We start from the raw sequence: 223,593 nt of genomic DNA on the forward strand, positions 1-223,593 counted from the left end.
ATACTTTCTTTATGCTCCCAATTTCGCAAATGCTGCTGCACACTTGCAGCATTGTTTTCAATCGGATATCGAATCATCTCATACGCAACAATTACAACCGCTATACAAATGAACAGAAATAGCAACCGCTTTATCTTTCGCACATCTATTCACCTTCCTTAGCTTACTCCCCTTTTATGTAATTGCCTAAATTATAACTTCCTATTAAACCTCTGTCTATGCACTAGGAGAACTACGTTTTTTTTTACCACAAAAGGGATTTTTCAAACCTTTTGTCATAAAAATACGCTAAAAGACTCAGTAGCTGTTGAACCAAAAGAAACCGATCTCCACTCCCCTTCTTAATCCTTAAAGCAAAAAAAGATACCCATTTTGAAATGAGTATCGCTTAGCTTATCTATTATATCCTTCTATATCAAAGTCGTTTAAGGCTTATTTGCCGTTTTTTTATTATACACATCTTTCCGCACACATGTATCCTTTGACCTGATATCCATGTTTTTTGAGCTGCCGAATGCTTAAATTTCGGGAAATGCTGTCAGGAACAATTACGACCACTTCTTTATATGGAATTTCCTCATGCTGTCTCTCTAAATAAGGAAGCGGAATATGGATTGCTTTTTGACAGGGGTTTTGTTTCATTTCATGAAAATGACGAACATCTACATACGAAATCGTTGTAGAAGCACAGTCGACGGTCGTCACTTTCTTTATTCCTTGCACCGGCACATAGCGTTTATAAAAACTGTAACAAATTAATAAAAGTAAAATACCTATGCTCATATATAATATCGCCATGTTTTCCTCCCAACTAATTTCTATACCCCTGTATGTATACTATATTCAAAAGAAAGAATCAACACAGAAGTACTCTATCTCATTTCTCTCTGTAAGAAAAATGGTCTTTTTACACTTTATTATGAAACCACAATAAAGTGACGAAATCAATCATTATTTATTTTGATTTTTCGAAAGATTTAAATACTAGTAAACAGATCGTTTTTTCTTATTATAATGAAGAAACGCAGAATTTTTATCTTCATTTCCCCTTTTCTGTCCCGTTAAGGCTGAGGTTCGCTTATGAGTAATATAGTAGACCCAATGTTGCAAGAACGTCAGAAAAATGATTCTAAAAACGAAGGATGCGAGATAGGATAGTATGAACACGTGAAGCGAAAGACTATATTGTGATTGGCTCAGAAAAATACGAGTTAACTTAAAAATGCAATATACACAAAAAAGGAAAGCCTCGGAGACGAAAGCTTTCCTTTTATAGATTAATCTCCGTCAAGGTTTGCACGACAATTATTATGAGACAAAGAGGTACTTTGTGCTTCATGCTGTTTTTTCTCACCCTGCATTGTCATATTTTCTTCTTCCGTGCTCCCTTTAACAATATGTTTAGTTTTCTTTCCTTGGTTTAATGTCATGTTCATTCCCCTTTCTGGTGGATATAGTGTATGAAAATAACTCACACGCCATAAGAGGAAATGATATGAAAAAGCCCCTCTTAAATTGAGTGAGCTTTCTGCCTAAAACTGCTTTTCCTTTTATTGCTGAATCCGCATGAAAGGATATTCTCTATTTTAAACGTTCGTTTCTCGTTCCTTAGTAAGCACCAAGCTTTTACGCTTTGAGGATCAATTTTATACACAATGATAAATCGCTGTGTCAAACATCCTTTATCATCCATATAAATAATTTCAACAGGTCGTTTTGAAGAGTAGCTTTCTTGAAGTAGCCGTTCCATAGAATTCGCTCCTTTAATTTTTAGTTTACCGAACACACGTTCTTTTTTCAAGTGTTTTAAACTGAATAATTCGGTAGCTTTTACAGCTTAAAACGGAGAAAAGAGTGGGAAAAATGATAAAAATCATACAAATATTAGGTAATTGTGATATGGTAAAAGAGATTACTTAAGTTGGGAGAGGTGCATGATGGAAAGTAACATACTTAAATGGATCCCCGTTCCTTACTTTCAATTAAATCAAGAAGGTGAAATCCTGCATTTTTCTAGTCAAGCACATTCTTATTTTTCTTCAGTCTCCAGTCTGTGGAGCATTATTCATAAAGACGACCGGAAACAAGCAATGTGGATGCTGTCACAGCACTCTTCATCTAACCCCATCATCAGGCATTTGCGTTTGAGAACGAGCGATGATACATTTGTGAATTTTAAATGCACGATTCATTGGAAAAATAATGTTGGTCATTTAGTATGCACCAAAAAGAAAAATGTCAAGGATCCATTAGATGTTGTATTATCTGCTCAATCCTATTTAGAAAACTCAGACAAGCGATTAAAAGAATCGGACAAGGTGTTAAATAATGCAGCAGATTTATTATTTAATCGATTAAAACGATAACCAAATGAACATAATTTGCGCTGTATTCGGTTATTTCTCTCATTTTTAAAAGTCATTGAAAGGCTACCTATAGGGGTGGCTTTTTGTTTTGTTCTACACGTAAAGTCATTCTCTTTTTGTCCGCACCATTTAGTCCAGAGTACATACACTAATAGGCATACTTTTCATATTTATTCTTTCTATATTTATGTTTTGCTCAGAAAAAAAGTCCGAATAATCAATAAATGTTTGAACATTTTTTAAAATTGGCATATATTATAAACAAACAATCATTTGAATGTTTGAATGAAGGAGGAAACTATGCCAAAAGATCGCTGTGATATTTATTGTTTTAACGAAGAAAAGGTGAATCGTATTAAGCCTTCTATCGATGTTGAAGCTGTTCAGGATATTTCTACGATGTTCAAAGCGTTGGGAGATGAAACGCGGCTGAAAATCGTATTAGCCCTTTATAAAGGTGAGGAATTATGTGTATGTGACGTAGCCAACATTGTAGGCTCTACGGTTGCTACTGCTTCTCATCACTTAAGACTGCTGCGAAATATAGGAATTGCCAATTATCGCAAAGAAGGAAAGTTAGCTTTTTATTCTTTAAGGGATGCACATATTAAACAAGTAATTGATATTATGTTTGCTAAAAAAGAAGATGTAACCATTTAAGTTTTTCTTACCGTATAGGGAGTGGGACACAATGAAACACGAAGATAAAAAACATCATCACCATACCGGAAGCTGCTGCAGCGGCCCTTCTTCATCAGAAATTGAGAACAGCCCCTGCTGCTCCTCTTCTTCAGAAGCCGCACCTACTGAAGAACCTTCTTCCTGTAGTACAAAGAGTCACGCACACAGTCACAGCTGCTGTTCAGATACAAGTGCGTTAACGACCGATAAAAGCCAGCATTCGTGCTGCAGCGATCACGATATAGCAACAGGCAGTGACATAGAAGAAACGGCTGAATACCGCGTGTATGGAATGGATTGTCCTTCTTGTGCTGCTACGATTGAAAAAAGTTTAAAAACGTTAAACGATATTCAACACGTAGCAATCAACTACAATACAGGAAAGCTTCAAGTGGCGGCGGCAAGTGAATCAGCTCTGTCACTCATTCCAAACTCAGTGGAAAGACTGGGCTTTAGTATTGAGCCTATTCAATCAAATAAGAAAATGAAAACGTATTTGATTGAAGGAATGGACTGTGCAGCTTGTGCAAACACGATTGTGAATCATTTAAAAACAGTTCCTGCTGTCAAAGACGTACGCGTTAACTTTTCAACGGGAAAAGCACAAATCGAACATGATAATGAAGCTGATGACATTATTAAAGAAGTATCTAAAGCTGGGTATACCGCTACTTTAGTGACCAGCAGCAGGCAGCCGGCTGAATCTCGGCACCATAAAGGCAAAAATGGTCCGATTATTTTTTCAGGTATTCTTATCGCACTAGGTTTTATCGGTTCTCATACAGGAATTGCTTCTTATATGACAACTGTACTGTACGCTATTGCCATGATTGTTAGCGGATATAAGCCGGCTAAAAGTGCTTATTACGGAATCAAAAGCCGTTCTTTAGACATGAATGTTTTAATGACCGTTGCAGCACTTGGAGCAGCTGTTATTGGTGAATGGCTTGAAGGTGCTACGGTCGTCTGGCTATTTGCTTTAGGTGTAGCTCTGCAAACAAGATCAATTGAACAAACAAGAAACTCGATACGAGGTTTGATGGATTTAGCTCCTTCTGAAGCATGGGTAAAGGAAAACGGGCAGCTGATTAAAAAAGCTGCGGAAGATATTTCAATTGGCAGCACGATTGTCGTAAAGCCAGGAGACCGAATTCCGCTCGATGGTGAAATTATAAACGGGGAATCCAGTATCAACCAAGCTCCTATTACAGGTGAATCTATTCCCGTTGATAAAGTAATGGGCGATGCTGTCTATGCCGGCACGATTAACGAAAGCGGATCGTTAGAAATTAAAGTAACAAAGCTAGTCGAAGATACGACCATTGCTAAAATCATTCATTTAGTGGAAGAAGCACAGGAGAAAAAAGCGCCGACTCAAGCATTTGTTGATAAATTTGCAACCATTTACACACCTATTGTCTTTATTTTAGCTTTATTCATTATGGTCATCCCTCCCCTGTTTGATGGTGCATGGAGCGAGTGGTTTTACAAAGGGCTTGAATTATTAGTTGTCGCTTGTCCATGCGCGCTAGTCATTTCGACTCCCGTCGCCATTGTATCTGCGATTGGAAACGCGGCGAAAAATGGTGTGCTCATTAAAGGCGGGACGTTTTTAGAAAAAGCCGGTGCAATCAATGCGATTGCTTTTGATAAAACAGGAACGCTAACAGAAGGCAAACCAGCCGTTTCAGAAGTTGTTTCCCTTGCTGCTGAAGAAAATCAGCTTTTAGCGATAACCAAAACGCTTGAAGATTATTCGAATCACCCTATTGCCCGCGCTATCGTGGATTATACTGCGGAGAAAAAAGTCGTTTCTTTACAAGGATCAAATTTTAAAATCCTTACGGGAAAAGGCGTGCAAGCAACAATTCAAGACACGGTTTATTACGCAGGTAATGCAAAATTATTCTCAGATTTAGGAACACCTCTAACACACTGCTGGTCTCAGATTGAAAAGCTTCAAAACGAAGGTAAAACGATTATTATTGTCGGAACAGCTAAAAGTGCTCTAGGCATTATTAGCGTAGCTGATACCATCAGACATACAACCATATCTGCTTTAGAAAGCCTTAAGCAAAACGGAATGCAGCAAATTGTGATGTTAACCGGTGATAACGAAGGAACAGCTAAAATGATTGCTTCTCAGTCTCGGGTAGACCGCTATTTCGCTGATTTGCTGCCTGAAGACAAAGTAAAGGCCATACAGCAGCTTCAACATGAAGGGTATCAAACGGCTATGGTTGGAGATGGAATTAACGATGCCCCTGCCCTTGCTACTGCTGATCTTGGCATTGCAATGGGCGGTGCTGGTACTGATACAGCCATGGAAACAGCTGATATTGTCCTGATGGCAGACAATTTAGAAAAGCTTCCTCATACAATGAAGCTAAGTCGCAAAGCGTTAGCTGTTATCAAACAAAACATTTGGTTTTCTATTATTGTTAAAGTCATTGCCTTAGCCTTTATCTTCCCAGGGTGGCTTACTCTGTGGATTGCCGTCTTAAGCGATACAGGAGCAGCGCTACTTGTTATTTTAAACAGCCTTCGCTTACTCAAAATGAAAAAATAAATGGAATCTATAAGCTTTCCAGCATGCGTTGGAAAGCTTATTTTTAGGAGGGTTTACGTGAATAACCGCTGGAACCAATTTATTTATAAGTGCTGGGCCCCTTTTTATGATGTCTTTTTTAATAACGGGATGTTTTATCGAGCCAGAAAAAAAGTCTTTCAAGATGTCCCCTTTTCGTCTGAGCAGCGCATTTTATTTGTAGGTGTTGGAACGGGTGCCGATTTAGCTTTTATTCCTCATCAAGTAAATGTAACAGCCATCGACTATTCCAGTGAAATGCTTCAAAAAGCAAAAGATAAATACAAAAACCCGTCTATAACTTTCCACCAAATGGACGCTCAGCAGCTAACATTCGACTCTTTTTCGTTTGATGTTGTTGTAGCAAGCTTGATTCTTAGCGTAGTACCTGATGCAAAGCAAGCTTTAAAAGAAATGACAAGAGTAGTAAAGCCCAAGGGAACAATCCTGATTTTTGATAAATTTGAAACCAAAAAGAAATCCGCGGCTTTTCCTAAAAAAATATTCCGCCTCTTCGTAAAATTACTAGGAACAGATATTGGCCTCTCTTTTGAACATATGCTTGAAGCAAGCCGGGATCAGCTTATCTTGAAGGAAAATTCAAGCGTCATGTTGAAAGGTATGTATCGGAAAATTATTTTGCAGAAAGTTGATGAATGACTTCAAAGACGAATGATGTCTTTTTAACGTGATGGATGTACATATTATTTTCTATCTTTAATTGAAGAAAGGATGAACATTTTGATGATGAAATCAAAGGTCATACCAGTTGTCCTTGCAGCAGGCATGGTGTCCGGCTGTGGAAACGAAAGTAAAGAAAGTTCAGCTAACAAACATACAGAAACAACACAACATGAAGAACATCAGCCGCACACATTAGGGGATAAACGAGAAGAAACAAAAAATAGTGAAACTCTCCCTTCCTTTCTGAGTGACAAGCCCGAAGATATGCAACTTATTTATGCAGCCGCTGCTAAGCATCAAACCTTACTAGAAAACATTCCTTGCTACTGCGGATGTGGAGAAGAAGCTAATCATCAAAACAACTATGACTGTTTTATCTTTGAAAACAAAGAAAACGGCGCAGTAACGTGGGATGATCACGGAACAAAATGCGGTGTCTGCTTAGAAATAGCGGCTCAAGCTGTAGTAGACTACAGCAAAGGCAAAAGCATCGAAGACATTCGTCAAGAAATTGATCATAAATATAAGGAAGGCTATGCCACGCCTACTCCTACGCCGGAAGTATGATGCTTCAGTATAAAAATCATGAAAAGACTTTTATTTCTTTATTCAAAGTCTTTTTTTGTCATTTTATTATTGGTTGATAAAATCTCGTTTGACCTCACCTTTTTAAGTCCTTGTAAAACGCCATCATGTAAAAATAACACATTTGGACGTTTATTTACTGAACCCTCAGGGAATATGCTTTCTAACACCCAAATATAACCATGAGAGGAGAAAAAATCTATGAGTAATTCTGTAGAAACAAATCATTCAGCAAAAGTTGAAGGAGCAATTAATTCTATGAGCGAGGAGAAAAAAGAGGATATTCTCTCTAGCTTCGAAGGATTTAAAAGTTATCTAGGGGACAAGGTCTCAAAAGGTGAAAAGTTAGGGATGAATGAGGAACAGCTGGCTAAAACAGCTCAGAAAGTAGCTGATTATCTCGCTAAGCATGAAGAGCCTCGCAATCGAGAGGAAAACCTGCTTCACGAACTGTGGAAAGTTGGAGACAAAGAACAGCAGCATCACCTTGCCCATATGCTTGTAAGATTAGTTCAATAATAAAAAAGATGACACGCTGCCGTGTCATCTTTTTTATTTACAGATATTAAACAGCGGGAATGATAATTTGCTGCCCAATTTGCAGTTTGGTAGGATCTACGCTAGGATTTGCATCCTGCAGCTGCTGAACAGTCATATTATACTTCTTTGCAATGCTATAGAACGTATCTCCTGCTTGTACAGTATACGTAGTGACAGGAAGAACAATCTGCTGCCCAATTTGCAGTTTGGTAGGATCTACGCCGGGATTTGCATCCTGCAGCTGCTGAACGGTGATATTATACTTCTTTGCAATGCTATAAAACGTATCTCCAGATTGAATGGTATAGAATGTAACGCTAGTAGAAGGTAAGTTTAAATACGCAGCAATTCCACGCGCGTGTGCTTCTCCCACTTCACGAAGAAACGTCGCGTTTTTTAATTTTTCAGCGTCGGCTGTTGTATCGATAAACAAGTTTTCAGTTAAAACAGCAGGCATATTTGTTTCACGCAGTACAGCATAATTAGCTGTTTTTAAACCGCGATCTGCAATCGTTCCAAATTTGCGCATGGTTGGTAAAATCTCTGCATGAAGCTCTTTTTGTAAAAGAGAAGATTGACTTCCCTCTTGTGATGGATAGCGATACGTTTCAAATCCAGTACCTCCGCCGGCATTAATGTGCATCGAAACAAATATATCTGCTCCCCATGCATTAGCTCGGTTCGCTCGATCTGATAATGAAACGAACACATCGGTTGAACGAGTTACTTGAACATCTACTAAATAGTTATGCTCTAAATACGCCCGCGCGTGTAATACAAGCTGCAGCGTAATATCTTTTTCACGCAAATTATTTCCTAAAGCGCCTGAATCTGTACCGCCGTGCCCTGCATCTAGCCATACTTTTTTCATGTGAACCTTTCCTTTCAGCCATAATATGAAAGAACTTGGGGTTAACACCGGCTTTGTCCGATGTTTTATCTCTCATTCTATATATATATGTAAGTGGACAAGAAGGGTTCGTCCTCTTAAAGGTTAGAGAACAATAACTTAAAAAACTGGATTTTACCATAAACATAAAAAATCCGAACGAATTGGATTTATCGTTCGGATCTCCCTTTAACTAACCTATGTCCACGCCTTTTAATAGAGATAAAAAGCAGGTTCGTCATCTTATCTTTTGCTATTTCTCACTAAAAGCAATTTTTAAGCCAATAAGCGTAAAGATAGAGCCTTGCACGAGATTAAGCCGCTTAGACAGCGCCGGAGATTTTCGCAAAAACTCCCCTACTTTCCCTGCAAATAGACTAATTAACGTAAAAATAATCAGCGCTTGAACTAAAAACACAGCTCCATAAACAAGCATTTGCTGTGTGGCGTGTCCGGTTGAATGATTAACAAACTGAGGTAAAAGAGCAAGAAAAAAAAGCGAAACTTTTGGATTTAGCAGGTTCATAATCACTCCTTTTTTATATAGCACCTTGTACTCAATGGCTTCTTTATTTTCAACAGCGAGAGCGGAATCTTTGGCTGTAAACGTCTTATAAGCCAGATATAATAAATAAGCTGCCCCAGCGTATTTGACAATAGCAAATGCTAAAGCTGATTGATAAATAATAGCCGACAGACCCAACGTTGCCGCTGCTATATGACCAAGCAAGCCCGTGCAAAGACCTAATGAAGTCGAAATCCCTGCATATTTACCGTTTGATATGCTTTGTGCTAAAACAAATAAGTTATCAGGACCAGGCATAACCGTAAGCAAAGCGGCTACACCTAAAAAAGAAGTGATTGATACGATATCCATAAGCCGTTCTCCCCCTGCATGATTTTGCCAACCATTATAGCATTTTTTACTATCTAGTATTCAAAAAAAGAAAATTTATCCATAAAAAAAGGATGGGACATAACTAAATCAATCTAATCTAAAGACGAATAAATTGTATACATGAGCTGAGCTGCTTGTTACACCGCTGTTGATTTCCGTGCAAGGCTTCGCTTTCCGCGGGCGGCCGCTGAGCCTCCTCGTCGCTTACGCTCCTGCGGGGTCTCATCTGTTCCGCTTTTCCCGCAGGAGTCTTCGCCTTGTCCTCCAATCAACTGCTAGAAGCAATTGAAAACATGAAATCTATCTTCAACATAACAACAAAAAACACGAACTACCAATTAAAAAATAATTAATAGTTCGCATTTGACTTTAACTGAAATACTTTTGTCCCAGCCTTATTTTTACTACTTATTTAATTTGTTTTTCCATGATTTGTTCTTTAGCCGAGGCAGTCTGTGCTTCCGCTTCTTTCATTTCATTATTAACATGAATTGCTTCTTTTAAATACTCTGTTTTGTACCCGCTTTTAAGTGCCCAAGCATAAAAGAAAAGTGCAACAATTGCAATAAGTCCCATATCCCAGCCGTATTTAATAATATTGAGTCCCCCGAATTTTTCACTTCCTATCCAGGAGATTGTCATCATACATAATAAGTAGACAATCATCCAAACGCCAGCTCGGAAGTTTTGACCAAAGCCTTTCCATTTTGATTTTGCTTGATAATAAAAATAAATTGGCAAACCAATTAAAATAATAAATAATACCTGTCCAGTTAACGGCCATCTCGCCCAATAAAGAGTAAGTGAAGCAAAAATAAAGCCAAGAGGCGCTATTACATTTAACCCTTTTATACGTAAAGGTCTATAAAGATCGGTCCCCGTTTTTCTTAACGTCATAGCTGTGATAGGACCAGTAAGATATGAAATTAACGTAGCTACAGAAATAATTTCGGCTAAAATTCCCCAGCCTCTAAATAAAAATAAAAAGATGAATGAGACAAATAGATTAAAAAACATGGCTTGACGAGGAACGCCGTAAAGCGGATGAACTCGTCCTAGTATATTCGGCAAGTATTTATTTTTTTCCATACCATAAATCATGCGTGACGTGGTAGCTGTATACGTAATACCTGTTCCTGATGGCGATACAAACGCATCGGCATATAAAACAATAACAAGCCAGTTAATATTTAGTGCAATCGCTAAATCGGCAAACGGCGAATTAAAGTTAAGATGACTCCATCCTTTTACGATTTCTGAAGGATTTACCGCTCCAATAAACGCAATTTGAAGCAATACATAGATCACGGTTGCAATCAAAATGGATCCTACCACAGCAATTGGAATAGAGCGTCCCGGATTTTTCGCTTCTCCCGCCATGTTAATAGGGCTTTGAAAACCGTTAAAAGCAAACACAATCCCAGACGTAGCAACAGCTGTCAACACGCTTGCCCATCCATTTGGAGCAACGCCTCCTGCAGAGGAAAAGTTTCCGCCGTGAAATCCTGCAAATAAAAGAGCACCAATTGTAAGCCCTGGAATCACAATTTTAAAAACGGTAATAAGTGAGTTAGCTTTCGAAAATAAGCCTACCGTCCAATAATTTAAAAGAAAATAAATGATTAATAGCCCTGTAGCAATAGCCAAGCCTTTTCCAGTAAGAATCCCGTTTTCTACTAAACTGCCTGTCCATTTCGCCCACTCCCACGGCCATGAACTCATGTACTGAACAGAGGCAACCGCTTCAACAGGAATAACGGATACAATGGCAATCCAGTTTGCCCAAGCCGCAATAAAGCCAAGAAATGAGCCGTGTGAGTACTGCGTATACTTAACCATACCTCCTGCTTCTGGAAACATCGATCCTAGTTCACTGTAAGAAAGAGCTATAAATAAAATAACAACCATTCCAATAATCCAAGAAGCAATTGCTGCAGGGCCTGCAATTTGAGCAGCTCTCCATGCCCCAAACAGCCATCCTGATCCAATAATAGATCCAAGGCCGACCATCATGAGAGAAAACGTTCCCATTTTTCTATGTAAGTTATTCATGTATCTAACACCTTTCTTCTATATATTCTGAGAAGTGAGTTATTAAGCGCTTTCATTAAATTTAAAAAATAAAATTCATTTTGATCTCTAAAAATGCTGCTTAAAAGTACTAACCAAAAGCTTTTACATTCATTCACCCGTCCCCCTTCTTCATTTATTATTTGCTATTATATCATCATCAAGTTAAAAAAGTACGCGTTTTGAATAAAAAATATTTTTATTTTTAGAATTTTGTGCGTTTCACCAATTAAAAGTGCGCGTTTCGAACACTAACATTTATAAAAACAGCCTTTTCATTAAAGTGATATACAAACGATTTTGCTGCAATAACCAGAAAAAAAGCAGGGTAAAATGAAGCGTTCATTTTACCCTGCTTTTTTAAATTATTTTACAACAGCTAACACTGTTTCTTTGAAGCTGTTATAAACATACGACCAAAGAGCCGGTTCTTCTTTATATCTTGTTCGTAACGAAGAAAAGACTTCTTTTTGCTTTTCTTCAAACGAAGGATCTTCTTTTGAAGGAAGTTCGGCGCGAAGCTCATCCACGATTTGCTGAACTTCAGGAGCACGAGGACCCCATTTACCTAGTAAATTTCCTTCATTATTAAAAATTAAAATAATCGGAATAGCACGGCCGCCGTTTGTTAAGTGACGATCAATTAATTCGGTGTCCGCATCGCGCAGTGCAACACGCACATCGATACCGGCAGCTTCAGCTACTTTACGAATGATTGGGTTAATCATCATCGCATCTCCGCACCAATCTTCAGTAATCGCTAAGAAGTGAAGCTTGTGAGCTTTTAATTTGTCAGCCAGTCCATCTTTAGGAAGCTGAAATTGTTCATAAACAGCTAAGCTTTCCTCTTTTAATGTACTCATGTCGTTCATATATGTTTGAATTGATTTTCCTTCTTCAAAATACTGCTGTTCTGTTTTCATCAAGATCCCTCTTTCTTTTTTGTATACGAATAGATGAGATATCCAATCTCGTTTTCGTCTTTTCTATACGCACTACTAGTATAGCTTTTAAGCACCATGAATCAAAATATAAAAGTCTGCGTGCTCATTTTGATCATGTTTTTTTATTCTGCGACGGAATTCATAAAACTTCAATTTAAAAACAGCACATTGAGATGTTATAAAAAAAGAGAATGGGGTACATGTACACTATCAATGTAACAAATTTTAAATCTTTGTGAATATTTGAGAATGTTTATTGTGTAACCGTCATCTTTTGATTATGATAATGATATGTTAGCTACTTGACTAAATATGGAGGATGAGGCGAATATGAATCAATCCCCGCATGAAAAGCGAAAAAAACGCAAACAGTTTGTAGAACGTTTAAGACTAAAAGGAATCAAAATAGAGCTGACAAAACCGCGCTCTCACTTTTCTTCACTATCCTTACTAAAATCATAACTCGTAGCCACCTTTTTCTAAAGCGGAACGGTATCGAATTTCAACTATCTATGCTAATGCTTACATATCATTTCAAAAAGAACAGCTTCTAAGTGCTGTTCTTTTTTGATGTTTCTTTATATTTCTGCTTTGTCAAAAAAATTATAAACCTTTTTCTTTATTTTCCCCTTTTTTCTACCTAGGGCTTTCCGCTCCCTTCCATATGGTATTCTCAAAATATATAGTTCTATAAATACCTTAAATTACCACTATATTCAAGGTATATATAATATAAGTATATATTGTAAATTTATAACTCTTACTATATAATCTTGTAGAAAACGTAAAAAAAAGGAGAAAATTGATGAAAAAACTGGGGACAATTTTATTATCATTTCTGCTGTTTGTTGGCGTATTTCCAACGTCTTCATTCGCAGCCGCGTCAACATTTGACGCAGACTTCAACAAATATTTAAAATCCGTAAGCCAAACGCGAGGTTTTGAAGTAACCAAAGACGACGTTGAATATTCACTTTCACTGTATGACGATAGTCTTGAAAACTACGATACAATCGCAGATTTAGAAGATTTTTTAGGTGAACCGATTGCAGCTGACTTACATAACGTGCAAGATTTGTATGCAGATTTTGACTTAGACAAAACAAGCTTAAATGCGTTATTAAAAGAGAACGGCCAAAGCTTAGACGATTATGTGTACCTAGATGATTTATACGATGATGTCGGCTTCTATCTAGAAGGCGATGACTGGTATGAAGATGATGAGTCATATGACGAAGAAGACACTTCTTACGATGATGAATTAAGTGAAGAAGATTTAAGCGGCTTACTATCATTTATGCAGTCTGAATTAGGCTTAACTTCAGAAGAGTTAAATCGAATTGAAGCACATTTTACATCGTTAGAAGATGAGCTTTCAAATGAAGCAACGCTTAACCGCTTAGATCAATTAGGCGAGCGCTTAGCGGCATTCGAAGATTTTGATACAGCAACAGAATTATCTGCTGATCAAATCGCTGAATTAATGTCTATTTATAAAGAAATGCTATCAATCTTCCATTTAGACGCTAAATTTTCACTTGTACAAGGCGGAAATGAAAGACCGCTTTCTCTTACTGATTTAATCAACTTAGAAGAATTAAAAAATGCAAGTCTAAAAATTTCTCTTTATACAACAGACGGTAAATTTTTAGCAGACATGGTGATCACAGGCGATATGTTTAATTCTGATATCATCACAGATACAGGAAAAGAAGTAGAAAAATCTGCTGAAGCTGTAGCAAAACCAGCTCAAGCGCAAAAACCAGCAGTGGAAAAGAAACAAGAACCGGAGAAGCAACAAACGAATAGCGCTGTACAAAAAACCGTTAAAGGCGGAAAACTTCCGGAAACGGCTTCTAATTATGTAACCAATACATTAATTGGATTAGTGCTTGTAGCCGCTGGCTTTGTTCTTTTCCGCAAAGTGAGACGCGCATAAAATGGAACCAAGAAAAACAAGAAGAACAATCAATCGTAAAAAGCGGTTGATTGTTCTTTCCCTTTTAGCCGCTGTCATCTGCTTTGGTCTTTGGTTTACAACAACAAACGCCTATAAATTTGCAAGAGGCTATTTGGCATTTAAAACAATGGATACAGAAGAACCAGCCGCAGCTTCAGTCTCTAAAAGCAAGGACTCATCAACAGCAGACTCTTCTGCTGAAGCTTCTTCTGTTGAACCCAAAAAAGCGGTACACTCTCGTACTGCTAGCTCAGAAAAAAAGCCGAAAGTGTCAAATGTGTCTTATCCGAAACAGCCAAAAATCGGTGATTTAATGGGAGAACTATATATTCCTAAATTAAATGCGAAGCTGCCAATTTATCACGGTACGAACGAAGATGAATTAGAAAAAGGCGTCGGTCATTTTGCGGGAAGCGTGCTGCCTGGTCAAAACGACAATTCTGTTCTATCAGGACATCGCGATACGGTTTTTCGTAAGCTTGGCGACGTGGGTGAAGGCGATTCGCTTGTGGTAAGTACAGCAGCAGGCACCTTCACATACAAAGTAAACAAAGTACGAATTGTGGATGCGGATGACCGGACCGTTATTGTGCCAAAACCTAGAGCCACTTTAACCGTCAGCACCTGTTATCCATTTAACTACGTTGGTTCAGCACCTGAACGCTATATTTTAGTCGCTCACCTTGTTGCATCAACAACAAAATAAAAAAGCTGCCCTTAAAGAGGCAGCTTTTTTTTTAATGAATAGATTTCATTAGTAAATCAAACCATATTTTCAACGAAGTCGCCGTAATAACGACTGCTAAGATCACTTGCAGCGACGCTACCTTCGTCTTTTGCCCGACAAAAGCGCCAATCGGAGCTGCTAGTAAGCTTGCTCCAATAATCATAAGCGCCGGAAGCAAAAGGACTTGATGCGTCATTACTTTACCGAATGTTGTTCCCATAGACGAAATAAACGTCACGGCTAATGAGCTTGCAATCGTTACGCGCACAGGAATTTTTAACACGGTAATCATAATAGGAACAAGTAAAAATGCGCCTCCTGCTCCGACAATTCCCCCGCAAATTCCAACTAAAAACGCCAGGGCTGCTGCCAAAGGTTTTGAAAACGTCACTTCGAATGAATCGGCCGCTGGATTATTTTTTTTGGGCATAAACATTAATCCTGCAGCAATTGTTGCCATCACGCCGTAAATGAAATTGATCATTCCTTCTGAAAACGAGTTTGATAGCGTTGAACCAATGAGACTACCAACTAAGACACTGACGCCCATATATAAAATTAACGGTTTATTCAAATAGCCGCCCTTTTTATAAGCAAGAGCTCCTGAAACGGAGGCAAACAGCGACTGCACAGCTCCTATACCAGCTACTTCGTGCGCGCTGAATATTCCCACTCCTACAAGAGGCGGAACAAATAGCAACAGCGGGTACAAAACAACTGACCCTCCAATTCCAAGCATACCTGCTAAAAATGACCCGAAAAACCCGAGTGCAAATACCGTTATTAATAGTTGTACATCCATGTTTTTACCACCTGCTTTTATCAATCCAATATCATGTTTGTTAGAAAGTATGTATACATACAACGCCTTATCTCTTCTTCCATTGTATCACTGTATATGCTTCTTTTCTGTAAAAATATTGATAAAAGTGCTTTCAATTATTAATTTTTTTAATCATTAAAATCCTATCGACTTTATGCGTTATTTACGTTTAGCTCAAACTTCCTCGTTCTCCGCTCTGCTACTTGTGGTAGAATAAAGAAAAACTAGATGTTAGAACTGCCTACACGCTACGCTTATCTCAGCAGGCCCATCATCACAGGAGGCTTTCGTATGTTTGAATACAAAATTGATGACGAAGTTAGTTTGCATTTAATTGAATCAACTGACGCTTTCCCCTTGCTTTCTCTTATTAACGAGTCAAGACCTTACCTAAAAGAATGGCTCCCATGGGTAGATAGCATGCAAAGTATTGCTGACTATGATGAACTCATCCCTGAATGGAGAGCTCAATACTATAATAACCAAGGGTTCCAGGCGATCATTCGGTACTACGGAGAAATCGCCGGAATGATTGGTTTCCACGGAATTAATTGGGGAAATAAAAGTACAAGTCTCGGCTATTGGATTGGACATGATTTCCAAGGAAAAGGCATTATGACAAGAGCCGTACACGGATGCCTGAATTATGCATTTAATACGTTAAACCTTCATCGAGTCGAAATACGCTGCGGCATTAATAATGAAAAAAGCAAAGCCATCCCTACGCGTCTAGGTTTTACGGAAGAAGGCATTTGCAGAGAAGGTGAATATCTATATAATCACTACCACGATCTTGTAATTTATGGCATGTTAAAACACGAGTGGAAGCAAGCTCCTTATGCTCCGTGGCTTCTTTCTTAAAAAGCAGGATCATTTGTACAAGCTATCGTTTAAATAGGGTATAGTAAAAAGATTAAAAGAAGCTGGGACAACAATATGTGAGTTGAAGAGAAATCCGAACGAGGTTGATTCTTAATGAAGAATCAACCTCGTTCGGATTTTTTATTGTGATGCTGAACACAGGTTTCATTCAATGCAGGTGATACCAACTGTTGATTGGAGGGCAAGACGAAGACTCCTGCGGGAAAAGCGGAATAGATGAGACCCCGCAGGAGAGAAGCGACGAGGAGGCTCATCGGCCGCCCGCGGAAAGCGAAGTCTTGTACGGAAATCAACAGCGGTGTAACAAGCGGTTCAGCTCATGTATCCAATTTTTTCGCCTTTTGATTGGAGCGATTTCGTTATGTTTCAACCTATTTTTTAATTAAAATATTGAAGCTGTTCGCGGCGAAGCTTATCTTTTTGTTTGTCCGAAATTGAGTAGTCGTAGTTATAAATAGCTCCTTCCCAATCTCCATACATTGGATTTGGAAACACAATTAGCTTTTGACCAAATGCTTCTTTTTGTTCTTCTACAAGCTTATTTCGATCGTTCATCGACTTTTTATCAAAGCCGCTAAAATCAGATAAGTTATCACCAAACAGCAGGACTACATTATGATTCGTCGCTACTTTTTGACGGCGCGTTTCTTTTCCTTCGTCTTTTGGACCCGTCAACAGCACATGGTCTTTGGTTGCTTGAGGAATATGTAAATTCTTTAGGTTTTTAATTGTTGCCTCAAGCTGAGAAGTTGTACGGCCTGAAATGTAGTAAATATCTACACCTTTTTGATCTGCATACGTCAAGAAATCGACAGCACCTGGCACTGCTTTCGCTTTTGCTGCTTGCACCCATTCATCCCACTTATAAGGGAATCCTTTACCCGTTTTGATGGCTGAAGCTTGAAATGGGCTATTATCAAGCACGGTCTCATCTAAATCCAAAATAATGGCAGGCTTTTTATCGGTACTTTTTGCAAGCGCCTCATCTAAACGAAGCTTCCCTGTATTATAGCCTTGGTAATACAAAGCTTTCATTTCGCCGGATGTCTGGTACCAAGCGTCCGCCATAATTTGCTGATCAGCTAGATTTTGAACGGGTTCTTTTTTCTCAGCAGAAACCTCTTTTTCCTGCTGAGGGGCACATGCTGTAAGCGAAAAAGCAAGTACAGCCACCCCTGTCAACGCTGATAATTTCTTATTCATTTTGCATCCACTTCCATCTCTACATATTTTCATGCTAATAATGTTATATATTACCTCAATCAAACAAAAAATCAACACAAATACGAATAATATTTTAATTAATAATTAAAATAGTTCGTTTTAACTGATATTCCTTCCCTTTTTTTGACCATTATCCAAATATTTGTTTATACATTTTCCAAAATCCGTTTTTCTCATTCTTTCTTTTTAATCTTTTTTTAGAAACATATCGGCTTATCACTCATTTGCTCCAGAAGAACTCAATAAATCTGAATTATCTAACTTTTTATCTTGTGTTAGATTCTCTCACAAAAGTGCTTTTTTTTGAAAAGATATATAGTAAAATAGATTTTGTGAATTAAAAGACGGTGTTTTCTATCGAAAGTATTGTATAAATATACAAAAGGGGATGGAGATATGAATCACGTAAAACAATGGGGGTGGATTACCTTTGGCTGCTTATGCGTTGCCATCGGAATTCAATTTTTAACCGCTTCTAACCTCGTTATTGGCGGAACGGCAGGACTTGGCATTGTGCTGCAGCATTTAACCGGTATTTCATTTGGGGTATTGTTCTTTATCATCAATCTACCGTTTTATTTTATGGCTCTTACACAAATTGGACTGCAGTTTACGATAAAAAGCTTCATCAGCGTTAGCTTGATGTCAGTGATGTCCGATTTATTAGCTGCCAACTTTTCATTTGCACTTCCGCATCCGCTTGTAGCCGCGGTTATGGGCGGCATTATCGTCGGCATTGGACTAATCTTTTTGTTTCGTCACGGCTCTTCTCTTGGCGGAATCAACATGCTATGCGTGTTTCTTGATAAGAGATTTGGCATTAATCCAGGTAAAACAATGCTTTTGACAGATGTGTTGATTGTAGGCTCTGCAACAGTGGTATTCGGCGTAGTTCAAGTTCTTTATTCGTTAATTGGTATTTTTATCATGACAGGACTGCTTGGACGCTATCACAAACGCTCGCCAATCGAACGAACTGGTGAACATATTGAAGAAGAAGCCAAGCAACAAACGGCTTCAACTATGTAAAAAAACCGTGCGGAAATGATCCCGCACGGTTTTTTTACGCTTATTCTGCTACTTTTACAAGCTGTTTTCCTAAGTTTGCTCCTTCGAATAACCCAAGGAACGCTTCAGGTACATTTTCAAAACCTTCTACAACGTTTTCGCTGTACTTGATTTTCCCTTGCTGCACCCATTCGCCTAACTGCTTAATGCCTTCAGGGAATTTGTCAGCATAGTCGGCTACGATAAACCCTTTCATTAGCGCACTGTTAATTAATAAAGGTGTTTGAACACGTGGTCCAACATCTTGTTTTTCTAAGTTATACAGTGAAATTTGGCCGCAAAGTGGAATGCGCGCAAATTTATTTAATAAGCTAACAACTGCATCTGAAATCTCTCCGCCGACGTTTTCAAAGTAAACATCAACTCCATTAGGACACGCTTCTTTCAATGCTTCTTTCACATTTCCTTTTTTATAATTAATCACTTCATCAAATCCGAGCTCATCTTTTAAATAAGCAATTTTATCTTCAGAACCTGCGATGCCGACAACACGTGCGCCTTTAATTTTAGCGATTTGACCAACAACAGATCCAACAGCACCTGCTGCACCGGAAACGACTACTGTTTCGCCTTCTTTTGGCTGACCGATTTCAAGCAGTCCAAAATAAGCTGTGAGACCAGGCATACCAAGAACGCCGATAGCCGTTGTAATTGGCGCTAGCTCTGGATCAACTTTCTGTAAGTTTTTTGCTTCTGCGGCTGAATAGCGTTTCCAAGGAAGCATACCCGTCACGATATCGCCTTCTTTAAAGCGATCTGATTTTGATTCCGTTACGCGTGCTACAATGCCGCCTGCAAGCGGTGCGTTTAGCTCAAATGGAGGAACATATGATTTTGTATCGTTCATGCGTCCTCTCATATACGGATCAACAGAAAGGTAAAGTGTTTGAACAAGTACCTCGCCTTCTTTCGCTGTAGGCATTTCAATTTTTTCGTATTTAAACGTATCTTTTGTTGGCATTCCCTTTGGGCGTTCTGCTAATAAAATTTGTTCATTCATCGATATCGCTCCTTTTTATTTCTCTGTTTTTTGTAAAATGTGCTAAACTTACCTTTGTTATTTTAAATTATATATTGTGCACAACGCAAAAAATATGATTGTGCAATAACACCGAAGGAGAAAAAGACATGGAGCTAATTCGCTGTAAAGAAAATGTTGTTAAAAAACTAAACGAGTTTGTTGAAGTAACTCCCCCCGTTATTTTGTTTAAAAAAGGCAATATGTATCCGATTAAAATGGATATCAACTATAACTGGATTGCCACGGATGAACAAGGTCATGAGCATATTGTCGCTTCAAACACAAAGAATGTGCAGGACGACTACTGGTTTAGCTACCATTTTGACTTATATTAAGGAGTTTCCCGGATTTACTCTTCGTAAACGTTATATAAATAAAGTGTTGCATCAGTAAAAAAACAGCGCCAGAATTTTGGCGCTGTTTTTATGTAGTAATCGCAATTGCACGGGTAGTCGTTTGAACGCTCACCCCAGTTGAAGAACGGACAAAAAATTCCATTCTGACTGAGTACGTGTATGTGCCAATTGATGCTACTGTATCTACCCATGTAAAAGAAAGAGCATTTTGCTGAGTAAATGACAGTGTTAGAACGGCTGCAGCTCCTTGCTGTAAATTCTGTGAAAACAAAAGCTGAGAATTTCTATATACTCTAAGTGTTACCCCGTATTGATAACTAGTTAATCCAAGAGGAATGTTTGCTTCAATTGTCGCAAACCCATCTATTTTCATCTTCTGATTGTTTTTTTTCGTCTCAGCATTTACTGTTAAAATGCTTGTTTCAGAACCGTAAGTCAACGACTGAACGCTTTGAGACTGCGATGAAAATATATTCAGCTGGCTTTGAATCACGTCTCCCATTACTTTCCCTCCCTTTATTTATATGGAATATACGGTAATAAAGTATATACTTACCTTTTAGTTTACATGACTAAGAGTTCAAAGACCTCCTTAAACCAGCTTGTTAAAACTATTTCTTAATTCACAAAAGCTGGCTACTGTAATGTTCCATTTTCTGCATCGATATCTACTTAAGATTATGTTACAATCACGGTAAAGTAATTTATGATTGATAGAATAAAAGCTAGAGCTTGAAAAATTCGAGGTGGATTATGCAAGGTAAAGTTGTATACAAAGAAGGATTTTCAGTGATAGGCATAGCAAAAAACGGAGAGTATCAAAAAGAGAATCTTTTGAAGCAAATACTTAAAGAAAAAGAAATGATTACTTCTTCAAAAGAACCTCATATGATTACAGGCATTTGCATGGCTCCGAAAAGAGAAAATTATTTTTATATTGCAGGTACAGAAGTGGCTGATACGGCTTGTATTCCAAGCGGTATGAGCGTTCATACGTTTCCTTCGTTTACATACCTGCAGTTTAAACACAGAGGTCCCATTACATCGCTTGGGTCGACGTATAACAGCATCTGGAATGAATGGCTGCCGAACTCTCCTTACAGCATGATTGAAGGTCCTGCTCTTGAAATTGTAAATACAGCTATACACGGCAATTTATATAGTGATACATATGAAATGGATATTTATATTCCCATAAAGCTTGGACATTAAAAAAGGTGAACTTACGTTCACCTTTTTCCTATTTTTGCAGCTGTTTATATAAATGATAAAGAGTAAAAACGCACTCTGGATGACGCTCTTTATGGTTAAAAAAGCCATGGGGAAACATGAGTGAAAGATTCCCTTTTTCAATTCCGGTCACATACTTGTTTTCCATAAGCGGATATTCTTTCACAACCCAGCGCGCTTCATCAATCGTAGACGTAACCACCTCACCAAAGTATACGCCCATACACTCTTCGAATTCTTCTTTTGTCATTGAAAAATAGTCAAAGCGATCGTCGTCTTCTAGATCATAGTAAAGAAGCTCTAATATTTTCAAACTTTCATCTGTAAAATCAACGGTGAATTCAGCTACCGCTTTGCTTATTTCATGAATGTGATTCATGCACTGTTCGCGCACTTGATGATAGTAATAGCTAGCTTCAAACTGATGTTCACACGTCACTAGCGATTCTCCGTATGATGCTGTTAGATCATGATGCTTGCTCATGCTGACACCTCCACGCTAAGCTTATGGAGCAAGTATAACATTAACCAAGCTACTATTGAGCATCTTCCATTAACAACCTATTCGCGGCAATATTAGGTTCACTTCTTACTCATTATTCTGCCGTACACAAATCCTCCGCTAACAAGAAGAATACCGCTAATTAATACGCTGCTTAAAAAGATTTGCGAATGCATCAAGTGATTATACATCATCCACACGCTCATTTCGTCATCTCCTTTTGGCCTTTTTTAACTAGTATCCCCGATTTTCTTGCCGCACATGCCGGCATTTTCATCATTTTTTCATCAAGCCTCTATATAGTGAAAACTGTGAAGCCAATCATACTTTTCTTCATCGTTTTACTCCTTAAAAAGCCTGCTTATGACTCTAAAGCAGGCTTTTTTTATAGGTTGAAACAAGTAATTAAGCCGTCTATCCCCACTAATTGTGCATAGTAAGGTATAATTAAAGATAGTTTCACTTTTCTAAAGTGAGAAATACATAGGAGACATCAAAGGAGACATGCAAATGACAGAACTCGAAAAAGCGAAAATTCAGCACCGAAAGCTGTCCAAGGGACAGGTATTCGGTAGGGCTATCGCTATTGCGATCGGTGCCCTGCTCATGGCCACAGGACTTGAAATCTTCCTTGTTCCAAACCACGTTGTCGACGGAGGAATTACCGGTATTTCCATCATGCTTTCGCATATTACCGGCGTAAATCTAGGAATCTTTCTTTTTGTACTAAATCTTCCGTTTGTATTTATCGGGTACAAGCAAATGGGAAAAACATTTGCCCTTTCCACTATTTTTGGCATACTGGTTTTATCCATCTTAACTTCTAGGTTTCACCATGTCCCCGCGTTTACCGCAGACGTTCTCCTTGCTACCGTTTTTGGAGGGATTATTCTCGGAATTGGAATTGGACTCGTAATTCGCTACGGCGGAGCGCTTGACGGTACGGAGATACTTGCCATTTTAATCAGTAAAAAAATTCCGTTTTCTGTAGGAGAAATTGTAATGTTTTTCAACTTCTTCATTTTAGGAGCAGCGGGATTTGTGTTCACGTGGGACCGCGCCATGTATTCTATCCTTGCGTACATCATTGCGGCTAAAGCCATTGATACAGTTGTAGAAGGATTGGAAGAATCAAAATCAGCTTGGATTATTAGTGATCATTCTGATGACATCGGCGATGCGATTAATGCGCGTCTAGGTCGAGGCGTTACCTATTTGCACGGTGAAGGTGCTTATACGGGCGATGATAAAAAAGTGATTTTCTGCATCATTACGCGCCTTGAAGAATCAAAGCTAAAAACCATTGTTGAAGATTTTGACCCTACTGCCTTTTTAGCCGTTGCAGATATTACCGAAGTCCGCGGCGGACGCTTTAAAAAACGAAACATTCACTAAAAAAACGCGCAGAAAGCATGATGCTTTCTGCGCGTTTTTTATGTAAAAGAGACTTTTTGAACCCGCTTAAACCATTCATAACAAAGAAGTAAAATTAAACATAAGTCGATTAAATCGCCTCCGTAATACATCAGCATAGCCCCTTGCTGCGCCTCTTCTGCCGAGACGTGCATAGGCGGGTGAGCGTACACATATTTTGATAAAATACCGTGGGCGGCAAGAGCAAGAACCAATACGGACGCTCGGTGCGTAAAAGCTTTTTGATGCGGCGAAGGATCAATTGAAATCATCGATACGGTGAACAAATAGCCGGCTAAAAATACGTGAATATGTACAGCGACATGCACGAAAAAAGAGTGATGCATCATGCCATACAGACTTGTTGTATAAAGAATCCAAAGTCCTCCTACGTTAAGAACAGAAGCTGTCACCGGACTGCTGATGAACCGAACAAACCGCCCTTTTAAAAGTTTTGACACCTTTCTGGCTGCATGAACCGGAAGCGTGCGAAGCAGCAGTGTAAGAGGTGCTCCTAACGCCATTAAAAGCGGAGCTAGCATACCTAAAAGCAAATGCCCCGTCATATGCGCGGTAAAGTCCATATGAGCACGGGCTGCGAGCGGTCCTGCTACAGAAGATATGGCGCATAAAATACCAAGTGTCCAGCTGGACGTCCTATATAATGACCATTTTCTATACGTTGCATTTGAAGACGTTACAGCCCACACGTATAAAAAAAAGGCAGCGACAAAAGGCAAGGCTAATAAAAGCTGAGATAGTACTTCATATTTAATCATGATGTGCACCTTGTTTACGTGTAAACCATGTTAAAACGATGCCAATAAGCAGCATCAAACATGCAAGTACATTCCACGTAATGTCGTAAGGTGCAATCTTCACTCCGTACCGAATTTGGTGAAGGCCCATAAGCTTATGCTGAACGGTCCCGTCATAGAGCTGAAACGCCCCGGCTCCAAGCAATATTCCTCCTATCCACCTTTTCACCCACCAGCCGCCCCGGCGCCTTAGATCTGCCACCATAAAAAGTGATGCGATTGTAGCGAACCAGCTGAATGCATGAAACAAACCGTCTGACACTAAACCAGCGGACGTTGTGGACTTATCATAAAAATGATGCCAATGAAGCAGCTGATGAAACACTGCTTCATCAATAAAAGCAACTAACCCTACGCCAAACAAAAAGCCTGACCAGCTATTTCGAGCGCGGTGAACCACGCGCTGATTTGCAGTTGCTTCGTGCTTCTTTTCCATATATATATCCCTCCCTGCCAGTTCTTTAAGTTTATATCGATTCTAATGAACGTATACCCTATTAAAGAGAAATGAATCTATAATATGGAAAAATAGGAGCTATATCCTAACCTCGTTTTCATTATCTTTTCACCATAAAGGTATAGGATAGTATTTGCGAAGCCAATTAGCATATTTTTTCATAGTTTTACTCCCTTTCTAATGACCTGTTTCCCCAAAGCAGGTCTTTTTTATATCCCGCTTCTCTTTTCACCATTTTTTCACCATAAAGGTATAGGATAGTACTTGTGAAGCCAATTAGCATATTTTTTTCATAGTTTTACTCCTTTTGAAGACCTGCTTCCCCAGAGCAGGTCTTTTTTTATATCCAGTTTCTTTTTTCATCATTTTTTCACCATAAAGGTATAAGATAGTACTTGCGAAGCCAATTAACATATTTTTTCATAGTTTTACTCCCTTTCTAATGACCTGTTTCCCCAAAACAGGTCTTTTTTATATCCTGCTTCTCTTTTCATCGTTTTTTCACCATAAAGGTATAGGATAGTACTTGCGAAGCCAATTAGCATATTTTTTTCATAGTTTTACTCCTTTGTGAAGACCTGCTTCCCCAGAGCAGGTCTTTTTTTGTTTGATGTTTCTTTTCACTGTTTTTTCACTATTCGGCGGTAAGATAGTACATGTAAAGCCAATTAGCATATTTTTTCATAGTTTTACTCCCTTTCTAGTGACCTGTTTCCCCAAAACAGGTCTTTTTTTATTTTTTCTAAAAGCTTCCATCTTTTCACCGTTTTTTCACTTTTCTTTTGTATACTAAGTTTGTCAAAGCAATTTCATCATTTTTCATAAATGACCCCTATTTATTCCCCGCTTTTTGTGAGCGGGGCTTTTTTTATAAGAAAAGCATATTTTTTAAAAAAGCTTTTCTCTTTTCACCGTTTTTTCACTTTTCTTTTATATACTGTTCTTGTCAAAACAATTTCATCATTTTTCATAGATGTACCCTATTTGCACCCGCTTCTTGTAAGCGGGACTTTTTTTGTTTTCAGATAAAAAAAGCTTAACCCGGAGGTTAAGCTTTTTTCATCTGCTTGCGAAGAACAAGCATCATAATCGTAATAATGGTAAACGCAATAAACGCTAAAAAAGGAATGGTGATAAATCCAAGCCAGTTAATATATTGACCTGAGCAAGGAACACCGCTTGTACACGTTTCAAATGCTTTAAGAGCCGGTATCTTCTGCAGGCAATAATGATAGCCTGAAAGCGCCATACCAATCACCGAAAACGGCAGGACGTATTTGTAGATGAACGTATCATTCCGGTACACGGCTACACCTAGCACAATCGCGAGCGGATACATTAAAATTCGCTGATACCAGCAAAGTTCGCACGGGATAAAGTGAAGAACTTCACTAAACGTCAAGCTTCCAAGCATCGCGATAAGCGCTGTAATCCACCCGAAAACTAAAGACTTGTTCATTATTTGTTCTCCTTAGCCGCATCTTTGACCATTTGATCAAAGTCATCGATTGTTTTTCCTTCGAATTTTTTGCCGCCTACATAAATGGTTGGTGTACCTGTGATGCCTAAGTCATTGGCTGTCTTCATATCTTGATTAAACGCATCTTTTCCTTTTCCGTCTTTAAATGCACTCGCTACTTTTTTCGCATCGGCATCGCTTGACACTTCTTTCAGCGTATCTTCTAAGTAAGATTCCGTTAAGACATCTTTCTTTTCGTCCGCTGAGTTTTGCTTTTTATAAAGAAGTTCATGGAATTTCCAAAATGTATCGTTTCCAAGCTCTTTGTATACCGTTTCGGCGAATTCTGCTGCACGAGAGGAGTCGTTGTTGATAAATGCATAGTTCATAAAGTAGAATTTCACTTTACCTGTATCCACATAATCTTTTTGAATCAGCGGGAAAAAGGATTCCGTGAAGTTTTTGCAAGCCGGGCATTTGTAATCTCCAAACTCTACCACTTCTACCGGAGCTGACTCTTTTCCAAGATACGGCTGATTATCATATGTAAGAGCGGCCTTTTCATCTCCTCCGCCCTTTGACATATTCGAAAGGACGATTAACCCTAAAATACAGACCGCAATAATTCCAATCACCCAAAAAATCCACTTGCTTGAGGATGTTTGCTGATTGGGCGTTACTTTTTTCTTTTTCTTTGCTTTTGACACAATCTCATCTCCTTCTTTTCTTTCTCTCTTACAAACTTACAAAGCTGTTAGAGCTGTAAAAATCAGCGCACACAAAATAAAAAACACGTATAGCGACGTCAGCGTTAAAATAACAGGAGGCTGCATCGGCATTTTCGTTTCCGGATTTAAAATATATTGAATGCGATAATTAACAGACGTATCAGCAAACGATACGTGCGCACACGAGAGACTTGTCTGTCCCGTTTTCACCATTTTTAAAAGCGCGCTGCCGATGTGAGCAGGCGTGCCATTTTTCACAATGGCATCTTGATCAGCCAGCACTTCACGCATAACTTTGAAGCGTTTATGGCTCCATTTAATAAATGGAATATACCATAATGCAGAGGCAAGCGTACTTAGTAAAAACGTTTTGAGCGGGTCTTTGTTTGCAACGTGCGACTGCTCGTGATAAATAACGGCTTCGAGTTCATTTTCATCAAGCACCGACAGCAACCCTGTAGACAGGACGATATGCGGTGTAAACAGCCCCATCGTTAAGGCAATGGGCTGATCTGTCGTTAAGACCGTTAAATCCTTTCCGTACGCTTTTTGCAGGTCAGCCGTTGTTGTTTCATCTCGCAGCTTCGTAATCATTTTACGGACTTTCCGCATTTGAATCACTTGCTTTACAGCTTTAATGAACAGTACAAACATCGTGTGAAAAATAACGGCATTCAGCATGTATTCAATAAAAAACAAGCCGAAAAAGTGGGCTACTTTGTTACAAAGTAAAATTAAGTTAAACGATAAATTCCATCCAAACAGCAAATGCAGCACATACATCCCCATTTGCATAAGCAACGTCACGGCAATAAAAAAGCACAGGTTAAAAATAAGCTTAGAACGCTTTAGTATTCCTTGATTCATTGATTATTCATCCTTTTTTAACTGTTTGACTTTTGATTCGAGCATACTTAACAGTGAATCATCGACTTCTTCTAGCGCATCAAGCATATGAGTAACAGCAAGCGAGCCAAATTCATCGATCAATTCGTGCGTTAACTCTTTCGACTGAGCGTCGATAAATTCCTCTTTAGAAAGAATCGGCTGATACATCGACGTACGTCCTTTTAAACGCTTTTGCAACACGCCTTTTTCCACCAATCGATTCATAACGGTCATAACGGTGTTGAAGTTAACTGTTTTTTCTTTCTCAAGCACGTGCTGCACGTCTTTAATGGACATTTCACTTCCGTTCCATAAAGCCGTCATAATTTTTGCTTCAAGCGGGCCAAAAAAGCGATTAAGGCCGGTTTCGTTAAATTTGAATTTTTCAATTTTCATATTCGACACCTCACACTACTAATTGTAGTGTGAGGTGTCGAATCCGTCAACTTTTCCATGACAACCGCCTTACAATTGTCATAATCACTTTTTTACTTCATCGGTTAAATGCTGAATGGACAGCACAACTGTATCGAGCTTGGCTTCGATTCGGTGAAGTAAATAAAGCGTCACCACAATAGGAAACCCAACGTCTGAAACAAGCGTAAACCACTCTGCCATCTTCCTCTCTCCTTTTAAAAAAGCCCTTCGCACCGAAGTGGAAGGACTTTCATTTTTAAATCGTAAATTCGGTTACATTTCGCTCGACAATTTGGGCGCCTTTTCTGGCAACGAGCGCTCCGCCGCTTGAAGTAAAGACATCGCTTGCGATCAGCGCGTTCATTGCTGCTGTGATGGCTGCTGCGTCTAACGTATCTTTTGGTGATTCAATCGATAGGCTTACTGCTTTTTGTGACTCATTCAAAAACTGCATCGTTAAAGTTTTCATACTCTACCTCTTTTCTTATTTTAAAAGTGAAAACGTGACAACTTCGTTGATTTCAACAAGCGGCAGCGACTGCAGGCTGGCGATGGTTTCGCTTGCTGTAATGAGTGCATCTGCAGAACTTCCGGGCTGAATGTTCATATAGGATTTTGTCTTTAAATCGGGTTTTCCATCCTCTTTTATTCCTTGTTCTAATACTAAGCGAAGCTGGCTTGAATGCTGAATTTTTTCTGCCATCTTTTATTCCCCCTTTCACTTTATATATAGAAATGGAAATAGGAAAGAGGGATGATGGAAACATAAAAATTTTTGGTTTATAATGGGAGATAGTCTGAGTTAGAAAGAGGCTTTGGTAATGAGAAAGTGGAGCTTTTTATTTTTTGTTCTAGCATTCATGCATCCAGCTTCAGCACTTGCTGATGACGGTGCAGATGAAAAAAAGCTTGGTCCGTTTTACTACACGGTTTCTCATGATTATAGTCGAGAAAAATGGGATGTAGGGGTGTTAAATCAGCAAGACAAAACGAACATTCCTGAGACTGATTTGAACGATGAAACGCTAAAACTGTTTCAAAGCACGGTTGATGATTTAGCAGAGCTCGCGATTCGATTTGCTGCTATGAGCGTACTGCTTGTATGTTCACTCGTTGTTTTTACGTACTTTCGCATTCAAAAAAAACGCCCTTTTCTCCGCTTGTTTTTTATTTTTTCAAGCGTTGGCTTTCTATTTTGCGTCTATACATCATTGGAGTTATTTAAAAAAACTGAACAAGCAAAATCTTTATTTTACTTACTATGACTTGAAACCCAAAAAAACCAGCCGATTGGCTGGTTTTTTCATGCATTTCTTACGGTTATGTAGTTCTGTTCATACGTCATTTCTTCCGTTTGCTTTTGCTGCTCCAAATGATAATAAGCAGCGCATACTCCTCCTAGACCAGCAAGTGCTAGGACAATTAGAAGTATGGATGTCGCTTTTTTCATTACTTTTTCTCCCCTTATGTTTAACCCTACCTAGCAACGGCAGCTGTAAAAAAGAGTCCCCTTTCTCTTCTTTACTTGCTCATTACTTACGAAAGATATTATCATACTTTTTTTCATTTTTGTCATTTTTTTAGCTATTGTCAAAAAATTGTATATTTTATACTCGGTTTAACGAATGTTTAAGAAAGTCCATGGACTGGTTTTTTGAAAGGCCAAACGCCGTTACGATATAATCAACGTAGGCAAGAAGCTCGACGTTTCCCCCTAGTTTTGTTGTTTTAAATGATTGATTAAACCGATACTGCTTTTTATCTGAAAAGACGAGCCCTTCTTCTTCTAGAAATGTTTGAAACTGCTGATGCGGAAAGTAAAGCACATCATTTCGAACGTTCTCTAAATCAATTACAATAATCATGTCTTCGAGCTCAGTTTTTAGTTCCATCATACAATCGATGTATCCGCCGATGCAGCTGATTAAAGATGTAAGAAAAAAGGGTCCGTTTATATATTGAAACTGCTCAAAAATCGTCTCATCAATGTAGCTTGAAATGCTTGATTTCAGCACGTCATGAATTTGTTTTGGTTCTTCCATATACGGAATAGGAATGTGAAACTTAGCTGATCCGTTATAAAACTGCTCCCACGCAATTGTTTTATCGTATGCATCAATTACATCTGTGCTTCGAAAAATGATGGATTCCGCTGAATAAGAAGCTTTGACAAACGGTGTATGCAGCATCACCATACTCTCGTCGTCCAAACGATAGTGTTTTGGTTCGCTAGACTTGCTTAAAATATATTGCTTTAACCGTTCTTCTTCCATTTGTTCGATTAAATGCAAATCATATAGTGGCAGCACGTACATATTACACATCCCGTAATGAATATAGCTTTTCCCGTGCATCGGCCACTTTCTGTTATAGATAGACAGTTCTTTTGTGCAAAATTCCTCTATTCGCTGCGTTTGATCCTCCGATTTTTGATAAAGACGATCTAAATGATAGCGATCATCGATTTCCGTAACGGGAGATGTGCCGCTTCCAATTCTTCTGTAAATTTTCCCGTAAGACATGTACGGAGGGTTCGGACCTTCGGGAATCCAAATAACAAAGACACCTTGCCCGGGGTGATCTTCAGGTGATAAAAAGCGCGTAACGATACGAGGAATGGGGTTGGTGACATCTTTCAGCATATTATTAATAAACAGCTCATATTCCTTGCGCTCGAGCAGGTTAATGGAATGGTCGTCTTCATCTACGCCAAAAATAAGCCACCCTCCTTTTTCATTGGCAAACGAAGCGATGATATTTGGGATTTTCCGTTTGACCGTTGAGCTTACTTCGCGCTTGAACTCAAGCTGATAGCCTTCTTCTAAATGTTTTTCCATCATGCGCTGCACATCTGAAAACTCAATTTCTCCAATTGTTTTTTTCTTTCCGTCTTCGCTTATAAATGGTGAATAAAACGATTCTTCGTTCACTTGTCTTCCCCTCCTCACCACTTCTATTTAACTTATCCATATGATGAGAAGTAAAAAGACAGTCATATTTCTTTGATTTTTTTCAAAAAACAAAGTTTTTACCAAATTCATCCTGTTTTATATTATGATAGAAAAAGAGGTGAATAACATGATTGAAGCAATATTTTTAGACCGAGACGGAACGATTGGAGGCAGTAATGACATTCAATATCCAGGTGATTTTCAGCTGTTCCCCCAAGCAAAGCAAGCGATTAAAGACATAAAGAAACAAAACATTCCGCTGTTTTCCTTTACGAATCAGCCCGATGTTGCAAAAGGAAAGGTAAATAAATCACAGTTTATCTCTGAACTTTTAGCTTTTGGATTTGATGATGTTTACCTTTGTCCTCATGAAGATTCAGACGCCTGTTCGTGCCGCAAACCAAACCCCGGCATGCTGTTAAAAGCAGCGGAGGAGCACAGCTTAAATTTGGCTAACTGCATCGTGATTGGCGACAGGTGGAAAGACCTAGTAGCGGCCAGTGCAGCAGGCGCTCACTGCATTTTAGTGTTAACAGGTGCCGGGCATGACACGTTACATGAACGAGAAAAGTGGGCTGATGTACAACCAACTCTTATTGCAGCCGATATACAGGAAGCTGTTGAATTTATCTTTACATCACTGAGTTCACAGCCGATACTATCGCATTCACATACTCGTTGAACAGCTGCTCATCCTGTAATAATTGTTCATACTGCGGAGTGGTGATTTCAAGCTGCAGTCCTTTATGCCGCTGATTGTCGTTGGCGATATTTCGAGGTGAAACGCCTTTTAAATGTACGGGCGTTTCACTGATCGGAAAATTCGAAAGTGCTTGACGCACCGCTTTTTCTAACTTTTCGTCTCTTCCTCCAATATAAGTTGTGCAGACATCGCTATAGGCACCGTGAAGAGAAATTGTGATCTCTGATTTTTTCACAAGATGACGCGCCATTTCTTCATCGTAGTTTGCAGACGTAACATGTAATTCAAACGGATTTTCTGTTTTCAGCGTTTTAAATACGTACACCGTTGCGTTCAGCTTTTCTGCTATTTTTTCCGCTACTTCTTCTGTCCCAATTTCCATCGTTCCCCCGTGAATCGCAAGCACGACAATTTCTCTCCGGCGAATGACACATTTTATTTCGTAATCAATTCCGGCTCGTTCGCACTGTGATAATTCTTGAAAACTTTGATACACATCCCTCATCGGTTTCTTCACACCTTTCTTTTATCTTTCATATACCCAGGCTTTAATTTTCCTTTTTCTTCATATAGTAAAAGTAGTAAAGGGATTAACCCTTTATTTACGCGTTCATTTTTGTTTTTATACTTTATATTTTAGTGTGCACAAAAATTTTTTTTGAAATTCGAAATAAAAGTATTGCCAAACAAACCGTCCAGACGGTAAAGTATTCTAGGGAAAATCAAAAAGGAGGAAATTCATGTGTCTACATATGATGATATATTGCTTGGGGCCACTCAGGTTGTGCAGCGTGACGGCGTTGGAAATTTGACGCTTGAAAAAGTAGCAAAAGAAGCCGGTGTTAGTAAAGGCGGCTTGTTGTACCACTTCTCATCAAAAGATGAATTGATTCAGCAAATGCTGCATTCAGTCACAAAGCAATATGATGACGGGCTACACGTGCAAATTGAACATGACGATGCTCCTGGCAAATGGAGCCGGGCTTATCTCGCTGAGACGCTTCATGACCTTCAGCGTGAACAAGCGATGAGCGCAGGGTTGCTTGCAGGTATTGCAACGAATCCTGAACTTCTGCAGCACCTTCAAACACACTACAAAAAGTGGCAGCACCATATTGAACAAGATGGCATTGACCCTGTCCTTGCTACCATTGTGCGCTTAGCAGCCGATGGATTATGGTTCAGCCAAATGTTTGGGCTCGCACCCGTGGATCCAGACATGCAAAAACAGATTCAACAACAACTTCGGAAATTAACAGAGGAGGGTTTTCGATGAAAGCCTATTTATTTTTAGCAATTGCAATTAGTTCAGAGTTATTTGGTACATCTATGTTAAAAGCATCAAACGGATTTACAAAATTTTGGCCTAGTCTTGGTGTTTTATTAGGATTTGGTCTTGCTTTCTATGCGCTTTCCACATCGCTTCAGCACATTCCGCTCAGCGTTGCATACGCCATTTGGTCTGGTGTAGGAACTGCTGTGACAGCTGTGATTGGTGTAGTCATTTGGAAAGAAAGCGGCAGTCTTACGATGGTATTTGGCATCGTATTAATCATTGCAGGAGTCATTCTTTTAAATTTAAAATCAGTGGCTCACTAAAAAAAGAGCCAGTAAATACTGACTCTTAAGCAAAGGAGGAAAATCGACTGTCTACTTATGAAAGTAGTATGTATCGTTTTCCTTTTTTTATACTCTTTTATAGATTAAACGGATCTAGGAATTTAACAGATGGATATTTGTCCTGGAACAAACGCCATACAAAATCGTTTTCAAACATAAGAACAGCATGCTTATCACGATCTTCTACTAGCATCACGCGAGAATCTAGCATGCGATCTTCAATTGTTGCTTTGTCTACCCATTTTGCAATGTTGTGAGACATGCGTGTGAATTCAAGATCGACATTGTACTCACCTTTCATACGATGTTCAAATACTTGGAACTGAAGTTCACCCACTGCTCCTAAAATATAATCTCCAAAGAACGGCGTACGGTAAAGCTGTACCGCCCCTTCTTGTACAAGCTGATTAATTCCTTTTTCAAAATGTTTAGATTTCATGGCATTTTTCGCACGAACTTTTACAAACAGTTCAGGCGGGAACTTTGGAAGAGCGTCGAATTCGAATACTTTTCCCTCTCCTACAATGGTATCGCCAATTTGATACGTACCTGAGTCATACAAGCCAATGATATCCCCTGGATACGCTGTGTCTACTGTTTCACGGCTTGAGGCCAAGAACTGATGAGACTGCGCTAACTTCATTTTGCGGTTCGTTCTTGCTAATGTTACGTTCATGCCACGCTCGAATTTTCCTGAACATACGCGTACGAACGCAATGCGGTCGCGGTGAGCTGGGTTCATGTTCGCTTGAATTTTAAAGATGAAACCTGAGAAGTTTTCATCCGTAGGCTGAACGGTGCCATTCGTTGATTCACGAGGCTGCGGTGGTGATGTTAATTGTAAAAATGAATTAAAGAAAGACTGTACGCCGAAGTTCGCAATCGCACTTCCGAAGAAAACAGGCGTTAATAAGCCTTGCTTTACTTTTTCAATTGAAAAATCATTACCTGCTTCGTCTAATAGAGATAAATCATCCACTAAGCCTGGTAAATACATTTCATCGACGTGTTTTTTAATTTCATCGTCGATATTTTCACCGTCAAAGTCTGCAAAATAAGACTCTTTGTTTCCTTGATACACTTCAATTTGCTTTGAAAAACGGTCATACGTTCCTTGGAATCGTTTCCCCATGCCAATTGGCCACGTTACAGGGTATGATTCGATACCAAGTACATCTTCAATTTCTTCAAGCAGCTCAAGCGGCTCTTTTCCTTCACGGTCTAATTTATTGATAAACGTTAGGATGGGAATACCGCGCATACGACAAACTTTAAAAAGCTTAAGCGTTTGTGCTTCAATTCCTTTTGTTCCGTCAATAACCATGACCGCACTATCCACAGCTGTTAAGGTACGATACGTATCCTCACTGAAGTCTTCGTGTCCTGGTGTATCCAAGATGTTAATAAAGTGATCTTTATACTCAAACTGCATAACACTTGATGTAACTGAAATTCCACGCTGTTTTTCAATTTCCATCCAGTCAGATGTAGCAAACTTGCCTGATTTTTTTCCTTTAACCGTTCCGGCTGAACGAATCATTCCGCCCAGTAACAGCATTTTTTCTGTTAACGTTGTTTTCCCGGCATCCGGGTGAGAAATAATGGCGAATGTACGACGTGAATCGACCATCGTTTCTTGAAGTTGGTTGCTCATACGTTTTAAAATCCTTTCTGCTCTACAATTCCTATTTTCATCATTTCATTATACGCTTTTTTTATACTGCGTGACTAGTTTTTTTCATATTTGAATACTTCTGCAAAATCAAAGAAATCGTCAACAAGGTGTAAAAAGCGAACAAGAAAAGACCCCTTTTATAAAAGGGGCCTTCTCCCAGTTTAGTTTAACGACCGACCAGAGAAACGTTCTGCTGATCGGCTTAAACTTTATAAAAAAAATTACTTTTGAACGTTAGCAGCTTGTGGTCCACGGTTGCCTTCAACGATTTCAAATGTAACTTCTTGACCTTCTTCTAAAGTTTTGAAACCTTCGCCTTGGATAGCAGAGAAATGAACGAATACATCGTCTTGTCCTTCTACTTCGATGAAACCGAAACCTTTTTCAGCGTTGAACCATTTTACTTTACCTTGTAACATATCTCTTTTCCTCCTTGTGTGACAATCCACACATTGTGTATTACTCTATTCCTGCTCTTACAATAAGTCAAGACGAACACTTCGAACTATCCTTACCGAACAAAAATAAGCACCTTTATTGTAACAAATTCTCCAAAAAATTTCAAAGGAATTTGCACATTCTTTTTGTTCGCTTCTATCCCTTACCTACAGCCTTTCTACCCCTTTTTAAGCAGCCGAATGTGAACGAATTATCCGCACTTCTTCTTGATGTTTTTTCTTGTATAACGATCCTTTAAATGGATAACGCTATAGAGATAGATACTCTTTCTATTTATGAGAAAGCAGGTGACATCACAACCTATGGAAGACATTCTCATGTCCCTTCTTAGAACCTTTGTTTCTTTTATTATCTTAAGCATTACAACTTTCCTGATTGGAAAACAAATTAACACCCATAACAATCATTTTACGTTTGCGATGTCCATCATTATTGGGTCGTTCATCGCAAATATGGGATTTGATTTAAAATTAAAATTTCTGCCGATGTTCGCTTCTTTTGCTTTTCTTGTGGCTATTCATTTTCTTTTAGCATCAACAGCTCTAAAAAGCAGGCGCTTGCGAAAATGGATTACAGGACGCCCGACGGTTATTATGGAAAAAGGAAAGCTTCTTGAAGCAAATATGAAAAAAGTCAAATATTCCATTGACGACTTGAATCAGCATTTACGAGAACTAGGAACGTTCAACATTGCTGAAGTAGAATTTGCTGTTTTAGAAGTAAGCGGAAAACTGTCGGTATTAAAGAAAACTGCTTATCAAAACATTGCCAAACAGGACGTTTTGTCTAAGCCGTTTAAAGAAATGAATTTACCGGTAGAACTCATCATGGACGGAGAAATTATTCATAAAAATTTAACACCTCAATATACCGAACAATGGATCAACCTTGAACTTTCAAATCGTCAGCTTCAGTTGAACCAAGTGCTGTATGCAGTTGTGTCAACAAATGGCATGCTCTATGTAGATGAGTATAAAGATCAGCTGTCCGCTCCTACAGACAGAGAATAAGGTTGAGACATAACTAAACGAGTTTGATTCTCCATAAAGAATCAAACTCGTTCGGATAAAATACGTTTGTCCCAGTTTTACTGTGCCATTTCTTCAACTGTTCCTTCTTTTAAGCCATAATAGTTCCGCTCAAATCGCTTTATTTCTTGATCATAGCGGCGTACTTTTGCATCGGCTAGCTGGCGGCTTTGTTTTGTTTCTTCAAGCAGCTCGACCTGCTGATTAATTTGAAAAATAGTCGTCGTCAGCTCGTCTTGATAATCATAAATTTCATTTTGAATATCCACGCATACGGGCAAGCGATTTGCTAAAATAAAGTCCGTCATTTGCATAAGCACTTTTTTACGCTCTACTTCTTTCACTTTGCTTTTGACAGCTCGTTCTGCAGAACGGAACGTCAGCCTTACTTTAGAGAAGAAGTCACCTTTAATCGAAAGCTTGCGCTGCAGTTCTTCTACATCCTGTTTTAATGATTCATGCTCTTCAATCATTTTTTGAAGCACAAGCCCTCCGTTTAACGATGTGAGCTCCATTTCATCAAGCTGATGGCGAATGGCTGTTTTGAGCGTTTCAATTTGTTTCACCGTCTTTTTCTCCGTAGCGCGGAGCTGCTTAACATACTGCTCTGTTTTATAAATAAAGTTGTCTAACCGTTCACGATCAAACAGTGACTGCTCTTTCTTTTTTACATAATCTTGATACGTTGTGTGTACAGATGACCACTTGATCAATAGAGACTGATAATTCAACAGCTCATCCTGATGCTCAAGCTTGTACGTCCACATCAGCTGAACAACTACTAATAACAGCGGTAAAAACGTTCCAGCTTCTTTGCGTTTTGCAATAATTTCATGACTTTCAAAGCTCGCCATTAAAAAAAGCGGCGCATTCATACTAAATAGCAGTGCTGGCGGGTAATTAACGGGAATAAAGATACTCATTACGGTTGCCATAAGGCCTGAAATAGCAGGGTATGCGTGCGGAGGAAGCTGTTTGTATAGCTCGATTGTCCCTTTTTTTTGCAGCAGTTTCACAAGCGCTGCCTGCTGATATTCTCCTAATACATCAATCATTCTTTCTTGATACATGGGAGGAAGCTGCTCAATCCAATTCATCAGCTTCTGCTGAAACACAGCTTGCTGACGATTTGTAGCAATCATGTATTGCGAATCAATTAGATGAAAGAACAGTCGGATTTGATGGCGCATTACGTCTTCTAGCGTATGACAGCGTGCAATTGAAAACAGCTCATTGTATTTAGATACAAGCAAATTTCCAATGTTATCGCTTAACTCGTACAGCTCGCCGTTTGTTGTAGCATGGGAAACGGGAAGTTCAAAAAACTTCGCCATTTCAAGCAAAATATGCAGATGCATGTCTACTTCAGGCTGTTTTTCAAGCAATTTCATTTCTTCTACCAATGATGCTTGAAAATCCGTATGCTCCGTTTGCTGATACTGTGCTGACATTTCCGTATAAATGCGGTGGTCACATAACACATAAGCAGCTCTTAGGATATCGCCTTTAGACGTAAGCAACCCATACAATAACTGTTGTCCGTTCATCTTCACACCGTCCTTCATTAAATTTTCTTACTATAGCTTTCTATCATTTTATACTTTTTCTATAAATTCGATGCAATAGTTCAAATTTCCTGTTATCTTTCTTCTTGCTTTCTTAATACGAAGAGTGCCGTCCAACATGACATCAGTGCAGGCGGGATCATCCAAGTCATATATCGCCACTCACCGGTCACAAGCGCCATAATGAGAAAGATGAGCGGAAAACCTATTAGTACTATGATAACACGTGCTCGGCTTACCGATTTTTTCATCGTGCATCGCCCCTTCTGTTCGTCCCTTATTCTTATAATACCCTTTCGCTTCTCTAGCATTAAACACCTTTATAAACCGTTCGTACATTTCTTTGTTTTCTAGACAGTCTATGACATAAGTTTTAAAAAAGAACAGAGGATACCTCTTACTTTGGTGAATCTCGTAAGTAGCTTTTATGTTTTGACAAGCTAAATCGAGAAAAATGTGTTATGGTAAAAGAAAATTTCGTTTTTACTACCTACATTGAAACGAAAGGGTTGATCGTATGAACATTTTTTTGATTGGCGCAAGCGGCAGGACCGGACAGGAAGTAATCAAGCAAGCGATTAAAAACGGACATTATGTAAAAGCTTTTGTGCGAAATCCATCTAAGCTTAAGGTAACGCATGCGAACGTACACATCATACAAGGCGACGTGCTTGATTATTATGAAGTGTGTCAGGCTATGCGAGGGTGTGATGCAGTCATTTCTTGTCTGGGAACCGAAAATCTAGGGCATTCTACCCTTTTAGTAGAAACGACAAATCTGCTGATTCAATGTATGAACGAAAACGGAATTCAGCGTATCGCCTACACGGCTTCAGCCGGAATCGACGGAGAAATTCCAGGCATGACGGGCTGGCTTGCTCAGCGTATTTTAAAAAATGTGCTTCGCGACCATCACGAAGCCGTGAAGCTCTTGAAGGTAAGCGGACTCGACTGGACCGTTGCTCGGCCAATGGGTCTAACGAGCGGTCCGTTAACCACGTATTATCGTATAGGAGAAGCTAGCATACCAGAAAACGGACGCAACATCAGCCGTTCTGATGTCGCTCATTTTCTCCTTCAAGCCGTAGAAAACAACAGGCACATAAAAAAATCACTAAGTCTTTCGTATTAAGTGTTCTAAAGGAGTGTTGATAGTGAACCTATCAAAAATTTTTCTAAAAATAAGTCTTGTACTTTTAATGGCATGCGTCTTTATTGAAGGTAATTTCCAAGTGGCGCTTGGCATCTTTGCTGCTGTTTGCATGCTTGTCATCATTTTTGCCAAGCCTCTTTCAAAATCGCTGCTTCCTGCTAATAAAAAAACAGGAAAAAAAGACCGCGAAACATTAATGATGGTCATTGGTGTCATCATTTTTATTTCAGGAAGCTTTTTTATTGCGTAGTAGCATTATAAACATCCACATTTTTAATCATATAAAGGGCTGTGCTGTAAGTCGAATATTCGCCTTATGACGCAGCCTTTTTTAGCTTTCATGAGGTCTCTTTCAGCAATAGCTTCTGTACCATTCCATTATTTAAGCAAATTACCTGCCAAACCCTCTTATGCTTTTTTTCATCAACTCACATAATATATGTAGAAGATATCGTAAGACAAGCGTCAAAAGAAAGAGGAGGAAGATAAATGAAATGCCCCCATTGCGCTTATTCTAATCCGGAAGGGGTAAAATTCTGCTTAAATTGCGACCATGAAATCGTGGACCACGATGAAAACTACAGCATATTCTACTTGTTTGCCCATCGTGTTGATAAAATTCCAAGAAATGAACGTTCGGTTGAACCTAAATTTCGAAATATATTCTCTCGAGTCTTCCGACAGCACAGTGAAATGGAAGCTGAACGGCTTTTTATTGTAGGAACAGGGCTTACGACTCCTAAAATAGAAGAAGTTGTAAATACATGGCCAAAGCCTTGGCTTTTTGCAAGGGTCTTTCTTATTGCGCTTGTTGCATACTTAGGACTATATCTAGGCGTAAGCTTATTCGAAAACATCAACTTTATACCCGGTCTTATTGTAGTCGGTGCTTTTGCAGTGCCATTTACTACGCTCATTTTCTTTTGGGAAATGAACGCTCCGCAGAATATTGCTATTTACAAAATTGTTTATGTCGTTTTTATTGGCGGAATCCTCTCACTTTTATTAGCACTTGTGTTTTATGATATTCTTGGAAATAACACAAACGTGATCGTGATTGGAATATGTGAGGAACTGGCTAAAGTTATCGCTGTTATTTATTTTGTACGCAATCTTAAATATAGATATATCCTTAACGGACTTCTCTTAGGAGCTGCAATAGGAGCTGGTTTTGCTGCTTTTGAAACCGCTGGCTATGCTTTGCGAGCACTTCTTTCCGGCAGCTTTCACATGTTCTATTCTACAATACTCTGGCGCAGTATTTTTGCTCCTGGAGGACATGTGGCTTGGGCTGCCTTGACTGGCGCTGCCATCTGCATCGTGCAAGGAGATAAGAAATTTCAGTGGAACATGTTGATAAAGCCCAAATTTCTCGGTGTATTTTTGCTTGTCGTTTTTATGCACGCTCTTTGGGACTCACCTATACTAGGTATTTTCCCAGCGGGACATACGATTTTAACGGTTATATTATGGATTTTGGTATTCAGTATGATTCGTATTGGGCTAAAAGAAATCGAGGATAAAAAGTTGGAGTTGACCCACTACAAAGAAAAGCCTACACCCTGATAGGAAATATTCAGCGTACGTTAAGCTGCTCGTTTTAACTTTTTATTACCTTTATGTTTCATTTTAAAAATTGTTGTTACAAATTGTAAAAAACAGTATTCAAATTACCTGGACATGGTATGATAACCTAAATAACATGAAAGGGTGACTTGGTGGATGAACCTAACTGAAATTAAGCACATGATAGCAAATTTAGTAAATTATAGAGATAGCGACATTACTCATACTTTTGCCAATAGGTTTACACTAAGTTATTCAAACCAATTAAACAGTTTTCAAATCTGCGACATTGAAAACGATATTATTCATCGTTATAAAGAACCAGAAACAACTGCGTTAGCTCTGTTTAATATGATTCATAATCTTCCCAAGATCATGTATAGACATACTAATTCGTTTGAACAAGTCTAAAGCAGGAAAAAAAGCTCATTTATTAACGGGACTGACCCCTGTTTTTGAGACAGGGATCAAAACACCTTTTAAACGACCAGTTGCCGATATTGTACCGGTGACTGGTTGTTTAGTTTTGTTTGAATACGGGCATTGTTATAATAAGTAATATAGTTTTTGACGGTTTGCTCTACGATGGTGGTCGTAGTATATGTCAACTCGTCAAGGTAGAACGTTTCAGACTTTAGCGAGGAATGAAACGATTCGATAGAGGCATTATCTGCGGGAGTCCCTTTGCGGGACATACTCATGGTAATGCCTCTTTCTTTGATTTTTTGTTGATAAGCATACGATGTGTACACGGAACCTTGATCGCTATGCAGCGTGCATCCTTCAGGCAAAGAAGGAAGTTGACTTAACGTATCTAAAACAAACGCTACGTTTTGACAATCACCAATGGAATACGCAATGATTTCTCCGTTAAATAAATCCTGAATACTTGAAAGATACAACTGTTTGGGTCCAAAAGGCAAGTAGGTAATATCCGTCACTAGTTTTTGAAGAGGACGATCAGCTCGAAATTCACGATTTAATACATTCTCTGCAACCTGATAAGGTTGCCCTGTTCGCTGACGTTTCTTCCGTTTTACGCGACATTGCCAACCATACTTCTGCATGGCACGCTGCACAAACTTATGATTAATCTTCATCGTTCGATTGAGTAATGCTGTAATCTTTCGATAGCCATATCGAAACTTGTGTTTATGACATTGTTCACCAACTTGTTGTTCCATCCATTTCTTTAATGTATCCCGTTTTGTATGTTGCTTCCAACGATAGTAAGTGGATCGAGGGATATTAAGATGTAAACAGATTTGATAAATAGGCACCTGACCTTTTAGCTCTTCCACTGTGTTTACTACAATTTCTGGTACCACTTCCTTTCCAATTCCTTGTACTTTTTTAAGATCTCAATCTGTTGCTTTAACTGCCGGTTCTCTGCCTCTAACTTAGACGTCTCGCTTTTAAATTCAGGACCTTTTCCATATGAATACTGCTTGCCTACAGGCTGTCCAAATCGATGCATTTCTCCATTTTTATACCATGTCATCCACGTTTTCAATTGGGTATGATTACGAATATTCAGCTGTGACAATACTTCTTTTACAGGTATACCAGCTAATCTCATTTCAATCGCTTTTAATTTTATTTCTACCGGATAACTGACTCTTGTCCCCATAGAAAAAACACCTCCAAGTTATTGTTAGGTACTACATACCCGTTTTTTAACTTAAAGGTGTTTTTTATTTGTCTCACTCTAGGGGGTCAGTCCCAACTAGCATGAGCTTTTTTCTAGTTTTTGTCTATTTCAGTTATTTATAACCTTCTTCAAAAGAAGAATATCCTTTTTAATTGCCCGTCTAATTTCTTCAGCTTTACAGCGTTTGTATTCTTGTACTAAGCGATAGAGCTCTCTTTTAAATAAAAATTCATCTTGTTGACTACTCATAGCAGCATGCCCCTTATTAACTTTCTATCGCAAGCGATTAAAGAAAGTATTCCCTTTTCTTCTTATAAAAAACAATTAAATGAACACACATTTCATCCGAAGTTTATAAAAACAGCCAGATGTTCTTGCCTTTAGAGGAATAGCAGCTCAAAAAACATAAAAAAACATTGACTACTAGCCCTCAGTCAATGTTTTTTAAATTACTTTAGTTCTAATTCACTAAAGCTAATTCACATATTTTTAAGCGTTCATGTCTCCTAAACCTGGAGCGTACTCATTTGGCATTTCAGATAAGTGAGGAACGGGAAAAGCTTCCGGTGGAGGCGTTACGCTCAAGTCTCCGCCATTTCTGCTTGGCGTCTGCCCTTGGAATATTTCTTCCATTCTGTGTGGATCTGACCTAAGATCAAATTGCGTGTTATGATAGCCCATCTCGACAAATTTTCTTCATTCAGGGTATTTATTAATATCATAATTTGGTACAGGGAAAAGCTTGCCCCAGTCCATGCATAAAAAAAGAGCTGGTTAAAACCAGCTCCTTTTTCTCTATTATTTCTCTATCCCTGCTTTGATTTCTTTAATCATGCCTGCCATTGACTCAAGGCCTCCTCCAGATAAATACCAAAGACCTGGATCAAGATACACAACGTGATTGTTTTTCACTGCATTGACTTCTTTTACATACTCATTTTCAACAATTTGTTTAGCAGATGATTTTTCACCAATTGCTGCGCCGCGGTCAACCACGAATAAGTAGTCCGGGTTTTGCTTAACTAAATATTCATATGCAATGCTTTGACCGTGCTTAGCCGATGGATCTAGGCTGTCGTCTGCTGCTTTGATACCAAATACATCATGAATTAATCCGTATTTAGACCCTGGACCAAATGCTGTCATTTTGCTGTCATTTGCCATCATTACAAGCGCTTTTTTATCTAGTTTGTCCGCTTGTTTTTTCAAATCTGCAATTTGCTTATCAATTGCTGCTAGCTCTTTTTTCGCTTGATCTTCTTTATCAAAAATTTGTCCTAGTACTTTTGTGTTTTCTTTAAATGACTTCATATAGTGCTGGTTGTCCGTATCGATATAGATCGTCGGCGCAATTTTTGAAAATTCATCAAATGAATCTGCTTGGCGGCCTTGAATAATAATTAAGTCTGGCTTTAGTTCTGCAATCTTTTCGAAATCAGGTTCTTTTAAGCCACCTACATTCGCATACTTATCATCTTGATACTTTGATAAATACTCAGGAATCGCTTGTTTTGGCAAGCCCGTTACTTCAACGCCTAGTTTATCTAGCGTATCAAGTGCACCCATGCTGAATACTACAACTTTTTTAGGATTTTTCTTAATTTTAATTCCGTCTTTATTGAACTGATCGGTTACCGTTACCGTTTCTTTTTGCTTACTTTCTCCACCTGTTGTTTCTTTTGCTCCTTGATTACCGCAAGCGGCCACAACAATCGCCGTTAAGACTGCTACAAACATTACTAACACTTTTTTCACTTTTGTCACCTCATGAATAAATTTTATGAAAAATAAACGCAAATACGCTGTCCGCCAACCGTTTCGATTGGAATATCCATATCGTATATATCCTTTAATACAGATGTTTGAATGATGGTTTCTGTTGGGCCTTCACGGATCACTTCACCGTTTTTAAGCGCCACGATGTAATCCGAATAGACAGACGCAAAATTAATATCGTGAATGACAATCACAATGGTTTTGCCTAAGTCTTCTACGAGACGTTTCAACAGCTTCATAATTTCAACAGAATGCTTCATATCTAAGTTATTGAGCGGTTCATCTAAGAAGATATACTCCGTGTCCTGTGCGATGACCATAGCGATAAAAGCTCGCTGACACTGTCCTCCGCTCAGTTCATCTAAGTATTTATCTTGAATACTTTCAAGCTTCATATAACTCAGCGCCTGATCAACCGCTTGTTCATCGCTTTTTGTTAACCGGCCTTTTGAATAAGGAAACCGGCCAAAATTTACGAGTTCACGTACGCTAAGTCTGATATTCAGCTGATTGGACTGTTTTAAAATGCTCATTTTTTTGGCTAAATCCGAGCTGTCAATATTCTCTATATTTTTTCCTTCTATTGATATTGATCCTGAGTCGGCTTTAATAAGACGGCTCATAATGGAAAGCAGCGTACTTTTCCCCGCTCCGTTTGGGCCGATAAATGACGTGATTTTCCCTTTTGGAATCACCACAGATGTTTTTTCTAAAACGGTTTTTTCTCCGTATTTTTTACTGACATTTGTTACTTCTACCATGATCTATTCTCCTTTAGCAGCAAATAAATAAAGTAAATTCCGCCGGCAAAGTCAATGATGACGCTCAGCGTGGTGCTGAAGGTGAACACTTTTTCAACAATAAATTCTCCTCCGACGAGGGCTATAACACTAAGCAGCAGTGATCCCATCATTAGATAGGTGTGCTTGTACGTTTTGAACAGTTCTCTCGCAAGGTTCACAACAAGCAGTCCAAGAAAGGTAATCGGCCCAACTAAAGCTGTGGCCACTGAGACAAAAATGGCGATCACAATCAGCATTTTTTTGACAAGCCTGTCATAATCAATACCTAAATTTACCGCATGTTCTCTTCCTAACGACAGAACATCAAAAATGGAGGTAAAACGCCATACGTAAATGCCAAGCAGGATAAATATGAAGGCTGCTATGTATAGCAAATCGGTATTAACATTGTTAAAGCTTGCAAATGATTTATCTTGTACAACTTGAAATTCATTCGGGTCAATCAGCATTTCCATAAATGAAGACATGCTTTTAAATAACGTGCCGAACACAATTCCAACCAGCAAAATAAAGAAAATATTCTTACCGGCTTTTTTGAACATCAGTATGTAAAGCAAGACCGAAAAAATAATCATCAGCGAAACGCAAAGAAGAAAATTAAGATTTTTGTTCATGATGAAAATATTCGTCGAGCCAAAGATATACACAATAAACGTTTGCAGAAATAAATACAGTGAATCCAGTCCTAGAATACTAGGAGTTAAGATTCGATTATTGGTAATCGTTTGAAAGATAACGGATGAAAACGCAATGGCTCCTCCGGTTAAAACAATCGCCGCAACTTTTTCAATTCTTCGCGGCAGCGTGTACTGCCAGTAGCCTAAATCGTAGCCGATAAACAGCGCCGCTGATAAAACGGCCAGCGCCGCCAGAATGATGATTTTATGTTTGTTATGCATAACGACCTCTCCTTATCAGCATAAAAAGAAAGATCGCACTTCCTATTACACCGACCATTAGCCCAATAGAGATTTCATAAGGGAAAATAATGACTCTGCCTAAAAGATCGCACGCAAGTACGAACACAGCTCCAAGCAGTGCTGTATGAGGCAGGCTTTTTCGCAAATGATCTCCACGGTAAATCGATACGATATTTGGGATGATTAACCCTAAAAAAGGCAGCATGCCAACGGTCAAAATCGTAATCGACGTAATAAGCGAAACAATGACTAATCCAATGTTTACGATTTGTTTGTATTTCACGCCTAAATTGATTGAAAAGCTTTCTCCCATACCAGCAACCGTGAACTTATCTGCGTAAAGATAAGCAATTATTAAGAGTGGTATACTCAGGTATAAAAGTTCATATCTCCCTTTGACTACTAGCGAAAAGTCTCCTTGCAGCCATGAAGAAAGGTTTTGAATCAAATCGTATTTGTAGGCAATGAAGGTAGCCAAGGAACTTACGATACTGCCGAGCATTAAACCGACTAGTGGAATATAAATCGTATCGTTAAATTTAATTCTGTCTAGTATTCTCATAAACAATAGATTGCCCGCGAGTGAGAAAATAAAAGCAATGCTCATTTTTAATAGAGGACTTGCTGAAGCAAATACTAGCAGAGAAATCAACACACCAAGTCTTGCCCAGTCCATCGTTCCTGCGGTTGTTGGAGATACAAACTTATTACGCGTAATTTGCTGCATAATTAATCCGCAAATACTAAGGCTCATTCCCGCCATAATAATACTCAAAAGCCTAGGAAAACGACTAAAAAACAGCGTTTGGCTTTCTTCTTTGGTTAAATGAAACAGATCCATCGCTGACAGATCTTGTACTCCTACAAAAAGAGACAAAACCGATAGTACAGCAAACACGAGAATTAACTGATAAAACTTCAACTTTCCTTACTCCTTTCTTTCCGCTATAAGTCTAGTTATCTCCTCCTTTATCACATGTAAATGATTATCATTATCAATTGACTTTCTTTATCATATCATTATTCTCTAAATAATCAATGGTTTTCTCAAAATTTAAGCAAAAAAATCCGAACTATTAATAGTTCGGATTTAACTTTAAGCAAAATACTTTTGTCGGAACCTTTTTGTATCAAAATTACATATATATGAAATATATGTTTATATTTGAAAGGAATCTACTTATTTTGCAAATACATGGTTTCCGATAACTGCCGTTACTTGCTGCGTTGCAACCCATTGGCTTTCAGCGATTTTCGGATTATAGAAAAACAGCGCATCGTTTTCATGCGGGTTTGATAATGCTTCGCTTACCGCTCGTTTTGATTCTTCTGATGCAGGCTGATTAATTGCTCCGTTCGCTACTGGTGAAAATTGATATACGCCGTTTCCTAGCTGCTGATAAATAACGTCGTGAATGTTATTTGGGAATTCCGGTGAAGCTACGCGGTTTAATACCACAATTGCTACCGCTACTTTTCCTTGGTACGGCTCACCTTTTGCTTCTGCTTCTACTAATCTTGCTAGTAAATCTTGATCTTGTGCAGAAACCGATGTAGACGGAGCAGTTTGTGCCGGCGCCGGTGCTTCTCCTTGAAGTTTTAATGTTTGTCCGATAGTAATGATATCACTTTGTAAACCGTTAACAGCTTTTAACTGATCCACAGTCATGCCGTTTTGTGTTGCAATATGATATAACGTTTCGCCTTGTGCTACTGTATGTACAGATGTTGCCGGACTAGCGGCAGGTTGTGCTTGTCCCTGGTCAGGAATCGTTAATGTTTCTCCAACGTAAATCATGTCGTTTTGGCGGTTATTAGCACCTTTCAGCTCATCTACCGTAACCCCATTTTGTTGGCCAAGCCCCCACAAGGTATCTCCTTTTACGACTTTGTGCGAAGCTGCTGCTGATGCTGTTCCTTGACTTGCTAGAAATGCTACAGACGCTGCAGAAGCAACTGCCCATTTTTTTACACGTTTTTTACTCACAAAAACTACCTCCTAAAATTTGAACCTGTTATTACCTTAGCACATAGATTCGCCTTTTCATTAAAAAAAACAGTAACATTTGTTCTAATTGGATTAAGTTTCTTACAGTGCCATTCATTATGTTACAACTTTTACATGACCCTTAAAGAATATGTAGAAATATGACGATTTCATTGCGAAACGAGCTTTTTATCTGTTTACTTACATTCCTCTTTCTGTAAAAAACTTGATTTAATTATGATTAATCGCAGAGATAAAAAGGAAAACAGCAGTCAAATAGAGAAATAGTGTAACTATTGAGGAATGATTCAGCGCTTCTTTGTCAATTTACGTTTGTTTATTAATAAAGGAGGTCCATTTGGATGTGTGCAAATAAAATGTATGTAACGTATAATACGGAAAAACCGGCTATTACGATTCAAGGAGCTTTTTATCATACGGGAGGAACGCAGGAGGAGTTTTTGCGGGAATTCAAGTACTGGCTTGAATCTCACGGCTGGTCATTTATGGGCGTAACAAATGAAACAACGATGACAACGGCGAACAAGGAGTTAAAAGAAACGATGGAACAGCATAAAATAGAAGGCAAAAAAGTTCAAAGACTAGAAGATTTATAACGATTGCCTCTATGCCCCTTCACACATGTCCAAACGCCAATACGTAAAAAAGCCTTTAGATGAGCTAAAGGCTTTTTTACGTTAACGAGAAAGTGCGACCACCTTCTGATTTTCGACTCTCTCTTCGGTAGGCTTTCTCATTTCTTTTTCCGTCCATACGCCAATGCGTTTTTGTCTTTTCCCAAGAGGCTGTTTTTCACATGCATAGCAAATTTCTGAAATATCATCAAAATGAGCTAACGACATCTTTATCCCTCCTTTTCTAAATATACACAGGCAAGTTAGTATGTTTCTTCCCTTATTTTCCAAAGCTAAACGGCCTCATCTTATATTTAAACAATTTATAAACAAATGGAATAAATATTTTCTACTTCATTATCATTTAGATTGTTTTATTTAGATATAGACGGGTAAACAAAAACCATCCCACCTCACACCCTGAAGTTTGAAACTGTCACGTAAAAAAGCTGCTTTCTATACATTGCATGTATAGAAAGCAGCTTTTTTATGTAGCTAGAAAAAACGCATTGATGCATCAGCTATAACAACAGGCAACCCGCCCTTTATTTTCTAGCAGTTTATTTTTTGTAGCGGTGAATAGTATGCATGGATTCATTAAAATCTTTCATTAGACGATAAGGCTTGCTCACTAACCTTATCGGAATTCCAGTTAAAAATCTATTTATATCTTTTTTATATTCTTTTGATACTCGGCTAGGTTTAGTAGAGACACGCTTGTAGACCTCTTTATAGAACTCTTTCAAAACATCAACTTTAAATACCATTGTACGCCTACATTCTTGACACTCTACGCGTACAATTTTGCCGTTAATATAGTAAACGTGGTGAGGAAGCTCTTCTTTGCAACTGTTACAATATAAACCGGCTTCCATTTGCGTATCTTTCACACTTCCTCCCTCCCTGATTTATATTATTTGTATAGTTCATTTCTATGACTGAACAAGTACTTTTATTTCATTACCTGATAGAACGGCTTCGAATCCTTGACGCCAATAATCAAGAGGTACAATTTTAGTGATCATTTTCTCTGTATTAATTTTCTTCTCTTCAAGAAGTTTCAAAGCAATATGCCAAGAACTTGGTTTCTGAGAACGCGTGCCGATATATGTAATTTCTCTTTGAATAATAGATTCTTGATCTAAAAGGTTTAATTTTTCGGAGAAAATCCCTACTTGTACAAACGTTCCTTTTTTCTTAACCAGAGGCAAGCCTTGGTTTAACGCCTGGACAGCACCTGAACACTCAAATAACTTGTCAACACCGTATCCGTTTGTATAGGTCAGCACTATTTCTTCTAAGCTTTCTTTTTGGATATCTACCGCTACGTCAACTCCTAAGGACTTAGCTAGCTCCAATCGCTTCTGATCTTTTGTAATACCTGCTAATATAACAAACGCGCCTTGCGCTTTTACAACTTGTGCTTGCAGTAAACCAATGGGTCCTGGACCAAAAATTAATACTTTGTCTTCTTTTTTAACAACTGTCTTTTCTAAAGCTGCATGGACGCAGCAAGCTAGAGGCTCAGTTAAAGCAGCTGCTTTTAAGTCGACTGTATCCGGCAGCACATGGACACTTTCTTCACGTGAAATAACATATTCAGCAAAGCTGCCGTTTATTTGTGTACCTATTCCTTTTCGATGAGCGCACAGATTATAGTCTTTTTCTAAGCAGTACTCACACTCTCCGCACGTCACAAATGTTGTTTCACTCGTTACTTTATCGCCAACTTTTACTTTTGTTACATCTTCTCCTACCTCAACGACTATACCGGAAAACTCATGCCCGAGCACAACCGGCGTCTGGGAATTTTTATATTGACCTGTAAACGTATGGATATCCGTACCGCATATTCCGGTATACGCTACTTTAATCTTCACTTGGTTTTTCTGAACTTCTGATTCAGGGATTGTTTTTAACAGCATATTGTCGTAGCCTGGCTCTACCTTCATGACTGCCTTCATTTTTTTCACTCCTTATTTGGAATTATTAATACTTTTCCATAAGCTTCTTCTCGATTAATAATCATATTAAATGCTTTTTGCGTGTCTTCTAACTTGAAGCGATGAGAAATTAACTCTTTTAATCTAATCTTTCCATTTAAAACAAAGTCAACGCTTGTTTTCCACTCTTTCCCAGGAAACGGTGCAGAATAAGAGTTCCAAAAACCTTGCAACGTAAGCTCTTTTCTAAAAATACTCTCAAATGCTGCTTCAGATAAACACACATCTGAATAAGCAATACCTAAATATCCAACTTTCCCTTTTTTACGAGTAACGAGCAGGCACTGCTCTTGAGTGACAGGGGAACCTGCGCATTCGAGTGCAAGATCTACCCCTCTCCCTTTTGTGTATTCATTAATTTTTTCAAAGACATTTTCATAACGGGCATGAATCACTTTTTCGCAACCCATGGCCCTTGCTTCTGCAAGCTTTTCACTAGAAATATCGATGGCAATGATTTCTTTTACACCTGCAATTTTCAGCCATTGAATCGCCAGCATACCAATGACTCCTGCTCCAAAGACCGCTGCGGTGTCTCCTATTTGCGGATGAATATTAAGTACTCCATGAAGCGCTACTGCTAAAGGTTCTATCATCGCTGCTTCTTCAAAGTCCATCTCTCCTACTTGTATAACATTAGAAGCTGGAATATTGACATACTGAGCAAATCCACCAAATGCTTGAGCACCAATCATTCCGTAGTTTTCGCATAACGAATACTGTCCTTTTTGGCAATATTCACATGCGTTGCACGGTTTAAACGGAATAGCAGCTACTCTGTCCCCAACGTTCAAATCTGTTACTTTTGCCCCTTTTTCAACGATATATCCAGCAAATTCATGACCCATAATGGCAGGCAGCGGATACTTCCATCTGCTTGTCATTTTGTGTGTATCCGATCCGCATATTCCTGCTGCCATTACTTTTATTTTGACTTCATTCGCTCGGCAGGAATCAATGCCAATATCTTGATAAATAATTTCATTTTTTTCATGCAGCACGGCCGCTTTCATTGCCTTACCTCCTATTTTGCCTATTTTAAAAAATAGAAGCCCACAGCTGAGAAAACTTAAGAATAAGCCAGTTAAATAAGTTTCCTCCCATGTCTAAACTTGAAATTCGTGTTGCACCTTCTGGCATCGAAAACTGAGCTCCTGATAACATTTGCGTATGCACATCTGCAAAATTTGTTGCCATGTAAAGTGATAGCGCTACCATAACGGTGCCCGAAATAAGAGAGTGTATAATATTTCCTCTTAATGAGCCCACAACAAAAGCTACATAGAAAGGAATGGTAGCCAAATCCCCAAACGGCAATACTTTATTCCCAGGCAGAATGACAGCTAAAAGTAATGTAATGGGGACAAGTAATAGTGCTGTAGCCATAACGGATGGATGTCCTACTGCAAGAGCGGCGTCTAATCCAATATATATTTCACGATCACCATATCGTTTTTGAAGAAAAGAACGAGCTGCTTCAGAAATTGGAATAAGTCCTTCCATTAAGATTTTAACCATTCTAGGCATCAAAAGCATAACCGCTCCCATTGAAATACCTACCTGAAAAACTTTACCGAGGTCATAGCCTGCTAATATACCGATTACACATCCTAAGATTAACCCCATCATCATTGGTTCACCGAAAATACCAAAACGTTTTTGAATAGATTCGGGATCTGCATTCAACCTTTTAATCCCTGGAATCCTTGATACACCCATACCTACCAAAATACCAATTGGTCCAAACGCAGCTGTAGAGCCCGTAGGAAGAGAAATTCCTTCTAACCCGTAAAATTTTTGAACCATTGGCGCCGTCTTATCTGCTACAAATAAAACAGCAATTTCATACAGAACGGTACACAATATTGCAAACCACCAGCTTCCTGTGACGACGTATCCTGTTGCACCAGCAGCGATAAAGTGCCAGTAGTTCCAAATATCAATATCAAGCGTCTTAGTCAGTTTTAATAAAAGCAAAATAATATTTACAAACAAGCAAACAGGAATTAGTATAGCTGCAACGGGAGATGCCCAAGATATTGCAGCGGCAGAAGGCCATCCTGTATCAATAACAGTTAGGTTTAGACCAAATCGTTCAACCATTGCTTGTGCTGCTGGTCCTAAGTTTTTTACAAGTAAATCAATAACTAAGTTGATCCCGACAAAACCGATTCCTATTGTAATTCCGGATTTAAACGCTTTTTTTGCACCTGTTTTAAATAACAGGCCCAAGATAAAAATGGCAATTGGTAAAATAACTGTAGGTCCTAGATTTAATACTGCCTGCACACCTGATAGAAGTTTATCCATATCCATCCCTCATTTTTCTTTTGTCATTTTCTAAAATGGAGGCAACACGTGATACCTATGCTTGTAAATGCGTCAGAATTTTTTGATCCAGTGCTTCCATGCCAATTCCCGTGATATAGGAGGTTGCGCTTAATGCTGGAATGCTGTACGTTGTAGGTAAAATCGTTGTCGATACAATTAAATCCGCTCCTTCTTGGCGAGAAGCTACTTCGGCAATTTTGCACTGCACAACTTCCGCGTTAATGCCGTTGTCTTTTAATAGATTTTCTACTCGTTCACACACTACTGTTGATGTTGCAATTCCCGCTCCGCACGCTACTAATACCGTATATTTTTTCATTTTGTTCAGCTCCTAATTTATTATTTTAAATTTTATGATTTATCAATTAGCAAAGGTTTTATTTAAGGCATCTATTATTTTTTGATCCAGTGCTTCCATGCCAATCCCTGTAATATAGGAGGTTGCGCTTAATGCCGGGATGCTGTACGTTGTAGGTAAAATCGTTGTCGATACAATTAAATCCGCTCCTTCTTGGCGAGAAGCTACTTCGGCAATTTTACACTGCACAACTTCCGCGTTAATGCCGTTGTCTTTTAATAGATTTTCTACTCGTTCACACACCACTGTTGATGTTGCAATTCCCGCTCCACACGCTACTAATACCGTATATTTTTTCATTTTACTTATCCCCTTTTGTACTAATTTTTTCAACTCTGTTAAAAATAGCTTGAACATCTCTTTGATTTTGAGCATGTAATAATTGGTCTATTTTTTGCTGATCTTGAATGGTTTGCATCAGCTCCTGAAGTACTGTTAACTGGGTGTGAGGTTGGTTTAAACCTAAAAGAAGCACAATGCGCACATCTACTTTTTTTGTATTATCATCCATTAAATAAAACGATACAGGTTTTTGTAAGGTAACCACACTAATAAATTGTTCAAAAACGTGCTCTGGATCTGTATGAGGGATTGCTACACTGTAATCGCCTATTTGGAGGCCTGTAGGAAAAGATGCTTCTCTTTCTTTAATTTTTGTCAAAAAGTTTTCACTGACATATCCTTTGCCAAATGCCTCTTTGTACACCATTTCAAAGATATTCGCTTGATCTTTACAAACGCTATTTAACTTCATTAATTCTTCTTTTAAAAAAGGCTGTAATGTCACGATTGTATCCTCCTTGCTATGCATTCTGTACTATGATTAGATAGAGTGCGTTTTAATTATTTCATAGAGTTTATATTTTTCATTTAGGCGTTTCATCTCATTTATTACCCCGTTCATTTCCGCTAACTTCATCAGCTGCAGCATAGCGTTTAAATGTTTCTTTTTATCAATAGCTGCGATAACAACAATAAAATGAACTTTTTGCTCTCCGCACAATAAGCCTTCTTTTAACTTAAGTAAGCTCATGCCTACTGCTTGAACACCATCCTCAGGGCTTGCATGAGGTATGGCAACATTAAGTCTTAGTACAATATGTGGAGACATAGACGGATATTGTTCCTGCATTTTATCAATATAAGCTTCAGTAATAACACCTTTATGTAAAAGCGGGGCAGCGGCTATTGAAATAGCCTCCTTCCAGCTTTCCACTTGATCACGCAGCACAATTGTTTCGGGTGTAATTAAATCTGCTAAACTATATTCTTGATTTTCACTTGTTTCGTTTAATACTTGGAGAGAAAAATAATTCTGCAGTGCTTTTTGAAGTTGAGACTTCTGATCAACTTTTGCGTATTTTTCAATGACACTTATTAACTGTTCAATGTTTACCACGGATGTATTTAAACCGAATATGGTTTGAATGACTCGCTGCCGAAGCTGCAGCTTTTGAAAATCGGAAATAAATTGTTCTACAATAAATAAATGTTTAGAAGTCTGGACAGGAACAGGAGAAAATACCATATCAAATTCAGCTTTTGATTGATCAAATTCTCGAATCGAAAGAGCTTCGTAGAAATAAAACTCTGGAAATAAATCGCGCAGCGTGTGCTCCATCAAATGTGAAATGGATACCCCGTTAGGACAAACAACCACCGCTCTCTTTTTCAGCTGTATCGTTTCGCCACTGTTAATTAAATGTCCGCCAATAAAAACGGTAATGAACATTACTTCGCTTTCAGGAATAGGGCAGCCAATATAAGTTTCAAAAGGCTTTAATGAATCTTTTACAATGTAGTGAATGGCTTCAAACTCTTCACTAACTTTTTCAATTATTGAATAGTTAGTAGTTAGCTGATATTTAATGCGGTAGTAAGCTGGTTTCATATGCAGCACTAATTTTTGAAGCAGCTTCTCTTTTTCTTTAAAAGTAATACATGCTTTTTTCTCAAATAACGCAAGGCTTTTTTTTAATGAAGATTTTAATTCAAGAGTTTCTTCATCTCTTAAAAATTGGGAGGATAGAACGTTAGAAGTAAGCAATTGTAATGTAATAAATAAACGTTCTTCCTTTGGGATACAAGCAGCATCTTCAATTAAAATTTCGGCAGCCTCAAACTCTTTTGTATCCGACAGTTCTTCATAGTCGATATGATAAGAATCTTTAATTAAGTTTCCTTTTTTAATTCGTTTTAACAAAATAGCTATTGTATATGGAAGAAGTTTTATTTTTTGATCGATAAATTGAAGTGCTAAACGCTTTTCTACTTTTTCCATTTGCTCTTTTAATCTCTTAATTTCTTCTCTTGAAATTCCTGTATATGCCTGAATATACGTCTCGCCTTGATACATGTCATATACGGTCCGGAGTACTTCAATAAGCAGCTTCCTTTTATTCCACTCACTTCCTACTATGTCGTATCCGTGCATTCGCGAATAAATAATTTCAAGATGATAACCATTTACAATTCTCTGTGTATATTTCATATCTCTTAATACCGTATTCTTACTCACTGATAGCGAGCTGGAGAAATGAAGTAAAGATAATTCTTCTTCGCTGCTTAATAGCATTAGCAAAACCAATTGAGCTCTTTCTTTTTCAGACGGAATATAACTTCCAGCAGAGTGTTCGACTTTTTCAGCAAACAGTTCCATTAGAAGAGGATCAATAATAAATTTCCCCCCGTTCGTTCGCTGAATTTTTGGGTAGTTATTACTCTTTAACCAGTCATTAATTTTTGTAAAGCTGTAGCTAATCTGCCTCCGTGAAAGATGATATTTTCTCTCTAATTCCGAATTAGAAATACCTGGATTACTAACCACTCGTTTTAAAATTAAATTGCTCCTTTCATCTAGATGCATCAATTGCTCCCCCCTTGCTTAAATTTATTCTATCACTGATCTCCACCAAAATGTTTACGCTTTCATTACCACTTCTGGTCGAATTGTTGTGCAACTTGATGGTTAACTCTTCCTTACCATTGTAGACATTTCTCTAGTACTCAGAAAGAAAAAGAAAAACTGTTTTTGACTACGATTTTTGTGTCAAAGGGAATAAAAAAACCCGACTGTTTAGTCAGGTTTTTTGTAGATATCGATTTTTATTGGCGCTCTCCTATTCCAAATACTTCTGCTACATGATTTTCTAATTTATGCTTGTAGTGATCAACGTTTGGATGTTTAACTACATCGTGAATAGAGTATGTTGGAAGTGGACTCATACCGACGTACTGATTCATTTTATGCAAATGCATAATGGCTTCGTCTAAACTTTTTCCTTCATAGAAAGCTTCTTCATTATTAAAAATAGCTTCTGGCGCATTCCATGTAAGAGAAAACATGTATTTTTTCCCCGTTAATAAGCCGCCTCGCCCGTATTGATTTGAGCCTTTAAAGAAAATATTATCCATATACACGCGATCAATATATTGCTTAAACTTTCCGGGAATGCTGAACCAGTAAATAGGCGTCTGCATAATCACAACATCAGCCCATAGCCACTTTTCAATTTCTTCTTCTACTTCGTAGCCTTGATCAACCACCGTTGTTTTAATGTCAAATTGATCAGTGAGTAAATGCTGCATTTCGTTAAAAATCGTCTGATTTAACTCTCCTTTTGACTTTTTATAATACTCGTGTCCATTAATGATTAATACGTTTTTCATGCTGACCTGCTCCTTTCCAAAATCCTTACTTCTTTATCTTCATATATCTGTATACCCATAAAAACTGCTTATCTATCAGTATCTACTCTTACTTTGAAGTAACATAGGTACCTAGAAGTCCCTTGTTAAACACCCTTGTGATTTCCTAAACAAAGAAAAAAACAAGGCCTAATTCCCTAATTTTTCAGCGGATGTTCAACTTGCATAAAGCAAATCTTTTTTTAAAATCAGTTCTTTTCACCCAACAAAAAAAAGACTGACGGATTAAATTTCGTCAGTCTTTCTATCTTTTTTATTTCGGTTCGCCTACTTCATTTAACGGATAGTAGCGAAACTGCACTTTTCCGATAACTGATTTTTGTGGAATAAAGCCAAATGCTCGTCCATCATGACTTACAGGACGGTTGTCACCCATTACAAACAGTGAATTTTTTGGTACCTTCACTTTGCCATCAGTTGCAGGCAGCGTTTGAAGCGTAAAATCTTCCGTGAATTTTTCATTAGGTGCAAGAGGTTTTTTAGATTCATTTAAATACGGCTCTTTATAAGGTTTTCCATTAATATACAGAACGTCGTTTTTCATTTCTACCGTATCTCCTGGCAGTCCAATTACACGTTTAATATAATTTTCATCTGCATCCGGCGCATGAAATACAATCATATCAAAGCGATCAACATCACTGATTTTATTTAAAATAACGCGGTTTGAATCTTCAAACGTTGGATACATCGATTCACCGTGAACCGTAGTTGGCGCAAATAAAAAATGACGAACTCCCACTACAATAACCAATGCAATAACAATGGACTTAATCCATGAAAACACTTCTTTTTTTACGTTATTTTTGCTCATCTCAAAACATCCCTTACGTCAAAATATACTTTCATCATAGCATCAAATAAAGGGAAAGTATAATAATAACCGAATAATCATATTTATTGATCACCATTTGTCACTGTACCTTGATGGAAAAACAAGCGCCACTTTTCTTCTCTTTTTCGCCAAATAGAACTGCGAAGCGTCTTTTTTTCTGCCGTATGGTTCATAAGATGATAGGTAGTTAATACGCAGTCAGGAGACAATACGTCTATATGAAAATGAGAGATTTCAAATACATCTGGCGAAAGTACATGATTGGTATTGTAATCTTTTCGTTTCCATACCGTGCCCGAGCTGCCAAACTCCACGTAATCATCCGCCAAAATATTTGAAAGCTCTTTAGCAGAGGTTCGTACTTCTGATTTTAAGTGCATGCATTCTAAGTCATAAAATTTTTGGGTGATATTCTCTATTTCCACTTTCACAGTCTCCTCTCATTCTTTCTTACATTCATTATAAAGAAATACTGCCGTTTTCACTTAAACAAATAATACTCCTATCTCAAATAGACAGGAGTATTATTTGTTTAGCTAACGCTATAGCCTTTCTTCTTACCTGCAATCCAATCGCTAATCATTTTCACGACAATTCCCATGACGAATACTGTAAGAAATGAATAAAACATCGACCAGTTCAGTAATTGGTACAAATACAGCGATTTGAATATCGGAATACCTATAAAAGCAATAACGGCAGAGGTAACGATATGTGCGATAAAGAAAAATTTCCATTTGCTAAAAAATTGGTAGACGAGTGCGATACTTACCGGAATAATAGCAAAGTCAACCGTATTAAAGCGATCTGTAAACGGAAGCATCTGGTGAGGGTAGCACCACAGGTTAAAAAATTTCCCGAATTCATCTACCAAACCTACCAAATCAAAGCTGATAAAAAAAACGAGAAGCATAAAAAAGAGGCGCTGCCTATCAATAAAAAAGTAAAAAAGCAGAAGAAAAAGAGCGTTTATCACTACTATGAGCCACCATTGAAAACTAAAGAGATCTTGATGAACCCAATAAGAAAATTCCTTTTCATTTAAGACTTGTTGCATCATTTTGATCATTTCAAACATAGAAATCCCTCCTATCTTAGAAAGTCTTTCCATGAGGGTTTCACTTCATACTAAAATAAAGCATTGCACACAGTGCTTTTGCACCTCCTCCTTCTTCAAAAGCAGATTGTACCTATTTAGCGATTTCTATCTGTCTAGTAAAAATTTTTGTAAGAGCGCTCTTTTCATCTCAGAACCTATTGACTATTATTTTCATTTCATACAAAATTAACAATTGTGCATGGTTTACATGTTAATACGAGCAAAAAGATACTGTTTTGCAACATTAAAGGAGGAACAACATGAACATCGGTACGATTAAAAGAGAAGCTAAAGCTTCTTTAAAGAATCGCTGGGGACTTGCGATTCTACTGACGGTGGTGACGTATGGAGTATATACGCTTCTGCCTATTCCATTTGAAATTGTGGCAAGCGGCGGCTATGAAAATTGGATGAAAGATGAATCTGACTCGTCCTCATGGATTTCAACTGCCTTTGCTATCGTCTTTTCACCTCTTCTTATGGCGAACTACTGGGCATTTTTAGGGTTAGCACGAGGTGAATCTGTGCAATTGGGTCACTTGTTTAAAACATTCCAAGACTTCGGTCTTTATGTAAAGTCATTAGGAATTTATGTACTTATGACTCTTTATGTGATGCTGTGGTCACTGCTTTTACTGATTCCTGGAATTATTAAAGCACTGGCATATTCACAAACGTACTATATTTGTAAAGACAACCCTGCTTACTCGATGAATCAAGCGATTACAGAAAGCCGCAGGTTGATGAATGGTTATAAAGGACAGTACTTCCTGCTCCTGCTAAGCTTTCTTGGCTGGTTTTTATTAAGTATTATTACACTAGGAATCGGCTTTTTATGGTCTATTCCATACCTTTCTGCTTCACTTGCTCGTTTTTATGAAAATTTGTTAAACGAACGCTCATCGCATGCTGAATAATAAAAAAATCCTCTTCATCGTGAAGGGGATTTTTTTATAAGAGCACGTTTTGCATAAGTGAAGCTCTTATGTCATAAAGCTTACTAAGAGTATAGAAGAAAGGCAGGAGCTTATATGTATACTACAAGTGAAATTTGTCAGCAGTTCGGCCAGATTTTAAACGCTAAAAGCAAAGTTAGTCCAACAGGATGCTCAGTGTCGCTTAAAAGAAGTTTTCAAGCTCATGTTCAAGGACGGAAAAGCAGCTCTGTCGTTCCTGTTGCTGTATCATTTGAGGCGATAGACACACAGGGAAACGCGTTGAACTTGGCTGAGATTGCTATTTTACAAGAAGAAATCCCTCGTTTTACAGAAGCTGCTGCGCGGCAAGGTCTTATCGTAAGCGCTTTGCATAACCATTGGCTTTTTACAGAACCCGTCCTTATGTATCTTCATATTCAATCTGTAGAGCCTCCTTTACATTTTGCGAAAAAAATGGCTTTTTGTTTTACAACGCTCAAGAGCCTTCCCGTTCCGACAAACGAATAATTTATTAAACGCATCTCTCAGGTACATTAGAGAGGTGAGAGATGTTTTTTATACCTATAGATTACTAATATAGCTAAAGGAAACCTCCTTACCTTTTAAGTCATTAACAAAAGGGCGCTATGTAGTTTTGAGAAGCCGCATAAAAACAAAACCCAGCACTTTCTTATAAGTGCTGGGTTTCTGCTTTATCTATTTTCGCGTATATCTTTTTCAATTTTCCGCAATGCTTTTTTTGAGCCTCGCTGCAGATCATGCTGCTCTTTTCGGTCTTTATAGCTAATAAATAACGAATCGAGATCATAGCCTTCGGGATATAATTCAGCAGCTTTGATTTCAAGAGCTATTCGCTTAACGTTTACTTCAATTAACTCATTCTGATAGAGTACGACTATATTGTTTGTGTTGTCTTTAGACTTATACACAATCGCATGATTTTCATAATCTAACAGTTTGACTCGATCTCCTATTTGGTATTCAACACGGTCTTTTTTCTTTTCCTTCAAAATAGTTGGTTTTTTTATTTTATTTTCTCTGACGACTTCTGTATCATACGATTTGCTTTCCATATAGAACTTTGCTTTTTGTAAAATCTCTTCTTCTACCTTCATCTTCTTTGAAATCCAAAGCGCATTGCTTTCTCCAGATGTGCCAATTAACAGCTGATACAGCGGTTCTAATGTTTTACTGTTGAACTGCATCGCGGCATTCATAAAGTCAGGATGAATTTCTGAGAAACGCTTAATTTCTCCGTAATGCGTAGTCGCGACCGTTATGCAGCCCATATGATAAAACTTTTCTAAGATCGCAATCGCAAGTGCAGCTCCTTCATTCGGTTCGGTGCCGCTGCCAATTTCATCGAATAGGAGCAGCGTATTGTTCGTTGCTTTTTGCAAAATAGCCGATATATTTTTCATGTGTGAGGAAAAGGTACTCAGCGCATTTTCAATACTTTGGTTGTCGCCGATATCGACAAAAATATGTTCAAACAATGCAATTTCTGTTCCTTCATCAGCTGTAATATGAAATCCTAACATTGTAGCGAGTGTCAGTAGCCCAATCGTTTTTAAGACAACGGTTTTTCCTCCTGCGTTAGGTCCCGTAATAATTAAGCTTCGATAATTCTCGCCAATTTCGAAGTGAAGCGGAACAATTTTACCAGTTAACAGCGGGTGATATGCGCCTTTTAAATGAATATATCCATAATCATTAATTTTAGGTTCGATTCCATCTGCCTGTTTACTGTGTTTTGCTTTGGCAAACACCATGTCGTATTGGCTAATTAGCTCTAAATTAATATGAATATCAGCTAGCTTCTCTAACACTAAACCTGTTAAAGACGCTAAAATTTGATATTCTTCTACCTCTTCTTCTGCTTTCAAAATCGCTAGTTCCGCATTCAGCTTTGTAATAGATGCCGGCTCTATGAACACTGTTGACCCTTTAGAAGATGTTTCAACAATCGTTCCTCCAACATGATTTTTATAGGATGCCTTGATCGGAATCGTATAGCGGTCTCCTTTTTTACTGATGAAGAAGTCTTGAATATACTCTTTGTTTTTACCGTTTCGTAAAAATTTCGCAAGCTGCTCTGAAATTTTAGCTTCCGTTCCTTCTATATGTCTTCTGATACGCTTGAGCTCTTTGCTTGCCGCAGCGTCTACTTTTCCGGCTTTGATCGCAAAATTAATTTCCTCTTCTATACTTGTTAGTTCTTTCATCGAATGAGCATAGGAACTTAAGAGCGAAGCAAAAAATTCTTTATCCACCATATATTGTTTTACTTTTCTGCAGCCTTTTAAAAAATCGGATACTCGCATTAGCTCTTCGGGCTCTAAAATCATGCCTTTTTCAAGCTTTCCGATGACTCTTCCTATACCTGAGACACCTGATAGCGGAAGCGATTTCTCAGCATCTAGAAGTCTTCGTGCTTCCGTTGTTTCTTTAAGTCGGTTTTTTACTGTTTTAAGAGATGTGCTCGGCTGAAGTTTATCCATTAATTGTTTTCCCAGCTCACTTACGCAGTGAGATTTTACGATTTCTTTTAATTCCTGATACTGCAATTTTTCAAATGTCATCGTATTCATGGTTTTTCTCCTCACTATGATTTGTCATCACATATGAAGATACCTATTTATTAGAAGGCAATGAAAAAGGTAAACAAAAAAAGCTGTGGTGATCCCACAGCTTTTGCGTTCATAAGGTGTCTAAACACATATCACGAAAGAAAGCTCTGTAAAAACAGACGCCTCTTTCGCGACAAATGCCGAACCCTTTATAAAGCATTGTAGGTATCTTCATAGGCAGTGAAATAAATCCATAAGCAAATAAAGGGTACCTTCACTCTCCAAAAAATACCCGTCTTGCTTATTTAATTTATTTCATTCAATTGTTCCTATTTAGATACTACTCCGCTCATAAAAGCACCTCATCTATATTTTAGTTTTCATTGGCTTCTAATTTACACTCTTATCATACTATATGAAAAAGCGTGAGTAAAGGAGACAGTAAAAAAGCTCAAGAGCATAACTTGAGCTTTCATGACAAAAGAAAAAAACGAAGCAGCGCCATCATTCCAACTCCGCTAATAACGGTGATGGATAAGCTTTTGGTTTTCAGGGCAATCAGTAAGGTTGGAATGACTACGATAATGACGGGCCAGTTAATCTTTACGCTGTCATTTACTTGAATGATAAAGTTCTGTACAACAAGTGCGGTTAAAATACAAATAGGAATATAGGACAGCCATTTTAATACGGGTTTTGGCAGCGCGATGTTACGCACAACTAAAAACGGAACAATACGAGGAACTAAGGTAACAAGGGCACACCCTAAAATAACGATGAGTGTTGAATAGTGGATGCTCATTTATCCGTCACCACCCCAATTGTCGCTACAATAATCGTTGAAATTAATACAGCCACATGTGAAGGTACCAAAAAAGACAGCACAATCATAATAATCGCCATATAAAGAATTAAACGTAAGTAATGATTAAGCTTTGAAGGTAACACGCTTTCGATTTGTAAAACAAGCAGAGCTAAAAACATAGCCGTTAAGGCAAAATCAAACCCAAAGGCTTCCGGGTTAGATAGCATATGACCAAAAATAGCTCCTGTCGTACAGGCGATAATCCAGCTGACGTAAGCCGTTATATTTAATCCGTTCATCCAGCGGTCATTAATTGGCTCACCTTTTGCAATTTTACTTGAAGACACTCCAAATGATTCATCCGTCAGAAGTGCTCCAATTCCAACGTTTTTTAATAACGAATATTTTGTAAATTTAGGCGCGACCGTAGCACTCAAAAGAAAATGTCGTAAGTTAACGATGAATGTTGTGAGAATAATAGCTGAAATCGAACTGTTCGCAACCATGAGTGCACAAATAATAAACTGAGCAGCCCCGGCATACACGAGCGCTGATAATAAAGTAACTTCCATCACGGAAAGATGCGAGGACACTCCGACAATCCCGGCGGCAAGACCTATGCTTATGTAACCGAGTAGTGTAGGAACACAGTCCTTAGCCCCTTGTCTAAACGTTAAATCCACTTTTTCTCTCTGCTGTACTGCTTTTTCTGCGATCACCGTACTCCCTCCTTTTCTGCTATATTATACATCTATACGCTATATTAAACAACGGTATGTTATACTATCTTTATAATAATTAAAGGAGTACAACAATGGACGCGATTCAAGATATTATTGCTAAAAATCTTGTTAAATTACGAAAAAATCGAAATTTGACGCTTGATCAAGTTTCTGAATTAACGGGTGTGAGCAAAGCAATGCTTGCACAAATTGAAAAAGGCAAATCCAGTCCGACGGTTACTACGCTTTGGAAAATCGCCAACGGCCTTCAAGTCTCTTTTTCCGTATTTATGAAAGAAGACACTCCGGATGTACAGAAAGTGAGTATAAAACAGCTAGATCCCATCACGGACAACAAAGGTGATTACTTAGTGTATTCTTTTTTCCCTTATCATCCGGAAAAAAAGTTTGAAATTTACATTGTTACATTAAAGCCGGGATGCGTGCATGAAGCGAAAACTCATTTAGGAGATGAATACTTACTTATTAAAGAAGGAGAATTAACGGTTCGTTTTGAAAATGAAAAACATGAATTAGTCTCAGGAGACGCTCTGCATTTTTCAGGCAATACCTCTCACAGCTATATCAATTCTTCTGAAAAAGAAGCAAGCTTTTTTTTGCTTATGCACTACCCCGAATCATAAAAAAAAGAGCGTACGGATGATCCGTACGCTCTTTTTTTATTAAGCTGCGTGGGCTTGTTCTTTTTTCATTTTTTTGTTTTTCATGTACCCAATGCCTACAACTGCAATGGTTAAGATAACTTGAACAGCAAGATGTAAAGCAGTACTTGGAACAAATCCGCCGATAATTTTATCTTCAACAATCATTTTCCCAGCAGACCATGCGAGCATCGCCGCTCCGGCGTAAATGATAACCGGAAATTTTTCCATTGCTTTCATAATAAAGCTGCTTCCCCAAATAATAATCGGAATCGAAATTAATACACCAATCATAATTGGCACAAATTCATGAGCTACACCAGCTAGAGCTAATACGTTATCTAATGACATGACCGCATCTGCGATAATGATCGTTTTAACCGCGCTCCATACCGTTGCTCCACCTTGAGGATTGTCGCCGTGATCGTGATTGTCCGCTAATAACTTATATGCAATCCACACTAGCATCAAGCCGCCGACCGCTCCGATTAATGGAATTTTTAATAATGGGACAATAATAGCCGCAAATAATAATCGAAGACCAATCGCGCCGCCTGTTCCAATTAAAATCGCTCTTTTTTGTAAGTCTTTTGGTACGTTACGAGCCGCCATTGCAATCACAATCGCGTTATCCCCGCTTAAAATTAAATCAAGAAAAATAATTTGCAGCAAACCTTGCACTGATACACCAATTAGTTCCTCCATAGTTACCTCCACCTTCTCTTTTTATGTAACGTTTCTCTTCTAAAAGTCCGAGCCTTTTCCTCCTTTTTTATAATTGAATACAAAAAAGACCCTTACCAAATAAGCGGTAAAGGTCTTGCTAACAACATAATGTCGCCAACAAAGCCGAGAGATAATCTCTGTAATGACGACTTTGCTGTTAAAGCTACTCCCCTTTAGGAGATACGTTCAATTATTTGTTTGTATTTACACCACTTATACTATAGCATCTCCTACATTCTGTCAATCGTTTTTTTATTTGCTCTCATCGCAGTGGAATTACTGTCGTTTTTCTAGAAATGATGTCGAAAAATGAATATGAAAATCTGTAGTTGTATCCGCTTTCTTATAGTATGATAGATTCAGTTCTATAGTCTTATATTTTAAAGGAGGAAAATGAAAAAATGAATAAAAAAGGTATAATATCCCTAGTTTCCGCTGGTTTACTAGCATCAACACTATCCGTTCAGTCTGTTCAAGCAGATACCAACAAAAATGAAAGTGTTTCAAAAAAACTAATAGACCAGCATATGGACAAGCCTCTTCAAAAAAAGAATCTGAATCAACGTGTACTTGATGATTTAAAAAACGATGCAACTTACTCTTTAGAAAAAGCTCCTTCCCTTTCTTCATCTCAGAATTCAAAACAAATGAACAGCTCCTCTTCAAACGATGATCCGCTGTATGAAAAAGAACCAAATAACGATTTTAACAAAGCTAATAGCTTGCCAAATGAAAAAACAATCATCGGTCAAATGCTTCCTATGTATGACGTTGATTTTTATAAAGTGAATGTCCCTGCTAAAGGCGCACTGCTTGTAGCTGGGACGACCAATTCTCCAGCAATTGACCTTGCCTTTACAGCAGCTGAAAAAGACTTTAAAGATAACAAGAATTTAATATACCAAGGCTCAGACTACAGCGATGGAGTCGAAGTTCAAGTTTATCAGGTAAATAAGCCAGGAACATATTACATAGGCGCCACGGATTATGAGTTTGATGATGATTACGACGATAATACCGTGAATGATTTATATGCTCTGAGCACAGCATTCGTAGACAATGTGGCTCCAGATAAACCAGCTGTTAATAAAGTGGACAATAACGATAAGGTAGTTACAGGAAAAGCGGAGGCTTCTTCCACTGTAACAGTAAAAGCTGGCAGCAAAACGCTTGGATCTGCTAAAGCGTCTTCTAAAGGAACATTTTCTGTTAATATAAGCGTTCAAAAAGCCGGAACGACTCTTACCGTAACAGCTAAAGACAGCGCGGGAAACGTAAGTCCAAGCGTTTCCACAAAAGTAGCCGATGTCGTAGCGCCTAGCAAGCCAACTGTTAATAAAGTTGATGATAATGATAAAGTAGTTACAGGAAAAGCAGAAGCTTCTTCCACTGTAACAGTAAAGACTGGCAGCAAAACGCTTGGATCTGCTAAAACCTCTTCTAAAGGAACGTATTCAGTAAAAATACCAGCTCAGAAAACAGGCACTGTTCTTACCATAACCGCCAAAGATGCTGCGGGGAATGTTAGTAGCGGAGCGACAACAAAAGTCGTTAAGCATTAATCAAAGAAGGAGGTGACTATGGTCACCTCCTTCTTTGATATAGTTGAAAAATCGTTTTTTTATACAAAACGATTGTCAACGCTTTCTCTTTCAATCAATTCATAGTTCGAAAGTGTAAGCTTTTCGACTTCTTCGCCGTTAACCAGCTTAATAATTCGCTTTGCCCCCATTTGTCCCGCTTCTTTATAGTAATATTTTACGGTCGTTAAGCTCGGATGAATCACACCCGTAATTTCATAGCCGCCAAAGCCGGTAATAGATACATCTTCAGGAACGCGCAGTCCGTTTAAATAAGCTGCCTTTAATGTACCAAGCGCAATGTTATCGGTCGCACATACAATCATGGACGGGTTAAATTCGTTCATCACTGCCGTAGCTGCTCCAATTGCATCGCTCATGTTAAAGCTTGTTTGATAATAGCGAATCTCGCAATCGCTGTCTTTAAGACCTTGCTTTACACCTTCTTTTCTTTTTACACCTACAGCTATGTCTTTTTCGGTTACGCCTAAAAAAGCGATTTTTTTATGCCCTTTTTCCCCTATGTACCTTCCAATGTCGCATGCAGCCTCGTAATCTTGATGAATTAAACTGTGGACTTCTTTATGCTCCTGTCCAATTAGCAAAACGGGAATTGAAATCGTACGGAACGCTTCCAAATGAGCTTTTGTGATCTGAACGGCAAGCAAAATAATACCGGCTACCTTCTGCTTAGCCAGCGTATAAATATTTTCAATTTCTCTTTCTAAATCTTGATTAGAATTGGAAACAATCATTTGATAGTGGTGGTCTCTAAGTTCTTGGTCAATACCATCTAATGTGCGGGAAGTCGCAAAAGAGCCCATGCGCGGAACAATGACACCGATGATATTTGTTTTTTTTGCTTTTAAGCTTTGAGCAAAAGCATTTGGGCTATAGTTTGTTTCTTTAATAATTCCTTCAATTTTTCGTTTCGTCGCATCGCTCACAGATCCTCCGTTAAGATAGCGGGATACAGTGCTTTTTGCTACTCCTGCAAGTCGAGCGATATCTGCAATAGTTGTCATTCTCTCATCTCCGTATTTTGTTGCTGCTTCTTTCACAGTATACACGAATATCGCGTGTATATTAAGTAACTGCTTTACTTTTTGCTTCATAAGCGGTATGATAACCTAAACATGGATAATCATTATCCACGTTGTACACATATAGCAGGAGATGATGTTTTTGCATATGAAAACAGGCGTTGAGCAATCGGTGTATGCCATTTTGCTGCTTACGTTTTTACCTGAAAAAGCTGTGCTGCCAGGAGATGTTATCAGCACTCAGCTTGGCGGTTCGCCTACGTATTTTCAAAAGCTTCTTCGCAAGCTGGTTAGCGCTGATTTACTTGCCTCCGTTCCTGGAAGCAAAGGTGGATTTCGCTTAAAGAAAACACCGGAAGAAATTCGAATCTATGACGTATACGTAGCCATTGAAGGCAAGCAGTCTCTTTATTCATCAAGCGGTATTTTTCACGATATGCTTAATTTAAAAGACAAAGATATTTGCTTATTATCCGATTTAATGGAAGAAGCCGAATCTTCATGGCAGTTCATTTTAAAACGGCAAACCATTGCCACGCTCACAAATGAAATTCACAAAAAATGTCCAAAAGAAAACCTGGACAAGCTAAAAGCAACAGTAGAAGAAAAAATGGTGCTGTAGCATCCAAAGGAGATTATCATGGAAAACTTAAATAGATATTTTGATTTATTCGATCAATCACGTACAAGCGAACAAGCATTTGACGAATTAGTGAGCCTTTTTTCAGACGATATCGTATTTGTCTTAAACGGCCACGAAAAACAAGGCATTGAAAACTGGAAGCTGTTTGTGAAAATGGTTTTTAAAGAAAATGCTGATATTAAGCATATGTTCGAAGGCTGGAAAGCAGTTGAAGGTACGGACATGTTTGAAACACCTTGGGCAGTATGCGGAAAACGTGCATCTGGCAGCGTATTTACTCAAACGGGAAAAGATATTGCTAAGTTAGATAAAAACGGAAAGATCAGTTATTTAGAAAACGTACCTGATGACACAAACATGTTTGATACGTATAAAAACTAAGATGGAGAAAAGAAGGGCTATATGGGCCCTTCTTTTTTTACGGAGCAAACCCCTCTTGAGAAAGGTAAATCATCGAAGAAGGATAAAATTTTTCAAAATAACGAATGGCTTTGATATGAATGTCTTTGTCATACCAGTCTAGGAAACCGTGCTGCTCAAATAGTTCCGGCATCCCTAGCCTTTTTGAGGTTTTCCCTAAGGAACCGTCTCCTAAGTACATGGTATCAATACAAATCCGGTCCATCATCCCTTCTATTTTTTCAGGAAATTCAGGCGTGAAAGGAAGCATTGGAGCAATGGTTACTTGCGTTGAAATTCCCCTTTCTTTTACTTTTTTTAACGCGTTCATACGAAGTTTCATCCCCGGAGCATAAGGAGAAAAAATTTGTTTTACATCTTCTCGATCTGTTTCAACAGTCATCGATACGCGAAGATCACATACGTTTTGAAGCTGTAAAAACAAATCAATATCTCTCGTCACAAGCGGCGATCTTGTTTGAATCAGTAAAAAATCAGGCGGATGATTGATCATCGTTTCTAAAAGAGCCCGAGTGATGCCTGCTTTACGCTCAGCCGGCTGATAGGGATCTGTCGCTGAAGACATAAAAATGCGCACCGGCTGTTCTTTTTTTCGGAGCTTTTGTATTTCTTTTTGATAGACTTCGGCTGCGTTGGCTTTCAGCTCTAGCCATGTCCCCCACTCCATCTCTTTAAAACGCTGAATTGGCAGCTCTCGCACGTAGCAAAATTTGCAGGAAAATGCACATCCGGCATACGGATTTAAACTATGAGTATAACCCGATGCCAAAAAGCCGGTCGCTTTTGTTAAAATACTTCTCGAAATGACGTCTTTTTCGTTCATCTTTATCACCTCTTTGTTCAAAAATTATATCAAGCTTGTAAATGAAAAAACTACTTTCCTGATGGAAAGTAGTCCTATATGTTTTCAACTCATCAACTTTGGTTTTCTTTCTTTTCGCTTGTCGTTTCAAGTAAAGAGGTTAAATATGAATTTAACTCAAATTGGTCCTTTTCAATAAAATCAGATAATACCGGCTGCTCTTCTTTTCTCATCTTTCTCCACTCCTTTTGTTTTTTATGTATGTGTTTTCATTCATCAATGGATAAAAGTAATGTACTTAACTCTACCCGTATCTAAACAAAAATAATCATGGTATTTTATACTATTTTTTAATTTATGTACGTTTTATTTGTATATTTTTTACAACATCACGCACATTAATAGCAAGATTAGCAAACGTATATATTTCACTACGCAACATGAGAGGATTTTCATCATGACGATTAACAAATCAAACGATTGTTCTAGTCTAGCTGAAGTAGTTGACCGAATTTTGGATAAAGGTGTAGTAATTGACGTATTCGCTCGTATTTCCGTTATTGGTATTGAATTAATTACCATTGAAGCTAGAATCGTGATTGCGAGCGTGGACACATGGCTAAGGTACGCCGAGGCCATTCGATTGCTTCATAACGAAAGAGAAGATTTCCTTTCTTCTAATAACAGCGGAAACAAACTTGAACAGCTAAACCTTTTGCAAGATTTAGATTTATAAACTCATAAAGGTGGATTAGAAAAGTGAAAGTAGCCGAAATTATGGAATCCGTGACTGATTTTTTTAAAGAACACGTCGCTCCTCCTCACCGAATTATTTCGTATGAATCGATTCAAAATGGAGGATGGAAAATAACACTTGAAGCATTTGAAGAACAGGAGTATATGAGGCGCTATGCAAAAGATGAACTGCTTGGTATCTATGAAGTGCTGGTCAATAAGCAGCATAACATCACGTCTTTTTCACGCACCAGCCTGCGCTATAGAAGCTCTCCAGCAGAGAAGTAAGCCTATTATTTTAATGGAAAGGAATGAAACAGAAATCGATGAGTGAAGCAACGGGCATTTATATTTTTTGCAGCATTCCCGCCACCGAGGCGCATACGTTTGGCAGCGTCACGATTGATCATCAAGAAAGAGCTACTTTTACCATTCATTACCGAGATGCAGCTATAGTGGCTGCTGCCTTTCCTCTTAAAATTTATCACCCTACAAAAGAGAATGTCACAGCGCACCAGCAGGTGATTTCCAAAGTAATGAATGAGCATGATTCGGTTATTCCAATCAGCTTTGGCAATGTGTTTCATAGTCAACAAGATGTTGAAATGCTGTTAGAAAACTTATATCCACAGTTCGCCTCCCTTTTCCCACAGTTAAAAGGAAAAATAGAAGTCGGACTAAAAGTAATTGGGAAAGCGGACTGGCTGAAACAAAAAGTGAATCAAGACTCTTCCTTGCAGCAAGTACGAAACCCGCGTTCTGCCAGTGCTGATTTTTATAAACAAATTGCGCACGGAGAAACAGCTCAGAAATTCTTTTTAAAGCTTCAGCACGACTGTAAAAAAGAGCTGTATCAACATTTAGAACCGATGGCTGAAGCGTCGAGACTCAATCCTCCTATTGTCGAAACGATGCTTTTGAATGCTTCTTTTTTAATTGACCGAGAAAAAGAAGCAGCGTTTGATGAACGTGTAAATGACCTGTATGAAAAATGGAAGCACAAAGCGGATTTTAAATATTCCGGACCGTGGGCTGCTTATAACTTTATCAATATTCAATTAAAAGTAGAAGAGAATGTATGATTCATAAACTGCTGCTGTCTCCTGTTACGCTCATTGTAAAAGTCGGCCAGAAAATCAAGGAAGAAGCGGATAAAGAACTTTACGATGTCTCTTTTATTCAGCAAAAAATCGTTCATCTTCAAATGATGTATGAGCTTGGAGAGATACCGGAAGATGCATATATGGAAAAAGAAAAAGAACTGCTGCTGAGGTATGAAGCAGCAAAAGAATATGAATTAAAAAGATGGGAATCAATGACGAAGAAACAAAAGTGAGGTTAAACGATGGAAAAGCTCATTTATTTATATGGTCTAGTTCCAACCGAAGAAGCTAAGCAAATTTCCCTCCCCGCCCTTGAAGGCATGGACAAGAACAACCCTATCTATACTCTTTGCTTTGATGATATTACCGCATTTGTATGCGACTTGCCAAGCGATGAGTATTCAGAAGAAATGCTGAAAGAAAAGATCGAGCACGATATGAAATGGCTGCAGGCCAAAGCTATGCATCACCATGAGACCCTTCTTTTCTTACAGAAGCACTACACGCTTCTTCCAATGAAATTCTGTACTGTCTATAAAAGCAAGGACAGCTGCCAAAAAAGTATTGTCGATAACAAAGAAAAAACCCTCTCTTCTCTTCAGCTTTTAAAAAAATCTGAAGAATGGAATATAAAAGTGTATGCCCATACGAATCATTTAAAGAGCTACCTCTTAACATACAATGAAACGATCCAAAAGAAAAAAGAAGAAATAAATATGTTACCTCCAGGCAGGCAGTTTTTTGAACGTAAAAAGATAGAAAGGCTGATTGAAGAAGAAACAGAAAAAGAACAGCTTTCTCTTTGTGATCACCTGCACAGTGAGATAAGTCCCTACGCCGCTTATCATAAAATCAAAAATAACTGGAGTCAAAAAATAACCGGCGACAGCTATAGCATGTGCTGGAACAGCATCTACCTTTTGTCCAAGAGCAATGTGGAATCGTTTCTAAAAGCCGTTCGCAACAAGCAAACGCTTTACAAAAACATGGGACTAAACATTGAAGTAACAGGACCATGGCCTGCTTATCATATCGACGCCCTGCGCTCGGAGAAAGATGCGGGATGACATCGCTGCGAAAACAAATGCTCGAGCAAAAAGACATTGCCCTCATTGATATATTAGATGTGATCCTCGATAAAGGAATTGCCATTAAAGGTGATTTATTGATTTCAATTGCCGGAATTGATTTAGTTTATCTTGATCTGCGGGTACTGATTTCTTCTGTAGAAACGCTGATAGGCTCGCATGATCGTCAAATCATTTCTTCTCAGCAGTTTGAACAGGAAACGGAGGCGTTGCGAAATGGAAAATAACCTCGAACGAAACGGTCGCATTGAGCTGAGTGCGGAAAATGCTGAACAAGGCTTAGCGCAGCTTGTATTAACCGTCATTGAATTACTGCGGCAGCTCATTGAAAAACATGCGATTCGCCGAGTGGACAGCGGAAACCTGACGGACGCTCAAATCGAAGATCTGGGCGTGGCGTTGATGAAGTTAGAGAACAAAATGGAGGAGCTAAAATCAGTGTTTAACTTTACAAATGAAGATTTAAATATTGATCTAGGTCCCCTGGGAAAAGTGTTATAACAAGGAGTGAAAAAATGTCGGCGGAACATAACGGGCAGCTTGGCACCATTGTAGAAGTATTGGAAAAAGTATTAGATAAAGGTCTTGTCATTGCTGGAGATATTAAAGTGCAAATTGCTGATGTTGAACTCTTAACAATAAAAATCCGGCTGCTTGTCGCTTCTATTGATAAAGCAAGAGAAATTGGCATGGACTGGTGGGAAACAGACCCTTACCTATGTTCAAAAGCAAATCAGTCTTATCAAAAACTCCAGGCGGAAAATGACAGTTTAACAGAGCAAGTGGCATCTTTAACGCAACGAATTCAAGATGATTTGCTTTCGCTTGATTAACAGCTCACTTCATAGAAGGAGGAATAACAAACATGAATCCTGAACAAAAATCTACGCTGTCTCCTGTTTCACAAGAGCAGCAAATCCCCGATACTCAGCTAACGGAAAAAGAAGAGCGTATGCCGGAGTATACGCATACGTCACTTAATCCAGACTCATAGAACAAAAAGAGAAATGCCTCGGTATTTCTCTTTTTAATGTTTTTATACTTTTCTTCATTAATCATGACGTTGAGACAAATAAAGGTAAATATAATGAACATGGCGAATGAGTACCATTATCTATTAATGACAAAGGAGAACGAGCATGAAGAAAAAAGTGATGGGAGCAGTTTATGCTCTTTTAACGGTGTTCATTTTAGATGCCTGCAGTACCGAAGACGTTGTGACAAATCATTCAAATCCAAAAGTTTCTGTTTTTACTACAGTTAAACCGCTGACGAAAAAAGAATTTAGTGAAGTTGGAACATCAGGGTTAACAAGCCCTTCTAAAAAAGATTTTCACAAAGTACATATGACTCTTACTTTACGCGGTACGGACTACCTGTCGGATATTCAAGTTAAGCTGCCTAACTATAAAAAAGATTTTAATAACATGAAAGACGATCAGCAAACAAGATATTGGTTTGGCAGCGGTGCAGATGAAGAGCAAGAAAATAAAAACATCTATACAAGGGAATTTGTCCTTTATACGAAAGGGTTAAACAACAAGCAAATCAAAGATATTTTAGCAGCAGCTAAGGTAAAGACATCCTGGGTGGTAAAGGATACAAAAGCAAAAGATCAATCGGAATTTCCTGCTGGTAAAAACATTAAACTTGAAGCGAAATGAGAAATGCACCAATTAGCAAAAGCCCCCTTTATTAAAAGAGGGCTTTCTCTTATTATATGAAAAACGATTACCTTGTCACCTGCAGCTCAAGGTTTGGATTTGAGGCCAGACTTTCAGAGTGCAGCATATCTTCTAAGCTATCTACCCGTTATAAACGCTAGCGCATGTTCCAGGCTTTGGCTCATAGTAGCAATGATTTTTGTATTGACCAGAAGCGGGTTGGCCGTACCAGGTTGGAGGGCATGGAGCGGATGGATTAAAGTACCACAGTGCATATTTCCCCGGATGTTCTCTCCAATAATCCAAATTCTTTTTGGCTAACCTTTTTTCAACACCTCTTGCTCTTTGATAAAATACGTTTCCTTTTTGAACAGCCTCGAACGAATAGTTGCCTCCCTGCACCTGATAAATAACTTGCGGAACGGATCTTAAATTCTTGAAATCTAAACAGTTTGCTTTAAGGCGATTTACAATGACATTTCCAACATACAGCATGCCTTGTTTTCCTTCGCCTTCAGCTTCTGCTCTCATCATCCTTGCCATTAAAGCAACGTCTGAATCTCGATAATTTACTCTTGGCATTTTTTCACCCCAAAAATATACTATGAGAAAAAGCTGGTCTTGATGTCACTGTCCCTAAAATAACAGTAGCTGGATGTTAAATACACGCTAAGCACACCGACACTACAGAAAGAGTTTTTATTACGAAAAGCTTATTCTTTTTCATAATACAGCTGAGCGATTTGCCCGTACTGCTTCATATCGGTAAGCTTCAAGTGCATTTCGGGAATCCCTTGCTTAAACAGCGGAATACCAGCCCCAAGCAAAACGGGAATGACCGATATAATAAATTCATCCACCCTCCCTGCTGTTAAGAAATCAGCGAGAATCTCAGCGCCTCCTACTAGCCATATTTTTTTAGCGTCTTGATCGAGGTTGTTGAGAAATGACGCCACGCTTTCGTTTACAAACTCGACATACTGATCTTTTCCTTGAGCTGAGCGGCTGAACACGTAGCACTTTTTATCGTGATAAGGAAACTCAGGTGTGAGCTTCAGCACGTGGTCGTACGTAGCCTTTCCCATAACGACCGCATCACACGTTTGATAAAACGCTTCGTAGCCGTTGTCTCCCTGTCCTTCAACGCTTTCTAGCCAGTCAATCTCTCCGTTTTCTCTTGCAATATATCCGTCTAAGCTTGCCGCAATATATACGACGATGTTTTTCTTCATTTCCTTTTCTCCTTTCAACTTTACTGTTTCTGTATGATATCATTTTAATACGACAGTTTTTGTCACATTAAAAGAAAAAGGTGAAAATAAATGGCTAAGTCTAGACGACTTGTTGATATGCTCATGTTTATTAATACAAAAAGAACGTTTACGGCAAAAGAACTAGCGGAGGAATTTGGTCTTTCCGTGCGGAGCGTTCAGCGCTATTTACTGGACTTAAGCGAATTAGGACTGCCTCTTTACAGTGAAAAAGGACGGGGCGGCGGCTACAAAGTATTAAAAAATCGTATTCTTCCTCCTATTTTGTTTACGGAAGAAGAAGCTATTTCTATCTTTTTTGCTTATCAAGCTCTGCAGTATTATCATGACCTTCCGTTTGATGCAGAGATTCATGCCGCTCTTCAAAAATTTTATGTGTACCTGTCTGAGGAAACAAAGAAAAAAGTAGATAAAATGAGTGCTCATATCGCGTTTTGGAATCCTAAAAGAAGCCTAGACACTTCTTATTTAAAAGAGCTGTTAGAAGCAAGCCTTGCAGGAAAATATATTGAATTTTTTTATGATTCAAAGACGGGTCAGACAAGAAAACAAGTCAAACCCCTTGGAATTTATGCTCATAACGGTTTATGGTACTGCCCTGCCTATTCCTACGATAAACAAAAAGTATTACTGTTTCGAGCGGATCGTATTCACTCCTTAAAGGTTCTAGAAAAAGACGAAAAGATGTCTCTTACGTTAAAGGAATGGCTTGAAAAAGAACCCGTAAACACACAGCCGATTTCGTTAAAAGTAACCTTGACGCACGAAGGCGTTCGTCAGTGTAAAGGCGTTCCCTGGCTTGAAAATCATGTGAAGGCGGCGCGGGATGGCGGTGGCTATATTGATACGATAACTGATGGTAATGAATTAAACTACATGGCTTCTTTTTTCTATACCTTAGGTGCTCATGCTTTAATTGAAGAACCTCAGGAGCTAATTGAAAAAATCTGCCGTCACGCAGAAGAAACGCTAAGACGCTATAAAAAATGAGGTGGGTTTAGTTATGTCTCAATCTGGCTATAAAAATAACCTCCGCTAAATAGCGGAGGTTATTTTTTATTTACCCAGCCCACACGTCTTTTGCGTATCGGCCCTTTTCTTCTAGCTGCTGCAGCCATAAGCGAGCGTCTGCTTCACTCACTTTATGAACTTCAGCATAGCTTTTAATAAGCGTTGCTTCAACGTCAGGCGCCATTTGGCTTCCGTCTCCGCAAATATAGAAGTGCGCTCCTTGATCAAGAAGTTCAATCAATTTCATACCGTCTTGTTCCATCAGGTGCTGAACGTATGTTTTCGGCTGATTTGGTACGCGTGAAAAAGCGGTATGAAGCGTAATGACACCTTCATTTTGTGCGTTTTCAAGCTCTTCTTGATACAGATAGTCTTCATGAGGTGAACGGCAGCCAAAGTATAAATGCGCTTCTCCAAGCAACTGTCCTTGTTCTTTTAACTGCTTGCGCGCCTGCACAAAGCCTCTAAACGGCGCGACGCCTGTTCCCGGTCCGACCATGATAATCGGTGTTTCAGATTCTTTTGGCAGCGTAAAGCCTGACTGCGGTGTGGAAACAAAGCACGTAATCGTATCTCCTTCTTGCAGCTCGGCAAGATAGTTCGACGCAATTCCTTTGTATTCTCCATATCCACTCCACGCTCCTCCTGAAACAACGCTGACCGTGATGCTTGCTTGTTTTTCATCGACGCGAGGTGATGAAGAAATTGAGTAATAGCGCGGACGCATGCTTGGAAGAAGAGCGATAAATTCGCTGAATTCCATTTCACACGCCGGGTATTTTTCCAGCAGTTCAAGCATTGTTAAGCGTTTTGCCAGTACTTGTTCTTTGTACGCTTGCTTTTCAAGCAAGGCTTCAAGCTCCACTTTATGCGGCGGGCAGACCGTTTTAGCAGCCATTGCGCGAAGCTGCGTGCGCGTAACAGGATCTTGAAGCTCTACATATTGCAGAAGCTCTTCTACTGATACTGTTTTACCCAGTGGCAAATGCGCTAATTTTTCTTCTTCAGCTTCCAGACGGATTTGCTGTGATGCATCTACACCGAACCTTGCTGTTACACGATTAACTATTCCTTCATAGTTGCGAGGAATAATACCTAAATGATCTCCTTCTTGATAAGAAGCTTCTTTTGGAAGTTCAATTTCAAGGTGTCGCGTGCTTCGTGCACTGCCTGGCTGTTGAAGTTCTTTGCTCGCTACGACGTTTGCTGAAAACGCACCGTGCATTTTCGCAAGCGGCATGTCCGCAGCGCTGTCGACAAATTGAAGTGAAAGCGTAGATTGATTATCTTCACTGTTTTCAATGTCGAGGTTAAAGTAGGCTGCTACGTCACTCCACATGTGTTCACGCCATTCTTCGTATGTGCCTTCAAAGTCGTCGCTTGCATCTGCTTCGCCGCGTTCAGCGATGTTTTTTGCCCCTTTAGCCGCAAGCGTTTCATCAATAAAAGCAGGCACTTTTTGATACGTAGTAGCCCAGTTTTTATCGCCGCATCCAAATACGGAGTAGCGAACGCCTTTGACTTCATCAGCAGACGCTTGGTCTAACCACTCGACAAACTGCTTTGCGTTATCAGGCGGATGTCCGTTATACGAAGCCGTTACAATTAACACAGCTCCTTCACGCGGAAGATTTCCTGCGTGGGAATCAAGCGTTGCGACTTGCGGTGCGAATCCTTTGCTCATCGCAATATCCGCTAAATCCCGCGCCGTTCCTTCGGCTGTTCCCATATTTGAACCGTATAGCACAAGCAGCGGCGTATTATGAGCGTTTTCTACGGTTTTGCGCTCTTTTTTAGCTGACTGCTCTCGGCTTGGTGAAGGAATGCCGCCAAGCGGAATTTGTTTCGATTTTGCTTTTACCACAAAGCCCTCAGGTTTTAACGTCAACGTTTCTTTAATATCTAGCTCGTAGTTTGTATGATCTTCAAAGTCAAAGTGTTTTAGCATCATACCAAGTACAAGCGTTGCTTCATGAAGAGCGAACTGCTGACCGATACACGCGCGCTGACCGTTTCCAAATGGTTTAAACGCATGCTGCGGAATCGCGCTTGGGTTTTCAAAACGCTCTGGGCGGAACTCTTCTACATCGTCTCCCCAAATCGTTTTATCACGGTGAAGCTGAGGAATCAGAACCATCAGTTCATCGCCTTTTTCTAACGGATATTCTCCTCCAAGCACCGTATCCTCTTTTGCATATAGAGAAAATGCAGGAGCCGTCGGCCATAAGCGCAGTGCTTCGTTTAAGACCATACCCACATATTTAAGCTGTTTAACTTGTTTGTAGGTTGGAACAGGATCTACTAAAACTCGCGCTGCTTCTGCTGCTGCTTTTTGTAATACATGTGGATTTTTCACTAAGAAATACAGCGCAAATGATAACAGACCGCTTGTTGTTTCGTGTCCCGCAATTAAGAATGTAATAATTTGATAGCGAATGTTCTCGTCATCAAGCAGCTCACCTGTTTCTGGATCTTTTCCGTTTAGCATATGCGTTAACAAATCATCGCTTTGTTCACCGCTTGCTTTGCGATCTGCAATAATTTTATCTACAAGATCGTTCATCACCTTAATGTCGTCTTGAAACTGACGCTTATTTTCATCGTAAGCCGGGTCATCCGGATTTGCTCGCTGCAGCTTGTTCATCGCTTCATCCAGTGCACGGACCATGCTTGTAATAAACGGGTGCGGCTGATCGCGGTAAAAGCTGTTAAAGCGGTAATTAAAGCCGCAAAGACCGATTGTATCAAGCGTTAAGCGCGTCATATCTTCCGGTACTTCAATATGCTCATCTGCATTTAGACGCTCCCACTTTTGAATAAGCTGCACGGCGATATCGACCATCATCGCGTGGTAGCCTTTCATTGCTTGCTGACTGAAGCTTGGAAGTAAGATATTATGCGCTTTTTTCCAGTTTTTTTCGTGCGTCCAGCTTGTAAATAATCCGTCTCCTGCAAAATCACGTACAAATTTAAGCGCTTGACTTAAGTTTTTATCAAAGCGTGATTCATCGCATGCTTCTTTAATTAGACGCTGACTTGATAAGTAGCGCGTTACACGGCCAGGCGCTTCAAATTTAAAGATTTCTCCTAGTTCATCCGCAATTTTCATCAGCCTTTGAACTGGTTTATCTGTGTTTAATAACGGTAAGTTTTTAAGCTCTCCAAACGTTTTTGGCTGAGGCATTTCTTTAATTGTCATGTTATCCCTCTTTCACTTGTTAAGTTTCATGATTGTCTGCTAAGTGCTGCCCAAAGACTTTCTTCTACGTCTGTAAGTAATTGATTCGTTAAATTTAAATAGTCATTTTCAATTAGTTCATATAACTCCATAAAGCTTCCAAATAAAATAGCAAGTAGTGCATTTTCGGGAAGATTTCTAATCACACCTTGCTTTTGTCCTTCTCTAAAGAATGTGCAAACAAATTCCACTAGCTTTTGATATGCTAAGCGACTCTCTTCTGTTAAAAAAGCTCCTTGGCTATGAGTTTTAATAAAACCAAGAGCACGAGGATGATTTTTAGTGAATGTCACCATACCTTCAAAGATATGATGAAATCCATCTCGGTATCCATCTCTCTCGTTTGCCAGACCGCTTTCAATGCACTGTAAGAACTCGTTTACATGCTGCTGAAACAGTTCGTTTACAAGGCTTTCTTTATTTTTAAAGTAGCGATAAATTGTTCCTGCTCCTACTTTGGCATTTTCTGCAATCATTGGCATCGTTGTTGCATCAAATCCTCTTTCTGCAAACAGCAGAAGCGAAGCAGAAAAAATCGCTTTTTGTTTTGTTGGAGTAGATTCCACTTTATCACCTCTTTCCAAAAACGGAATGAACGTTCATTCCGTTACAATTACAAGTATAAAAAACTGCATCTTAATAGTAAAAAGATAACTAGAAAAGTGGAAATAAAAGGTTCTTTTATTCTAATTTTATACCATTTAAAGGTAATTAACAGAGTCTTTCAGAATCTTTTGTGCTTACAGAAAATTAGTCCACTTATCCCCTTGATTAACATAATTTAACACAATCTATTAAAGGAAGAAGTTTAAAGGAAAAGCAACGTGGAAATAGAAAAGTGTTACATAAGGCGTAAAGGAGGAAAAAAAATGAATCAAGCCAAAGTGATAGAATACGAGGAAATGCTTCGTTCAGCCATACTTTCTAGTAACGTAGAGCTGTTAGAAGAATTGCTTTCAAACGAGCTTATTTTTGTGAATCATCTGGGACAACGGCTTTCAAAAGAGGAAGATATAGATACGTATCGTTCTAAAAGTCTTGATATAACAGGCATCGAAGTGTTGGAACAAGAAATTAAACTGTTTCAAGAACTTGCCGTTACGGTTACAAAGGTAGCGGTAAATGGATCGCTGGCAACCGGTGAAGCCCTTGGAGGCGAATACAGCTATACGCGAATTTGGAAAGATGTTGGAGGAAAATTAAAGATTGTTTCTTGTCACTGCAGCTCTAGCGTATAATCAACGCTGCCACAACAAAAAACATCCCTCCTTTTATTCTCATTTGCCAAGGGGGATGTTTTTTGGCTAGTTAAAAGATTTTTTTACTGTCTCTGTCATCTTTTAAAATCTCAACGGCTTCACGGAACCGCTGTGAATGAACAATCTCTCTTTCTCGTAAAAATCGTAAGCTGTCGTTTAAATCGGGATCATCTGATATATCAATTAACCATTGATATGTAGCTCTTGCTTTTTCTTCTGCCGCTATGTCTTCATAAAGATCTGCAATCGGATCTCCTTTTGCCTGTATATACGTAGCTGTAAACGGAACGCCAGCAGCATTATTATAATAAAGTGCACTATCATGGTTTACATAGTGTTCTGCTAATCCCGCTGCCTTCAGCTGCTCCGGCGTAGCATCTTTTGTTAGCTTATAAATCATCGTCGCAATCATTTCAAGATGTGCAAACTCTTCTGTACCAATATCGTTTAACAGTCCAACAACTTTATCGGGAATTGTATAGCGCTGATTCAAATACCGAAGTGCTGCTGCCAGCTCTCCGTCCGCTCCCCCGTACTGTTCCATTAAATATTTGGCAAGCGTTGGATTACACGTGCTTACTTTCACTGGATACTGCAATTTCTTTTCATACACCCACATATAGTTCCCGCCTTTATCTGCTTATATTTGCCATGGCCAAGGGCTTGTTCCCCAGCTCCACTTTCCGTCGGTATAGCTGTTTCCATATTGCTGGAGCGGCCCGTACTTTGTTTCAAAGTTTCTTTTTAACTGCATAGCCTGCTGCGCGTATTCGTTAAACTGCTGCATAGCCTGCTGGTCATTCGGATGGGTATCTAAATACAGCGTTAATTCTACTAATGCAAAATCAATCGCCTGTATTTCTTCTAAATCCTGATAGTACTCCGGAGGTAGTTTTTTCATTCTTCATCCCTCTTCTTATCTTTGTATGGATTTTCATAGTAGTCCCAAAAAGCCGGCCACAGCGTTCCTTTTCTTAGTGCTTCTTTCGGTGAAAACTGCTGCAGATTCGGGGGCTGAAATCCCATGTATAATTGAGGCGGCGTAGAATAATATTTAACTCCTATCGGCCGGCACGGATCATAGATACCGTGGAAAGGTTGATAGGTCTTAACCGGTGTAAACATCTTTTTTGGATTGTTATCCATGAGAAGTCCTCCTCTAAAAACACACTCTGTTTTATCCTATTCAGCTGTTATCGAGTTCATGAAGGAATTTATTTCCGACTTAGGAACCAAACTTTTCTTCATAAAAAAGACCTATGTAAACAACGTTATAGTTGCCCAATCCCTTTAGGCAGCTTTCTCATACTTTATAAAATAGTGATAAAAAAATAGAGGTGATTAAAAATTGGACATTAATTACATGGATTTTTATTCTTACCCCGCAAGATTTCCTGGACTTCAGCTCCCGCCCGGTCCACCTAGGCCACCAGGCGGTTTACCTACACCTAACCCGCAGCAAGCTCCAACTTCTCCTCCGCCGGCATTTATTCCGCCTCAACAAATGGCAACTCCATTTGCCGTTGACCCAGGAGCCATTTCTCTATGTCTATTCCGCAACACGTTCATATGGCTTAGAAACGGCTCTAGCTTCTGGTATTTTCCTATTTTTGTAGGACCGCGATCGGTTGCAGGATTTAGATGGAACGGACGTTTTTGTACTATTTTCGGTGTGGATACACGACAAATTGTTTCGTTTACGTGTTTTTAAACGTTAAGAAAAGAGATTGAGACATAGCTAAATCAATACAACCTAGAGACGAGCAAATTGGATACATGAACTAGTATGGGTCGCTTGTGACACCGCTGTTGATTTCCGTGCAAGACTTCGCTTTCCGCGGGCGGCCGGTGAGCCTCCTCGTCGCTTGCGCTTCTGCGGGGTCTCACCTGTTCCGCTTTTCCCGCAGGAGTCTTCGCCTTGCCCTCCAATCAACAGCTAAAAATAACTGAATAAATATATGAAGGCTATGTTCACCATACTAATAAAAAAATCCGAACGAGTTTGATTCTCCATCAAGAATCAAACTCATTCGGATCTTCTAACTAACATATTTTTACCCCAGCTTTTTTTGCCTACTAACCACTATTACACTATTGTTCTTATTCCAAAACCAATCAGCAGCACGCCGCTGCATCTCTGAAAAGCTTTTTGAAACACCGGTTTTTCAAGCCACCTTTTCATGTAATCTATTACATACACCAAAATTAAAAACCACCCTACCGCTATAAGCGTCAGAATAAAACCGAGTATCAGCAGCTGTTGATTTGTGTGTGCATCCAAGTTAATAAACTGTGGCATAAACGTAATATAAACTAATACCGTTTTAGGATTAAGAAAATTACTAAGAGCCCCCTGCATATATGATTCTCTATAGCAGCGACTAGATGAAGACTTTACAGTTTTTGCTTCTTCTGAAATGGCCTCTAATGAGAGCGTATTTTTGGTCAGAAATATTCTGATGCCTAAGTAAAATAAGTACGCTGCCCCTATGTATTTAATCGTGTTGAACAGATACACCGACTGCGCAATAGCAACAGACAAGCCAAGCACAGCAATTAACGTCCAAAACGTGAGGCCTGTAGCCATGCCGAGTATGGTAAAACGTCCTGCTTTTGCTCCGTGATGAAGCGTATTTTTCATGATAAGAATTGTATCAGCACCAGGTATCATCGACATAACCAGCGCCATCAGCATGTAAGCAGCTAAATGATCCACAGCTCTCCTCTCCCTTCTAAGCTATTACTAGCATCCTGTTTTCTTTTCACTTTCAAAGATTTTCATGTATTGTTTTGGTGTTAGCCCAACCTGACTTTTAAAAAATCGAGTCAAATGACTTTGATCATTGAATCCAGTTAAAAAAGATACGTCAATCGGTTTTCTTCCTTGCTCTAGCAGCTTTTTAGCCTGATTGATTCGAATTGTTTCCAAGTAGCTGTATGGAGAGATTCCTTTTTGCTTTGTAAAAGAGCGCAGCAGCCGGTATTTGCTCCATCCAATTAGCTGACTTAACTCATCCAGCGTGATCTTGTTTGTATAGTTGTCTTCCAAATAGCTGCAGATTGTTGTGATTTCATGGGACGTGTCAACGGCTGACGAAAGAAAAGAAAGATTTGAATGATCCTGCATGAGTTCTTCTAGCAAATATAAAAATAACTCTTCTTTCTTAAACTCCCGTTCACCATTTAAAATTTGTAAATGAAGCTCTTTTAAACTAGAGACAGCATCACTTCTTTGCACCACGCTGCTGTTAAAACGCGGAAGACTTTCACTGCCGTTAATGTCAAAAACAGCTTTTTTCATCACTTCTGGCGTCACGTTAATACAACGATAATCAAGCGTTTTGCCGTCTATTTGTTCACAGCTATGGACATCATACGGATTAAACAGCAGCAAATCTCCTGGATTAATGATGTATTCTTTGCCTTGGCAAATTAAATGACGCTGACCTTCTTCAATAAATCCAATCACATAATACTCGTGAAAATGAGCAGGAAACTTTTGCATAATCCCTTTAAAACGATAAGCTTCAATATGTAAATCGGCGTCAACGTGCGCCGTGCGAATTTCTTTTGTCATCAATCGGCCCCTCCTTGTCACATACTAAGCTTTTTAACCATACCATTCACTCGAACATTTTTCTTGTATGATATTGCAGATAAGACTTTTTTTCATTATTTTATCCGTTTAGCTACGGGTGGTACTAATCACTCTTAAGAGTGATTTCTCTTCTTTCCTCTAGTAATTTTCCGCTCAAATGATAAAATATAGACACATTTTATGGACGAAAGAAGGGGTACCGTGAAATATAGACAAATTAAATGGCTGATTTTGCTTCTTCCAACTCTGACCATCGCGCTTTGGGAGTATGTTCGCCATGCCTTTTTGCTCCCTTACATCTCAATGGATATGGGAAATGTGCTTTCTCCGCTGCTTGTCTTTTTTGTCACGCTTGTGTTTGTCCGCTATTTATTTTCTATTTTAGAAAAAATACAAGAGGAACTAAGGCAAGAAAAAGAAAACAAAGCAGCGCTTATTGAACGTGAAAAATTAGCTCGTGAACTGCATGACGGCATTGCGCAGTCGCTGTTTCTCCTGTCTGTTAAAATGAACAAGTTCGGAAGAAAAAACAGCTTAGAGCAGGATCCCGATTTTATCCGAATGAAGCAAACTCTGCAGCATGTTCACGACGATACGCGCCAAGCGATTACAAATTTAAAGCATTCTCCTTCAGACTCTTCAGAAAGCTGGACTGAAAGCATCCATCAATACGTCGATGATTTAACACATACTCATTTACTAGATGTAAATTTAGATTGGAGACTGTCAGAAACAACGCTGTCGAGAAAAGAAAAAAATGAGCTGTTTGCCTGTGTGAAAGAAGCTGCTATGAACGTCATTAAACATGCAAAAACAAATAAAATCTGGATTAAAGCCAGTGAAACGGCCAGCGGATGGATTTGTGAAATTACAGATTTCGGTATAGGTTTCACCTCTGAATCTCTCAAGGCTGGTCTTGGCCTGCAAATTATGAAAGATCGTGCGAAGGACATGAACTGGGACTTTTCCATTGAGCGAAAACAGAACCAAACCATTGTTAGCATTAAAAAGGGGGTTATGTAAATGCAGCCGTTTCGTATTTTGATTGTAGATGATCATGCTCATGCGAGAGAAGGCATTCGCGATATTTTAGAAGAATATGAAGATTTTATTATTGTTGGCGAAGGAACCAATGGGCAAGAAGCCATTGAACTGACCGAAAAATTAATGCCCGATATCGTACTAATGGATATTGGAATGCCTGTTATGGACGGTTTAGAAGCAACTAAACAAATTAAGCTTCGGTTTCCATACGTTAAAATTGTGGTCATCACGGTTTCAGACGATATTACGGATTTATTTGATGCGCTGAAAAAAGGCGCCCAGGGCTATTTGTTAAAAAACCTCCAGTCTGAAGTGTGGTACGACTATTTGCGTGCATTCGCTTTAGACGAAGTTCCTATGTCAAAAGAAATTGCGTTTCAAATTTTAAAAGAGTTTCCGCAGGAAACATCGATTACAAAGCCAGATACTCCCCTTTCTGCACGGGAGCTTGAAGTACTTCAATTAGTGGCTAAAGGACTGTCAAACCGCGATATCTCCACGCAGTTATTTATTTCTGAACACACGGTAAAAAGCCATTTAAAAAACATTTTAAGCAAGCTTCATTTAGAAAATCGCGTGCAGCTGACAAGCTATGCGTTTCAAAACGGCTTAATGAACTAACAGCTTTCACGAGCTGTTTTTTTATTAGCAGCTTCCTCTTATAAGCCCCAACAATCACTCTCAGGGGTGATGGCTAATTCTCCCTTTCCTTCTATAATAAAAGCACGTTAGTTAGTAAAAAGGAGGAAAAAATGATGCAGGAAAAGCGCGAAGAATCAGCGAGTACAGCTAAAAAAAGCACGGCGCGTTCTCAAGGTCTATACAAAGCCATATGGCGCTGGCATTTTTATGCAGGTTTAGTGTTTACTCCGTTTCTTCTTATATTAGCTGTTACCGGCGGGATGTATTTATTCAAGCCTCAAATTGAAGAAAGACTATACCACGACTTGTATCATATACAAGCTCAGTCACAGTCCGTATCCCCTTCAGCACAAGTGCAGGCTGTAAAGGAAAAGTATCCTGGCGCTGATGTGTTGAGTTATAAGCCCAGTGAGCGCTCTACGCGTTCTTCAGAAGTAGGAATTTCATTAAAAGACAGTACATATACGATTTTTGTTAACCCTCACAATGGTCACATTATAGGGAAATTAGATGATTCGAGTCGCTTGATGAATCAAATTGAAGAGTTCCACGGAGAGCTGATGGCAGGAACAGCCGGTGATCGTATCGTAGAACTTGCGGCCTGCTGGGCAATTGTCTTAATTGTAACCGGTGCTTTTTTATGGTGGCCGCGTAAAAAAGACAAAATAAAAGGCGTGCTGATTCCTCGTTTTTCAAAAGGTAAAAACGTACTGATACGCGACCTTCATGCAGTACCGGCCTTTTGGATTTCAGCCGGGATGCTTTTTCTTGTCCTAACGGGACTTCCGTGGTCAGGACTGTGGGGCAATGCGTTTCAGCAAGTCGCCACAAACGCAGGCGTTGGGTACCCTCCGTCTATTTGGGTAGGCAGTGCTCCTACTTCAACCGTGCAAACAAAAGATGTTGCGGACGTGCCTTGGGGAGCTGAAACGTTAGAAGTGCCAAGCTCCACAGCTCAGCAATATACAAAAGTATCGCTTGATGACATTGTGGGTATTGCACAAGAACAGCATATGCACGACGGCTACACCATTTCTATTCCGCAAGACGCTCAAGGCGTGTATACACTTTCTGTTTTTTCCCCAAGAGCTCAGGATGAAGCCACCATTCACCTTGATCAATACACCGGAGCTGTGTTAGCAGATTATCGGTACGACAATTATGGATTTATGGGAAAATTGATTGCGCTTGGTATTACGCTTCATAAAGGTACACAGTTTGGATTTATCAATCAGCTTATTGGCCTTATTATTTGTATCGGAATTGCTGGTATCGCTATCAGCGGGGCCTTACTGTGGTGGAAACGGAAGCCTGCTAAAAATATGGGGGCTCCAAAAGTTCCTGAAGGAAATGCAATGCGAATGGTGACGTGTATAATCGTCGTGTTTGGTATCCTCTTTCCTTTAGTCGGACTGTCCTTAGTTATCGTGTGGCTTTTAGATTTCTTCGTTATCAAACGAATTCCAGCATTGAAGCGGTTTTTAAACGCATGATTTATGAAACGATGTGAGGTGCAGTAACAATGAACAAATGGAAAATACCCGGATTGGTCATACTTAGTACGCTTGTACTTTCCGCGTGCTCTGTAAACAGTAACGCAGACCAGCTCTACAAGCAGCCAAAGCCTCTGTCTGCGCATGTGATGCTTCCTGAAAATATAGAGCCACAGAGCACACAGATACTAGAAGTGCACGTAATGCAAGAAAATAAAACGGTGGATGATGCCAAATTCGTTCAGTTTAAAGTGTGGAAAAAAGATGCTCCCGCTAAAGTTGAAACAGCAAAGGCACATTATGACGGCAGTATGTATAAAGCCAAAGCAACCTTTAAAGAGGATGGTGTTTACTATATTAAAACCGATATTAATGCCCGCGGTGAGCACATCCTTCCTACTCAGCAAGTCGCAGTAGGCAAATTATCGAAAGAAGAGTTGCGTTCACTGCAGCCAGCTGAAAACGAAACGCATCATCATCACTCTCATCATTAGACATAAGCTCACGTTCAGCGGCTGAACGTGAGCTTATATTTCTCTTATGAATTCTAGCTAGTTCCATTATATGTTTTTACATTTTTTTCTTATTACTTTAAAATAAAAGTGATAAACGTTTTATAAAGGAGTTTTACAGATTGAAAAAAATTGTTTCTGGTATTTTAATTTTAGTATTAGCCGTTATTGTTATGATTGAAGGAAATCCGTTAGAGCAGAACTCTTCAACGAATACCTCCTACGATGAAGTAATTACCTTCCCTGCTGATCGTTACCCTGAAACTGCAGCGCACATTCAACATGCAATCGATAAAGGAAAATCGGCTGTTTGTACAATCGACCGAGACGGTGCTGAAGAAAACCGCCGTGAATCTTTAAAAGGCATTCCGACTAAAAGCGGCTACGATCGAGATGAGTTTCCGATGGCCTTTTGTGAAGAAGGCGGAAACGGTGCAGATATTGAATATGTAAAGCCTTCAGACAACCGAGGCGCCGGGTCTTGGATCTCACATCAAGTGGACGAGTTTCCAGACGGCACGAAGGTTTTAATTGAAGTGAAATAAAAAGAATGGTCATCGCGACCGTTCTTTTTTTATGTTGAGAGCCTGTATAAGAAAAAGAATAAAAAAAGAGAAATTGTTCTTGCCTAAAGATACTCTTCACTTTTAAAATAAAAACGTGTGTGTTACATATATGCATCATTGTTTTATAGGAGGAATGAGTTTCTTGGACAATCTATGGCAGCAGCTACTTCCTGCTTCATGGCAATTAACTTTATTTATTTTCTTTTTTGTCTATATCTTGCGCTACAAACGAGAGAATAAATTCAGCATGCAGCTTCACGTGCTGCTTAAGTTTCTTTATGCCGTTATTTTGATTTTAAATGCGGTGTTGTTTTTAGTGGAAAGTCAGCGCGATTTTCTTTTTTATGCAACGCTTTTCATGAGTATCCTGACAATTATTTTGATGGAGTTCACGCTTTCTGCAAAAAAACAGAACGAGCTTGATTTTATTTCAGCCGTTTCTTGCTGTGTTTTTCCGATTTTTATTTCTTTACTTGAACTTAGTTAATGAACCAAAGGCCTCTGGTGATTCAGAGGCCTTTTTGATGTTATTGATCTTTGTTGTTACGGTCCATCATATCTTTTGGATCTTCTACAATATCTTCTGGATCACGGTTGTTGTCTTTTTCATCATCTCGATACATCTTGTCATTTTTATCTACGCCAGGTACGTTATTGTTGTTGTTCATATTGTCTAAGCCCGTGTTTACAAACGCCACGTATACTTTGTCGATTTTACTATCTGCTTCTCTTACGCGGTCCGCAATTTTTTGTTCAAAATCAGTTGAAACTTCATGATAAGTATCCCCGTTATACGTTACGGTGTTCACCTTGCCGTTATCATTGTTATCCGCTGCGTCATTTCCAGCTAAGTCTACCGTTACATAGGCGTTATTATTATCGCGAAGCACATATGCATCGTCAACTTCCTTCATATCTTCTACATTTTGCGCTGCTTCAACTGACTTGGTCGGCTGATCAGTGTTATCCATTGGGATATTATTATCTACTCCGTCATTTGTAGCAGTGTTGCGTAAGTCATTTTGAGTATTGTCCATTGCGTTATTGTCTTTATTTCCTCCACATGCAGCTAAGCCTGAAAGAAAAAGAACTGAGGAAGCAATGATAAGCCCTTTTTTCATTTTTACCATCTCCTTAAATATAGTTTGCAGTCGTATTATGCTTAATTTTCGCAAAACTATTCAAAGGAGACGAAGAAGTGAGTACTTTTTTTCTAACTATACTTAACGCTGCTAGCAATACTATAGGGAACATTTCAAGATTGCAGCTGTGCTTATTCACCTAACAGCTTTCGGACAGCTATTGACAGCGTATTGACATGCCGTTCTACGTTTGCCGCCTCAGCAACTTGTTTCTGTTCATCGATGTTGTAAACCGGCGCTGGATTTTGTGTAATTCCGTTGATCGTTGTAGCCATAAAAGCTAGCAGATCATCTGTTGGTACAGCCGGAGAAAAATTCTTTACTTCTATTTGTTCCGTAATAAAGTCGTGAAGCTTTTTTTGAATATATTTAAGGTTTGATACTTCAACTAGCTGATCTTCAATTTTCATAAAACGCTGAGGGTCTTTTGAATACAATGCTACTAGTTCAAAGTAAATTTCTCCTCCTGCTGTCATCGATTCTTGGATATGCTCTCCAATATACATAATGAAATCATGCAGCATTTCAAAGGAGGCTTTCTTTGTCTGAAGGAGCTCTTCAACTTTATCTTTTACTTTATAGCTGACGCTTTCTTGATTAAGAAGTCCGACAAATACTTCATCAAGGTTTGAAAAATATTTGTACACGCCTCCTTGGCTCATTCCAGCTTCCAAAACGATATCTCGCATGGCTACATCATGCACCGGCTTGTTCTTGCATACTCTTTTGGCTGCTTCTAAAATCTCTTGCTTCTTTTTTTCAGCGTATCCTTCCCTTACTTTTGGCATTTTTTTCACGCTCGCTTACTTTTTTATTTATGCCCGAATGTCTCGAGTGTATCAATAATCACCTGAGCTGCTTTTTCAGCTCCCTTTTCAGCTCGGATTTGTTTTCCGATTTCTTGTGCTTTGGATCGAATTTCATTAACTTGCGTATAGGAAATGGCTGCGGATAATTTTTCAGCTGTCAATTCTTTTCTCGGAATGGCTTTTGCTCCAGCTCCTAGCTCATGAATTTTTCTTCCCCAAGCGAATTGGTCATTTCCATAAGGAATAATAACACTTGGAACACCGGCTCGAAGGCCTTCGGCTGTTGTTCCCGCTCCTCCATGATGAACAACGGCAGACATTTTAGGAAACAGCCACTCATGAGGGATATCTTTTACAAATAAAATGTCTTCTGTTATCTCCCCCGTGTGATTCATTCCACTTCCTCCTATATTGATGATACCTCGTTTCCCGGCAAGTTTTAAGGCTTTAATCACTAAAGCAGTCGTTTCGCCTGCGTTTTTTTTATCCCCAACACTGCCAAATCCAATGTAAACCGGCGGTTCTCCATCCTTTAAAAATCTTTCCAGCTTCTCTTCCGGCTGATAGCTATGATCACTGTCCATAAACCAGTTTCCATAGGAATGAACGTGTTCAGGCCAATCTTTAGATACGGAAAATACGGCGGGACTTGATGAAATAATGGTTGGGTTAGCTGCTGTACGCTGCTTTTGGTACGGACATAAAAAATCGTCAGGTCCTTCTCCATGCTGCTGAACCCAATATTTTTTTAAAGGACCACTTACTACTTTCCAAAATCCCCATTCAAAAATACGATGCGTCAGCTTATTATATATTTTTCCAAATCGTGGTCGATCATAAAAAATTAAAGCTGGATAGTCTTTTGTTGGTGTCATTGGAAAAGGGCTGGCTAGGATACTTGGTATATTCATCTCTTTAGCAGCAAAGTAACCAATTGCCGCACCTGGATGATATATAATTGCATCGGCTCCTCTGCATGCTTTGTGCAAATCTTCTTGTATATTAATCATCATACCCATCAACTTTTCATTTTTTAAGCTTGAAAAAAATTTGAGAGGATTGTCTGCATTAATTGCGTCGTCTGCTGCTCCGCTCTCTATAATTTTAGAAACATCTCCTCGAAGCATGGCATATTCAAATCCATACGATTCGATGAAGTTTTGGTAAGCTTCTGAAGCCGCAATTCGTACACGGTATCCTTTCTTTTTTAACTCTAATCCTAAAGCCATAAAAGGCTGGGTGTCTCCTCGCGTTCCTGTTGTTAACATCGTAATAAGCATCATTTCAGCCTCCTTATATTAAAACGACAACTATGTCGTTTTAATATAATGTACCCTTCTCCGATTAATTCGTCAACAAAAACGACAATATTGTCATTTTTATTGCTATCCTTTCTTTTTCTAAGGCTCTTTTCGTAAAGTTACATAGTTGAATTTGCTTGTCTTAAGTCCAAAAACGTAACATAGATGTCTTTAATCATTGAGAAAGCGCCTCCTGAAAGAGTATTCTAAAGATAACCCCCTCTTTATAAAGAATGAAAAAAGATGCTTCGTGTTTTAAACGAAGCATCTTTTACCTATTAGAGCTATGAATAGTTACCTATTTTTCAAGCTAAACTGCTCGTGAAGCAGCTAATTTCTCAATGGGGGCTTGTTCAATGTCTGCTGCTGATATATTAAGCAACTTTTCTAAAATAGCCGTTATGCCCTCATTTGTTTCATTACTTTTTTTGCAGTCATTAATATGCTGGTTTAATTGCTTTTTATAAGCCTCGGTATGAATGAGCCACTGACTTAAAAGCTCTTTTGTTGCCGTTCTTTCGTCTTCGCTTTTAGCTCCAAATAAACTTTCCATATCAGGTTCTTGAATAATTAGCTTACTAAAATCTTCGCTTACTGCAAGCCAAAAATAGTTTTTTTCGTATTCGTAATATCTGTGTTCTTTCAATAAAAAGTAGCCAATTTCAAATTCAATGCGATAGAGCGGCTGGTTAACTTTCGGCGCATGAAGGCTTTTAAAGTTAATATGCTCTACATCATCTACATAAACCTCTAAACCGTATTGGGTTTTAATCATCTTAGCGTCTACTGTATTCATGGTGTTTACCTCTTTAAGGATAGTATGAGAGAACGCGTGCATTCTTTTCTAGAATGCGCACGTTCTTTATCTTTTACTTAGTTTTGAACAGCGTTTTTCCAATCAGCCGCAAATTTTTCAATTCCTTGTTCGGTTAAAGGATGTTTAACAAGCTGCTCGATTACTGAATATGGAATAGTTGCAATATGAGCTCCGGCAAGAGCTACGCGTGTAACGTGGTCCGGATGTCTTACAGAAGCCGCAATGATTTGAGAGTCAATGTTTTGAATGCGGAACAGCTCGGCAATTTTAGCCACAAGCTGCACGCCGTCTTCTGAAATATCATCAAGGCGACCAAGGAACGGAGATACATATGTTGCACCTGCACGAGCCGCTAAAAGCGCTTGGTTTACAGTGAAAATAAGCGTTACGTTTGTTTTTACACCTTTTTTAGCAAGGTAGCGAGTCGCTTCTAGTCCAGCGAGTGTCATTGGAAGCTTAATCGTAATGTTTTGATCCCCGCCGTTAATTTTGATTAATTCTTCTGCTTGGGCAATCATGTCTTCTGCTGTCTCGGCATCCGGCGTCACTTCTGCTGAAACGGATTCTACTTCTGGAACGGTTTTTAAAATTTCTTCAATACGATTTTCAAACTTTACGCCTTCTTTTGCAACAAGAGAAGGGTTTGTTGTAACGCCAGATAAAACGCCCAATTTGTATGCTTTTTTAATATCGTTAAGGTTTGCAGTATCAATAAAAAATTTCATTTTTTCATTCCTCCATTAGTTTTTTTTACTATACCCACTATTTCACTTGTTATTTCTTTTCCACAGCATGGCCGCCAAACTCGTTTCGAAGTGCGGAAACTACCTTTCCTGTGAAGGTATCATCTTCAAGCGAGCGATAGCGCATCAGTAAAGACATCGCAATAACTGGCGTAGCTGTTTGAAGATCTAGAGCGGTTTCTACCGTCCATTTCCCTTCACCAGAAGAGTTCATAACTCCTTTGATGTCATCTAGTTTAGCATCTTTAGAGAACGCATTTTCTGTTAATTCCATTAGCCATGAACGAATAACAGATCCATTGTTCCATACTCTCGCCACTTTTTCGTAATCATAGTCGAACTGGCTTTTTTCAAGAACTTCAAATCCTTCTCCGATTGCAGCCATCATGCCGTATTCAATGCCGTTATGAACCATTTTTAAAAAGTGCCCGCTCCCTGCTTCTCCAGCGTATAGATATCCGTTTTCTACTGCTGTATCGCGGAAAATAGGTTCAACAATTTCCCACGCTTCACGATCTCCGCCAATCATATAGCAAGCGCCGTTACGAGCGCCTTCCATTCCGCCGGATGTTCCAACGTCCATAAAGTGGATTTTGTTTTCTTTTAACTCGTTATAGCGTCGAATAGACTCTTTGTAATGAGAGTTTCCGGCTTCAATAACGATATCTCCTTCAGCTAAAAGAGGCTTCACTTCACTAATAACAGAATCAACAACCGTATGAGGAACCATCAGCCATACAACTCTTGGTATTTCTAGTGACTGAACAAGTTCCTGTAAGCTTGATACTCCTGAAGCACCGTACTCTTTCATTTGTTCCACTGCGTTTGAATTTACGTCAAATGCTACAACGTCGTGATGCTGATCCAATAAATTTTGTCCTAAGTTAATCCCCATTTTCCCTAAACCAACTAATCCTAATTTCATATGAACAGCTCCTTCTATTTATCTTTTTATCTTATTATTTAAGCCTTTAGTAATTCATTTGCCTGTGCCACTACGTTTTCTTCTGTAAATCCAAACAGCTTCATCACATCAGCTCCGGTTCCTGAAGCACCAAATGTGTCAACTGCTAAAACTTTTCCTTTTGGCCCTACAAAGCGTTCCCAGCCAAGTGAAATCCCCATTTCCAGAGAGATTCGTTTTGAAACAGATTCAGGCAAGATGTGTTCTTGATACTCTTTTGACTGTTTGCTAAACAGCTCCCAGCTAGGCATCGCTACAACTCGTACGGATGTACCTTCACGTTCTAGCTGAGTTTTAGCATTGACCGCTAGTGCTACTTCAGAACCTGTAGCGATAAAAATCATCTCCGGCTTATCGTTTGTTTCGGTCAATACGTAAGCTCCTTTAGCTAGGTCGTTGATATTTTGTTTTGTTTCTTCAAATACAGGCAAGTTTTGACGACTAAGCACTAAGGCTACAGGGCCTTCCGCTTGCTGAAGAGCGTAAGCCCAAGCGCTTGCTGTTTCGTTTGCATCAGACGGACGGATTACGGTAAGCCCTGGAATTGCACGAAGAGAAGCTAAATGTTCAACGGGCTCATGAGTTGGTCCATCTTCTCCTACTGCTATGGAATCATGAGTAAACACATATGTGACCGGCAGCTTTTGCAGTGCAGCTAAACGAATCGCTGGACGCAAGTAATCATTGAAAACAAAGAATGTGCTGACAAACGGCTTCACACCTCCGTGAAGAGCCATTCCATTACCGGCCGCTCCCATTGCATGTTCACGTACTCCGAAATAAATATTTCGATTACCGAAATATTCTGGTGCGTAAGGGCCTTCTTCTTTAATATCAGTCATCGTGGAATGCGATAAATCAGCGCTGCCTCCAAAAATAGATGGCACAGATTTAGTGAAATAATTAATCGCTTCTCCGCTTGCAACGCGAGTCGACATCGCTTTTTCTGATGAAAATGTTAAAATATCATTTACTTCAATTAACGCTTCGCCCGTGATGGCACGTTCTAATTCATCAGCCAGCATAGGGTATTCTTTTTGATAAGAAGCAAACAGCTCGTTCCACTCTGCTTCTGCTTTCATCCCTTTTTCTTCTAGCTTTTCAAAATGAGCTTTTACTTCTTCTGGAACATAGAAGTTTTCTTCTGTTTCCCAGCCGTAGGCTTGCTTTGTTGCTTTTGCTTCTTCTTCTCCAAGCGGATTGCCGTGTGCTTTATTTGTTCCCGCTACTTTTGGACTTCCGTAGCCAATAATGGTTCTCACTTCGATAAGCGTTGGCTGTTCGGTGTTTTGCTTCGCTTCTTCGATGGCTTTTGTGACTTCTCCTACGTCATTTCCATCTTCTACACGTAAATACTGCCAGTTTGCAGATTCCGCTCTTTTCTGGATATTTTCACTAAACGAAAGATTTAATTCCCCGTCTAACGAAATGTCGTTGGAGTCATATAAAGCGATAAGTTTGCCAAGCTTCATATGGCCAGCCATGGACATCGCTTCATAAGAAATTCCTTCCATCAAGTCACCATCACCTACTAAGGTATACGTATAGTGATCAATGACAGGAAAATTAGGTTGATTAAATTTTGCTGCTAAGTGAGCTTCTGCCATTGCCATTCCGACTGCATTAGCAATTCCTTGACCTAAAGGACCTGTTGTTGCTTCCACGCCGTCCGTATGGCCAAATTCAGGATGACCCGGTGTTTTACTGTTTAGCTTGCGGAAGCTTTTTAAATCCTCTATTGATACATTGTATCCGCTTAGATGAAGCATGCTATACAGCAAGCTTGAACCATGACCGGCTGATAAGATAAAACGATCTCGGTTAAACCAGCTTGAATTTGCCGGATTATGCTGTAAGTGATTCGCCCACAGCGCATAGGTCATTGGAGCCGCTCCCATCGGAAGCCCCGGATGGCCTGAATTGGCTGCGTTTACTGCATCAATTGACAGGGTGCGAATCGTATTAACTGCGAGTGTGTCTATGTTGGTACTCATGTTTCATCCTTCTTTCAATTTGTTTGTATTAAACTGGCTGTACTTCGCGTGATTGATCTGCTGTTTCTTTATCCAACCACCATTTAAAGCCGTCTTTTTCTACCAGTGCATGTGATGCATCAGGGCCGTGTGAACCAGCCGCATATTTATGAAGCGGTACTGTATTTTCATCAAATGCTTCAAGAAGCGGCTGAACCCATTCCCAAGCTAGCTCTACTTCTTTCCAATGAGCAAAAAATGTAGAATCTCCAGCACATGCATCTGCAATAAGGCGCTCATATGCTTCCGGTGCTCCTTCTTGCTGACCTGAGAAATTAATTTGTACAGGCTCAATATGACCATGATTAAATGGATTTTTGCTGTTTAACTGCAGCGTAATATTTTCGTTCGGGTTGATTTCAATAATCAACAGATTTGGAGATGTTGTTTCTCCTTTGTCTAAGTACAACTCTTTTAACGAGTCTTTGAATTCAATAACAATTCGCGTCGCTTTTTCCGCCATTCTTTTTCCTGTACGAATATAGAAAGGAACGCCTTTCCAAAGCGAATTATCGATATATAGTCTGGCTGCTAAAAACGTGTCCGTCTGAGAAGATGGTGATACACCGGGCTCATTTATGTAGCTCGGCACTGAAGATCCGTTTATTTTTCCAGCCTCATATTGACCGCGAACAACGTCTAGATCCATATCTTCTTTTACAAGCGGACGAAGCGCTTTTAACACATTTATTTTTTCGTTTCGAATATCATCAGCGCTAATGCGGGCCGGTAAGTGCATAGCCGTCATCATCAGCATTTGCAGCATATGATTTTGAACCATATCTCGAATGGCTCCTGAATGGTCATAATAGCTTGCTCTTTCCTCTACGCCGACCGTTTCACTTGCTGTAATTTGTATATTCGCAATATGTTCGTTATTCCATAATGATTGAAGAATAGGATTAGCGAATTCCAGCGCTTCTAAATTTTGTACCATCGACTTGCCAAGATAGTGGTCAATGCGGTAAATCTCTTCTTCTTTAAACGCTTTGCTTAAGTTTTCGTTTAATTGACGAGCGGACTGTAGATCATGGCCAAACGGTTTTTCAATAATTAACCGTTTCCAACCTTTTGTAGCACCTAAGCCACTGTCTTTAATATGCTCGGCAATCGTACCAAAAAATTCTGGTGCAACGGAGAGATAAAACATTCGGTTGCTTGGAATGTTTCGTTCCTCTTCGCGTGCTTCTACTAGATTAAACAACTTTTTATAATCTTCAGCATTCGTTGCATCCAATGGGCTGTAGCGAAAAGCTGATAGAAAATGCTGCATAAGAGATGAATCTTTTTCGACGCGACGTGAAAAAGTATGAATAGATTCTTCTACTTTTTTCTGAAAGTCTGCATCGGACATCTCCCTTCTGCCTAGTCCTACAACAGAAATTGATTTAGGGATTTTCCCGTCTACAAATAAATTATAGAGTGCAGGATAAATTTTGCGTTTCGCTAAATCACCTGTTGAACCGAATAAAACAAAAGTCATCGCTTCCATATCTCTTCCTCCTGTTAGGAAAAATATAATCTTTAAAAAGTAACTTTTTTTTCACTCGTTACTTTATGTAACCTATCTTATTCCTGAAATATTTTTTCGTCAAGATATAAAACTCGTAAAAATTCATTTCATTTTTTCTTTTGTTCTTTAAACCTTATAGCAGCTTATCTTAGATAATTTATGGAAAAATAATGAAAATGCTTTTTAGTTGAATTTAAAAAATAAAACTGTTTTAATGGACTTGATAGAATTGTATGAAAGTAAAAATGTACATAATGTTTACATATGTGTCAGTGAAAATATCAAAAAACGGAAGTAATATGGAAGCTCAGCTAATGAAGACGTTTGAAGACTTATCTGTTTTTTACATAGAAAAAACGTAAAACAATTTAAAAGAGAAAGGAAGTTTGACCTCTTTCTTTTAAGCTGCACACACGCCTTTAATGCGTAGCTACAGCAAGAAGTGTAAGCATCATATAGAGGTTAAAGACAGCCAGTAAAACAAGAACGGTATAGACTAGTTTTTTACCTGTTTTGCCTAAAAAGTAGATGTTTATTAAACTAAAATACACGCCTGCTGCGCATAGCGTAAATGCAAGAAATTCCTTGCACTCACTGGGCTTCATTTGAAAATCTGGATTATAATAAATTTCGAGATTATTACTAATAGCGAATGGAACAGTCCACCATCTGATTAAAACCCCTATAAACATAAATATTCCGATTACATTTAGCGTAAATCGCAGCGTTCTCTCCTTTTTCACGCTTCTTTTTGCAGATTCTTTAAAGTTTACCCGCATGTATTTCCCCCCCTGATGTTTTTAACACAGTAACTGTTTGGAGAAGATCTATATAAACGTTCCTTCTTTTAATTTTATACACGCTAGATCTCACAAATGACATGATTGAACATAAGAAAAGCTTCTTCCATTCAAAAAGGAAGAAGCTTTAAATAATTAGACAATGTATATTAGCGCTCTAATTTATCTCTGTGTTCTTTCATAATCAAATCTTTTATTGCGATGACTTTCCCATTCCCTTCGCAGCATTCCCATTTTGATGCTGTCAAAACGTTCACTGTTTACGATACGTGCTTCTCTGATTCTCGCCTCTTCTTTCATGCCTATTTTTGCAGCTGTTTTTATCATTCTGATGTTTCCTGACCACGTGGACATACCGAGTCTATGTAAATGTGTAGATTCAAATAAAAAATCAATCCACATCCGGTAAGCTTCCGTTCCGTATCCTCCGCTCCAATAGGATGAGTCGTAAATAACAATTCCGGTTTCCAGCCAGTTTGTATGCTTGTCCACCCAGTAACAGCTTACGGTTCCCACCGCTTTTTTATCAATGATGACCGCGAGGAGTCGCGGAACGCCTAGAAAAAGCTCATACTCTTTTTCCCATGACTTCATATACTCTTCTTTCGTAAGCTTTTCTTCTGTTATATAAGGAGCATTCCACTTTTTTGCTTCTTGGTTTTTTTCTTCGTATTTCCAATAATAAAGTTCATTAATATCTTCCTCTGTCGCTTCCCTTAGCAACACTTTTTCTCCTATTAGTTTCATCATAAAACATCTCACTCCTTGATTTATTAAATTCTAGGAAATTAAAACGAATGTGAATACACAGGTGTACAAGCATAACTTTAAATAACGAATAAAATATAACAACTATGACGAAAGGAGTGAATCCTATAAAAAAATATTATTGCTACTACAATTCAGCAGATGACAAATATTATGTAGAAAGCGATTATTCTTTTAAAAAGCGTCCTCGTAAGAAAAAACCATGCTGTGTAACCATTAATTATTATACAAATATTGCATATGAAGGCGGACAAATTGCTATAAACGGCGGGCAAAATGCATCTCAAGGTGGACAAATTGCCAAAAATGGCGGGCAAAATGCTAATCAAGAAGGACAAATCGCAGGAAAGTGCGGGCGAAATAAACTAATTGAATTTAATTTTACTAACGATAATGAAGAGTAATTCATCCTGTACTACGTGTAAAACACCGAGAAGAATATATATGCTCTCGGTGTTTTTTGTTTTTCTTTTATTTCATATTCACGTTTTCCATAACCGCAAAGTAGTTATCTTCACTGTCTGAAAAATTAAAGACTTTTCCTGAAGGCATCGATACAATTTCTCCCACCGTTACGCCTTTAGCTGTTAAATCTCTATATAATTCATCCACATTCTCCGTAAAAAACAGAAGCGAAGGTGTCCCGACATTTAATTCCGGCTGCATTTTTGCTATTAGCTGTTTATTATGAAGGATAATAGTTGTTTCGGCACCAGCTACAGGTGCTAGCTCGATCCACTTCATGCCTTGTTCATTCTTTTGTTCGGATATAACCTGAAATCCCATTTTTTCTGTCCAAAACTTTACCGCTTGATCTTGATCGTTTACATACACCATAATTTGACCGACTTTTTTAATCATTGCTTTCACTCCTTCGATATAGATGAAATAATTTCTTTCGCTATTGTATCTGCCGACTTTTCCTTTGTGTAGATTGTTTGCTTTGCCAGCAGCTCATTTGACGGATGCGTTACAAAATGTTTGTTAAGCTTAAAAACATCTTCATCATCCGTTATTTGCTGCAGTCTTTGATGTAATATTTGTATGGACTCTTCTTTATCAGCACTGGGAAGCAATAAAAATAGAAACTGATAAGGTTTTAATATCTTTTCTACTTGCTGAAACAGCCCCATGTCTTCATAGACCGAGTGACCGGCGCCAAAATCAATGACCGCATGCTTGTAATCTTCTAGTATTCTTTTAACGGCATAGGCTTCAAACGGCTTCCAATAGGCGTACATACCCTGAAACCCTTGTTTTTCTCGAATGTCCTGCTGTGTTTCTTTGCTGAAACCTATTTCCTCGTAGTAAGAAAATCGTACTTCGTCCATTGAGCACTGAGGAATACTTAGTTTTTGGGCTACTTTTTCACCAACCGTCGTTTTACCCGCGCATATAGGTCCAATGAGAATAATAGGGGTTTGCATAGGCTCTCTCTCCTTATTTCACTTCCAATACAAACGCGTACGACGCATCTCCATTAGATACATTTTTTTGACTTTCATCCATCCACCACACTGAATATGAGTAGTAGTACGTGCCTGCTTCAGAAGGTGCTTTCAGCTTATTTTTCTTCAGTGGTACGTCCACTTCATGTTTGCTTTGTATTTGTACCATATGCTTTTCGTTTGGCTGCCGCTTATACTTGATAACAAGCGATAGCCATTCATTTGCTTTTACTTTAATAGGCTTTTCGGCTTTTAATAATTCCAAAGGGCCTGCTTTATCCACACACGTGTTTTTCCAGCAGTAAGTGCCAACTTTTGTGTCATAAAGATGGTTGCTTGCTTCGAGATAGGCTTTTGGCGGAGATTCTTCAAGAACTCCACTGCTTGAACACCCGGAAAAGCTTGCTATAATAAGTCCAAACGCAGTCACTTTCCATGTTTTCATCGTTTCATCACCTTTTTATTATTTCTTCACGATTCGTTTATTTCCTGTTTCTTATTTTCTTCCTTCTTAAATGACGTTACCTATGTTAATCGTTTTATTTTCGCTACATGTTTTTTACAGAAACGGAACATGAATAACTAACTGATTTACTAACAAAGGAGTGAACGTATGGAGGCGCCGAATCGAGATAATAAATAGGCACATAATGAAGAACGCAAAGTAAGTTTTGAAGAGCTAATTGCTGCAGGAAATTCTTTAAAAACAATCGGTCAAATCATTCAAACGACCGGAATTTTTCAGCAGCTAGGAGAGCCCAGTGATGAAGTGATGCTTCAGGGACAGAAAAATGAAATTACTGGAACGTCATTAAAAACGGCAGGCTACGGTTTGGAAACGGCAGGAGGAATTAACTTATTTAACAAAGAACAAGAAACTGTGCCTCCATCGCTTAATTTTATACCGTAAAAAAAGTGCTGCTCTTGTCAAGAGCAGCACTTTTTAAACTTGCACGCTATCTGATTCCACTAATTTTCCATCTTCCATCCACACAACGCGGTCACATAAATCTAGCATTCTTTGGTCATGGGTAACCATTACAGCCGCTTTTCCCCTTAGCTTCACTTCATCTGCAAGCATTTGAACGACCGCTCTTCCTCGCTCTGAATCCAAGCTTGCCGTCGGCTCGTCTGCGAAGATAATTTCAGGGTTATTCATCCACGCTCTTGCAATCGCTACCCGCTGGCGCTCTCCGCCGGATAGACTTTCAGGATAGTGATGTTTTCGATGGGCAAGCCCGAGCTTTTCAAGCAAATCATCCGCTCTTTTTTTTGCTCCTTTGTTTCGGTTTCCTTCTAGTTCCGTGACAAGAAGCAGCTGGTCGCGAACCGTTAAATACGGGATTAAATTAGCTGATTGAAAGATAAAGCCAATTTTTTTAAGACGAATGCTGTTCATTTGCGCTGAAGACATGTTATTAATCTCGTCTCCATCAATCATCACGCGTCCTCTAGACGGTGAAAGCAGCGCGCCTGCAATGGATAAAAAGGTACTTTTCCCAGAACCAGAAGGACCGACAATCGCCACAAGCTCTCCTGCTTTTACACGCAGCGATAGATCATTTAACACGTCTACAGCGTTTTCTCCGTCTCCAAACGACTTGCTAACACTCTCTAAAACTAATTTTTCTTCACTCATTACACAGCCCTCCCAATCGCTTCAACCGCATCTACTTTTGCTACGCGATACAGCGATAATAATGAACTCAGTACAGAAACAGCTACAAACAGCGCTGAACACCCTGCGATTAGCGATACGTCTAAGTGAAACGGCATCGAATCCGGCAATACGGCTGCTACCCCGTATGTCAATCCAATACTAATAGCAAGACTGCATACTGTTAACACAACCACTTGAGATAAAATCGTTTGCGCTAAATAGCTTGTTTTTGCTCCGATGGCTTTTAACACGCCAAACTGATTCATTTTTTGAAGCGTCATCACGTAGAAGAAAACCGCTAGCACAAAAGCGCCAATGATAAACAAAAATGCGACCATCATTAAAAGCGAGCCTTGTTCTTCTTGATAACCTGGAATTCCTTTTAACGCTTCACCTTTACTAATCACGTCAATGTCAGACTCCTTTTTTTGAAGAGCATGTGCTTTTTTATCGTTCATATTTAACACCACTGCATTAAACGCACCTGTGTTTTCAATTGTTTTCCACTCTTTAAGATTAATATGAATAACAGGCGCGTGACTAAACGACTGATTTTTTGTAAAACCAACAATCCTAAAGCTTTTTCCTGAAGCCGTATCTTTTATCGTATCACCTAGCTTTACTCCTTCTTCTTTTAGCGAAGAGTCCGCCACGGCTTCATGTTTCGCATCGTCCGTAATCATCTTCCCTTCTGTTACGTTCGGAGCTAAAAAGCCGCTCGTGCTTACGGCAAAAAACGAGGCGTCTATTTTTTTCGCTTTTCCTTCATTTATAACGGCTGTCATCATCACACCAAGCGGCTCAGCTTTTTTCTTTCCGCTTAGTTGTTGAATATCTTCTGTTTTGTTTATGGATAAAACAGAGCGCGTCAGGCGCTGATCCGCTTCTTTTTGAAGCACAACGTAATTTCCTTTCATTTCTTGAACAGCTGAAGCATTGTCAGAAGAAAGCCCTTTTGCTAAGCCTGATACAAAAAGTACAAGCCATACAATTAACACCATAATCGCGCCAATGAGTAAGTAGCGCAGCTTCGCATGTTTTAATTCACGTAAAGCCAAAAACATGTTTCTTTCATCTCCTTTTTTAATTCTATTTAAAGTATAAAAATAGAAAATGAATGGAAGATGAACGGCTCATTACATTTTCGGAAGATAGACGTGAAAAATGCTGCCTTTTCCTTTTTCGCTTTCAACGTGAATGGAACCTCCGTGCATCTCGACAATTTGCTTTACAATCGCTAAACCAAGACCACTGCTTCCTTCCGTCCGGCTTCTTGCTTTATCTTCTTTATAAAAACGATTAAAAATATGCGGGAGGCTTTCTTTTGACATGCCGATTCCCGTATCTTGAAATTCAACGTGGCAATGCGTATCTTCCATGCCAACGCGAAGAGACAGCTTTCCTCCTTCTTCCGTGAACTTTACGCTGTTTGTAATCAAGTTTGTCCACACTTGATGAAGCAGTTTTTGATCGCCTGAAATCATCGTTGAAGGCAGGTCCATTTCAATGGCCAGCTCTTTTTCACGCCAGCTCCACTCCGTCATAAACAGCACTTGCTTGATTTGAGCCGCAACGTCAAACGTGCTTTTGTCGATATGCTCACTTTCTTTATCAAGTGAAGCAAGCGTAAGCAGCTGTTTGCTGAGTGACGACATGCGCCGGCTTTCTTCTTCAATAATAGACAGATACTCATTTCTTTGTTCATCAGAAAGATCCGCAGAACGGAGCGTTTTTGAAAACCCTTGAATGGACGCCAGCGGAGACTGAATTTCATGTGACACGTTGGATACAAATTCTTGGCGCATCTCTTCAAGCTGCTCTAAACTTTTAGCCATTTCGGAAAAATGTGAAGCAAGCGCGCCGATTTCGTCTCGGCGCTTTACGTATAGCTCAACGTTGTATTTTCCTTTTGCCACTTGCTTTGTTGCTTCCGTTAGCTTAACGATTGGTTTTACTAAATAACGCGTGCTAATAAGTACAAACAAAATACTTAATACAATCATCAGCAGTAAAATGACTGAGAAAAAAATGCGCATTTCCCCGAACTGCAGCTGAATATCTGGGCGAATAAACAGCGCTTGCTGCTTATTACTTTCTCCTTTTAACGGCACGCCGATGGTATTAGCTAACACATTATCAAAAAACCCCGTCACAAACACCTGTGAAGGAAAGTTTGCAATTCCGTGATACATTTTGCCTTCTAACACTTGTTTGACAGCACTTTTTTCTAAGCGCTGGTTTCTAAACTCTCGTCCGTAAAACGTCTCATGTCCGGTGCTGTCCACTACATATATTTGATAGCCAAGTTTACTAATATGCTGTAAATAAGACTGTTGATCCACGCCTCTATTGCTTTCGTAAAAGCTCGCAATGTCTTTTGCCATACGGGTAAGCTTTTGATCGTTATACGGTTTTAAGCTGTACTGATAATAAACGTTTGCTAGAATAAACGCGAGGAGACTGCTAAATACCATTACAGCAATGGTCGTCAGCACAATCCGCAAATAGAGCGTCTTCATTTTGCCCTCACCTCAAGCTTATAGCCGACTCCTCGAACCGTCGTAATGACAAAATCATCGGTGTGTTCAAACCGCTCGCGCAGCCTTTTTACGTGTACATCGATTGTGCGGTTATCTCCATTAAAATCCGCTCCCCATATGAGATGGATTAATTCTTCTCTTGTGAAAATTCTTCCTGGATAGCTCGCAAGCTGAGCTAATAATTCAAATTCTTTCATTGGAAGAATGAACAGTCGTCCGTTGCAGTGCACTTCATAGCTTTTTCGGTCGATAGAGGTGTTGTTCAGCACAATCATTTTTTCATTTACCACTTCGTACCGGCGAAGCAGTGCTTTAATTCGGAAAATCAATTCTTTTGGTTCAAACGGCTTTGTCACATAGTCATCCGTTCCTGCTAAAAAGCCTTGTTCTTTGTCTTCCAGCTGATCTTTTGCCGTTAATAAAATAATGGGGAAATCATAATAACTCCGTATTTCTTCGCAAACTTCATATCCGTCTTTATGAGGCATCATAATATCTATAACCGCTAAATGAATGTGCTGCTTAGCAAGCAGACCTGAAGCTTCTTCCCCGTCTTTTGCTTCATGCACCATATAGCCTTCAAGCTGCAAATAGTGACGAACCAGCTGCCGCATATGGGCATCGTCATCCGCCAGTAAAATGTGAATCATTTTTTCTGCCACTCCTTTTATCAAGCATTTAAAATGGCGACCTTTTGGCCGCCATCATTTATTCTTTCAGTATCTATCTGTTTACTAGTGTAACCAAACACCGTGGTCATATTGCGTTTTTATTAGGATAAGGGCTTATTGTGAACAGCAGATGAACATCTTGTTACAAAATCCATTCACCGCGGGCAATCATCTCGACTTTTCCGCCTACTTGGATGTGAAAAGCTTCTCCGTCATAACTAGCTTTTACATACAGCAGTGAAGGTCTTCCTATTTCGTATCCTTGTTCTACACGTATGTCAATTATAGTCCGATTAAAATAACGGTATTTAACTAAATATGCTGCTAAACAGCCGTTGGCGCTGCCGGTTGCCGCATCTTCTGGAACGCCGTAGTAATCAGCAAAATCTCGCACATTTACGTGATGATCTTGGTGATAGGTTTCCGGTGAAAAGACCATAATTGCTTTCGCTTCCGTGTCTTCTATCAGTTTGAAATATTTTTCTTTGTCTACGTTTATCTCTTTAGCTGCTTCTAATGATGTTAACGGGACAAGAATGACCGGCAGACCGGTGGATACTTCTTGAATAGGAAAACGCATATCGATATAAGCCTCATCAAGGTTTAACACGTCCGCCACCTGCTTTTTATCTAACACTTTTCCAAACGTCGGCTGACCTTGTGTCATCCACAGCACGTCTTTTGGTTCATCATATGTAACGGGCGTAGGACCTGCTTTATAATGAAGAATAAGTTCCTTCGTATCTTTTTCTTCGAGTTCTTCGCGAATCACATAAGCGGTACCAAGCGTCGGATGGCCTGCAAATGGTACTTCTTCATTAGGAGTGAAAATTCGTACGTTATATTCTCCTTTTTGTGGAGAAGAAGACGTAATAAACGTGGTTTCAGAGAAATTAATTTCTTTAGCCATTTGCTGCATCTCTTTGTCTGAAAGGCTTTCGGCGTCTTTAAAAACTGCGAGCTGATTTCCCGTATATTTTCTCTGTGCAAATACATCAACAATGGAATACTGAATACTTTTCATTTATGTTGTTCCTTTCTAACGCGAATTTTTATGTGTAAAATAGGTCATTACGTTTTTCTTTAAAGCCTCATATTGCTCTTTATTCGTATCCATAAACGCTTCTTCCCGACTGGACAAAATGTCTTCATAATGGAGAGGCTCACGAAATTGTTCTTGGGTAAAATCACAGCGCCGTTGATCGAGCTGATTATAAAAATGCCAGCCTTCTTTACACGGAGTTTTTAAGATATCTCCTCCTTTTAGATCTTGAACGACAAGCGCGGTCACGCCGCACTGTCCTTTGGCAGGATTATCAACTGTCCACTTCGTGCTTGAATGAATTGACCACGATTGATGCAGGGCTTTCTTTAAACGATTCACGTTGGGGCAGCTCCTTTTCCTTCAAATCTACCATATTCTTCTTTTTTATGAAAGTTCCCATTAAAAAATCCACAGCGCAAATATTCTTACTTTAAAAATAATTTAAGGAAGAATAGAAAAATAATAGAAATAATGTATAATAATAGAGTCATTTTAGATGATAGATTATAACCAATGAAAGGTGTTTTAAATGGAAGAACAAGCAGTAAATGAAATCGTTTCTTTTGAAGAAGAGCATAAAGTAGTTCGAACGAATACGCCGTATTATGATTTGAAGTGGGGAAAAACAGCCAACCCAGCTAAAAACAACACGTGGAACTGGGCAGCCTTTTTTCTGACAAGCGCTTGGTTTGCATACCGAAAAATGTATAAGCACTTTTTTATTTTATCGCTTATTGAAGTAATATGGTTTTCCCTTTTGTGCTTTGTGGACATACCAGAGTGGTCCGATGCAATTGTGTTCGGCGGTGCTTCACTTATTACAGGGCTGTGTGCCAACCGCTGGTATTATAAGCACGTTAAAAACGTGTTAGCTCGAGCCGAAGCTCAGGTGGAACAGCGGAAAGAAGCTTATTTGCAAATAAAAGGCGGCACTCACATCGGAATTGCTATTGGTTTAAGCATCTTGGCGCTTGTGATTACGTTTGGAGTCGGAGCCGGACTATCATATTTACCAACAAAAACGAATATTAAAGATGTAGTTCGCTACGGCGACGAAGCAATTACGCTTGAAACCTACAACGATCATCCAAAATGGACCTATATTAAAAAAGAAGGCCGTCATCACGTTGTACAATTTACCGGCTACGATTATACAGAAAAAGAGCATGTACGCATTTTGTTTAACGTTTATTTGGATAAACAAATTTACGAGTGGGACAAAATTTACATCAACGGCAAAAAGTTAAATAAAAAAGATGCGGAAGACTATGAATACTGGATTGAAGACAGTTCAGCATATTAAAAAAGTCAGCAAAAAAGAAAGGATGAGTGCTTGCTCTCCTTTCTTTTTTGTTTTATCTTAAAGCGTCAAAGGCAGCTTAACCGTCACCACTGTCCCGTTCTCATCACTTTCAATCGCAAGCTTACCGTTATGCTCGTTGATGATCGTTTTACAAATAGAAAGCCCTAACCCCATGCCTGTTCCATCTTTTGTTGAGAAAAATGGATTTCCTACTTTATTAATAATCGATAGCGGAATCCCAGAACCTGTATCTTGAATGTCAATAAGAGCCCAATCTTCCCATTCTTTGATAATAAGGTTTACTTCCCCGCGTTTCTTTTTCTCCATTGCTTCAATGGCGTTTTTCAAAAGGTTCATAAACACTTCTCTCATTTGAGCAGGGTCGATTGATACAAGCGGAATGGCTCCTTCTATTCTTACGTTCATTTCGACATTATATAGCGCAGCTTCACTTTTCAAGAAAGCAACGGTATCATGAATAACTTCTACAATTGATACGATTTCTTTTTTAGGCGCTGTTGGCTGCGTGACAAGCAAGAAGTTGTTAATAAGTTCATTCATGCGGTCCAGTTCATCAAGAACAATTTTTTGAAAAGGCTCTGCTTGTTCATTTTCATTAAATAAAAATTGAATAAAGCCACGCACCGACTGCATCGGGTTTCGAATCTCATGCGCTAATCCTGCTGCTAGCTGCCCTACGAGCGCCAGTTTATCAAGCTGCAGAATTTTCTCTTCAATTTTCGGCAAAACAGCCGCTTGATTTTTATAAATAATATGAGACAAAATACCAGCCAGCCGGTTTAGCCCTTGAATTTCACTTTCACTAAACTGATAAGGATCCGGATCGACCGCACATAAGGTACCAAACATTCTTCCGTCTTCTAGCACAATCGGTGTTCCTAAATAAGAACCTACCCGGGCACCATCAATGATGGCTAAATTAGACGTTCTAACATCGCGTTTTGTATTGGGAATAACAAGGGGTTCATCACACGTGACTAAGTTGCATACCGCAAGCTCTAACGGCAGCGTCAGTCCATCCTCTACAAGGCTTCCCCCTTCTTTATTAAAGGCTTTCATAACTGAAAATTGTTCGTCGAAAATCCCTACAAACAGCGTCCTGCTTCCGACTACTTCGCTAGCCATCTGCAATACATCCCAAACGGCTTTTTCATTGATGTTCCTCTCTTCCATTACCTTAGTCACCTACTATTTAAATATAGACTGTTCTATTCTCTTATTCTCATTATAAATTTTAAATTCGAAAACGTATATCAAAATTTTAAGAACTCGTTTATTTCTTCTATTTCATCATTAGGGTTAAGAATAGCCAAGACTTGATGGTCTTCCCATATGCCATTAATATTTACATTTTTCCTAGCAATTCCTTCTCTATGAAACCCAGCTTTTTCGAGTACGCGCTGAGAAGGCAAATTACGTGGCATAACGCCGGCTTCAATGCGGTGAAGATGCAGCTCTTCAAACGCATAGTCAACAAGTGCTTTTACGGCTTCTGTTGCGTACCCTTTACCATTATGATGGTGATTTAAAAAATAGCCGATAACTGCGCTTTGTAAAGATCCGCGCATCACTTGAAAAAGACTGATAGTGCCAATCAGCTTATTATTCTCTTTTTGAAAAAGACCAAAATAGTATTCTTCATCGTTTTTTCTATTCTCTTCGTGACGCTGAATTTTTTCTACTTGGCTCTCTAACGTATAAAAAGAATGCTCTCGAATCATAGAAAACTGTTCAAAAAAGCCGCGATTGTCCTTTTGCAATCGGAGGCTTTCGTGCGCATCGCTGACAGTTAACGGGCGTAAATAAATAGTATGACTTTCGATCATGTTATGTCTCTCCCTCTTTTACTTCTCACAGAAAGTTATGTAAAAAGAATGCTTCATTAACATTTCCATTTTCTCACATAGTAAGCGTTTCTTACTGTAATGTAAAGAACAAAAAGCACGATTCTAACATCTTTTCTTTATCTCTTTCTGCCACTTTTTTTATTTCTTTACTATGTAAACCAAAAACCACCTGGAAAATCACCAGGTGGTTTTTTATATTAAGTGGGGTGCACGCTCTGATTAACTGTGGATGGATATAACGCCTTACGTTCCAAAACAGACTTCTTTATAGAAAAGAATGATCTGAAAAATATTTCTTCTGAGATTTTTTCTTTTACTTGCGTTTAACAGCCGCAGCCAAAGCCATAACCGCCGTAGCCGCCATACGGATAACCACCATAACCGTAGCCGTAACCGCCATAGCCATATGGTGATAACAGTGAGCCTGCTACTAGCCCTCCTGCTAATCCTCCTAAAAATGGTCCTCCAAAGCCATAGCCGAATGGTCTCCCAAAGCCATAGCCAAACGGGCGTCCAAAACCAAACGGTCTGCCAAAGCCAAACGGTCTGCCAATAAACCTTTCATCCGCGTGTTGAAGTTGATGATGATCTTGAGAATACATAGTAGGTAAAAAATGCATTTCTGAATTCATAAGAGAAACCTCCGTTTTTTTGTTTTTTGCTTTCACCCAAGAATATGCATTTACCTATTCGCTGTCTTGGGCAAATATCTTGGTTATGCTGAAAATAAGGGAAAAGAATTACGAAAAAAAGCAAATTACTAGGTTTATATGAAAATGAGCTCGATTTCTCTTTAGTACCTAATACATACAAAAAGAAGCGGATCATGACTTAGAATGTATATGGAAAGTACTAACATGTTGATTTCATCGTAAAAAATAAGAAGCCGAAGAAAAAATTCTTCGGCTTCTACTTCATTATGTACGCAGGCTAAGGAGGAAGTGCTATTAGCCTGCTTCGTTATAACATGGGGGCTCATATATGAGATATTGGGATGATTCATCCTATGTAGAAAGTAAAAAAAAGTACCGTGTCCATCTTATTTTCTTATCTTTTTTTATTTTCATTGAAATCATTGGATATTTTTGGAGCACTTTTGTATTTCGGGCATATGTTAAAAATGTACTCAGAACTTGGAGGTGAAATATATGGGCTTCTATGGTGGCTGTGGTTATGGCGGTTACGGTTACGGCGGCGGCTGCGGGTTTGGCAGTGGCTTTGCTTTAATCATCGTATTATTCATTTTATTAATCATTATCGGCTGTGCTTGCTGGGGAGGATTTGGCGGTTGCTAATCATTAGAAATAATGATAAACAGCTTCATTTCCACTAATTTTTTTACCAAAAGCTAGCTTTCCACTTTATTATGAAAAAGCAGTGTCCACATAATGGGCACTGTTTTTAAGTGTACTCATAATGAGACTCACCACTGAGAAAAAACAACATGCTTTTTAATCTACCGTTCCTTGTTTACGCCTTCTCATTACCTTATTTTTCTTGTTCATACTTCCCTTTCTTCTACATATTAATAGATAAAAAGAGTAATTAAAAAGAGAGCCACTCTGCAACTCTCTTCCCGCTTTATGTAAAAAATTATACAAACGATTTTTTCAAGACGACGCGCTGATCATTTACAGCATAGCCGTTTTTTTCATAAAAAGCCTGTGCAGCTCCTCCAGTCGCCGTCAAGAGATACAAGCTGTTGATATCGTGTCTTTGAAGTTCGTTCTCAAACCGGCTTAAGATAGCTGAACCATATCCTTTTCCCTGCACGCTTGCGCTGACGCAAAGCTCGGCCACGTAAAAGGTCATACCGCTGTATGATTTTTTCGCGTGACCTGCAATCATGCCAATCAAATCGCCTTGGTCATAAAATAAATAACCGATAAATTTAGGCGTGTTCAGTAGATCAGTCAGCCTTTCTTTAGCTGATTCTTCCGTCCATTGTTCATTCCATGGCTTTCTTGTAAATACATCTAGATACAAGTCAATGCACTGCTGCATATTCTCTGCAGTAAAAGGTACTACTTTTTCAATCATTTCCACGCTTCCTTTTTTGTTTAGTTTGAAGGCTTATTAACAATTCGCTCGTACATTTCCGGCAGGTGCTTAATCTTGTAATCAATCGTCTCAAGCTTGTGATGGATTTCTTCGATTTCTTTTTGCACTGCTTTTTTATGATCCATCAGCATTTGCAGACTTTTATCAAGCACGGCATTTTCAAGCGTACAGTTTTCAATAAGCGTCCGAATGTCCTTAATTTGCATACCCGTGCTTTTTAAGCAGCAAATTAAATCAATCCATTCAATATCTTGTTCTTTAAAAATACGATTCCCTGACGCTGTACGATCTAAAAATGGAAAAAGCCCTTCTTTATCATAATAGCGAATGGTATAAATTGTCACGTTCAATTTCTTTGCAACTTGTGAAATGGTATACGTCATATTGCTTCCTCCTACATTTTAACCTTCTCAGAAAAACATGATGAGTTTGCCTTGACCTCCAGTTATCTCGAGGATTTATTCTTTTATAGTCTTCTTCACCGCGCTCCTTATGCTGCAAAATTCTTGTACAAGCAGCAACATACATTCAAATCAGAAAGGATGATACGATGAATACTGCTCACATGATGCTTACCATTGTAATTGGCGGTTTTATTGCCTTTGTATTAGGTCTTGGCGTCACCAAAATAATTGAGCTGCTGTTAAATCTTTTTCTAGCTTAACCAGCAGTTACTTATCGTAAAACGCAGGTAACTCCGTTCCATATCCGAACGGAGTTACCTGTTTTATTTTAAGAACTGCAGCGCTTAAGGCACCATGTTGCCAGCGGCTTTATAAATATCGTACCACTCTTCGCGCGTTAACTTGATTTCTGAACCTTTACTTGCATCTTTCATACGTTGAATATTTGTAGTACCAAGCACTACTTGGATGTTTGCAGGATGAGTTGTGATCCACGCAACGGCAATCGCTGTATTCGTCACGCTATATTTATTTGCGATGCGATCAATCACTTCGTTTAGCTTTCCAAATTTCTCTTTATCGCCGAGGAAAGGTCCTTCAAAAAATCCGTTTTGGAATGGCGACCATGCTTGAAGCGTTATATCATTTAAACGGCAATATTCAAGCACACTGCTGTCGCGGTTCACAGCTTGATCGATACCCATATTTAAAGAAATACCAGAGTCAATGATTGGCGTATGTGCGATACTGAACTGCACTTGGTTTACGACAAGCTTTTGTTTGATGTATTTTTCAAGCAGCTGAATTTGCGCTGGGTTGTGATTCGACACACCAAAGTGACGTACTTTTCCGCTGTTTTGAAGTTCATTAAACGCTTCTGCTACTTCTTCAGGGTCCATTAGCGGATCTGGACGATGAAGTAATAAAAGATCTAAGTAATCTGTTTTTAAACGCTCCAAGCTGCCGTTAACAGAGTCTATGATATGCTTCTTTGAAAAGTCATAGTAATTTTTCGCTGAGTTAATGCCGCATTTACTTTGAATCACCATTTTCTCACGAAGACTTGAATTCATTTGTATAGCGTTTGCAAAATATTCTTCGCATTGTCCTACATAATCAGGACCGTAAATATCCGCATGGTCAAAAAAGTTAATTTCTTCTTCCATCGCTGTGCGGATTAGCTTCTCTGCTTCTTGTAAAGAAAGTTCTGTTAAACGCATATTTCCCATAATTAAATTTGATACGTGTAAGTCAGTATTAGCAATTGTATGATACTTCATATAAAGCCCCTCCTTGAAATGATACTACTACAAGATAAACCATAGAGTTAACTCTAGGTCAAGCAGAAAGAATCAAAGATTTTATAAGCAGCGACGGGAAAACACCCTATCTTTTTTGGTAAAAAGATGAAATACTAGGTGGTGGTGTGATAAAAGTCACTGCCGCTCTGCATTTCATTTAGTAGTATATGTTACGTTCTTTTCTTCCTTTTTATCGAAGCTTATTTCATAGCAATACATTAATCTATCAGGCAAAGGAGCTTATCAATCACTATGCAGAAAACGAAAGCAAAACGATTTGAAATACAGTATTCCGTTCTAAAAGATGAAGCCAAAATCAAAGGAACTTTTGTGATAGAATCTGCTAAAAACCGAGATGACGCATCAAGGCTTGCTAAATTAAATGTCTCTACAAAAGAAAGAGTGTTTATTCAATATGTAAAGATTTTAAAAGTCAAACGAGTTTCTACAGATTCGGCGGCAAAGTGACATTGGTTTGCTTCTTCTTTTAGCAAGCCCCTATTTATGCTGAAAGTGTCGTTTCAGAAGATGCTTGTTTCGTTCGTGTGAGTAATAGAACTAACCCAATAATACAAGCTGTGCCAATCCATTGATAAAAACCAAAAGGCTCTTTCAGCCAAACAACGGTTGTGATAACAGCGGCTAAAGGTTCTAAACTTCCAAGCAAACTCGTTTCTTTAGGTAAAAGACTTGGCAGGCTTTCTACATAAAACCAAAAAGCAAGCATCGTGCCAAAAATAATAACAAATAAAATATATCCCCAGGTTATTGGTGATAAGCTTGACGCTTCCCAAGGCGGATGAATAAAGCTCATTACGCTTCCCCCGATTACCATTGCCCAGCCAACGATAACAAGCGAACTGCACTTTTTAATCAGCGGCACGGCATACAGCGTATAAAATGCTTCTACACCTGACAACACTCCTCAAACAGCGGCAGATACAGAAACAGACAGTGAAGAAACAGAGCCGTTTGTTAGTAAAAAGAAGCTGCACATCTCATCACTAAAAAACGGCGGGGCAATCACCCCGCCGTTTTTTTATGAACTCTTTTTACTCGTTGATTTCGCATCAGAAATCTTCCCTAAGAAGAATCCGTCTACTTCTGCTATTTTTCCTCTCCAAAAGATTTTTCCTTTTGAAGGAGTAGACTTACTGTCTCCACAGTAGATCTTTGTATTTTTCAAATGAATAAAATGGGCTTCTGCTTCTCCGTTTGATTCGCTCGCTTCGCTTGCTAAAGAGAATTGTTCGCTTAGCGCCTGAGCCACTTCGCTGCCTTCTTCAAACGTTTCGCTTAAGTAATCAAAGTATTCTTTTGCTGAAATCATGGTACCGGAAATCACAGCGCCGTTTACATTTAATGAAATATCAAGTGAAAAGCCGTGTTTATTAGAAGCTTTCACAAAGTATTCAAGCGTATTGTCTTTAGTTGAAAAAGAAGGGCCTGTACTCATGTCTTTCTTTCCTCCTTTACGTCTTAGGCTGTTGTATCGTCTTCACTAGAAAGAGATGTTGCGTCATCATCTTCTTCATCCGTGTTTTTCTTTGCTTTTGTATTTTTTGATTTTTTAGCTGTTGACTTTTTTGGTTTCGCTTCCTTTTTTTCTTCTTCACTTTCCTCTTCTTCGTCTTCTTCTTCTGTTTTTACTTTTTTATTTTTTTTGTTTGAACGAGAATCTTCCTCTTCTTCCTCGCTGTCTTCGTCACTTTCACTTTCTTCTTCCTCTTCTTGCTCCTCTTCTTTTTTGTTCTTTTTACGAGGCTTAGATGTTTCTTCTTCGTTTTCATCGTCCTGCTCGTTTTCCTCGTTCTCATCGTTCTCTTCTTCGTCGGAATCTGTATCTTCCGCTTCTTCATTTTGATTTTTATTGAGGCTAAGCTCAACAAGCATGTTCATTTTTTCTTCAAGCTGTGATAAACGGTCTTGAAGCGTTTGATTTTCTTCTTTTAACTCATCGTACTCTTGAACGTTATCGTCTTCTGTTTCGCTACTAGAAGAATTTACGTTTTCTTCATCATCTTTTGATTTATCTTTTTTAAACAAGCTTCCCGCAGATGTTTTCAGGCTGGCCACGCTGCTTTTTGATTTTTCTTTTACCTTTGTTCCTAAATCAGATGCTTTGCTTTTTAATTCGTCTGTATCAATGCGGTCAAGGAGACTTTTTCGATTTTCAGGAGTCGATACATATCCAATCGTTGCACCGATGATACCTCCTGCTACCGCTCGTTTGATTGGCCCGCTGCTTGTTGTTTTGCTTGCTTTTGAATCGTTCTTTTCTTTTGAACCGTTTTCCGTATTTTTGTTTTCCTTGTTTTCTGCCTGTGTGTTATCTAATTTTGTTTCAGTTGCCATTGTAAATCCCTCCATTTTTTAAGTAGCGTACAGTTTTTAACGTTCTGTTTCTATTTTTTCTTCAAGCGTTTTTAACCGCTCATGCAGCATTTTATTTTCTTCTTCGAGCGCTTTACTATTGGCTCCTTTTGAACTGAGATAGGGATCATTTTCCCACCAGTCCATGCCGATTTCTTTTGCTTTATCAACCGAAGCCACAATCAAGCGGATCTTTATCGTTAATAGCTCGACATCTGCAATTCCTACGGTGATGTCCCCCGCTATGACGACTCCTTTATCCAAAATCTTTTCGAGCACATCTACAATCGTACTTGACTGCATATTATGTTCGACTGCCATACTGTTCCTCCCACTGACCGCTTAAAGCAGGCTGCCTAGCGGTCCAAGATCAATATTTAAATCTTCTGCGTCCAGACCGAACACCTCTTTCAACTCGTCCATTTTTTCTTCCAAGTTCATTAGTGCAATTCCTAAGTTTTCAATTTGTTCGTCCGTCAACGTTCCACCCTCCACCCGCCTCATGGCATGACGTTCAACGATTTGCCTCAATAGCTCAATAACTGTCATCACAAGCTGCGCTAAGCCTTGTTCAGCTTTATCGGGATCCAAGTGGATTCGTCCATTTGCTTGGCTGACCGGTTGCATCCAGTAATTCCTCCTTTTGTTTATCAAATTGTTCAGAAGTTATGGGTTTGCGATTTCCTTCTTTTGCTTGCACAAGCGTTTCAACCGAAGAAATTAGCACCCGCAAATCCAAATACACTAAATCGACGCCGGCTATGGAAATGATTAAGTCTCCTTTAATGGCGACTCCTTTATCTAAAATGACATCTAAAATATCAATAAGAGCAATATCTTTATTTTCCATGGATTGTTTAAGAGACATAATGTTAATTCCTCACTTTACGCAAAGCTCGAGAAATGATAGGGCGGCCATGGTCCCGTCACTTCAAATTTCCAGCCTTTATTTTCAAGCTTTTGCTGAAGCTCTTCTATTTCGTTTACAAACTTAGTGATCTGCAGAGACGGGAGAAGAAACACGCTGTTCCACGCCATTTGTTCAGCTGCGCCCGTTACGTCCTTGCTCCAATTCTTTTTAACAGAGTCATAAAGCGACAGTTCTTTGAGCTTGTCATGTATCTCTTCACACACTTTGTTTTTGTGAAGCTCTAATTCTCTTTCAATCAGCTGATCTATTTTTTTCTTTTCAAAAAACTGTCTTCCTGGTGATAAGTGACTAATTTCTTCTTTTTTCGCTTTTACGCTTTCATTCGTCTCGCTGATTCCTTTTTTAAGCTCTTTATCATCACAGTAAATCTTCACGTTCCACTCTTCATTTCCTTGAAGCAGCGTCAGTGAATTCTCTAGCTTTTCTTTGTTAAGCTCAATAGCTGCTTGCAGACTTTCTTTACTTTTATAAATGGTGCAAAATTTTAATGGAATGATCGTAAATTCTTCGTACAAAGCGGCTACCGTTTCGTGATGATGAAATGCTTTTTCCTGCAGCCAGCTCATATCCTGCTCCATTTTTTCTTTAATCACTTCTTCTGAATAGGCGTCAGCATCCAGCTTAGAAACGACAGCCGTCACCTGATCAATCGTTATTGGGTACAGTGAATGTTCTCCGTCAAACCCTTTATAAGATGGAAACGGCTCTCTGGCTGCTGCTTCTTTTGTTGGAATTAAACCGTATAAATACAGTAATTCTCCCATCTAGGATTCCTCATTTCTTTTTTTTGTCAGCTCTTCCCATTGTTCAATTTCTCTGCGTTTCGCGATTTCGTACCTCATTAACAATTCATCTTCTTTTTCTTGAAACGCTTCTTCCGGAATTTCACCAAGCTCAAACATCATTTGAAGCTGAATGAGTTTTTGCTGAATCGTTGGAAGGTCATATAGCTGTTTATCAGCTTCTTCCTGTACTTTTTCGCCGATTTTTACTACAAGGTTAATAGGTGCGGTTACTAATTTGTGAAGCACGTTATTTCTCTTCTACTTTTAGGCGAATGTTCACAAAATTATAAGCAGGCCAAGGACCGCTGTAATGAAAATCGGCTTTGTCTTTCCAGTTTTCATGCGCTTCATTCACTTTTTCATCAAACTTCGCTTCATCTTCTCGGTTAATTAAGAAAGAAGCGTTTAAAAGCATTGTTTCGCCCGTTGGCTCATTTGCTTTTGCTGCTTCCGCTGCCTCTTCAAGCGGAGAAAACACATCTGTCTTGACTTCTTTTTGCAGGGAAGTAAACATCTTTTGAGCCATTCCTCCAAGCTGAATACGCTCATAATAACCGGCTGCTTCTGATTTTCCTTTTACGGAGGCTGATACTTTTTCAAGTTCAGGATTTTCGTTTACTTTTTTCTCGAGCCATTCTTTTTTTCCAATTACTTTTAAACCAACTTCAATTTTTCCTTTGATGGCTGGAAACAGCTTTTCAAACTGCGGATAAAGGTTTTCTAAAAGAACTTTTACGTCTTCTTTTGATTTGAATACATTCCCAAAGCTGATTGGAATAACCGTATCATTTTTGTCCATAATCGCTGCTACTGCGTGTTGATGCATTAATAGATTTTGGCGATTAGGATGATAAATTTTCATCGGCACTTCAGCTGCTACCATCGCCGCGTCTTTGTAGCGAATCAAAAACGTTTCAGCTTTTGTTCCTTCTACTTCTACCGATCCAAAATCTTCGTCTTTATCCGTTTGAATGGCGCTAAAAATATAAATGCCCGTTTCGTTTGTTTCACTCATGTTTTCAAGCTCCTTTACTTTTCTTCAGTGTCTATATTCTTACACTCTTCTAAAATGATTTTTTCGGCTTTGCTTTTTGCATTTTTCTCGTCTAAACATTTGGTAAGCGGATGATGCAGAATATCCATACATAACGTTTGAAAATCTTCGTCATTTCCATCGATAGCAATGTCTTGCTGCGTAGCAAGGGTAGCGATCATAAGCGAAGCCCGCAGGCTAAGCCCGCTACTGTTTTCGTCTCCAGAGCGGTTTCGCACGTTTGCTACGAGCGTTACAATTGTGCGCGCTTCGTCTTCTTCTACATCCGTTTTCTCCGTTAAAATCGCTGTCTCTCTGTCGATGTCTTTATAATCAATAAACATAGTAATTAACCTGTCAAGAAGCGCATCTTGCGTATCATATACGCCAGCATACTCAGCTGGGTTGCTCGTGAAGATGACGCGGAAATCGGGATGCACGCGTACAAAAGGATCGGTCATTTTCACTCCATACAGCGGCAGCACGCCTTCTTCTAATATCGATAGAAAGATATTATTCGTCGCAGGCTTAGACCGAGTAAATTCGTCGTAAATCAGCGTATAGCCGTTTTTTACGGCTTCAAGCAACCGTCCATCCTGCCAGTTTTCACTTACTTGTTCATCTTTTTTATAAACAGAACGAACATACTGGTCGATTACTTTTTTGCTCGTATAGCCCGTAAAATCGCCAATTAAATCTTTGTTGTTGAGCTCGTGATTCCCGTGCATCAGCATCACAGGACGCTTTCTCTTTTTAGCAAGCGCTCGCGCTAAAGAGGTTTTACCTCCGCCGGCAGGACCTGTAAAATGAATGGAATAGCCGGATTTTAAATAGCTCAGCGCTCTTGAAAGAACCTCTTTTGTCTCGTCATCTTGTATAAAAGCTCCACTGCCTTTTTTCCTTTTGTCTGTTAAGACGGTCATTTTTACGTTCCTCCTGCCATCTTATCGTTTATGCTTCAATGCCAATGGCGCTTCTATATCTGACGTCGAGTCGCTTGAATGAAATAACTTCTTTTTCTTTATTTAAAAAGCACTCATATGTTCCGAGCATTTCATCTTTTGCGTACTTTTTCATATATTCTCGTTCTTCAATGACTTCAACAATAACTCTCCAGCCTTCATCTTCAGTAGTTTCCACCGAGGTAATTTTATGAGGAGGAGCTACGTTTTCAGCAAAAAAGTCGTTCACGGCTTGCATAATTTTTTTAATTTCCATCTTTAGTAGCCTCCAATAGTTAAATCTAAAAGCTGGAACCACCCTTAAAAAAGGAAGGTTCCGTATCATTTCATACTAAATACTAAATACTAAAACGCGGCTGTCCTTCACTTGAATTTGAATTTGAACGTTCAGGAAGACCGTTTTCTTCTACGTCGTCACGAAGAAGCCCTACTGCTTCTGCATAGCGTAACCATGTATCAACACTGGCAATAACCACTCGTGCTTCAATTGTTAAAATTTCAATCCCTACAACAGACACTCTTGCAAAAGCGTCAATAACAATTCCTTTATCTAAAATACGGTCAATGACTTCTGCTAAGCTTGAACTATTAGTACTTTTTTGAATAGACATATCCCATTTCTCCTTTCGCTTATGATCCCATTGTTTTTAAATCTGTAGATGATTTAATATCAGTGGAACTTTTAATCTTAGTAGAGCTTTTAATATCCGTTGCTTTTTTAATCTGATTTACGCCTTTTATTTTCCGCTTGTTTTTTGACTTATCTTTATCGTCTGAAGAAGAAACTTTTTCTTGAAAGTTTTCTCCAGCTTCTTTCACATCGCTAAGCTTATCTTTTACTGATAGTAAGACGTCTTGAAGCTTTTCTTTTGCGTCTTCCCCTTTGCCGTGTACCTTTTGGGCATTTTTTTCTTTTGTTTCCTGCAGTTTTTCTGACGCTTCATTTGCTTTTTCCTGCAGTTTCCCTTCAGTTTTTTCGACAAATTTTTCTTTCGCTTTTTCTTTAACCTTTTCTTCTACCTTTTCCTTAACAGGTTCAGGTGTATGATCGATGATCTTTTTTCCTGCTTTTAAGGCTGCTTTCTCCACATCTTTTTTATCCATGAAATTCCCCTTAAGGACGGATATCTTACTTCTTCGCGTCCATGAGTTTGTTTAGCATCTCTTCAATGCGCTGCAGCTGGTCGTTCATATTTTTATTTTCTTCTTTTAGCTCTTCGTACTGAGACGTTTCCATTTCTGCGCTTTGGCTGACTTCTTCCTGCGAATTTCCCTGTTCATTTGATGTTTCTTCTTTTTTCTTTTTAGGTGCCAGCAGCTTGCTTAGATTGTCTTTTTCAAGATAGCCTGTAGCCGTCTGTCTTAATGCTCCCATCGCTTGCTGCGTTAAAATATCCTGTGCGTTTCTTCTTAACTCTTGTCCTGTCGCACGTACAATTTCTGATTGTCCTAAGCGGCTGAGTACTTTTTTACTCGTTTGCGGACTTGAAAGAAGGCCAATTCCCGCTCCTACTACGCCTCCTAAAATAGCAAGATTTAAAGAGTTTTGCGTTTTTTCTTCCTGCTGCTGATTTTCTTGTTTTTCATTTTGCACATTATTATCAGTTGTTGACATGTTTCATCCTCTTTTCTCTTATTATTATTTATTTAATGAATTTTCTTACGATTAAAAGACTTAAAAGCTAAGCCCTGCACCTCGCTCTTCTGTTCGGCCAGGCAGCCCTTCTTCCTCTACTTTGTCGGTTAATAACCCGACCGCTTCTGCGTAGCGAAGCCACGTATCGACACTTGCAATAACGACTCGCGCTTCAATCGTTAAAATTTCAATTCCTACGAGTGATACTCGGGCAAAAGCATCGATGACAATTCCTTTGTCGAGAATTCGATCAATCACTTCTGCTAAACTAGAACTATCTGTACTTTTTTGAATACTCATTTTAGCAGCTCCTTTCGAAATTTAGCTAAATGAATGATGCTACTAATCAACCTGCTTAACTTTTTAAGTAAACATACTTTTGAAATATACTTTTTAACCATCTTTCAAACATGAATAATTTGCTAAAAATTAATTCTTGAAAATAAATTAGAAAATTATTCTACTTCGTATAATAGTTTACAGTTAATTTATGGATGTTAATTACGCTTAAATCCTTCTATTAAAGCATTCATCAAGATTTTGATTCCAAAATAAAACAATAAATACATTATTGTTACAATAATATTACATTATAATTTAAGGCATATTATCACTCGATACACCACGACATATTTTGATATTTTTAACTATTATGGAATATTATTGTTCATTAAGTTCACTTGAATAAAATCAGCGCATAAAAAAAGCTGCCGCACTGCGACAGCTTTCTCCTACATATTATACGTTCTATAAAATCATTCCGGTTAAAGGAGCTTTCGGGTTTCCATCATGATCACAGTCTTCTTTGTCTACTAAAACAAGCAGGCTGCCTTCTTTAACAGAATCATTATAGTGCTCGGCCTGCTGTTTTGGAATTCCCATACCGACTAAAATACCTGACAGACCTCCTACACTCGCACCAGCTGCTGCACCTGTTAATGTAGCTACAATCGGACCAGCCGCCACAATTGGGCCTATTCCCGGGATTGCAAGAGCGCCGGCACCTGCTAATATTCCGGTCAAGCTCCCTAGCGTACCTCCGGTAAGCGCTCCAGTTGCTGCTCCTTCTGCTTTTGTATTCGTTTCTTTCTGAACTTTTTTAGTCTTTTTATGTTTACCTATGATAGATATTTCTTCTGATGCGTATCCTTCTTTTTTTAAACTCTCTACAGCATGAATTGCTTCTTGTTCCGTTTCATATACTCCCACAACATTCTTAGCTTTTGCTTCCATACTATCTCCTCCTCATTAATGTTGTGTGTACCCGAGAGCATTACTTTGAAACGTTTTACAGAGTAAGTATTCCTAAATAAATAACGCCAAATCACTTTTCATTTAGTGACGTTTTTATTTAAAAATGAATGAACTCGCTCTTTTTTTAACCATATCCCTCCACAAGCAATGAAGCATGCAACCGTAATAAAAGCCAACGCGTAGCTCCGGAACCAATCCACAAGGAGCCCAAACCAAATCGGTGCGAGCACGATGGCAAATTGATTGAGCGTTAACGCAATGCTTACTGTTAAACCAATAAAACGATCATCGGCTTTTTCTGCTATTAACACGATAAACAAACTAAACCAGCCAATTGCAAAAAAGCCAAGGCTAAAACAAACTGCAGCTAGTAGCCAAAAAGGCAAAGTAAATCCAATATAAGAAATAGCTATGATTAGTCCTACAGTCACCCAAACCGTCGCTTGCAAAGGTGTTCTTCGATTTCCGTTATACACATGATCGCTTAGCCAGGCTAAAGCAATTCTCCCAATCATTCCCCCTAACAGTGTGACGCTCAGCAACATGCCCGCTGAAGTAAAATCCATCTTTATGACTTTCGTTAAATAGCTCATAAAGTGCGCCACAATGATCATTTGAAGGGAAATCATTGAAACACCTACAAAGAATAAGGGATAGAGCGTTTTATCTTGAGAAATACGCATGATTTTTTGACGAAGCGTAAATGTTTCTTTTTTTTCTGGCGATGAGGGGTATTCTCGATAGAATACTAAAAAAAGAAGACCGCCCCCAATAGCTGCCGCAGCCTGTACGAGAACAGCCCCATGCCACCCGTATTGATAAAACACCAGCGGTAATGCCGCGGAAGCAACAGCGCCTCCAATGGGAATTCCCGTTTGCCGAATCCCCATGGCAAGGCCTCTATGATGAGAAGGAAACCACTTCACCACGGCTTTGCTTCCTCCTGGCTGTGCTGTTCCATACCACACGCCTGCTGCAAGAAGCACGCCTGTTAGATACAAATAATGATCGGCTCTATAGGAAAAAAGCATGCTTATCCCCAGCAAAATAGATCCTCCTCCTACAAGCCACCTTTCTCCATAGCGATCCATCCAGTTTCCAAAGAACAGCATGGAAAAAATCGGACCAATTTGAACAGCTGATACGAGCAGTCCTGTTTGAAACTGCGATAAACCATATAGTCTTTGCCAAAGCGCTGCCAATGGTCCTACCCCATACGTGACAAACGTTGCACACGCCTGAGAAAGCGTGGCAATAAATAAAATCATCCACTTATAAGAAGCTTTTTGTCTGCTCATTTTCTCTCCTCCACCTTTACTTTCAGTGTAGAGTAGCGGTGATATCATGTAAAATAAGCAATAAAGATAAAAGTCATCAATAAAAATGATAGCTGCAGGAGGAGATTTGATGGATATAAAAGATTTGCTTGTTTTTACAACGGTAGCAGAAGAAAAAAACATTTCAAAAGCTGCCAAAAGCTTAAGCTACGTGCAGTCGAATGTGACGATGCGAATTCAGCAATTAGAAGCGGAGCTGGGTACACAGCTCTTCCAACGAAGCGGTAAAGGGGTAACGTTAACTTCCAGCGGAGAGCTGTTGCATCGTTATGCTGAACAAATTCTTCGTTTAACCAATGAAGCCACGGCAGCTGTGCAAAGCAGCTCGCACACGCCGATAGGACCTTTAAAAATAGGTGCAACTGAATCCACCGCGGCTCTTCGGCTGCCGCCTTTGCTTTCTATTTATTGCACTGCCTATCCTAATGTAGACTTCATCTTAGAAACACATACAACCGATGTTCTTATTCAACTGGTTTTAGAACGAAAACTTGAAGGCGCATTTGTGGCGGGCAGCTGTGACCATCCCGATCTAAACTCTTTATTTACTCGAGATGAAGAGCTTGTACTTGTGAGCCGGCATCCTCTTCCTTCTTTTTACAGCCTAAACGATATGAACCTATTAGCTTTCAGCAGCGGATGCGCATATCGACATACGTTAGAAATGCTGTTGACAAAAGAAGGCGTATTTCCAAAACGCATATTAGAATTTGGTACGATTGAAGCCATTATTGGGTGTGTAAAAGCAGGTATGGGCGTAGCTGTAATGATGAAATCTATTGTATCTAACTATAACCATTCATTAACGTTAACTCCGCTGCCGCAGCCATATAGAAAGGTTCCTACTTTTTTTATTACGCGAAAAGGTGCCTTTGTATCGGCGGCTTTACGTGAATTTTCTTCTATTCTGACTGAACAGCTTTGCACAACAAAACCCTAAGAAAATAGGCGTTCTTAGGGTTTTGACTTAAGCAGCGGCGGGATTCTTCTTAACAAATTTCATAAACAATCCGCGAACTAAAGGTCCCATAATGAGAAGCTGAAGCGGATAGGCTACGATAAAGTTTTTCATAACGATCAACGCATAGCTTGAAAGAAGCGGCTCTCCGTCTAAACCTTTCGTAAGTGACATCGTAATTAATCCGTATACAGACATGGAAAGCACCATTCCAATCACCATACATGATGATAAAATCAACACGACTTTTAACTGTTTAGACTTATCAAACGGCAGTGAAAATGCTACTTTTTTTGCCACGGGACCTACTACGAAAGTTTCGATAATCATGGCAACTACAAATGTGATAACCAAATTCAAAATACCTTCAGCAAGTGTGATATGCCCGATGACATCATTTATGAACATGTTATACATCGTCATCACAAGCACCATCCCTCCGCACATCATCATTCCAAAATACATACTTTCTTTTTTAGTTGTGGGCACATTCCTCATCCTTTTCACGTTTTTTACTTGGCTTAGTATAGCTTTTTATCTTCCTTCTTCGTAAGTGAACATTTTGTGAACATTCATCTAAAAAAATGCCCTGTGACCAAAAACAGTCACAGGGCATTTTTTTTAGACCTAAGCGGCGCGTGCTCTTTTTTTGAGTAGGGCTGAGTATGGCAAATTACTCTAGTCTACATCGTTAATAAATGTTTGGAGATTTAACAAAAAACCCCCGCTTTATGAGCTAAAGCGGGGTTGGTTTTATAGAGATTCCGTGTGAGATGCAGGCGGAATTGGTGTTTGGGTTCGAAATACTTTTTCCCATTTCGAGACGACGATACAGGCAATGGCGTGGCCTGGAACGTTAACTCCTGTTCTGGCCATATCCATGATGCGGTCCACTCCTGCAATGATTGCGACTCCTTCAGCCGGCAGACCTACTGCGTTGGCTGTTGCTAAAAGAACAACTAGTGAACCTGACGGGACAGCCGCGATTCCTTTACTTGTCATTACTAGTATAAGCATCATAAATAATTGCTGAGTTAATGGCATATCGATGTTAAAAGCCTGTGCTAAAAAGACGCATGAAACGGATAAATACAGCGTGGAGCCATCACAGTTTAACGACAGACCCGACGGAATAACAAACGACACCACTCGTTTAGGGCATCCGTACTTTTCCATCCGTTCCATCAGCTGTGGCAGCACGGTTTCGGTACTTGTTGTTGAAAAGGCAATAAGAAACAAATCCCAAATCATTTTGAATACTTCAAAGTAGTTGAATTTGAACAAAAACCCAACAAGCGGAAATAAAACAAATAAAATAATAAAAAGGCCTAAAAAGACGGTTCCAATTAGCTTCAGCATTGGAAGCAGAAGGACAATGCCGTATTGCCCCACAGATGCAGCCATTAGCGCTAGTACACCAAGAGGCGCTGTGACCATAACAATTTGCGTTAATTTAAACATAATTTTAGCGGTAGATTCAAAAAATTTCATTGCAGGTTCAGATGCTTTGCCAACTCCTGAGGCAGCAACACCGAATAAAATAGCAAAGAAAATCACTGCCAGCAAATCATTTTTTGCCATCACATCTATGATATTCGTTGGAATGATGTTCAAAATCATTTGTTTAAAGTCCACGACTTTGTCGGTATACTGAGACAATTCACCGATATCTTTTTTAACAAGATGAGAAAGATCGAGGCCTATTCCGGGCTTCAGCAAATTCACTAGCAGCAGCCCAATTCCTAATACGATGGTAGTAATAATTTCAAACCAAATAATCGTCTTTAACCCTAAACTCCCCATTTGTTTCATACTGCCGCTTCCCGCAGCACCTATGACGATGGTTGAAAAGACAATCGGCACCACAATCATTTTAATGAGGCGGATAAACCCGTCTCCTACCGGTCTTAAAGCCATCCCGAAGTCCGGAAAAAAGTGCCCGATAACAGCTCCAATTACTAATGCAATTAAAATTTGAAACGCTAAAAACTTTTTCATATTTCTCCCTCCCCTTTGTCTTCATGAAACGGACATCCATTCCATTAATATCCAAATCCTCAGACACTTTAAGTAAGTTCGGGACATTTAGTTAAATTCCTTCTAAAATAGACAAAACGGTCTATATATTTCGCTTTGTCCGTTAAGATACATAGAAAAAAGCCAGGATGAAAGTCTTCTTCATCCTGACTTTTTTATCGTTATGCTTTTTTCACAAACTGAGATTTTAAGCTCATCGCTCCAAATCCATCAATCTTGCAGTCAATGTTATGATCGCCTTCTACTAAACGAATGCTTTTTACTTTCGTTCCGATCTTTACAACCGATGAGCTTCCTTTTACTTTTAAGTCTTTAATGACAGTAACTGAATCTCCGTCTTTTAAAGCATTACCGTTTGCATCTTTTACAGTAAGCTGTTCTTCCATGCTTTCTGCTTTTTCATCTTGCCCCCATTCATGCGCACACTCTGGGCAGACGAACAGGTTTCCATCTTCATATGTAAACTGTGATTGACAGCTTGGACAATTAGGTACATTCATTTTCTTTTCCTCCAGCAGCTCGTAAACGTTAGCAAGATCACGAGATTACGTTTTTTTATCTGTTTTATACTGTCACATTTTTATAAGTTTAACAAGCTTTTCTATTCCCTTGCTGCTGATGTTTTCTTTTCCAAATAAGTGAGCCGATAAACAGAACAAAACCCGCTCCAAAGACAAGAAGCTGATCTAAATAAAAGTCCCCTGTTTTTACATACTGAATAACGAATAATCCACCAAACATGAGCATTAGCATACATGAAAAACGAATGAGGTATGAATTGATTTCCATTTTTCATTCCTCCTTTTTGTAAGACTTTTTTGTTACGAACAAAACGCGAACCATATGCCAAATGTAACTCCGTATAACGGTAAAATGACGGCTAGCTTTTGCTTCCACCCTTTAAAAAAAGAAGAATTACGAGGTGCAAACCAAAGCTCTAACGTCCTGTATAACAGCAGTGCTCCCGCTGCCAGTATGGCAATCACTGTCTCTCCTAAGTCCACACATATTCCTCACTTTCATTCTACGTACTTGAAACTAAACGCTGCGTCTATCATCAGTGTCATTATTATAAAAGAACTTCTAATCGTGATGCGTAAGACTTCGAATACCCTTTTTAAACATACAATAATTACCATTATATCATAATAAAAGCACTTTTGAGACTTTTTTATATATGTAAATTATTGTATAATTAAAAGTAGACAAAGAGAATAAGGGGGGATTTTTTGAAGAAACCTCAGCTTGTGTTTGTTATTACCCTGCTTGTTGAAGCTGGATTAACCTATGCGTGCTCATCATTTTTGTCTATTCGCTTTATTGAGCTTATGTTTTTTAGCGGACTTTTGTTTTCAGTTTTGACTTTTTGGTTTTCAAGCAGCGGAAGCAACAGCGCTCATTCTCACTATAAAACTCATTCCATGAGGTTAATGTCTGGAGCCAATATTGAACATAATCCGTTTCGTTTGCGCTGGACGGCTTATCTGCTTGCTTCTTTAAGCTTTACGGGAGTGGGCCTGATTTTTTTCATTTTGCTGCTAACGGACGTTATTCCTCCCGTGAGCTAAAAAACCTGCTCTTTATAGAGAGCAGGCACTTACGAAAACAGCTTTAGAAGCAGGCATTTTCTCTTTACTTTGTTAGCAACAGCTTGAGTTACATGATCTTTTAAAGGGCGAGTTAATATTCGTTTCAACGGATGTTTTAGCATTCGTTTGCTAATGGGGACTTTAAAAATAATGCTGAGAACCACCGTTGCTAAAACTGAGAGCAACAAGACCGCAAAAGGCTTTTTTTGAAACCATCTCGAGAAGATAAGCATCATTACATAAATAAGCGCTGACCACCCCAAATGCCAGCCGTGCCTAAATGTAATCCCCTTGCACCTGAGCCCAACCCATTCTACAAACGAAGCTGTACATACCCACTTTGTAATATATTTCACCTGCTTAGCGAGCGTAGACGGATAGGTAGCTAAGAACGACAAAATCATGAGAGGTGTAATAAATATAAGGTGTAAAATACGCAGTCCTTTTAATGAAAGATGAGAAGATTTAAAATCCCAAAGCAACTTATCGTTACACAAAAAGTAGTAAAGAATATTAAAAAAGCTCACGTATAAAACCCCAGCATACAGCTCGTGAATTTTTTTCCACGTTTTCTTGTGGATATTTTGAAAAATCAGCCATAGAAGGACAGAAATATGCACCTTTGTTCACCTCTCTAACGTCGTTTTTAGAACCAATGTTATGTTATTTTATTTTCATTTCGTCCTGCTTCTTTTCAATTTTCCGAATCCATCCAATCAGCAGCCGGTTAAGATAGGATTTTAATGTTACGCTAATAAAGGTGTGGTACCACATCCAGCCTGTTTTCCATTCGATGAGCTTCGTTCGTTTTTCAGCCCATAATTCAATAAAAAACATGGGAATCGTAAAAAGCACAATTTTATATAAGATTTTTAACCCTTTATCGTGATACGTAGCCTGATTAATCATAACGGATATGCTAGGATACAGTAAAAAGTCGAACAACACATTAATTCTAAACTGTTTTTTCAGCAAGCGAGTTGGATATCGAAGAAGGCCGTGAGAGACAATAAATTTATCAATAATACCATTTGTTAATGCATTAAATGCATAAGCCAGCAGCCAGTCTTTGATCGGTGGTTTTCTAAATAAAAAAGGCAGCATTCCCAGCCCTATAATCAGCATTGTACGTAAAAAATCCACTTCAAATTTTTTATTTCTCATAACCTTTTCGCTCCTTTCACCAAGTGTTGGTAGTATACCTTCGTGTCGATTGGCAGCTTAAGACGGTTGTTCTAATCACTTTCTCTTTACGTACATACATCTTTGTTTTAGTTTTCAGTTCTTTGAAGAGATTTATACATATGGTTGAGACATGAAAAAAGCCCGACTCTACTCAAAACGGGCTTCTTCCTTGATCTATTTTGTTCTTACCATCCAGCTACAAATCCATCCGTTCGTGATTCACTTCCTCCGCATAGCACGCCGCTTTCAGGGTCTCTCCAAATAATCTGTCCGCGCCCAAATGCCATCGAATCCACGGCTACTTCAATTTTATGTCCTTTTCGTTCAAGCGCTTGTGCTACGTGTGAAGGAAAAGCCGGCTCTACAAGCACCGTTTTATCTTTTTTCCACTGCCATCTTGGCGCGTCTAAAGCGGCTTGAGGATGAAGGTGAAAGTCAATCGTATTCATAACAACTTGCATATGCCCCTGCGGCTGCATAAACCCTCCCATCACGCCAAAAGGTCCTACTGGTGCATTATTTTTAGTGAGAAAGCCTGGAATAATGGTATGAAACGTTTTTTTATTAGGAGCAAGGCAGTTATCATGATTGGGATCCATTGAAAAATTATGTCCGCGGTTTTGCAAGGCAATTCCCGTTTCTGGCACAACGATTCCAGAACCGAAACCCATATAATTGCTTTGAATAAATGAAACCATGTTGCCTTCTTCATCAGCGGTGGCTAAATACACCGTTCCGCTTCCAACAGGTTCTCCTGCTTCAGGCTGCAGGGCATGCTCTTCTATAAGGCTGCGGCGATAGCTTGCATATGTATCAGACAGCAGTTCACTAACCGGCACGGTCATTTTTGCTTCTTCTGTAATGTATTTTTCTCCATCCGCAAACGCAAGCTTTATCGCTTCTATTTGTTTATGATACGTATCCACCGCATCTTTTTCTTGGAGCTCAAAGCCTTTTACGATATTTAATGCCAATAATGCAATAAGCCCTTGACCGTTCGGAGGAATTTCCCACACATCATATCCACGGTAGTGAGCGGAAATAGGATTCACCCACTCAGGCTTATAAGCAGCTAAATCTTCCTTGGATAAAAAGCCGCCATATTTTTTGCTGAATGCATCAATACGATCCGCTAGCTCACCTTTATAAAAGGCTTCTGCATTTGTCTCACCAATGAGCTGAAGCGTACGAGCGTGATCAGTAGATGACCACATCTCTCCTGCTTTTGGTGCTCGACCATTTGGCGCAAACGTTTGAAACCACGATTCAAATTCTTCGCTTGTATGTACTCGTTTAAACGTATCGTACGCTTGCTTCCATTGTTTAGCGAGAGTAGGAGCTAGTGGAAATCCTTCCTTGGCATATTGAATAGCAGGCACCAGCACTTGAGAAAGAGGCAGTTTACCAAATCGCTTTGATAAAGCAGCCCAACCAGCCGGAGCACCGGGAACCGTAACGGGAATCATTCCGTACTTAGGAATTTCTTTGTATCCTTTTTCCTTCAGTGCGTCAATGGAAATAGACTGCGGAGAAGGTCCGCTAGCATTCAGTCCGTAAAGCTGATCATTAGTCCAAATAAGCGCAAAAGCGTCTCCTCCGATTCCATTTGATGCGGGCTCTAATACGGTAAGACTCGCCGCTGCTGCGATTGCTGCATCAATGGCATTGCCGCCTTTTTTTAAGATATCAAGACCTGCCTGCGCTGCAAGCGGCTGAGATGTAGCTACCATTCCTTTTTTAGCATAGACCGGCACTCGGGATGATGGATACGGATGATACTGCGGATCATAGTTCATAAAAAGCTCCTCCTCTTTTACACTTTCGAATTTATTTTTAATTTTCTAAATAATTAAACTTCTTTATTTTACCATATTTACGGCGCATCGCCTTTCTTTTTATCTCAGAATGACATGACTCTTTTTACCTAAAATTGGTATACTGGTAGAGTAAAAGAATTGCCAAGGAGGATGATGTATGAAAAAAGTAAAAGCTGCCCTTCCACTCGCTGTTTCTTTAGCACTCGGGCTTCAAGTACTCCCTATATCCACTTCAACCGTTCAAGCTGAAGCAGCGGCGAATGCTGCTCATCACTCAGCAAAAGTTGAAGTCAAACGAGCAAACGCATTTTTAACGAATGTAGCGAACGGAAAAACAAAAGAAGCTACGCGCTACTTTAACCGCAGCCTGCAGGCAAAAATGAGTGAAGACAACTTAAAAACATGGTGGTCATCTCTAACGGCTCAGCTTGGTGCTGTAAAAAAGATTGGGACAGCTGTGCAAGGTGACGTCAATACCGTTCATCGAAACATAGACATTCCCATTGAATTTGAACACGTATCAGCTACTTTAACCGTTCGCTTTAGCCAAAATCGTCAAATTGATGATTGGCGAATCGTACCGGAGGAGCGCCAGTTTTCATTTTCCACACCGCCTTATGACACCCCTAAGAACTACAGTGAAAAACAGCTTTCAATCGGCAAAGCACCTTACGAACTTCCAGCAACGCTCACTCTTCCAACACGTTCAAAACATCAAAATGTACCCGTTGTCATTTTAGTTCACGGATCAGGTCCTTCTGATCAAGATGAAACCTTTATGAGCTTAAAGCCGTTTCGAGATCTGGCTTCAGGACTGGCTTCTCAAGGGATTGCCGTTTTACGCTATAATAAGCGTACATACGAACATACAGCTAAAATGTCCGGTGAAAATAAAATAAACGTTGACGATGAAACAACGGATGATGCCGTACTCGCAGTGGAAGCAATGGCAAAACAAAAAGGCATCGACAGCCGCAATATTTTTTTACTGGGACACAGTCAAGGCGGCATGATGATGCCTCGGATTTTAAATCAAACGCCGGATAAAAGCGTTCGCGGCTCTGTTTTACTTGCTGCACCGAGCCGCACACTTCCAGAGTTAATGCTCGAACAATTTGCCTATCTTGTATCGTTGAATCAGCTTCCGAAAGAGCAGCTTGCTTTTTTCCAGCAGCAGTTTGCCATATTGCAAGACCCAAGCTTTTCGCCAGCTCAGCCGCCAAAAGAATTTCTGCTTGGCACGCCTTATTTTTGGTATGACTTAGCTCACTGGCACCCTGCAGAAGTTGCAAAATCTCAGCATACGCCGCTGCTTTTTTTACAAGGAGCGCGTGATTACCAAGTAACGACCGAAGATTTTGAAGGCTGGAAACAAAGCTTATCACAGCGTTCCGACACTTCTTTTAAGCTTTATCCAAAGCTCAACCACTTTTTCACAGAAGGAACCGGTGAAAAAAGCACGCCCGATGAATATGCTGTTTCAGCCAACATTCCTTCTTATGTCATTGATGATATTGTGAAATGGGTTCGTGAAACAAAAAAATAAGAGAACAGGGCGCTGTTTTTCCAGCGCCTTGTTCTTTTATCCATTAAACCGCCCCATCACAACCGTATTATAGTACTTGCCGTCTGACAGCACCTTGTCATTTTTTAATACTCCTTCTACTTCAAACCCTAACTTTTCATATAAATCAATCGCTTTTTTATTGGTCTCTAGCACGTTCAGCGTCATTTTCTTCATGCCCGCGCTATCTGCCCACAGTATGGATTGCTGTAAAAGTCCTTTGCCAATTCCGTATCCCCAACATGCTTTTGCGACGCATACGCCAAACTCTACTTTATGGGAAAATCGTTTCAACTCGTTGCCTTCGCACCTTGAAAATCCGACAATTTCATTATGTACAACCGCTACTAAAAATAAGTTTCGTTTACTTTCTGTGTCACGTTGAATAAGTTTTTCAAAGTCGGATTCGTCCATATACCCTTCTCCTGATTCACGATCTAAGTTTTCCGTTTCTCCATCTAGCTGAACTCTTAGGTGAGACAGTTCGTTTGCATCGCTAACGTGAGCTGAACGAATGATGTACTGAAGTCCTTTTACATGGTAAATCTGCTGATTGATGACCATCCTATACCTCCACATGTATTTCTTTCATTCAATCTATCAATTAGTTTTAATTTCCTTTATTATAAATATTATACATAAAGAAATGAAAGAGAGTTGAAGGAATTGCTTTGGTTATTGCTTTTGATTCTATACGGCATTTACAAGTTCTATAAATCAAGGAGACCGCTAACGAAGTTTGATCATTTTTACGAGAGAGCGTTTGAGCTGGAAGAGAAAAAGCGCTATGGAGATGCTCTTGATATACGTAACCAAGGAATTGAACTCCATACCCTTACCGATTTAGAACGAGCTGATTTACATTTAGCAAATGGGCGTATGCTTTTAAAACTAAAGCAATACGAAGAAGCAACAAAACACTACGATGCCTCATTTAAGCTAGCAAAATATGAAAAATTCCCTTACTCAGAAGGATTTGACGAAGTCATTGAAGCTTACTTGTATGCAGGGCGTAAAGAAGATGCGCTGATAATAACCAACGACATGTTAAAACGGCAAAGCTATGATCAAAAATTTAAAAAGCTAGAGCCTTTAAAAGAAAAGCTTCTTTCATATGAAGACTTATGGTAAAATTAAACAATTGAAAGCGTATTATTAAGAGCGACTGAGGTGAACGTAATGGTCATAACCGTCATTGTAGGAGTGCTGGGTTTAATTGGTTTAATTGCAGCAGGTTTTGCGACGAATTATAAAGATACGAAGTAAGATGGCGTAAAGAAGAGTGGGTGGGACAAACGTAGTTTAGTTGAAAAAAGATCCGAACCATAAACCGTTGGGATCTTTTTATTGTGATGACGGACGTAGATTTAATCTATGTAGTAGCTTCTAGCTGTTGGTTGGAGGACAAGACGAAGACTCCTGCGGGGAAAGTGGAAGAAGTAAGACCTCGCAGGAGCGTATGCGACGAGGAGACTCATCGGCCGCCCGCGGAAAGCGAAGTCTTGCACGGAAACCAACAGGCGTGTCACAAGCAATCCATACGAGCTCCTTTGTCCCTTTTTTCGTCTTTAGATTGGGTAAGTGTATGTCTGAACCTCTTTTTTTAACGAGCCAACAGCTTTTCAGTAACGCGCAAAAACATCTTTACTCCAACTTCAAGCGAGGCTTCATCTACCGTAAATTTCGGATGGTGATGAGGGTATACAGCGCCTTGTTCTTCATTTCGCGCTCCAATGTTAAAAAAAGCTCCTTCCGTTTCCTGCAGGTAAGCTGAAAAATCTTCTCCTCCCATTTTAGGAGACAGCGTTTTAACACGTTCTTTTCCATATTCTTCGATAGCCGTTTCTTCAATTAAACGCGTAATTTCTTCAGAGTTAATGACGGGATGGTAGCCTTTTTCATATGTGAAGGTGTACTCTGCACGGTAGGCTTCTGTTAGTCCTTTTACAATCCGGTCGATTTGTGCCGGAACTCTTTCTCGTAGAGCGGCGTCAAAGCTTCGAACGGTACCGTTGAGCTCCACTTTATCAGGAAGCACGTTATGCGTAGTTCCTCCGTGAAATTGTGTAACCGATACGACTAATTTATCGATTGGGTTCGTCGTTCTTGAAACAATTGTTTGCAGGTTCGTAACAATTTGCGCTCCTACAACAATAGCATCAACTGCTTCATGAGGCGCTGCGGCGTGTCCTCCTTTTCCTTTAATCGATATATTAAACGTGTCAGGCGAAGCCATCATAGGACCTGCAAGCACGCCGATTTCTCCGACGGGAAGACCAGAATTCAAATGTGTACCAATTACATAATCCACACCTTCCATCACGCCTTCTTTCACAAGTTCCTGCGCTCCCCCGGGCAGCAGCTCTTCTGCGTGTTGAAAAATCAATCGAATTTCTCCTTTAAATTCATTTCCTAGCTGAGAAAGTACAGAAGCTACTCCTAGCAAAATAGCCGTGTGACCGTCGTGACCGCATGCATGCATCACGCCTTTATGAACCGAAGCAAATGCAAACGTGTTTTCTTCTTCAATCGGCAGCGCGTCCATATCCGCTCGAATCGCAACCACTTTTCCCTGCTCTTTTCCTACTAATCTAGCCACTACGCTTGTTGGTGTAAGACGCGTAATGACAAAGCTTCCAAACGAACGAAGCGTATCTTCAACAAACTGAGCCGTTCGATGCTCTTGAAACGATAATTCAGGATAGCGATGAAAGTGTCTTCTCCACTCAATTACCTGCTTTTTTAAGCTTTCTGTTACGCTGTATTCACCGATTGATTTGACTGTCATAAACAAACTCCCCCTTTGTTTGACTATATCGATTGGCTGGAACGGAAAGATTTAAATTTCCGCGCAGCATATCGCTTTCATATGAAGTGTCGTAAAGCCCACGCTCTTGTAAGATAGGCACCACTTTTTCCACAAATTGATGAAACGTCTCGCTCATAAACGGACGAAGCACAAATCCATCCGCTGCTTCCTGCTCATGCCATTTTGCATTTCATCCGCTACGTGCTCAGGTGTTCCTGAAAACGGCGAACGAGGCAAAATTGTTTCAAGCGCGACTTCTCTTAACGTTAATTTCCTAGCAGCCGCCGGTTGTTTAATTTTATTTGTAGTACTTTGAAAGGCATTGGCTCCGATATCCCATAAATCTGGAAACGGTGCGTCTACGTCAAATTGATGAAAGTCGTAGTCATCAAAAAAACGAGATAGATATGTAATGGCATGATCAATTGGAATTAAAGCGGCAAGCTCTCTATATCTTCTTTCTACATCTTCCTTGCTATCTCCTATAATGAAATCAATACTTAAAAAAAAGAGATGCTTTGATTGTTCAAAGCATCTCCAGTCGTCTGGTCGATCGGTTTTAAATAGCTGTTTAGTTGACTTATCTGCATGTTATACCTACTATCCGGGTAAGTCAAATCATCTTTTCAAATATGTAGTTTTATTCCTTTAAAACTATAACCACATTTCCTACCTTATGTCCGGTCTCTACATACTCATGAGCTGCTGGAATTTGTTCTAAAGAGTAACATCTATCAATCACTGATTTTATCCTCTCTTCTTCCATCAGCTTTTTAAGAAGTAATAAATCTTCCGTCTGCACTTTCGCAATTCCTTGCCCTTCTACTGAAACAAAGCGTCCATTTAGAGTTAACGCTTCCTTACACTGGTTTTTTGTAAGTTTTCCAACGGCATCAAAAATAAGATCATATCTTTCTTCTTTTTTAATAAAATCTTCGTTTTGGTAGTCGATGACGTAATCTGCTCCTAAAGATTTTACTAATTCCCTATTTTTAGCGCTGCACACGCCTGTCACTTCGGCTCCGTAATGGCTGGCAAGCTGTACAGCGGCAGTTCCTACGGCGCCTGAAGCACCGTAGATAAGCACTTTTTGTCCGGTTTGAATGTTTTCTTTTCTAAAAAAATGCAGAGCCGTCGTGCCGCCAAAAGAAATAGAGGCGGCTTCTTCATAGGTTACATTCTCTGGCTTTACGGCTATTGTCCCTTTTTCTGGTAGGCAGATATATTCCGCATATCCTCCGAATTTCATCCCTGTCATCGCAAAAAGCTGATCACCTTTTTTGAACTGTGTGACGTTCTTTCCGACTTCTTCTACTTCTCCAGCCAGCTCTACGCCTAGTATTGGTTTTCTAGGCTTCCGTAATCCTAAAACTATTCTCATAGGAAGCCATAATAATAGTGGACTATTAAAGCTCCTCACTCTGCAGTCGCCCGATGTGACCGTGGTGGCATGAACTTTTATCAGTATTTCATTCTCTTTCGGATCCGGCTTTTTCACTTCTTTAAGCTTAAGAACATCTGGTTTACCATACTTTGTACATATCATTGCTTTCATAACAGCTCTCCTTTTTTCACTAGCGTTCAATATATGTTTATAAGCTATGCTCGTCAAAAGCTATTCTTTCACATTTTATAAAGAACGCCGGTGAATCTACTGTCACATATGGTAAATAAAAGGATATTGCTATAAAATAAGTATAAAAACAGAAAGCGTGGTACGTGTTATTGTTTAAACTTCTTTTAATTGAAGACGACGCAACGCTGTTTAACGAACTGAAAGAGCGTTTGGAGCAATGGTCGTATGATGTTTACGGCATTCGTGATTTCAGCAGCGTTATGCAGGAATTTAGTGAAGTAAAACCTGATTTAGTTATTATGGATATTCAGCTGCCAAAGTATGACGGATTTCACTGGTGCAGAATGATTCGCTCTCATTCAAAAATCCCTATCATCTTCCTATCTTCACGTGATCATCCTTCTGATATGGTGATGTCTATGCAGTTTGGAGCAGACGACTTTGTGCAAAAGCCGTTTCATTTTGATGTGCTTGTAGCAAAAATACAGGCCCTTCTTCGCCGCGTGTATAATTACAGCGTTGAACAAGTAAACCTTCTTTCGTGGCAAGGAGCAACGATTGATTACGAAAAAAATAAAGTATCAGCGGAATCTAAAGCTATTGATTTAACCAAAAATGAAATCTTTATTTTAAAATGCTTAATCCATAAAAAAAATACGATTGTAAGCCGAGATGAACTGATTAATAGTTTGTGGGAAGATAAACGGTTTATCAGTGACAACACGCTGACAGTAAACGTCAATCGCCTGCGAAAAAAGTTAGATGAAATTGGACTAGGAACGTTTATTGAAACAAAAGTTGGTCAAGGCTACGTAGCGATTGAAGAGGAATGCTATGATTAAACTCTTTATTCGCGAGCGTCTAAGCTGGATTCTTTTCTTTTTTATGATGCACTTTTTTATTCTTTTTATCGCTTATATTGATAGCTCCATTCCTGTGTCTTCGATTCTTTATATCGTGTTTATATCATCAATTGTCTTTCTTATTTTTTGCGTCTTCCGCTATCATAAAGAAACGAAATTTTATCAAGGGTTAAAAGATGAAGAGGATTTCTTTGATTCTTCTACTCTTTCTCATCCGCTGCGCCCCTTTGAAAAGATTGTTCAGCGAAATCTGATGCAACAATTAGAACAAGCGAAAAAAGATGGCGTGCAGACTCAGCTGTACGTGACGCAGGAAAAAGATGAACTGTTAGCTTGGATTCACGAAATTAAAACGCCGTTAACTGCGATGCATTTAATAATTGAACGCTTAGAAAATCGAGAAGTTAAAGCGAACTTGACGTTCGAATGGCTTCGTATTCACCTTTTACTTGATCAGCAGCTGCATCAAAAGCGCATTTTCTTTATCGAAAATGATATGTATATTGAACATCTGGATTTAGAGTCCCTTATTTTCAACGAGATCAAAACGCTGCAAGCTTGGTGTATGCAAAAAAATATTGGGTTTGATTTGGATTTACAGGCAGAACACGTACTGTGTGACGCAAAGTGGCTTTCGTTTATTATGAGGCAGCTCTTAACAAACGCAGTCAAGTACAGTGAAGAATCTGATGTGATGATTAGAAGCTACGAGCACCACGGTCAAGTGTACATCGAGGTAAAAGATAACGGACGGGGCATTTCTCCTCAAGATATGCCCCGCATTTTTGAGAAAGGTTTCACCTCCACTACGCAGCATGAAGACAGCCGTGCCACAGGCATGGGCTTGTATCTCGCTCAAAAAGTTGCGCGCGCTCTTTCGATTCACATTGGCGTGAAGTCAGTTCTTAACGAAGGCACGACATTTACGCTTGCCTTTCCTAAATCAAATGATTTTGTTGAGATAAAAAGCATGTGACAAAAATGTCACATGCTTTCGTCATTTGTTCGGTGAATCAAAGGAAAACGAAATTCCCTTTTTTTATAATAAACGTATCGAATCAAAGGAGTGAATACATATGAACATATTAGAAGCTACTAATATTCATAAAAGCTACGGAAATAAATTTAATAAACAAGAAGTATTAAAAGGTGTAGATATTACCATTATGAAAGGAGAATTTGTAGGAATTATGGGCGCTTCAGGCTCAGGTAAAACGACGCTTCTTAACGTGCTTTCTTCAATTGATAAAATCAACGGCGGAACCATCAAAATTGAAGGAAATGAAATTAGCAGAATGAAAGAAAAGCAGTTAGCAAACTTTCGAAAAACACATTTGGGCTTTATCTTTCAAGACTATAACTTGCTTGATACGCTGACAGTCAAAGAAAATATCCTCTTGCCGCTTTCTGTTGTCAAAACTCCTTCAGCAGTAGCTCACAAAAAATTTGACGCGCTAGCCAAACAGCTTGGCATCTACGAGCTGAAAGACAAATATCCAAATGAAATTTCGGGCGGACAAAAACAGCGTACCTCTGCCGCAAGAGCCTTTATTCATGAGCCAAGTATGATTTTTGCTGACGAACCAACCGGTGCACTTGACTCAAAAGCAGCCAGCGATTTGTTAAACAAACTGACCGAGCTTAATAACAAAAGAAGCGCAACCATTGTGATGGTAACGCATGACCCAGTGGCAGCCAGCTACTGCAGTAAAGTCATTTTTATAAAAGACGGACAAATTTATACGCAGCTGTATAAAGGCGACCAAACGCGAAAAGACTTCTTTGAAGATATTATGAAAACGCAAGGCGTACTGGGCGGAGTTCAAGATGAATATTAATCAGCTCATTTTCCGCAATTTCAAAAAGAATGTAAAAAACTATTATTTATACGTTTTTGCACTGGTTTTCAGCGCAGCTTTATATTTTGCTTTTGTCACGCTGCAGTATGATCCTGCTCTTGATGCAACCAAAGGTTCCATTAAAGGAGGCGCAGCCGTTCGGGCCGCTTCTGTTTTACTTGTAGCCATCGTTTCTATCTTTCTATTATATGCAAATACGATTTTCATTAAGCGGCGCAGTAAAGAAATTGGCTTATTTCAGCTAATTGGCATGACCAAAACAAAAATTTTTCGTATTTTGACGGCTGAAAATTTTATGCTGTATTTTACCTCGCTGATTGTCGGCATTTTAATCGGGTTTTCGTTTTCAAAAGTAATCATCATGATTTTATTTAAAATCACCGATACAAAAGGCATTGCCAAGCTTCATTTTTCTGAAGAAGCCTTGATTCAAACGCTGATTGTGTTCGGCGTTATCTATTTGCTGATTATGACGATGAACTATCTTTTTATTAAAAGACAGACCATTTTGGCTTTATTCCGCGTTACTTCATCGACAGAAAGCAAAACGAAAAAAATCAGTATACTTGAAATTATTATTGGAATTCTTGGCATGATCTTTATTGCTTCCGGCTACTATATTTCTGCTAAATTGTTTGACGGATCTTTTACAAGCATGAATGCTTTGTCCATCGCAATGGTATCCATTTTAGCTTCGGTTATCATCGGAACCTATTTGTTTTATAAAGGGTCCGTTCGCTTTTTATTAAATCTTATGCGAAAAAGCAAAAAAGGCTATTTGTCGATTAACGACGTATTATCTCTTTCTTCCATTATGTTTCGGATGAAATCAAACGCACTGTTACTAACGGTGATTACAACCGTATCCGCTCTTGCTATCGGTTTTTTATGCTTGAGCTACATTTCCTATTACTCTGCTGAAAAGTCGGCTGGAGACTATGTACCTAACGATTTTTCTATCAATAATACAAAAGACGCTACTTTGTTTAAAGCGGCGCTGGATCAAAAGAAAATAGCATACACAGAAAAAAAGATCGACGTCATCCAAGTAAAGGCAAACGTAAAAAACATCTTAGAAAATAATTTGGAAGGCCCGATGGTAGACTCGTCCGCTATGGTTTTTTCAGTTGTTAGCGAAAAATCTGTTAGTGGTGTAAAGGTAGCTCAAAATGAAACTTTGTTTACCGGCTATAATGATATGCTTCAACGAGTAAATTCATTTAAAGATTCCGGAGAAATTGAGCTAATAGGAAAGAAAAAAATCATTCCGCAAAAGTATATAGGTTTAAATCGAAAATTTCTCTTATCTACCTATTTTACGAGCGGTATGCCTACTGTGATTGTAGACGATTCTGTGTTTAATGAACTGGAAAAAGACGTGAATCCTTCTGTGCAAAAAGAATCTTCTGTGTACACAGGGATAGATATATCACAAAAAAATGACTTACCAAAAGCAAATGAGATTTTCAAAGAAATGAAATTGGGAAATCATACTTTCAATGATTCGCGTATCGAAACGGTAAAAAGCCAAAAGCAGACTATGGGTCTAATCATGTTCATTGTCGCTTTTCTAGGACTGGCATTTTTAATCACATCAGGGTGCATTCTTTACTTCAAGCAAATGGACGAAAGTGAAGATGAAAAGCCAAACTATACAATTCTTAGAAAGCTAGGCTTTACCGAAAAAGACTTACTAAACGGAATAAAAATAAAGCAGCTCTTTAATTTCGGCATCCCGTTAGTCGTAGGCTTGCTTCACAGCTATTTTGCCGTACAATCCGGCTGGTTCTGGTTTGGAACAGAGGTTTGGACACCAATGATTATCGTCATGATTGTCTATACGGCCCTGTACTCTATTTTTGGTATTTTATCTGTTCTTTACTATAAAAAAATTATTAAAGAAGCTCTTTAAAGATAAAAAGCACAAGCTATAGCTTGTGCTTTTTATCTTTACATGTCATTAATTGCTGGCATTTTCTTTATTTCCCTGACTGGCTGCATGTAAAAAACCTTCTAGTCGCTTTTTGACAAACGGCCACTCGTCATCAATTACACTGAAAATAACCGAATCTCGTACGTATCCATCAGGTAAAACCATGTGTTTTCTGGTGATGCCTTCTTGCGTGGCACCTAACCGTTTAATAGCCGCTCTAGACCGCTTGTTTCGCACATCCGTTTTGAATTGAACGCGGTGAAGCTTCAGCTCTTCAAAACAGTATTTTAATAATAAATACTTACACTCCGTATTGACTCGAGTTCGCCACACGGATGGATGATACCACGTCCACCCTATTTCGACACTTTTGTTGGGAAGTGATATATCTAAAAATCTTGTGCTTCCTACAATCGAATGTGACTCTATATCAAACACAGCAAAAGGCAGCTCTCTTCCTTCCTGCTTTGCTTTTAAAGCACTTGCGATCAGCCGTTTCATATCACTTAGACGATAAACTTTTACCGGGAGATGCTCCCAAATTTCTTTCGGTTTTGCAGCTTCATAGAGTCCTTGCTCATGCATTTTTTCAAGCGGTACTAGTTTTACTTTGGGTCCTACAAGTTCAACTGACTTTAGCATAACCTCGCTCCTTTTCGATGCGTTTAAAGAAAATGTTAATACAGGTATACGTACTGAAAAAGGGTCAGTTTCTGCTTATTGTAGGGTATCACTTTCAGCATAATACTAGTTATCAGCTAAGTTTTTTTCGAGAAAATCACTTATTGATTGGAAGGCTTGGTCCGCTGATTCTTTATTAAAGGTTTGTGAAAAAGGATTCATAAACCCGTGAAAGCCGTGAAACTTTTTAACTTCCAAAAGCGGCTCTCTTTTTTGCTTTAATGAATTTATTAGATAGTCCACGTTAAATGCTTCCTCTTTAGTAGGAAAAATAAGAAGAGTTGGACAGACAGGACGTCTATTTATATAGTCTCTAATGCGCGATCCGTAACAGCCAATCACAAAGTTACACAAATTGTTTTCACTGCATAGCCACGATATTGTGGCTCCTACACTGAATCCCATGATCCCTACTTCTTCATATTCTTGTTTTAGCTGAATTAACATGTTAGTAATTTGTTTTGAACCCTCGTCAATCCCAATGTTTTGAACAAAGTTCTGATAAGCAATTGCTTCTTCTTCATAACTATAAGAAATGTCTCTAGATAATAAGTTAGGGCAGATAATATCTGCCCCTAACTTAGACAATTTCTCTTTCATCAACTTCATATGATCGTTCACACCGTATATTTCATGAATTAATAAAATCGCTTTATTTGATTTTTTCATTTCTTTTATAAAACAGTCGTTTCTCTCGCCAGTTCACGGTGCAATACGTCTCCCATGCGCTTCATGCCTTCTACGATTTGCTCCGCAGACATATTGGAATAATTCAAGCGCAGCGCGTTGTTTCTTGTACCGTTTGGAAAGAAAGGAGTTCCCGGCACGCAGGCTACGTTATTTTTTAGACATTCTGAAAAGATATGTGCTGAATCGATTCCTTGGGGCAGTTCCACCCAAATAAACAATCCGCCTTCTGGCTTACTGTAAGACAAATTCTCTGGGAAAAATTCTTCAATACACGATAACATTTGCGTACATCGCTCTTTGTATACGGCTTTGATTTTTTGAATGTGCTCTTCGATATCGTAAAGCTCCATGTACTTAGCCGTTACCCGCTGAGCAAAGCTGTCTGTATGCAAGTCAGCCACTTGTTTAAACGCCACGTACTTATCAATGAAAGCTTCGTCTGCACACACCCAGCCGATTCGAAGACCTGGTGCAAAGATTTTAGAAAATGTGCTGATATAAATAACTCTGCCTTCTGTATCAAAATGCTTAACCGGCGGCAGCGTTTCTCCTGCAAATCGAACGCCTCCGTATGGATTGTCTTCTACAATCAGCACGTCGTATGCATTCGCAAGCTCAATCATTCGCTGACGTCTTTCGCGCGTTAAGGTGCGCCCTGTAGGATTTTGAAAATCAGGAATTGTATAAATAAATTTAGCATGCGGATTTTCCTGAAGCTTTTTCTCTAGCTCTTCCATAATCATTCCGTCTTCGTCCATGTCTACTTCTACAAACGTTGCATTGTAGGATTTAAAGACGTTGATGGCTGCTAGGTACGTTGGACTTTCACAGATTACCACGTCTCCGTCATCAAGAAACAGTCTTCCTGTAAGATCAATTGCCTGCTGAGATCCGGACGTAATTAAAATGTTTGAAACAGTGGACTCAATGCCGATATGCTTCATTCGTGTCGAAATGGCTTCTCGTAAAGGAATATACCCTTCAGTTGTACTATATTGAAGCGAAGCGGCTCCGTCTTCATTTAATACGGCGCGGCACGCATCGTTCATTGCTTCAACGGGAAACAGTTCCGGCGCGGGAAGTCCTCCTGCAAACGAAATGACTTCTGGTCGTTCCGTTACTTTTAAAATTTCGCGTGTTTCAGAGGATTTTACAAGACTAGCTCGTTGGGCAAATTTATCTTTCATTGATGATCATTCCTTTTCTAGATTTTAAACTTTTAATAACAAATTAATTATTCGAATAGTCAGAAAAATTAAAGTGCACTCTTCTATCCATAAAATCAGACAGCTTTTACAGCTTGCAAGATGCCTTTTTAACAGACAACTAGCATGTGCATGCTTTCTGATTCTCCCTTTCTCCTTTCAATATATTTTTCTCATTCACTATTTGTAATACAAATCAAAGGTCGTACGATAATTATGGCCTTATATTTAATGTATGTTAAAAAGGATAACATAAAATTCAAATAAATAAACAATAAATTCTACAAATTCTTAATTTTTTATACAAATATATTTATCTTAGTAAACTATTTTGTAAGATTTCTTTCCCTTTCTACTCGTTAAATAGGTTCATTAGGCAATTCTAAACCTAAAATTTAACAATTTCTATTGACTATATATATCATTAAATGATATATATTAATTAACGATATATCGTTTAATGATATAAGGAGGTTGAATATGCCGCGAAACGATTCATTAGAGACGGGGGAACTTACCGACACGTCCTACTACATCTTAGTGTCGCTCTTAGAAGCAAAACACGGATATCTTATTATGAAAACGATTGAAGATATGACCAATCAACAGTTTTCGATTGGACCTGCATCTATGTACACTACAATTAAAAAGCTTCTTGCAGCTGAGTTAATTATGCTTTTTAGCGAAAGCAAAGACAAAAAGAAAACGTATGTTACAACGGAAAAAGGAATTCAGTTTTTAAAAAAAGAAATTCAGCGCCGTAAAGAAATGATTAAACACGCTGAAGATGCTTTAGGAGGTTTATAAATGAAAAAGACAAAATACATAATGAGCGGCGGAACGGCTTTTGCAGAGCAAGAAGATTTACAAAAGCTCAGCGAGTATGCTAAAAAAGGCTGGCTTTTAGATCGTTTTGCATTTTTAGGATATATCTTAAAAAAAGGAGAGCCTCAAGACCTTCAATATTCACTGGATTTTCAGGAAAATGCAGATGATGAATATTTTCTGCTTTTTAAAGATGCTGGATGGCAGCACGTTTGTTCAGAGGGGAATGCAATACATATTTTCAGCGCACCTCCGGGAACAAAACCTATCTATTCCGATATAGAGACCATTATTGACAGATACAAACGAGAAAAGCATCTCGTAGGGAAAGCAGCGCTATCTATTCTTGTTGCTATGGTGTTTTTTCTGCTTTTTAACGCTATGAGCTCATACGGCTGGCTACCGGAAGCAGTAGGAATGATTAGCGACATTTTATTAATAATTTCAACAGTGCTTCTAATATTTCCAGGACTTCCTTACCTAGCGTATCAGCATAAGTTAAAAAAACTTCGTAACATTTAAAAATTCCCTTTTCATTGACCTGCCGTATAAAACCCTTTATAATCCTTATTAACTCGATAAGATTTAAAGGTTTTAGTACAGGAGTGATGAAAAGTGAAATGGTTTCATTTACTGTTTAATGAACGATGCCCTAAATGCAAGCAAGTGTTAAATACATCAAAATCTAACGCACTTCACGCTACGGTAGTGAAGGTGTGTCCGTCTAACCACTATCAAAAAGAATTTCATCCTGCACTTGAAACGTATGTGGAAAGCGATGAAGTGCTATAAAAAAAGCTATGGGAATCCATAGCTTTTTATAGTAGCCCCCACCAAATCTTAATTGCCGTTGCTAAAATCAAACCGGCAAGAATCCACTGAAGCACTTTTGTATTCATTTTCTGACCAACTTTTGCACCGATTGGAGAGGCAATTAAACTTGCAGCAACTAAAATAAGTGCCGGTATAAATGGGACTTGATGCGTCACCAGCTTTCCAACCGTTGAACCAATGGAAGAAATGAAGGTAACGGCCAGTGAAGTTGCGATGGTTATTCGAGTTGGAATTTTAAGCACCACAAGCATCACAGGAACCAAAATAAAGGCTCCTCCTGCTCCTAACACGCCTGCTACGGCTCCGATAAGCAGTGATAAAATAGAAGCTAACCCTTTATTGAATTGAAGTTCGCCTTCTTTTATCTCATCTACATTTTTCTTTGGAATAAACATCATAACAACAGCAATAAGAGCTAAAACTCCATATACAACATTTAATCCTTGTTCACTCATATAATGTGAGAGGTAGCTTCCAAGCATGCTCCCAATTAGAATATTACTGCCCATATATAAAATTAATGATTTATTTAAAAATCCGCTTTTTCGATACGCCCATACGCCGCCTATTGTCGCAAAGAATACTTGAATGGCTCCTGCACCTGAGACCTGATGAGCCGTTAATGCTCCGACTCCTACCAATGGGGGAATATACAACAGCATCGGATAATTAATAACAGACCCGCCAATACCGACCATACCGGAAATAAACGACCCCATAAATCCAATAAGAAAAAGCGTGATGATAAAGGTAAGATCCATCTATAGTCGCTCCATTTCATATAAGGAAAGGGTACCTTTTACAAGAGATACCCTTTTCGTCCATTATTTCTTATCCTTTTTTAATCCAAAATTTAAGAACGTCGCCTTCTTCTGTATGAAGAAGCTCGTGACCGCCAGATTTTGCCCAAGCTGCAAGGTCATTTTTCGCCCCTTTATCCGTTGCGTGAATTTCTAACACTTGACCTGCTTCTAGTTCATTCATTGCTTTTTTTGTTTTAACAATTGGCATTGGACATGCCAGCCCTTTTGCATCTAGTACTTTATTTGATTCCATTTCTCTCTCTCCTTTGTTTAGGTTTTAGCGAATTGCACAGCGGTTTGGTCCAATCTCCATTTCACGCTGTTTTTCTTCATCTGGACTTACTTTCCCCATATTGGTTTCACGAATTTCTTGATACGCATTTGGCTGCGGCGGTAAATGATCTGTTACTAAGTGTCTGAAGTCTGCTTCATCTTTAATGTTTAATCCATGATTTTTCGCAAACAACGTACCTAACTTTTCAGCTACGCTGCCGTTGTCATTTAGCTCATCAATCATCATAAAATGAGCTGGCAATACGATTAACTCATCTGACAATGCTTTATAGCGTGTATAAAGCGTTTCTCTCAAATCGCCTACCCAGTCTTCAGCCATACCAGCTAAATCAGGACGCCCAATTGAGTCGATGAACAAAATATCTCCTGAAAGCAAGTATTGATTGTCTACGATAAAAGAAGTGGATCCAATCGTATGACCCGGTGAATAAAGAGGCTGAATCGTAATGGTTGTGTTACCAATCACGACATCGCTGCCTTCTTCTAAAGCCTTGTAGTCAAAAATCACTTCTTCTGCATCTTTTGGAGGCAGCCAGTACGCTGCATTTGTTGCTTCCGCAATGACTCTTCCTCCTGAAATGTGATCTGCATGAAGGTGCGTATCAAACACATGCTTAACAGTGACACCAAGTTCTTTGGCAAAATTGATGTACACATCTGCCATACGCGTCGCATCAATAATAGCCGCTTCCCCGTTTGATACGATCATATAAGATAAGCATCCTTTACCGATACGAACAAACTGATAAATCTCTCCACCGTCTTTTAAATCGCCGACTTTAACAGGCTCTAAATATTCACTCCACGCTTTCATACCTCCTTTTAGGTACGATACGGTAAGACCCGCTTCTGAAAGCATGTCAGCTACCATCACTGATGAACCTTCTTTGGCGCAGACAACTAACACTTCTTTATCCGAAGGGATTTTTTCTAAGATTTCTTCTACTCCGTCTAAAAGATCGAAGTATGGAACATTTAAATGCTGAAATTGATGACCTTCAATTTTCCAATCGCTAAAATCATTTTCGTTACGAACGTCCAAGATAAATAGCGGTTCTTTATTAATAATTTTAGCTGTAACTTCTTTAGCAGTAAGCACATGCACTGTCATATTAAAATACCTCCTTAGGTATATGAACTATCAAAATTTTTTAATTCGCTATGCTCAATTGATTATTCTACTTTACCCGTCCAGTCACGCATACCAGGAACCACGTTAATTACGTTTTTAAATCCTTGCTTTTTCATCGTTTGACCTGCCATTTCACTTCGTCTTCCAGAGTGGCAAATAATATAAATTTCATTCTCTTTATTTAATTCCTTCGAACGTTTTTCTACTTCGCCAAGCGGAATATGAACCACCCCTGGAATATGAGCCTCATCATATTCTTCTACTTCACGCACGTCTAAAATATGAAGATGTTCATCATTCTCTACTTTTTTCGCAAATTCTTCTAATGAAATTTCAGGAATTGGCGTTACGTTTTCTTCAGCTCCGCCTTTACGAAGAAAGTGGTGAAGAACGTCACCTTCTGTCTCTGTACCTAAATACTCGTGACCTGTGCTTTTTGCCCATGCTTGTAAGTCAGCCGTAGAGCCTTTATCTGTTGCTTGAATTTCCAGCACTTGACCTGCTTCTAATTCATTCATTTTCTTCTTTGTTCTTACAATTGGCATTGGACATGCTAACCCTTTTGCATCTAATACGAAGTTTGCTTGCATCATTTCTTTTTCCTCCTTGGTTCAAATACTAGTAGGGGTATATTTTTATCCAAAAAAATTAGACCGTTTCCCCTTTCCACTCCATCATTCCGCCTGTCATATTCGTTACACTGTAGCCTTGCTGCTCAAGAAAACGAGCTGCCATTCCGCTTCTGCCTCCAGAACGACAGACGACAATGTAGTTCTTTGCTTTGTCTAACTCATGCATACGGAATTCCAACAAAGGAAGCGGGATATTTAACGCGTTTGGAATTTTACCTATTTTTACTTCCTCTACTTCACGCACATCTAAAATGTGAATTTGTTCTTGTTTTTTTACTAATTGTTCTACTTCTTGTGCTACTATTGTCTTCACGCTACTTCTCCTCCTTTTTGATTTATCTCCACGTATTCATGCCGCCTTTAACGTTGGTGATAGATGTAAAACCTTGCTTTTTCAACAGTTTACTTGCTTTCATACTTCTCATTCCGCTTTGACAAATAACGACTACTTCTCTGTCTTTTGAAAGCTGTCCTGTTTGCGCTGGCAGTTCTGATAACGGAATGTTTCGAAATCCTTTAATATGTTTGGTGCGAAATTCATGCGGTGTTCGCACGTCGATAAACTGGTTATTTTTATTTTTTAACTTTGCTTTTAATTCCGTTGTGGCTATCTGCTGAATACCTTTTACTGGTGCAAAACGCTGATACAAAAACCACAGCAGAAAAACGAAAATAAGCGCATTGATAATCATATTGACCCTCGCTTCATAAGCTATCTTTTAGATGAATAAGTTTACGTTTCCGTCTTCTGCGTCAGCTAAATACGCCGCTACGCCTGCATATTCAATATTATTTAGCAGCTCTTTTTCCTGTAACCCTAGAAGATCCATCGTCATTGTACAAGCCACTAGCTTCACATCTTGTTCTTGTGCCATTTCGATAAGCTGCGGCAGCGTTAGGGCATTATGCTTTTTCATGACATTTTTAATCATTTTAGGCCCCATACCTGCAAAGTTCATTTTAGATAAGCCCATTTTATCCGCACCGCGCGGCATCATTTTGCCAAACATCTTTTCTAAAAATCCTTTTTTCACCGGCACCATTTCTTCTTTACGAAGCGCATTCAATCCCCAAAACGTATGGAATATTGTCACTTCATGGTCATAAGCAGCCGCTCCGTTAGCAATAATATAAGCTGCCATCGCTTTGTCATAATCACCGCTAAATAATACAATTGTTGTTCGTTTCTTTTGCTCAGTCATGTTGCTCCTCCTATTACCCTATGGGGTATATTTGAATTTAAAAAAATTAGCTCTTTTGAATGTAAAAGATAAATGTACTGCCTTCTTCTTTAAAATCAATAAGCTCGTGTCCTGTCGATTTTGCCCACGCTGTTAAATCACTTTTCGCACCTTTATCTGTTGTTTGCACTTCTAATACTTGGCCTGTTGTTAAAGTATCCATTGCTTTTTTTGTTTTTACGATTGGCATTGGACAAGCTAATCCTTTTGCATCTAAGACATGATCAATTTTCATAGTATTTATCTCTCCTTTTTATATACATATACCCGTAAGGGTATATTATACTAAATAATGATATTCGTCAACCTTAAACAAGGTGACAATGATTAACGACTTTTCACTAACAGCTGTACAGCTTCTTTCACTAACCCTTCCGTTGGCTCTCCATGCTGAAGGCTTTCTCTGACGCACTGTTCAAGATTGCTGCTCACAATAACTCCCATTGTGCGATCAATGGCACTTCTTGCAGCAGATAATTGAGTCACGACGTCTCGGCAGTCTTTTCCTTGTTCCATCATGCTAAGCACGCCTTTTAACTGCCCTTCGATTCGGCGCAGCCGATTTTTCACTTGTTGGTTATACTCCATAATCGAATACCCCTTTCTTTCCTTTACGTTGACACTTACACGCTGCTAACTCATAGCTGCGCACTTGAAAACCTCTTTTTCGTAAGAACCGTACGCCTAAATTTAATTCCACTCTATCTCCAGCAATCAGATGAACGCTTCCCTGTGGAATTTCTGAATAAAAGCGTTTGAGATACGCATACGGAATAACTATACTAATCGAATCATGAACTTCATGATAATGACGAATATCTACAACCGTTCGCCCAAGTTTTTTTGCTTCAGATTCCCGTAAGCACTGTATTCCTTTAACAGGATAATAACGTCTGTATGCAATAAATAAAGTAGCAAGCAACAATACTGCTATATAGAGCATAACAATCACCGCCTTGCTATTGAATTGATGTTGTTTACACGCTTTATATTATACCCCTATAGGTATATTGTCAAGCGAGAAAATTATAGTTAATTTTACTTATTTACATGAATCCTTTCATACGAATCAATCCACTTTATACACCTTAGGAATCATGAATGTTTTCTTTAATCTCCTTTACTGTGTGTACCCCCTCCCCTATAGACCAAACAGACTTTTCCGTTTTCATGCATCACCTGGGCTCATATAAATTACTAAAAAATAAGCTTACTGCGCCATTCACCATCTGCGCACAAAAGGTCCAGTTCTCCTTGGGAACTGGACCTTTTGTGTGAAAAAGCTGATTAGCTTTGATGATAAATATTATGCCATTGATTCCACGAACTGTGTGGATGCTGCTGGTGCCACTGATTCCATGGCACATATGGATTTTGCTGATGCCACTGATTCCACGAACCGTGCGGATACTGCTGATGCCATTGATTCCAAGGTGTGTATGGATGTTGTTGATGCCATTGATTCCATGTGCCGTGCGGATACTGTTTATGCCACTGCTCCCAAGGTACATGAGGATGTTGCTGATGCCATTGATTCCACGTGCCTTGAGGATGCTGATGATGCCATTGTTCCCATGGAATGTAATGTTGCTGTCCTTGATGCATATTTCGTCAACTCCTTTTCCTTTGCCACATCATATGTTCTTTTTAGAATTTAGAGCTTATCTATTTTAAAATATAGGCGTTTGATTAATTATGAACTAAATTACATATTTCTTGTCTTTACTTATAGACATGAGCTCTTGTTTTATAAGTAGAAGCACACATTTATCTAGAAATATAGAATGAATATTTCTTATGATTCACCTTATTGCTAATAATATTTCTTTAAGAGGTCTATGTGTTTTGGGATGCATTTGTCTTCTCATGAAAAAAACACCTTCTCATTCGAGAAGGTGTTTTGGAATTAACCTACAATATTGTAACCAGCGTCTACGTGTACGATTTCTCCTGTTACGCCGCGTGAAAGATGGCTCAGTAATACAACCGTCATGTCGCCAACTTCTGCTTGCGTTACATTACGCTTAAGAGGTGCTTTTTCTTCAACTTTGTGAAGAATTTGGTTAAAGTCAGAAATGCCTTTTGCTGCAAGCGTACGAATTGGGCCTGCTGAAATCGCATTTACGCGGATGTTGTCTTTTCCTAAGTCTAATGCTAAGTATTTTACTGAAGACTCAAGCGCTGCTTTCGCTACGCCCATTACATTATAGCCTTCAACTGCACGTTCTGCACCAAGATAGCTCATTGCTACAAGAGAACCGCCTTCTGTCATAAGAGGTTTTGCTGCTTTCGCTACAGCGATAAATGAATAAGCGCTTGTGTCTTGAGCAAATGCATATCCGCTTCTTGACGTATTAATAAACTCGCCGTTTAGATCTTCTGAATGAGCAAACGCAACAGAGTGAATCACTCCGTGAACTGTGCCCGCTTCTTCTCCGATTTTTTTGAACGCCGCTTCAATGCTTTCATCGCTGTTTACGTCGCATTCTGCAATTAATTTAGCTTGAATTTCATTTTTTTCTAAAAGCTTGTTCAACTTTCCTAGTGAACGTTCTTTACGGTATGTAAAAATTAAGTTTGCTCCTACTTGATGAAGGGCTTTTGCGACACCCCAAGCAATACTTCTGTCGTTGGCAACTCCCATAATCACAATGTTCTTGTTCTTTAATTGTAATAAATCTTCCATATTATCCTCCAAAAAAAATTAGTCATCGATGATGACTAATAGGTAATTGTATAGCTTTATTATAGCACAAAGATGCGCTTAGTTCCTAAGAGTCTTATGAATTAACCGATTTTGGTCTATAAATGACCTCTTATTTGTCCGACTTCTGCAGCCATGTCTGTGTTGTTTCAGCAAATTTCTCAGCCGCAGGCGAGAGATGATAACGAGTAGCTAGACCAATTGAACGGTAGCTATCCACTTGAAACGGAATGGCACGCAGCTCTTGTGGTATAGCATCTAAAAGCATTTCAGGTAAAATGCTAATGCCTAAGTGATGCGTAATCATCGATAGGATAGCACTTTCATCCATTAATTCAAAGCGAATTTCAGGCTGAATCCCCTGTTCTTCAAACAATTGCTTAACATCATGATATCCGCCGTACGTAGGCATAATAAACGGTTCTTTCTCTAAATCTTTAAAGGAAACGGTTTTTTGATGATACAAAGCACTTTGATTTGATACGACGCACAGCAGCCGGTCTTTTTTTAAAGAAATAATATGAAATTGACTTGAATGCGTAATGTTGATAAAGCCGCAGTCTATTTCTCCGCTCAGCAGCCACTGTTCAATTTCAAGGTAATCGCCTTCTTTAAGCTGAATTTGAATCTCAGGGTAGTTTTTTTCCATCAGCTGAATAATTTCGGGGAGCCACTTGGTCGATACGCTTTTAAAAATACCGATTTTGATGGTTCCTTTTGCAAGACCTAAGAGACTGGCTGCTTCTTGATGAACTTTTTCATTTTCTTGGAGCACTTTCCGAATAGCAAGAAGCATCGCTTCGCCTTCTGTTGTTAAGGTAATACCTGATCTGTTTCGATTCACAAGCGGAAATCCAAATTCTGTTTCAAGATTTGTAATAGCATGACTGACCGCTGACTGCGTGAGCGCCAGCGCATCTGCCGCTTTTGTAAAGCTTCTCACTTCCGCTACTTTGTTTAAAATTTCATATTTCACTAAGCTCATTTTCTCCCGCCTTAACATGAATTTAATTCACGTTCATCATTATAAAGATTCATTTTATTAATATCAAATTCCTTTGTATACTGTGAGTACATCATAAACAATGGAGGGTTGAACGTGAGTTACCGCACACGAGCAAATATGATGATGGTTGGTGTAAATGTATTTTGGGGCATGTCGTACGTATTTATGAAAATGGGGCTGAGTTCGCTCGGGTCATTTACTATCATTGCACTTAGATGTTTAATTGCTTTTTTGATTGCCGGACTGTTTTTCTATAAGCCGTTACTACATATTACGCGCAAAACGATTTTATCATCAGCTATTTTAGGCTTTTTACTGTTTTCAGTTTTTTCATTTGTCACGTTTGGCGTCAGCATGACGTCTGCTTCAAATGCCGGATTTCTTGTCAGTTTAACGGTCATTTTTGTTCCATTGCTCAACTGCCTGCTAGTAAAGAAGCTTCCTTCTTGGCCGATTGGACTTGGAGTTATCGTTACCCTAACCGGTATAGGTGTTTTAACTTTAAAGCACTCCTTTCATATGAATACTGGTGATGTACTTTGCATTGGAACGGCGCTATGTTATGCCATTCATATTACGCTGACCGGCACGTTTACGAAAAACGAAAATCCAATTGCTCTCGGCATTTTACAGCTAGGGTTTGCTGGATTATTTGCACTGATTTGCAGCTTTTTATTTGAACACCCCAGCATTCCAGCTACTTTATCATCATGGATTGCGATTTTAGGTCTTGGCGTTCTTTGCAGCGCGATTGGATTCATTTGTCAAGCCATTGCGCAGCGCTACACAACGCCTACTCACACAGGTCTTATTTTTGCAACAGAGCCGATTTTTGCTTCGCTGTTTGCCGTTCTCTTTTTGCACGAGCTGTTTACGCTTAAAGAACTGATTGGTTCTGTTATTGTAGTCGCGGGGATTTTAATTGCTCAGTTAGACGATTTACTATTGAAAAAAAGAGTTCATTATCAAGAGACATTGCCAAAGTAAAAGCCGCTAGATAAGAATCTAGTGGCTCATTTTATACCCCATATGTATAAAACTTTTTATCTACGTTCATCACCGGGAAATTCGCAGGCAGCTTTTCTTTCTCTATAGCTTGAAATCCATTTTTCTCATAAAATCGATGGGCAGCCCTATATTGTAAGGTGGTTCCTAAGTATATTCTTTCCACTTCTTTCTCTTTGGCCCACGCGATAGCTGTATGTAATAAACGGTAAGCTGTTTTGAAGTTTGCTCCTCTATAGGACTTTGCTACAAACATTTTCCGCAGCGCTACTTGACGGCTGCCAATGTCTATTAAAGCTACGCTTCCTACTACTTTTTCGTTGCAAACAGCCACCCAGAAATTTCCGTTTCCCCGTTGATAAAAGCTTTCGATTTCAAATAAATCAGGCTGATCTTTTTCCGTTATTGGAATTTGGTATTCTTGCTGCTGAATATGAAGAATTAAATCCACTACTTGCTGTTGATACTTGCTAGTATATGGCTGAATAATGATACTTTCACTCAAAACCTCCACCGCCTCTAATCAGTTTACTCCATCTTACTTTTGACTGTTTTTAATACTGCATGACCTATGTTCATTATAAAACTAATTACGGTACCTGCAAAAATCGATATTCCACCTACAGCGATAAAATCACCTTTAGTCGGCTGAAATAAATTCATAGAAAGCAAACCAAACATAAAAAGCATGGGAATAAGATAACTCAGCATCTTTTTCAACTTCGCATCTCATTTCCTTATCTCTATAAATCCTGTAACCATTTTATCGTATAAGAATTTCCTATTTATTACAATCTTTATCTTATTTCATATTTTTATCGAAGAAATGAAAAAAAGTGCCTGCCTCTCGTCCTGCCTAATTGAGAGACGGGCACTTTTTTATAAAACGTGACTTGTTGCTTGTAAAAAGAACTGAGACTGTTCGTAGTTATACGTTACTTTTGAAAAATCAAACGGCTGTCCGTTGGCTAAGTGAAAGAGTGTTTCAATAAATAATTTAGGATCGCCTTCTTTTAATCCTAGGTACTTCGCTTCTTCTCTGTTCAGCTTACCAACGTGAAGATATAGATCAGAAAAACCAATTTTTAAGCCGAGCCCTTCTTTAATGTAATGAAAAATAGACTCTGACACAATTTCGTTATTTAAGTATGTAACGATGGATTTATTATAAAATGATTCTTCTAGACACAGCGTCTGGCCGTTAATATACCGTACTCTTTTGACGTAATACGCGTCGCTATCTTCGGCTATGTTTAAATTTAACGCGGCTTCTTGCGTCGGCTTTCGTACATCTAGCTCAATCACTTCCGATGTTAAATGAAAATCTTCTAGTTCGCTTGTAAATCCTTGGTTAGAAAGCAAGCCGATATATCCTGTTCGCTTATGACGGCGGACAAAAATGCCGCTTCCTCTCACTTGAAAAACAACGCCTTTTTTCTCTAGCAGATCTAAGGCCTTTGTTACGGTACTTTTGCTCGCCTTGAATTGCACCATCAGCGTTTCTAATACCGGCAGCTTATCTCCTTGCTGAAGCTTGTGTTCTTCAATATAGGTTTCAATTTCAATTGCAATTTGTTGGTATTTAATCATAGCTATACCTCTTTACTGAATTTGTCTCGAGAATAACACGATTATACCATAATCTAACTGCATACCCTAAACTTAAATTATTTATTGATTATTATTTTATTTGGGTATTGATAAATTGTATCGATACAATTATACTGAAAGCGTATACTCAACAAGGGGGTTAAACGTATGGGAGGTAAAATTAGAGATTATCACAAGCTTGCGTCAGACATTTTAGATGCGGTGGGCGGCGAAGAAAATATTGTAAGCGCTACACGCTGTGCCACAAGGCTGCGAATTGTGTTAAAACGTTCCAAGCCAGAAGCCAAACGCACGGTGTCTTCTATGCCCGGTGTCATTACGGTGGTTGAAAACAGCGGACAGTTTCAAGTTGTTATTGGGCAACACGTGGGAGACGTTTATGAAGAGTTTGCTAGTTTAGTAAACTTGGATACCACAGAGGAGCAAACTGAAAACAAAGGGACAATCTTAAATCGCGTGATTGCTACGATGTCTGCTGTGTTTGCGCCGTTTGTATACATCTTGGCAGCAGCAGGAATTTTGCAGGGCTCGTTAATTTTAATTAATTTAGTCTCTAGCAGCTTTGCAAAAACAGGCACGTATCAAGTATTAAGCTTCATTTCATGGGCACCATTTGTTTTTTTACCTATTTTTATTGCCATTACAGCATCCAAGCATTTTAAAACCAACACCTACATCGCAGTGGCGTGCTGTGCCGCATTAGTCAGTCCAACATGGGCAGAAATGGCAGCCAAAATTGCCGACGGAAGCAGCATTACGTTTTTAGGTCTTTCTCTATCGGAAACGGTCTATACTTCTTCTGTTTTACCGCCTTTATTTTTAGTATGGATTTTGTCTTATCTTGAAAGGTTCCTAAATAAGAGCATTCATGAAGTCGTTAGACCGCTGTTTGTTCCGTTTTTATGTATGGTGATTATGGTTCCTATAACGATTTTACTCATTGGCCCCGTTACAACGATGGGAGCTAACGGAATCGCTCACGGCTATAACTTTTTAGCTGAAAACGTACCTGCCTTAGCTGGAGCAATTATTGGCGGCTTCTGGCAAATTGTTGTGATCTTTGGGGTACACTGGGGAATTACGCCGATGGTGCTTGCAAACTTTGATTTAAACGGCAGAGACTCGTTTCAAGCGTATCAAACAATTGCCGTGGTAGCTCAAGTCGGAGCGGTACTTGGGGTTATTTTAAAAGCAAAAAGCCAAGAAGCACGTAAAGTGAGCGTATCAGCCGGAATAACAGGATTATTTGGTATTACAGAGCCAGCTATTTACGGTGTAAATTTACGTTTTAAAAAGCCGTTTATCTTTGGATGCGTTTCAGGCGCTATTGGCGCTGTTGTAGCAAGCTTCTTTCACCCTTACTACTTTGCTTACGCAGGCCTGCCCGGACCGTTGACAATTGTAAACGGTATTAGCCAAGACTACCCGATGTCAATCTGGGGAATTTTGATTGGATGTGCCATTGCAATTATTCTTCCCGTTGTGCTTATTCAAGTATTTGGTTACGGAGAAGATGCAGCAAAAGATGCGGCTACTTCAGCTTTAAAAGAAGTGGCTGTAAGTAACCCGAATGAAAATGAAGAAACGATCAGCGCGCCGTTTAGCGGAAAAGTCATTCCTCTTTCTAGCGTACCAGACCAAGTATTCAGCTCAGGTGCGATGGGAGAAGGATTAGCGATTGATCCTTCAGATAATAAGCTTTATGCACCTTTTGACGGAACGGTTGTTATGGTAGCACCAACGAAGCACGCCATCGGCCTTCGTTCAGAATACGGCGTTGAATTACTTGTTCATATTGGATTAGATACCGTTACGTTAGACGGCAAGCCGTTTACCGTGCATGTAGAAGACGGTGTAAAATTTAAAAAAGACGATTTACTAATAGAATTTGATAAAGAATTTATTGAAACACAAGGATTGCAAACCATTACCCCTGTTATTATCACAAATTCAAGCGCTTATCGAGAAGTAATCGTTGAAGATATTGAAAATAGCGGGCTGAATCAAACATTATTTACCGTAGTGAAATAAGGAGGAACTAACAATGACAAAGATGCCAAAGAATTTTTTATGGGGCGGCGCATTAGCAGCTCATCAATTTGAAGGTGGATGGAACCAAGGCGGAAAAGGACCAAGCGTAGTAGACGTTATGACTGCAGGTGCGCACGGTGTAGCGCGACAAATCACTGAAACAGTGGAAGATGATAAATTTTATCCAAATCACGAAGCAATTGATTTTTATCACCGCTACAAAGAAGATATCGCACTTTTTGCAGAAATGGGCTTAAAATGTTTGCGAACGTCTATTGGCTGGAGCCGTATTTTTCCTAAAGGCGATGAAGCTGAGCCAAACGAAGAAGGACTAAAATTCTACGATGATGTATTTGATGAACTATTAAAGCACGGAATTGAACCGGTTATTACGCTGTCTCATTTTGAAATGCCCCTGCATTTAGCTCGAGAATACGGAGGATTTAGAAGCAGAAAAACGGTAGATTGCTTTGTGAAGTTCGCTGAAGTTTGTTTCGACCGCTATAAAGACAAAGTTACGTACTGGATGACGTTTAATGAAATCAACAACAAAATGGATGTAAACAACCCTCTTTTTCTATGGACGAACTCCGGCGTTTCTGTAAAACCGGGTGAAAACGCAAAAGAAGTGATGTATCAAGCGGGACATCACGAACTGCTATCAAGCGCTCTTGCCGTATCAAAAGGAAAAGAAATTAATCCAAATTTCCAAATCGGAGCAATGGTCTCACATGTGCCAATTTATCCGTATTCTTCAAACCCTGAAGATGTGATGCTAGCAGAAGAAACAATGAGACAGCGCTACTTCTTCCCTGACGTTCAAGTTCGTGGCTATTACCCGAGCTATGCATTAAAAGAATTCGAACGAGAAGGCTATCACATTCCGTTTGAAGAAGGCGATGAAGAAATTTTACGAAATGGAAAAGTGGACTATTTAGGCTTCAGCTATTACATGTCAACCACTGTTAAAAGCGACGTTGAAGCTGACAACACGGGCGATATCGTAAACGGCGGATTGCCAAACGGCGTAGCAAACCCTTATATCAAATCAAGTGATTGGGGCTGGTCGATCGATCCAACGGGCTTACGCTATACGTTAAATCGTTTCTACGACCGCTATCAAATTCCATTATTCATCGTAGAAAACGGATTTGGCGCGATTGATACGGTTGAAGAAGACGGTTCCATTCATGACGCCTCGCGAATTGAATATTTAAAATCGCACATCGAAGCGTTAGAAAAAGCTGTAACGTACGATGGTGTTGATTTAATGGGCTACACGCCGTGGGGAATTATTGATATTGTTTCCTTTACAACAGGCGAAATGAAAAAACGATACGGCATGATTTATGTCGACCGTGACAACGAAGGAAACGGATCGATGGAGCGCTATAAAAAAGATTCCTTTAACTGGTATAAACAGGTGATTAAAACAAACGGTGAAGAACTATAAGAAATCAGAAAAGCCGGTTTCCTGCGTGAAGACACAGGAAACCGGCTTTTTTAAAACGTGTAAAAATAAATGCAAATGCCTTATCTCGGTTTATCTACTAGCTGCGTTTGCGCAATTTCTGTTTGCTTAATTCCCGCTCGTTGAATTTCATCCGCAAACGATTCATGTTTCAGCGTTTTGATTACCTTTTCGCTTCCATCTCGAAGAGTATACACTCTAAATTCATACATACTCTGCCCTCTCCTTTAAGCTATGATTGATGCGATACATTAGATGCGCTCCTGTTCAAAGCAACTCCTAATAGAGGTTACTTTTTACTCTTCTTTACTTTACCCACTTTTTAGGAAACTAGACAAAGAGATTTAATCTGACGTGCTGAAAGACAAACAAAAAGCCTTTGCGGCAAGCAAAGGCTTTTATCGAGGGAAGGTTGTTATTCAAAGATGGTTCCTTTTTTAAATTTTGAATGTTTAAAAGTAAATTTCGTCAAAAGAATATACGCGACTCCTGCGACCACAACTCCTATAATCCAGCCTAAATCGACTTCAATAAACGCAGCACCTGCACCGATGAGCATCGCAAGCATGGCGCACGGATTGTAGCCGGAAAACGGCCCTTTTTCTTGATACAATTCTTCTACATTTACTCTTTGTTTCCGTAAAATATAATAATCGACTAGTAAAATAGAAACAATTGGACCTAAAAAAGCAGAGTAAATTAAAATGAACATTCCAAGTCCTGCAGCTGATGAATCTTGAACAAGCACCCAAGGGAATGAACAAAAAGCAAGCAGTCCGGTAATGGTAACCGCCACTTTATAATTTGCTTTTGTCAGCAGCGTAATCACATACGTAGGCGGAATAATATTTGCCACCATATTAACGGCAATCACGCCAATTACAATAAATGCCGATACAGCGACAGTAATATATGAATTATCCACTACAACCGCGAACGCTTTGACAGGATTGGAAATACCCGTAGCAGCAGCAAGCATTGCCCCGATTGTAAGAACAAATCCGTAGGCTATTAGAATCGGTGTAAAGTATAAAAATCCGCGCTTTGTGTCGCTAATTCCTGGCTTCAGTTCTCTAGAGTAATCGGCTGCGCTTAGAAAAATCGCTGCATAATTCCCCATGAACATCATAATGAAAGAAAAGAACGGAAGTCCCCATGAACCTTTTGTATGTACCCACTTCTCCCCTACTACCTCACTATGAGAAGTTAAAAGAACGCCAAATACGTAAACAAGGCCAAGCAGTATGATGATTGAAGCAAGCATCTCTACCCATTTAACCGCATGGAAGCTGTACAGAGAAAGCACGATTTGCAGCAGCTGAATGATAATAAAACAAAGAACAAGATTGTCAAAAGACCCTTTGCTCACAATTTTCCCAATTTCGTTTAAAGCCGTACCGCCTGTCCAGCTTTGGAAACCATACCAAATGATCGCTGGAATGCCTCGTAAAAGAGACGAGATGACGGATCCTTTTATTCCAAAAGACATTCGAAGCTGCATCACATACGGTATGCCGGTCTTATAGCCAATTCGATCGTTTAATACAAAAAAAGTAGAAATAATACCAATGGCAATAATCGCTGCCACAAACGTTTGAAAAAGATTTAATACCGCAGTACCTGCTACTACTAAGCTCGCTCCAAGCGTCATATTTCCTAAATTAACGCCGTCTCCAATCCACATAAACATATAAGACATCGGAGTTAGCTTTCGACCACTTTCCGCTTTTGGCTTTAGTGACGGATCAAGACCACTATCTTGATAAGCATACACCTCTTCTATAACGGAACTTGTTGCGTTTGTAGACACTATACGTTCAACTCCTTTTTTTATGATGTTTTTACTTTCAAACGTAACATCTAATGTTAGTTAACTTAACATGTACATAGTGTATACGAATTTTAACGCAAGTTCATCATTATTTATGTGAATTTTCTGATATTATTTTGTGCGATTTGACTAATTGTTATGGAAACTTGATCCCGTAACGTACAAGAGCTGATGATAATAAAAAATCCAAGCGCTTATTGTAAGCGCTTGGATGAGTCAGCTAGTATTTATTTTTCACAGGCAATATAGTCTTTATCTCGATCTAGCTTTATATTGGCATCATACAGTGATTTTGATACGTACGGCTTGTACTTTGTTTTACCGCCTTTATTTTTCACATTAGCCGCACGAGCTACGCCGCCTTTATAGTCTTTGTTTAATTCCGTGCAGTTTTTGTAAGACTTAGCTGCCGCATCTACGTTTGAAGCTGTGCTAAAAGATACGCTTGTTAATAAACCGAAAGATAGAACAATTGGAAAAATCTTTTTCATAACAGATGCTTCCTTCCTATATTTTGTCTAATTAATAATAGAATGTTCTATCAATCTTTTCAATCTTTTTTACATTTAAACTATTATTATCCAATTTTTTATTTATGAGTAACTTTAAGAGCCTTGACCGCTTGTTTAGCCGCTTCTGCAATTAGTTTATCATTATACTCCGCATCTTTTTCCGTGCGATCGGAAAGGATTGCAAGAACAATTGGATCTCCGTTTGGCGGCCAAAGGACGGCAATATCATTTCGCGTCGCGTAGGAGCCTGCGCCTGTCTTATCGGCTACTTCCCAGCTTTTTGGCACGCCCGCTCGTATTAACGCATCTCCTGTTGTATTTCGCTTCATCCAATCCGTTAGAAGTTCACGCTTTTCTGCAGGAAGTGCCTGTCCAAGTACGTACGTTTGAAGACTTGTAGCGAGTGCTCTTGGTGTACTTGTATCGTGGGTTTCTCCTGGATTCACTTCATTTAAATCCGGTTCAAACCGTTCAGGCAGCGTTACATTGTCCCCTATTTTTTCTAAAGCTTCTTTAAATCCGTCCGGTCCGCCCAGCTGCTGCAGAATTAAGTTCCCTGCCGTATTGTCGCTGTAGCGAAGCGATGCATCCGCGAGTTCTCGAAGAGTCATGCCTGTATCAACATGTTTTTCTGTAATTGGATTGTAGTTCACAAGGTCATCGCGCGTATAAAAGATTCGCTCGTTGAGATCTTCGATTGACTTCTGCTGTAAAAGTGCACCGACAGCGAGAGCCTTATGAGTAGACGTATAAGCAAAACGCTCGTCTGGATGATACGTGACCGTTTTATTTGTACCCGTATCTAATGCAAAAACACCAAGATTCGCATCATATTTGTCTTCAAGCTTAGCAAACTCTCGATCACTTTTAGTTTCTTGTCTTTGACATTTTACCGTTTCAGCATGTACCTCGCTGCTTGAAAAGCCTACAACCGCCGCGCACGAAAGAGCGAATACAGGCAGCATTTTTTGGAGCTTTGAAGCGCGAAACATCTTTTTCCATGTCTTCATTACCTTTCAACACCTTTCAAAAAAGTATTTAGTATGTATTCTCTTAGGTAGAGATTACCAACAATGCTATTTTATCAATTGTTTACTCTTACAAACATGATAGTTTTATCACATTTATATAATAAAAGTGTCTCACACTGAAGGTGAGCAGTATAAAAGCCGTAAGTACTTTAAAAAACAGGCGGCGTAACGGAAAATAAAATAACCGCTTTCTCTTCAAACGTATTCTCCCATTTATGATTCAGATGCGAAGGGATTTTGACACTATCTCCTTTTTCTAGCACATATACTTCCTCTTCCAAATACACTTTAATTTTCCCTTCTAAGACGTACGCCACTTCCTCTCCTTTATGTGCTAAAGGAGTTTCTGATGAAGCCATCATCGGCGGTACTTCCATAATTGCCGTAGCTAGATTTCCAGTAAAATCTGGTGATACTAGCGAATACGTTAACTCTTTTACCTTCATCGTTTTACGCTCGTTTGACCGTACGACTAAATGAGAGGTATTTATGTCTTCAAGCAAAAAGCTAAAAGTAGGCACGTCGAGGCATTTAGCTAAAATCTTAAGCGTTGAAATAGACGGATTAGCTAACCCTCGTTCAATTTGACTTAGCATAGACGGCGTGATATCCGCTAATTTTGCTAATTCACGACTGCTTAGTCCCTTTTCTTTTCGAAATTTCTCTACTTTTTTTCCAATATCTATGTTTTCCATGATGATTCCTCCGTAAAAGATGTTTAATTATATTTAATTTTATTAAATTAAACTTAATAAACTGAGTTAAGTGTGTTAAATTATATTTAATAAATAAAGTATATTTTAATTTTATCACAGCGAGGAGGAAGAAAAAAATGAACGACATCTTGACCTTTTTGGTTCTTACATTGTTTGTTATTATGAGCCCTGGTATCGATACCGCCCTTATCACGAAACGAACGATGGCAGACGGACAAACGGGCGGCTATAAAATGGCTTTAGGATTAGCGAGCGGCTCTTTAGTTCATACGCTCGCCGCCACGTTTGGCTTATCAGCTCTTCTCCTTCAGTCAGCTCTGGCATTTGAAATCGTAAAATACGCAGGAGCCCTTTACTTAATGTACTTAGGCATCTCTGCCTTCCTTTCTAAAAAAAGCAATGCATCTTCTTCTGAAAAAGAGGAGCAGTCAAAAGAAACATCCGCTTTTCGTCAAGGCCTTGTCTCAAATGTTCTTAATCCAAAAGTAGCGGTGTTTTTCTTAACTTTTTTACCTCAATTTGTTCAAACTGATCAAAACGTAACGCTTCAATTGCTTCTTATGGGAATAACGTATACGATCCTTGCGATCACGTGGTTTTTCGTATTCGTCTTTTTTATTAACTATTTACGAAAATGGCTTACAACACCTAGCGTGCAGCGCTTTATGGATAAAGCAACGGGCGTCGTGTTAATCGGATTTGGATTAAAGCTCGCTTTTGAAAAACATAAATAACAAAAGTATGTTAGTTGAAGAAAGTTCCGAATGAGTTTGATTTTTGATGGAGAATCAAACTCATTCGGATTTTTTTATTAGTAGGGTAAATGCAGGTGCTTCTAGCTGGTGATTGAAGGGCAAGGCGAAGACTCATGCAGGAAAAGCGGAATAGATGAGACCCCGCAGGAGCGCAAGCGACGAGGAGGCTCAGCGGCCGCCTGCGGAAAGCGAAGTCTTGCACGGAAATCAACAGGCGTGTAACAAGCAATTCATACTCAATCATTTATCTCAATTGTTATTTATGCACGTCAGGTTCATAGAGATAGACTTTAAGATCAAGTCTTCCATCCGAAGAAACGAGTATTCCTTCCGCTTCGAGTGAAAGTTTTTGGACAACATGCATTTCTTCATCTTTAAATCCAATTTCTCCTTTGGAATTGATGACTCGGTGCCAGGGAAGATTATGTTTCTTACTCATTGAGTGCAGTACTCGTACAACTTGTCTTGCACCTCGAGGGCTTCCAGCCAGGCGGGCAATTTGTCCGTATGTCATGACTTTCCCGCGAGGAATTTGTTTAATAAGGGCTACTGCTCGCTCTGTAAAACTCATGCTGTCCCTCCTTTTATTGTTTAGTACAACATTACCATAATTAATAAACCGTGAAGTAATCACTCGATTTTTCTTCAGCAACATTATAAGATAATACATAAGAAGTACGCTCATCATTGTGCAACATTCTTCAGGTAAATGCTTGTATTTCCTATTCTTCAACTAGCAAATCTTTGCGCGAGTGGCAGCTTATCCCTTATTTATGACACTATGATTATAAAAACGTTACAGAAATCAACACAGCAAAGTACGTAGAAGCGTTACATGATAAGATAAACAGTAGATACTAGTACAATTTCAAATTGATGCTGACGAATAAGTAATCATTTAAAAAGTGGTGAGAAAATGACAAAATGGCTTAGTGTAAAAGAATTATCTGAAGAAACGAGTATTCCTACTTCAACTATCAGAAGATACATAGATAAATTCGAAGATTTCTTTATACAAAAAGAAGATCATCGACCAAAACAATATGAAGCTGCAGCTGCGACCGTTTTACTGAAAATTAAGCAGCTTTATGATGAAGGCTGTCAAGCAGAAGAAATCAATGAAGCGCTGCAAAAAGAATTCTCTTTGACTACAAGCGAGGATCAAGCTGCCGTGTCTCTAGACGAAGACAAAGAGGACACAGCAGAAGCAGCTGACCAGCCCGAGGCCGATGACCAGCAGCCGACACCTCCCGAACAGCCGGTACAGCCTTCACCCCAACAAGAGCCTGATACAAAACAAATTCTTCAGGAAAAAGATAAGCAGCTTATTCAATCTTTGCGTAAAAGTCTGCGTGAACAGCAGGCCATTTCAGAATTAGTAGAAGCTTCAAAAGAAAGCAGCGTAGTAGGTAAAAAGAGATCGATTTTAAAACGATTATTCCAACGAAAAAAGGACTAAGTTTGTAAACAAGCCTAGGCCATGAAGCATCTTTATTTCTGATCATTAAATTTATGTAAAACAAAGTTTCTAAACTGTTTAACAGCCGGTGATAGATATCTTCCTTCCATCCATGCTAGTCCAATGACTCGGTGGCAGTTGGCCTTAGCTAATGGGATTTTCACTATTTTGCTTTGATCGATTCCGTGTAAATCTGGAAGGATAGAAATTCCTAAGCCGGCTCCTACTAGTCCCGCTACGGTATCAGCTTCCTCTCCTTCAAACATGATGTGAGGCATTCTTCCTGACTCTTCAAATAACTGCTCAAACGTAAGACGAAGAGAAAAGCCTTCTTTTAAGTGAATAAATGATTCCTCAGCAATTTCTTCTAGTGCAATACATTCACGATCAGCATACCGGTGATTTTTCGGTACGATTACAAACAGCTCTTCACTCCAAAGATGCTGCCATTTAATGAACGATTTCTCTTCCATCGGCGCAATCAAACAAAGATCCAGTTCGCCGAGCTCCAGCTGTTCAAGAAGCACGTGCGAAGGACTTTGCCTCAGCTGAAAATTCACCTTAGGATATAAACTGCGAAACGAAGCGATTAAATCTGGAATCAAATCCGTGCTGAGCGTATGTAAAAATCCAAGTGACACCTGCCCTTTTTCAGGATCTAGCAGCGCTTGAATTTCCTCTTGTCCTTTATCAAATTCTTTCATTATGTTATCTTCTACACGCTTTAAAAAAACTTTACCATATTGATTTAATATAATGGAACGTCCTTGCCGGTCAAATAGCGGTGCTCTACTTCCTCTTCAAAACGAGCGATTGAACGACTGAGCGCAGGCTGCGTAATTAACAGCTCTTCTGCGGCGCGCGTCATATGCTGCGTACGTGCTAGCGTTTGAAAATATTTAAACTGCTGCCATTCCACTTTGTACCATCTCCTTATCAAGCGGCTCTACTCATTACATAGATGTATGAAAAATATGATTATAATGAATTATACATTATAAATAGCAGGTGTTACGATAAAAAATGGAAACATACTCGAGGATGTTTTTAGTTCATCTTGATGACTGCTGTATACGGCTCTTATTAAAATTTTATACTCATCATTTTCTAGCAGAAAGAAGAATTTGTCCTGAAACGTAAGGGGATTATTAAAAAGCTAACTAAGATATCATAGTAACTACACAGCAAAAAGACCCTTCTATCACACTAAAAGAAAGGTCTTTTTTGAGAATCTAAAACACATTTTTTCTTGTATGTACCCCTTAAAGTAGACTTTTTTAGAATTTAACCCGTTCTACTAACTGCAGCAATTCATCATTAGGTCCGTGAAATAAAATCATCCGTCCGCCTTCAAGCGTTGGCTGAGGCTCAGATGATAAAAATTCAATTCCTTTGCTCTTATAATGTTGAATCGCCTTATTTATATCCTCTACCGTAAAGGCAAGATGGTTAACAATCCCGCTATTGGTATACTCGCCAATCGGATCAATATCTCGAATGAGCTCAATTTCAATACCCGGCTGTTCTTCAAGATACAAAAAAGCCATCTCTCTTTTTTCGGTAGAGCCTTGAAGGCGAACTTTAAAGCCAAACATATCCCCGTAGTAGTGAATCGTTTCATCCATATTTCTAACAATAATTGCTGTATGTTCCATTTTCTTAATCATTCATCTTCTCCCTTTCCCCATGTTTAGTAAGTACAAGTAAACTATACAACAATTTAGGCAATATGTATTTACATATAGTAAGGGAATTCAAGCACTCTATCAATGAGTCGGCTATGAGTTGAAAAATAACAAATAAAAAAACAAACCCCATTGGTTTGTTTTGGTTACATCTTATATAGTCAGTCTCTGTTTCAACAACGTTCGATAAGCCATGTTTTGTACCTTTGTACTGCAAACGATTTCACTCTCGTACTCAGGCGGTAATCATCTATCTACGATTACGCATGTAACCGTCCGTCTCTCCGTTAAATTCCTTCGAGACAGTTCCCCTACCATTGTTTGGGTTTCTCGCTCGTGGGGTTTACCGCGTTCCACCTTTGCTGTTTCCAGCAAAGCTTCGTCACTGTGGCACTTTCAGGGATACTCGACCATATCCGAGGACTTAGGTGGTTTTTCCCGCCGTCAGCTAAGCTATAAGCCAAGCTGCCCTAGCTTATTTTTTCACTAGGCACGAACACTACGGGCATCTCAGCACCGTGCGAGCATGGACTTTCCTCTACATCAAATGATGCAGCGATTACCTGAACGTTATTTCAGATCGTGTATGAGTAGTATATGCGTTTTAATAAGCCAAATCAAATGTAACTTTTGGAACGGATTCCATTTCAATTTTTACAGCAAATTAAATAAAATAACTTGTTTCTGTACACTCTTTTTAGTAGATGAATCACCCGCAAATTCAAGAAATATTCTCTTCATCCATTTCTACGAGGGATACTTTGTTTCTTTGTAGAATATTCTATACACCACACAAAAAGATGACAGAGGTGATGAAACATGAACGCTGATTTAAAATTTGATTTTCATACCCATCACGACCGATGCGGACATGCTCGCGGAACGATTCGAGATTACATAGAGGCGTCTATTGATAAAGGCCTTGATATTATTGGGATTTCGGATCATTCTCCTTATTTTGCGAGCGAAGAAGAGCAGCCGTACCCTCACATTGCGATGGGAAAAAGCGCATTCTCCGGATATGTAGCTGAGATTTTGAAACTAAAAGAAGAATATAAAGAGAAAATTGAAGTGCTGTTAGGCGTGGAGTCTGATTTCTTTCCTGAGCATGCGGGAATATATCAAAGCCACTATGAAAAATATCCGTTTGACTACATAATCGGCTCTGTCCATCAAGTTGATGAAATCAGTATCTTTCATAAAACGCGCTGGGAAGGACTTTCTCAAAAAGAAAAGCAGCGCACGAAAGAAACGTATTATCAATTGATCCAAGAGTCCGCCCGAAGCAGAATGTTTCAGATTCTTGGCCATATTGATGCCATGAAAGGATTCTATCCCTCCTTTTCTTCTATCGAGACGGCTGTAATCGATCAGACGCTAAAAGTGATTTCGGCACATGACATTGCTATAGAAGTGAATACATCAGGCAAAACCAAAGACTGCGGAGGCTGGTATCCTGCAGACGATATTTTAGAAAGAGCCCTGCACTACGGGGTACACATTACATTTGGTTCTGATGCTCATGACCCAGAGCGTATTGGCGACGACTTTGAACTAGTAAAAAAGCGTCTTAAAGAAATCGGCTTTACGGATTGGGTCTTTTTTAGACAGAAAAAAATGCAGATGACACCTTTATAAAACTTAAATAGAACTCCAATAAAAATATGCCTGAAGACACGGAGATGAAGGACATCTCGTGTTTTCAGGCATGTGTTTTTCACTGAGAAACTTTGACTTTTGTAGATGAAGATAAATCTTCTCCGTTTGTTTCAATTACTTGTTGTTTAGGCACCATTTTTTCATCGTCTTGAACTACCCTTGTATTCCCTGTACTACTAATTTCCTACATAAAATATCCACATTTCATTTCAACTGTGCTACATTTAACTAAAAATGCTTTCTTAATGAGGGATACAATTTTGAATTTAGATTTAACAGCTTATATAACGCTTATCTGTACGTCCGGTGTTCTTAATCTATACTTATGTTTTTACGTATTTATTAAGCGTCACCACTACGCTAACATTGCCCATTTATTTATTCTTCATACAGGCTTCACCTCTATTTATTGTATGGGTGCGGCGTTTAGCTTACTATCCGTTAACCTCGGAGAAATGAAATTTTGGACCGCTATTCAATACGTGGGCATGCCTTTTTCGCCTCCTGCAGGACTGCTGTTTGTTATGCAGTATGTCGGCATAAAGGTAAGAAAAAAACATATTTTTGCCCTTTTTATCATTCCATTTATTAGTTTGATTATGGTCGCAACAAATGACTGGCATCACCTTCATTACCGAGTGTTTGAAATTGATCCCGTTCTAGGTGCTCCTTACGTTCATCAAGAAATTGGGCCATGGTACACAATTCACGGCATGTTCATCTTTTCGTCTATGTTCGTTGCTTTTTTGCTAGCCGTTTACCGCTGGAAAGAAACAGCCAAAGCTTACCGCCTGCAGTTAATTTCATTAATGGTCGGTCAATTAGTCCCTATCGTCACAGCTTTTATCTATTTAATGGGCTTTACGCCGCAGGGAATTGATCCAGTTCCGATGGTTTTATGGGTTTCTTCATTTTTATATTTATGGTCCATTAACTCATCGCGTATGTTTACGGTCATGCCCGTTGCGAAAGACGCGATATTTAACAGCATCAATGACGGCGTTGTCGTGCTCGATGAAAGCTATAGATTAATTGAATTTAATCTAGCGTCTAAAAACATGTTTCCGCAGCTAAAAAAGTCGATGCTTGGAAAACATTTTGCTGATATTTGGGTGACGCTGTCCGGCCGTTCGTTTCCTTTTGCATTAGAAAATGCAAAAAGCAGTCATGAACTGGAGCTTTTTTCTGAAGATCAATCTTCGTATACGTATCAAGTTCGCACTTCTCCTTTGCAGTATGCTAACAACAGTCACGGCTTGCTGCTTATTTTTACAGATATCACGGAGCTAAAAAGACTTCAGCTAAAGCTTGAAAATCAAGCTTATTACGATGAGTTGACGCAAATCTATAATCGTCGGGCATTTTTTCAGCAAAGCAAGCAAGCGTTCGATGAAGCAAAAAAGTCCGCATCTTCTTTTACACTTCTTTTACTTGATATTGATTATTTTAAAAAAGTGAACGACACGTATGGTCATTATGCCGGCGATCAGGTGCTTGTACATGTCGTAAAAGCCTGCGAGTCCGCATTGCCGCAAGGAGCCCTTTTTGCTCGGTACGGCGGTGAAGAATTTGTACTCGCGCTAAAGGGCTATACTTTATCTCAAGGTGAAACGCTTGCTGAGCAAATTCGCCGTCACGTCGAGACTCACCCCTTACTGATTAATGAAGAAACCATTTCTGTTACGCTAAGTCTTGGAGTAGCACAAGCGGAAAAACAAGAAAATGAAACGTTAGATGAGCTGTTGAATAAAGCAGATATCGCCCTGTACGCTGCCAAACAAAACGGCCGCAACCAAGTACGTGTGTATGAAGAGAAAAAAGAAATACTAAAAAGAACCTGAACAGCACTGTTTCGGTTCTTTTTGCTTTTGACTAATATTCTTTCATTTATCAAGTAAAAGTGCGAAAAGACTTGATTTTGTTTATGTATTTGAAAACAGCTTATCCTATAAACTATATGTAGATCAAAAAAAGGAGAGATAGAGATGAAGATTACACATATTCGAAATGCCACTTTACTTGTTGAATACGGGGGAAAAACGTTTTTAATTGATCCCATGTTAGCGAAGAAAGGAACGTACCCTCCTTTCCCAAATTCGATCAGACAAGATCAAAACAATCCTTTAGTAAGCTTACCGTTATCCGTTGAAGAGATTATTGAGGGTATTGATGCCGTAATTCTCACTCACCTTCATTTGGACCATTTTGACGATGCCGCTAAACAGGCGTTGCCAAACGATATCAAAATGTTCGTTCAAAATGAAGAAGATGCCGCAGTAGTAAGAGCTGATGGTTTTAAAAATGTAGAAGTACTAACAAAGAACACGGTCTTTGAAGGCATCCAATTATCCAAAACAAAAGGTGAACACGGAAGAGGAGAAATTTTAAAGCGTACTGGTTTAGTATGCGGCGTTGTTTTTAAACACAAGAGCGAAAAAACGCTTTATGTAGCTGGAGATACGGTATGGTATTCCGCTGTTGAAGAAGAAATCAACACCCATCAACCGGATGTCATTGTCGTAAACGGCGGCGATAATCAGTTTTTAGAAGGCGGTTCTCTTGTGATGGGGAAAGAAGATATTTACGAAGTACACAAAGCGGCCCCTCATGCTACGATTCTTTCTGTTCATATGGAAGCTGTCAATCACTGGACCCTATCAAGAGAAGAATTAAAAAGCTTTATCACCAAAAAAGATATGGCGTCCCGCGTCTTTGTTCCAGATGATGGCGAGGTCTATACTTTTTAAGAGAGAAGATGAGACAAAAGTATTTAAGTTGAAGAAAGGTCCGAACGAGTTTGGTTCTTAGTTGAGAATCAAATACGTTCGGATTTTTTCATTGATGTAGTTATGTCTCCCTCTCTCTTTTATAGCTCTTTAATTTATCAAGTAGTAGTCGTAGTAGCAACTGCTGAAGTGCTCGCAATAACCGCTAGCATAGCTGCTTGCTGAGCTTGAATAATGGTTTCAATCGTTGTATAGATGCCCGTTTCGACTACTCTAGAATCCTTCAGTTTTTCACTGATAACCAAATTAACCGCCAGCATAACGTTGATGTCTTTCTGCCATTTAAAAAGTTTATCTGCATTTAACTGCTTCACCACTTCATGGATAAGTTCAATTTCAGTTTCTGGTTTTTCAAACAGTGCTAATAAGCCAATGACCGGATAATGCATCGCTTTTACTTTCATGCCTGCCGATTCACAGGCTTCTTTTACTGATACGCATCTTTCAATAAGGGTATCTGCATCTAAATTTTTATCGATTGAAAGAATATGACTTAAAAATTGAAGGTCATTTCCTTTTTTAAATCCATGCTGCGCCAATGTTGTATAGAAGTGTTCAATTTCATGCATGAGATCATCAGTAGACTCGCTCGTTTCAGCTAATAAAACGGCAAGAGGTACATCGCCGCTTGAAGTAAGGAAAAGGTGCTTTCTTTTCATGCCTTGATAAATTTCTGCGGATCTTCGGACCATTTCTTTATGACTTCGGCTTGACTCATTCGACAGCATAGCCGAAGCCGCAATGTACGTAAAAGCGCCTCTCGTAAATCCGCCTTGTATCAATTGATCATATACGTCAAGAAACTCATGAAACGTTTCTTTTGGATTCTCATAGCGAGTATCAAGCATAGCTGCGATTGTAAAACGCTGTGATGATTTTAACGTAGAAAACATCCCTACTTGATTTTTAATATAGTCGCTTAACTCGAGATAATCCTGAAGCTCGAGCGATTTACCTTTCACTGTATACATAGAAGCGATAGCCATAAACTGCTTGTGATCTGCCGCTTTCCATTTGAGCTCATTTTTTAAGCTTATATAAAAATCTCTATACTGATTTACTTTTTGTTGAATCGTTTCCGGGAGCATATCAACACGTCCTTTATTCGTCGTTAGCTTATATACGTAGCACTTCAACAAAAGTTTCAATATTTGGTAAATATCCTATACATTTATTACATACAAAAAAGACCCCGGAATATTCCGAGGTCTTTTTTGTTCAGTTCTATTTATTAACCTCTTCCCGCTTGGAAAGAAGGATATTTTGTCATACCGCCATCCGCAAATAATGTAATACCTGTTACATAGCTTGCTTGTGATGATGCTAAGAATGCTGCAACTGACGCGATTTCTTCCGGGTTACCGATGTAGCCCATTGGAATCATACTTTCTACGTCTGCACGCTGTTCTGGATCAGCGAATTTTTCAGCGTTAATTGGTGTATCAATTGCCCCAGGTCCAATGTTATTCACGCGGATTCCTTTTGGTGCATATTCAAGAGCCAATGTTTCCGTCATCAGCTTCATGCCGCCTTTACTTGCTGCATAGTGAACAAATAATGGCCAAGGAATCATTTCGTGAACGCTAGACATGTTAATAACGTTACCTTTAATGTCGTTTTCAACAAAATATTTAATCGCTTCGCGGCTGCCTAAAAACGCGCCCGTTAAGTTTGTGTCGATTACTTGATTCCAGTTTTCTAATGATAATTCATGAGAAGGAACCGGGTTTTCAACACCAGCATTATTAATCATAACGTCTAATGTGCCAAATTCTTTAACAGCTGTCTCTACAAGGTTCACAACGTCTTCTTCTTTTGTTACGTCGCCTCGAACAATAATCGCTTGACCGCCAGCTTGTTCAATTTCTTTTTTTACTTCTAGCGCTTCGTCTTCGTTGCTGCGGTAGTTTACAACCACTTTTGACTGCTCTTGACCAAAACGAACGGCCATTGCGCGACCCAATCCTTTTGATCCGCCTGTTACAACTACTACTTTATCTTTTAAATCTGTATACATCTTGAAGTCCTCCTACTTTTCCTGTTTAATATGTCTTGTTATACTGTACTAATTACAAATACAGTTTAAGTTTTAAAAAGAGAATAAACATTTTTCTATCTCTTCTTTGTCAAACTGTCATTCATTTAAAGAGCAGTAAATTCAATTTTGCTCCCTTTTCGTTACTTATCGTAACCAAGAGAGATAAAGTAGTCAAACTTTTTGTTTGATCATTTTTATCATTTCTTTTTTCCTTACTCTCTTTATAGTTGTTTGTTCCCTGGAGAATGAGTCTTCACACTTCCAATTCACACCACTTCAAAAGTTTAAACTTTTTCCCTTGCAATTCTTAAATCAATGTATTATATTGTTGATGTATCAATTATTGATATGTCAAACAATTGTCCACAATCAAAAATATGGAAATGACAATAAATATGTTTAACGCCTAAAAAGAAAGGAATAATGACTATGACTACAAAAGACTTTAACGAAATTGCTTTAAAACGTCGTTCAATTAAAAAATATGATCCTTCAGTAAAAATTAGCCGTGAGGAAATGGAGGAAATTCTTACAGAAGCTATGCGCGCTCCTTCTTCTGTTAATATGCAGCCGTGGCGTTTTGTTGTAATTGAAACGCCGGAAGGAAAAGAAAAGCTAGCTGAACTTGCGAAATTTAACAGTGAACAAGTTCATACATCTTCAGCTGTTATTGCCGTGTTTGGTGATATGAATAACGTTGAATATGCAGATGAGATTTTCGGCAAGGCCGTAGAGCTGGGCTATATGCCTCAAGACATTAAAGAACAGCAGCTAAATTTCTTTAAGCCAATTTACGAAAACATGCCAAAAGCAGATATGAAAGACATCGTGCTGATCGATTCAGGTCTTGTGTCTATGCAGCTTATGCTTGTGGCTCGTGCTCACGGGTATGATACAAATCCAATCGGCGGATACGAAAAACACTTAATCGCAGAAGCATTCGGTCTAGATAAAGAACGTTATCTTCCAATTATGCTTATCTCAATCGGAAAAGCAGCAAGCGAAGGCCATGCTTCTTACCGTCTACCGGTCAATACGGTTACGACTTGGAAATAAGCAGCTAGTTCTATTCAATAAGTAAAGAGCTAAAAATGTGAAGTAAAAGGAGACTTTCTGATGAATAACTATCAAGAACTTACAAAAAAACAGCTTTCATTCTTCAACAGCGGTAAAACAAAAGACGTTGCGTTCCGTATAGAAACGCTAAAAAAATTAAGAGAACTTGTTGTCCGACATGAAGACGACATTTTAAAAGCAGTAAAAGCTGATCTTAACAAACCAGAAATGGAAGCAAAACGTGCAGAAGTTGGTCTTGTACTAAGCGAAATCGACTTTGCAGTTGAGAATCTTGCAGAATGGGCAGCGCCAAAAGAAGTAGAAACACCATCTACTCACGCTGGAGCAAAAAGCTACATTTATCAAGATCCATACGGTTTAGCTCTAGTGATTGCACCTTGGAACTATCCGTTCCAACTTGCTGTATCACCAGTAGTAGGCGCGATTGCTGCAGGTAACTGCGTGGTGTTAAAGCCTTCTGAATTAACACCTCATACGTCAAGCCTTCTTGCTAAGATGTTTAATGAAAACTTCCCTGAAGAATACTTGACTGTAGTCGAAGGTGAAGTGGAAACAAGCACGGCTTTACTAAAAGAAAACTTTGATTACATCTTCTTTACAGGAAGTACAATGGTCGGCAAAATTGTAGCAGAAGCTGCAGCTAAACATTTAACGCCTGTTACGCTAGAACTAGGCGGAAAAAGTCCTACAATTGTACACGAAGATGCTAATATTGAAGAAGCAGCTAAACGTATTGCGCGCGGTAAATTTGCAAATGCTGGCCAAACGTGCGTAGCGCCAGACTACATTCTTGTTCAGCGAAATGTAAAAGACGAGCTGCTAGCTAACCTAAAACAAGTCGTAACAAACACGTACGGCGAAGATGTTTCACAAAATCTAGACTTTCCTCACGTAGTGAGCGAAAAGCATTTTGATCGTCTTAACAGCTTCTTAACAAACGGAGATATCGTTTTTGGAGGCAAAACGGACCGTTCTCGTCTGTTTATTGAACCAACTGTTCTTGACAACATCTCATGGGAAGACAATGTGATGCAAGATGAAATCTTTGGACCAATTCTTCCAGTCATCGTATACGATGAAATCTCAGAAGTAATCCAAGCAATCGTAAAACGTCCAAAACCATTAGCACTTTATCTTTTCTCTGAAGATGAAGCAGTCCAAGATCACATCTTAAACAGCGTGTCATTCGGCGGGGGTTCTATTAACGATACAATTAACCACATGACATCTCACTACCTTCCATTTGGCGGCGTTGGTGACAGCGGAATGGGTGCGTATCACGGAAAAGCAAGCTTTGATACATTTTCACATGCTAAAAGCATCTTAAAACGTTCGAATAAATAAAGAAAAAGCCGAAGTCAGCGTCGGGACTGACCCCTGTTTTTGAGACAGGGATCAAAACACCTTTTAAACGACCAGTTGCCGATATTGTACCGGTGACTGGTTGTTTAGTTTTGTTTGAATACGGGCATTGTTATAATAAGTAATATAGTTTTTGACGGTTTGCTCTACGATGGTGGTCGTAGTATATGTCAACTCGTCAAGGTAGAACGTTTCAGACTTTAGCGAGGAATGAAACGATTCGATAGAGGCATTATCTGCGGGAGTCCCTTTGCGGGACATACTCATGGTAATGCCTCTTTCTTTGATTTTTTGTTGATAAGCATACGATGTGTACACGGAACCTTGATCGCTATGCAGCGTGCATCCTTCAGGCAAAGAAGGAAGTTGACTTAACGTATCTAAAACAAACGCTACGTTTTGACAATCACCAATGGAATACGCAATGATTTCTCCGTTAAATAAATCCTGAATACTTGAAAGATACAACTGTTTGGGTCCAAAAGGCAAGTAGGTAATATCCGTCACTAGTTTTTGAAGAGGACGATCAGCTCGAAATTCACGATTTAATACATTCTCTGCAACCTGATAAGGTTGCCCTGTTCGCTGACGTTTCTTCCGTTTTACGCGACATTGCCAACCATACTTCTGCATGGCACGCTGCACAAACTTATGATTAATCTTCATCGTTCGATTGAGTAATGCTGTAATCTTTCGATAGCCATATCGAAACTTGTGTTTATGACATTGTTCACCAACTTGTTGTTCCATCCATTTCTTTAATGTATCCCGTTTTGTATGTTGCTTCCAACGATAGTAAGTGGATCGAGGGATATTAAGATGTAAACAGATTTGATAAATAGGCACCTGACCTTTTAGCTCTTCCACTGTGTTTACTACAATTTCTGGTACCACTTCCTTTCCAATTCCTTGTACTTTTTTAAGATCTCAATCTGTTGCTTTAACTGCCGGTTCTCTGCCTCTAACTTAGACGTCTCGCTTTTAAATTCAGGACCTTTTCCATATGAATACTGCTTGCCTACAGGCTGTCCAAATCGATGCATTTCTCCATTTTTATACCATGTCATCCACGTTTTCAATTGGGTATGATTACGAATATTCAGCTGTGACAATACTTCTTTTACAGGTATACCAGCTAATCTCATTTCAATCGCTTTTAATTTTATTTCTACCGGATAACTGACTCTTGTCCCCATAGAAAAAACACCTCCAAGTTATTGTTAGGTACTACATACCCGTTTTTTAACTTAAAGGTGTTTTTTATTTGTCTCACTCTAGGGGGTCAGTCCCGTCTGACTTCGGCTTTTTTTATTCTTTCATTTGTTTGGCGATTTGTTCATACTGCTCTTCTTTTTTTGTGGAAACCGCTAAATCGCAAAGAATATGTAAAAAATATTTTTTATCTTGAACAAATAAATACTCTTCTTCAAAGCCTTTAGAAATGTATACGGCAAACTCCCAGATGTCGTCATAATAAGCTGGCCCAATGGCCTCAGCGAGATTTCCAAGCGTTTTGAGCAGCTCCATCGTAATGATAATATTCCGTCTCGCATAGTGCCGGATATTAGCAAATCCATCATATAAAAAGTCCTCAAACTTTTTGTCAGGGATCACCATTCGTATCACGCCTTTATCATCAACTAAGTAAGAAGAAAATTGACTCGCAGCACAAATTTCCCGAAGAATATCGCTAATTTGGTGAATGGAGTTAACTGCCGTTTTGAAGTCATCATTTCCTAGTGATTTAATCGCCATCTCCACAAACTTGGTAATAATATACGTCGTGTCTTGAATATCAGTCTGGGATTTCCCTACATGGATATATTGGTGAAAGACGGTGCAATCCATTTCATCGTGCTCCGTCGAATCTCTATACCAATAATAAAACAATACGGTTCCGCTGAGCACATAATCCCCTACTTCACGCTCCATTTTTATCACTAAATTATGCTCTTTGGCACAGTGAATCAATTGGCTGTAGTTCAACGTTTGAATATAGCCAGATGTTTGAATACATACCGGCTTTTTCTCTCCTTCTGGAAAGGAAAATTGTTCGCTATGACTAGACTGCGTTCGATGAATCTCCAGTTCCTCGCGAATCGTTGTCTTAATCGCTTTTATGGACGCTGTTTTCATCGATTGAGTCATATGATTTACTTGCAGCCACTTAACAGAATGATTAATGAAGTAGACAAACGTGCCCGCACTAAAAACAGAAAGGGCTGTCGTCACAAACGGAATCGCAAAATATCCGTCTACTTGAGAGCTGTTTAAAAAAAGAAAGACAAAAAGTGTATACAAAAAACTCCCTATAAAAATACCTAAAATTCGCTGAGTAGACTTAGAAGAAGCAAAGTTTTTTAACACGCGAGGAGAAAACTGAGCTGCAAATGATGTAAACACAACAAGCATTAAGTTAAAGGTAAATGTGGTAATCGATAAAATCCCGGGCATAATCGTACTCACTAACGTATTCGTTAAATCCATGTTGATTGAAAAAAATGAAGGGACCTTCTCTCCTACTTTGCAATAATAGTCAAGAAACAGCGTCAGTGCAGCTAAAAGAACAGAAAAGAAAGCATAAATTAAGGGACTAAACCAGATTTGACTAGTTAACTCATCTTTAAACGCGCGAGGAGAAAGCTGTTTCCTTGCCGCTATCCATCTAAATGTATTCATATAAAACCTTCCTTTTTATTTGTAAATCTCTAACTTTTTTCTTAGTTCCCTAATTTTTTTTGATTATGCTTATACAATGGAAAAAATCTATTTTTTAAGATATAGGCACACAAAGCAAAAAAGAGGTTGAGATACCCCTAATTATTTCATCTAAATGAGGACAAATAGAATACATGAGCTGAACCCCTCATGACGCGGCCGGTGAGCCTTTCCCCCCAGGAGTCTTCGCCTCGCCCTCCAATCAACTGCTAGAAGGAACTGAATGAAGATATGAAAGCTAGGTTCACCATCCAAACAAAAAATCCGAACGCGTTGGATTCTCAATCAAGAATCCATCACGTTCGGATTTTCTTTCAACTAACCTAATTTTATCTCAGCCTCTTTTAACTCTTATCTTTTTACCAGCCTCGGCTCGCTCCGCCGCCTCCGGAGCTGCCGCCTCCCCCTCCGCGAGGACCGCTTCCACTGCCGCCACCTCCGCCGCCTCTTCCTCCAAACATGACAAGGAAGTTTAGCAGAAATTGAGTGATGGCTCCTTTAAAAAAGACAAAGTCAAGGATAAGCAAGCCCACAATAACAGCTGCAATCAGCAGCGTTTGAAGGGGTGTGAAATGAACACCGCTATCAGAAGGAGGAGCTGCTTTTGGCACTTTTTGTTCAAAATCTGTTCCTAAATCATACTCTTTTACGACTTGGTTATAAACAGCTTTATATGTGCTTTCTAGCGCCGTATCGTATTTGCCGTTTTTCAAGTTAGGAATGGCATAAGAGTCGATGATTTCTCCAGATTTGATATCGGTGATAGCTCCTTCTAACCCATACCCTACTTCGATTCGGATTTTTTGTTCTTTTTTAGCGAGCAAAATAAGGACACCATTGTTCAGCTTTTTATCACCGAGTTTATACTTTCGAAACGCTTCATTTGCGTACTCTTCTACATCCGAATCACCTAATGAATTCACCGTAAGAATCGCTACTTGAGCTTTCGTTTCATCATCTAACTTTCTGCCCATTTGATTGATATCCGCTTTTTCCTGGTCATTTAACAGATGAGCAAAATCTTGAACGTAAATATCGCCTACCGGATTTGGGATATCAGGTGCAGCAAAAGCAACGCTTACCGTATTACATAAAAGAGATAATAATAAAGCAAACGAAGCAAGAAATTTCATCACTTATCGCTCCCGAAATCAACTTTCGGCGCTTGTTTTTCTTCATTTGTTACTTCAAAATATGATTTTTCATCAAACCCAAACGTGCGCGCGAACATGTTTTTAGGAAATCCTTTAACGGATTTATTATATTTTGCAACTTCATCATTATAGTCTTTACGCGCTACAGCAAGTCGATTTTCCGTCCCTTCTAAGCTATCCATCAAGCTTCTGAAGTTTTCATTTGCTTTTAAATCCGGATACTTTTCAACCACTACAAGCAGGCGATTTAACGCGCCGCTTAATTGCTGATCTGCATCAGCTTTATCTTCAGGCGTTTTCGCTCCCGCTAGCTGCGCTCTTGCCTGAGTGACTGAATCAATTGCTTCCTGTTCATGCTTAGCGTAGCCTTTTACCGTTTCCACTAAGTTAGGAATTAAATCAGATCGTCTTTTTAGTTGGTTATCCACTTGGGAAAATTTATTATCTACATCTTCCTCTGCGCTAACGAGGCCATTGTAAGAGCTTATTCCGTAAATTACAATAAGCACTAACACAACAATCGTAGCGATCAAACCTTTGTTTCTCAATGTATTACCTCTTTTCTTCATCAAAATTATGTATCTATTTACTAGTACGAATCATACCCTAAAAAGATTCATTTTTTGCCAATTTCATTAAGGGCAAACAGATGAACTAGCGTTATAATGTGCTATAGCGCTTCTTTTACAGTCTCTCCTTTTTCTAGCACATGTCATACCTCACCACCTTTGTGCCACTAACACAAAGGAATTAGTTTTATCGTACAACAATGGAAAAAGTCAGAATCTTGTCCACTATGCGCCTAGAAAAAAGCAAAACAAGCTAACGAGTAGCTTATAACTTTATTTGTTATAAGCTGCTCATTTTTATATCTGATTGCCATATGCGTTATCAAGATTCGCTAAATCGGTTTGATCAAACACGTCTGGATCCAAGTTCGTATTTTTCATTCGCGCACAAGCAGCTGAAATGTCTCCATAGGTTGAGTTGATTCCAACAGATTTAACATCCGCTGTGTGTCCGTTGTGAAGAACTTCTCCCAAATTCATCGATCCGTTTCTTGCCATACCATTAATTCTCGTGTTACAGATGTTAATAACTCCTGCCATGACCATACCACCTTTTCTTAAAGAGAATTTGTACATCATATGTTGTGACAAGCCTATGTGTGAAAAGTTTTTATAAAACACAAGGCAAGGTACAAACATTAGTGAATTTATTCATTTCACCCTGCTTCACCCAAAGTTTCCACATGTTTTTATGCTTTTTCTGTTACAATAAATGCATAAGTTATTTTTCATCCATATTGTTTGAAGGAGGATACGTAATATGGACGAACCAAAAGATATTCAACCTAAAGTAGAAAAAAGTTTCGAACTGATTGGCAAGAAGTGGACAGGATTAATCATCTATGTGCTTATGAGCGGTCCTAAACGCTTTAGTGAATTAAATGAAAGTATACCAGCTTTAAGCAGAAGGCTGTTGACAGAACGGATTAAAGAGCTTGAAGACCACGGAATCGTTGTCCGAAATGTCATTCCCGACCGCCCTATTCGTTCTGAATATTCGCTGACTCAAAAAGGAACAGAGTTAGGTAAAATACTAGGACCGATTAGCCAGTGGGCAGAAAGCTGGGTCCAAGATTAATAAAACTACTCCATAGAAAGGATGAGCATCATGGCAAATGTTCTCTATATTACTGCACACCCTTTAGCTGAAGACGAATCGCTTAGCATGGCTGTAGGGAAAGAATTTATTGACGTGTATAAGCAAACCCATCCAGAAGATGATGTGGTTCATTTAGATTTATATCAAGCAGATATTCCATACTTAGATGCAGACGTATTTAACGGATGGAAAAAGCTTCGTTCTCACTCCTCCATCCAGGATTTATCAACGGATGAACGATTAAAAGTGGGACGGTTAGCCGAACTAGGCGGACAGTTCGTACTCGCTGACAAATATATTTTTGTCACGCCAATGTGGAATTTTTCTGTTCCTGCGATCATGAAAACGTACATTGATGCGATTACCGTGTCAGGTAAAACCTTTACATATACAAAAGAAGGCGCTCAAGGATTGCTTAAAGGAAAAAAAGCAATTCACATTCAGTCCCGCGGAGACGTGTATTCAGAAGGCCCTGAAATGGCAAGAGAAATGGGCCACCGCTATTTAGAAATCATGATGGACTTCTTTGGAATCGAAGCGTTTGAAAGCATTATTATTGAAGGGCAAGTAAAATTCCCGGATCAAATTCCGCAAATTAAAGAAAAAGCACTCCAAAAAGCACATTCAATGGCCAAAACGTTTTAAATTCAATAAGAATCAAAAAGACCTCGAAACAGATCGAGGTCTTTTTCTTTTCTTTCCTCTTCCCTACATTATATTTCCCTTGAAATATTCCTCTCTTTCTGTCTCGTTTTGCGCTAAAAATATATGTTAAACAAACGGTTAAACGCTGTTATTTTTTGTTACTATTAATAACGCATGAAACAAAAATATATAATTTTTCTTTTTCGTTTTTTAATTATCCACCTTCAAAAAAAGATAGTTCCTCTAGATAAATAACGTTTAAACTCACACTTCAGCCTGAAAAAAACCTTATTTTTAAAGGATTCAGCCATAAAATCCAAAAGCGTAATACTCTTAAAAATGTTTGTGAACATGATAAAACCCAATAAAAAACCTTTGACTAAATTTGTTACGTAAGTTACTATTAATAACGTAGTAGATGTTTTCGAACATATTATCTTTAATTCATAAAACAACATTTATATATTGAAAACAGAAAGGTGAAAAGAATTATGGCAAAAGTATTATATATTACAGCAAACCCTAACGATGCTACGCAATCATTCAGTATGGCTGCGGGAGATGCATTTATTAATGAGTATAAAGAAGTAAACCCAACGGATGAGATTGTTCACGTTAACTTATATCAAGAGCATATCCCTCACATCGACGGCGATGTATTCAGCGGATGGGGCAAACTTGGAAGCGGCGCAGAATTTGATACACTTACTTCTGAAGAACAGCGCAAAGTTGCTCGCTTAAACGAGTTAAGTGACCAATTTGCTCAAGCGGACAAATATGTATTTGTTACACCAATGTGGAACTTCTCATTCCCTCCAGTGATGAAAGCATACTTAGATGCTGTAGCAGTAGCTGGAAAATCATTTAAATATACAGCAGAAGGTTCTGTAGGTCTATTAACAGATAAAAAAGCGTATCATATTCAAGCAAACGGCGGTATCTACTCTCGCGGCCCTGCTGGTGAACTAGAAATGGGTCACCGCTATATGCGCATTATGATGAACTTCTTCGGGGTTCCTTCTATCGGAAGCCTATTTGTAGAAGGACAGGCTGCAATGCCAGATAAAGCACAAGAAATTAAAGAAGACGGTATTGCTCGCGCTAAAGAAGCTGCACGTACGTTCTAATAACAAATATAAGCACAAAAAAAGGAACATCTCCCCATGTTCCTTTTTTTGTGCTTACAATTATATCTTTGCTTCCCCGCGCAGCAGCGAATAAACATATGTATCAAACGGGATATTGTTTTGATATAGGTACTCTCTTAACGTCCCTTCTTTTTTAAATCCTACTTTGCTTAACAAAGCGATAGATCCGCTATTTTGCGTAAATACAATCGCTCCTATGCGATTGTATTGAAGTTCGTTGAATCCATAAGAGACCGCTTCATGAACGGCTTCCGTTGCGTATCCTTTGTTCCAGTGCTCTGGAAAAAGTGCATAGCTTATATTTGCTTTTTTATGTTCTGCAGACCACTCTTGAAACCCTATTGTGCCAATCAGCTTTTCGTTTTCTTTTAGCTGAATCCCCCATTTAATCAACTGCTTTTCTTCGTAGCCTTTGGAAAAATTCTTAATGATCCCTTTCACTTGGTCAATCGATTCTAAAGATTTTTGCCCGTAATAGCGCAGCACGTCTTCATCAGAAAAGCATTCTAAAATCTCACCCGCATCATTTTCTACAATTTTTCTTAATATCAGCCGTTTTGTCTCTAATTCCAGAAACATTTTCTTCCCTCTTTTCTGCGCAGCTTATCTATCTACGGTAAACCATACTATTCTCCTCTCAACTAGCAATATCCTGCTAAAACCTCACCCGGGAGGGCTCATTTCCTATCCAAATAGTCGATTTACAGCAGAGATAGTGGTATTTTATATAGTGGGCATACGTTGCTTTTTATCAACACAGAGGCGGTGAACGCAGAAATGAACCAAGATAAAGAATTGCTGTCCACGATACACGCTCTTCAAAAAGAGCTGCAGCAAGAAAAAGAAAACCGTGCGTATATGCAAAAAGATATGGACGAACTAAGAAGCGCTTTATTACAATCAGAACAAGTAAAACAAAACTTAATCGATCAGCTAGAAAAGAAAGTTGATTTGATTTTAACGTTGATTCAAAAAGGAGACGCATAAAGGAATGGATTTTTTTAAAAACAGCAAAATACTATACACCATTGTAGCACTTGTGATTGCTCTCATCGCTGTATTTACCAACAATTCGCCTATTTCCCTCATTCAGCAGCATGAAAATTCAAGCAGCACATCCAGCAGTACATCGGACACTACATCAAGCAACGAATGCTCTGCAGAGACTCAAAGCGACAGGTTATTTACCGGCAAAGAGCTTGTCTTACAAGAAGGAAATGATAAATACGGATATTGCCACATTGTCGCGCATATGCAAAAACCAGGAGCGGACAATTACCATGGTAAAAGCCAATTCAGCAAGTATTTAAATGAAAAACAAGCCATGTCTATTGCCGAAGAAGTCATTAACGAAGGTGAAGACGGCACCAATAATAAATCTGGCAATTACGTTAAAGAAAAATATATTAGTTCTTTAAACCAAGAAGTTAGAGTTGTGTATACCGACTACAGAGGCAAAGACTACGACTACAGTGTAACGACCATGTATCCAATAGGTCATTAACCCTAATATATACAATGAAAAAAGCAGGCCCACGCCTGCTTTTTTGATTTTACCTCTATTTATAATTTACACCTTTAAAAAAGTCTCTTTAAATTTACAGTAGCATTTTTACCTCTTGGACATATTCTGAATATAAAAAAGAAACAGCCCCTTGCTTCTTTTTTAGAAAGAGGTTAAAAAATGAGTAACAAATATAAAGTCAGAAAAAACGTATTACATCTTACAGACACCGAAAAAAGAGATTTTATTCGTGCCGTGCTCATACTAAAGGAAAAAGGAATATATGACCGCTATATAGCCTGGCATGGTGCAGCAGGTAAATTTCATACTCCTCCGGGCAGCGATCGAAATGCAGCACATATGAGTTCTGCTTTTTTGCCGTGGCATCGTGAATACCTTTTGCGATTCGAACGTGACCTCCAGTCGATCAATCCAGAAGTAACCCTTCCTTATTGGGAATGGGAAACGGATGCACAGCTGCAGGATCCATCACAATCACCAATTTGGAGCGCAGATTTTATGGGCGGAAACGGAAATCCCAAAAAGGATTTTATCGTCGATACTGGGCCATTTGCAGCTGGGCGCTGGACGACGATCGATGAACAAGGAAATCCTTCTGGAGGGTTAAAACGTAATTTTGGAGCAACGAAAGAGGCGCCTACACTCCCTACTCGAGATGATGTTCTCAAAGCTTTAAAAATAACTCAATATGATACGCCGCCTTGGGATATGACCAGCCAAAACAGCTTTCGTAATCAGCTTGAAGGATTTATTAACGGACCGCAGCTTCACAATCGTGTACACCGTTGGGTTGGCGGACAGATGGGCGTTGTCCCTACTGCTCCGAACGATCCTGTCTTCTTTTTACACCACGCAAATGTGGATCGTATTTGGGCTGTATGGCAAATTGTTCATCGCAATCAAAACTATCTGCCGATGAAAAACGGACCATTTGGTCAAAACTTTAGAGATCCGATGTATCCTTGGAATACAACCCCTGAAGACGTTATGAACCATCGGAAGCTTGGGTACGTATACGATATAGAATTAAGAAAATCAAAACGTTCATCATAACCAGTTCTAAAAACAGCGGTATACAATCAAAAACAGGTAAACCCCTTCCCTTCTGACATAACTTATAAGGCCATAAGCATCGTAAAACTCACTGCATCATTTCCATTCACCATAAAATATAGTCAATCAACCATAATTGGGCTGTGAATAAGCTTCATATAAGGACCTTTGAACATATGAATAAGTTATCAAAGCTTTATAAAAGTTTTATAAATGAAGGGAAGATATTAAAATGCATAATAACGTAAACGCACCGTTTAGTTCTCACGAGAATGTACCGTTCTCACCTGCTATGGCTCACCACGGCTATGCTGCTCCTGCTTATGACCATATGATTCCACACTGCGGATATACAATGCCGGACTATGGATATATGGAATGTGGATATAGCGTTCCTTGCCACAGAGGTAATGGTTTTGCCATTATCATCGTACTGTTTATTTTACTCATTATTATTGGTGCATGTGGTTTCGGTTTCCATCACGATGATTGTTAACCTAAAAAACTCCAGTATAAATACTGGAGTTTTTTCATGTCTTAGTCGCTGCAAACCTTATAGCGTTTCGTCCAAATCTAGAGGTCTCAGCTTCTCTTCAATTTCTTTGCGCTTCGGCTCTAAAAATGGCGGCAGCGCTAATGTTTGACCCATTGTTTCAAGCGGTTCATCGGTCGCAAATCCAGGTGTGTCCGTTGATAATTCAAATAAAATGCCGTTTGGTTCTCTGAAATAAAGTGCTTTAAAATAGTATCGCTCTACTTTACCGGAATTCGGCAGACTGTTTTCATTTAATTGAGTTGCCCACTTATTGTATTCTTCTTCATTTGGCACACGGAAGGCAACGTGATGAACGCCACCGCGCCCTAAGCGAACTTTCGGCAAATCGGGTCTCGTTTCAATATGAACTTCGGCTCCGCTTCCGCCTTCACCCGTTGCATAAACCAAAATATCCTTTTGATTTTCTGCAAAAGATGGATAAGAACCTACATAGCGAAATCCCATAATGTTTGTTAGTACACCGACTGTTGGTTCTGCCGTGCCCACCGTTAGCGTGACCGGTCCTAAGCCGATGATCGCATGTTCTAACGGAATGTCTTCGCGCTTCCACGGCACGCCTGCTCTTACACCTTTTTCACCGTTGTCCGCGACAAGAAGCAAACGTGTACCTTCGTAATCTTTAAATGCTAATGTATCACGATTAGCTCGTTTAGCTATTTCTTCATATTCCACTCCGTGCTGCTCGAAGCGTTCTTTCCAAAAGTGTAGAGAATCCGTACTTTTAACGCGAAGCGACACGGTCGAAATATCAGATGCACCTTCATGCGTTCTTGCAAGCCCTGGAATATCAAAAAACGTTACTTCCGTTCCTGGGGTCCCTTCTCCATCTGCATAAAATAAGTGGTAAGACTGAGTGTTATCTTGATTCACCGTTTTTTTTACTAATCGCATGCCTAAAACTTTAGTGAAAAACTGATAGTTTTTCTCAGCTTTCCCCGTCAAAATAGATACATGATGCAACCCTAACAATTCCATCTGCTCCGCCTCTTTTCATAATGTATAAATTTTTAACTTACGCTAAAATTATCTTTAATTTGATTATCTTTAATTAAAGATAATTTTAAAGGATATACAGCCTGTTTGTCAATAACAAGAAAAGTACTGTGGACATAAAAAAAGAAACTAAAAACATATTCAGTTTCTTTTTGGATTTAAGCTAACGAATAAATCATTTTTTCAACCAGCCCTTATTTTTTAAGCGCGCGCTGCACATTTTGTTTCATCAGGGCTGCAATTTTCTTTTCATTTTCACGCGACGTCTGCTCTAATTTTTCTATAACTAGCTGCTGTCTCTCTGCTGAATGATTTTGACTTAGCTTTTGCTTGCCTTCCATTTTAGTAATATCGATCTTAAATCCAACGATTCCTTTGCTTAAACCATTCATATAAGCAGGGTCAACGTCATTTAGTGTATATGTACTACTCGGGCTTTCATATTTTTCTACCATCTTACTCAGCAGCCCAAGCAGTTCTGTTGGTTCTTCAATCATTTTCATGGTTCCATACACGTGAACAGCTTCATAATTCCATGTTGGTACAGCTTGATTCGTTTCATACCAAGACGGTGAAATATAGCAGTGAGGCCCTTGAAACACAATCAAAATTTCTTGATTTTCAGCATCTTTCCACTGCTGATTCGGACGAGCAAAATGCCCGTATAAAGCTTTTTCTTTCCGATCTAACATCAAGGGCAAATGAGTAGCATAAGGCTTTTCATTATGATATGAAAACAAAGTGGCGAATCCATTGTCTTCAATAAAATCATACATGATTTGTTCATCATTTACTTTAAAATACTTTGGAATATACATCGGCGCTTCTCCTTTATCTTTTATTTAGTAAAGAATATAATAATACAGGTGTTTGCAACAGCGTCAGTTATAAACTTTTTATGGAGGTCAGCAAACATTTAATCGTTTATGAATCGATTTTTTAAGAAGCTTATGCTATACTGCTGTGATGTAAACCGCTGATTTTTAATATGTATTTATTTAGCACATGATGCAATTAGATAGTTGTTGGTTAAGCAAAGCGTTGGGGATCAAAAAAAGAAGAGCCCGTTTAAAACAGCTCCTTTTTCTCGCTTATCTATATAATTGAGGATTTTTTTCTCGTTTGATAGGTCCGCCTTTTGCTATATGCCACTCAATGACGCGGTCCGTCAAGCGATCGTATACGTCGTCTTCTAAATACGGATCTTCTGCCGAAGTGAGCAAGGTGTGAACATCGGCTTTTATTTCGGCTAACATAGCTGAGCTGAATACGGCCGGGTCATTTAATACGTCTAGTATATATAGCACTAGCATCTCAAATCCGCCGTCCCAATTGGCATTTCCGTTGCCTTGAGCTTCACAGCGGAGCTTTTCAATAGCTCGGATAACCTCTCCTTCTACAATATCCGACTGCCCATTTCTCGGGACATAGTTTACCCATAGTTCTTTTGCTTCGTCAAAATATTTCATTCTCTACTCCTTTCTTCAGAAATCTATTCCTTATTGTTTCTTTGATTCATCGTCGTTCCAAAAACAACGCCTAATGAGGTCCCAATCGCAATACCAAACCCAATATTATCCATCATCATCCCAAGAGAAGCCCCCATCGCAATGCCCAGACCTAATCCCATTCCTAGATAATCTGTCTTTTTCTTTTCTTCAGGCAAAAAACCACTCCTTTTTCTCCTATTTTATTGATACCTTTTATACGTAAAAACCACGCTAAAAGTTTCATAAAAATGGAAAAAAGCAGCCGCTGTAACTGCTTTTTAAATGATGAGCTGATAAACGGCCTCTCCGAGCAGCAAAATCGACGTAAGCATGCAGATTACACCGAATACATACATCGTTTTACGTGCAAACCTCTCAAACGATATGCCAAAGCATCCTTTAGCTATCCAGTACATGGGGATAAGAAGCCCTCTAATCCGAACCCGCTTCATTGATTCATCGGATAATGATCGAGATAAAGAAAGGATGATTAACCCGGCCATCATAGAAAAAACCGCTATCACTATGTTTAAAATAGAACTATCCATACGTTCCCTTCTTTTTCCTTTTTATACCTCCTATTTTAGCATAAAGGCCAGTTAAAATGTACGTGCAGAAAAATACAAACAACTCAATAGGGAAAGGTATCCAAACCTTAAGAAAAGGGCAGTTTAAAAATAAAAAACTTTTCTTACTTAAAAAGGATGGATCACGTTGACAACCAATCAAAAGGAATATCTTGAAAAAATACATAGCATACAGGAAGATCTCTCCAAAACGTGGGCTGAATATTGGCATCACTACTCGAGTCCAAGCTCTTGGCAGTTTTGGGTGACCTTGGGCGCTTTTATTTTGCCTTTAGTCATTCTCTATTTTTTTATTGATCGAAAAAAAGCTTTTCATCTAGGGTTTTATGGATTTAACGTGCACGTTTGGTTTCACTATAGTGATACCGCTGGCGTTTATAACGGGCTGTGGACGTATCCTTACCAAATCAACACAATCATACCCGTAAGCTTTAGCCTAGATGCTTCGCTTATTCCTGTCTCTTTTATGTTGCTTTACCAATGGACGACCAACCGTCATAAAAACTATTATTTATACGCAACGGCTCTTTGTTTATTTTTTGCTTTTATTTTTAAACCATTATTAACAGGAATCGGCTTTTTCCAGCTGCATGAATGGGCTACTTACGGTTATTTATTTGTATTTTATCTCGGGGTGATAGTGCTATCAAAATGGATTACCAATCTGTTTCTTTATTTTGAAAAGCAGAATTGAATATGTTGAGTGCATGTAAAAAAACGTAAGCCTCTTTGCAAAGACCTTACGTTTTTTGTAGTGGCTTTATTTACTCCCTGTCAGCTTCCTCAAAAGATAGCACGCTTTTTTCATCACACAGTATCTCTTTTTCAGGCAGCCCATTTTTCTTGTGTGGATTTAGAACATGCTGCATCTAGCAACTATAAAACTTTTGTTAGAAAAGAAAATCTCGCTTTTCCTAAGCCCTGCTTAACTTAGCGTTGTATAAGTCCATTAAACTGCTTAAATCATCTAACAACGGGCAGTGGCCTACACCTTTCATGATTTTTAACGTTGCATTTTCCCCTATGCCTTTTGCGATGTCAGATGCATCTCTTGTTGAAACCATTTTATCTTCATCTCCTTGAATAACCATAGTAGGAATCGTGATTTTTTCCACCTCTCCTGTCCCTTGAACAACACCGTTAAAATCGTTTGAAATGTTAAATCTCATGAGTGCGTAATTGATATCAATTAAGTTTCGCTGCTTGATCGTTCCTTCTAAATACTTTTCAAATTGATCAGCAGACGGCTTATTTTTTGTATATAAAAATTGACGCAGCATCATTTTTAAAAACCATGTGTTTTTTGTTTCTTTCGCGTTTTCTACCATTCTAAATGCTTCTTTTACTTCTTCTTTGGTTTGTATAAAATTGTTAGGAATAGGCAGTTCTAAAAACGTTCTTCTTGGAATGGGATAGCCTTTGATGTTGACGGAGCTTAATAGGATTAAATTTTTGGCATCATTCGGATGATCAATCACATATTGCATAGCAACTGCTCCTCCTAATGACCACCCGCTTATTGTAAAAGCAGACAACTTTAAAGCATCTGCAAACAGTTTGACATCATCTGATAAGTCTTTGATTGTGTGGATAGGTGTATGATAAGTGGAGTCTCCAAACCCTCTTAGGTCGATGGCATAAGCTGTGATATGTTCTGGCAGTTCGTTCATTAACACATCCCAGTTAAGGGAAGAATTCATGTTTCCGTGAATTAACAAAAGCACCTCTTTTCCGCCTTTTTTCATTCGGTAATTTACTGTTTCTCCATTCGGTAATTCTACTTTTGCTTGTTCTAAAGCAGATACGGTCATCGCTATTTTCCTCTTTTCTTATATGATTAGAACGATAGCTATCTTTAATTTTTACATACCCTATTTATCTAGAGTTAAGCAGTTCAAAAGAAGTTGTACAAACACCAAGATGATTGTGCGTCATTCTATTTGCTAAAAAAAGGCAGCCAAATACGCGATTCGGCTGCCTTTTTATTATGAAGAAATATACGAATGAGCAACAAGGCCATTACTTTTTCGGTGCGTCTAATGCTTGATAAGCAAGCTGATATTTCCCGCCTTCAGCCACTTCTGCATGGTAGAGAGCTTTAAGAGCAAAGTTTTTTTCAAGGTTGTGCTCTTTCATCAGTCCATTCAGCTTACCTTGCAGTTCCTGATTGTCTTTAATGAGCTGCTTCATCTGTGATTTTAGATATTTCATGGTGTTTTCCGCTCCTTTCACTTGATGAATATCTATCAAGTATATCACTTAAGGATAGGACAATGGTAAAACGACTTACGATTGACGGATTAAATTTGTACCGCTCTGTTCTTTAAGCGCGCTACAAGCGGAACGACAATGATACCGGCGATAACAACTTGCATCACATTGCCTGGTATAGAGCCAAGCGGAAGGATCCAGTTACCGTAAAGAATCACTTCGGCAAAATAGTAGCCCACGATTTTCACAATCAGCGCAGCAACAACTGCCAGTGTGTTGACAAGTGCTCGTTTACCAGGTGCTTTTTCAGAGATAAGACCTGCTAAAAAGCCCATGGCCCCTACAATAATAAACGTAAACGGTGCCCACGCTGTCCATCCCGAGATCAGATCGAATAACCCCATTCCAAAAGCGCCGGCGATGGCTCCTGTTTTTTTACCGTAAATAAAGGCCGCTATAAAAAGAGGAACGTTGCCTAAATGGATGAGGCCTCCGTTACCCATGATTGGAAGCTTGATGTTGATAAACATTGTCGCTACAAACGTCAGTGCGATAAAAAGCGCATGCATGGATAAAGCTTTGATTTTGGTTGATTCTCTTGGTGAGTATGTTGAATTCATCTGTTGACCTCTTTCTTTTTTTACTACTATCATACTCCTATTTGGATACTAAATAAATATGTAAAACTATTTATTTAGTAGGGTATATCATTCTAGCAGCACACAGAGATCCGCTAACTTCAAAAATTGTCCTATCCGTTCTTAAAAAAATAAAGCTGCCTCTCCTTCCTTTAGCAGACTGCACCTCCTAATTTTGTTATGGCAAAGTGTCTGTTCGGACATAATATGAGCAAATCGTTCTTTTTCAAGAGTTGACGAAGGCTGATAAATATGAGAAGTTATATGTTTGTAGAAATGAATGGAATAACTTAGAATTCCAGCGGAACCTGTTACTATAATTGTACTGATATTGACCAAGTCCGTTCAGATTGTGGCAGTCATAATTTTTACATACAGCAAGCAAGTTATAGGAGGAGCAAGAATGGATAATAACGATATTTTAATTAGATTACGATATGCCTTGGATTTAAAAAATACAGAAATGGTAGAGATCTTTAATCTTGGCGGAGAAGATGTAACCAAAGAAGACGTATTAAAAATCCTTACGAGAACACCGGATGAAGAAGACGAGGATACAGTTCATGCGGACGATCATATACCGTGCACGAACAGTATGTTAGATTCTTTTTTAAACGGTTTTATTACCTTTAAAAGAGGAAAACAAGATCCTAAACCAGGGCAAGCACCTCCAGCGCCGGTTCAGAGCAATCAAAATATGTATAATGTCTTATTAAAGAAAGTGAAAATCGCTTTATCCCTAACAAGCGAAGAGATGTTAGAAGTATTTGACGACGGTGGAATACGTGTATCTAAAGCAGAATTAGGTGCTTTATTACGAAAAAAAGGCCATAAAAATTACAAACCGTGCAAAGAGAATTTTGCTCGAAAATTCCTAAGAGGCTTAACCGTACAATATAGAGGATAACATGATACACACTTTTTCAAATCAGAGTATCCATTATGAAATACGATATAAAAACCGAAGTTCTTTTGCAATTAAAGTAGACGGATACGGAACGGTCGAAGTCCTTGCTCCTAAAGGAACCTCTACTGAACAAGTACGTATGTTATTAGAGAACAACTGGGCATTAATTCAGCAAAAAATAAATGAAATGAAAGATAGAACGCATGGACCCAAGAAAAAAGTCTATGAACACGGAGAAAGCTTTTTATATGTAGGAAAAAACTATCCGATACAGATTCATCACGATTCGACCATTACAAAGGATTCTGTAGTGTTTGAAGCGAACACGCTTCAGATTTATGTCAATCAGCACGACGATGAAGCGATAAAACAAGCGCTCAAACGTTTTTACTATCAACAATGTAAAGCGCTCGTAACCAAAAGTATCTCCTCCTATCAAAAACATTTTAAAACAAAGCCGCGATCCATCTCGATTTCCGATAGCAAAAAAGCGTGGGGCACGTGTGATTCTAAGCGTCAGCTAACCTTCAACTGGCGGCTGGCAATGGCACCGCAGCACGTCATTGATTACGTAGTCGTTCATGAAATGTGCCACATGGTTCACATGAATCATGATCGGTCCTTTTGGCGTCTTGTCGGGAAAATTATGCCCGATTATCGTGAACAAGAGCACTGGCTGGAAATGTCGAGCTGGGAAATGACCGTGTAAAAAAGAGCAGGAGCCTTTAGGCATCCTGCTCTTTTCGTATTTTTAACTATAGCGATATTTTCGTAAATCTTTTAAAATAGAAATTTCTTTTAACAATTCTTCTCCGACATTTGTTTCTAAAACCATTTTTCTTTCTAGTTCTTTATCAACCAATCGCTTTACGGATAAAACGTCCGTTCCTTCTAATAAAATCTCTTCTTTTGAATTAAAGTGTTTGTGAGCGACTAGCTGCATGCCGTAAGAATTATATAATAATGTATATCCAGCGATACCTGTTGTGGATTGATACGCTTTTGAAAAACCGCCGTCAATAACAATCATCTTTCCATTTGCTTTGACCGGGTTTTCTCCTTCAATTTCTTTGACAGGCGTATGACCATTAATAATATGACCGTGATCAGGATTCAAATTAAATTCTGCGAGAATGTTTTGGCAGACTTCCTCATTTTCCCGTAAATAGTAGTATGGATTTTTCTTCTCTTTATGCGTTGCTTTATCACTGATAAAATATCGTTCAAACGTCGTCATGGCACGTTTCCCAAAGAGTGATGAATATTCTCCTGTCCACAGGTACCAGACCATATCTGTTGCCAAATCATCCGTTTCTTCAGGATGTGCAAAAGCCTCTTGTAAATAATGTTCAAACACATCAAGCAAGTTACGGCCTGCATACGTTTTATCTTCTATCGTCATTTTTTCCATGTTTCCTTCTTCATCTAAAGGAATGCAGCCGTGTATTAATAAGTTTCCGTTATATTTCAAATAAAGGCTGCCTTTTTTCATCAGAAACTTCATATGTCTCGCCAGCTTTTCCGAATGCTGCACGGAAAGCAGCAGTCTTTCCATTACCTGCTCTTCTTCTTCTAATAGCTGATCAGGCTGCTCGGGGTTAACCGTTGCAAAGCAGCTGTTTTCTAGCGGATACGTGTTTCCGTATATCGTAATTTCATTTTTATCATAATCAATTTTTTCAAGCAACAGCCTTTCTGACATATTAAAGAAAGGACGTCTTTTTATAATCGGACTTTCAAGCTTGAACTGAATCATCGCAATGGCCTGATGAATTTTCGTAATTTGTAGTCGCTCGTGATCGGATAGTTTGTCACTCGAGCTTACTTTTGGTCTAAAAGCAGGATTATCATCATAATATTTCTCCGCCAAGTTAAGCAGCGGTCTCAGGTTAATGCCATATACGTCTTCAATAATATCTAGATTGTCGTATCTCGCGCAGATCCGAATAATATTGGCAAGGCACACTTTCGAGCCCGCAAAAGCGCCTAGCCATAGCACATCGTGGTTTCCCCACTGAATATCAACGGAGTGATAGTTAATCAGCGTATCCATAATTTTATCCGGTTCAGGTCCACGATCATAAATATCCCCTACTACGTGCAGATGGTCCACAACCAATCTTTGCGTCGTATACGCAAGCCCTATAATAAGCTTATCGGCTTGCCCTAAAGAAATAATCTGCTGAACAATCTTTGTATAGTACTGTTCTTTATTTGTAAATTCATCCGTTTTGTACAGCAATTCTTCAATGATGTACACAAATTGCTCCGGCAATGCTTTACGCAGTTTAGAGCGCGTGTATTTAGAAGAAGCGTACGAGATGAGATTAAGCATACGATCGATGATTTCTTTATACCATTCATACAGTTCTTTTTTGTTTCGAAACTGCGCTTTAATCAACGGCAATTTTTCTTCAGGATAATACACTAATGTCGCAAATTCATTGATTTCTTGGTCAGATAATACATTTTTAAAAAGATCTTTGATTTTCTCTTTTACATTCCCTGAACCATTTCGCAGCACGTGCTGAAAAGCTTGATACTCGCCGTGTAAATCACTGACAAAATGTTCAGTCCCCTTTGGCAGATGAAGAATAGCTTCAAGGTTAATAATTTCGGTTACCACTTTTTCTTCCGTATCATACTTTTGTGCAAGTAAATCTAGATATTTTGTGTTCAAAACTATGTATCCCCTTTCAACGTTCACCATTTAGTACAATCACTCATTAAGCTTGTGATTATGATGTTAAATACCTTTTATTTAACTCTTCTCTTTTCTCTCCACGCCTCACCCCTTTATTTTAACCTATTTTACGTATGGGTAAAATGGTATAAAGTCTATTTGTCTATAAAGATTAACCGGTCTTGCCCCCTTGAAGATGATAGCTAGCTGCTAACAAAAAAAACCTGCTGATCTTAGTCAACAGGTTCGATACATATGAAAGAAGCGCACATAATTAAGAAAGTTTACTCCGACCTCTATACAATAGCAGAGTTTTTCTTCCCTCGCTGTGAGAAAACGCACAGCGCCAAGTCCTTGGTGGTGGTACGATAAAGATGACCTTTCTGAGACAGGAAAAGTCATCCTTTGTATGATATAAGAATCATCATTCTGTTGAATCTCTGTTCTTCTACGTTCAGAGATTTTTTCTGTTGGCTTTGTTAAATACAGCACGAGAGGAAAATGAATACAAATACATATGGTACACGTAGGCTATCTGAGTCTGCTGTTTGACGGCGGAAGAAGTTGTATGTGGCTTTTCCGAGTAACAATTGCTTCTATTATAATATGGAACGCTGTTGTCAAATTTCCAAGGAAGAAATACAAAGGAAAAATCATTACGTGAATGTATGCAGGTACCCTATCTACTTTAACTCTGACCGTCTCATTTTTTCAGCATATCCGATTTTAAAACCCTCCGCTCAGCAAGTGGATTTTACGATATAAAAAAGCAGCGGATGTAAAACATCACGCTGCTTTTTCTTATCTCTACACGCCTAAGTAAAAAAGGATGTAGTAGAGTGTTCTTACAATGTATTGATGATGTTAGTGAATATTATTCTTTCGGAAATTACCGCCTTTAACTTCGGCTACGTCATATACCGTAACAAAAGCCGTCGGGTCAATTTCATTGATAATTTCTTTCATTTTGCTTTCTTCCAAGCGGTTGATTACACATGTGATTTCCTTGAATTTTTCATGAGAGTATCCGCCGTAAGCTTCTTTATATGTAGCGCTTCGCCCTAAACGATCACGTATTGTCTCTACCATTAACGCAGGCTGAGAAGTGATAATCTGGAAGGTTTTCGATCCGCTTAGACCTACTTCTACGATGTGAATAACTTTGGATGCAATAAAGTATGCAATTGCAGAAAGAATCGCGCCTTGCAGACCAAATACTAATGAAACAAAAATAAAGACAAACGCATTTAAGAACAAAATAAGATCACTTGTTCCAAACGGCAATTTTCGAGAAAGCAGTACAGCTAGCATATCGATGCCATCTAGCGCGCCGCCATTACGCAGTGCAATTCCCATTCCAAAACCAAGGATAATACCGCCGACAACGGTTACAAGTAGTGTATCTCCTTCAATAATCGCTGGAGTATGATGCATGAGGCTTGTACCGACAGCTAGTGAGACGATTCCGAGGATGGAAAATATAGCAAAACTTTTCCCGATTTGTTGATATCCTAACCATACAAAAGGAATATTAATAACGGCAATGAGAACACCTAGTGGTAATCCAAATAGGTTTGACGCAACGATACTAATGCCTGTTACTCCTCCATCTGAGACGTGGTTTGGAATTAAGACAGTTTCTAAGCCGTAAGCTGCAATAATCCCTCCGATAATGACCATTAGTGCTCGGAAAGCAATTTTTAGCCGCTTAGGCCTGTGGTGTTTTTTAGTTGTGTTCATATAATTCCTCGCTTTTAAATGTTTTTTACTATTTAAGTGTACCACAAACATTCTCTTTATTTGAACTGAGGAGGCTTACGTATCGGTTTTTAGCTCACATAGTGCAAAATAGACAAAGGCGAACTTCTAGCTATACAGACTCTATCCTTGCAATACGTCATCATTTCTGTTAAGTTTAAGAAGAATTATTTTTGTTCGGCAAAGATTGATAAGTTACATAACTTTCGTCTATAGATTTGAGCAAGGATAGTAACACAATGTGTGCGTGTCACACTAGGAGGCAACAATTATGGAACAAGGTAAAGTAAAATGGTTTAACGCAGAAAAAGGTTTTGGATTCATCGAACGCGAAAACGGAGACGATGTATTTGTACATTTCTCAGCAATCCAAAGCGAAGGCTTCAAATCTTTAGACGAAGGTCAAGAAGTTACATTTGAAGTAGAACAAGGTCAACGCGGCCCTCAAGCTACTAACGTTCAAAAAGCGTAATCCGTCATAAATAGAAAAAGACAGACTCCATGGAGTCTGTCTTTTTCATTACTTTGAAAATGTAATAATAAAACCCTATCCACTGAGGAATAGGGCTTATTAATACAAAAATAGTAATCGGTAATACAAATGGTAAACTCAGTATAGCATAGTATTGGCGGAATCCAAACTATAAATCAATATTTCTTCATGAATAATTATGATTCGTGCTTCATTAACTCTTCTTCAAAGAAAAATGTACTGGGATATTTATCAACTGTATAAGAATATCTTTTCATATTTTTCACATAATGACTTTTTAAGATAATCACTATTTCATTAGATGCTTTTATACTTACTGTTTCTCCATTAGCAAATAAGCTTATACTCATATCCTTCATCCTCTCTCGTATCAAAACCAATCAAATTTTTAACTTTATTTATCGGGAAATATAATGTGCAGCTTATATTTGAGACGTTATCAGCATTCTGATAGTCAGCAACCTTTTCCAACGGCTAGTCCAATGAAGATTTCTTTTTTAATTATTAAAATCCAAAGCAAAAAGACCCCTATGTGGAGTCTTTTTACGTTGGATTAATTATGCTACTTTATGAACGTTAGCAGCTTGTGCTCCGCGTTGACCTTGTTCAATGTCAAACGTTACTTTTTGACCTTCTTCTAACGACTTAAAGCCTTCACCTTGAATAGAGCTGAAATGTACGAATACATCGTCTCCGCCTTCAATTTCGATAAAGCCGAAGCCTTTGTCTGCATTAAACCATTTCACTGTACCTTGTTCCATAATAGTGCCTCCTGGTGTGGAATACTCCACGGTTGTATTACTACCCTTGTCCAACCATACTATCTTAAGATAAAAAATTCTATTGAAGAGATTTCTCTTCTCTCAATCCTATACCGAACAAAAATAATTAATTTAATCGTAACATACGGAACCGCAGATAGCAAATACAGGAAATGGAATAAATCATCGAATGATAAAAAGAGCCTTCTCTTTGTAGCTCTATACAAAGAGAAGGCTCTTTTTGAGTGTTCCTATTTTACGCAGCAGTGAATGTAGCAGCTGCTTATTATTTACTTTATTTTTCTGTTTGCTCTGTGTGCCACCATAATGAATCTTTTGGATTTTCAACCGCTTCATTGTACTCAGACTTAGAAGCAACTGTAGGGTATGAACCTTTCAGTGATTTTCCTGCCGTGTTCGCGAACAGGAACAAGATTACGAAAAATCCGATGATGCTCACGATGGTTAAATAGAACGCTGGAGCTAAGTGATTGCCCGTTGCGTGAACTAACCATGTCGCAACTAATGGCGTCGTTCCACCAAAGATAGAAACTGAAACATTAAACGTAATCGCTAATGTTCGGTAGCGAATATCTGTGTAGAACATCGTTGGCAGCGTTCCTGGCATTGTTCCTTCATACGTAGCAAGTAAAACACCTAGAATAAGAATACCGATTGAAATAAAAACTAAACCATTTAAGTTGATTAAATAGAACGAAAAGGCTGACAGTAAGCTCAATCCGCCTAAACCGATTAAGAAAACTTTCTTGTTTCCGATTTTATCGCTCAGTTTTCCAAACATAAGAGCAAGCGGCACCATTAAAATCATAACTGCCGTAATTAATACCGTACCAACTGTGTTTGATAAACCAATAATTTCATTCAAATAAGAAGGCATGTACGATAATAGCATATAGTTTGTAATGTTAAAGAAAGCCACGGCTACGAAACAAACAAACACATCTTTTTTGTGATTTTTTAAAATAGAGAGGAAGCTTTCTTCTTCAACTTCGTCTTCGTTGGAAAGTTCATTTTCAAAAATAGGTGTTTCCCCTAAACTTCTTCGTAAATAAAAACCAATAAGGCCTAAAGGCAATCCTAATAAGAAGGGAATTCTCCAGCCCCATGAGGCCATCTGTTTATCCGAGAGAACAAAAAACAGTAAGCTGGCTAGCAGTGAAGCAAGAATATAGCCAACAAGTGTACCGATTTCTAGTCCACTTCCAAGCACATTTCGCTTATTGTCTGGAGACGATTCTGCAATATACACCATCGCACCAGCATATTCACCACCAGTTGAAAAACCTTGAATGATTCGTGCAATTAATAAAAGGATGGGTGCCCATATACCGATTTGATCATATGTAGGTAACAACCCAATGAGTAATGTGGAAAAGGCCATTAAAATAATGGTGGTGGTTAAAACGACTTTCCTTCCTAACTTGTCTCCAATTTTACCGAATATAACACCGCCTAATGGACGCATTAAAAAGGCAATCGCAAATGTGGCAAATGTGAACACTAATTTGAGCTGATCATTTTCAACTGCACTAAAAAAGTTTTGACTAATAATAACGGCTAAATATGAATACAAGCCAAAGTCAAACCATTCCATCGCGTTTCCTACTCCTGTAGCAAAGACGCTTTTTTTAGCTTTGTCAATATCTACGACGTTAATTTTTTTCTTGTTAAACTTCATTTCATCACGTCACCTCCGCGGTATACGATTATACAAGACTGAGTAGTAAAGTCAAATTTGACTTACTGTAATTCACACGTAACTGTCTTGGAACACTACTTATTTTTAAGTAAAAAACAAAAAATATTCATCTGGTGGTAAATATAAAAAAGGTTGCTGCTAAAGGGGTTAGAGCAAAAAAAATGCTAAAGAATAATCGTTGATAAAGAAATTAATTAAAAATAAAATAATTTTTTTATTTCAACGTACAATTCACGGATCATAATTTCCACTCAGATCACCTGACAATTATTGTCACAATCCATTAGATACAAGCTTCATTTTTGCAATGAATACACGGTTTTCATTACAAAAATTATGTAAACTTAGTAATAAATTATAAAGCTCGTTCTAATAATTGTAACAGTGTATGATTCTGCCCTTAGAACAAAATTTCAAGAGTTGGCTGGGTTCGGGGGATAAAAATTCAGCTCCTTTCTCCCTATCGTGGTTCGTGGCTTCATGGAAGTTTTCTACCGTAAAAGCAAACTGGTTTACAGTGCTGCTTTTGTCATATTCTTCAAGCTTTGTAATATGCTCGCTCAACCTCCTCACCAAGCTGTTTTCCCAAATTGAAAGATATCCTCTTTCTTCTCTTAAATACCCTCTAAGACAAACTTTAAACCTACATTCACTCATATAGTTTTGAACATAAAGATTCACGATAATTACAATTTTTTACATTAAATAAGTGTGAGTGTGCGATGACATAAAAAATAGACCTCCACTTAGACGGAGATCTATTTTTTCACTTGCTTTATTTTTTAGTAAGGCTGCCATCTCGCTCTAAAATTGGTACTTCAATATCTACCGTATTTGGATATTTAACTCCAAGCCCTGTATTTAAAGCAACAACCGTTTCGTTTTCTTTAATCCAGCCTTCTTCTCGCAAACGGCGTGCAGCTAAAAATGTAGCCGCACCTTCCGGACAAATAAACGATCCTTCAAGCTGCGCAACCTTTTTTTGTTCTTCCACAATCTTATCTTCATCGACCGCAATCGCACATCCATTTGTATTGTATACGGCTTCTAAAACAAGAAAGTCCCCAATTGCTTTTGGTACGTTGATACCAAAGGCGATGGTTGAAGAATCCGGCCAAAATTCAGATTCTTGTTTTCGTTCATTCCATGCTTTTACAATAGGCGCGCAGTTTTCAGCTTGTACCGCCACTAAACGAGGAAGATCACCTTTAATCCAGCCAAGCTCTTTTAATTCATTTAACGCTTTATAGATTCCAATTAAGCCAACGCCTCCTCCTGTTGGATATAAAATCACATCAGGAAGATTCCAAGAAAACTGTTCAGCAATTTCTAGGCCCATTGTTTTTTTACCTTCTATTCGGTACGGTTCTTTAAGCGTAGAAGCATCATAAAGACCCCATGCTTTAATAGCCTCACCGACAATTTTACCCGCATCACTTATGAGTCCATCGACTAAGTAAAGGTCAGCTCCAGCGACAGCACACTCATTTCGTGTAATAACAGGCGCATCTTTTGGCATGACAACCGTTGCTTTTATGTCAGCGCGCGACGAATACAGCGACCAAGCAGCTCCGGCGTTCCCATTTGTGGGCATGGCTAACTGTTCAACGCCAAGTTCTTTTGCTTTTGACACCCCTACAGCGGCGCCTCTAGCTTTAAACGATCCCGTTGGAATAATGCCTTCATCTTTCATATATAAGTTTGGAATGTTCATTTCTTTCCCTAGCTTAGGCATTTTTATAAGCGGAGTCATCCCTTCACCTAAGGACACGACGTTTTTAGGATCTTCTACTGGAAGCAGCTCATGATATCTCCATAAATTTGGTTCCCTGCTTTGAACAGCTTCTGGAGTCAAGTTAGCTTTCAATCTCTCTAAATCATACGCTACCAATAGCGGTGAGCCACATTCACATAATTGATGTTTTTCTTTTGGACTATATTCTTTTTTGCATTTAGGACAATATAAGTGAGAAACATAACTAAACGGCATCATACACACTCCTTTAAATTCTGTAAACGTACTATATACATTATAATTTATATTATTTTTATCAGAATTGTAAGGTATGATTTACCCATCATTTTATTGAATATTTTAAAAAGCATAAAACCCTATTAAATTAAGATTTTATGCTTTTTCCTACGTTGTTTATATTACTTTTTTAGAATTAACCTCAGTAAATTTAAATAAAAACGCGAAAAAGAAACGCACTTCACACTTTAAATATAGGAATAATTATTTTAGTGTGTTAAAAAGCGACTTGAAGGAGGTAACGAAGGGCAGTGAGTGCACTTTCGATGCTTAACAAACGTAATAATAGAATGTACACTTATATAAAACTCCACCTTCACTATTATTCAGAACGAAACTGTTTCAAAAAGACCTGTCTTAAACTATTTGACAATGCGTCTGCTTGCAGAACTCTATCCAGCTTCTCTTTATTAAACCGGTCTTTAAATTTCACATCATTAACTGCTGAGATAGAAACTTCGTTCGGATCTTTCTCAAGAAGGATCAAATCATCTTGTACTGAGACGATGCCTTCTTTTAAAACGCGAAATAAAAATCCTGTATAGCCCGTGTCTCTCATTTTCACAACGATATCCGGCACTTCATATTTTGCAGCAAGCTTGTAACAAGGATTTCTAGGTTCAGATACTTGAATAATGGACTCACCAAATGCAAATATATCCCCGACGTGCGCGTTCCTTTCTGTTAATCCAACGGTTGTGATGTTTTCTCCAAACAACGCGGTTTTAACAGGGTTTTGGATGATGTTATTCCAGTATTCATAATAATCATAAGGATACAGACATAGCGCTTTGTCCACTCCTCCATGATCTTTGTACGCCTGCTCGTCACCTTCTAGCCCCAACTTACTTAAAAAGACGGGTTCATCTGCTGCTGTTTTTCTAATAGCTGATTGAAACGTTCGTTTTCCATACGTAAGTGTTTCAATTTTTCCGTAGTTAAGCGACTGAACTTGATAGTGATCTGCCATATGCTCTCTCCTTTTTTAAATCAATAGATTTTTTCATCATGTGATAATTCTTTCACCTCTGAGCGCTTGTGCATGAATGCAGTAAGCACTAGCAAACAAATTGTTAAAACAAGTAAAACAAAAAATAACGGCGTATTTGTATGAAAGAGATCGCGCACAAAACCAGATAAAACCGGAGCGCACCCTCCTACAATATATCCCCCTGATTGCATCATAGCTGTCCATGAGCTCGCTTCTTGAGGCGAATTTGTCTCGTTTAACGGCAGCATAAGTGCTAAAGGAAAAAGTCCTCCAAGCCCTATTCCTAATAGTATCGAAGAAAACCAAAGACTGGTTAAAGGATAGAGAATGAAAACTAAACCCGCTGATGCAAATAATGTACTGCTTACAAGCCAAAAGGTTTGGTTTTTATAATAATCGGCTAGCGTTGGAATTAAAAAGCTAAACGCCATTTGAACGAACGTAAAAACGGTAATAAGCGTACCCGCTTCTTGATTACTCATGCCCAAATCGTGTGCGGCTGGCGCTAGCCATGTGGTCACAGAGTAAAAAATGCCGGCCTGCAGCCCAAAGAAAAGCGTAAACAGCCAGGCTTTTTTATTTTTTAACGGCAGCTTGTTTTTTCTGGAGCCAAACGCTTGCTGAGATTTACGCGCAATCGGAGACCAAACAATGAGAGCAATCACGGCCAGCACGCTCCAGCTAGCAAGAACTACATTCCACGAATCGTGCAGTACATGCTGCAAAGGTACCGTCAGCCCTGCGCTTAACGAAGCGCCCGTTCCCATGCCCACGGAGTAAATTCCGATCATGAGGCCTATTCTATTTGGAAATTTCTTTTTGATAAATCCCGATAACAGCGGTCCAGCGATGGCAATACCTACACCTAAAAGAAAAGCACTGCTTAAAAGAACAGATATTGAGTGTGCGGCCACTCTCATACACGTCGCGATTCCAATCACCACTAAGCAAAAAGAAATCACTTTTTCAACTCCCCACAGCCCTTCAAGTTTTCCTGTAAACAATGCAAACAACCCCATACATAACACAGGAATAGCTGTTAAAAAACTAACTGTAACATTGCTCAGTCCCAGCTGATTACGTATGGTCTCAAGCACAGGCGATACCGATGTAATGCCGATTCGTAAATTAATTGAAACTAAAAATAAAGCAATCACATACACATATATTCTCTCTTTTGACTTCATGTAGTATTCCTCTCCTCGTTAATTCAGTATATCATCTGATGTTTAGTTTTTTAAAAAAGGAACTTAGGTAAGCTCCAAATTTTGACCGGCATATTTTTTTGCTTGTTCTGTATCTCCATTCAAAATAGCGGTAAATAAGTTTTCATGAATGGTGGAATTATCTTTATAATCAACCGTTTTTAAAATGAGCTGACTCAGTGTGTGTCGCAGCACAGGCACAAACGATTGATATAAATCCATTAAAACATTATTTTCACTGGCTTCTGCAATCGAAAGATGAAACTGAATATCCGCTTCTATATATTCAGCGTAATTGCCTTTTTCAAGCTCTTTTTTTCGTTTATCTAAATGCCCTTTCATCTTTAACAAGTCTTCATCCGTTCGACGCTGCGCCGCTAACATCGCCACTTGCAAATCAAGCATTTCACGCGCTTCATAAATATGATTTATATCTGCCGTTTGAAGTCTTGTTTCAAACGAATCCTGTGTGAAGCTAAGAGACTTAATTCTCGTTCCTTTTCCTTGTTTCACTTCCAGTACATTTGCATGAACAAGAATTTTAACCGCTTCTCGCAAGGTAGATCGCCCTACCCCCAGCTCTTCCATTAGCTGAGGCTCCGTTGGAAGCTGATCTCCCACCTGATATTGACCTGAAAAAATTTTCGTTTGAAGCTGATCTAGCACTTCGTCCACTAGCTTTCGACGCGGTACTTTTGAAAACGATTGTTTATTATGTATATTCATCTGCTCATCTCCTGTTTATATCACCTTTATCATAAACAAATTTATGTTGTTTGGCAAGAGTGCTATAGATTAAGGAGCAGCGCGTGGAGTGCTCGTTACGCTAATTAAGCAAGGAGAATCACCGCCCCTTACTTCTAGATTTTAATAAGTCTTTATCAGTAGTAAAAAAAGGCTCCGTTAAACTTAAAAGCCTGCCTACTCAAACCTAAATCCAATCCCGCCGTCTACAATAATATTTTGACCCGTAACAAACGATGCGTCATCCGAAAGGAGCCATTTTACTGCTTTTGCGGCTTCAAGCGGATCACCAATTCTGCCTAGCGCGTTTAATTTTTTATAGGATTCATTGAGCTTTGCTTTTTCCTCTGAAGATAGATCAGAAAATTTTTCTTCTAACATAGATGTCCGAAATGCACCTGGACACAGAGAGTTAATTCTTATATTTTGATGGCCATATTCCTGAGCAACTGATTTTGTTAAAGCGATCACACCGCTTTTGCCGGCCGCATATACGCCTGTCCCTGCTGAACATAAAATAGCGTCCATTGACGACGTATTCACGATGACACCGCTGTTTTGTTTGGTCATTACCTGCAGCTGGTATTTCATACAAAGCCATACGCTTTTTAACGTAACGTTTATTAAATGGTCAAAGTCTTCTTCTTTGAATTCATGGGTAGCATTAGAAGCTGCCTCCGTGTTAGCCGCATTATTAAAGCCCACATCAATTTTTCCAAATGCAGAGTATGTTTGGCTCACAAGGTTTTTAACATCTTGACTATTCGTTACATCCGTTTTGATAAAAAGAGAGTGAGGAGACCATTTTCTTAATACAGAAAGAGCTTCTTCTCCTTTTTCACTATTTCTAGAAGCAATCACAAGATGCATGCCCTCTTTTGCGAGTAATTCCGCTGTTGCTAAGCCAATCCCCGACGTTCCACCCGTAATAATCCCTACTTTTTCTTCAAACATACGTTTCTCCCCTTTTGCGTTTAATAAAATCTCAACAAATTAAATTGAGTAACACTAGCCATAGAAGTTATTCAGCTTTAGGTAGATTAATCCCTGCTTCGAAACACTAAAAAGAGAGTGAGACGCAACTAAAGCAATTCAATCTAAAGGCGAGCAAATCGGATACATGAGCTAGTTTGGGTCACTCGCTACACCGCTGTTGATTTCCGTGCAAGGCTTCGCTTTCCGCGGGCGGCCTCTGAGCCTCCTCGTCGCTTACGCTCCTGCGGGGTCTCACCTATTCCGCTTTTCCCGCAGGAGTCTTCGCCTTGCCCTCCAATCAACCGCTAGACGCACGTACCCACATAAACGAAATCTACGTTCATCCCAATAACAAAAAATCCGAACGAGTTTGATTCTCCATCAAGAATCTCCATTCCTTGTTCGGATTCACCTTCAACTAGACTACTTTTGTCACAACCTCTTTTAATTAGCCACTAACCTGATGTTGAGAAACAGATAAAGTAGATTTTCGGTTCCATAAATAAAAGGCATATGCGCTTAAAAATAGAAGCAGCGCGTAATTAACAAATAAAGAATCATTTGCGTTGACAGGGCTTGTAAACTGGAGAAAATTATTTAAGCCGTGAAATACAATCGTCACTCCAATCGATTGACCGTTAACGATCAGTAAAGCCAAGACCAAACCAATAACAAATGCAAATAAAATTTGAAAAATTGTATTTGCTACCGATTGACCGCTTAACATATTTAAACTGTGCGTAAAGGCAAATAGGAACGATGATAGAAGAACCGCTACTTTATAGCTTTTTGATAACAGCAAATTCAGCATAAATCCTCTAAATACCATCTCCTCTACAAATGCTATGACTAGAGTTTGGGTAAGCAAAATAAGAACAATATCTGCAATGGAACTTCCGTGTACACCTTTGTTCCCGATGAGGATAATAAGCAAATACAAAAGAAGCGGAGAAAGAAAGAGGATTCTTGTTCTAAAGGACATGTTTTGTTGAAAGGAGAAAAAATGCTGCCACTTTTTTGTTTTTGTTAGATAAAAAGCTATTCCTATTGCTAAAGGGACAACTCCTAAAAACTGAAGATAATGTGCAGTAGGATGCGTCATGCTCACGTATGCACCGTTTACCACAAACCAAAAGATAACTAAGATTTCTAGGCCAATAACTTTCCATAAAAGCTTTGACTTGATCATCACTACACTACCTTTCTACTTTAGGCTTCATTGATAACCTATATTCGTTTTAAGGATTTTATATGTTTTCACCTTTTTATCATTCGAGCTCAAAGATCATGTGAGGCAACGCTTCTTCCTTTTAAAATAAGAAGATCGTTCCTTCCTTTTTTACTGTGATTACACAAGGTATAAAAACACACAAAACCCTGACCACGTGACATAGTCACCAAACTTCATTTTTTTACCGCCTCTCACAAGTACATTTACAGCCCAATTCAAAGCACTTCCCTCGGACGTTTTAACTACATACTTTCTCGCTAAAGCGTATGCTCCCACTCGAAATAAGTAATAGCTGACTAAGCATAAAAAAGAGATGGTCATAAAATTTAAATTTAACTCTTTCACCTTGTACACCCCATCGTTTTTGTGTTATTACATAACATTGCTTTTTATTTCTGTTCATAAAAATCTTTTTTGACACCTTTCAAAAGCTTTAAGATTTCTTTATAAAAACAGATAATTAACATTCCAGCGATGTTTGTCACCATCATAATCATAAGATTGCCGATGATGAGACTCAGAAAATTCCCAAAAAACATGAGGCCAATTCCGATATAAAAGCCTGGGTGAAGCAGCTTATCGTCGTCTTCTTTTTCTTCTTCCTGAATGTTTATTCTGTTTTGTAACGCAGCATCATTTTTAATAAACTCATTAATAGTTGTTCCATAGATGTCGCTTAAGTTTAAAAGTTGTTGGATATCAGGGTAGCTCTGATTATCTTCCCATTTATGTATGTGCTGTACCGATACACTCAGCTGCTCAGCAACCTCTTCTTCTGACATTTTTTGTTCTTCTCTTAATTTTTGCAATTGCTTTCCTAACCTCAACTCATTCACCTCTATAACTGTGGCAGCTTGTAAACAAAATTTGTTTGCACTACGTTTTCTCGTTTTCTACAATTCTAACATATTGTGGTAAAAAAGAAAGAAACAGTAATGAGACGTATAAACCATAAAACGATACCCCTAAAAAATAGTGAGAATTCTCATGTGTAAAAAATGAAAGAATGCACTTTTATCTTCAGCCTTTTAGTGTTTATACTAAATAGTGGATTGTAAGAACGTAGAAATAAAAAAGGAGGCAAAATAACGATGGAAATGCTGCTTATTTATCTATTTGTTATCGCTCTTATCGGATTCATTATTTGGAGAAAAATGAAAAAGAAAAATAAGCCCATTAAAAAGAATGGACTTGGTATATTAGCACCTATTTTCTTTATAGTCATTGCATTTTCTCTTAGTCTAAGTCAGATGATGCACATACCGGGCCAATCATTTCACTTACCACCCTACTGGGAAATGATGATTGCTGGTGTATTAGGTGTGATATTCGGGCTCATTATGCTTAGCCAAACGGACTATGAAGTAAGAGAAGATGGCTTTATTTATTCAAAGCCAAACAAAAATTTCAAATATGTAATTATCGCCATTATTTTTATAAGAATGGCTTTGAGCCAGTACTTCAAAGGCTTAGATTCCATAGACTTCGCGGTCTTAACGATGACATTAGCTTTTATATATATTGTCATTTGGAGAGTTGGCAGCTATTTAAAATTCCGTAAATTAAATGGTGATAATTACAGTGTAAATGCTGGATAATCATCAATATGACTAGTCCTTCTTCCTGTTTGGAAAGAAGGATTTTTTGTCATAGTGAGTAAAAGTCTCGCGTGTTGTGTAAGACAACCTATATATTGTATAATGCAATATGTGTTTTTTATAACAGAAGTCTATCTATAAAAACAGATTATAGGAAAACTGTACCTAATCACCAGCTGTTTGATTTACAGGTATATAATGAAAGGAATCGTCACATGACATTTATCAATTCTGTAACAGGCCAAGTCGATGCGTCAGAACTAGGGCTAACACTAATCCATGAACATATGCGCGTTCGTTCTGAATCTGTTCACGCACAGTTTCCTCATTTATATGATGAGAAACAAGAAATCGCTAAAGCAGTCGAACAAGTAAATCGGGCGAAGAAACTTGGAGTTAAAACAATCTGTGATCCTACGGTGATGGAACAAGGACGCGATATTCGTTTTATTGAGCGAATTGCCCGTGAAACAGACACTCAAATCATCGCAGCCACAGGAATTTATACGTATAACTACATTCCTACCCACTTTCAAACTCGGAGCATTGACTATATGGCAGACCTGTTTGTTCGAGACATTGAAGTCGGCATTCAAAACACATCGATTAAAGCAGGCTTTTTAAAATGCGCTACGGATGCACCTGGCGTAACGGCTGATGTAGAAAAAGTAATGCGCGCTGTCGCACGAGCTCATAAAAAAACGGGCGTGCCAATTATGACTCATTCACATCCTGCAAGCGGCACAGGCTTAAAGCAGCTGGACATCTTACTCAATGAAGGCGCTAATCCAAATCAAATTCTGATTGGACATACGGGAGATACGGATAACCTTGAGTATATTTCAAACATATTAAGTCAAGGTGCCTTTATCGGTATGGACCGCTACGGCCTGACAAGAGAATGTTCAACTGAAAATAGAAATGAAACGGTCATTGAATTGGCTAAACAAGGCTATTCAAACCGCATGTTTCTCTCACAAGACTACTGCTGTACAATGGACTGGTTTCCAGAAGGCGTGATTGAAGAACGTTTTCCAAAATGGTCGATGAGCTTTGTATTAGAAGAAGTCGTGCCTGAGTTAAAAAGAAAAGGCGTAACGGAACAGCAGATTCAGCATATGCTTTTTGACAACGCCCGCTGCTGGTTTGAAGGAAAGTAATTAAAATATTATAAAAACCCCCACTGTGCAAGCTTACAGTGGGGGTTTTCCGCGTATTATTCTACTTTACGTTAACCTGTTTTTCTTAATAATTTCTGCTTTTCTTGGCTCTTTTTTATCATAAAGTGGGCACCCGACAGGCATAATCCAACGGCGATTCCGATCGTCAAGTTTGTAAACACCGTTAATGAAAATGTCGTGAGTAAAACCACTGAATGAAACGATTTTTCTTTTATCACCTTTGCAAACTGTTCTTTTTTACTGATATTCCATGCTACGACCATTAAAACTGGCGCAAGACTGGCAAGCGCAACGTATGAAGCATACGGCGCTAGCACTAACAGCACGATTAACACAAAGATAGCATGCGTCATTCCTGCAATTGGAGATGAAGCGCCGTTTTTAATATTGGTAACGGTTCTTGCAATCTCTCCTGCTGCAGGAATACCTGAAAACATCGGCGTTACCATGTTTACGATTCCCTGGCCAATCAGTTCTTTTTTGCTGCTGTGCTTTGACTTTGTCATTTCATCCGCAACGCGAGCTGTCAGCAAAGACTGTAACCCTACAAGTACAGCAATTACAAACGCAGAAGGTAAAAGAGTTACCACCCTCTCCACTGTTATATCTGGAAACGCTGGCGCCGGGAAATGACGAGGTATCTCTCCGTAAATCGAACCAATCGTTTCAAACTGATTTGCAAAGAAAAAAGATGCTAATCCCGTTGATACAATAATTCCAAGTAAATAGGACATTCCCAGCGACTTAGGCGAAAAGTAAAGAACAATTAAAATCGTAGCTAAGCACAATCCTGCTGTAGCGATACTATAGATGTTGATGAAGTGTAAATTACCAAAAATCTCTTTTATATTCAAATGAAAAAACTGAAATTTGTCAATCGCGTGCAGCCCAAGGAAGTTTGGTATCTGCCCGCTAAAGATAATCAGCGCAATCCCTGACTGAAATCCAACAATAATAGATGACGGAAAATACTTGATTAAAGCTCCTACTTTGCATAGCGCAAAGATAATGAGGAGAATCCCTGACATAAAGCCGGCAATTAATAAGTTTTCATAGCCATATTGCAACACAATTCCTAATAAAACAGGAACAAACGCACCCGTAGGTCCAGCGATTTGAAACCTACATCCACCTAAAATAGCAATTAACAATCCCGCTACAATCGTCGTATAAAGTCCTGTAACAGGCGATATTCCAGAAGCTATCGCAAATCCTAACCCTAAAGGTATAGCTATAATGCCAACAACAATACCCGATAGTATATCTTTCTTCAAGTGCTGCAAGGAGTAATTTCGAAAAACCTCTAGATTCATAAGTGTACATCAGCCTCCATTTTAAGTAGTGAGGTTACCCATTCGTATTTTCGTCATACAACCTTATTGAGCTTTCTCAAAATAAGGTGGGCTACTCGATTACTTCTATTTTAAAGGAGACAACTTACAAAAAAATAAAGAGGAAATTAGAAGTTTCTTAGACAGTTATTAAAATTTTCTTAAAAATTCTTACTTTTTATTCTTTTAGTTATTTTTTAGATAAAATGCGGTTCTTTGTTGTAAATAAAGCAAGATAACTAGACCCTATAGTAACGATAGAATGAATGGATGTGGACAGGCTGTGTTTAAAAATCTTTAAGTTTAAGTAGACGACACGCCTACCTCCATTCGTTTAACTATATTCGAATTCATAGGAAGCTCGGTTACATAAGGCCAATTAATTACAAACGTGAACACTAAAAGACAGAGGCTTTGAATCATAATTCAAAGCCTCTGTTTTTACTAATAAGATATATAATACCAATTCTTTTGTATCTTTTCTATTTCATCAAACTTCATACCAAAATCGCCCGATGAAGGTTTACGGTTTTTTGGGTCATACACAAAACCTGAGAAATGCCCGAATAGTCCACTGCTTGTAAAGAAAAGTACGGAGATTGCCTTTCCTTTGGTTTCTACTGCAACATCATCTCGACCTCTGGACACACTCGCATACTCTTTCGGTAGATCAACAAGCGATGAGTTGTCGGGTTCATTGGAGAAAGGAATGAGCGATGGGTAGTCGACTCCATCGGCTTTCAAGACACCACTTTGTATGTTAGCTGCCACTTCTTCTCTTTTCTGTTGATGGAGTTTAAAGTTTATTTCTAAATTAAGCTGCTCAAACGGAATGAAGAACCACAGCACAACGGTTATCACTTGAATAGCCAGTGGTAGCCACTTTCTACTACTAAAGAGATAAATCAATGTCCACAGCGTTAGTAATAAAAAGAAAGGAAGGACAAATATATATGGACTTACGTATTTCCCTATACGATCATCTAAATCCCATTGAAACAGGGACAATAAAAAAATGAACAAACTGCTACATAACGATAAAAGCAAAGTTAAATGACGTTTCACATATTTCCCTCTCTCTGAAATAATTCTTTTTAACCTTCACTCTTTATCATTCATTATTTACTATAGTTCTGTGAATCCGCTTTAAGAATTCTCTTATTATTCTAGAAAGCCCATTATTGGCGTTATAAAAATACCCAAAAGAATAAGTTTTATAGTGCGGAGGAGCAAAGTTAACGACTACATATTGATCACTTCTAGATAAACCAGCATCTGTTTTAAATGCGTAGTCAAATCCTATATTTATTGCCGTATTATTTTCCAATGTATGACGAATTGTATCTACATTATTGGTAGTAAACAAGATATCACATGGCAGTGAACTAAAACCTTTCATAAATTCCTGAATATACTTGTCGTTATATAAAACAATTGGCTGGTTAATTAACATCTCTTCAGTAATGAGTGTTTGTTTGGCTAATGGCGACTTCTTATTTACTGCAGCTACCATATGACCATCTAATAACTTCTTAAATACCAAGTTCCGATACTTTTTTTCTTCTTTTTCTGTATAAGTAATAAACCCTACATCTACTTCCCCATCTAGAACTTTATCTATAATGTACTCGGTGCTATTTTCATAGACAGAAGCCTTTATGTTCGGATATTCTCTTTTAATTTCTGTTATTAAGTGAACGAGAATCTCCATTGGTCCTGGGTAGGTTGCAATCTTTATTTCACCATTCATTGTATTTGTATACGCTTCTGCTTCATCCATAAATTCTTGAATTTTCAATAAAGCAGCGCTGGCCTTTTCAATTAACCTATGACCTTCTTCAGTTGGAATAGATCCTCTTCTGGAACGATGAAAAATCATTATATTTAGTTCTTTCTCTAAATTTTTTATAGATTGGCTTAATGCAGGTAACGTAATATGCAGGTTACCAGCTGCTTCTTTTAGTGAACCCGTTTTATCTATTTCCACTATATGTTTTAATTGTTCAATATTCATAATGCCCTCTTTTTCTTTTAGTTAAGTATTACTTAACAATCGTTAACATTAACTAAATTTACCATAAGTATATCTGGTTGTATACTGATAGATATAGTAAAAGAAATGACACAAGGAGATGGAGTATATGAAGGCGCTAAGATGGCATAATCAAAAAGATATTCGTCTTGAAGAAATAAATGAACCAGTTGTACAGGCTGGTCAGGTAAAAATGAAAGTTAAATGGTGTGGAATTTGCGGTAGTGATTTGCATGAATACTTAGGTGGTCCCATCTTTATTCCAGTTGATAAACCGCACCCTCTCACTAATGAGGTGGCTCCAGTGACGCTTGGACATGAATTCTCAGGTGAAGTAGTAGAGGTTGGAGAAGGTGTAACCCATTATAAAGTTGGTGATCGTGTGGTTGTTGAGCCAATCTTTGCTACACACGGACACCAAGGTGCTTATAACCTAGATGAACAAATGGGATTCTTAGGTTTAGCCGGAGGCGGTGGCGGTCTTAGTGAATATGTCGCAGTAGACGAAGAACTTTTATTCAAACTTCCAGATGATTTATCTTATGAACAAGGTGCTCTAGTAGAACCAGCGGCAGTAGCTCTTTATGCAGTACGTTCAAGTAAAGTGAAAGCCGGAGACAAAGTTGCTGTATTTGGATGTGGACCAATTGGACTTCTTGTCATTGAAGCGTTGAAAGCAGCAGGCGCAACTGATATTTATGCAGTTGAATTATCTCCAGAAAGACAAGCGAAAGCAGAAGAATTAGGAGCAATCATCATTAATCCTGCTGAAGTTGAAGATACGGTAGCCGAAATTGCTAGATTAACTGACGGTGGCGTAGATGTATCATTTGAAGTAACAGGCGTACCTATTGTATTACGTCAAGCCATCCAATCTACGGGAATTGGCGGAGAAACGATTATCGTTAGCATATGGGAAAAAGGAGCAGAAATTCTACCGAATGATATTGTAATTAAAGAACGAACTGTTAAAGGAATCATTGGCTATCGTAACGTGTTTCCAGCAGTATTGTCTCTTATGCAAAAAGGCTACTTCTCAGCCGAAAAGTTAGTAACGAAAAAGATCGCTCTAGACGATGTAATTGAAGAAGGGTTTGAAAGCCTGATTAAAGAAAAAAGCCAAGTTAAAATTTTGGTTAAATCAGAACAGCAATAAGAATCATCCACAATGAGGATTTCTCTAAGCCACTAATAGCAATTAGTGGCTTTTTAGCTTTTTAATGGGGTTCAGCCGAGATACGTGTGAAATTTCACCAACATAGTTTGACTGTTTAGAAGAATTAACGAGTAAACTACATAACGATGCCCATTGATTTAATTACATTTGAATCCATGAGACGCTTGGTTACATGAATCCCATGGACTACAAAAAGTTGCCTAGTTTAGCGTTGACGTATCAATAGGTTAATTGATGAGGATCATACAGATATAAAATACACATGTCCGCCCTTTTTAACCACCGTAGTAATACTTTAAAAAGTTTAAAATGGATAACAGAATAATCAAAATAACCAAAACTCCTCCTATTAATATCCTTCTTCCTTCTTTTGGGGATGTCTTTTGTTTTTCATGGGCATACAAAACCAGTTTTCGAAAGGCAATGTGAAGTAAAATAACGAAGGCAAACAAACCAATTTTCACAAGAATAAACAGATTATCACATCCATTTCAACAAACTAAAGATCTAAGAGACATTCGGCAAGCAACTTAGCTATGAAACTTTTTATTCTCTTTATTCTTTTGATACTCTACAAAAAAGGATACTGGAACTGCCCCAATACCTATACCTATGGAAATAAACAGCGCCTGGTTCAGCTGAAAACTCGGATTTGCCGCTACCTTACTATAAATGATAAAACACACAAAGCTTAAAAAGCCTATAGCTGAAGGAATGAGCGCGTGCTTGTACCATTTCATTGTATTAGCCTCCCCTCTTTTTCACCCCGCCTAGCTTGATAGTCGCCGCATACGATTTATTTGTCAGCAATTAAGAGATGCACCGATTAATAGCACAATCCTGTTTAGGTAAAATGACTTCCCGCTATAGCGCTGGCTAAAAGAACGATTACGGCTAGCCCTCTTATCATATAGGTTTGGCTTTCACTCAAAGGTTTCCCCTTTCTTTCACTTATAACAGGGTAAAAATAAAAAAGGTAAAAAGATAAAAGAAAACCCATACCCGCTGTCACAGCTATGATCATTTCCAAATTATCACATCTCCTTTTTCTTCCTTTTCCTTCTTTTCTTCTTATTAAACAAGTTTAGCCAAATAGTCAGCAGCGCCTCCCTAGAACATACGAGTCCTCTTGAAATCATACAAAAATAAAAAAGGCAGGATTTCTCCTGCCTTTTTGCATATGTAATTCCTCTTTACTATGTCAACTCAGCGCTTTTAGCGAGCATAAAAGCAGAGATACTAAACAAAACAATCAATAAAGAAGCGGCATGTAACAGTAAAAAAAGAAATTTTTGACCGCCTTTAATGAAGAGCGAATAAATCATTCCTAGGATTGTTACTAAGATTAAAAGTGCTGCTGCTATTTTAATTACTATAGCAAAGAAAGCTCCTGCAAATACAATCGATGGAATAAAAGACGCTACAATAATGATATACAAAATCAGTGTAGCAATAAAAGCGGTTTTTGATACGTTTGAAGCCCGTTTAAACAAATTCCCCATATAATCTCCTTTCACATTTTAAAACTGCATCTTTTACTATAATACATGTGCTTAGAGGACACAATTAACTTTTTAAAAGTGCTCATCACTTAAGCTTTATCGCCAATGATATCCGTTATATTTTTGAGATCTTGTTTGCTTAGTTTATCAAATGTTGTGGCTATTTTTTTGTTTGAATTATTTATTGATAAATAGGCTTGCGGAACGCTTTGTAGTCTTTACTTCAAAATCAATTCATACTAAAATTCTCTCTTTTGGTAGATAGACAGCCCAATAAAGTAAGAAGTAATATACATCACCACTCCAAAGAAAGTATATAAAATAGGAACATGCAAAGAAGAAGCGATCGGTAAGCTTGATGCCGCTACTATCTCTACTAAATAGCCAACTGCTCCCTGTAAAGCAATGGCAACGAAAAGGCCACCCATTCCCCCTCCAAGTACAATGCCGTCAGATTTCTCTGCTCCGAATACGTAAAGAAGCGGATAAGCAAGTGCACCAGCAAAAAGTACGATAAATGTACCAAACGAAACGATATTTACTATATCCTCTACTGCACTTTTGGAAATGATCGAATACATAGAAAAAACCGCATAAGATAGGATGGTTCCGCTGACGACAATTAAAAAGTAAAAAACATAGTGACTTTGCACCACATTTTTTCGGCTAATCGGAAGAGTGAGCACGTATTTGTCATAGCCGGTTTTGCTTTCTAGTTTAATCACTTCAAGCGCTGGCATTGCCATTAATAAAATAATTAACATCGCTATAATACGGTAAAATGAAGGGTCCGCAAAATAAAAGATGACCGCCGAAATAACTATGGCTAGCGCTGTGTACGTCAAAAAGCTTCGGTGAATGAGGTAGTAATTCGTTAACAATAGACCTCTCATTTACGGTTCACTCCTCGTTAAAAGCACACTGAGTTTTTCCATCGACATCGGTTCCGTTACCGTTTCTTCAGGCAGCTGATGCTTATCTGATACGAGTACATGGACAGATTTATCATACGTTCTTTTTGCCACTACTACATCTTCTTGAAGTAAGTTCACCTGTTCTTCATTCATAACGGCAATTGCATACTCCTGAAAAACTTTCTCTTTTTCTTCATTTAATAGAACCCCACCGTTTTTAATCACAACAAGATGGCTCGCGATTTTTTCGACGTCGCTCATAATGTGCGACGAAAGCAAAATTCCGCTGTTGCCGCCGCTGACAAAAGCTTTTAACTCATCTAATATTTGCTCTCTAGACGAAGGATCAAGTCCTCCTGTCGCTTCATCTAACAGCAATAATTTAGCACCGTGAGACAGCGCTACCGCTAGAGATAATTTCATCGACATGCCTCGTGAAAACGTATGTATTTTTTTATCTTCCGGCAGTGAAAAAGAACGAACTAGTCGGTAAAAATCAGCTTCTTCCCAGGAATGAAATAGTTTTTTAAAAACGTTGTTTAGCTGTTTTATCGTTAAAGAAACGGGCAGATTAATCGCGTCAAACACGACTCCAATATCTTCTTTAATCGTCGCATCTTTATTTAAATTGTCTTCACCAAATATTTCGACCGTACCGCTATCTCTCGAAACCAGTCCTAACACTGCTTTAAACGTCGTCGATTTCCCCGCTCCATTATCACCAATAAATCCTACAATCGATCCAGGAGGAACATGAAAGGAAACATCTTTTAAAACCACATTTTGACCAAACGATTTTGCCATGTTTCTAACTTCTAAAAGATTTGTCATATGCTCACTTCACTTTCTCTATTAGTAGTTAGTGTAATCTAATCGCTATGATGATTCGTAATATCACCTTTTATTTACAAAAATGACTATTCATTACCAATTATAGCTAGTAAACTACAAAAAGTCGATGACAACATCAAGGTTTGCTGCCCATTCGTTTGGTTTTTATGACCGTAATATGTATGACAACATCTGCCTGTACTATTCTCACCTTACATTTTTACCTAAATCACAAATAAAAAAAGGATCTCCCATAAAAGATCCTTTTCCTTCACTATAACTGATGACGCTGCTTTTTTTCTTTTTCACTTAATACGTAGTCTGTTGTAAAGCCAAGAATAAGTCCAACTGCTACCGGTATTAAACCGCCTTTTGCTTCCATTTGAAAATTTTCCGGTTCATTTACATAAATCCACTGAACGGAAAGCAACGAAATATGAAAGGTGTTGCCAATAAAAAATAAAATTGCTATGGTGCCAATTGTTACGCCGAATGAAAGAATATATTTTTTCACCGTACCCCCTCCTTTCAATAAAAGGCTGCTCCTAGCAGAGCAACCTTTTAATTTATTCATTTTGCTTCAAGCACTGCCTTTTCTTGAAAAACCTTCTTTAATACAAGAGACTGAAAAATCATAAACAAACTGCCTGTCATCCAGTATAAAACGAGGCCAGACGGTGAAAATATCCCAAATGAAAGCACCATGACAGGCGAAAGAATTTGAGATAACACTGCTTGCGATCCATTCATTCCTGCTACATCCTTTTGCATAACTCTCCCCTGTAAATACGTAGCCACTGCCGCCACTATTGGAAGAATAAAGTACGGATCCGCATGTCCTAAGTCAAGCCATAAAAAAGATGATGCGCTAATTTCATCTATTCGTCTAATCGCGTAGTACACAATTGAAAAGACGGGAAGCTGGACAAGTAAAGGAAGGCAGCCCATAAGAGGATTGGCTCCATTTTCTTTAAGCAGTTCCATCATTTCACGCTGATATTGCTGCTGACTCTCAGGATCTTTATTTTTGTACTTCTCTTTTAGCAGTTGAAGCTGAGGCTGTATACGTTTATTGCTCAGCTGATTTTTATATTGAAGAATGTTTAAAGGCGCCAACAGCATACGTACGCCAACCGTCACAAGCATAATCGAAAAACCAACACTTTGATGAAGCCACGTATTTCCTATAAACAAAATGAGCAGTGAAAAAGGATAAATAAAATAGTGATCCAAAAAGTGAGTGTGCGAACTTTGAATCACGTTTGCTGAATCACAGCCGGCAAGCAGAAAAATGGAAACAGCAATAAAGAAAAGCTTCTTTTTATGTTTTAACATTTATATTCCTCCAGTATTTTTTTAGTTAAACGAAAAAAATACTGGCGAATGCGGACCTTCATCATCTTGTTCACCTATTGCTTCTTGTCTGTGAACAGAATGTATAAATTTAAATTTATGATACACGCAGCATATGAGATTCTGAGCGCGTAACAGATTTACGTTTTGTATGAGATACATGTCTTTTTGCTGCAGGCAAACATGCTTATGTATTGTTTGAAAGGTAGCTAGTTTAATAGCCGCGTGTACAAAAAAGGCCGTCATAATCGCAAATGACACATACAGAAAAGCATCCGGTATAAACAATTCCATTTATTCACATCCTTATGGATTATTATATCATATTTTCCTTAATTTAGGTTAATTGATTTTATGGCGCAGAATCTGCTATCTCAGTAAATATACTCTACAAAGCTGGTTTTCTTATAGGAAAGTCAAAAGCTGCGTTGCTTTTGCACATACCTTCATACGTTTGATGAAACAACGAATAGAACATATACTGGGACACATATAATTCTAAAAATTTCTACTTTTATTAGGAAAAAGGATATTATTCCTTTTTATGGTATAATCAAAAAATATAATTCATAAGGAGTGAAACCATTGGAAACTAATACAAAACCTCAAGTAAACACCAACTCTATTGTTTCTCTAACTCTAGGTATCGTATCTATTTTCATTCCAATCATTGGGTTTATTACAGGGATTATTGGAATTATCTTCTACAAAAAAGCATCTAATCAAATAGCTGCTACGAATCAAAGCGGTAAAGGACTCGCGATTGCCGGTCTGATTTGCAGTATAGTAGGCATGATTTCTCAGCTACTCTTTATATTAGGAATTATTACGTTTATGTTTGGAGGAACAACGGTTGACTATGAATAAAACAGGTCAATTAAAAATGTAAGAAAATCGGGATTTAGATAGGGTTATTGAAATTTCTATATGAAAGAATAAAAGCTTGATTTTCGACTATCCGAAAATCAAGCTCTTGAAATTTAAACGTTCTGACTCATTGTTACTACGTCTATAGCTTTTAATGTAAATTGCAAAGGAGAATGAAAAATTAAATCTATCGTTGAATCTAGAATAAAAGAAATCATAATTGTTCTACTTACTTTACTACTAGTAATCTCTGTGTTGATTAACTGTTATAGCTATTTTAATAGTACAGAAATAAAAACTTTGACCTCAAAATGTTATGATAACGGCGGAGAAGCCATAGTAGAAATACATAATTCAATTATTAATGATTATTCTTTTGAATGTAAATAAATGAGTTAAAAAACAGCTGGTTACTTAACAAGCTTACTTAAAAGAGGGCTAACGTTTTAGCCCTCTTCTATACGTTAAAATATAGCTGTATTAAGTCAATAACAAAGGTGTTATTTATGAAACATGTCATATTAGGTATCTGCGTCTTTGTATATGCAGTACTATTAGAATATCTAAAATATAATTATGGCCTCAACCTTATAGGAAAGTTGCTAATCCTGTCCGTTTTAACTGGAGTTACGTATAAAATTATTGAGAAAATATATGAGAATCGAGCAACTAGACCAAAGAATGAGAGGTAATTTTAAGCAAACTTACTATTTTGATTATTTGTGCGGCATGCTTAATAAAGAAGTATCTATAAAAAGAAAAGTGTTTAAGCCAGTACATGTATTTGTTACGTACTTGTAGACTCCTTTTTCAAGCAGCTTCTAAGGGTGTTACTAAAAGAAGTTCCTTCGTTTATCTATAGCGTCTATAAAAAAGATTTGGATAATTGACTTAGTTTGCTATTTAAAATATAACTTAACTTTCAGCTGTTTCCCCCCATTAACTCTTGTTCTTTTATGTCACGACGCACACGAA

275 protein-coding genes, 1 other RNA gene and 3 pseudogenes (1 of these 279 cut by a window edge) are annotated in these 223,593 nt (G+C 38.8%); 90 read left to right on the forward strand and 189 right to left on the reverse strand.

All coding sequences use genetic code 11. The features are described from left to right. From NST66_RS15035 to NST66_RS15050, 4 genes are all read right to left on the reverse strand, one after another. A protein-coding gene (locus tag NST66_RS15035) for a hypothetical protein (protein WP_013057828.1) crosses the window boundary here: on the reverse strand, positions 1-143 show its 5' end (the start). The gene continues 436 nt to the left of window position 1, outside the view; 143 of the gene's 579 nt are visible here — the first part of the coding sequence; its start codon is at positions 141-143; its stop codon lies off the left edge, out of view. A gap of 307 nt (positions 144-450) precedes the next feature. Next, a complete protein-coding gene (locus tag NST66_RS15040) occupies positions 451-798 on the reverse strand; it encodes a rhodanese sulfurtransferase (RefSeq protein ID WP_033580561.1) in 348 nt (115 codons plus the stop codon). A gap of 479 nt (positions 799-1,277) precedes the next feature. Further along, positions 1,278-1,430, reverse strand: coding sequence for a hypothetical protein (locus tag NST66_RS15045; RefSeq protein ID WP_251439798.1), 153 nt, complete (start codon positions 1,428-1,430; stop codon positions 1,278-1,280). 80 nt (positions 1,431-1,510) lie between these two features. Further along, on the reverse strand, positions 1,511-1,750 hold the full coding sequence (locus NST66_RS15050; protein WP_033580560.1) for a hypothetical protein: 240 nt from the start codon (positions 1,748-1,750) through the stop codon (positions 1,511-1,513). 187 nt (positions 1,751-1,937) lie between these two features. On the opposite strand from NST66_RS15050, the gene NST66_RS15055 reads away from it, so the two are divergent. The 6 genes from NST66_RS15055 (at position 1,938) to NST66_RS15080 (ending at position 7,422) form a co-directional block, all read left to right on the forward strand. Then, entirely contained in the window at positions 1,938-2,366 is a 429-nt protein-coding gene (locus NST66_RS15055; protein ID WP_235918739.1) for a PAS domain-containing protein, read from the forward strand. A gap of 300 nt (positions 2,367-2,666) precedes the next feature. After that, positions 2,667-3,026, forward strand: coding sequence for an ArsR/SmtB family transcription factor (locus NST66_RS15060; protein ID WP_028414427.1), 360 nt, complete (start codon positions 2,667-2,669; stop codon positions 3,024-3,026). Positions 3,027-3,057: 31 nt separating this feature from the next. Then, complete coding sequence (locus NST66_RS15065; RefSeq protein WP_049165480.1) at positions 3,058-5,616, forward strand: heavy metal translocating P-type ATPase; 2,559 nt, start codon at positions 3,058-3,060, stop codon at positions 5,614-5,616. A gap of 57 nt (positions 5,617-5,673) precedes the next feature. Continuing rightward, a complete protein-coding gene (locus NST66_RS15070; protein ID WP_028414429.1) occupies positions 5,674-6,294 on the forward strand; it encodes a class I SAM-dependent methyltransferase in 621 nt (206 codons plus the stop codon). Between the two features lie 84 nt (positions 6,295-6,378). Beyond that, a complete protein-coding gene (locus NST66_RS15075) occupies positions 6,379-6,885 on the forward strand; it encodes a PCYCGC motif-containing (lipo)protein (protein WP_080974266.1) in 507 nt (168 codons plus the stop codon). Between the two features lie 219 nt (positions 6,886-7,104). Further along, positions 7,105-7,422 (forward strand): DUF3243 domain-containing protein, encoded by a 318-nt coding sequence (locus tag NST66_RS15080; RefSeq protein ID WP_013083905.1) that lies wholly within the window; start codon positions 7,105-7,107, stop codon positions 7,420-7,422. Between the two features lie 46 nt (positions 7,423-7,468). Here the strand turns inward: NST66_RS15080 and NST66_RS15085 are convergent, their stop codons facing one another. The 5 genes from NST66_RS15085 to NST66_RS15105 all read right to left on the reverse strand — a co-directional run bounded on the left by NST66_RS15085 (position 7,469) and on the right by NST66_RS15105 (position 12,223). Further along, positions 7,469-8,314: an N-acetylmuramoyl-L-alanine amidase gene (locus NST66_RS15085; RefSeq protein ID WP_033580557.1), complete on the reverse strand. Its 846-nt coding sequence runs from the start codon at positions 8,312-8,314 to the stop codon at positions 7,469-7,471. Positions 8,315-8,585: 271 nt separating this feature from the next. Then, positions 8,586-9,209 (reverse strand): LysE family translocator, encoded by a 624-nt coding sequence (locus tag NST66_RS15090; RefSeq protein WP_033580556.1) that lies wholly within the window; start codon positions 9,207-9,209, stop codon positions 8,586-8,588. Between the two features lie 158 nt (positions 9,210-9,367). Next, positions 9,368-9,502, reverse strand: coding sequence for a hypothetical protein (locus NST66_RS15095; RefSeq protein WP_255219779.1), 135 nt, complete (start codon positions 9,500-9,502; stop codon positions 9,368-9,370). 136 nt (positions 9,503-9,638) lie between these two features. Then, positions 9,639-11,282 (reverse strand): APC family permease, encoded by a 1,644-nt coding sequence (locus NST66_RS15100; RefSeq protein ID WP_033580555.1) that lies wholly within the window; start codon positions 11,280-11,282, stop codon positions 9,639-9,641. Between the two features lie 383 nt (positions 11,283-11,665). Then, positions 11,666-12,223 carry a thioredoxin family protein gene (locus tag NST66_RS15105; protein WP_049165483.1) on the reverse strand — a complete coding sequence of 186 codons (558 nt, stop codon included), beginning with the start codon at positions 12,221-12,223 and terminating at the stop codon, positions 11,666-11,668. Positions 12,224-13,049: 826 nt separating this feature from the next. On the opposite strand from NST66_RS15105, the gene NST66_RS15110 reads away from it, so the two are divergent. Both NST66_RS15110 and NST66_RS15115 read left to right on the forward strand, forming a co-directional pair. Then, on the forward strand, positions 13,050-14,183 hold the full coding sequence (locus NST66_RS15110) for a processed acidic surface protein (protein WP_028414435.1): 1,134 nt from the start codon (positions 13,050-13,052) through the stop codon (positions 14,181-14,183). A gap of 1 nt (position 14,184) precedes the next feature. Then, positions 14,185-14,910 carry a class D sortase gene (locus tag NST66_RS15115; RefSeq protein ID WP_028414436.1) on the forward strand — a complete coding sequence of 242 codons (726 nt, stop codon included), beginning with the start codon at positions 14,185-14,187 and terminating at the stop codon, positions 14,908-14,910. 31 nt (positions 14,911-14,941) lie between these two features. Here NST66_RS15115 and NST66_RS15120 read toward each other — a convergent pair whose 3' ends face one another. Beyond that, positions 14,942-15,733, reverse strand: a complete 792-nt coding sequence (locus tag NST66_RS15120) for a sulfite exporter TauE/SafE family protein (RefSeq protein WP_033580552.1) — start codon at positions 15,731-15,733, stop codon at positions 14,942-14,944. A gap of 312 nt (positions 15,734-16,045) precedes the next feature. On the opposite strand from NST66_RS15120, the gene NST66_RS15125 reads away from it, so the two are divergent. Together NST66_RS15125 and NST66_RS15130 are read left to right on the forward strand one after the other, a co-directional pair. Beyond that, on the forward strand, positions 16,046-16,615 hold the full coding sequence (locus NST66_RS15125; protein WP_049165487.1) for a GNAT family N-acetyltransferase: 570 nt from the start codon (positions 16,046-16,048) through the stop codon (positions 16,613-16,615). 191 nt (positions 16,616-16,806) lie between these two features. After that, on the forward strand, positions 16,807-17,022 hold the full coding sequence (locus tag NST66_RS15130) for a hypothetical protein (RefSeq protein ID WP_162200722.1): 216 nt from the start codon (positions 16,807-16,809) through the stop codon (positions 17,020-17,022). Here NST66_RS15130 and NST66_RS15135 read toward each other — a convergent pair. Next, entirely contained in the window at positions 17,015-17,839 is an 825-nt protein-coding gene (locus NST66_RS15135) for a 5'-nucleotidase, lipoprotein e(P4) family (protein ID WP_028414438.1), read from the reverse strand. The two genes, NST66_RS15130 and NST66_RS15135, sit on opposite strands and share 8 nt — an antisense overlap. Positions 17,840-18,256: 417 nt before the next feature. Between NST66_RS15135 and NST66_RS15140 the strand changes: the two genes are divergently transcribed. Further along, positions 18,257-18,889 (forward strand): YitT family protein, encoded by a 633-nt coding sequence (locus NST66_RS15140; protein WP_028414439.1) that lies wholly within the window; start codon positions 18,257-18,259, stop codon positions 18,887-18,889. A gap of 40 nt (positions 18,890-18,929) precedes the next feature. Here NST66_RS15140 and NST66_RS15145 read toward each other — a convergent pair whose 3' ends face one another. Continuing rightward, on the reverse strand, positions 18,930-19,928 hold the full coding sequence (locus tag NST66_RS15145) for an NADP-dependent oxidoreductase (protein ID WP_028409240.1): 999 nt from the start codon (positions 19,926-19,928) through the stop codon (positions 18,930-18,932). Between the two features lie 128 nt (positions 19,929-20,056). On the opposite strand from NST66_RS15145, the gene NST66_RS15150 reads away from it, so the two are divergent. After that, positions 20,057-20,284 (forward strand): hypothetical protein, encoded by a 228-nt coding sequence (locus tag NST66_RS15150; RefSeq protein WP_013057853.1) that lies wholly within the window; start codon positions 20,057-20,059, stop codon positions 20,282-20,284. A gap of 88 nt (positions 20,285-20,372) precedes the next feature. Here NST66_RS15150 and NST66_RS15155 read toward each other — a convergent pair whose 3' ends face one another. Then, positions 20,373-20,807: a hypothetical protein gene (locus NST66_RS15155; RefSeq protein WP_033580550.1), complete on the reverse strand. Its 435-nt coding sequence runs from the start codon at positions 20,805-20,807 to the stop codon at positions 20,373-20,375. A gap of 251 nt (positions 20,808-21,058) precedes the next feature. On the opposite strand from NST66_RS15155, the gene NST66_RS15160 reads away from it, so the two are divergent. Continuing rightward, on the forward strand, positions 21,059-21,517 hold the full coding sequence (locus NST66_RS15160; protein ID WP_047750500.1) for a GyrI-like domain-containing protein: 459 nt from the start codon (positions 21,059-21,061) through the stop codon (positions 21,515-21,517). A 28-nt stretch (positions 21,518-21,545) separates the two neighbouring features. Here the strand turns inward: NST66_RS15160 and NST66_RS15165 are convergent, their stop codons facing one another. Continuing rightward, positions 21,546-22,019, reverse strand: coding sequence for a hypothetical protein (locus NST66_RS15165; RefSeq protein ID WP_033580548.1), 474 nt, complete (start codon positions 22,017-22,019; stop codon positions 21,546-21,548). Positions 22,020-22,117: 98 nt separating this feature from the next. Further along, complete coding sequence (locus NST66_RS15170) at positions 22,118-22,243, reverse strand: hypothetical protein (RefSeq protein ID WP_016764808.1); 126 nt, start codon at positions 22,241-22,243, stop codon at positions 22,118-22,120. A gap of 304 nt (positions 22,244-22,547) precedes the next feature. Between NST66_RS15170 and NST66_RS15175 the strand changes: the two genes are divergently transcribed. Next, the gene (locus NST66_RS15175; RefSeq protein WP_033580547.1) at positions 22,548-23,432 is read left to right on the forward strand and encodes a YitT family protein; all 885 of its coding nucleotides are present in this window, start codon (positions 22,548-22,550) and stop codon (positions 23,430-23,432) included. A 38-nt stretch (positions 23,433-23,470) separates the two neighbouring features. Here NST66_RS15175 and NST66_RS15180 read toward each other — a convergent pair whose 3' ends face one another. From NST66_RS15180 to NST66_RS15220, 9 genes are all read right to left on the reverse strand, one after another. Next, positions 23,471-24,229 (reverse strand): cytochrome c oxidase assembly protein, encoded by a 759-nt coding sequence (locus tag NST66_RS15180; RefSeq protein WP_049165493.1) that lies wholly within the window; start codon positions 24,227-24,229, stop codon positions 23,471-23,473. After that, complete coding sequence (locus NST66_RS15185; protein WP_033580545.1) at positions 24,222-24,704, reverse strand: DUF2243 domain-containing protein; 483 nt, start codon at positions 24,702-24,704, stop codon at positions 24,222-24,224. The genes NST66_RS15180 and NST66_RS15185 overlap by 8 nt, the downstream gene beginning before the upstream one ends. 1,069 nt (positions 24,705-25,773) lie before the next feature. Further along, positions 25,774-26,184, reverse strand: a complete 411-nt coding sequence (locus NST66_RS15190) for a disulfide oxidoreductase (protein WP_028414446.1) — start codon at positions 26,182-26,184, stop codon at positions 25,774-25,776. Beyond that, positions 26,184-26,891 (reverse strand): DsbA family protein, encoded by a 708-nt coding sequence (locus tag NST66_RS15195; protein ID WP_340843450.1) that lies wholly within the window; start codon positions 26,889-26,891, stop codon positions 26,184-26,186. Before NST66_RS15195 ends, NST66_RS15190 begins: the two co-directional genes overlap by 1 nt. Positions 26,892-26,927: 36 nt before the next feature. Beyond that, complete coding sequence (locus NST66_RS15200; RefSeq protein ID WP_028414448.1) at positions 26,928-27,779, reverse strand: M56 family metallopeptidase; 852 nt, start codon at positions 27,777-27,779, stop codon at positions 26,928-26,930. 3 nt (positions 27,780-27,782) lie between these two features. Beyond that, entirely contained in the window at positions 27,783-28,196 is a 414-nt protein-coding gene (locus NST66_RS15205) for a BlaI/MecI/CopY family transcriptional regulator (RefSeq protein WP_028414449.1), read from the reverse strand. Between the two features lie 84 nt (positions 28,197-28,280). Next, on the reverse strand, positions 28,281-28,418 hold the full coding sequence (locus NST66_RS15210) for a YvrJ family protein (protein ID WP_028414450.1): 138 nt from the start codon (positions 28,416-28,418) through the stop codon (positions 28,281-28,283). A 55-nt stretch (positions 28,419-28,473) separates the two neighbouring features. Then, positions 28,474-28,686 carry a DUF2922 domain-containing protein gene (locus NST66_RS15215; protein ID WP_013057867.1) on the reverse strand — a complete coding sequence of 71 codons (213 nt, stop codon included), beginning with the start codon at positions 28,684-28,686 and terminating at the stop codon, positions 28,474-28,476. A gap of 15 nt (positions 28,687-28,701) precedes the next feature. After that, positions 28,702-28,920, reverse strand: a complete 219-nt coding sequence (locus tag NST66_RS15220) for a DUF1659 domain-containing protein (RefSeq protein WP_013057868.1) — start codon at positions 28,918-28,920, stop codon at positions 28,702-28,704. A 118-nt stretch (positions 28,921-29,038) separates the two neighbouring features. Here NST66_RS15220 and NST66_RS15225 point away from each other — a divergent pair, with 118 nt between their 5' ends. After that, a complete protein-coding gene (locus NST66_RS15225) occupies positions 29,039-29,482 on the forward strand; it encodes a hypothetical protein (protein WP_028414451.1) in 444 nt (147 codons plus the stop codon). A gap of 38 nt (positions 29,483-29,520) precedes the next feature. On the opposite strand, the gene NST66_RS15230 is transcribed toward NST66_RS15225, so the two are convergent. Together NST66_RS15230 and NST66_RS15235 are read right to left on the reverse strand one after the other, a co-directional pair. After that, positions 29,521-29,667 carry a hypothetical protein gene (locus NST66_RS15230; protein ID WP_165351766.1) on the reverse strand — a complete coding sequence of 49 codons (147 nt, stop codon included), beginning with the start codon at positions 29,665-29,667 and terminating at the stop codon, positions 29,521-29,523. Between the two features lie 157 nt (positions 29,668-29,824). After that, positions 29,825-31,147: an AlbA family DNA-binding domain-containing protein gene (locus NST66_RS15235; RefSeq protein ID WP_033580541.1), complete on the reverse strand. Its 1,323-nt coding sequence runs from the start codon at positions 31,145-31,147 to the stop codon at positions 29,825-29,827. A gap of 148 nt (positions 31,148-31,295) precedes the next feature. On the opposite strand from NST66_RS15235, the gene NST66_RS15240 reads away from it, so the two are divergent. Beyond that, positions 31,296-31,850 carry an HAD-IIIA family hydrolase gene (locus NST66_RS15240; protein WP_034267866.1) on the forward strand — a complete coding sequence of 185 codons (555 nt, stop codon included), beginning with the start codon at positions 31,296-31,298 and terminating at the stop codon, positions 31,848-31,850. Here NST66_RS15240 and NST66_RS15245 read toward each other — a convergent pair. Further along, entirely contained in the window at positions 31,801-32,376 is a 576-nt protein-coding gene (locus tag NST66_RS15245) for a poly-gamma-glutamate hydrolase family protein (protein ID WP_034267864.1), read from the reverse strand. The genes NST66_RS15240 and NST66_RS15245 overlap by 50 nt on opposite strands. Before the next feature lie 237 nt (positions 32,377-32,613). Here NST66_RS15245 and NST66_RS15250 point away from each other — a divergent pair, with 237 nt between their 5' ends. Beyond that, positions 32,614-33,147 (forward strand): TetR/AcrR family transcriptional regulator, encoded by a 534-nt coding sequence (locus NST66_RS15250; RefSeq protein ID WP_034267861.1) that lies wholly within the window; start codon positions 32,614-32,616, stop codon positions 33,145-33,147. Further along, a complete protein-coding gene (locus tag NST66_RS15255) occupies positions 33,144-33,470 on the forward strand; it encodes a DMT family transporter (RefSeq protein ID WP_013057875.1) in 327 nt (108 codons plus the stop codon). Before NST66_RS15250 ends, NST66_RS15255 begins: the two co-directional genes overlap by 4 nt. 97 nt (positions 33,471-33,567) lie before the next feature. Here the strand turns inward: NST66_RS15255 and NST66_RS15260 are convergent, their stop codons facing one another. Together NST66_RS15260 and cspD are read right to left on the reverse strand one after the other, a co-directional pair. Next, entirely contained in the window at positions 33,568-35,145 is a 1,578-nt protein-coding gene (locus NST66_RS15260; RefSeq protein WP_028414456.1) for a peptide chain release factor 3, read from the reverse strand. A gap of 242 nt (positions 35,146-35,387) precedes the next feature. Then, positions 35,388-35,585, reverse strand: a complete 198-nt coding sequence (gene cspD / locus NST66_RS15265; protein WP_013057877.1) for a cold-shock protein CspD — start codon at positions 35,583-35,585, stop codon at positions 35,388-35,390. Positions 35,586-35,912: 327 nt separating this feature from the next. Between cspD and NST66_RS15270 the strand changes: the two genes are divergently transcribed. Further along, positions 35,913-36,635 (forward strand): DUF421 domain-containing protein, encoded by a 723-nt coding sequence (locus NST66_RS15270; protein ID WP_231099203.1) that lies wholly within the window; start codon positions 35,913-35,915, stop codon positions 36,633-36,635. Positions 36,636-36,712: 77 nt separating this feature from the next. Here NST66_RS15270 and NST66_RS15275 read toward each other — a convergent pair whose 3' ends face one another. Beyond that, the gene (locus tag NST66_RS15275) at positions 36,713-38,200 is read right to left on the reverse strand and encodes a hypothetical protein (protein WP_182029500.1); all 1,488 of its coding nucleotides are present in this window, start codon (positions 38,198-38,200) and stop codon (positions 36,713-36,715) included. Between the two features lie 535 nt (positions 38,201-38,735). Between NST66_RS15275 and NST66_RS15280 the strand changes: the two genes are divergently transcribed. The 3 genes from NST66_RS15280 to NST66_RS15290 all read left to right on the forward strand — a co-directional run bounded on the left by NST66_RS15280 (position 38,736) and on the right by NST66_RS15290 (position 40,937). Next, positions 38,736-39,350, forward strand: a complete 615-nt coding sequence (locus NST66_RS15280) for an NAD(P)-dependent oxidoreductase (RefSeq protein WP_034267848.1) — start codon at positions 38,736-38,738, stop codon at positions 39,348-39,350. 22 nt (positions 39,351-39,372) lie between these two features. Continuing rightward, on the forward strand, positions 39,373-39,621 hold the full coding sequence (locus NST66_RS15285; RefSeq protein WP_033580533.1) for a hypothetical protein: 249 nt from the start codon (positions 39,373-39,375) through the stop codon (positions 39,619-39,621). A 239-nt stretch (positions 39,622-39,860) separates the two neighbouring features. Continuing rightward, a complete protein-coding gene (locus NST66_RS15290) occupies positions 39,861-40,937 on the forward strand; it encodes a PrsW family intramembrane metalloprotease (protein WP_340843451.1) in 1,077 nt (358 codons plus the stop codon). A gap of 479 nt (positions 40,938-41,416) precedes the next feature. Here the strand turns inward: NST66_RS15290 and NST66_RS15295 are convergent. From NST66_RS15295 to NST66_RS15330, 8 genes and pseudogenes are all read right to left on the reverse strand, one after another. Continuing rightward, a protein-coding gene (locus NST66_RS15295) for an IS3 family transposase (RefSeq protein WP_310878861.1) occupies positions 41,417-42,567 on the reverse strand; the annotation gives its coding sequence in 2 pieces (ribosomal slippage) (positions 41,417-42,297 and positions 42,297-42,567; 1,152 coding nt in all). A gap of 129 nt (positions 42,568-42,696) precedes the next feature. Beyond that, positions 42,697-42,837, reverse strand: coding sequence for a hypothetical protein (locus tag NST66_RS15300; RefSeq protein WP_176343797.1), 141 nt, complete (start codon positions 42,835-42,837; stop codon positions 42,697-42,699). A gap of 240 nt (positions 42,838-43,077) precedes the next feature. Continuing rightward, positions 43,078-43,350, reverse strand: a pseudogene (locus NST66_RS15305) (manganese catalase family protein); the annotation flags it as partial. Between the two features lie 36 nt (positions 43,351-43,386). Beyond that, complete coding sequence (locus NST66_RS15310) at positions 43,387-44,343, reverse strand: siderophore ABC transporter substrate-binding protein (RefSeq protein WP_154992043.1); 957 nt, start codon at positions 44,341-44,343, stop codon at positions 43,387-43,389. A gap of 23 nt (positions 44,344-44,366) precedes the next feature. Then, positions 44,367-45,125 (reverse strand): iron ABC transporter ATP-binding protein, encoded by a 759-nt coding sequence (locus tag NST66_RS15315; RefSeq protein ID WP_028414465.1) that lies wholly within the window; start codon positions 45,123-45,125, stop codon positions 44,367-44,369. Next, complete coding sequence (locus NST66_RS15320) at positions 45,119-46,066, reverse strand: iron chelate uptake ABC transporter family permease subunit (RefSeq protein WP_340843452.1); 948 nt, start codon at positions 46,064-46,066, stop codon at positions 45,119-45,121. Before NST66_RS15320 ends, NST66_RS15315 begins: the two co-directional genes overlap by 7 nt. Beyond that, a complete protein-coding gene (locus tag NST66_RS15325; protein WP_340843453.1) occupies positions 46,059-47,009 on the reverse strand; it encodes an ABC transporter permease in 951 nt (316 codons plus the stop codon). Before NST66_RS15325 ends, NST66_RS15320 begins: the two co-directional genes overlap by 8 nt. A 258-nt stretch (positions 47,010-47,267) precedes the next feature. After that, positions 47,268-48,074 carry a cell wall hydrolase gene (locus NST66_RS15330; protein WP_013057892.1) on the reverse strand — a complete coding sequence of 269 codons (807 nt, stop codon included), beginning with the start codon at positions 48,072-48,074 and terminating at the stop codon, positions 47,268-47,270. Between the two features lie 362 nt (positions 48,075-48,436). Here NST66_RS15330 and NST66_RS15335 point away from each other — a divergent pair, with 362 nt between their 5' ends. Beyond that, positions 48,437-48,691 carry a hypothetical protein gene (locus tag NST66_RS15335; protein WP_013057893.1) on the forward strand — a complete coding sequence of 85 codons (255 nt, stop codon included), beginning with the start codon at positions 48,437-48,439 and terminating at the stop codon, positions 48,689-48,691. A gap of 81 nt (positions 48,692-48,772) precedes the next feature. On the opposite strand, the gene NST66_RS15340 is transcribed toward NST66_RS15335, so the two are convergent. From NST66_RS15340 to NST66_RS15400, 13 genes are all read right to left on the reverse strand, one after another. Next, entirely contained in the window at positions 48,773-48,937 is a 165-nt protein-coding gene (locus NST66_RS15340; protein ID WP_162871488.1) for a hypothetical protein, read from the reverse strand. A gap of 332 nt (positions 48,938-49,269) precedes the next feature. Next, positions 49,270-49,599: a bh protein gene (locus NST66_RS15345; RefSeq protein ID WP_340843454.1), complete on the reverse strand. Its 330-nt coding sequence runs from the start codon at positions 49,597-49,599 to the stop codon at positions 49,270-49,272. Positions 49,600-49,641: 42 nt separating this feature from the next. Then, on the reverse strand, positions 49,642-50,673 hold the full coding sequence (locus NST66_RS15350) for a zinc-binding dehydrogenase (protein WP_340843455.1): 1,032 nt from the start codon (positions 50,671-50,673) through the stop codon (positions 49,642-49,644). A gap of 5 nt (positions 50,674-50,678) precedes the next feature. Beyond that, complete coding sequence (locus NST66_RS15355; protein WP_114895972.1) at positions 50,679-51,725, reverse strand: galactitol-1-phosphate 5-dehydrogenase; 1,047 nt, start codon at positions 51,723-51,725, stop codon at positions 50,679-50,681. Between the two features lie 25 nt (positions 51,726-51,750). After that, positions 51,751-53,022, reverse strand: a complete 1,272-nt coding sequence (locus NST66_RS15360) for a PTS galactitol transporter subunit IIC (RefSeq protein ID WP_063247355.1) — start codon at positions 53,020-53,022, stop codon at positions 51,751-51,753. 55 nt (positions 53,023-53,077) lie between these two features. Further along, positions 53,078-53,362 (reverse strand): PTS sugar transporter subunit IIB, encoded by a 285-nt coding sequence (locus tag NST66_RS15365; protein WP_013057899.1) that lies wholly within the window; start codon positions 53,360-53,362, stop codon positions 53,078-53,080. Between the two features lie 42 nt (positions 53,363-53,404). Then, positions 53,405-53,701 (reverse strand): PTS sugar transporter subunit IIB, encoded by a 297-nt coding sequence (locus NST66_RS15370; protein WP_029322856.1) that lies wholly within the window; start codon positions 53,699-53,701, stop codon positions 53,405-53,407. A 1-nt stretch (position 53,702) separates the two neighbouring features. Beyond that, entirely contained in the window at positions 53,703-54,188 is a 486-nt protein-coding gene (locus NST66_RS15375; protein WP_340843456.1) for a PTS sugar transporter subunit IIA, read from the reverse strand. Positions 54,189-54,224: 36 nt separating this feature from the next. After that, positions 54,225-56,267, reverse strand: coding sequence for a BglG family transcription antiterminator (locus tag NST66_RS15380; protein ID WP_340843771.1), 2,043 nt, complete (start codon positions 56,265-56,267; stop codon positions 54,225-54,227). 239 nt (positions 56,268-56,506) lie between these two features. Then, entirely contained in the window at positions 56,507-57,070 is a 564-nt protein-coding gene (locus NST66_RS15385; protein ID WP_221777883.1) for an NAD(P)H-dependent oxidoreductase, read from the reverse strand. Between the two features lie 292 nt (positions 57,071-57,362). Next, positions 57,363-57,923, reverse strand: a complete 561-nt coding sequence (lepB, locus tag NST66_RS15390; protein WP_340843457.1) for a signal peptidase I — start codon at positions 57,921-57,923, stop codon at positions 57,363-57,365. Between the two features lie 83 nt (positions 57,924-58,006). Then, positions 58,007-58,369, reverse strand: a complete 363-nt coding sequence (locus tag NST66_RS15395; protein ID WP_224357833.1) for a nuclear transport factor 2 family protein — start codon at positions 58,367-58,369, stop codon at positions 58,007-58,009. A 107-nt stretch (positions 58,370-58,476) separates the two neighbouring features. Then, a complete protein-coding gene (locus NST66_RS15400; protein ID WP_071272947.1) occupies positions 58,477-59,022 on the reverse strand; it encodes a hypothetical protein in 546 nt (181 codons plus the stop codon). Positions 59,023-59,303: 281 nt separating this feature from the next. Here NST66_RS15400 and NST66_RS15405 point away from each other — a divergent pair, with 281 nt between their 5' ends. Together NST66_RS15405 and NST66_RS15410 are read left to right on the forward strand one after the other, a co-directional pair. Further along, a complete protein-coding gene (locus NST66_RS15405) occupies positions 59,304-59,960 on the forward strand; it encodes a DUF975 family protein (protein WP_114895978.1) in 657 nt (218 codons plus the stop codon). A 114-nt stretch (positions 59,961-60,074) separates the two neighbouring features. Continuing rightward, positions 60,075-60,488, forward strand: a complete 414-nt coding sequence (locus tag NST66_RS15410) for a DUF1259 domain-containing protein (RefSeq protein WP_221777885.1) — start codon at positions 60,075-60,077, stop codon at positions 60,486-60,488. Positions 60,489-60,673: 185 nt separating this feature from the next. Here NST66_RS15410 and NST66_RS15415 read toward each other — a convergent pair whose 3' ends face one another. The 3 genes from NST66_RS15415 to NST66_RS15425 all read right to left on the reverse strand — a co-directional run bounded on the left by NST66_RS15415 (position 60,674) and on the right by NST66_RS15425 (position 64,075). Then, positions 60,674-62,572, reverse strand: coding sequence for an endonuclease MutS2 (locus NST66_RS15415; RefSeq protein ID WP_340843458.1), 1,899 nt, complete (start codon positions 62,570-62,572; stop codon positions 60,674-60,676). 451 nt (positions 62,573-63,023) lie between these two features. Next, positions 63,024-63,353, reverse strand: coding sequence for an AzlD domain-containing protein (locus NST66_RS15420; protein ID WP_340843459.1), 330 nt, complete (start codon positions 63,351-63,353; stop codon positions 63,024-63,026). Then, entirely contained in the window at positions 63,350-64,075 is a 726-nt protein-coding gene (locus NST66_RS15425; RefSeq protein ID WP_114895981.1) for an AzlC family ABC transporter permease, read from the reverse strand. Before NST66_RS15425 ends, NST66_RS15420 begins: the two co-directional genes overlap by 4 nt. A gap of 95 nt (positions 64,076-64,170) precedes the next feature. On the opposite strand from NST66_RS15425, the gene NST66_RS15430 reads away from it, so the two are divergent. Then, positions 64,171-64,722 (forward strand): helix-turn-helix domain-containing protein, encoded by a 552-nt coding sequence (locus NST66_RS15430; RefSeq protein WP_340843460.1) that lies wholly within the window; start codon positions 64,171-64,173, stop codon positions 64,720-64,722. 39 nt (positions 64,723-64,761) lie between these two features. Here NST66_RS15430 and NST66_RS15435 read toward each other — a convergent pair whose 3' ends face one another. Beyond that, the gene (locus NST66_RS15435) at positions 64,762-65,445 is read right to left on the reverse strand and encodes a TerC family protein (RefSeq protein WP_071272929.1); all 684 of its coding nucleotides are present in this window, start codon (positions 65,443-65,445) and stop codon (positions 64,762-64,764) included. Positions 65,446-65,867: 422 nt separating this feature from the next. Between NST66_RS15435 and NST66_RS15440 the strand changes: the two genes are divergently transcribed. Then, positions 65,868-67,028 (forward strand): Ig-like domain-containing protein, encoded by a 1,161-nt coding sequence (locus NST66_RS15440; RefSeq protein WP_340843461.1) that lies wholly within the window; start codon positions 65,868-65,870, stop codon positions 67,026-67,028. Positions 67,029-67,087: 59 nt separating this feature from the next. Here NST66_RS15440 and NST66_RS15445 read toward each other — a convergent pair whose 3' ends face one another. Next, the gene (locus tag NST66_RS15445) at positions 67,088-68,161 is read right to left on the reverse strand and encodes a LacI family DNA-binding transcriptional regulator (protein ID WP_071272923.1); all 1,074 of its coding nucleotides are present in this window, start codon (positions 68,159-68,161) and stop codon (positions 67,088-67,090) included. A 70-nt stretch (positions 68,162-68,231) separates the two neighbouring features. Between NST66_RS15445 and NST66_RS15450 the strand changes: the two genes are divergently transcribed. Both NST66_RS15450 and NST66_RS15455 read left to right on the forward strand, forming a co-directional pair. Further along, the gene (locus tag NST66_RS15450; protein ID WP_340843462.1) at positions 68,232-68,711 is read left to right on the forward strand and encodes an RrF2 family transcriptional regulator; all 480 of its coding nucleotides are present in this window, start codon (positions 68,232-68,234) and stop codon (positions 68,709-68,711) included. Between the two features lie 18 nt (positions 68,712-68,729). Then, positions 68,730-69,113, forward strand: coding sequence for a nuclear transport factor 2 family protein (locus NST66_RS15455; RefSeq protein ID WP_071272917.1), 384 nt, complete (start codon positions 68,730-68,732; stop codon positions 69,111-69,113). A 37-nt stretch (positions 69,114-69,150) separates the two neighbouring features. On the opposite strand, the gene NST66_RS15460 is transcribed toward NST66_RS15455, so the two are convergent. Beyond that, complete coding sequence (locus NST66_RS15460; protein ID WP_221777889.1) at positions 69,151-69,975, reverse strand: SPL family radical SAM protein; 825 nt, start codon at positions 69,973-69,975, stop codon at positions 69,151-69,153. A gap of 436 nt (positions 69,976-70,411) precedes the next feature. Between NST66_RS15460 and gvpA (NST66_RS15465) the strand changes: the two genes are divergently transcribed. From gvpA (NST66_RS15465) to NST66_RS15510, 10 genes are all read left to right on the forward strand, one after another. Beyond that, positions 70,412-70,690 carry a gas vesicle structural protein GvpA gene (gene gvpA, locus NST66_RS15465; RefSeq protein WP_029714942.1) on the forward strand — a complete coding sequence of 93 codons (279 nt, stop codon included), beginning with the start codon at positions 70,412-70,414 and terminating at the stop codon, positions 70,688-70,690. A 23-nt stretch (positions 70,691-70,713) separates the two neighbouring features. Beyond that, a complete protein-coding gene (locus tag NST66_RS15470; protein ID WP_013057922.1) occupies positions 70,714-70,977 on the forward strand; it encodes a gas vesicle protein GvpO in 264 nt (87 codons plus the stop codon). Between the two features lie 23 nt (positions 70,978-71,000). After that, positions 71,001-71,771, forward strand: coding sequence for a GvpL/GvpF family gas vesicle protein (locus NST66_RS15475; protein WP_045294231.1), 771 nt, complete (start codon positions 71,001-71,003; stop codon positions 71,769-71,771). Beyond that, positions 71,768-72,025: a gas vesicle protein GvpG gene (locus NST66_RS15480; protein ID WP_014459264.1), complete on the forward strand. Its 258-nt coding sequence runs from the start codon at positions 71,768-71,770 to the stop codon at positions 72,023-72,025. Before NST66_RS15475 ends, NST66_RS15480 begins: the two co-directional genes overlap by 4 nt. Positions 72,026-72,034: 9 nt before the next feature. Next, positions 72,035-72,859 carry a GvpL/GvpF family gas vesicle protein gene (locus NST66_RS15485; RefSeq protein ID WP_071272914.1) on the forward strand — a complete coding sequence of 275 codons (825 nt, stop codon included), beginning with the start codon at positions 72,035-72,037 and terminating at the stop codon, positions 72,857-72,859. Then, on the forward strand, positions 72,856-73,107 hold the full coding sequence (locus tag NST66_RS15490) for a gas vesicle protein (protein ID WP_045294233.1): 252 nt from the start codon (positions 72,856-72,858) through the stop codon (positions 73,105-73,107). Before NST66_RS15485 ends, NST66_RS15490 begins: the two co-directional genes overlap by 4 nt. Next, positions 73,097-73,381 (forward strand): gas vesicle protein K, encoded by a 285-nt coding sequence (locus tag NST66_RS15495; protein ID WP_071272912.1) that lies wholly within the window; start codon positions 73,097-73,099, stop codon positions 73,379-73,381. The genes NST66_RS15490 and NST66_RS15495 overlap by 11 nt, the downstream gene beginning before the upstream one ends. 14 nt (positions 73,382-73,395) lie before the next feature. Continuing rightward, positions 73,396-73,713 carry a gas vesicle protein gene (locus tag NST66_RS15500; protein ID WP_340843463.1) on the forward strand — a complete coding sequence of 106 codons (318 nt, stop codon included), beginning with the start codon at positions 73,396-73,398 and terminating at the stop codon, positions 73,711-73,713. Positions 73,714-73,745: 32 nt separating this feature from the next. Further along, positions 73,746-73,874, forward strand: coding sequence for a hypothetical protein (locus tag NST66_RS15505; RefSeq protein WP_256972393.1), 129 nt, complete (start codon positions 73,746-73,748; stop codon positions 73,872-73,874). Positions 73,875-74,019: 145 nt separating this feature from the next. Beyond that, positions 74,020-74,544, forward strand: coding sequence for a hypothetical protein (locus NST66_RS15510; RefSeq protein WP_340843464.1), 525 nt, complete (start codon positions 74,020-74,022; stop codon positions 74,542-74,544). Positions 74,545-74,685: 141 nt separating this feature from the next. On the opposite strand, the gene NST66_RS15515 is transcribed toward NST66_RS15510, so the two are convergent. Both NST66_RS15515 and NST66_RS15520 read right to left on the reverse strand, forming a co-directional pair. Beyond that, the gene (locus NST66_RS15515) at positions 74,686-75,126 is read right to left on the reverse strand and encodes a cell wall hydrolase (protein ID WP_013083968.1); all 441 of its coding nucleotides are present in this window, start codon (positions 75,124-75,126) and stop codon (positions 74,686-74,688) included. Positions 75,127-75,257: 131 nt separating this feature from the next. Then, positions 75,258-75,776, reverse strand: coding sequence for a dihydrofolate reductase family protein (locus tag NST66_RS15520; protein ID WP_221777891.1), 519 nt, complete (start codon positions 75,774-75,776; stop codon positions 75,258-75,260). A gap of 90 nt (positions 75,777-75,866) precedes the next feature. Here NST66_RS15520 and NST66_RS15525 point away from each other — a divergent pair, with 90 nt between their 5' ends. After that, the gene (locus NST66_RS15525; RefSeq protein ID WP_340843465.1) at positions 75,867-76,805 is read left to right on the forward strand and encodes a helix-turn-helix transcriptional regulator; all 939 of its coding nucleotides are present in this window, start codon (positions 75,867-75,869) and stop codon (positions 76,803-76,805) included. Positions 76,806-76,875: 70 nt separating this feature from the next. Here the strand turns inward: NST66_RS15525 and NST66_RS15530 are convergent, their stop codons facing one another. After that, positions 76,876-80,025 (reverse strand): bifunctional cytochrome P450/NADPH--P450 reductase, encoded by a 3,150-nt coding sequence (locus tag NST66_RS15530; protein ID WP_340843466.1) that lies wholly within the window; start codon positions 80,023-80,025, stop codon positions 76,876-76,878. 26 nt (positions 80,026-80,051) lie between these two features. Further along, positions 80,052-80,630, reverse strand: a complete 579-nt coding sequence (locus NST66_RS15535; RefSeq protein ID WP_071272900.1) for a TetR/AcrR family transcriptional regulator — start codon at positions 80,628-80,630, stop codon at positions 80,052-80,054. A 303-nt stretch (positions 80,631-80,933) separates the two neighbouring features. Between NST66_RS15535 and NST66_RS15540 the strand changes: the two genes are divergently transcribed. Continuing rightward, positions 80,934-81,302, forward strand: a complete 369-nt coding sequence (locus NST66_RS15540; protein ID WP_340843467.1) for a nuclear transport factor 2 family protein — start codon at positions 80,934-80,936, stop codon at positions 81,300-81,302. Positions 81,303-81,372: 70 nt separating this feature from the next. Here the strand turns inward: NST66_RS15540 and cotJC are convergent, their stop codons facing one another. From cotJC to NST66_RS15555, 3 genes are read right to left on the reverse strand one after another with little or no spacing between them, the layout of a single operon-like run. Continuing rightward, entirely contained in the window at positions 81,373-81,942 is a 570-nt protein-coding gene (gene cotJC, locus NST66_RS15545; RefSeq protein ID WP_340843468.1) for a spore coat protein CotJC, read from the reverse strand. Between the two features lie 21 nt (positions 81,943-81,963). Further along, entirely contained in the window at positions 81,964-82,224 is a 261-nt protein-coding gene (locus tag NST66_RS15550; RefSeq protein ID WP_025751042.1) for a spore coat protein CotJB, read from the reverse strand. Next, positions 82,221-82,469 carry a spore coat associated protein CotJA gene (locus tag NST66_RS15555; RefSeq protein WP_081356379.1) on the reverse strand — a complete coding sequence of 83 codons (249 nt, stop codon included), beginning with the start codon at positions 82,467-82,469 and terminating at the stop codon, positions 82,221-82,223. Before NST66_RS15555 ends, NST66_RS15550 begins: the two co-directional genes overlap by 4 nt. A gap of 217 nt (positions 82,470-82,686) precedes the next feature. Between NST66_RS15555 and NST66_RS15560 the strand changes: the two genes are divergently transcribed. Continuing rightward, positions 82,687-83,034, forward strand: coding sequence for a transporter (locus NST66_RS15560; protein ID WP_340843772.1), 348 nt, complete (start codon positions 82,687-82,689; stop codon positions 83,032-83,034). A gap of 42 nt (positions 83,035-83,076) precedes the next feature. Here the strand turns inward: NST66_RS15560 and NST66_RS15565 are convergent, their stop codons facing one another. The 3 genes from NST66_RS15565 to NST66_RS15575 form a co-directional block, all read right to left on the reverse strand. Beyond that, entirely contained in the window at positions 83,077-83,256 is a 180-nt protein-coding gene (locus tag NST66_RS15565; RefSeq protein ID WP_153253241.1) for a hypothetical protein, read from the reverse strand. A gap of 153 nt (positions 83,257-83,409) precedes the next feature. Further along, a complete protein-coding gene (locus NST66_RS15570) occupies positions 83,410-84,039 on the reverse strand; it encodes a LysE family translocator (RefSeq protein ID WP_340843469.1) in 630 nt (209 codons plus the stop codon). Between the two features lie 27 nt (positions 84,040-84,066). After that, positions 84,067-84,900 carry an AraC family ligand binding domain-containing protein gene (locus NST66_RS15575; protein WP_071272889.1) on the reverse strand — a complete coding sequence of 278 codons (834 nt, stop codon included), beginning with the start codon at positions 84,898-84,900 and terminating at the stop codon, positions 84,067-84,069. Positions 84,901-85,122: 222 nt separating this feature from the next. Here NST66_RS15575 and NST66_RS15580 point away from each other — a divergent pair, with 222 nt between their 5' ends. From NST66_RS15580 to NST66_RS15605, 6 genes are all read left to right on the forward strand, one after another. Beyond that, positions 85,123-85,944, forward strand: coding sequence for a sensor histidine kinase (locus NST66_RS15580; RefSeq protein WP_340843470.1), 822 nt, complete (start codon positions 85,123-85,125; stop codon positions 85,942-85,944). Then, positions 85,945-86,586 carry a response regulator transcription factor gene (locus tag NST66_RS15585; protein WP_340843471.1) on the forward strand — a complete coding sequence of 214 codons (642 nt, stop codon included), beginning with the start codon at positions 85,945-85,947 and terminating at the stop codon, positions 86,584-86,586. A 131-nt stretch (positions 86,587-86,717) separates the two neighbouring features. Then, positions 86,718-88,100 (forward strand): PepSY-associated TM helix domain-containing protein, encoded by a 1,383-nt coding sequence (locus tag NST66_RS15590; protein WP_221777896.1) that lies wholly within the window; start codon positions 86,718-86,720, stop codon positions 88,098-88,100. A gap of 29 nt (positions 88,101-88,129) precedes the next feature. Beyond that, on the forward strand, positions 88,130-88,594 hold the full coding sequence (locus NST66_RS15595) for a FixH family protein (RefSeq protein ID WP_340843472.1): 465 nt from the start codon (positions 88,130-88,132) through the stop codon (positions 88,592-88,594). 140 nt (positions 88,595-88,734) lie between these two features. Further along, a complete protein-coding gene (locus NST66_RS15600; RefSeq protein ID WP_013083984.1) occupies positions 88,735-89,157 on the forward strand; it encodes a NucA/NucB deoxyribonuclease domain-containing protein in 423 nt (140 codons plus the stop codon). Positions 89,158-89,311: 154 nt separating this feature from the next. Further along, positions 89,312-89,665 carry a DUF1516 family protein gene (locus NST66_RS15605; protein ID WP_340843473.1) on the forward strand — a complete coding sequence of 118 codons (354 nt, stop codon included), beginning with the start codon at positions 89,312-89,314 and terminating at the stop codon, positions 89,663-89,665. 40 nt (positions 89,666-89,705) lie between these two features. On the opposite strand, the gene NST66_RS15610 is transcribed toward NST66_RS15605, so the two are convergent. The 10 genes from NST66_RS15610 to NST66_RS15655 form a co-directional block, all read right to left on the reverse strand. After that, the gene (locus tag NST66_RS15610; RefSeq protein WP_221777898.1) at positions 89,706-90,299 is read right to left on the reverse strand and encodes a hypothetical protein; all 594 of its coding nucleotides are present in this window, start codon (positions 90,297-90,299) and stop codon (positions 89,706-89,708) included. Positions 90,300-90,451: 152 nt separating this feature from the next. Next, positions 90,452-91,108: a TetR/AcrR family transcriptional regulator gene (locus NST66_RS15615; RefSeq protein ID WP_071276997.1), complete on the reverse strand. Its 657-nt coding sequence runs from the start codon at positions 91,106-91,108 to the stop codon at positions 90,452-90,454. Positions 91,109-91,131: 23 nt separating this feature from the next. Beyond that, entirely contained in the window at positions 91,132-92,412 is a 1,281-nt protein-coding gene (locus NST66_RS15620) for a glycosyltransferase (RefSeq protein WP_340843474.1), read from the reverse strand. Positions 92,413-92,740: 328 nt separating this feature from the next. Further along, positions 92,741-93,226: a hypothetical protein gene (locus NST66_RS15625; protein WP_340843475.1), complete on the reverse strand. Its 486-nt coding sequence runs from the start codon at positions 93,224-93,226 to the stop codon at positions 92,741-92,743. A 77-nt stretch (positions 93,227-93,303) separates the two neighbouring features. Then, positions 93,304-93,972 carry a fructose-6-phosphate aldolase gene (gene fsa / locus NST66_RS15630; RefSeq protein ID WP_340843476.1) on the reverse strand — a complete coding sequence of 223 codons (669 nt, stop codon included), beginning with the start codon at positions 93,970-93,972 and terminating at the stop codon, positions 93,304-93,306. Between the two features lie 49 nt (positions 93,973-94,021). Then, on the reverse strand, positions 94,022-94,915 hold the full coding sequence (gene gnd, locus NST66_RS15635; RefSeq protein WP_221777901.1) for a phosphogluconate dehydrogenase (NAD(+)-dependent, decarboxylating): 894 nt from the start codon (positions 94,913-94,915) through the stop codon (positions 94,022-94,024). A gap of 38 nt (positions 94,916-94,953) precedes the next feature. Next, the gene (gene tkt / locus NST66_RS15640) at positions 94,954-96,948 is read right to left on the reverse strand and encodes a transketolase (RefSeq protein WP_221777902.1); all 1,995 of its coding nucleotides are present in this window, start codon (positions 96,946-96,948) and stop codon (positions 94,954-94,956) included. A gap of 28 nt (positions 96,949-96,976) precedes the next feature. Then, a complete protein-coding gene (gene zwf, locus NST66_RS15645; RefSeq protein ID WP_071272855.1) occupies positions 96,977-98,479 on the reverse strand; it encodes a glucose-6-phosphate dehydrogenase in 1,503 nt (500 codons plus the stop codon). A 440-nt stretch (positions 98,480-98,919) separates the two neighbouring features. Continuing rightward, positions 98,920-99,279, reverse strand: coding sequence for a hypothetical protein (locus NST66_RS15650; protein ID WP_221777903.1), 360 nt, complete (start codon positions 99,277-99,279; stop codon positions 98,920-98,922). Positions 99,280-99,462: 183 nt separating this feature from the next. Next, the gene (locus tag NST66_RS15655; protein ID WP_340843477.1) at positions 99,463-100,050 is read right to left on the reverse strand and encodes a GNAT family N-acetyltransferase; all 588 of its coding nucleotides are present in this window, start codon (positions 100,048-100,050) and stop codon (positions 99,463-99,465) included. 116 nt (positions 100,051-100,166) lie between these two features. Between NST66_RS15655 and NST66_RS15660 the strand changes: the two genes are divergently transcribed. Next, positions 100,167-100,472: a hypothetical protein gene (locus tag NST66_RS15660; RefSeq protein WP_224357831.1), complete on the forward strand. Its 306-nt coding sequence runs from the start codon at positions 100,167-100,169 to the stop codon at positions 100,470-100,472. Positions 100,473-100,539: 67 nt separating this feature from the next. Here NST66_RS15660 and NST66_RS15665 read toward each other — a convergent pair whose 3' ends face one another. Genes NST66_RS15665 through NST66_RS15675 form a run of 3 tightly spaced genes read right to left on the reverse strand, consistent with a single transcriptional unit; the run spans position 100,540 to position 101,961 of the window. After that, the gene (locus tag NST66_RS15665) at positions 100,540-100,929 is read right to left on the reverse strand and encodes a VOC family protein (RefSeq protein WP_071272846.1); all 390 of its coding nucleotides are present in this window, start codon (positions 100,927-100,929) and stop codon (positions 100,540-100,542) included. Positions 100,930-100,934: 5 nt separating this feature from the next. Beyond that, positions 100,935-101,495, reverse strand: coding sequence for a shikimate kinase (locus NST66_RS15670; RefSeq protein ID WP_340843478.1), 561 nt, complete (start codon positions 101,493-101,495; stop codon positions 100,935-100,937). Positions 101,496-101,508: 13 nt separating this feature from the next. Then, positions 101,509-101,961 (reverse strand): hypothetical protein, encoded by a 453-nt coding sequence (locus NST66_RS15675; protein ID WP_340843479.1) that lies wholly within the window; start codon positions 101,959-101,961, stop codon positions 101,509-101,511. Between the two features lie 324 nt (positions 101,962-102,285). Here NST66_RS15675 and NST66_RS15680 point away from each other — a divergent pair, with 324 nt between their 5' ends. Further along, positions 102,286-102,426 (forward strand): hypothetical protein, encoded by a 141-nt coding sequence (locus NST66_RS15680; protein WP_340843480.1) that lies wholly within the window; start codon positions 102,286-102,288, stop codon positions 102,424-102,426. A gap of 33 nt (positions 102,427-102,459) precedes the next feature. On the opposite strand, the gene NST66_RS15685 is transcribed toward NST66_RS15680, so the two are convergent. The 6 genes from NST66_RS15685 to NST66_RS15710 all read right to left on the reverse strand — a co-directional run bounded on the left by NST66_RS15685 (position 102,460) and on the right by NST66_RS15710 (position 107,771). Continuing rightward, on the reverse strand, positions 102,460-103,155 hold the full coding sequence (locus NST66_RS15685; protein WP_340843481.1) for an ABC transporter ATP-binding protein: 696 nt from the start codon (positions 103,153-103,155) through the stop codon (positions 102,460-102,462). Continuing rightward, the gene (locus tag NST66_RS15690; RefSeq protein WP_340843482.1) at positions 103,155-104,240 is read right to left on the reverse strand and encodes an ABC transporter permease; all 1,086 of its coding nucleotides are present in this window, start codon (positions 104,238-104,240) and stop codon (positions 103,155-103,157) included. The genes NST66_RS15685 and NST66_RS15690 overlap by 1 nt, the downstream gene beginning before the upstream one ends. Positions 104,241-104,312: 72 nt before the next feature. Then, a complete protein-coding gene (locus NST66_RS15695; RefSeq protein ID WP_340843483.1) occupies positions 104,313-105,695 on the reverse strand; it encodes a sensor histidine kinase in 1,383 nt (460 codons plus the stop codon). Further along, positions 105,692-106,366 carry a response regulator transcription factor gene (locus tag NST66_RS15700; RefSeq protein WP_340843484.1) on the reverse strand — a complete coding sequence of 225 codons (675 nt, stop codon included), beginning with the start codon at positions 106,364-106,366 and terminating at the stop codon, positions 105,692-105,694. The genes NST66_RS15695 and NST66_RS15700 overlap by 4 nt, the downstream gene beginning before the upstream one ends. A 163-nt stretch (positions 106,367-106,529) precedes the next feature. Next, entirely contained in the window at positions 106,530-107,411 is an 882-nt protein-coding gene (locus NST66_RS15705; RefSeq protein WP_340843485.1) for a PhzF family phenazine biosynthesis protein, read from the reverse strand. Positions 107,412-107,426: 15 nt separating this feature from the next. Beyond that, positions 107,427-107,771, reverse strand: a complete 345-nt coding sequence (locus NST66_RS15710) for a YunG family protein (protein WP_071272819.1) — start codon at positions 107,769-107,771, stop codon at positions 107,427-107,429. Between the two features lie 190 nt (positions 107,772-107,961). Between NST66_RS15710 and NST66_RS15715 the strand changes: the two genes are divergently transcribed. After that, the gene (locus NST66_RS15715) at positions 107,962-108,735 is read left to right on the forward strand and encodes a DUF2628 domain-containing protein (protein WP_071272816.1); all 774 of its coding nucleotides are present in this window, start codon (positions 107,962-107,964) and stop codon (positions 108,733-108,735) included. A 57-nt stretch (positions 108,736-108,792) separates the two neighbouring features. Here NST66_RS15715 and NST66_RS15720 read toward each other — a convergent pair whose 3' ends face one another. From NST66_RS15720 to NST66_RS15730, 3 genes are all read right to left on the reverse strand, one after another. After that, complete coding sequence (locus NST66_RS15720) at positions 108,793-109,929, reverse strand: ATP-binding protein (RefSeq protein WP_340843486.1); 1,137 nt, start codon at positions 109,927-109,929, stop codon at positions 108,793-108,795. 80 nt (positions 109,930-110,009) lie between these two features. Beyond that, positions 110,010-110,582 (reverse strand): GNAT family N-acetyltransferase, encoded by a 573-nt coding sequence (locus tag NST66_RS15725; RefSeq protein WP_071272813.1) that lies wholly within the window; start codon positions 110,580-110,582, stop codon positions 110,010-110,012. Between the two features lie 344 nt (positions 110,583-110,926). Then, positions 110,927-111,235, reverse strand: a complete 309-nt coding sequence (locus NST66_RS15730) for a hypothetical protein (protein WP_081356377.1) — start codon at positions 111,233-111,235, stop codon at positions 110,927-110,929. Positions 111,236-111,751: 516 nt separating this feature from the next. On the opposite strand from NST66_RS15730, the gene NST66_RS15735 reads away from it, so the two are divergent. Further along, the gene (locus tag NST66_RS15735; RefSeq protein ID WP_013057978.1) at positions 111,752-111,898 is read left to right on the forward strand and encodes a YjcZ family sporulation protein; all 147 of its coding nucleotides are present in this window, start codon (positions 111,752-111,754) and stop codon (positions 111,896-111,898) included. A gap of 298 nt (positions 111,899-112,196) precedes the next feature. Here NST66_RS15735 and NST66_RS15740 read toward each other — a convergent pair whose 3' ends face one another. The 3 genes from NST66_RS15740 to NST66_RS15750 all read right to left on the reverse strand — a co-directional run bounded on the left by NST66_RS15740 (position 112,197) and on the right by NST66_RS15750 (position 114,348). Then, positions 112,197-112,643, reverse strand: coding sequence for a GNAT family N-acetyltransferase (locus tag NST66_RS15740; RefSeq protein ID WP_071272810.1), 447 nt, complete (start codon positions 112,641-112,643; stop codon positions 112,197-112,199). A gap of 20 nt (positions 112,644-112,663) precedes the next feature. Further along, positions 112,664-113,047 (reverse strand): MerR family transcriptional regulator, encoded by a 384-nt coding sequence (locus tag NST66_RS15745; protein ID WP_025751010.1) that lies wholly within the window; start codon positions 113,045-113,047, stop codon positions 112,664-112,666. A 365-nt stretch (positions 113,048-113,412) separates the two neighbouring features. Beyond that, entirely contained in the window at positions 113,413-114,348 is a 936-nt protein-coding gene (locus NST66_RS15750; RefSeq protein ID WP_071272807.1) for an aldo/keto reductase, read from the reverse strand. Positions 114,349-114,621: 273 nt separating this feature from the next. Here NST66_RS15750 and NST66_RS15755 point away from each other — a divergent pair, with 273 nt between their 5' ends. Further along, positions 114,622-114,837 carry a hypothetical protein gene (locus NST66_RS15755; RefSeq protein WP_013057984.1) on the forward strand — a complete coding sequence of 72 codons (216 nt, stop codon included), beginning with the start codon at positions 114,622-114,624 and terminating at the stop codon, positions 114,835-114,837. 34 nt (positions 114,838-114,871) lie between these two features. Here NST66_RS15755 and NST66_RS15760 read toward each other — a convergent pair. From NST66_RS15760 to NST66_RS15840, 17 genes and pseudogenes are all read right to left on the reverse strand, one after another. After that, a pseudogene (locus NST66_RS15760) lies at positions 114,872-115,357 on the reverse strand (DMT family transporter); the annotation flags it as partial. A gap of 51 nt (positions 115,358-115,408) precedes the next feature. Next, positions 115,409-115,825 carry a gas vesicle accessory protein GvpU gene (gene gvpU / locus NST66_RS15765; protein ID WP_013057987.1) on the reverse strand — a complete coding sequence of 139 codons (417 nt, stop codon included), beginning with the start codon at positions 115,823-115,825 and terminating at the stop codon, positions 115,409-115,411. A 23-nt stretch (positions 115,826-115,848) separates the two neighbouring features. Next, the gene (gvpT, locus tag NST66_RS15770) at positions 115,849-116,724 is read right to left on the reverse strand and encodes a YtxH domain-containing protein (protein ID WP_186807953.1); all 876 of its coding nucleotides are present in this window, start codon (positions 116,722-116,724) and stop codon (positions 115,849-115,851) included. 36 nt (positions 116,725-116,760) lie between these two features. After that, positions 116,761-117,063: a gas vesicle protein gene (gvpJ, locus tag NST66_RS15775; protein ID WP_028414528.1), complete on the reverse strand. Its 303-nt coding sequence runs from the start codon at positions 117,061-117,063 to the stop codon at positions 116,761-116,763. Positions 117,064-117,084: 21 nt separating this feature from the next. Next, positions 117,085-117,369, reverse strand: a complete 285-nt coding sequence (locus NST66_RS15780; protein ID WP_028414529.1) for a gas vesicle protein K — start codon at positions 117,367-117,369, stop codon at positions 117,085-117,087. After that, positions 117,320-117,610: a gas vesicle protein gene (locus NST66_RS15785; protein WP_028414530.1), complete on the reverse strand. Its 291-nt coding sequence runs from the start codon at positions 117,608-117,610 to the stop codon at positions 117,320-117,322. The genes NST66_RS15780 and NST66_RS15785 overlap by 50 nt, the downstream gene beginning before the upstream one ends. Before the next feature lie 17 nt (positions 117,611-117,627). Continuing rightward, complete coding sequence (locus NST66_RS15790; RefSeq protein ID WP_028414531.1) at positions 117,628-118,437, reverse strand: GvpL/GvpF family gas vesicle protein; 810 nt, start codon at positions 118,435-118,437, stop codon at positions 117,628-117,630. Beyond that, positions 118,438-118,704: a gas vesicle protein GvpG gene (locus NST66_RS15795; protein WP_013084016.1), complete on the reverse strand. Its 267-nt coding sequence runs from the start codon at positions 118,702-118,704 to the stop codon at positions 118,438-118,440. Between the two features lies 1 nt (position 118,705). After that, the gene (locus NST66_RS15800; protein WP_028414532.1) at positions 118,706-119,473 is read right to left on the reverse strand and encodes a GvpL/GvpF family gas vesicle protein; all 768 of its coding nucleotides are present in this window, start codon (positions 119,471-119,473) and stop codon (positions 118,706-118,708) included. Positions 119,474-119,487: 14 nt separating this feature from the next. Continuing rightward, positions 119,488-120,414 carry a gas vesicle protein GvpN gene (gene gvpN / locus NST66_RS15805; RefSeq protein WP_098627563.1) on the reverse strand — a complete coding sequence of 309 codons (927 nt, stop codon included), beginning with the start codon at positions 120,412-120,414 and terminating at the stop codon, positions 119,488-119,490. 28 nt (positions 120,415-120,442) lie between these two features. Continuing rightward, positions 120,443-120,709 (reverse strand): gas vesicle protein GvpO, encoded by a 267-nt coding sequence (gene gvpO, locus NST66_RS15810; protein ID WP_045294307.1) that lies wholly within the window; start codon positions 120,707-120,709, stop codon positions 120,443-120,445. Between the two features lie 82 nt (positions 120,710-120,791). Continuing rightward, entirely contained in the window at positions 120,792-121,064 is a 273-nt protein-coding gene (gvpA, locus tag NST66_RS15815) for a gas vesicle structural protein GvpA (protein WP_071272787.1), read from the reverse strand. Between the two features lie 19 nt (positions 121,065-121,083). Next, a complete protein-coding gene (gene gvpQ, locus NST66_RS15820; protein WP_071272784.1) occupies positions 121,084-121,557 on the reverse strand; it encodes a gas vesicle protein GvpQ in 474 nt (157 codons plus the stop codon). Between the two features lie 25 nt (positions 121,558-121,582). Further along, a complete protein-coding gene (gene gvpT / locus NST66_RS15825) occupies positions 121,583-122,068 on the reverse strand; it encodes a GvpT/GvpP family gas vesicle accessory protein (protein WP_088048852.1) in 486 nt (161 codons plus the stop codon). Between the two features lie 60 nt (positions 122,069-122,128). Further along, positions 122,129-122,389, reverse strand: coding sequence for a gas vesicle structural protein GvpA (gvpA, locus tag NST66_RS15830; protein WP_013058000.1), 261 nt, complete (start codon positions 122,387-122,389; stop codon positions 122,129-122,131). Positions 122,390-122,836: 447 nt separating this feature from the next. Next, a complete protein-coding gene (locus NST66_RS15835; RefSeq protein ID WP_114896028.1) occupies positions 122,837-123,322 on the reverse strand; it encodes a general stress protein in 486 nt (161 codons plus the stop codon). A gap of 98 nt (positions 123,323-123,420) precedes the next feature. Then, positions 123,421-124,641 (reverse strand): MFS transporter, encoded by a 1,221-nt coding sequence (locus NST66_RS15840; RefSeq protein ID WP_340843487.1) that lies wholly within the window; start codon positions 124,639-124,641, stop codon positions 123,421-123,423. 109 nt (positions 124,642-124,750) lie between these two features. Here NST66_RS15840 and NST66_RS15845 point away from each other — a divergent pair, with 109 nt between their 5' ends. Next, entirely contained in the window at positions 124,751-125,620 is an 870-nt protein-coding gene (locus tag NST66_RS15845; RefSeq protein ID WP_340843488.1) for a LysR family transcriptional regulator, read from the forward strand. A 27-nt stretch (positions 125,621-125,647) separates the two neighbouring features. Here the strand turns inward: NST66_RS15845 and NST66_RS15850 are convergent, their stop codons facing one another. The 5 genes from NST66_RS15850 to NST66_RS15870 form a co-directional block, all read right to left on the reverse strand. Beyond that, positions 125,648-126,127 (reverse strand): DUF2798 domain-containing protein, encoded by a 480-nt coding sequence (locus NST66_RS15850; RefSeq protein WP_182005113.1) that lies wholly within the window; start codon positions 126,125-126,127, stop codon positions 125,648-125,650. A gap of 264 nt (positions 126,128-126,391) precedes the next feature. Further along, positions 126,392-127,636 (reverse strand): glutamate-aspartate/proton symporter GltP, encoded by a 1,245-nt coding sequence (gltP, locus tag NST66_RS15855; protein ID WP_088048855.1) that lies wholly within the window; start codon positions 127,634-127,636, stop codon positions 126,392-126,394. Positions 127,637-127,836: 200 nt separating this feature from the next. Continuing rightward, complete coding sequence (locus NST66_RS15860) at positions 127,837-128,175, reverse strand: zinc ribbon domain-containing protein YjdM (protein WP_340843489.1); 339 nt, start codon at positions 128,173-128,175, stop codon at positions 127,837-127,839. Between the two features lie 88 nt (positions 128,176-128,263). Continuing rightward, entirely contained in the window at positions 128,264-128,464 is a 201-nt protein-coding gene (locus NST66_RS15865) for a hypothetical protein (RefSeq protein WP_071272759.1), read from the reverse strand. Positions 128,465-128,496: 32 nt separating this feature from the next. Then, the gene (locus NST66_RS15870; RefSeq protein WP_340843490.1) at positions 128,497-128,679 is read right to left on the reverse strand and encodes a hypothetical protein; all 183 of its coding nucleotides are present in this window, start codon (positions 128,677-128,679) and stop codon (positions 128,497-128,499) included. A 225-nt stretch (positions 128,680-128,904) separates the two neighbouring features. On the opposite strand from NST66_RS15870, the gene NST66_RS15875 reads away from it, so the two are divergent. Further along, a complete protein-coding gene (locus NST66_RS15875; protein WP_071272757.1) occupies positions 128,905-129,243 on the forward strand; it encodes a hypothetical protein in 339 nt (112 codons plus the stop codon). A gap of 29 nt (positions 129,244-129,272) precedes the next feature. On the opposite strand, the gene NST66_RS15880 is transcribed toward NST66_RS15875, so the two are convergent. The 3 genes from NST66_RS15880 to ggt all read right to left on the reverse strand — a co-directional run bounded on the left by NST66_RS15880 (position 129,273) and on the right by ggt (position 132,245). Further along, a complete protein-coding gene (locus tag NST66_RS15880; RefSeq protein ID WP_114896035.1) occupies positions 129,273-129,884 on the reverse strand; it encodes a CBO0543 family protein in 612 nt (203 codons plus the stop codon). A gap of 43 nt (positions 129,885-129,927) precedes the next feature. Beyond that, entirely contained in the window at positions 129,928-130,428 is a 501-nt protein-coding gene (locus NST66_RS15885; RefSeq protein ID WP_071272753.1) for a CBO0543 family protein, read from the reverse strand. A gap of 206 nt (positions 130,429-130,634) precedes the next feature. Further along, positions 130,635-132,245 carry a gamma-glutamyltransferase gene (ggt, locus tag NST66_RS15890; RefSeq protein WP_340843491.1) on the reverse strand — a complete coding sequence of 537 codons (1,611 nt, stop codon included), beginning with the start codon at positions 132,243-132,245 and terminating at the stop codon, positions 130,635-130,637. 178 nt (positions 132,246-132,423) lie between these two features. On the opposite strand from ggt, the gene NST66_RS15895 reads away from it, so the two are divergent. Further along, a complete protein-coding gene (locus tag NST66_RS15895; protein WP_340843492.1) occupies positions 132,424-133,812 on the forward strand; it encodes an alpha/beta fold hydrolase in 1,389 nt (462 codons plus the stop codon). Between the two features lie 36 nt (positions 133,813-133,848). Here the strand turns inward: NST66_RS15895 and NST66_RS15900 are convergent, their stop codons facing one another. Then, the gene (locus NST66_RS15900; protein ID WP_340843493.1) at positions 133,849-134,394 is read right to left on the reverse strand and encodes a GNAT family N-acetyltransferase; all 546 of its coding nucleotides are present in this window, start codon (positions 134,392-134,394) and stop codon (positions 133,849-133,851) included. Between the two features lie 102 nt (positions 134,395-134,496). On the opposite strand from NST66_RS15900, the gene NST66_RS15905 reads away from it, so the two are divergent. Continuing rightward, the gene (locus tag NST66_RS15905; RefSeq protein ID WP_340843494.1) at positions 134,497-134,961 is read left to right on the forward strand and encodes a hypothetical protein; all 465 of its coding nucleotides are present in this window, start codon (positions 134,497-134,499) and stop codon (positions 134,959-134,961) included. Positions 134,962-135,433: 472 nt separating this feature from the next. On the opposite strand, the gene NST66_RS15910 is transcribed toward NST66_RS15905, so the two are convergent. From NST66_RS15910 to NST66_RS15920, 3 genes are all read right to left on the reverse strand, one after another. Next, positions 135,434-136,618 carry a M20 family metallopeptidase gene (locus NST66_RS15910; RefSeq protein WP_340843495.1) on the reverse strand — a complete coding sequence of 395 codons (1,185 nt, stop codon included), beginning with the start codon at positions 136,616-136,618 and terminating at the stop codon, positions 135,434-135,436. Then, the gene (locus NST66_RS15915) at positions 136,596-136,790 is read right to left on the reverse strand and encodes a hypothetical protein (protein WP_340843496.1); all 195 of its coding nucleotides are present in this window, start codon (positions 136,788-136,790) and stop codon (positions 136,596-136,598) included. Before NST66_RS15915 ends, NST66_RS15910 begins: the two co-directional genes overlap by 23 nt. Positions 136,791-137,279: 489 nt before the next feature. After that, complete coding sequence (locus tag NST66_RS15920; protein WP_221815769.1) at positions 137,280-138,194, reverse strand: NAD(P)-dependent alcohol dehydrogenase; 915 nt, start codon at positions 138,192-138,194, stop codon at positions 137,280-137,282. Between the two features lie 170 nt (positions 138,195-138,364). On the opposite strand from NST66_RS15920, the gene NST66_RS15925 reads away from it, so the two are divergent. From NST66_RS15925 to NST66_RS15940, 4 genes are all read left to right on the forward strand, one after another. Beyond that, entirely contained in the window at positions 138,365-139,057 is a 693-nt protein-coding gene (locus NST66_RS15925; RefSeq protein WP_340843773.1) for a response regulator transcription factor, read from the forward strand. Then, positions 139,050-140,054 carry a sensor histidine kinase gene (locus NST66_RS15930; RefSeq protein ID WP_340843497.1) on the forward strand — a complete coding sequence of 335 codons (1,005 nt, stop codon included), beginning with the start codon at positions 139,050-139,052 and terminating at the stop codon, positions 140,052-140,054. The genes NST66_RS15925 and NST66_RS15930 overlap by 8 nt, the downstream gene beginning before the upstream one ends. 100 nt (positions 140,055-140,154) lie before the next feature. After that, on the forward strand, positions 140,155-140,916 hold the full coding sequence (locus tag NST66_RS15935) for an ABC transporter ATP-binding protein (protein ID WP_045290669.1): 762 nt from the start codon (positions 140,155-140,157) through the stop codon (positions 140,914-140,916). Continuing rightward, positions 140,906-142,849, forward strand: coding sequence for an ABC transporter permease (locus tag NST66_RS15940; protein ID WP_340843498.1), 1,944 nt, complete (start codon positions 140,906-140,908; stop codon positions 142,847-142,849). Before NST66_RS15935 ends, NST66_RS15940 begins: the two co-directional genes overlap by 11 nt. 48 nt (positions 142,850-142,897) lie before the next feature. Here the strand turns inward: NST66_RS15940 and NST66_RS15945 are convergent, their stop codons facing one another. The 3 genes from NST66_RS15945 to NST66_RS15955 form a co-directional block, all read right to left on the reverse strand. Further along, the gene (locus NST66_RS15945; RefSeq protein WP_340843499.1) at positions 142,898-143,512 is read right to left on the reverse strand and encodes a GNAT family N-acetyltransferase; all 615 of its coding nucleotides are present in this window, start codon (positions 143,510-143,512) and stop codon (positions 142,898-142,900) included. Positions 143,513-143,617: 105 nt separating this feature from the next. Then, on the reverse strand, positions 143,618-144,220 hold the full coding sequence (locus NST66_RS15950) for a dienelactone hydrolase family protein (RefSeq protein ID WP_221777928.1): 603 nt from the start codon (positions 144,218-144,220) through the stop codon (positions 143,618-143,620). 5 nt (positions 144,221-144,225) lie between these two features. Next, positions 144,226-145,428, reverse strand: a complete 1,203-nt coding sequence (locus NST66_RS15955; RefSeq protein WP_088048638.1) for an aminotransferase-like domain-containing protein — start codon at positions 145,426-145,428, stop codon at positions 144,226-144,228. A gap of 498 nt (positions 145,429-145,926) precedes the next feature. On the opposite strand from NST66_RS15955, the gene NST66_RS15960 reads away from it, so the two are divergent. The 3 genes from NST66_RS15960 to NST66_RS15970 all read left to right on the forward strand — a co-directional run bounded on the left by NST66_RS15960 (position 145,927) and on the right by NST66_RS15970 (position 147,063). Next, entirely contained in the window at positions 145,927-146,253 is a 327-nt protein-coding gene (locus tag NST66_RS15960; protein WP_340843500.1) for a PadR family transcriptional regulator, read from the forward strand. Beyond that, positions 146,254-146,793, forward strand: a complete 540-nt coding sequence (locus NST66_RS15965) for a DUF2812 domain-containing protein (protein ID WP_340843501.1) — start codon at positions 146,254-146,256, stop codon at positions 146,791-146,793. Between the two features lie 93 nt (positions 146,794-146,886). Next, complete coding sequence (locus NST66_RS15970) at positions 146,887-147,063, forward strand: hypothetical protein (RefSeq protein ID WP_168761041.1); 177 nt, start codon at positions 146,887-146,889, stop codon at positions 147,061-147,063. A gap of 26 nt (positions 147,064-147,089) precedes the next feature. Here the strand turns inward: NST66_RS15970 and NST66_RS15975 are convergent, their stop codons facing one another. From NST66_RS15975 to NST66_RS16035, 13 genes are all read right to left on the reverse strand, one after another. Further along, complete coding sequence (locus NST66_RS15975; RefSeq protein WP_088048714.1) at positions 147,090-147,866, reverse strand: sulfite exporter TauE/SafE family protein; 777 nt, start codon at positions 147,864-147,866, stop codon at positions 147,090-147,092. Between the two features lie 70 nt (positions 147,867-147,936). Further along, positions 147,937-148,161, reverse strand: a complete 225-nt coding sequence (locus NST66_RS15980; protein WP_042992027.1) for a sulfurtransferase TusA family protein — start codon at positions 148,159-148,161, stop codon at positions 147,937-147,939. Between the two features lie 24 nt (positions 148,162-148,185). Then, entirely contained in the window at positions 148,186-149,313 is a 1,128-nt protein-coding gene (locus NST66_RS15985) for an MBL fold metallo-hydrolase (protein WP_340843502.1), read from the reverse strand. Between the two features lie 62 nt (positions 149,314-149,375). Then, positions 149,376-149,927: a sulfurtransferase TusA family protein gene (locus NST66_RS15990; RefSeq protein ID WP_071272724.1), complete on the reverse strand. Its 552-nt coding sequence runs from the start codon at positions 149,925-149,927 to the stop codon at positions 149,376-149,378. 55 nt (positions 149,928-149,982) lie between these two features. Then, positions 149,983-150,279: a rhodanese-like domain-containing protein gene (locus tag NST66_RS15995; protein ID WP_071272722.1), complete on the reverse strand. Its 297-nt coding sequence runs from the start codon at positions 150,277-150,279 to the stop codon at positions 149,983-149,985. A 22-nt stretch (positions 150,280-150,301) separates the two neighbouring features. Continuing rightward, a complete protein-coding gene (locus tag NST66_RS16000) occupies positions 150,302-150,658 on the reverse strand; it encodes a rhodanese-like domain-containing protein (RefSeq protein WP_340843503.1) in 357 nt (118 codons plus the stop codon). 27 nt (positions 150,659-150,685) lie between these two features. Then, entirely contained in the window at positions 150,686-151,168 is a 483-nt protein-coding gene (locus NST66_RS16005; protein ID WP_071272718.1) for a DsrE/DsrF/DrsH-like family protein, read from the reverse strand. 46 nt (positions 151,169-151,214) lie between these two features. Further along, a complete protein-coding gene (locus tag NST66_RS16010) occupies positions 151,215-151,442 on the reverse strand; it encodes a sulfurtransferase TusA family protein (RefSeq protein ID WP_071272716.1) in 228 nt (75 codons plus the stop codon). A 92-nt stretch (positions 151,443-151,534) separates the two neighbouring features. Beyond that, complete coding sequence (locus NST66_RS16015; protein ID WP_071272714.1) at positions 151,535-151,795, reverse strand: metal-sensitive transcriptional regulator; 261 nt, start codon at positions 151,793-151,795, stop codon at positions 151,535-151,537. Beyond that, positions 151,785-152,150 carry a sulfurtransferase gene (locus NST66_RS16020; RefSeq protein WP_088048719.1) on the reverse strand — a complete coding sequence of 122 codons (366 nt, stop codon included), beginning with the start codon at positions 152,148-152,150 and terminating at the stop codon, positions 151,785-151,787. The genes NST66_RS16015 and NST66_RS16020 overlap by 11 nt, the downstream gene beginning before the upstream one ends. A gap of 344 nt (positions 152,151-152,494) precedes the next feature. Then, positions 152,495-152,812, reverse strand: a complete 318-nt coding sequence (locus NST66_RS16025; protein WP_045290693.1) for a hypothetical protein — start codon at positions 152,810-152,812, stop codon at positions 152,495-152,497. A 301-nt stretch (positions 152,813-153,113) separates the two neighbouring features. Next, positions 153,114-153,893 carry an enoyl-ACP reductase FabI gene (gene fabI, locus NST66_RS16030; RefSeq protein ID WP_071272710.1) on the reverse strand — a complete coding sequence of 260 codons (780 nt, stop codon included), beginning with the start codon at positions 153,891-153,893 and terminating at the stop codon, positions 153,114-153,116. Between the two features lie 130 nt (positions 153,894-154,023). Further along, on the reverse strand, positions 154,024-154,896 hold the full coding sequence (locus tag NST66_RS16035) for a LysR family transcriptional regulator (RefSeq protein ID WP_071272708.1): 873 nt from the start codon (positions 154,894-154,896) through the stop codon (positions 154,024-154,026). Positions 154,897-155,010: 114 nt separating this feature from the next. On the opposite strand from NST66_RS16035, the gene NST66_RS16040 reads away from it, so the two are divergent. After that, on the forward strand, positions 155,011-155,904 hold the full coding sequence (locus tag NST66_RS16040) for a DMT family transporter (protein ID WP_340843504.1): 894 nt from the start codon (positions 155,011-155,013) through the stop codon (positions 155,902-155,904). A gap of 31 nt (positions 155,905-155,935) precedes the next feature. Here the strand turns inward: NST66_RS16040 and NST66_RS16045 are convergent, their stop codons facing one another. The 3 genes from NST66_RS16045 to NST66_RS16055 form a co-directional block, all read right to left on the reverse strand. Continuing rightward, positions 155,936-156,427 carry a GNAT family N-acetyltransferase gene (locus tag NST66_RS16045; RefSeq protein ID WP_340843505.1) on the reverse strand — a complete coding sequence of 164 codons (492 nt, stop codon included), beginning with the start codon at positions 156,425-156,427 and terminating at the stop codon, positions 155,936-155,938. Positions 156,428-156,450: 23 nt separating this feature from the next. Beyond that, a complete protein-coding gene (locus NST66_RS16050) occupies positions 156,451-156,633 on the reverse strand; it encodes a hypothetical protein (protein ID WP_224357928.1) in 183 nt (60 codons plus the stop codon). 168 nt (positions 156,634-156,801) lie between these two features. Next, positions 156,802-157,512 carry a GntR family transcriptional regulator gene (locus NST66_RS16055; protein ID WP_071272700.1) on the reverse strand — a complete coding sequence of 237 codons (711 nt, stop codon included), beginning with the start codon at positions 157,510-157,512 and terminating at the stop codon, positions 156,802-156,804. A gap of 168 nt (positions 157,513-157,680) precedes the next feature. On the opposite strand from NST66_RS16055, the gene NST66_RS16060 reads away from it, so the two are divergent. Further along, positions 157,681-159,564: a beta-glucoside-specific PTS transporter subunit IIABC gene (locus tag NST66_RS16060; protein WP_088567521.1), complete on the forward strand. Its 1,884-nt coding sequence runs from the start codon at positions 157,681-157,683 to the stop codon at positions 159,562-159,564. 13 nt (positions 159,565-159,577) lie between these two features. Beyond that, the gene (bglA, locus tag NST66_RS16065; RefSeq protein WP_340843506.1) at positions 159,578-161,017 is read left to right on the forward strand and encodes a 6-phospho-beta-glucosidase BglA; all 1,440 of its coding nucleotides are present in this window, start codon (positions 159,578-159,580) and stop codon (positions 161,015-161,017) included. Positions 161,018-161,097: 80 nt separating this feature from the next. Here bglA and NST66_RS16070 read toward each other — a convergent pair whose 3' ends face one another. The 5 genes from NST66_RS16070 to NST66_RS16090 all read right to left on the reverse strand — a co-directional run bounded on the left by NST66_RS16070 (position 161,098) and on the right by NST66_RS16090 (position 165,104). Continuing rightward, the gene (locus NST66_RS16070; RefSeq protein ID WP_013058052.1) at positions 161,098-161,247 is read right to left on the reverse strand and encodes a hypothetical protein; all 150 of its coding nucleotides are present in this window, start codon (positions 161,245-161,247) and stop codon (positions 161,098-161,100) included. 203 nt (positions 161,248-161,450) lie between these two features. Continuing rightward, a complete protein-coding gene (locus tag NST66_RS16075; RefSeq protein ID WP_340843507.1) occupies positions 161,451-162,845 on the reverse strand; it encodes an NCS1 family transporter in 1,395 nt (464 codons plus the stop codon). A 248-nt stretch (positions 162,846-163,093) separates the two neighbouring features. After that, positions 163,094-163,357 (reverse strand): excalibur calcium-binding domain-containing protein, encoded by a 264-nt coding sequence (locus NST66_RS16080; protein WP_340843508.1) that lies wholly within the window; start codon positions 163,355-163,357, stop codon positions 163,094-163,096. Positions 163,358-163,455: 98 nt separating this feature from the next. Next, on the reverse strand, positions 163,456-164,388 hold the full coding sequence (bla, locus tag NST66_RS16085; RefSeq protein ID WP_340843509.1) for a class A beta-lactamase: 933 nt from the start codon (positions 164,386-164,388) through the stop codon (positions 163,456-163,458). 170 nt (positions 164,389-164,558) lie between these two features. Then, the gene (locus NST66_RS16090; RefSeq protein ID WP_340843510.1) at positions 164,559-165,104 is read right to left on the reverse strand and encodes a cupin domain-containing protein; all 546 of its coding nucleotides are present in this window, start codon (positions 165,102-165,104) and stop codon (positions 164,559-164,561) included. A 137-nt stretch (positions 165,105-165,241) separates the two neighbouring features. On the opposite strand from NST66_RS16090, the gene NST66_RS16095 reads away from it, so the two are divergent. Both NST66_RS16095 and NST66_RS16100 read left to right on the forward strand, forming a co-directional pair. Beyond that, a complete protein-coding gene (locus NST66_RS16095) occupies positions 165,242-165,859 on the forward strand; it encodes a LysE family translocator (RefSeq protein WP_047750410.1) in 618 nt (205 codons plus the stop codon). A gap of 108 nt (positions 165,860-165,967) precedes the next feature. After that, positions 165,968-166,102, forward strand: a complete 135-nt coding sequence (locus NST66_RS16100) for a hypothetical protein (RefSeq protein ID WP_260506398.1) — start codon at positions 165,968-165,970, stop codon at positions 166,100-166,102. Positions 166,103-166,136: 34 nt separating this feature from the next. Here NST66_RS16100 and NST66_RS16105 read toward each other — a convergent pair whose 3' ends face one another. Then, a complete protein-coding gene (locus NST66_RS16105; RefSeq protein ID WP_034263833.1) occupies positions 166,137-166,451 on the reverse strand; it encodes an MGMT family protein in 315 nt (104 codons plus the stop codon). A 345-nt stretch (positions 166,452-166,796) separates the two neighbouring features. Here NST66_RS16105 and NST66_RS16110 point away from each other — a divergent pair, with 345 nt between their 5' ends. Continuing rightward, positions 166,797-167,339: a MerR family transcriptional regulator gene (locus tag NST66_RS16110; RefSeq protein WP_063247429.1), complete on the forward strand. Its 543-nt coding sequence runs from the start codon at positions 166,797-166,799 to the stop codon at positions 167,337-167,339. Between the two features lie 32 nt (positions 167,340-167,371). Here NST66_RS16110 and NST66_RS16115 read toward each other — a convergent pair. From NST66_RS16115 to rnpB, 3 genes and pseudogenes are all read right to left on the reverse strand, one after another. After that, positions 167,372-168,258 (reverse strand): annotated as a pseudogene (locus NST66_RS16115) (LysR family transcriptional regulator). Between the two features lie 358 nt (positions 168,259-168,616). Beyond that, positions 168,617-169,006, reverse strand: a complete 390-nt coding sequence (locus tag NST66_RS16120) for a VOC family protein (protein ID WP_340843511.1) — start codon at positions 169,004-169,006, stop codon at positions 168,617-168,619. Between the two features lie 200 nt (positions 169,007-169,206). After that, positions 169,207-169,595: RNase P RNA component class B (gene rnpB, locus NST66_RS16125), an RNA gene on the reverse strand. Positions 169,596-169,843: 248 nt separating this feature from the next. On the opposite strand from rnpB, the gene NST66_RS16130 reads away from it, so the two are divergent. The 3 genes from NST66_RS16130 to NST66_RS16140 all read left to right on the forward strand — a co-directional run bounded on the left by NST66_RS16130 (position 169,844) and on the right by NST66_RS16140 (position 173,430). After that, entirely contained in the window at positions 169,844-170,662 is an 819-nt protein-coding gene (locus tag NST66_RS16130) for a histidinol-phosphatase (protein ID WP_033580259.1), read from the forward strand. A gap of 281 nt (positions 170,663-170,943) precedes the next feature. Then, a complete protein-coding gene (locus NST66_RS16135; protein ID WP_340843512.1) occupies positions 170,944-172,524 on the forward strand; it encodes a sensor domain-containing diguanylate cyclase in 1,581 nt (526 codons plus the stop codon). 144 nt (positions 172,525-172,668) lie between these two features. Beyond that, complete coding sequence (locus tag NST66_RS16140) at positions 172,669-173,430, forward strand: MBL fold metallo-hydrolase (RefSeq protein WP_340843513.1); 762 nt, start codon at positions 172,669-172,671, stop codon at positions 173,428-173,430. A gap of 137 nt (positions 173,431-173,567) precedes the next feature. Here the strand turns inward: NST66_RS16140 and NST66_RS16145 are convergent, their stop codons facing one another. Both NST66_RS16145 and gdh read right to left on the reverse strand, forming a co-directional pair. Continuing rightward, positions 173,568-174,557, reverse strand: coding sequence for a DUF4003 family protein (locus NST66_RS16145; RefSeq protein ID WP_340843514.1), 990 nt, complete (start codon positions 174,555-174,557; stop codon positions 173,568-173,570). Between the two features lie 143 nt (positions 174,558-174,700). Next, entirely contained in the window at positions 174,701-175,486 is a 786-nt protein-coding gene (gdh, locus tag NST66_RS16150) for a glucose 1-dehydrogenase (RefSeq protein WP_034650269.1), read from the reverse strand. A 450-nt stretch (positions 175,487-175,936) separates the two neighbouring features. Between gdh and NST66_RS16155 the strand changes: the two genes are divergently transcribed. Both NST66_RS16155 and NST66_RS16160 read left to right on the forward strand, forming a co-directional pair. Then, the gene (locus tag NST66_RS16155; RefSeq protein WP_080754489.1) at positions 175,937-176,563 is read left to right on the forward strand and encodes a nitroreductase family protein; all 627 of its coding nucleotides are present in this window, start codon (positions 175,937-175,939) and stop codon (positions 176,561-176,563) included. A gap of 60 nt (positions 176,564-176,623) precedes the next feature. Continuing rightward, complete coding sequence (locus NST66_RS16160; protein WP_048019534.1) at positions 176,624-177,928, forward strand: aldehyde dehydrogenase; 1,305 nt, start codon at positions 176,624-176,626, stop codon at positions 177,926-177,928. A 63-nt stretch (positions 177,929-177,991) separates the two neighbouring features. On the opposite strand, the gene NST66_RS16165 is transcribed toward NST66_RS16160, so the two are convergent. The 5 genes from NST66_RS16165 to NST66_RS16185 all read right to left on the reverse strand — a co-directional run bounded on the left by NST66_RS16165 (position 177,992) and on the right by NST66_RS16185 (position 182,927). Further along, positions 177,992-179,142 (reverse strand): IS3 family transposase gene (locus tag NST66_RS16165; protein ID WP_310878861.1). Its coding sequence is split into 2 segments (ribosomal slippage): positions 177,992-178,872 and positions 178,872-179,142, totalling 1,152 coding nucleotides; the frame shifts between segments, so codons are not numbered across the junction. A gap of 112 nt (positions 179,143-179,254) precedes the next feature. After that, entirely contained in the window at positions 179,255-180,625 is a 1,371-nt protein-coding gene (locus tag NST66_RS16170) for a DUF2254 domain-containing protein (RefSeq protein ID WP_098627596.1), read from the reverse strand. Between the two features lie 398 nt (positions 180,626-181,023). Next, on the reverse strand, positions 181,024-181,797 hold the full coding sequence (locus NST66_RS16175) for a TPM domain-containing protein (protein ID WP_033580251.1): 774 nt from the start codon (positions 181,795-181,797) through the stop codon (positions 181,024-181,026). Beyond that, complete coding sequence (locus NST66_RS16180; RefSeq protein ID WP_080754488.1) at positions 181,797-182,366, reverse strand: LemA family protein; 570 nt, start codon at positions 182,364-182,366, stop codon at positions 181,797-181,799. Before NST66_RS16180 ends, NST66_RS16175 begins: the two co-directional genes overlap by 1 nt. A 318-nt stretch (positions 182,367-182,684) precedes the next feature. Further along, complete coding sequence (locus NST66_RS16185; RefSeq protein WP_340843515.1) at positions 182,685-182,927, reverse strand: spore germination protein; 243 nt, start codon at positions 182,925-182,927, stop codon at positions 182,685-182,687. 220 nt (positions 182,928-183,147) lie between these two features. Between NST66_RS16185 and NST66_RS16190 the strand changes: the two genes are divergently transcribed. The 3 genes from NST66_RS16190 to NST66_RS16200 all read left to right on the forward strand — a co-directional run bounded on the left by NST66_RS16190 (position 183,148) and on the right by NST66_RS16200 (position 185,258). Further along, complete coding sequence (locus NST66_RS16190; RefSeq protein ID WP_013058076.1) at positions 183,148-183,465, forward strand: winged helix-turn-helix transcriptional regulator; 318 nt, start codon at positions 183,148-183,150, stop codon at positions 183,463-183,465. Between the two features lie 30 nt (positions 183,466-183,495). Beyond that, a complete protein-coding gene (locus NST66_RS16195) occupies positions 183,496-184,131 on the forward strand; it encodes an FMN-dependent NADH-azoreductase (protein WP_028414603.1) in 636 nt (211 codons plus the stop codon). A 491-nt stretch (positions 184,132-184,622) separates the two neighbouring features. Beyond that, positions 184,623-185,258, forward strand: coding sequence for an FMN-dependent NADH-azoreductase (locus tag NST66_RS16200; protein ID WP_033580247.1), 636 nt, complete (start codon positions 184,623-184,625; stop codon positions 185,256-185,258). Positions 185,259-185,318: 60 nt separating this feature from the next. Here NST66_RS16200 and NST66_RS16205 read toward each other — a convergent pair whose 3' ends face one another. Next, positions 185,319-185,858 carry a GNAT family N-acetyltransferase gene (locus NST66_RS16205; protein ID WP_049165664.1) on the reverse strand — a complete coding sequence of 180 codons (540 nt, stop codon included), beginning with the start codon at positions 185,856-185,858 and terminating at the stop codon, positions 185,319-185,321. 198 nt (positions 185,859-186,056) lie between these two features. On the opposite strand from NST66_RS16205, the gene NST66_RS16210 reads away from it, so the two are divergent. The 4 genes from NST66_RS16210 (at position 186,057) to NST66_RS16225 (ending at position 188,353) form a co-directional block, all read left to right on the forward strand. Beyond that, a complete protein-coding gene (locus NST66_RS16210) occupies positions 186,057-186,266 on the forward strand; it encodes a hypothetical protein (protein WP_014459119.1) in 210 nt (69 codons plus the stop codon). Between the two features lie 4 nt (positions 186,267-186,270). Then, positions 186,271-186,783: a hypothetical protein gene (locus NST66_RS16215; protein WP_048019526.1), complete on the forward strand. Its 513-nt coding sequence runs from the start codon at positions 186,271-186,273 to the stop codon at positions 186,781-186,783. A 180-nt stretch (positions 186,784-186,963) separates the two neighbouring features. Beyond that, entirely contained in the window at positions 186,964-187,857 is an 894-nt protein-coding gene (locus tag NST66_RS16220) for a tyrosinase family protein (protein WP_176343732.1), read from the forward strand. A gap of 292 nt (positions 187,858-188,149) precedes the next feature. Next, positions 188,150-188,353: a YjcZ family sporulation protein gene (locus tag NST66_RS16225; RefSeq protein ID WP_375164330.1), complete on the forward strand. Its 204-nt coding sequence runs from the start codon at positions 188,150-188,152 to the stop codon at positions 188,351-188,353. Between the two features lie 57 nt (positions 188,354-188,410). Here NST66_RS16225 and NST66_RS16230 read toward each other — a convergent pair whose 3' ends face one another. The 5 genes from NST66_RS16230 to NST66_RS16250 all read right to left on the reverse strand — a co-directional run bounded on the left by NST66_RS16230 (position 188,411) and on the right by NST66_RS16250 (position 191,444). Beyond that, positions 188,411-189,388 (reverse strand): ring-cleaving dioxygenase, encoded by a 978-nt coding sequence (locus NST66_RS16230; protein WP_205664245.1) that lies wholly within the window; start codon positions 189,386-189,388, stop codon positions 188,411-188,413. A 212-nt stretch (positions 189,389-189,600) separates the two neighbouring features. Beyond that, the gene (locus tag NST66_RS16235; protein ID WP_034268498.1) at positions 189,601-190,224 is read right to left on the reverse strand and encodes an FMN-binding negative transcriptional regulator; all 624 of its coding nucleotides are present in this window, start codon (positions 190,222-190,224) and stop codon (positions 189,601-189,603) included. Between the two features lie 273 nt (positions 190,225-190,497). After that, positions 190,498-190,875 carry a hypothetical protein gene (locus NST66_RS16240; protein ID WP_340843517.1) on the reverse strand — a complete coding sequence of 126 codons (378 nt, stop codon included), beginning with the start codon at positions 190,873-190,875 and terminating at the stop codon, positions 190,498-190,500. A 23-nt stretch (positions 190,876-190,898) separates the two neighbouring features. Next, a complete protein-coding gene (locus NST66_RS16245; RefSeq protein WP_155278279.1) occupies positions 190,899-191,072 on the reverse strand; it encodes a hypothetical protein in 174 nt (57 codons plus the stop codon). A gap of 102 nt (positions 191,073-191,174) precedes the next feature. Continuing rightward, the gene (locus tag NST66_RS16250; RefSeq protein WP_033580239.1) at positions 191,175-191,444 is read right to left on the reverse strand and encodes a hypothetical protein; all 270 of its coding nucleotides are present in this window, start codon (positions 191,442-191,444) and stop codon (positions 191,175-191,177) included. Positions 191,445-191,610: 166 nt separating this feature from the next. Here NST66_RS16250 and NST66_RS16255 point away from each other — a divergent pair, with 166 nt between their 5' ends. Next, positions 191,611-192,177 carry a CBO0543 family protein gene (locus NST66_RS16255; protein WP_340843518.1) on the forward strand — a complete coding sequence of 189 codons (567 nt, stop codon included), beginning with the start codon at positions 191,611-191,613 and terminating at the stop codon, positions 192,175-192,177. A gap of 220 nt (positions 192,178-192,397) precedes the next feature. Here the strand turns inward: NST66_RS16255 and phaZ are convergent, their stop codons facing one another. From phaZ to NST66_RS16270, 3 genes are all read right to left on the reverse strand, one after another. Further along, the gene (phaZ, locus tag NST66_RS16260) at positions 192,398-193,294 is read right to left on the reverse strand and encodes an intracellular short-chain-length polyhydroxyalkanoate depolymerase (RefSeq protein WP_028414614.1); all 897 of its coding nucleotides are present in this window, start codon (positions 193,292-193,294) and stop codon (positions 192,398-192,400) included. A 208-nt stretch (positions 193,295-193,502) separates the two neighbouring features. Next, the gene (locus NST66_RS16265; protein ID WP_033580237.1) at positions 193,503-193,694 is read right to left on the reverse strand and encodes a hypothetical protein; all 192 of its coding nucleotides are present in this window, start codon (positions 193,692-193,694) and stop codon (positions 193,503-193,505) included. Between the two features lie 89 nt (positions 193,695-193,783). Then, positions 193,784-194,314, reverse strand: a complete 531-nt coding sequence (locus NST66_RS16270; RefSeq protein ID WP_033580236.1) for an ECF transporter S component — start codon at positions 194,312-194,314, stop codon at positions 193,784-193,786. A gap of 421 nt (positions 194,315-194,735) precedes the next feature. Here NST66_RS16270 and NST66_RS16275 point away from each other — a divergent pair, with 421 nt between their 5' ends. Together NST66_RS16275 and NST66_RS16280 are read left to right on the forward strand one after the other, a co-directional pair. After that, positions 194,736-195,239, forward strand: a complete 504-nt coding sequence (locus tag NST66_RS16275) for a YehS family protein (RefSeq protein ID WP_098627602.1) — start codon at positions 194,736-194,738, stop codon at positions 195,237-195,239. Position 195,240: 1 nt separating this feature from the next. Then, entirely contained in the window at positions 195,241-195,948 is a 708-nt protein-coding gene (locus NST66_RS16280; RefSeq protein WP_033580234.1) for a M48 family metallopeptidase, read from the forward strand. 42 nt (positions 195,949-195,990) lie between these two features. Here the strand turns inward: NST66_RS16280 and fbp are convergent, their stop codons facing one another. Both fbp and NST66_RS16290 read right to left on the reverse strand, forming a co-directional pair. Further along, positions 195,991-197,919: a fructose-1,6-bisphosphatase gene (gene fbp, locus NST66_RS16285; RefSeq protein WP_047750390.1), complete on the reverse strand. Its 1,929-nt coding sequence runs from the start codon at positions 197,917-197,919 to the stop codon at positions 195,991-195,993. Positions 197,920-198,786: 867 nt separating this feature from the next. Beyond that, complete coding sequence (locus NST66_RS16290; RefSeq protein ID WP_013058095.1) at positions 198,787-199,662, reverse strand: YitT family protein; 876 nt, start codon at positions 199,660-199,662, stop codon at positions 198,787-198,789. A gap of 289 nt (positions 199,663-199,951) precedes the next feature. Here NST66_RS16290 and NST66_RS16295 point away from each other — a divergent pair, with 289 nt between their 5' ends. Beyond that, the gene (locus NST66_RS16295) at positions 199,952-200,152 is read left to right on the forward strand and encodes a cold-shock protein (protein WP_029714163.1); all 201 of its coding nucleotides are present in this window, start codon (positions 199,952-199,954) and stop codon (positions 200,150-200,152) included. A 197-nt stretch (positions 200,153-200,349) separates the two neighbouring features. On the opposite strand, the gene NST66_RS16300 is transcribed toward NST66_RS16295, so the two are convergent. The 12 genes from NST66_RS16300 to NST66_RS16355 form a co-directional block, all read right to left on the reverse strand. After that, a complete protein-coding gene (locus NST66_RS16300) occupies positions 200,350-200,523 on the reverse strand; it encodes a hypothetical protein (RefSeq protein WP_014459100.1) in 174 nt (57 codons plus the stop codon). Between the two features lie 207 nt (positions 200,524-200,730). Continuing rightward, positions 200,731-200,934 (reverse strand): cold-shock protein, encoded by a 204-nt coding sequence (locus NST66_RS16305; protein ID WP_013056405.1) that lies wholly within the window; start codon positions 200,932-200,934, stop codon positions 200,731-200,733. Positions 200,935-201,229: 295 nt separating this feature from the next. After that, positions 201,230-202,633: an MFS transporter gene (locus NST66_RS16310; protein ID WP_033580232.1), complete on the reverse strand. Its 1,404-nt coding sequence runs from the start codon at positions 202,631-202,633 to the stop codon at positions 201,230-201,232. Between the two features lie 796 nt (positions 202,634-203,429). Continuing rightward, on the reverse strand, positions 203,430-204,644 hold the full coding sequence (locus tag NST66_RS16315) for a threonine synthase (protein ID WP_098627604.1): 1,215 nt from the start codon (positions 204,642-204,644) through the stop codon (positions 203,430-203,432). A gap of 364 nt (positions 204,645-205,008) precedes the next feature. Further along, entirely contained in the window at positions 205,009-205,656 is a 648-nt protein-coding gene (locus tag NST66_RS16320; RefSeq protein ID WP_251439668.1) for an MOSC domain-containing protein, read from the reverse strand. Between the two features lie 20 nt (positions 205,657-205,676). Then, positions 205,677-206,864: an MFS transporter gene (locus tag NST66_RS16325; protein ID WP_034268464.1), complete on the reverse strand. Its 1,188-nt coding sequence runs from the start codon at positions 206,862-206,864 to the stop codon at positions 205,677-205,679. A 63-nt stretch (positions 206,865-206,927) separates the two neighbouring features. Continuing rightward, positions 206,928-207,608 carry a FadR/GntR family transcriptional regulator gene (locus NST66_RS16330; protein ID WP_340843519.1) on the reverse strand — a complete coding sequence of 227 codons (681 nt, stop codon included), beginning with the start codon at positions 207,606-207,608 and terminating at the stop codon, positions 206,928-206,930. A gap of 195 nt (positions 207,609-207,803) precedes the next feature. Next, positions 207,804-208,580 carry an SDR family NAD(P)-dependent oxidoreductase gene (locus NST66_RS16335; RefSeq protein WP_340843520.1) on the reverse strand — a complete coding sequence of 259 codons (777 nt, stop codon included), beginning with the start codon at positions 208,578-208,580 and terminating at the stop codon, positions 207,804-207,806. Between the two features lie 188 nt (positions 208,581-208,768). Further along, complete coding sequence (locus tag NST66_RS16340; RefSeq protein ID WP_268952797.1) at positions 208,769-208,903, reverse strand: hypothetical protein; 135 nt, start codon at positions 208,901-208,903, stop codon at positions 208,769-208,771. Between the two features lie 146 nt (positions 208,904-209,049). Beyond that, positions 209,050-209,790: a CPBP family intramembrane glutamic endopeptidase gene (locus NST66_RS16345; protein WP_340843521.1), complete on the reverse strand. Its 741-nt coding sequence runs from the start codon at positions 209,788-209,790 to the stop codon at positions 209,050-209,052. 159 nt (positions 209,791-209,949) lie between these two features. Beyond that, positions 209,950-210,177 carry a hypothetical protein gene (locus tag NST66_RS16350; protein ID WP_033580222.1) on the reverse strand — a complete coding sequence of 76 codons (228 nt, stop codon included), beginning with the start codon at positions 210,175-210,177 and terminating at the stop codon, positions 209,950-209,952. 44 nt (positions 210,178-210,221) lie between these two features. Then, a complete protein-coding gene (locus NST66_RS16355) occupies positions 210,222-210,668 on the reverse strand; it encodes a helix-turn-helix domain-containing protein (RefSeq protein ID WP_328153125.1) in 447 nt (148 codons plus the stop codon). Between the two features lie 255 nt (positions 210,669-210,923). Here NST66_RS16355 and NST66_RS16360 point away from each other — a divergent pair, with 255 nt between their 5' ends. Together NST66_RS16360 and NST66_RS16365 are read left to right on the forward strand one after the other, a co-directional pair. Next, complete coding sequence (locus tag NST66_RS16360; protein WP_034268453.1) at positions 210,924-211,430, forward strand: CcdC protein domain-containing protein; 507 nt, start codon at positions 210,924-210,926, stop codon at positions 211,428-211,430. Between the two features lie 215 nt (positions 211,431-211,645). Then, the gene (locus NST66_RS16365) at positions 211,646-212,590 is read left to right on the forward strand and encodes a phosphotriesterase family protein (RefSeq protein WP_340843522.1); all 945 of its coding nucleotides are present in this window, start codon (positions 211,646-211,648) and stop codon (positions 212,588-212,590) included. A gap of 71 nt (positions 212,591-212,661) precedes the next feature. On the opposite strand, the gene NST66_RS16370 is transcribed toward NST66_RS16365, so the two are convergent. The 3 genes from NST66_RS16370 to NST66_RS16380 form a co-directional block, all read right to left on the reverse strand. Further along, positions 212,662-213,924: a SulP family inorganic anion transporter gene (locus tag NST66_RS16370; RefSeq protein ID WP_340843523.1), complete on the reverse strand. Its 1,263-nt coding sequence runs from the start codon at positions 213,922-213,924 to the stop codon at positions 212,662-212,664. Between the two features lie 462 nt (positions 213,925-214,386). Next, complete coding sequence (locus NST66_RS16375; RefSeq protein WP_340843524.1) at positions 214,387-215,007, reverse strand: hypothetical protein; 621 nt, start codon at positions 215,005-215,007, stop codon at positions 214,387-214,389. Positions 215,008-215,053: 46 nt separating this feature from the next. Further along, positions 215,054-215,956, reverse strand: a complete 903-nt coding sequence (locus NST66_RS16380; RefSeq protein ID WP_340843525.1) for a LysR family transcriptional regulator — start codon at positions 215,954-215,956, stop codon at positions 215,054-215,056. Positions 215,957-216,083: 127 nt separating this feature from the next. Between NST66_RS16380 and NST66_RS16385 the strand changes: the two genes are divergently transcribed. Next, entirely contained in the window at positions 216,084-217,130 is a 1,047-nt protein-coding gene (locus NST66_RS16385) for a 2,3-butanediol dehydrogenase (protein WP_340843526.1), read from the forward strand. 551 nt (positions 217,131-217,681) lie between these two features. On the opposite strand, the gene NST66_RS16390 is transcribed toward NST66_RS16385, so the two are convergent. The 7 genes from NST66_RS16390 to NST66_RS16420 all read right to left on the reverse strand — a co-directional run bounded on the left by NST66_RS16390 (position 217,682) and on the right by NST66_RS16420 (position 222,045). Beyond that, positions 217,682-217,891, reverse strand: coding sequence for a hypothetical protein (locus NST66_RS16390; protein WP_340843527.1), 210 nt, complete (start codon positions 217,889-217,891; stop codon positions 217,682-217,684). A gap of 456 nt (positions 217,892-218,347) precedes the next feature. Next, positions 218,348-218,653 carry a hypothetical protein gene (locus tag NST66_RS16395; RefSeq protein WP_071272560.1) on the reverse strand — a complete coding sequence of 102 codons (306 nt, stop codon included), beginning with the start codon at positions 218,651-218,653 and terminating at the stop codon, positions 218,348-218,350. A gap of 239 nt (positions 218,654-218,892) precedes the next feature. Beyond that, positions 218,893-219,546 (reverse strand): ABC-2 transporter permease, encoded by a 654-nt coding sequence (locus NST66_RS16400; RefSeq protein WP_340843528.1) that lies wholly within the window; start codon positions 219,544-219,546, stop codon positions 218,893-218,895. Beyond that, positions 219,547-220,398 carry an ABC transporter ATP-binding protein gene (locus NST66_RS16405; protein ID WP_340843529.1) on the reverse strand — a complete coding sequence of 284 codons (852 nt, stop codon included), beginning with the start codon at positions 220,396-220,398 and terminating at the stop codon, positions 219,547-219,549. Positions 220,399-220,672: 274 nt separating this feature from the next. After that, complete coding sequence (locus NST66_RS16410; protein WP_088567536.1) at positions 220,673-220,912, reverse strand: hypothetical protein; 240 nt, start codon at positions 220,910-220,912, stop codon at positions 220,673-220,675. Positions 220,913-220,968: 56 nt separating this feature from the next. Continuing rightward, positions 220,969-221,733 (reverse strand): membrane protein insertase YidC, encoded by a 765-nt coding sequence (gene yidC / locus NST66_RS16415; RefSeq protein ID WP_340843531.1) that lies wholly within the window; start codon positions 221,731-221,733, stop codon positions 220,969-220,971. A 21-nt stretch (positions 221,734-221,754) separates the two neighbouring features. Then, entirely contained in the window at positions 221,755-222,045 is a 291-nt protein-coding gene (locus tag NST66_RS16420; RefSeq protein WP_154991956.1) for a hypothetical protein, read from the reverse strand. A gap of 291 nt (positions 222,046-222,336) precedes the next feature. Between NST66_RS16420 and NST66_RS16425 the strand changes: the two genes are divergently transcribed. Continuing rightward, a complete protein-coding gene (locus NST66_RS16425) occupies positions 222,337-222,618 on the forward strand; it encodes a DUF4190 domain-containing protein (protein WP_033580207.1) in 282 nt (93 codons plus the stop codon). The last annotated feature ends 975 nt before the right edge of the window (positions 222,619-223,593 follow it).

The organism is Priestia sp. FSL W8-0524 (assembly GCF_038005965.1).
In the GTDB taxonomy this organism is placed as follows: Bacteria; Bacillota; Bacilli; order Bacillales; family Bacillaceae_H; genus Priestia; species Priestia zanthoxyli.

Excerpts from the sequence above, each read along its gene's own strand:
- NST66_RS16145 (WP_340843514.1), bottom strand. The coding sequence starts at position 174,557 with ATGCTCCCGGAAACGATTCAACAAAAAGTAAATCAGTATAGAGATTTT.
- gvpA (WP_013058000.1), bottom strand. The coding sequence starts at position 122,389 with ATGAGTATTCAAAAAAGTACAGATAGTTCTAGTTTAGCAGAAGTGATT.
- cotJC (WP_340843468.1), bottom strand. The coding sequence starts at position 81,942 with ATGTGGGTGTATGAAAAGAAATTGCAGTATCCAGTGAAAGTAAGCACG.
- NST66_RS15360 (WP_063247355.1), bottom strand. The coding sequence starts at position 53,022 with ATGGATAAACTTCTATCAGGTGTGCAGGCAGTATTAAATCTAGGACCT.
- NST66_RS15510 (WP_340843464.1), top strand. The coding sequence starts at position 74,020 with ATGAAGAAAAAAGTGATGGGAGCAGTTTATGCTCTTTTAACGGTGTTC.
- NST66_RS16210 (WP_014459119.1), top strand. The coding sequence starts at position 186,057 with ATGAACCAAGATAAAGAATTGCTGTCCACGATACACGCTCTTCAAAAA.
- NST66_RS15595 (WP_340843472.1), top strand. The coding sequence starts at position 88,130 with ATGAACAAATGGAAAATACCCGGATTGGTCATACTTAGTACGCTTGTA.
- NST66_RS15215 (WP_013057867.1), bottom strand. The coding sequence starts at position 28,686 with ATGAAAACTTTAACGATGCAGTTTTTGAATGAGTCACAAAAAGCAGTA.
- NST66_RS15675 (WP_340843479.1), bottom strand. The coding sequence starts at position 101,961 with ATGAAAACATGGAAAGTGACTGCGTTTGGACTTATTATAGCAAGCTTT.
- NST66_RS15690 (WP_340843482.1), bottom strand. The coding sequence starts at position 104,240 with ATGTTTTTGGCTTTACGTGAATTAAAACATGCGAAGCTGCGCTACTTA.
- NST66_RS15590 (WP_221777896.1), top strand. The coding sequence starts at position 86,718 with ATGATGCAGGAAAAGCGCGAAGAATCAGCGAGTACAGCTAAAAAAAGC.
- NST66_RS15685 (WP_340843481.1), bottom strand. The coding sequence starts at position 103,155 with ATGAGTGAAGAAAAATTAGTTTTAGAGAGTGTTAGCAAGTCGTTTGGA.
- NST66_RS16120 (WP_340843511.1), bottom strand. The coding sequence starts at position 169,006 with ATGATTAAGAAAATGGAACATACAGCAATTATTGTTAGAAATATGGAT.
- phaZ (WP_028414614.1), bottom strand. The coding sequence starts at position 193,294 with ATGACCGTATCTGCTTTAGAACAAGCAAAAGTAGAATTACCGAATGGA.
- NST66_RS15585 (WP_340843471.1), top strand. The coding sequence starts at position 85,945 with ATGCAGCCGTTTCGTATTTTGATTGTAGATGATCATGCTCATGCGAGA.
- NST66_RS16325 (WP_034268464.1), bottom strand. The coding sequence starts at position 206,864 with ATGAAGTCAAAAGAGAGAATATATGTGTATGTGATTGCTTTATTTTTA.
- NST66_RS15500 (WP_340843463.1), top strand. The coding sequence starts at position 73,396 with ATGTCGGCGGAACATAACGGGCAGCTTGGCACCATTGTAGAAGTATTG.
- NST66_RS15435 (WP_071272929.1), bottom strand. The coding sequence starts at position 65,445 with ATGGAGGAACTAATTGGTGTATCAGTGCAAGGTTTGCTGCAAATTATT.
- NST66_RS16240 (WP_340843517.1), bottom strand. The coding sequence starts at position 190,875 with ATGAAATATTTTGACGAAGCAAAAGAACTATGGGTAAACTATGTCCCG.
- NST66_RS15420 (WP_340843459.1), bottom strand. The coding sequence starts at position 63,353 with ATGAGCATCCACTATTCAACACTCATCGTTATTTTAGGGTGTGCCCTT.
- NST66_RS16300 (WP_014459100.1), bottom strand. The coding sequence starts at position 200,523 with ATGAGTATAAGCTTATTTGCTAATGGAGAAACAGTAAGTATAAAAGCA.
- NST66_RS16170 (WP_098627596.1), bottom strand. The coding sequence starts at position 180,625 with ATGAATACATTTAGATGGATAGCGGCAAGGAAACAGCTTTCTCCTCGC.
- NST66_RS15245 (WP_034267864.1), bottom strand. The coding sequence starts at position 32,376 with ATGAGGGATGTGTATCAAAGTTTTCAAGAATTATCACAGTGCGAACGA.
- NST66_RS15365 (WP_013057899.1), bottom strand. The coding sequence starts at position 53,362 with ATGAAAAAATATACGGTATTAGTAGCGTGCGGAGCGGGAATTGCAACA.
- NST66_RS15405 (WP_114895978.1), top strand. The coding sequence starts at position 59,304 with ATGAACATCGGTACGATTAAAAGAGAAGCTAAAGCTTCTTTAAAGAAT.
- NST66_RS15495 (WP_071272912.1), top strand. The coding sequence starts at position 73,097 with ATGGAAAATAACCTCGAACGAAACGGTCGCATTGAGCTGAGTGCGGAA.
- NST66_RS15615 (WP_071276997.1), bottom strand. The coding sequence starts at position 91,108 with ATGCCAAAAGTAAGGGAAGGATACGCTGAAAAAAAGAAGCAAGAGATT.
- NST66_RS15745 (WP_025751010.1), bottom strand. The coding sequence starts at position 113,047 with ATGACGTATACCATTTCACAAGTTGCAAAGAAATTGAACGTGACAATT.
- NST66_RS16400 (WP_340843528.1), bottom strand. The coding sequence starts at position 219,546 with ATGAGAGGTCTATTGTTAACGAATTACTACCTCATTCACCGAAGCTTT.
- NST66_RS15455 (WP_071272917.1), top strand. The coding sequence starts at position 68,730 with ATGGAAAACTTAAATAGATATTTTGATTTATTCGATCAATCACGTACA.
- NST66_RS15440 (WP_340843461.1), top strand. The coding sequence starts at position 65,868 with ATGAATAAAAAAGGTATAATATCCCTAGTTTCCGCTGGTTTACTAGCA.
- NST66_RS15920 (WP_221815769.1), bottom strand. The coding sequence starts at position 138,194 with ATGAAAGCAATGATATGTACAAAGTATGGTAAACCAGATGTTCTTAAG.
- NST66_RS15610 (WP_221777898.1), bottom strand. The coding sequence starts at position 90,299 with ATGAAAAAAGGGCTTATCATTGCTTCCTCAGTTCTTTTTCTTTCAGGC.
- gvpU (WP_013057987.1), bottom strand. The coding sequence starts at position 115,825 with ATGAGTACAGGCCCTTCTTTTTCAACTAAAGACAATACGCTTGAATAC.
- fsa (WP_340843476.1), bottom strand. The coding sequence starts at position 93,972 with ATGAAATTTTTTATTGATACTGCAAACCTTAACGATATTAAAAAAGCA.
- NST66_RS16360 (WP_034268453.1), top strand. The coding sequence starts at position 210,924 with ATGGAAATGCTGCTTATTTATCTATTTGTTATCGCTCTTATCGGATTC.
- NST66_RS15860 (WP_340843489.1), bottom strand. The coding sequence starts at position 128,175 with ATGAATGTACCTAATTGTCCAAGCTGTCAATCACAGTTTACATATGAA.
- NST66_RS15715 (WP_071272816.1), top strand. The coding sequence starts at position 107,962 with ATGGAAGAACAAGCAGTAAATGAAATCGTTTCTTTTGAAGAAGAGCAT.
- NST66_RS15045 (WP_251439798.1), bottom strand. The coding sequence starts at position 1,430 with ATGACATTAAACCAAGGAAAGAAAACTAAACATATTGTTAAAGGGAGC.
- NST66_RS15700 (WP_340843484.1), bottom strand. The coding sequence starts at position 106,366 with ATGATTCACATTTTACTGGCGGATGACGATGCCCATATGCGGCAGCTG.
- NST66_RS15930 (WP_340843497.1), top strand. The coding sequence starts at position 139,050 with ATGATTAAACTCTTTATTCGCGAGCGTCTAAGCTGGATTCTTTTCTTT.
- NST66_RS15840 (WP_340843487.1), bottom strand. The coding sequence starts at position 124,641 with ATGAGCAGACAAAAAGCTTCTTATAAGTGGATGATTTTATTTATTGCC.
- NST66_RS15160 (WP_047750500.1), top strand. The coding sequence starts at position 21,059 with ATGCAAGGTAAAGTTGTATACAAAGAAGGATTTTCAGTGATAGGCATA.
- NST66_RS15210 (WP_028414450.1), bottom strand. The coding sequence starts at position 28,418 with ATGGCAGAGTGGTTTACGCTTGTTTCAGACGTTGGGTTTCCTATTGTG.
- NST66_RS15050 (WP_033580560.1), bottom strand. The coding sequence starts at position 1,750 with ATGGAACGGCTACTTCAAGAAAGCTACTCTTCAAAACGACCTGTTGAA.
- NST66_RS16305 (WP_013056405.1), bottom strand. The coding sequence starts at position 200,934 with ATGGAACAAGGTACAGTGAAATGGTTTAATGCAGACAAAGGCTTCGGC.
- NST66_RS16235 (WP_034268498.1), bottom strand. The coding sequence starts at position 190,224 with ATGTATATTCCAAAGTATTTTAAAGTAAATGATGAACAAATCATGTAT.
- NST66_RS16130 (WP_033580259.1), top strand. The coding sequence starts at position 169,844 with ATGAACGCTGATTTAAAATTTGATTTTCATACCCATCACGACCGATGC.
- NST66_RS15185 (WP_033580545.1), bottom strand. The coding sequence starts at position 24,704 with ATGGAAAAGAAGCACGAAGCAACTGCAAATCAGCGCGTGGTTCACCGC.
- NST66_RS15540 (WP_340843467.1), top strand. The coding sequence starts at position 80,934 with ATGAATCAAGCCAAAGTGATAGAATACGAGGAAATGCTTCGTTCAGCC.
- NST66_RS15190 (WP_028414446.1), bottom strand. The coding sequence starts at position 26,184 with ATGAACAAGTCTTTAGTTTTCGGGTGGATTACAGCGCTTATCGCGATG.
- fabI (WP_071272710.1), bottom strand. The coding sequence starts at position 153,893 with ATGGAAGATTTATTACAATTAAAGAACAAGAACATTGTGATTATGGGA.
- NST66_RS15985 (WP_340843502.1), bottom strand. The coding sequence starts at position 149,313 with ATGACAGTGCATGTGCTTACTGCTAAAGAAGTTACAGCTAAAATTATT.
- NST66_RS16320 (WP_251439668.1), bottom strand. The coding sequence starts at position 205,656 with ATGGCAGATCACTATCAAGTTCAGTCGCTTAACTACGGAAAAATTGAA.
- NST66_RS16345 (WP_340843521.1), bottom strand. The coding sequence starts at position 209,790 with ATGATCAAGTCAAAGCTTTTATGGAAAGTTATTGGCCTAGAAATCTTA.
- NST66_RS15175 (WP_033580547.1), top strand. The coding sequence starts at position 22,548 with ATGACAGAACTCGAAAAAGCGAAAATTCAGCACCGAAAGCTGTCCAAG.
- NST66_RS15935 (WP_045290669.1), top strand. The coding sequence starts at position 140,155 with ATGAACATATTAGAAGCTACTAATATTCATAAAAGCTACGGAAATAAA.
- gvpT (WP_186807953.1), bottom strand. The coding sequence starts at position 116,724 with ATGGCAACTGAAACAAAATTAGATAACACACAGGCAGAAAACAAGGAA.
- NST66_RS15755 (WP_013057984.1), top strand. The coding sequence starts at position 114,622 with ATGCAGAAAACGAAAGCAAAACGATTTGAAATACAGTATTCCGTTCTA.
- gltP (WP_088048855.1), bottom strand. The coding sequence starts at position 127,636 with ATGAAAAAGTTTTTAGCGTTTCAAATTTTAATTGCATTAGTAATTGGA.
- lepB (WP_340843457.1), bottom strand. The coding sequence starts at position 57,923 with ATGAGCAAAAATAACGTAAAAAAAGAAGTGTTTTCATGGATTAAGTCC.
- gdh (WP_034650269.1), bottom strand. The coding sequence starts at position 175,486 with ATGTATACAGATTTAAAAGATAAAGTAGTAGTTGTAACAGGCGGATCA.
- NST66_RS16225 (WP_375164330.1), top strand. The coding sequence starts at position 188,150 with ATGGCTCACCACGGCTATGCTGCTCCTGCTTATGACCATATGATTCCA.
- NST66_RS16310 (WP_033580232.1), bottom strand. The coding sequence starts at position 202,633 with ATGAAGTTTAACAAGAAAAAAATTAACGTCGTAGATATTGACAAAGCT.
- NST66_RS16275 (WP_098627602.1), top strand. The coding sequence starts at position 194,736 with ATGGATAATAACGATATTTTAATTAGATTACGATATGCCTTGGATTTA.
- gvpA (WP_071272787.1), bottom strand. The coding sequence starts at position 121,064 with ATGTCTATTCAAAAAAGTACTAATAGTTCAAGCTTAGCAGAAGTCATT.
- NST66_RS16015 (WP_071272714.1), bottom strand. The coding sequence starts at position 151,795 with ATGGAGTATAACCAACAAGTGAAAAATCGGCTGCGCCGAATCGAAGGG.
- NST66_RS15415 (WP_340843458.1), bottom strand. The coding sequence starts at position 62,572 with ATGAATACGATGACATTTGAAAAATTGCAGTATCAGGAATTAAAAGAA.
- NST66_RS16385 (WP_340843526.1), top strand. The coding sequence starts at position 216,084 with ATGAAGGCGCTAAGATGGCATAATCAAAAAGATATTCGTCTTGAAGAA.
- NST66_RS15090 (WP_033580556.1), bottom strand. The coding sequence starts at position 9,209 with ATGGATATCGTATCAATCACTTCTTTTTTAGGTGTAGCCGCTTTGCTT.
- NST66_RS15370 (WP_029322856.1), bottom strand. The coding sequence starts at position 53,701 with ATGAAAAAATATACGGTATTAGTAGCGTGTGGAGCGGGAATTGCAACA.
- NST66_RS15550 (WP_025751042.1), bottom strand. The coding sequence starts at position 82,224 with ATGAAAAAACTACCTCCGGAGTACTATCAGGATTTAGAAGAAATACAG.
- NST66_RS15085 (WP_033580557.1), bottom strand. The coding sequence starts at position 8,314 with ATGAAAAAAGTATGGCTAGATGCAGGGCACGGCGGTACAGATTCAGGC.
- NST66_RS16110 (WP_063247429.1), top strand. The coding sequence starts at position 166,797 with ATGACAAAATGGCTTAGTGTAAAAGAATTATCTGAAGAAACGAGTATT.
- NST66_RS16215 (WP_048019526.1), top strand. The coding sequence starts at position 186,271 with ATGGATTTTTTTAAAAACAGCAAAATACTATACACCATTGTAGCACTT.
- NST66_RS15475 (WP_045294231.1), top strand. The coding sequence starts at position 71,001 with ATGAAACAGAAATCGATGAGTGAAGCAACGGGCATTTATATTTTTTGC.
- NST66_RS16185 (WP_340843515.1), bottom strand. The coding sequence starts at position 182,927 with ATGGCAGGAGTTATTAACATCTGTAACACGAGAATTAATGGTATGGCA.
- NST66_RS15960 (WP_340843500.1), top strand. The coding sequence starts at position 145,927 with ATGCCGCGAAACGATTCATTAGAGACGGGGGAACTTACCGACACGTCC.
- NST66_RS15055 (WP_235918739.1), top strand. The coding sequence starts at position 1,938 with ATGGAAAGTAACATACTTAAATGGATCCCCGTTCCTTACTTTCAATTA.
- ggt (WP_340843491.1), bottom strand. The coding sequence starts at position 132,245 with ATGAACTATGATCCGCAGTATCATCCGTATCCATCATCCCGAGTGCCG.
- NST66_RS15650 (WP_221777903.1), bottom strand. The coding sequence starts at position 99,279 with ATGCGGGTAAACTTTAAAGAATCTGCAAAAAGAAGCGTGAAAAAGGAG.
- NST66_RS16050 (WP_224357928.1), bottom strand. The coding sequence starts at position 156,633 with ATGCTGAGTTATCTTATTCCCATGCTTTTTATGTTTGGTTTGCTTTCT.
- NST66_RS15065 (WP_049165480.1), top strand. The coding sequence starts at position 3,058 with ATGAAACACGAAGATAAAAAACATCATCACCATACCGGAAGCTGCTGC.
- NST66_RS16330 (WP_340843519.1), bottom strand. The coding sequence starts at position 207,608 with ATGAATATACATAATAAACAATCGTTTTCAAAAGTACCGCGTCGAAAG.
- NST66_RS16080 (WP_340843508.1), bottom strand. The coding sequence starts at position 163,357 with ATGAAAAAGATTTTTCCAATTGTTCTATCTTTCGGTTTATTAACAAGC.
- NST66_RS15230 (WP_165351766.1), bottom strand. The coding sequence starts at position 29,667 with ATGAAAAAAGCGACATCCATACTTCTAATTGTCCTAGCACTTGCTGGT.
- NST66_RS15705 (WP_340843485.1), bottom strand. The coding sequence starts at position 107,411 with ATGAAAAGTATTCAGTATTCCATTGTTGATGTATTTGCACAGAGAAAA.
- NST66_RS15380 (WP_340843771.1), bottom strand. The coding sequence starts at position 56,267 with ATGCATCTAGATGAAAGGAGCAATTTAATTTTAAAACGAGTGGTTAGT.
- NST66_RS16020 (WP_088048719.1), bottom strand. The coding sequence starts at position 152,150 with ATGCTCTATATAGCAGTATTGTTGCTTGCTACTTTATTTATTGCATAC.
- NST66_RS16250 (WP_033580239.1), bottom strand. The coding sequence starts at position 191,444 with ATGGATAGTTCTATTTTAAACATAGTGATAGCGGTTTTTTCTATGATG.
- NST66_RS15350 (WP_340843455.1), bottom strand. The coding sequence starts at position 50,673 with ATGAAGGCAGTCATGAAGGTAGAGCCAGGCTACGACAATATGCTGTTA.
- NST66_RS15105 (WP_049165483.1), bottom strand. The coding sequence starts at position 12,223 with ATGAAAACAGAACAGCAGTATTTTGAAGAAGGAAAATCAATTCAAACA.
- NST66_RS16405 (WP_340843529.1), bottom strand. The coding sequence starts at position 220,398 with ATGACAAATCTTTTAGAAGTTAGAAACATGGCAAAATCGTTTGGTCAA.
- NST66_RS15980 (WP_042992027.1), bottom strand. The coding sequence starts at position 148,161 with ATGGAATCAAATAAAGTACTAGATGCAAAAGGGCTGGCATGTCCAATG.
- NST66_RS15975 (WP_088048714.1), bottom strand. The coding sequence starts at position 147,866 with ATGGATCTTACCTTTATCATCACGCTTTTTCTTATTGGATTTATGGGG.
- NST66_RS15575 (WP_071272889.1), bottom strand. The coding sequence starts at position 84,900 with ATGACAAAAGAAATTCGCACGGCGCACGTTGACGCCGATTTACATATT.
- NST66_RS15320 (WP_340843452.1), bottom strand. The coding sequence starts at position 46,066 with ATGCATAACAAACATAAAATCATCATTCTGGCGGCGCTGGCCGTTTTA.
- NST66_RS16365 (WP_340843522.1), top strand. The coding sequence starts at position 211,646 with ATGACATTTATCAATTCTGTAACAGGCCAAGTCGATGCGTCAGAACTA.
- NST66_RS15260 (WP_028414456.1), bottom strand. The coding sequence starts at position 35,145 with ATGAGCAACCAACTTCAAGAAACGATGGTCGATTCACGTCGTACATTC.
- NST66_RS15485 (WP_071272914.1), top strand. The coding sequence starts at position 72,035 with ATGGAAAAGCTCATTTATTTATATGGTCTAGTTCCAACCGAAGAAGCT.
- NST66_RS15620 (WP_340843474.1), bottom strand. The coding sequence starts at position 92,412 with ATGATGCTTATTACGATGTTAACAACAGGAACGCGAGGAGACACCCAG.
- NST66_RS15430 (WP_340843460.1), top strand. The coding sequence starts at position 64,171 with ATGGACGCGATTCAAGATATTATTGCTAAAAATCTTGTTAAATTACGA.
- NST66_RS15560 (WP_340843772.1), top strand. The coding sequence starts at position 82,687 with ATGGATTTTTATTCTTACCCCGCAAGATTTCCTGGACTTCAGCTCCCG.
- NST66_RS15410 (WP_221777885.1), top strand. The coding sequence starts at position 60,075 with ATGTATACTACAAGTGAAATTTGTCAGCAGTTCGGCCAGATTTTAAAC.
- gvpQ (WP_071272784.1), bottom strand. The coding sequence starts at position 121,557 with ATGGATAAAAAAGATGTGGAGAAAGCAGCCTTAAAAGCAGGAAAAAAG.
- NST66_RS16420 (WP_154991956.1), bottom strand. The coding sequence starts at position 222,045 with ATGGAATTGTTTATACCGGATGCTTTTCTGTATGTGTCATTTGCGATT.
- NST66_RS15280 (WP_034267848.1), top strand. The coding sequence starts at position 38,736 with ATGAACATTTTTTTGATTGGCGCAAGCGGCAGGACCGGACAGGAAGTA.
- NST66_RS16000 (WP_340843503.1), bottom strand. The coding sequence starts at position 150,658 with ATGATTATCAATGCGCTTATTTTCGTTTTTCTGCTGTGGTTTTTGTAT.
- NST66_RS15785 (WP_028414530.1), bottom strand. The coding sequence starts at position 117,610 with ATGTCTCTTAAACAATCCATGGAAAATAAAGATATTGCTCTTATTGAT.
- NST66_RS15695 (WP_340843483.1), bottom strand. The coding sequence starts at position 105,695 with ATGAAGACGCTCTATTTGCGGATTGTGCTGACGACCATTGCTGTAATG.
- NST66_RS16335 (WP_340843520.1), bottom strand. The coding sequence starts at position 208,580 with ATGTTTGAAGAAAAAGTAGGGATTATTACGGGTGGAACGTCGGGGATT.
- NST66_RS15240 (WP_034267866.1), top strand. The coding sequence starts at position 31,296 with ATGATTGAAGCAATATTTTTAGACCGAGACGGAACGATTGGAGGCAGT.
- NST66_RS15720 (WP_340843486.1), bottom strand. The coding sequence starts at position 109,929 with ATGGAAGAGAGGAACATCAATGAAAAAGCCGTTTGGGATGTATTGCAG.
- NST66_RS16290 (WP_013058095.1), bottom strand. The coding sequence starts at position 199,662 with ATGAACACAACTAAAAAACACCACAGGCCTAAGCGGCTAAAAATTGCT.
- NST66_RS15845 (WP_340843488.1), top strand. The coding sequence starts at position 124,751 with ATGGATATAAAAGATTTGCTTGTTTTTACAACGGTAGCAGAAGAAAAA.
- NST66_RS16230 (WP_205664245.1), bottom strand. The coding sequence starts at position 189,388 with ATGGAATTGTTAGGGTTGCATCATGTATCTATTTTGACGGGGAAAGCT.
- NST66_RS15895 (WP_340843492.1), top strand. The coding sequence starts at position 132,424 with ATGAAAAAAGTAAAAGCTGCCCTTCCACTCGCTGTTTCTTTAGCACTC.
- NST66_RS15040 (WP_033580561.1), bottom strand. The coding sequence starts at position 798 with ATGGCGATATTATATATGAGCATAGGTATTTTACTTTTATTAATTTGT.
- gvpO (WP_045294307.1), bottom strand. The coding sequence starts at position 120,709 with ATGGAAATTAAAAAAATTATGCAAGCCGTGAACGACTTTTTTGCTGAA.
- NST66_RS15080 (WP_013083905.1), top strand. The coding sequence starts at position 7,105 with ATGAGTAATTCTGTAGAAACAAATCATTCAGCAAAAGTTGAAGGAGCA.
- NST66_RS15490 (WP_045294233.1), top strand. The coding sequence starts at position 72,856 with ATGACATCGCTGCGAAAACAAATGCTCGAGCAAAAAGACATTGCCCTC.
- NST66_RS16010 (WP_071272716.1), bottom strand. The coding sequence starts at position 151,442 with ATGAAAATTGATCATGTCTTAGATGCAAAAGGATTAGCTTGTCCAATG.
- NST66_RS16380 (WP_340843525.1), bottom strand. The coding sequence starts at position 215,956 with ATGAATATTGAACAATTAAAACATATAGTGGAAATAGATAAAACGGGT.
- NST66_RS16005 (WP_071272718.1), bottom strand. The coding sequence starts at position 151,168 with ATGACTGAGCAAAAGAAACGAACAACAATTGTATTATTTAGCGGTGAT.
- NST66_RS15180 (WP_049165493.1), bottom strand. The coding sequence starts at position 24,229 with ATGATTAAATATGAAGTACTATCTCAGCTTTTATTAGCCTTGCCTTTT.
- gvpN (WP_098627563.1), bottom strand. The coding sequence starts at position 120,414 with ATGACCGTCTTAACAGACAAAAGGAAAAAAGGCAGTGGAGCTTTTATA.
- NST66_RS15950 (WP_221777928.1), bottom strand. The coding sequence starts at position 144,220 with ATGAAAAAATCAAATAAAGCGATTTTATTAATTCATGAAATATACGGT.
- NST66_RS15555 (WP_081356379.1), bottom strand. The coding sequence starts at position 82,469 with ATGGATAACAATCCAAAAAAGATGTTTACACCGGTTAAGACCTATCAA.
- NST66_RS15060 (WP_028414427.1), top strand. The coding sequence starts at position 2,667 with ATGCCAAAAGATCGCTGTGATATTTATTGTTTTAACGAAGAAAAGGTG.
- NST66_RS15460 (WP_221777889.1), bottom strand. The coding sequence starts at position 69,975 with ATGAACGAAAAAGACGTCATTTCGAGAAGTATTTTAACAAAAGCGACC.
- NST66_RS16195 (WP_028414603.1), top strand. The coding sequence starts at position 183,496 with ATGGCAAATGTTCTCTATATTACTGCACACCCTTTAGCTGAAGACGAA.
- NST66_RS15385 (WP_221777883.1), bottom strand. The coding sequence starts at position 57,070 with ATGAAAAACGTATTAATCATTAATGGACACGAGTATTATAAAAAGTCA.
- NST66_RS15355 (WP_114895972.1), bottom strand. The coding sequence starts at position 51,725 with ATGAAAGCGGCCGTGCTGCATGAAAAAAATGAAATTATTTATCAAGAT.
- NST66_RS15445 (WP_071272923.1), bottom strand. The coding sequence starts at position 68,161 with ATGAAGCAAAAAGTAAAGCAGTTACTTAATATACACGCGATATTCGTG.
- NST66_RS15655 (WP_340843477.1), bottom strand. The coding sequence starts at position 100,050 with ATGATGAAACTAATAGGAGAAAAAGTGTTGCTAAGGGAAGCGACAGAG.
- NST66_RS15165 (WP_033580548.1), bottom strand. The coding sequence starts at position 22,019 with ATGAGCAAGCATCATGATCTAACAGCATCATACGGAGAATCGCTAGTG.
- NST66_RS16390 (WP_340843527.1), bottom strand. The coding sequence starts at position 217,891 with ATGAAATGGTACAAGCACGCGCTCATTCCTTCAGCTATAGGCTTTTTA.
- NST66_RS16060 (WP_088567521.1), top strand. The coding sequence starts at position 157,681 with ATGGGAGGTAAAATTAGAGATTATCACAAGCTTGCGTCAGACATTTTA.
- NST66_RS15865 (WP_071272759.1), bottom strand. The coding sequence starts at position 128,464 with ATGGAAATCAATTCATACCTCATTCGTTTTTCATGTATGCTAATGCTC.
- NST66_RS16220 (WP_176343732.1), top strand. The coding sequence starts at position 186,964 with ATGAGTAACAAATATAAAGTCAGAAAAAACGTATTACATCTTACAGAC.
- gvpJ (WP_028414528.1), bottom strand. The coding sequence starts at position 117,063 with ATGGCAGTCGAACATAATATGCAGTCAAGTACGATTGTAGATGTGCTC.
- NST66_RS16025 (WP_045290693.1), bottom strand. The coding sequence starts at position 152,812 with ATGCATCAAGGACAGCAACATTACATTCCATGGGAACAATGGCATCAT.
- NST66_RS15780 (WP_028414529.1), bottom strand. The coding sequence starts at position 117,369 with ATGCAACCGGTCAGCCAAGCAAATGGACGAATCCACTTGGATCCCGAT.
- NST66_RS15505 (WP_256972393.1), top strand. The coding sequence starts at position 73,746 with ATGAATCCTGAACAAAAATCTACGCTGTCTCCTGTTTCACAAGAGCAG.
- NST66_RS15125 (WP_049165487.1), top strand. The coding sequence starts at position 16,046 with ATGTTTGAATACAAAATTGATGACGAAGTTAGTTTGCATTTAATTGAA.
- NST66_RS15990 (WP_071272724.1), bottom strand. The coding sequence starts at position 149,927 with ATGATGCAAGCAAACTTCGTATTAGATGCAAAAGGGTTAGCATGTCCA.
- NST66_RS16105 (WP_034263833.1), bottom strand. The coding sequence starts at position 166,451 with ATGAGTTTTACAGAGCGAGCAGTAGCCCTTATTAAACAAATTCCTCGC.
- NST66_RS15170 (WP_016764808.1), bottom strand. The coding sequence starts at position 22,243 with ATGAGCGTGTGGATGATGTATAATCACTTGATGCATTCGCAAATCTTT.
- NST66_RS15735 (WP_013057978.1), top strand. The coding sequence starts at position 111,752 with ATGGGCTTCTATGGTGGCTGTGGTTATGGCGGTTACGGTTACGGCGGC.
- NST66_RS16205 (WP_049165664.1), bottom strand. The coding sequence starts at position 185,858 with ATGTTTCTGGAATTAGAGACAAAACGGCTGATATTAAGAAAAATTGTA.
- NST66_RS16315 (WP_098627604.1), bottom strand. The coding sequence starts at position 204,644 with ATGCCGTTTAGTTATGTTTCTCACTTATATTGTCCTAAATGCAAAAAA.
- NST66_RS16090 (WP_340843510.1), bottom strand. The coding sequence starts at position 165,104 with ATGGAAAACATAGATATTGGAAAAAAAGTAGAGAAATTTCGAAAAGAA.
- gvpA (WP_029714942.1), top strand. The coding sequence starts at position 70,412 with ATGACGATTAACAAATCAAACGATTGTTCTAGTCTAGCTGAAGTAGTT.
- NST66_RS16395 (WP_071272560.1), bottom strand. The coding sequence starts at position 218,653 with ATGGGGAATTTGTTTAAACGGGCTTCAAACGTATCAAAAACCGCTTTT.
- NST66_RS15790 (WP_028414531.1), bottom strand. The coding sequence starts at position 118,437 with ATGGGAGAATTACTGTATTTATACGGTTTAATTCCAACAAAAGAAGCA.
- NST66_RS15205 (WP_028414449.1), bottom strand. The coding sequence starts at position 28,196 with ATGAAAATTGAAAAATTCAAATTTAACGAAACCGGCCTTAATCGCTTT.
- NST66_RS15340 (WP_162871488.1), bottom strand. The coding sequence starts at position 48,937 with ATGTCGTTAGCTCATTTTGATGATATTTCAGAAATTTGCTATGCATGT.
- NST66_RS15155 (WP_033580550.1), bottom strand. The coding sequence starts at position 20,807 with ATGGGAGACGTGATTCAAAGCCAGCTGAATATATTTTCATCGCAGTCT.
- NST66_RS15300 (WP_176343797.1), bottom strand. The coding sequence starts at position 42,837 with ATGAGTAGTCAACAAGATGAATTTTTATTTAAAAGAGAGCTCTATCGC.
- NST66_RS15075 (WP_080974266.1), top strand. The coding sequence starts at position 6,379 with ATGATGAAATCAAAGGTCATACCAGTTGTCCTTGCAGCAGGCATGGTG.
- NST66_RS16200 (WP_033580247.1), top strand. The coding sequence starts at position 184,623 with ATGGCAAAAGTATTATATATTACAGCAAACCCTAACGATGCTACGCAA.
- NST66_RS15725 (WP_071272813.1), bottom strand. The coding sequence starts at position 110,582 with ATGATCGAAAGTCATACTATTTATTTACGCCCGTTAACTGTCAGCGAT.
- NST66_RS15665 (WP_071272846.1), bottom strand. The coding sequence starts at position 100,929 with ATGATTAAAAAAGTCGGTCAAATTATGGTGTATGTAAACGATCAAGAT.
- gnd (WP_221777901.1), bottom strand. The coding sequence starts at position 94,915 with ATGAAATTAGGATTAGTTGGTTTAGGGAAAATGGGGATTAACTTAGGA.
- NST66_RS16175 (WP_033580251.1), bottom strand. The coding sequence starts at position 181,797 with ATGAAATTTCTTGCTTCGTTTGCTTTATTATTATCTCTTTTATGTAAT.
- NST66_RS15115 (WP_028414436.1), top strand. The coding sequence starts at position 14,185 with ATGGAACCAAGAAAAACAAGAAGAACAATCAATCGTAAAAAGCGGTTG.
- NST66_RS15740 (WP_071272810.1), bottom strand. The coding sequence starts at position 112,643 with ATGATTGAAAAAGTAGTACCTTTTACTGCAGAGAATATGCAGCAGTGC.
- NST66_RS16370 (WP_340843523.1), bottom strand. The coding sequence starts at position 213,924 with ATGAATCTAGAGGTTTTTCGAAATTACTCCTTGCAGCACTTGAAGAAA.
- NST66_RS15255 (WP_013057875.1), top strand. The coding sequence starts at position 33,144 with ATGAAAGCCTATTTATTTTTAGCAATTGCAATTAGTTCAGAGTTATTT.
- NST66_RS15335 (WP_013057893.1), top strand. The coding sequence starts at position 48,437 with ATGTGTGCAAATAAAATGTATGTAACGTATAATACGGAAAAACCGGCT.
- NST66_RS15965 (WP_340843501.1), top strand. The coding sequence starts at position 146,254 with ATGAAAAAGACAAAATACATAATGAGCGGCGGAACGGCTTTTGCAGAG.
- bglA (WP_340843506.1), top strand. The coding sequence starts at position 159,578 with ATGACAAAGATGCCAAAGAATTTTTTATGGGGCGGCGCATTAGCAGCT.
- NST66_RS15515 (WP_013083968.1), bottom strand. The coding sequence starts at position 75,126 with ATGCCAAGAGTAAATTATCGAGATTCAGACGTTGCTTTAATGGCAAGG.
- NST66_RS15900 (WP_340843493.1), bottom strand. The coding sequence starts at position 134,394 with ATGGTCATCAATCAGCAGATTTACCATGTAAAAGGACTTCAGTACATC.
- NST66_RS16265 (WP_033580237.1), bottom strand. The coding sequence starts at position 193,694 with ATGAAATATCTAAAATCACAGATGAAGCAGCTCATTAAAGACAATCAG.
- NST66_RS15955 (WP_088048638.1), bottom strand. The coding sequence starts at position 145,428 with ATGAAAGATAAATTTGCCCAACGAGCTAGTCTTGTAAAATCCTCTGAA.
- NST66_RS16295 (WP_029714163.1), top strand. The coding sequence starts at position 199,952 with ATGGAACAAGGTAAAGTAAAATGGTTTAACGCAGAAAAAGGTTTTGGA.
- NST66_RS16035 (WP_071272708.1), bottom strand. The coding sequence starts at position 154,896 with ATGAGCTTAGTGAAATATGAAATTTTAAACAAAGTAGCGGAAGTGAGA.
- yidC (WP_340843531.1), bottom strand. The coding sequence starts at position 221,733 with ATGTTAAAACATAAAAAGAAGCTTTTCTTTATTGCTGTTTCCATTTTT.
- NST66_RS15605 (WP_340843473.1), top strand. The coding sequence starts at position 89,312 with ATGAGTTTCTTGGACAATCTATGGCAGCAGCTACTTCCTGCTTCATGG.
- NST66_RS15670 (WP_340843478.1), bottom strand. The coding sequence starts at position 101,495 with ATGCAAACCCCTATTATTCTCATTGGACCTATATGCGCGGGTAAAACG.
- NST66_RS15140 (WP_028414439.1), top strand. The coding sequence starts at position 18,257 with ATGAATCACGTAAAACAATGGGGGTGGATTACCTTTGGCTGCTTATGC.
- NST66_RS15625 (WP_340843475.1), bottom strand. The coding sequence starts at position 93,226 with ATGAATACAGTAGACGCTAAGATGATTAAAACCCAATACGGTTTAGAG.
- NST66_RS16280 (WP_033580234.1), top strand. The coding sequence starts at position 195,241 with ATGATACACACTTTTTCAAATCAGAGTATCCATTATGAAATACGATAT.
- NST66_RS15530 (WP_340843466.1), bottom strand. The coding sequence starts at position 80,025 with ATGACAATTAAAGAAATGCCTCAGCCAAAAACGTTTGGAGAGCTTAAA.
- NST66_RS16160 (WP_048019534.1), top strand. The coding sequence starts at position 176,624 with ATGAATAACTATCAAGAACTTACAAAAAAACAGCTTTCATTCTTCAAC.
- NST66_RS15940 (WP_340843498.1), top strand. The coding sequence starts at position 140,906 with ATGAATATTAATCAGCTCATTTTCCGCAATTTCAAAAAGAATGTAAAA.
- NST66_RS15290 (WP_340843451.1), top strand. The coding sequence starts at position 39,861 with ATGAAATGCCCCCATTGCGCTTATTCTAATCCGGAAGGGGTAAAATTC.
- bla (WP_340843509.1), bottom strand. The coding sequence starts at position 164,388 with ATGAAGACATGGAAAAAGATGTTTCGCGCTTCAAAGCTCCAAAAAATG.
- NST66_RS16095 (WP_047750410.1), top strand. The coding sequence starts at position 165,242 with ATGAACGACATCTTGACCTTTTTGGTTCTTACATTGTTTGTTATTATG.
- NST66_RS15480 (WP_014459264.1), top strand. The coding sequence starts at position 71,768 with ATGATTCATAAACTGCTGCTGTCTCCTGTTACGCTCATTGTAAAAGTC.
- NST66_RS16270 (WP_033580236.1), bottom strand. The coding sequence starts at position 194,314 with ATGAATTCAACATACTCACCAAGAGAATCAACCAAAATCAAAGCTTTA.
- NST66_RS16190 (WP_013058076.1), top strand. The coding sequence starts at position 183,148 with ATGGACGAACCAAAAGATATTCAACCTAAAGTAGAAAAAAGTTTCGAA.
- NST66_RS16055 (WP_071272700.1), bottom strand. The coding sequence starts at position 157,512 with ATGATTAAATACCAACAAATTGCAATTGAAATTGAAACCTATATTGAA.
- zwf (WP_071272855.1), bottom strand. The coding sequence starts at position 98,479 with ATGGAAGCGATGACTTTTGTTTTATTCGGTTCAACAGGTGATTTAGCG.
- NST66_RS15945 (WP_340843499.1), bottom strand. The coding sequence starts at position 143,512 with ATGCTAAAGTCAGTTGAACTTGTAGGACCCAAAGTAAAACTAGTACCG.
- NST66_RS15835 (WP_114896028.1), bottom strand. The coding sequence starts at position 123,322 with ATGGAAGCAAAAGCTAAGAATGTTGTGGGAGTATATGAAACGGAACAA.
- NST66_RS16070 (WP_013058052.1), bottom strand. The coding sequence starts at position 161,247 with ATGTATGAATTTAGAGTGTATACTCTTCGAGATGGAAGCGAAAAGGTA.
- NST66_RS15800 (WP_028414532.1), bottom strand. The coding sequence starts at position 119,473 with ATGAGTGAAACAAACGAAACGGGCATTTATATTTTTAGCGCCATTCAA.
- NST66_RS16155 (WP_080754489.1), top strand. The coding sequence starts at position 175,937 with ATGACTACAAAAGACTTTAACGAAATTGCTTTAAAACGTCGTTCAATT.
- NST66_RS15220 (WP_013057868.1), bottom strand. The coding sequence starts at position 28,920 with ATGGCAGAAAAAATTCAGCATTCAAGCCAGCTTCGCTTAGTATTAGAA.
- NST66_RS15200 (WP_028414448.1), bottom strand. The coding sequence starts at position 27,779 with ATGAATCAAGGAATACTAAAGCGTTCTAAGCTTATTTTTAACCTGTGC.
- NST66_RS15730 (WP_081356377.1), bottom strand. The coding sequence starts at position 111,235 with ATGAATTCAGAAATGCATTTTTTACCTACTATGTATTCTCAAGATCAT.
- NST66_RS15315 (WP_028414465.1), bottom strand. The coding sequence starts at position 45,125 with ATGGTAGAAGTAACAAATGTCAGTAAAAAATACGGAGAAAAAACCGTT.
- NST66_RS15100 (WP_033580555.1), bottom strand. The coding sequence starts at position 11,282 with ATGAATAACTTACATAGAAAAATGGGAACGTTTTCTCTCATGATGGTC.
- NST66_RS15145 (WP_028409240.1), bottom strand. The coding sequence starts at position 19,928 with ATGAATGAACAAATTTTATTAGCAGAACGCCCAAAGGGAATGCCAACA.
- NST66_RS15885 (WP_071272753.1), bottom strand. The coding sequence starts at position 130,428 with ATGAGAAATAAAAAATTTGAAGTGGATTTTTTACGTACAATGCTGATT.
- tkt (WP_221777902.1), bottom strand. The coding sequence starts at position 96,948 with ATGAGTACCAACATAGACACACTCGCAGTTAATACGATTCGCACCCTG.
- NST66_RS15135 (WP_028414438.1), bottom strand. The coding sequence starts at position 17,839 with ATGAATAAGAAATTATCAGCGTTGACAGGGGTGGCTGTACTTGCTTTT.
- NST66_RS15110 (WP_028414435.1), top strand. The coding sequence starts at position 13,050 with ATGAAAAAACTGGGGACAATTTTATTATCATTTCTGCTGTTTGTTGGC.
- NST66_RS15910 (WP_340843495.1), bottom strand. The coding sequence starts at position 136,618 with ATGACAGTCAAATCAATCGGTGAATACAGCGTAACAGAAAGCTTAAAA.
- NST66_RS15400 (WP_071272947.1), bottom strand. The coding sequence starts at position 59,022 with ATGTTTGAAATGATCAAAATGATGCAACAAGTCTTAAATGAAAAGGAA.
- NST66_RS15520 (WP_221777891.1), bottom strand. The coding sequence starts at position 75,776 with ATGAAGAAAAACATCGTCGTATATATTGCGGCAAGCTTAGACGGATAT.
- NST66_RS15225 (WP_028414451.1), top strand. The coding sequence starts at position 29,039 with ATGAGAAAGTGGAGCTTTTTATTTTTTGTTCTAGCATTCATGCATCCA.
- NST66_RS15120 (WP_033580552.1), bottom strand. The coding sequence starts at position 15,733 with ATGGATGTACAACTATTAATAACGGTATTTGCACTCGGGTTTTTCGGG.
- gvpT (WP_088048852.1), bottom strand. The coding sequence starts at position 122,068 with ATGTCAACAACTGATAATAATGTGCAAAATGAAAAACAAGAAAATCAG.
- NST66_RS15750 (WP_071272807.1), bottom strand. The coding sequence starts at position 114,348 with ATGAAGTATCATACAATTGCTAATACTGACTTACACGTATCAAATTTA.
- cspD (WP_013057877.1), bottom strand. The coding sequence starts at position 35,585 with ATGTTACAAGGTAAAGTAAAATGGTTCAACGCTGAAAAAGGTTTCGGT.
- NST66_RS16140 (WP_340843513.1), top strand. The coding sequence starts at position 172,669 with ATGAAGATTACACATATTCGAAATGCCACTTTACTTGTTGAATACGGG.
- NST66_RS15525 (WP_340843465.1), top strand. The coding sequence starts at position 75,867 with ATGGCTAAGTCTAGACGACTTGTTGATATGCTCATGTTTATTAATACA.
- NST66_RS15275 (WP_182029500.1), bottom strand. The coding sequence starts at position 38,200 with ATGAACGGACAACAGTTATTGTATGGGTTGCTTACGTCTAAAGGCGAT.
- NST66_RS15150 (WP_013057853.1), top strand. The coding sequence starts at position 20,057 with ATGGAGCTAATTCGCTGTAAAGAAAATGTTGTTAAAAAACTAAACGAG.